The organism is Neobacillus piezotolerans, assembly GCF_003362805.1.
Taxonomy (GTDB): Bacteria; Bacillota; Bacilli; order Bacillales; family Cytobacillaceae; genus Bacillus_D; species Bacillus_D piezotolerans.
On the sequence record NZ_QNQT01000005.1, the window covers coordinates 1 to 227,155 of the forward strand.

Below are 227,155 nucleotides of genomic sequence, written 5' to 3' on the forward strand. Positions count from 1 at the left end.
AGATTTTTATTTTTTAATCTGTCTACCATAAGGGGAGCATATCAATTTGCTGCTTCTTTTCTCTTTCTTAAAATACTTTTTTCCGGTCCCGTTCCTCTTTCAGAATTTCCACAGCTTCGCGGAAGCGTTGCGAATGAATGACTTCCCTTTCACGAAGGAACCTGAGGCTATCGTTTATGTCAGGGTCATCACTCATATCAATTAGCCACTGGTACGTGGCTCGGGCTTTCTCCTCTGCTGCAATATCCTCATACAAATCCGCGATTGGATCTCCTTTAGCCTGAATATAGGACGCCGTCCACGGAATGCCAGCCGCATTGTGATAAAACAGCGCCTTGTCATGGTTCGCGTAATGGCCGGTCAAACCGGCCGCTTTCATTTCCTCCGGAGAGGCGTCTTTCGTTAATTTGTACACCATTGTCGCGATCATCTCAAGGTGGGCGAACTCCTCTGTGCCGATATCAGTAAGCAGGCCGATAATTTTATCCGGAATCGTATAGCGCTGATTTAAATAACGTAAAGCGGCCGCGAGTTCCCCGTCTGCTCCTCCATATTGCTCGATCAGGAACTTGGCTAGCATCGGATTGCATTTGCTGACTTTGACAGGATATTGAAGCTTTTTTTCATACACCCACATTGCGGTTCCTCCTTCCTGCTCCTATATTTGCCAAGGCCAGGGGGCGTCATCCCAATTCCAAGGATAGCCAGAGAAGCTGTTCCCATATTGCATAAGAGGGCCATATTGGCTTTCATATAGTTTTTTTAGCTTTTTCCTTTCTTTTGCATAATGGTTGAACTGCTGGATGGCTTCCTGGTCGGTTGGATGTGTGTCAAGGTATAAAGTTAACTCAACAAGGACAAAATCGACTGCCTGAAGCTGTTCCATGAGTTGATAAAATTCCGGCGGCATCTGTTTCACAGCGGAGTTTCCTCCCTTGCCGGTTCATTTGGGCCAAAATACGGATCGTAAAATGCCTGCCAAAGCGTCCCTTTCATCAAGGCTGTCCTTGGCGGGAATTGGGGCAGGTTGGCAGGCTGGAAACCCATATAAAGATTCGGGGGGGTTGAATAAACTTTCGCTTTCATTGGCGGGCAAGGGTCAAACGGGCTCACATAGGGATAATACGTTTTATAATGGGTGAACATTCTATCCCTCCTAAGTAAACGTCATTTAAGTTTATGAAGCTTTTTCCTCTTCATGCCACAATATTTCCGGCATGCTCCATTGCAGTCGGCAGTTTCCCGCGAATCAAATGCTAGGAAGAAAAGGGTTTAAGGTTCAGGTTGTTGAAGTATATAAAAGAAAGGATATTTAAAGGCGGGGTGATTGGAATGTTTGTCAAAAGTATCATGATTCCTAAGTTCAAATGCCATACGGTTCAAGGAGGGGAAAGTGTAAAAAACGCCCTTCAGCTGCTTGAGGAGCAGCAAATTGATGGGCTGCCGGTTTTGGAGGGGGACCTATATGCCGGGATTGTCACGAGGTACAGAATATATGAACAGTTTTTCCTTTCAGGTTTGCAAAAGGACGAGTTCTTGGAAAATACGAGAATTTCGGATATCGCCACCCATAAGGAAGATTTTCTCGAAGGCGGGGAAATTTTTGAAAATACGCTAATGAAATTACGAAACTTCCCGCTTTTGGCCATCGTGGACAAAGGGATGAAATTCCTTGGTGCTGTTACCAGGTACGATGTCATTGATCAATTCCAGAGCGCATTCGGGATGAACCAGCCGGGTGTCAGGATTGCCTTTACTTCAGTCGAGACGGAAGGGCGTATTGCCAGATTGGCTGAAATCGCGCATCAATTCCATGAACATATCATTTCCCTGGTTACCTTTGATGAGACCGATAAATTGGTTAGACGGATTGTAATGAAAGTTGAGAAGAAGGATAATCTTGATAAATTCATAAAAAAGCTGGAAGAGCACGGTTTCAGGATTCTGAATATCCATGAAGATGCTTAGGAATTGCAAGTTGAAGGATAGCCCCTCATACGTATGTATGGGGGGGTTTTTCTATGGCGGGTGTTATCATGCTGCTGGCTGTGTCGTTTACTGGCGGATACCTATTTATTGAATGGCTGGACATTGGAATGCCGTTTTATGCCCATGTGTTCATTATGGGATTAATCATGGCGCCTGTTGAATTTCTCGCTGCCGCAATGGCTTTTTTTTCCGGACTTTCGGCAAATTGGCTGCTGCTTAAGCTTTTCCTCGAAAGGAGGGGGTTTAAAAAGGGTGAAGCAATAAATGCGGTTCCCGCCATTAGTGGGATGTTCGGCCTCTTCATTGTTTTTGCTGTTTTGTTCGCTTTATCCCCTATTCATACAGTCATTTTCTTCGGCGCCAGCCTTGTTTATGGTATTATTTCTATATACGTTTAGATTTTTGGAGGGAGCTGAAGCGGATTGGCTTTATACGCATTGGCGGCGATTGCGGCTGCAGGGGTCTTCCTCCTTTTGTATATGGCTTGGCTGGCATTCGGGAACAATGTTTCAGTACATGAACTTGAATTCGACGATTTTCCCGATTCCTTCGGGGAATTGAGGATTTTTTTCATATCGGACATCCATCATAGGCTCATTTCCGATTCAATCCTTTTGGCTGCAAAAGGGAAGGCCGATATCGTTATTATCGGAGGGGACCTAATGGAAAAAGGAGTACCCCTTGAGCGGGTCAAAGCTAACATTGAGAAGCTCCGTACCATTGGGCCTGTTTATTTTGTATGGGGAAATAATGATTATGAGGGCAATTATCGGGATTTGGATGCGCTTTTGCTCGATTTGAAGGTGAAAATACTTGATAATACCGCCGTGATGTTTGAATCTGCTGAGGGTGGAAAGATAGCACTTCTAGGTGTCGATGATGCAGGCCTTAAAAAGGACAGGCTGGATTACGCTTTGCTGGATGCCGAGCAAGGATGTTTTAAGATCCTGGCGAGCCATAACCCAAAAATAATCGGAAAAATAAAACCCGATGATGGCATTTCGTTCCTGCTAAGCGGCCATACCCACGGAGGACAAATTCGGATATTCGGCCTTGGACCTTATCAAAAAGGCGGGATTGACAAAATCGGCGGAATTGTTAGGCTGATCAGCAATGGATATGGGACAACAGGCGTCCCTCTTAGGCTGGGAGCCCATTCGGAATGCCATCTCATTACGTTGAAGCCAGGCAAAAAGGAAAAGGGTGCGCAGCCATAAAGGTCTCCTTGCGCCAGGCTATATAGGGGAATTGGAAAAGGGGTGCTCGGATTGCCAATAAAGGAAGGGAAATATAATATTAAAGCCGTTTCAAAACTCCTTGGGATTCAGCCTGGTACCTTAAGGGCATGGGAAAGGCGTTATGGGGTGGTTTCCCCTGGCAGAAGCGAATCCGGACACCGCCTCTATTCGGAGAGCCAATTGGAGATTTTGCGGGAAATCATGACGATGATTGAGCAGGGCTTTACTGTAGGCCAAGCGGTGGCGCAGATTGGACAGCGGCCGACCTTACAAAGTATGGGCAAACGGCCTTTCAGCCAACTTGAAGAATTCCGGAATGCATTATTTGACGGTTTTCTTGAATTTGATGAAGTAAACGCACATAGGACAATCGATGCCTGTTTAAGCCAATTTACTTTCGAAACGGTTCTTTCCGATATTTTCCACCCTCTTTTAACCGAAATGGAAGGTTCCTTTGTGAAGGGAAGCATGAATCATGCTTGCTTCCTTTTTGGGTCAGGCCTAATTCGTTCAAGAATTGAGAACACCGCATTCGCGGCAAGTGGAAAACGCTTTTTGCCTAGAGTTGTCCTTTTGTGCGCCCCAGGTGAACAAAAGGACATATGGCTCCTACTGCTGGCAGGTTTACTAAGGCTGAAAGGTTTCGATGCAATTTATTTGGGGCCAGGCATTGCCGAAGGGGAGATTGATGGGGTGATAAAAAAAGTCAATCCCAGGTTCGCCTTTTTTTCGTGCATGACAGAAAGCGGCGCGGATATTATTAAGGGCTTGTCATACAGTTGGAAACGAGTGTTTCCCGAAATCAGGATCGGGGCCATCGGTGCAGGTTTGCGGATTGCCTCGGGCGAAAATACGGATAGCCCTTCTTTTCCACTTTATCTGGGGGATACTCCGGCGGAATGGGAGCAGTGGCTTAACAAATGGATGGACACGATATAGTGGAATTATGGGGGGCTTACCCCTTTCTTTTTGGGAAGTCTTTGGAAGGGTCTTTCTGTGCGTTGATGCCTGATACCATTCACCAACCACCCGTACTGACATAAACTGAAAATAAGAGTTCATGGCAGGGGGCGGGAGCATGCGTCTTGAACGTTTAACAGCGAATAAAATAAAAATTTTCATTACTTCGGATGACCTTTTTGAAAGAGGGTTGGCGAAGGAGGATATACTGAAGGATACATTAAAATGGCGGCAGCTATTCCAGGATTTGCTGGAGGAAGCAAGCATCGAATTAGATCTTGACATCCAGGGCGCCGTTGCTGTCGAAATATTTTCGCTCCAAGCCCAGGGTATGGTTATGATCATTACGGTTAATGGAATTGTCGAGGAAGAAGAATTTCTACATGACGGTTTCATTGAAATGCAAGTAACGGTTGAAGGCTATGAGAAGTTCCTTTTTGAATTTGAGGGAATTGAAGAAGTCATCCAGCTTGCGAAACGGCTCTCTTCGCTAGCCGCAAGTGGGGGAAGCCTATATTCATTGAAAGGCAAATACTATTTGCTTTTTGATGTTCTGCCCGATGATGCTGAACGAAACGCTTCAATAATGGCTGAATATGGGAATGCCTCTATTATTAGCCCCCATTTTCTCCAGGAATACGGTAACCAGATCATGAAAGAAAATGCGGTTGAAACAATTCTTAAGTATTTTCGATAGGCGGCAACCCTATTGTGGGCCGGCTATTTTTTTGTCCCAAGATATAAAAGCCTTGCCGCCATCACGATGAAAGTTTTAATTCTATGAAAATACCATAAAACATTCACAATTAGTAGAGAACTTACTGGACATTCACAGCCCGCTTAAATTATGCCTCGCAAATGCTGGGATTGCCTGATATAACTAGGTGTCAGCGCTTCCAATATTCTTTTTGAAATAGGGTTATACGCCACTTTTTATCCTTGCATTAATTGTCTAAAAGTGTATACTATGTCATGAAAGCCAAGAACTTTCGAGCAGTGATATCTTAGGAGGTTTATAAATGGCAGCGGGGAATGGTAGTGAAAGCAGTAATCTTGAGAAACATGATGTACTGAAATCGACACAAACGGTAATCCATAAAGCATTGGAAAAGCTTGGTTACCCTGAGGAAGTGTTCGAGCTTTTAAAAGAGCCAATCCGGATGATGACAGTTAAAATTCCAGTACGCATGGATGATGGCTCTACTAAAATATTTACTGGGTACAGGGCCCAGCACAATGACGCAGTCGGCCCTACAAAGGGAGGAATCCGATTTCATCCAAATGTAACAGAAAAGGAAGTTAAAGCCCTTTCAATTTGGATGAGCCTAAAGTGCGGAATTGTAGACCTTCCATATGGCGGGGGGAAGGGCGGAATCATCTGCGATCCCCGTGTAATGTCGTTCAGGGAACTTGAAAGGCTGAGCCGGGGTTATGTAAGAGCCATTAGCCAAATCGTTGGCCCTACAAAAGATATCCCTGCTCCGGATGTGTTCACGAATTCACAAATCATGGCGTGGATGATGGACGAATATAGCCGTATTGACGAATTTAACTCTCCTGGCTTCATTACAGGGAAGCCGATTGTGCTTGGAGGCTCCCACGGCCGTGAATCCGCGACGGCAAAAGGTGTAACGATCTGCATTCGTGAGGCCGCCAAAAAGAGAGGAATCGACCTCGTTGGCGCAAGGGTAGTAGTCCAGGGATTCGGAAATGCGGGAAGTTTCCTATCAAAGTTCATGCATGATGCTGGGGCGAAGGTTATCGGTATTTCCGATGCATATGGTGCCCTTTATGATCCGAATGGATTGGATATCGACTATTTATTGGACCGACGTGACAGCTTCGGTACCGTTACGAAGCTTTTCAATAATACAATTACAAACCAGGAATTGCTTGAACTTGATTGCGACATTTTGGTGCCTGCGGCGATTGAAAACCAAATCACCGATGAAAACGCCCATAATATCCGTGCCAGTATTGTGGTGGAAGCCGCAAACGGCCCAACCACCCTGGAGGCGACCGAAATACTTACAGAACGTGGAATCCTTCTTGTGCCTGATGTGCTGGCTTCCGCAGGAGGAGTTACCGTTTCTTATTTCGAGTGGGTCCAGAATAATCAGGGTTATTACTGGTCTGAAGAAGAAGTTGAAGAAAAATTGGAAAAGGTCATGGTTAAATCGTTTGAGAACATTTATGAGACCTCCCAAAATCGCAGGGTTGACATGCGTCTTGCCGCCTATATGGTCGGTGTAAGGAAAATGGCTGAAGCGAGCCGATTCAGGGGCTGGATTTAACCCTTTGAATTGCGAAAAGAAATCCCTTCAACATTGAAACTTCAAAGGAAATCTCCTATCATTAAATGATGGGAGATTTTTTATTCCATGATAATGGAGGAGTGACCACCATGCATAAAGAAGACGTTATCATCATCGGAGGAGGGCCATGCGGTCTGGCAGCCGCCATTTCATTAAAAGAAGCAGGGAAAAATCCCCTGATTATAGAAAAAGGCAATATAGTAAATTCAATTTATAACTATCCAACACACCAAACCTTTTTTAGCACAAGCGAAAAGCTTGAGATCGGGAATGTACCATTCATAACGGACAATTATAAACCGGTGCGGCTTCAGGCACTGGTATATTACCGGGAAGTTGTAAAAAGGAAACAGCTAAGGATAAATTCTTTTGAAAAAGCTGAAAAGATTGTTCCATCCGGTGAAGCGTACATTGTTGAGACAAACAAAGCTACCTATAACACCCCGTATGTCATAATCGCAACCGGATATTATGACAATCCGAACATGATGGAGGTCCCGGGAGAAAGGCTCCCAAAAGTATTCCACTATTTCAAGGAGGCGCATCCATATTTTGATATGGATGTATGTGTAATCGGCGGCAAAAATTCCAGTGTCGACGCTGCAATCGAACTCCATAAAGCCGGCGCCAGGGTGACTGTGCTCTATCGGGGGGATTCGTATTCGCCTAGCATCAAGCCGTGGATCCTGCCTGAGTTCGATTCGCTTGTCCGTAACCGAAACATCCGGCTGGAATTCGATGCCAAAGTTAAGGAAATAACCGAGAAATCGGTCGTGTTTGAAAAGGGGGATGAACTGCATACCATTAAAAATGATTTTGTATTTGCGATGACTGGTTATCGCCCCGATCACGGGTTCCTGAGGCGGATTGGCGTTGAAATTGATTCTGAAACCGGACGTCCAAGCTATAATCCCGATACGATGGAGACTAATATGAATGGAATTTTTATTGCCGGGGTGATTGCCGCCGGGAATAACGCGAACGAAATATTCATCGAAAATGGAAGGTTTCATGGCGGGCTGATTACAGAGGAAATCTTCCGGAGAAATCGGCCTTAATATGCCTCCTTGACTACTAGCAGTAAATAAATTTGGAACGCAGGGTGATGGGATGAGAAAAGTAGTTTTATTGACAACAGGCGGCACGATTGCAAGCAAGCCAAACAAAGAGTCCGGAAAGCTTGCATCCGGGGAATTGACGGGTGAAGAGCTCATAGGGATGTGCAATCTGCCGGAGGACATTGAAGTGGTGGTGGAGTCAGTCTTCCAGAAGGCGAGCATGCATATTACCTTCAAGGACCTTGTTTTTTTAAAGGATAAAATTGAGGGATACTTTAAAGATGAATCAATATCGGGTGTGGTTGTTACCCATGGTACCGATACACTTGAAGAAACTGCTTATTTTCTGGACCTGACTGTGGATGACAGAAGGCCCGTGGTCGTAACCGGATCCCAGCGTTCCCCCGAAGACCTTGGAAGCGATGTCTTTATCAATTTACGCCATGCCATTTATTCCGCCTGCTCCCCTGACCTGTCTGGCGTCGGGACAGTCGTCGTCTTCAATGAAAGGATTTTCGCGGCACGGTATGTAAAGAAAGAACATGCCTCCAACATCCAGGGGTTCAACTCATTCGGCTTCGGATACCTGGGGATCATTGATAACGACGAGGTATTTATTTACCAAAAACCGATAAAAAGAGAAGTTTATAAATTAAAAGAAGAAATTCCGCGGATTGACATTGTCAAATGCTATATCGGCGGTGACGGGACATTTGTCAGGGCGGCCAGGGAAAGCGGCGCGAAAGGCATTGTCCTTGAAGGGGTCGGAAGAGGGCAGGTGGCACCACTGATGATGGAGGAAATTGAAAAGGCCATTGCTTTAGGAATCATCGTAGTTATTACGACCAGCGCCGAAGAAGGGGCGGTTTATCCTACTTATGATTATAAAGGCAGTGCATTTGACCTTGTTACAAAAGGAGCGATCCTTGGGAGTGACAATGATTCGAAGAAAGCCCGGATTAAGCTGGCAGCCGTACTCGCAAGTGGTGAAGGCGAGATAGTATTTTAAGATTCCTAGACAGGAACTTGCTGATAATTCCATTTTCATTCAGGCCAAGCCATGATACCATGTAAGAAAAGGGGATTTTCTCCCATCTAAAGGAAAAGAGGGCAGTGCATGCTGGTGATCTTTTCTGCCGGGATCGCACCCGGCCTGGCATTGTTGAGCTATTTTTATTTAAAGGATGAAGTGGAATCAGAGCCTCTACCAGTGGTATTCAGGACTTTCCTGTTCGGCGCCCTGCTTGTTTTCCCAATCATGTTCCTGCAGCACGTCCTGCAAACCGAAAATGTCCTGTCTCCAGGCTGGCTTCAGGCCTTTGTGTCCGCGGGCTTGTTCGAGGAGTTTTTTAAGTGGTTTATTCTCTATTACGCGGTCTATCAGCATATTGCTTTTGATGAACCATTCGATGGGATTGTTTATGGAGCTGCTGTTTCACTTGGATTTGCTTCAGCTGAGAATATCTTTTATCTTGTAGGAAACGGAGTTGAGCACGCAATAGGCCGGGCGCTTCTTCCAGTTCCAAGCCATGCCCTTTTCGGCGTAATCATGGGGTATTATATGGGTAAGGGCAAATTCAGTGAAAAACGGACTTCCAAATGGATTTGGTTGTCCCTGCTTATCCCGGTATTCCTGCATGGCTCGTATGATTATATCCTGATTAGCCAGGAGTATTGGCTGTATTACATTATGCCTTTCATGATTTTCCTATGGTGGCTTGGCCTCCGTAAAGTAAAAAAGGCAAGGGCGCTAAGCGCCGCACACATAAAAAGCCAATATAATTCCCAAAAGCCTCTTCATACCCAGTGAAGGGGCTTTTTGATTTAGATAAGAATGTATAAAATTGTACTGCTCCATAAGATCTTTTCGACGTCATAGCTTCCCGGGAAGGAATAAGTGTCCTGTTTTTTATTAGAGAGCACGAAGCGTCGCGGGCGAACTTCAATCCCCTCGCTACAATAATTCAACTTCGATTCGCCTCTGCTCCAGTGCCAACCGCTCATCCGCTTTTATGCCTTTTCCAGCGCCGCCCTTTTTTTGAATAAAAATCCCTTTTACACAGAAAATAGCCTTAATGGAAAATGAAAAGCATTTGGAGGTATGAATCGTGAAAAAAAAGGATTTCCTTGCCCGCCTGCTTTTATGCACACTTATCATCCCTGTGTTTTTTTGGAACGCCGAAAAGACGGATGCCTTCAGTAACCAGGTAATCCAGCATGGAGCGGTTGGCGATGATGTAATAGAACTCCAATCAAGGCTGAAATTCATTGGATTCTATACGAAAAAGATAGATGGGGTTTTTGGCTGGAGCACCTATTGGGCGCTCAGGAATTTTCAATATGAATTTGGCCTCCCCATAGATGGGCTTGCGGGGAGCGACACAAAGGCGAAACTTGTTAAGGCAACGAAGAATATGCCGCGTGGAACAGCGAAAAAACAGGCACCGGCAAAGCCGAAAGCGGGGAATGTCCCGAGCGGCTTTTCAGAGAACGACATAAAGTTGATGTCAAATGCTGTTTATGGGGAGGCGAGGGGGGAGCCATATGAAGGACAGGTGGCAGTCGCCGCGGTTATTTTGAACAGGCTTGAAAGTTCTACATTCCCGAATACGATTTCGGGGGTCATTTTTGAGCCGCTTGCATTTACAGCGGTAGCGGATGGCCAAATTTGGTTAACCCCAAATGATACGGCGCGGAAGGCAGTACTTGATGCGATTAACGGCTGGGATCCTACAGGCAACGCGCTATATTATTTCAACCCTGTCACCGCGACAAGCAAGTGGATCTGGTCGAGGCCGCAAATCAAGCGGATCGGCAAGCATATATTCTGTAAATAAGAAGGTGAGCGGACATGATACGAAATATTTTAATAGTCCTCCTGGCAATTGGAGTCGCCGGCACGGCATACTGGGGCTATCAGGAACGGAAGGAGAAAAATGCCGTCCTTATAAATGCAGAGAACAATTACCAGCAAGCATTCCATGAATTGTCGTACCGGGTTGACCTTCTGAATGATAAGCTTGGGACCACGCTTGCGATGAATTCACGAAAATCGCTTTCGCCTTCACTTGCCGAGGTATGGCGAATCACCTCGGAGGCACGCCAAAATGTTGGGCAGCTTCCGCTATCACTCCTCCCTTTCAATAAAACCGAGGAGTTTCTCTCTGGAGTCGGTGAATTCAGCTACAAAACTGCGGTGCGGGACCTGGATAAGCATCCCTTGAACGATAAAGAATATAAGGCGCTGCAAACCCTATATAAGCAGTCGGCTGATATTCAGGGGGAACTAAGGCAGGTCCAGCATTTGGTACTTAAAAATAATCTCCGCTGGATGGATGTTGAGCTTGCCCTTGCTTCAGGTAAAGAGAATTCGGACAATACAATCATCGACGGATTCAAAGTAGTGGAAAAAACGGTTTCCGGTTACGAAGAAACTGATTTTGGCCCTGAGTTTGTCAGCATGAAAGAAAAGGACAGTAATTTCAAGAAGCTCCCCGGAAAGAAAATAACAAAATCCGAAGCAGTTACTACAGCTAGGAAATATATTGGCTTTGACGGGAAGGCGAAAACAAAAGTATCCGAAAATGGGAAGGGCTCTGATTTTGGTTTTTACACTGTGTCAGTCACTAACCGCCAATCCGGTATGGAAGCGAGCATGGATATCACCAAAAAAGGGGGCTATCCAATCTGGTTCCTGAATAACCGGCCGATTGGCAAACAAAAAATTTCCTTAAATGAAGCAGGCAACAAGGCCGCGACATTTTTGAAGGAAAATAAATACGAGTCCCTCGAACTGTCCGAGAGCGCCCAATACGATACGATCGGTGTATTTACCTTTGTAACAAAGCAAGGAAATATAAGGATTTATCCCGAATCGATAAAGGTGAAGGTCGCCCTCGACAAAGGAGAGCTAGTAGGCCTCTCGGCGGATGATTATTTGAAGACAAAAACCGTAAGGCAGCCCAAGAGCCCAACAGTGGGCATCAAGGACGCCAGAAATAAAATCAGCCCCAATGTGAAAATTATGGAAGAGAGGCAGGCAATTATCCTAAATGATTTAAACCGCGAAGTATTATGCTATGAATTTATGGGAACGCTTGGCGACGATACGTACAGGATATTTATCAATGCCGAAACTGGTGAAGAAGAAAAAGTGGATAAAATGAAAAATGCCGAGGAGATGTTTGATGACGCTCTCTAGGGGAGATGCTGATTGGGTAATAGCCGTGAAATGAGGTGGGAAATTATGAAAAAAGCCGAGCGGATCCTTTTGAAGGTTGCGGTCGCGCAGTTCCTCTTTCTATTGCTTGCCCAAATTTTCATCCACCGATTTGGTGTACTTCCCGAATTAATCGGAATATCCAAATATGAGGGCACGAGCAAGATGGACCATACCGACATTCTTGAAGTTTTCCGGGTAAGATAAGGGCAGGTGATTCCTGCCTTTTTCTTTTACGTTTTTTTAAGAGCCCGTACAACCTTTCCAAAAATGACCCGGTTAGGCGGAGGGGCTTGCTTCTGAAAAAATATTATTTTATAAAAGAGCATTTATTCATTATATGGTAGAATGAATAATTGAAGGCAAAAAGGAAAAACGGCCTAGAACAGCAAAAGAGCTTGAGCACGGGTGACAGGAAACAGGAGGAAACATGGACAAGAAAATTTCAATAGCGATTGATGGGCCTGCGGCTGCAGGAAAAAGTACAGTAGCAAAAATTGTCGCGGAACAACTTTCCTATATTTATATCGACACTGGCGCTATGTACAGGGCACTTACTTATAAAGCATTGAAAATGGGGGCCGATCTCGATCGGGAAGACACCTTGATCGGCATTCTGTTAAATAGTGAAATAAAGCTTCTCCCATCCGATTCGGGGCAACTCGTTTTATTGGATGGAGAAGATGTCACAAAAGAAATCCGATATTCGAAGGTAACCAACTCTGTTTCAATTGTAGCGATGCATCGGCAGGTACGGGCTGAAATGGTGAGAAGGCAGCAAGAGCTTGCTTCATTTGGTGGGGTGGTCATGGATGGGCGCGATATCGGCACCCATGTGCTCCCAAAAGCGGAAGTTAAAGTTTTTCTGCTAGCAAGTGTGGAAGAAAGGGCTATCCGCCGCCATACAGAAAATGTTCAGAAAGGGATTGATTCCGACCTTGAAACGTTGAAAAACGAAATCGCCAGGCGGGACAAGCTTGATTCCGAAAGGGAGGTAGCTCCTCTCGTTAAGGCGGAAGATGCGGTTGAAATCGATACGACATCCCTTTCGATCAATGACGTAGTAGAGAGAATAATGGCGTTAGTGGAAGAGAGAGTGAGATAAAAATGACTTTTTATTCATTTGCCAGGTTTGTCGCAAACACTGCATTAAAACCAGTCTACAAGTATGAAGTGCATGGGCTCGAACATTTCCCAAAAGAAGGCGGCGTACTGCTTTGCTCCAATCATATCAATAACTTTGACCCGCCGGTTGTTGGGATCACCGCTCCGCGGCCGGTGCATTTCATGGCAAAGGAAGAACTCTTTGCCGTACCCGTCCTTAAGGATATTATCAAGGCGTGCAACGCGTTTCCTGTGAAGCGGGGAATGAGTGATCGTGAGGCTCTCAGAAAAGGGCTTGGAGTTTTAAAAGCTGGAGAGGTTTTAGGATTGTTTCCTGAGGGAACAAGAAGCAAGACAGGGGAATTAGGCCAAGGTTTGGCAGGGGCGGGCTTTTTTGCGTTAAGATCCACCGCCCATGTCGTACCATGCGCGATTATCGGCCCGTATAAAGCATTCAAAAAGCTTAAAGTCGTATACGGAAAGCCGATCGACATGGAACGTTTGCGGGGAGAAAAAGCGTCCCCAGAAGCCGCGACCGAATTAATCATGGCGGAAATACGCAAACTTATTGAAGAACATAAAGGGGTTTCCGCTTGACAAAAAAGTCCTTTTGTAAGAAGTTATTACAAAGGAATATTTTTTTGAATATTCTAGGAATCGCAGCCGCTATGATGGGCGCCGCATGCATGAGCAGCATGCGCCGCATCTATATATTTAAAGGGCAGCCAATGGTTAAGGAGGAGTACATATGTCGGAAGATATGAATCACATTGAAGTCGGGAATTTTGAAGTTGGAGACAGGGTGAATGGACAAGTTACCAAAGTGGAAGAAAAACAGGTTCTTGTCGACATCCAAAACAGCAAACTCGATGGAATCATTCCAATCAGCGAATTGTCGAGCATTCATATTGAGAAAGCTTCAGATGCAGTGGCCGAAGGGGATACCCTTGAACTTGAAGTCCTGAAGGTCGAGGAAGAAGCCCTGATCCTATCCAAACGCAAGGTTGACGCTGAAAAGGCTTGGGATGTCCTTGATGAGAAATTCCAGAGTGGAGAAGTCTTTAATGCTGAAGTAAAGGATGTCGTCAAGGGCGGGCTGGTTGTCGACCTTGGAGTACGCGGCTTTGTTCCCGCTTCGCTTGTGGAAGCATACTTCGTCGAGGATTTTTCTGATTATAAAGGAAAAGAACTATCATTTAAAATTGTTGAGCTTGATAAAGAAAAGAACAGGCTAATCCTTTCGCACAGGGCTGTTGTTGAGGAAGAAAAGGGCAAAAAGAAGCAGGATCTTCTCGAATCAATCCAGCCAGGACAGGTGATTGAAGGAACAGTCCAAAGGATTACTGATTTTGGGGCATTCGTCGATATCGGGGGAATTGATGGCCTTGTCCACATTTCCCAGCTCTCCCATGAGCATGTCGAGAAGCCTGGAGACGTTGTCCAGGAAGGCCAGAAGGTCCAAGTCAAGGTTCTGAATGTTGACCGCGACAATGAAAGAATTTCCCTGTCCATCAAGGAAACACTCCCTGGGCCTTGGGCTGATATTGCTGAAAAGGCAGCAAAGGGAAGCGTTTTGACAGGAACTGTTCGCCGGCTTGTTTCCTATGGCGCCTTCGTGGAAGTTTTCCCTGGTGTGGAAGGCCTTGTCCACATTTCCCAAATCGCGCACAAACATATCGGCACACCTCATGAAGTCCTGAAAGAGGGCCAGGAAGTACAGGTCAAGGTACTCGATGTGAACGAAAAAGAACAGCGCCTGTCGCTCAGCATCAAAGACCTTTTGGAAAGGGACGAAGAAGAAAACATGGATTATGAGCTTCCCGAGGAATCAAAAGGGTTCCAGCTGGGAGAATTGCTTGGCGATAAATTGAAAGATTTAAAAAAATAAGCATGAAAAAAGCTTCCGGTCATGGCGGAAGCTTTTTTCATGCCTTTTTCCTTATTCATGTCAGGATTTCTTCCCGTCATTCATTTTCCTGGCTTCTTCCGGCGTCTGAAGCCCCGTTGACCCAGGGTAATGAAGCGATTGATCGCGGTCGGATTCAACCCTTCGGCTTTCCCGCAGCTTTTTTTCCTGCCTGTCTTTTCCCATCACCTATCACCTCCAATATTAAATTATTTATCAAACAAAGAAAATTAATCCTGGTATGAAAATACATGGGCTTTACCATAATGGTAAAGATAGGAGGTAGGCATGATGGATGGATATATGTTTTATTTGGCGGCATGGTGTTCGTTGATATATTTGGCGTTCCTGGCGAGCGGACGGCTTCGTTCCATGAGGGGGCTGAGGGCTTCGATCCTGCTGGCGATTATCGCATCACCGCTCCACTTTCAGGTAGGGGAATCATTGGTTTATATAGGCTGGATAAGTATATACTTCTATTCGATCATTCATATCATACAGGCAAACTGGAAACAAAAAGCATATTTTTCGGTTTGCGGCATCATCGTATCCATGTTATATAGTTCCATCCGTTTATTTGAATTGTTCGATCCGATCGTTTTTATTATTAAAAAAGAATGGTTCATTGCAATCGTTATTAGTTTGCTCGTACCTATCCTGTACCGGCCGTTTAAATGGAGGCTGCTCGTGATTATGGTCGGGATAATCCAGGGGGAATTGCTTTATGCCCTCGTCCTTGCCAAAAACTCCATGCCTTTTGATGCGGGGGGCTATGCTTTTATGGATACGCTTTCGCTGGTGGCCGCCGTTGCGTTTATTTGGAATGCCATTGAAAAATGCGCCGCATGGCTTGGGTCTTCCATAAACTCAATGGAAAGGGGCCGGAAATCATCCCAATGAATGAATACACTATGCCGATCGTTGCCGGATTGGTATCTGGGACATTAGCGAGAATATATATGCTCAGATCGGATTATAGACAGTATCCGACCTACCTTCATGGCCGCATTGTCCATATATCGGTCGGGTTTATTGCGGCCGGCCTGGGTGCTGTTGCGATACCTTCCATAATGGAAAAGGAATTCACCGCAGTCACCTTCCTAGCATTGGCTGCTACGCAATTCAGGGAAGTGAGGAACATGGAAAGAAATACCCTTACTGTAATGGATGGGTATGAGCTTGTGCCAAGGGGCAGCACGTATATTGAAGGTATTGCCATCGCTTTCGAAAGCCGGAATTACCTCGTTATTTTAACGGCGTTTTCCGTAACCCTCGCCTATTTGGCAGCGAATTTCATCATAGCCGTCATTGTGGCAATCGCCGGGCTACTCCTTTCCAAAGTTTTGATGTCCGGGGGGACAATCAAAAGGCTTGCGTATATTGAATATGTAAAACCGCATTTCGATGGAGCCGGCCTATATGTCGGATCCATTTATATTATGAATATAGGCCTTCCTGAAAGAAGAAAGGAAATTTTGGAGAACGGAATGGGTTTTATCCTTACGCCAAAGAATGCAAATTCAAAAATAACAATAGCCAATCTGGGGCAGCGGCAGGCTATTTTACACGATGTTTCAACCGCATTGGGCGTATACAGGGATTCAGGTACTCCTGCCCTCGTCCCCCTTGCAAAAAGGGATTTGAAGGACGGCAGGCTTGGCGTGTTTGTTTTGCCGCATGTGAATGATCCTGAAAAAGCAATTGATGTTATCGGCGCGGTCCCCGCCCTCGAGAATGCGATCCGGATGCCAGCGAAAAAGGGAAAGCCTTAAAGGAGGGGGAATAATGGGATGAACATTGAAAAATACATACTCGCTGTCGTCACGACAAAGATGGAAAGCGTTTCGGGAGGTGCCTGTGTATTCCATTGCGAATCGGCCCAAAAAATGGACCAGGTCGCCTCAACCCTTGAAGCGATACTTGATGGCATTGCCCATTCGCTTTCGGAGGATACATACATCATTGTCAAGCATTGACAGATGGATGTTTTCATTGCGCTATTGACATATCATTGATACTATAATTAAGTTAAGCCCTTCCACATGCCTGAAGGGTTTATTTTATAGAGTGGAAGCATCTGGCGGCAGGCAGGATATAAAGCCGCCGATTTAAAATGTGAAGTTAAGGGTGAGTTGAATGGTGAAACCAACTGTTGCGATTGTCGGACGCCCAAACGTAGGCAAATCAACGATATTTAATAGGATTGTCGGTGAAAGGATTTCGATTGTCGAAGACATTCCCGGCGTTACCCGGGACAGAATTTACAGCTCGGCCGAATGGCTGACGCATGATTTTAATATTATTGATACGGGAGGGATTGACATCGGCGATGAACCGTTCATTGAGCAAATCAGGCAGCAAGCTGAAATTGCCATTGAAGAAGCCGATGTGATCATCTTTTTGGTAAATGGCCGTGAGGGGGTTACCGCGGCGGATGAAGAAGTCGCGAAAATTCTCTATAAAACAAAAAAGCCTGTCGTACTGGCTGTAAACAAAATCGATAATCCGGAAATGCGGGCGGATATATTCGACTTTTACGCGCTAGGTTTCGGCGAGCCGTTCCCAATATCGGGTTCCCACGGGCTTGGTCTTGGCGACCTCCTTGATGAGGCGGCGAAGCATTTTCCGAAATTCGAAACGGATGAGTACCCGGAAGACGTCATTAAATTCAGCCTTATTGGGCGGCCGAATGTCGGCAAATCTTCCCTTGTAAATGCCCTTCTTGGTGAAGAACGTGTAATTGTGAGCGATATCGCTGGAACCACTCGTGACGCAATCGACTCCATGTATGTGTACGATGGCCAGGAGTACGTGATTATCGATACCGCTGGGATGAGGAAAAAAGGGAAAGTTTATGAAAGCACTGAAAAGTACAGTGTCCTCCGCGCATTAAGGGCCATTGAACGTTCGGATGTCGTCCTTGTCGTGTTGAACGCCGAGGAGGGAATCATTGAGCAAGATAAGAAAATCGCAGGCTACGCCCACGAAGCTGGCAGGGCAGTTATCATTGTCGTGAATAAGTGGGACGCAATCGAAAAAGACGAGAAGACGATGAAGGAATTCGAAGAGAAAATCCGTGATCATTTCCAATTCCTTGATTACGCCCCGATTGTTTTCCTATCGGCTAAAACCAAAAAACGTGTCCACACGCTTCTCCCAGTCATCAATATGGCGAGTGAAAACCATGCCATGCGTGTGCAGACAACAATCCTTAACGATATTATCATGGATGCCGTAGCAATGAATCCGACGCCTACAGATAACGGGAGAAGGCTGAAAATCTATTATGCGACCCAGGTGGCTGTCAAGCCGCCGGCGTTTGTGGTGTTTGTAAACGATCCGGAATTAATGCATTTTTCGTATGAAAGGTTCCTGGTAAACAGGATAAGGGATGCTTTTGGTTTTGAAGGCACTCCGATCAGGATATATGCCAGGGAAAGAAAATAAACAACAAAAGGTAGTGATCTGAATGGAAATTGCAGTTCTGGGAGCAGGCAGCTGGGGAACGGCCCTTGCCTTGGTCCTTGCCGATAATTCACACAAAGTGAGGCTTTGGAGCCATAATCCGAAGCAGGCAGTGGAAATCAATTCAGTTCATTCAAATGAAAAGTACTTACCCGGTATTAAAATGCCAGAAGCCATCGTTGCCACATCTTCAATAGAGGAAGCGCTGGAAGGCATGGATACAGTTATCCTTGCCGTTCCTACAAAAGCAATCAGGGAAGTGTGCGGAAAAATTCGGGATATAGGGAAGAAGCCGCTCACAATTGTCCATGTCAGCAAGGGGATCGAGCCGGATTCTTTACTTCGAATATCGGAAATGATTAAGGAGGAGTTGCCGGCGGAACTGATAAACGCCATAGTAGTCCTTTCGGGTCCAAGCCATGCGGAGGAAGTTAGCCTGCGACATCCTACCACTGTGACAGTATCTTCGGAGAACATGGATGAGGCGGAAAGGATTCAAGATCTCTTCATCAATCATAATTTTAGGGTATACACAAATCCCGATGTAATTGGGGTGGAGATTGGCGGGGCATTAAAGAACATTATCGCCCTTGCGGCTGGTATAACGGATGGCCTGGGGTTTGGCGATAATGCGAAGGCTGCCTTGATGACAAGGGGTTTGGCTGAGATCGCGCGGCTTGGAGTCAGGATGGGCGCCAATCCGTTAACTTTTTCCGGCCTCGCTGGTATTGGGGATTTAATCGTTACTTGTACTAGCGTCCATTCAAGGAACTGGAGGGCGGGAAACCTCCTTGGAAAGGGCAGGACGCTTGAAGAAGTCCTTGAAAACATGGGGATGGTTGTCGAGGGCGTCCGCACAACGAAAGCCGCCCATCAGCTTGCGTCCAAGTATGAGGTGGAAATGCCCATTACCGAAACCTTGCATAAAGTACTTTTTGAGGGGCTTCCAGCGAAGGAAGGCGCTGAATTATTGATGGCTAGGGTAAGGACTCATGAGATGGAAGATTTGACGAATATCCTTAATGATCAATAAAACGGGAAGGATTAATTCATAAACGTGGGCGATTGGCGATGCATTTATTTTTTTGCTGCATACAATGCAACGAAACAAACTGGTAACGTGAACGTAGTTTGGGTATCTTAGTCACTTTCTTTGAGCAGGGAAACGCCCCCTTGCTCTTTTCTTTTTGCCTTTGCTCCCGTTTGCTTTCACCCTTCCGCGGGCTATGATATAATTACTCTCGGTAAAAGGGGGGATGTGCTTTGTCACCGGCTTTAATGAAAATGTGGGTTTCTTTGGCCGCAATGGGCTTCATGTTTGTTTCAATTATTTCGATCTATCTGAGCAGATATAAATTAAAAGGCGTTTTTCGCGTCATTACAGCCTTATTTGCGTATGCATTAATGATAGTATCCGGTATTATCATATTCCTCGTTGTAATGAGCGGACCTACAGGAGAATAGCGAATATGATTAAAGAAGGTTTTTCAAAAATGAAAATTGCAAGGCTGGCTTTGCCGGTTTTAATGATCATGCTCCTAGGCGGCTGCATGTATCCGAGCGATGAGCTTGCCAAAAACCAGATTCCTTATAAAGATCAGCTTGAAATAGTCCAGGCTGCCGTTGATAGCTTCCAAAAGGATAACGATGGAATCCTGCCCATCAAAACAAAGGAAGCCGATACTCCAATCTATGAAAAGTATGTAATTGATTTTTCGAAGATTTCTCCTCGTTATTTGCAGGAGCCGCCAGGGAATGCGTTTGAAAACGGCGGAATCTTTCAATATGTCCTTATCGACGTGGAAACAAACCCTACAGTAAAGCTTTTGGATCTTCGGATTGCGGACCAAATCCGCGAAGTAAAAATGAGAATCAGCGCGAACGGCTATCCGCCATTTAAGGAGGTACTGGCTAAAAATGTGTACTCGCTTGATTTTTCCAAGCTGGGGTACAAAAACCCTCCTTACGTGGTAAGCCCATTCACGCAGCATAATCTCTCGTTCGTCATGGGGCCAAAGGGTGAAATTTATGTGGATTATAGCAGTGACCTATACCAGTTCCTGCAAAAATCATCCCGGCATTTCAAATCTGGCGAGGACATACGCTCGGTTCTGACCGATGAGTCAATGTTTGTGCCGGCATATTCACTTCCTTATACGATCGATCAAGAAACCGGTGAGCCGGTTTTTATGGAAAGTTGACGGAATGCTACTAAAATAGTAAAAACGTCTTTTTGCGTGATAAACTGTCATAACCCTTCTCCTGATTAATATATTTACAGGAGAAGGGTTTATTTCATTTCCCGGCAACCAGGGATAAAACCGGTTGAAGCACATTGAAAATCGGCAAACCGACAGGAGGTAAAAATAAATATACTCGCGATATGCATAATTCAATAGGACAACATCATAAACATGTACTGTCCAACAATACCTAAAATGGATACGATTATCCCACTTATTCTAGGATCGGGAGGGGATCTCTTGGAAAGGGTAGATATTTTTAAGGATATTGCCGAACGGACTGGCGGCGATATTTATCTCGGAGTAGTCGGGGCGGTAAGGACCGGCAAATCCACTTTTATCAAAAAGTTTATGGAGCTGGTTGTCCTGCCCAATATGAGCAATGAGGCGGATAAGGCAAGGACGATGGATGAATTGCCGCAAAGCGCGGCTGGAAAAACGATCATGACCACCGAGCCGAAATTTGTCCCTAATCAGGCTGCCGCCGTCTATGTGGATGAAGGGCTTGAAGTTAATATCCGGCTGGTTGACTGTGTCGGTTACACAGTTCCCGGAGCCAAGGGGTATGAGGATGAAAATGGGCCGAGGATGATTACAACCCCCTGGTATGAAGAGCCTATTCCCTTCCACGAAGCCGCAGAAATCGGTACCAGGAAGGTTATCCAAGAACACTCCACAATAGGCGTGGTTATTACCACAGACGGGACGATTGGTGAAATCCCGCGGACATCGTACCTTGATGCGGAGGAAAGGGTCATCAACGAGCTGAAGGAAGTAGGCAAGCCTTTCATCATGGTTGTGAACAGTGCCCAGCCGCATCATCCGAATACGGAAGCGCTCCGGTCCAGCCTCGCGGAGAAATACGATATACCCGTAATCGCGATGAGCGTGGAGGGAATGCGCGAATCGGATGTATTGAATGTCCTAAGAGAAGCGCTCTATGAATTCCCGGTACTTGAGGTGAATGTAAACCTTCCAAGCTGGGTTATGGTTTTAAGGGAGAATCACTGGCTGCGCGAAAGTTATCAGGAAGCGGTCAGGGATACCGTGAAAGACATAAAGCGGCTGAGGGATGTCGACAGGGTTGTACACCAATTCAGCGATTTTGATTTTATCGAAAGGGCGGGGCTCGCGGGAATTGAGATGGGCCAGGGGGTCGCCGAAATCGACCTTTATGCGCCGGACGAACTGTATGATGAAATCCTGAAGGAAATCGTCGGCGTTGAAATCCGAGGCAAGGACCATCTTCTTGAGCTTATGCAGGATTTCGCGCATGCCAAGGCGGAGTACGACCATATTTCGGATGCGCTAAGAATGGTAAAACAGACCGGGTACGGAATCGCTTCTCCAACCCTTTCGGATATGAGCCTTGAAGAACCCGAAATCATCCGCCAGGGCGCCCGCTTCGGCGTGAGGCTGAAAGCGGTTGCCCCTTCAATCCACATGATCAAGGTCGATGTGGAATCCGAATTCGCGCCGATTATCGGCACAGAAAAACAAAGCGAAGAGCTTGTTCGTTACCTAATGCAGGATTTCGAGGACGATCCGCTTTCCATCTGGAATTCGGATATATTCGGAAGAAGCCTCAGTTCGATTGTCAGGGAGGGAATCCAGGCGAAAATCTCCCTGATGCCGGAAAACGCGCGTTATAAGTTAAAAGAAACGCTCGAAAGAATTATAAACGAGGGGTCTGGAGGATTGATTGCCATCATCCTATAGGGCTGGCAAAAAGCGATTCCAGGGTTTTCCTCCCTCCTTCATAAATAAAATGCAATCGAAGAGGCTTACTGGCCTCTTTTTTTTTATTTACTCTCACATAATGTTTCAACTAACAATCTAGAGGGAAAAATCCAAGAGAAATAGACTGAGTTTCGACATTTTTCTCGCCGGATGGATAAAAAGTGAAAAGATTTCCACTATTTACGGTAATATTCTTGATTAGAACAATTGATTGTGATAATCTTTTAACAGAATTAGCCTTACGAAGCACGAAGCCTTTATTTCATTGGGTTTTCTTTTAGTTTTTTTATAAAAACAATTGAAATCCTTCAAGGCTTGCTATATGATTAGCCTTGTCAATTAAAATACGCTTCCGCGTATAGAATTGATGAAATTTGTTTAGAAATGTAGATAAGTAACGTATTCTACTCACTGGGCAAATTATTTGGGAGGAGGTGAATGGCATGAACAAGACAGAACTTATCAATGCGGTAGCAGAGGCTAGCGAACTTTCAAGGAAGGACGCTACCAAAGCGGTTGATGCTGTTTTTGATTCCATTTTGGAAGCTCTTAAAAATGGCGACAAAGTTTCTTTGATCGGATTCGGAAACTTCGAAGTTCGTGAACGCTCCGCTCGCAAGGGCCGCAACCCGCAAACCGGCGATGAGATTGAAATCGCTGCCAGCAAGGTACCTGCATTCAAACCGGGCAAACAACTCAAAGACGCTGTGAAATAATTACATAGAAATGTGCTTTGGGCGCAAAAAGCCATGGAGGAATCCATGGCTTTTTTCAATTCCTCCAGAAACGGCGGGTATAATCGGGTACATGATAATAAAAGCATTTCATTTTGCCTGCATTAAAATGGTTATGCTAATATGAAGAAGACTTGCATGATAACAGTAGGGGGTTAAGCTGATGGCAACCGTAAATAAGGCCCAGATAGAGGAGGCTGTTCGTTCCATCCTCGAAGCAATCGGGGAGGACCCAACCCGAGAAGGGCTTTTGGATACACCAAAACGAGTAGCAAAAATGTATGAAGAGGTTTTTAGCGGGCTGAACCAGGATCCCGGTGAATATTTTGAAACGATTTTCGGGGAAGACCATGAAGAACTTGTCCTTGTAAAGGATATTCCTTTCTATTCAATGTGTGAGCATCATTTGGTTCCTTTTTTTGGTAAAGCGCATGTCGCCTACCTTCCGAGAAACGGAAGGGTTACTGGCTTAAGCAAGCTGGCAAGGGCAGTCGAAGCGGTCGCGAAACGGCCCCAGCTCCAGGAGAGGATCACATCCGAAATTGCGAACAGCATAATGGAGAAACTCCTGCCGCACGGAGTAATGGTAGTCGTTGAAGCGGAACATATGTGCATGACGATGCGCGGTGTAAAGAAACCGGGATCAAAAACGGTAACATCCGCGGTCCGGGGGATTTTTGTGGAAAACGCAATCGCCAGATCGGAAGTATTATCTTTTATTAACAACTGATTCGGAGCCGGAGGTGACGGACATGGAAAAAAAGGAGCAACAAGCAGTGGACTTTATTGTTATAAAGGCGATTGAAGATGGCGTAAGCGTCATAGGCCTGACAAGAGGTACGGATACAAGGTTCCATCACTCGGAAAAATTGGACAAAGGTGAAGTCATGATTGCCCAATTTACGGAACATACCTCGGCAATGAAGATTAGGGGTAAAGCGACCATTCTAACGAGTGTGGGGGAAGTGGAAAGCGGGTCCGGGAAATAATATTCCATCCAGAACGGTTTCATGCGGCCGTTCTGTTGTTTTTTTACAAAAAAAACGGCTGGCCTTTATTATTTTGTGAAACTTCCCCATAAAAAAATGATTTATGATATAATGATGTCTGCTATGTTTAGGGCAAATAAAAGGATCAGCCGATTGGTTTTGCATCCTCCCGCCCAAGAGTGCTGGCGCATCTTAGGCATACCCCGGGGTGATTAAAAGTGCAGGATATGAACAGCAAAATCGCAGAAATAAAGGGTATTATCGAGAAAAAGGTCCTTCATCCCTATCTGCTAAAATACATTCAAGTCCCCATTATAGATGATGACAAGCTTATGTTGCTTGTTTCTGCTATGGAAGGACTTGACTTGACTGACCGGGAAAGGGAAAACTATGCCCTTACAGCTATGCTTGTGCAAATTGCCCTGGACATTCATGAACATGTTTCGAATACACAGTCCCTGGCCGGCACGAAGGTTCGGCAGTTGACCGTCCTTGCTGGCGATTATTACAGTGGCCTATATTATAAGCATTTGGCCGAATCTGACGATATTTTGATGATTCGCTCTCTTTCTAAAGCTATTAAGAGAGTAAATGAACATAAAACATTGTTTTATCAGAAAGAGTTCAATACTGTTGGAATGCTTTTTGAGAGTATAAAAAACATTGAGGCGTCGATTCTCGCAAAATTCTCCGGCTTTTTCGGCAAGGATGCGTGGATTCCTTTCATGGAAAGCCTCCTCCTTTTAAAAAGGCTCCTTAAGGAAAGAAATGATTATTTGCGTGATGGGATTTCCCCTTTTTTTGAAGCTTTGGGTGCAATCGTTGAAACCTCGCTGGCGCCTGGCGGCAAACAAAATTCCGATACCCTTGTCGATTTCCTTGACCATGAACTTGTTTCGCTGAGGCTTGAACTGAAGGCAAGGATGGATGCGTTAGAAAACATCAACACCTCAGTAAGAGGCAGGGTGGAAGAATTGCTAGGTGAAATTAAAATATTCGTGGAAGAAGGTTAAGCATCATGGAACGTTCTAAGGAAGAACGGGTTCATTCAGTCTTTGAAAGCATTTATGACAATTATGACAAAATGAATTCCGTAATCAGCTTCAAGCAGCATATCGCATGGCGAAAGGACACTATGAAAAGAATGAATGTCCGGCCCGGCGCGAAAGCCCTGGATCTTTGCTGCGGAACGGCTGACTGGACGATTGCCCTCGCCGATGCGGTTGGAAAGGGAGGCGAGGTTGTCGGACTGGATTTCAGCAAGAATATGCTCAAGATTGGGCAGCAAAAAATTGATGCCCTTAATCTATCCCAGGCCTCGCTTATCCACGGAAATGCAATGGAACTGCCGTTTCTGGATGATACTTTCGATTATGTCACGATTGGTTTTGGGCTCAGGAATGTTCCTGATTACATGCAGGTCCTGAAGGAAATGTATAGGGTGGTGAAACCAGGAGGGATCGCGGTTTGCCTGGAAACATCCCAGCCAACCTTGCCTGTATACAGGCAGTTGTATTTCTTTTATTTCAGGTTCATCATGCCGTTGTTCGGAAAAATGTTTGCAAAAAGCTATAATGAATATTCATGGCTCCAGGAATCCGCACGCGATTTCCCGGGAGCGAAGGAGCTTGCCGGGATGTTCGAGGAAGCCGGTTTTCAAAAAGTTTCCTATAAGCCATACAGCGGGGGCGCGGCCGCCGTCCATTTCGGGCATAAACAGTAAACAAGAAGTTTTATCAGAAAAGCAGGGTGAATGCCTCTATGAAATTAAAAATGATGACTTCATTTTTAAATTCCGATCTTATTTTAATCGAGAATACACTTGAAGAAACTATCCAGGCTGAATCCTTGCTGCTCAGGCAGGCCTCTTTGCATACCCTCCAGGCGGGCGGAAAACGCATCCGTCCTGTTTTTGTTTTGCTAGCCGCGAAATTCGGGAATTATGATATCCATGTCGTAAAAAACGCCGCGGTATCGCTAGAATTAATCCATATGGCTTCTCTCGTCCACGACGATGTTATCGATGACGCGGAATTGCGCAGGGGCAAGCCGACGATTAAGTCCAAATGGGACAATCGGATAGCGATGTATACCGGGGATTATATTTTGGCGCTGTCCCTCGAAGTAATGACTTCAATAGAAAAACCAAAAGCCCATAAAATTTTGGCGAATACGATTGTGGAGGTTTGCGTCGGCGAAATCCAGCAAATCAGGGATAAATACAGGTTCGACCAAACGATGCGGGACTATTTCAGGAGAATAAAACGGAAGACGGCCCTCCTTATCGCTGTTAGCTGCCAGCTCGGGGCGATATCCGCCGATGCCAGCGAAGAAATCAGTAGAAAGCTTTACTGGTTTGGATACTATGTCGGGATGTCCTATCAAATAATCGATGATATCCTAGACTTTACCTCAACGGAAAAAGAGCTTGGAAAGCCTGCGGGAAGCGACCTTTTCCAAGGGAATATCACGGCGCCAGTCCTATACGCAATGGCCGATTCCCATTTGAAGGAAAAGATAGTCCGAATCAATGAACATTCAAGCCGGAAAGACCTGGATGAAGTGATAGAAACGATTAAAAATTCCGGCGCCATTGAAAAGTCGCTTGATTTAAGCGATCGCTATTTGAAAAAGGCATTGGCCATCCTTGATGGGCTTCCCCAGAACCGGGCGAAAAAAACGCTGAAGGATATAGCTAAATTTATCGGAAAGAGAAAATTCTGATCCGTTCGTTAAAAGATCCATTCACGCGTTTGCTTCTTGCGATTTTTTCTAATCAATGGTACGATTTTCGTGAATTGCCTCTATGAGCAATCATGATACATATATGTTTAGGAGTGGAAATAATGGAAAAAACATTTTTAATGGTTAAGCCAGATGGTGTACAAAGGGCTGTAATCGGAGAAATCGTGGCCCGTTTTGAAAAGAAGGGTTTCCAGCTTGTTGGGGCGAAATTGATGAACATTCCCCGCGAAATGGCTGAAGAGCATTATGGGGAGCACAAAGAACGCCCATTTTTCGGCGAATTGGTTGACTTCATTACTTCCGGCCCTGTATTTGCCATGGTATGGCAAGGCGAGAATGTCATCACGACAGCCCGCCAAATGATGGGTGCCACCAATCCAAAGGATGCTGCTCCTGGAACAATCCGTGGCGAATTCGCACTGACTGTTGGCAAGAATATCATCCACGGATCCGATTCACCTGCAAGTGCGGAGCGCGAAATCGGCATCTTCTTCAAACCTGAAGAGCTAGTTGAATACACAAAACTAATAAACGGCTGGGTATACTAATCCCAAAGGGGCACTTGTCAAACGAGTGCCCTTTTTGTATACGTTTACTTTTGTTGAATATTCTGTTTTTTCCTGGTTTAATCATAGCCGATACATAGACCAAAGATAAATAGCCTAGTGACAAAACCACAAATGACCTGTAACATAGCCTTAATCATTTTTAAAAGGGGAATGAAAACATGAGATATCTAACCGCGGGGGAATCGCACGGCCCCCAGTTGACTGTAATTATCGAAGGAGTTCCGGCCGGCTTGCCAATCCAAGCTGAACAAATCAATCAGGAGCTTGCCCGCAGGCAGAAAGGTCACGGCAGGGGCAGACGGATGCAGATTGAAAAAGACACAGTGGAAATTGTTGGCGGAATCCGTCATGGAAAAACAATGGGTTCGCCAATTGCGCTTGTTATAAAAAATGATGACTGGAAGCACTGGACACATATTATGGGGCCGGAACCGATTGATGAAGAAGCCGAGTCTGAAGTGAAGCGCAGGATTTCGCGGCCTCGTCCCGGCCATGCAGATTTGAATGGCGCGATAAAATACGGGCACAGGGATATGAGGAATGTCCTTGAGCGTTCTTCTGCAAGGGAAACGGCCGCCCGTGTCGCCGCAGGCGCAGTCGCAAAGGTGCTGCTTGGGCAGGCTGGCATTGAAATAGTTTCCTATGTCACTGAAATTGGCGGGGTAAAAGCGACGGTCCCAGAGTTGTCCATGGCTGATATGAAAAAAATGAGCGAAAACTCGCCTGTACGCTGCCTTGACCCGGAAGCGGAACTAAAAATGATGGAAGCCATTGATACGGCGAAAGAAAATGGAGACTCAATTGGCGGTATTGTTGAAGTTACAGCCACGGGCATGCCAGTCGGAGTGGGGAGTTATGTCCAATACGACAGGAAGCTGGATTCACGAATCGCGGGTGCAATTGTGAGCATTAATGCCTTCAAGGGGGTAGAATTCGGGATTGGCTTTAGAGCGGCCGAAATACCTGGCTCACAGGTCCATGATGAAATCATTTGGGATAAAGAAACCGGCTATACGAGGAGAACGAACCGGCTTGGCGGTTTCGAAGGCGGTATGACAAACGGGATGCCGATTATCGTAAGAGGGGTTATGAAGCCAATCCCGACCTTGTATAAACCCCTTCAAAGTGTGGATATCGAGACGAAGGAGCCTTTTTCCGCCAGCATTGAACGGTCTGATAGCTGTGCTGTTCCCGCGGCGGCCGTTGTTGCGGAGAGTGCGGTTGCATGGGAGCTTGCTTCCGCGCTGGCTGAACAATTCAATACGGACAGGCTTGATGTCTTTCTTGAGGAAATCAGGAACCACAGGGAACGGGCGAGGTTATTCTAATGGAGTCGCTCGAAATCAACACGGGTTCAAAAAAGTACCCAGTCATGATCGGCGAGCATGCTGTGTCTCTGCTGGGGGATTATCTGGGCCAACTTTCTTTCACCAAGTTGCTGATCATTACCGACAAAAACGTCGAAAAAATCTGTCTGCCGATTCTTTTGGGGAACTTGCGGAGCTATCATCCGTGCGTTTTTACCGCGCCAGCAGGAGAACAGGCAAAATCAATCGATACTTACTACGAGGCCATGACATCCGCACTTGAAAACGGCCTGGATAGGAAGTCGATAATTATTGCCCTGGGCGGAGGAGCGATTGGCGATCTTGCGGGATTCGTCGCCGCTACTTATATGAGGGGAATCCGGTTCATTCAGGTTCCAACCACGATTCTCGCACATGATAGCTCGGTCGGCGGGAAAACAGGGATCAACCACAGGCTCGCCAAAAACATGATCGGTGCATTTCATCAGCCGGAAGCTGTATTTTATGACCTTTCTTTTTTAAAAAGCCTCCCTTCGGAGGAAGTCCGTTCTGGTTTCGCTGAGGTTGTAAAGCATGGCTTGATTGGCGATCCGTCCTTTTACCGATGGCTAAAATCAAATATTCAAGATCTCGGAAACATAAGCATCGGGCAATATGAAACGATGCTTGCGATGGGGATTGGCGTAAAGGCATCGATTGTTGCTAAAGATGTAATGGAAACAGGCATACGGGCCTTCCTTAACTTTGGACATACCCTGGGCCACGCGATAGAAGCTGAAATGGGATATGGGAAAGTCACTCACGGGGAAGCGGTGATGATTGGCATGCTATTCGCGTTGGAAGCGAGCAAGTCGGAGGCAGGGCTTGAATTTGACCTTGAAAGCTTTCGCGCCTGGGTGGAAAAGCTCGGCTTTTCCGCCTCCATTCCTTATGGCATTGAACCGGTGGGCTTGTTGAAAAGGATGAAACAGGATAAAAAGGCCGTAGGAGGGACAGTGAAGTTTGTTTTTCTTGAGGAAATCGGAAAGCCAAGCCTTAGAGACATAGATGATTCAAGGCTGGAATCGTTGTTGAATAATTTCTTACTTTCAAAAAAGTAAAAAAACGCTGACTTCTGGATTTGCCTGTGTTAGAATGAAAAGAAAAACTCACACGCACTTTAAAGCGTTAAAGCGATGTGGTGAAAACAACAACGAGGTGTTTATAATGCGCTGGAAGAAGCAATTGCTAACCCTTACCCCATATCAGCCAGGTAAATCGATTGATTCAGTAAAAAAACAATACGGCTTGGAAACGATCGTTAAACTCGCTTCAAATGAAAATCCGTTTGGCTGTTCGGACAAAGTATTGGAACGTATTAAAAACTACAGTGAAAGCCTGGCCCTTTACCCGGACGGGCGTGCCGGGGAATTGAGGGAAACCCTAGCAAATATGCTCGGGATTCCCAATGACAGGCTCATTTTCGGAAATGGTTCGGATGAACTTATCCGGATCATTTCAAGAGCCCTCCTGTACCCGGGTGCAAATACGGTAATGGCTTCGCCAACCTTTCCTCAATACCGCCATAATGCGGTACTTGAAGGCGCTGAAGTTCGTGAGGTTGAATTGGTCGATGGTAAGCACGATTTGCAAGGGATGCTTGACGCGGTCGATGAAAATACGAACGTAATCTGGATATGCAGCCCTAATAACCCAACCGGAACCTATATCCCGGATGAAGAACTTCAATCCTTCCTGGAACAGGTACCAGGGAACATATTAGTTGTTATCGATGAAGCGTACTATGAATATGTAACAGCTGCGGACTTTCATGATTCTCTCTCAATTACCGATAAATTTCCTAATGTAATAGCTTTGCGTACATTCTCAAAAATCTATGGGCTGGCAAGCCTGAGGGTTGGATATGGCATTGCGGATCCATCGATTATCAAGGTTCTCGAGCCTGCCAGGGAACCTTTCAATGCAAATTCCTTTGGACAGCAGGCAGCGAAGGCCGCTCTCTCCGACCAGGAATTTGTCGCGCGTTGCAGGGAGATAAACAGGAAGGGCCTTGAAATGTTCTACCAATTTTGCGAAACCCATGGTTTGCCATATTATCAATCCCAGGGTAATTTTATTTTGATTAATTTCAGAATGGATGCCAACAAAGTATTCCAAAGTATGCTCGAACGCGGCTTTATTGTGCGTTCAGGCGCCTTGCTTGGCTTCCCCCAATGCGTACGGGTGACGGTCGGCTCGGAAAGCCAGGTAGCCGCCTTGCTGAAGGAATTAGAAGCATTCCTAGAAAAAGAATCCAAGGCGTTTGCTTAAAGGGAGTGCGGAAATTGAACGGTAATGTTTTCATCATTGGAATGGGATTGATTGGCGGTTCTTTGGCACTTTGCATTAAAAAGGCTCATCCTGATGCAAAGGTATCAGGGTTTGATGTAAGGAAACGCCAGGCCGAATTAGCAAAAATGTTTGGGGCGATCGATGAAATTTCTGAAACAATTAGGGAAGGGGCCTCGGATGCGGATTTAATCATTATTTCCGCCCCTGTCAGGGAAACAGCGAGAATCCTGATGGAGCTGTCAACATGCGCAATTAAGGAAACGGTCATCATTACGGATACTGGAAGTACTAAAAAGGAAATATCCCGCCTCGCCGCCCCCTTAAAACAAAAAGGTTTTTCGTTTATTGGGGGCCATCCGATGGCTGGGTCCCATAAAAGCGGAATTACAGCCGCGAAGGAAATCCTTTTCGAAAATGCATTTTACATATTGACGCCCGAAGATTCCCGGGAAAAGGAAAGTGCAGCCGATCTTAAGGAATGGCTAAGGGGGACGAACGCCAGGTTCCTTGAACTTTCCCCGGAAGACCATGATTATCTGGCAGGGGCAATAAGCCATTTTCCACACATCATCGCGGCCTCGATTGTCCATCAGACTAAAAGCTTGTCAGGCAGTAATGACCTGCTCCCGAGGCTTGCAGCCGGCGGATTCAGGGACATTACCAGGATTGCGTCGAGCAGCCCGGAAATGTGGCGTGACATTCTTCTCCATAATAAAGACGTGCTGATCGAATTGCTCGATTTATGGGGTAAGGAAATGGAGCGTGTCCGCCGCCTTTTGGGGACATCAAATGAGGAGGAGCTTACCGCGTATTTTTCTGAGGCGAAACAATTCCGCGATGGGCTGCCTGTGAAAGAAAAAGGGGCTATACCAGCTTTTTATGATTTGTATGTCGATATACCGGACTATCCAGGGGTTATCTCTGAAATTACGGGTTATCTTGCGAAAGAAGAAATCAGCATTACGAATATCCGCATAATCGAAACGAGGGAAGAAATATACGGAGTGCTGGCAATCAGCTTCCAAACAGCAATGGATAGGGAAAAGGCCGAGAAATGCATCCAGGCGTGCACTTCCTATCCCACTTCCTATGAATAATAAGTTTGAATCCGGAGGTGCAGAATTGAAACAAATAAGCGTTATGCCCGCAGCAAAGGGCTTGTTGGGCGAAATCAGCGTTCCAGGTGATAAATCTATTTCCCACAGGGCGGTCATGTTCGGGGCGATTGCCAATGGAACAACTTCAGTAAGGAACTTTCTTCCGGGAAATGATTGCTTAAGCACTGTTTCCTGTTTCCGGAACCTTGGCGTGAACATTGAGACGTCAGGAACTGAAATAAAAATACATGGGAATGGTATCGAGGGCCTAAAGGAACACACTGGCATTCTTGATGTCGGCAATTCCGGCACCACGATACGGCTAATGATGGGTCTGTTGGCGGGTACGCCGTTTGTTTCCAGGCTTATCGGGGATGAGTCGATTGCCAAAAGGCCAATGAACAGGGTAGCGGCACCGTTAAGGGAAATGGGGGCGTTGATTGATGGCCGCGAAAATGGCAAATTCATCCCGATTACGATTACCGGTACTAGGCTGAAAGGGATTTCCTATTCGCTTCCGGTTGCGAGCGCCCAGGTAAAATCGGCCATCCTCCTTGCTGGCCTGCAGGCTGATGGCGAAACCACGATATCCGAAATCGCTCCCACTAGGGATCATACAGAAAGAATGATTCGCCTGTTTGGCGGGAAAATTGAAACTTCAGGCAAGTCCATCGCAATACAAGGCGGGCAAAAGCTATACTGGACCGACTTCGAAGTTCCTGGCGACATCTCGTCGGCCGCCTTTTTCCTTGCAGCAGGCTCGCTCGTTCCGGGAAGCGAAATTTTGCTTAAAAATGTTGGCTTGAATTGGACAAGGACAGGAATTCTAGATGTGTTAGAAAAGATGGGAGCCGATTTTTCGATTATTCGTACATCGGGCGATGTGTTTGAACCCTCGGGAGACATCCTCGTAAAGTATTCCCGCCTAAAAGGCACCACAATTGGCGGGGACCTTGTTCCACGGCTTATCGATGAATTGCCAATCATAGCCCTTCTTGCCACCCAGGCTGAAGGGGAAACCATCATTCGGGATGCGGCTGAGCTCCGTGTCAAAGAGACCGACCGGATTGAAACAGTCGCGGATGAACTGAGGAAGCTTGGTGCGAAAATCGAAACAACTCCCGACGGCATGGTAATTTCAGGTGAAACACAACTTGGAAGCGGGACTGTGACAAGCCATGGCGACCATCGAATTGGTATGATGCTCGCTGTTGCAGGGCTTATTTGCCAAAAAGAGATCGAACTCCATGATATCGAGGCCATTGATGTTTCCTATCCGGACTTTTTCACCCACCTTGGTAGCATTAAATAAAACCCTAAGTAATGGATGTGGCGCCAGTTCCTTGATTGGCGCCGCTTCCTGTTTCCGGGCTATAACATATTAATTTGTGCGTCATATTTTGTTTCATTCAGCATAGCTTGTCTTAAGACTTGCTAAAGGGTGATGAAATGCCGTACATTATTGAAAATGCTACTATTTTAAGGGAAGGCAAACGCTCATCCCAATCCATTTTGGTGGAGGGTGGAAAAATAACGGCTGTCCGAGATGAATTGCCTGCCTATTCGTACATGAAAATGAATGTTGACGCGTTTTTGATGACCCCTGCCTATACGATTCTTGATGGAAATCTCCCCGAAAATTCTCCTGAGGAAATAAAAGCAACCATCGAAGAAAAGTATTTAAAAAATGGGTGCACAACTCTCCTTACCTATGCGAAGGTTGACTATGAAAGGCTAATTGCCCAGAAGCTTTCCGAGGTAGAGGAAAGCCTGGCCGGAATCCCCGCCGATTATGCGATTGGAATAAAAATCCCAATCCGGATATTAAGCCCTGCTGTATTAAGAGAATGCAAAAAAAGGAAGCTTCCTGGTGTGTTTGTGGAATTTACGACTGCGGCCTCTCTTGAACAAATTCCATGGGGGTGGGTCCGGGAAGCGCTGTTTCCCTATAATTGCCCTCTTATTCCCTCGATACCCATACAGGATGAGGCGCAGAAAAGGTTACTTTTGGCTAAGTGGAAAAAGGTTATGGAGAATGAACGAATTCCATCACTGCACTATGAAGTGGAGGAGAGTGTGCCAGTTGCTTCCCAGGCGCTAAACCGGATGGGGATATTTCCCTGGAGGTCGAGCCTGATTCATAACGCGGAGCTAAGCTATAATCTATATTGGAATGAGGGAATGGGCGAAACTGATGAAAGGTCATTTTTCCTGCACCATGGCGACAAACTTGTGTTGACAGTCAGAAGAGGAAAAATTATCCGGATTGGAAGCAAGGCTGATTTTGCAGAAGGAAGTGGGGAACATATTAAAGTTAAAACCCACTCCTTTTTCGCCATATGAAAATAAAAGGGTTCGGAGCGAGGATAGATGGAAAAAACAGAGAAAATTATTGATTTGCTTGAAAATGGCCAACATAAGGAAGCTATCGAGGAATATAATGAAGTATTAAAAAGCGGGCCGCCAGAGGAAAAATTCCTCCTTGCCGAAAGGCTGCTTCAGTACGGTTTCCTGCAAGAGGCCATATCCCTGTTTGAAAATCTCCTATTGTATTATCCAGGGGAAGGGGAGATTATCGTCCTCCTCGCAGAGGCTTATGTCGATAATGGCGAGGAAGAAAAGGCGATCCTTCTTCTTGAGGAAATAGAGCCAGATGACCCCTCCTACGGGGAGGCACTAATTCTTCTGGCTGATTTATATCAGCTTCAGGGATTGTATGAGGTAAGCGAGAGAAAGCTCTTAAGCGCAAAAAAGGCGTTGCCTGATGAAACGGTAGTCGATTTCGCGCTTGCTGAACTATATAGTTCAATGGGGGAAATGAGGAAAGCAATCGACTATTACGAGGAAGTATTAAAGTCTGAGGATGAGATAGCGGGCATTAGCATCCACCAGAGGATTGCGGACTGTTTAAGCGCCTCCGGGTCGTTCGAAGATGCGATGCCATACTATGAAAAAGCGCTTGAAGGGAAGGTTGAAATCAATACTTTGTTTGGCTGTGCTTTTACTGCGCTCCAGGCGGGATATAACCGGACTGCGATTGAAAGGTTTCAGGAACTGAAGCAGCTTGATCCGGAGTACCACTCTCTATACCTGCACCTTGCACGTGCCTATGAAATTGAAGAATTGCCTGATCTTGCCCTTAAGACTGTCATTGAGGGAATTAGGCAAGATGAATTCAACAAGGATCTTCACTTTTTTGGCGGGAAACTCGCCCTGAAGTTAGGCAGGCAGGATGAGGCCGAACAGTTTTTAAGGGAGGCTATCGCCCTCGACCCGGGGTTTACAGAAGCCGCCCTTATACTTAATAAGCTGCTTTTGCATCAGGAAAGGTATGAAGATGTAATAGAACTGATCGAGGCTGTTGAAATCGTTGAACACGCCGAACCGCAATTCCATTGGGATGCCGCTTTGGCGTTTGAAAATCTTGAAGATTACGTGCGAGCGATGGAAAGTTATGCTGCCGCGTATCCATATTTTAAAAATAATGAAAATTTTTTGAATGATTATGGATATTTTTTAATTGAAGAAGGAAAAACCGCCGACGCCGCCGAAGTTTTTAAAGAGCTTCTAAAGCGCAATCCTTTAAATGAAGAATATGCAGACCTGGTTGAACGCCTTTCCCAGAAATATTAAAGTTTAAACTCGCAGAGGAGGGAAACGATTATGGCAACCCCTGTATCTGTCAACGAGAAAAAGGACTTTATCAGATGGTTTTTGAACCATTACCAGTTAAAGAGAAGAGAATGCGTGTGGATCCTGAATTATCTAATGAGCCATGACCAGTTGATGGAGAAGGTGCATTTCGTCGAACAGGCCCAATATTGCCCGAGGGGCCTGATTATGTCGGCCCATTGCACAGACAAAGTGCCGTTCCGTTTTTATAAGGAAAATATTATGACCACCGACGCGGAAAAATCTTTTCACGACATCCGGCTGAACAGGGACGAAGAAATCTATATCCAGTTGAATTTCAATGCATCGAACAAGGTTCATCAATATGCCGCGGTTCTTGAGGATAATCCTTATGTGCCAAGGCATTTGCAAGTCAATGAGAAGGATAGGGCCGATGCAGAAAAATTCCTCCAGCACAGCATCCAGCGTTTTAACCAGGAAAAACTTCTTCAGCTGATCGACGAGGCGCTCGACAAACAGGACAAGGAAGCATTCCTTGCTTTTTCCGAGCAGTTGAACAAGATGAAAAAAGATCAGCATAATGGAAGCCTGCTCTAAGCAGGTTTTTTCTTTTGGGTGTAAATTTTGCACTTTGAGGACTGTAAATTAACCCCTTTAATTTTGTTTAAAGTGATATGATAGAAGCAATGTTAAAAATGAATGCGAGGAGAAGAAAGAATGAAATGGTCCGCAGAGGATATTCGATCCTATTCCAGCGCGAAAGAATATGTGGATACAGCCATTATCCCTTTAATTGGCGTGGATTTCGGAGACGGGATAGCGCAATCCGCGTCATCGACGGAGTATATAGGCCTTCTGGCCGCGCAGCTTGAAAGGCAGTTCACAGGGAGGATTTTGTTGCTGCCTTCTTTTACATATCTAAAGGAAGAGGCACCGGCTTCTTCAGCCGGGCGGCTCAACCGGTGGGAAGAAAAGCTTGCAGATGAAGGGATTCGGCATGTCTTTTTCCTTACTTCCGACCAGTCATGGAGGGAAGAGGAGAGAAATTTCAATGGTTCGCTTATCTGGCTTCCCGCGCTTCCGCTGGCAAACATGGAAGAAAAGCAAAAAACTCTCCTGATTAACGACCAGGTTAAACAGCTCATGCAGCTTTTCACAGCGAAATGGAGGGCGGAATGACCCCTCTTGCAAAGAAGGGCAGGATAAAAAATTCACAAAATAGTATTATATTGACCTTGCCAAAAGATTGATATATCATGATAATGTCCTAGTTAATATATGTTAATTGTCCCATGGACTTAACTTGTAAACAGAGGGGGGAAGAGCATGAGTAAGCATCGAGTTTCAAGAAGGCAGTTCCTTAGCTATACATTGACTGGCGTAGGGGGCTTTATGGCCGCGGGTATGCTGATGCCAATGGTCCGTTTTGCGATTGACCCAGTGCTAAAAGTAGATGAAGCCGGTGATTTCATCGCGACATCTAAAAAAGTAGCTGATATAACCAGTGAACCGGAACGGGTGGATTTTTCTTTCAAACAAAAAGATGCTTGGTATGAATCAGAAGTTACGAACACAGCTTGGGTTTACAAGGATGACAACGGGAAAATTGTTGCCCTGTCGCCTGTATGCAAGCATCTTGGATGCGTTGTCAACTGGAACGCCAGTGAAGACCATCCAAATGAATTCTTTTGTCCGTGCCATGCGGGCCGCTACTACAAAGACGGCGTGAATGTGCCGAACACACCGCCTATGAAGCCGCTTGATGTCTATCCGTACAAGGAAAAAGACGGCTTTTTGTATCTAGGAAAAGCTCAGCCAAGAAAGGAGGCGTAATCATTGTTAAACAAAATTTACGATTGGGTAGATGAACGTTTGGATATTACGCCCCTATGGCGCGATATCGCTGACCACGAAGTACCTGAGCACGTCAATCCCGCTCACCATTTCTCTGCATTTGTCTACTGTTTTGGCGGCCTGACCTTCTTTGTTACAGTCATCCAGATTTTGTCGGGCATGTTCCTGACGATGTATTATGTGCCTGATATTAAGAATGCATGGCAGTCCGTTTATTATCTGCAAAATGAAGTCGCATTCGGGCAGATTGTCCGCGGGATGCACCATTGGGGCGCGAGTCTCGTTATTGTTATGATGTTTTTACATACGCTGCGCGTATTTTTCCAGGGCGCATATAAAAAACCACGCGAATTGAACTGGATTGTCGGCGTGCTGATTTTCTTTGTCATGCTTGGCCTCGGCCTGACCGGCTACCTGCTTCCATGGGATATGAAAGCGCTGTTTGCAACGAAAGTAACGCTGCAAATTGTTGAAGCTACGCCGTTGATCGGCCCGCAGTTGAAAGCGCTGATGGCTGGGCACCATGAAATTGTTGGTGCGCAGACAATCTCGCGATTCTTCGCAATCCATGTATTCTTCTTGCCTGGCGCATTGCTGGGACTCATGGGAGCCCACTTCCTGATGATCCGGAAGCAGGGTATCTCGGGACCGCTATAAGGCGAACGTTCCATCTGCGGTGGTTTTCCGCGGTTGGACAGCTCCGTTTTATTGTCGCCAGAATCTCCGCTATAGCGCAAATTAAGCTGCAATAAGAACCCGATTGGTTCAAACAAGCCGCTGACTCAGCGGCAAGCTTCACTGTAACTAACCTATCGGACCTTTGCGGGCAGCTGAACCCCGCCAATCATATTGATTCGTCTGTATTTTAAGGTAGGGGGCTCACGGCAAGATTTAATTGAAAGGGACAGGGCGTTTGTCCTGCTCTATGTTACGAAAGAGGAGGGGATTGTTCGATGCATCGCGGTAAAGGTATGAAGTTCGTTGGCGACTCACGTGTCTTGGCGCCATCCGAGCGCAAACCTATGATTCCTAAAGATTATTCGGAATATCCCGGGAAGACCGAAGCCTTTTGGCCAAACTTCCTCCTGAAGGAATGGCTAGTAGGCGCTGTATTCCTGGTTGGTTTTTTATGTTTGACTGTGGCGCATCCATCGCCGCTCGAAAGGATTGCGGATCCGACCGATACAGGTTATATTCCGCTTCCTGACTGGTACTTCCTGTTTTTATACCAGCTGCTTAAATATTCCTATGCATCCGGCCCTTACACTGTAGTCGGGGCAATGGTCATTCCAGGCCTTGCTTTTGGCGCGCTTCTGCTCGCGCCATTCATCGACCGGGGACCGGAACGCCGTCCGTCAAAGCGCCCGGCCGCAACCGCATTCATGCTTTTGGCGATTGCCAGCATTTTCTTTCTGACCTATCAATCCGTTGCCACCCATGACTGGGAAGCTGCGAAAAGGCAGGGGGAAATCGTACAGGGTATTGATAAGGATGTTGAAGGATATAAAATTTACGAGGCTCAAGGCTGTATCGGCTGCCACGGCGGTGAACTTCAGGGAACAGCCATGGGAGCGAAGCTGATTGACCAGGGGTTCCCGGCAGATCACGTTGCTGACGTTGCGAAGAATGGCTTTAAAAATATGCCTGCCGGAGTCTTCAAAGGCACGGATGAAGAACTTAAGAAACTTTCGGAATATATTTCTACACTGAAAAGCGAGTAGAGTGGAAAGCTGGCGATGGATTTCGCCAGCTTTTTTCTTTCCTTATTTTGTGATACGATTTTTTATACATAAACTCGTAAAGGCGGAACTATTGTGATAAAAATGTTTTATCCCTTTCTTGCATACAGGCCGTTTTTGTGGCTTCTTCTGGCAGTCAATATTGGCGGCACGGCTTATGGATATTACTGGTATGAAGGGCAATTAAAAGATACCCCGCCCATTTTCCTAGCTTTTGTACCGGACAGCCCGACAGCAAGCCTATTTTTCGTCTTCGTTCTTATTGCTTTTTTATTGAAGAAAAACTGGCCGCTCGTAGAGGCGTTAGCCATTGTAACGTTATTTAAATACGGGATCTGGGCAGTCGTGATGAACTTGCTTGTTTTGGTTGTAACAGGTGATTTGGGATGGACTGGCTGGATGCTCGTCGCGTCCCATTTTGCGATGGCGGTCCAGGGGCTCCTGTATGCTCCCTTTTACAGGATAAAATTGTGGCATTTAGTTGCCGCGGCTATTTGGACGCTCCATAATGATGTGATTGATTATGTGTTTTTCATGATGCCTAGGTATGAAGTGCTTTATTTGTACACGAAAGAAATTGGCTATTTTACCTTCTGGCTGTCCATTGCTGCCATTTTCATTGCCTGGTATTTTTGCGTAAGGCACGGAAGGAGAGAATATACTCTCCAGGCCGGGTAAACCAAATATGAATTTCTTCGCCGCCCTACCGGACAGGTTCTAGACTTGTCCTTTTTTTCATACATTCTACTAGTATGAGAGGGGTGGCTATGTATGAAGCTTAAATACTTCCTTTTTGTCCTGTTATTAGTGTCATTCCCGGTCCAGGTTTTGGCGAACGGAAGGCCGGCGGCAATAGAGCAGCTCGACACCTTATCCGATGATGCCTTCCAGATGGTCAAGAACCAGCGATATGAGGATGCCAAGAAACTGTTGAATTACTTTTCAGAACAACTTCAAACGATGAGCGCAGGACGTTTCCTGTTTTCGGTTGACGAAGCCAGGATTGTAGCAATGTCCAGGGACGAGGCAATGGAAGCAGTTGCTAGCCCCACAATGGAATACACAGAAAAAGTGAATAAAGTAACCCGTTTCAGGCTTGTTATGGACGCCCTCGCGACTTCGAGTGATCCGCTTTGGGCGGAGCTCGAAGACCAGGTAATGGGGTCTTTTTCAGGGGCGAAACAAGCGGCGGTTGAAGGAAATCCCGCCGCATTCCATGCCAGCGTTAATTCTTTTTTATCTTTGTATGACTTGATTTATCCCAGCATGAAAATCGATGTTCATGCAGATTCTATACAAAAGCTGAACGCCAAGGTGGAATTCCTGTCAGCCTTCAGCCCGTCCAAACCTGCCAGTGAGTTGGAAAGGGCCGAGCTGGATGCTTTGGGGACAAACCTGCAAAATATATTTGACGGCATAGAGGAGGATGAAGCCGATCCTTCGCTTTGGTGGGTAATCTTCTCGACTGGCGGAATCATAATCCTTACTTTGTCGTATGTTGGCTGGAAAAAATACAAAGCCGACAAAGAAACTGAACAAAAACGGTCGATTAAGCTAAAAGATTGACATTGCCCCCCAGCCCAAATAGAATTTTATACAACAAGATATTAGTAGGAGGCACATGAATGTTTATTCTTTATTTTGCATTGATCATCCTGATTCCCCTTTGGGCACAAATGAGGGTAAAGGGAGCTTTTAATAAGTACTCGAAGGTGGCGTCATCGTCAAGGAAAACAGGTGCTGAGGTCGCAAGGGAAATCCTTCAGGCCAATGGCATTTACGATGTGCGGATCGAACAGGGCACGGGATTTCTCAGCGACCATTATGATCCAAGGGCAAAAGTGATCCGCCTTTCCCCGGATATTTACCATGGCCATTCGCTTGCAGCTACTGCAGTCGCTGCCCATGAGGTCGGCCACGCCATACAGGACCAGCAGGATTATGCGTTCCTACGTTTCAGGCACGCCCTTGTTCCAGTCGCCAATCTGGGGAGCAATTTCTCTTGGGTATTGATTTTGATTGGAATTCTGGCGCACCTTCAGGGTATGCTTCTCCTCGGCATCGCCTTCATGGCGGCAGCTGTATTGTTTCAGGTAGTAACACTTCCGGTTGAATTTAATGCATCATCAAGGGCGATGGACCAGGTCATCTCACTCGGGATCATCCGCAACGAAGAGGAACGGAACACGAAGAAAGTCCTCGATGCAGCTGCATTGACTTATGTCGCTGCAGCCGCTGTAGCCGTCCTAGAGCTTGTAAGGCTGATCCTCATCTATACCGGGATGAACCGAAGCGAATAAGAAATGTTCGCTCAGGAGCCATAGCTGGACAAATTTAAAACATCCCCATTTATAGAAAAAGAGCGGGCCGCCATTAATGGCACCGCTCTTTTTCTATATTTCAAAAGGGTCTTTGTTTGCATCGAGTGTAAATCCCTCACCAAGGACGTCATGGACGGCTGTAACCGAAACAAAGGCGTGGGGGTCGACCGAGGTAATTACATTTTTAAGCCGTATAATTTCATTTTTGGGAACGACGCAATACAGCACTTCCCTGTCATTTTTAGTGAAATACCCATAGCCTTTGAGCACTGTTACGCCACGGTCAAGCTCGATAAGGATTTTCTCCGCGATCTCTGTGTTCTTCTCGGAAATAATCATCGCGCCCCTTGCGGAATATGCTCCTTCAGCCAACACATCTATAACCCTGGCACCAACGAAAACCGCTACAAGTGTATACATTGCTTCCCTGTAATTCAAATACGTCAGCAACGATGCCAGGATAACGAGCGCATCGAACAGGAACATGGTCCGGCCCATGCTGAAGCCCCAATATTTTTGCGCTACCCGCGCGATAATATCAACCCCGCCCGATGTACCGCCAAACCTGAAAATAATTCCAAGGCCGCCGCCAATGCAGACGCCTGCGAACAACGCGGCGAGAAGGAGGTCGTCTTTGAGTGGCATGTTAATGGGAACCTTTTGGAAAATCCATAAAAATACCGAAACCGCCACTGTGCCGATGACTGTATAATAAAAGGATTTTCGGCCGAGCAGCTTCCAGCCGATAAAAAACAAGGGGATGTTTATCAGAAGATTTGTATAGGCGGGATTGAATTTAAACAAAAAATAGAGCAGGATGGTAATGCCGGTAACCCCGCCTTCCGCGAGCTTGTTTTGGATATTGAAATTTACGATTCCAAACGACATGATTGCCGTGCCGAGCAGAATCAATAAAATATTTTTCACTTTAAGGCCAAATATCATATTTGGTTCCTCCTTTGCCATATTTTGCCCCATCAAAGCGGATTTAATTATAGCCGATAAAAAGGCTTAGGGCAATTGCGGCGAAAATCCCACATATGCAATAATATTGTAAACGGAAAATAATTTAGCTAACATGAAAGCTATAGCCTTCAGACAATATTCATAAACCTGAAGTTAACTACATATTGGGGTGGTTTTAATGGCTGAAAAGACGGTCGTGCAGCTGCAAAAAGAAGTGGACGAGCATATTGGGCAGTTTAAGGAAGGCTATTTCAGCCCGCTTGCCATGATGGCCAGGCTTACGGAAGAGCTTGGCGAACTGGCCCGGGAAATCAACCATTATTATGGTGAAAAACCTAAAAAGAAAACTGAAAAAGAAAAGACTGTTAATGAAGAAATTGGCGATGTGCTGTTTGTGCTGATTTGCCTGGCGAATTCCTTGAATATTGACCTTCAGCAGGCCCATGACATGGTAATGGAAAAATTCAGGACAAGGGATAAAGATCGCTGGACAAAAAAATAACGGATAGATGGAGTGGTGGGAATGGAAAAAATAAAGATTGTAATCGCTGGACCGCGCGGAAGGATGGGGTCGGAAGCCGTAAAGCTTGCCTATGAAACTCCAGGCTTTGAGCTCATGGCTGTGCTTGATCGGAAGAACAACGGCCTTACATTGGGGGAAATAGGACATTATCCTCTCACGGAAGTTCCGGTTTACTCGGATATAGAGGAGTGCCTTCAGGCGGTAAATGCGGATGTCCTGGTCGATCTCACAGTGCCAGAATCCGGTATGCATCATGCAAGGACGGCATTGGTGCACAATGTAAGGCCGGTAATCGGGACAACCGGTTTCACGCCCGAAGACCTTGAAGAGCTTAAGGAACTTTCATCGGAAAAGGGGATTGGCTGCATTATCGCTCCGAACTTTGCGATTGGGGCTGTGCTAATGATGAAATTCGCTAAGATGGCTGCTAAATATTTTGATGATGTTGAAATCATCGAAATGCATCACGACAGAAAACTTGATGCCCCTTCAGGCACGGCTATTAAAACAGCCCAGCTGATTACCGAAGAAAGGCAACCAAAGAAGCAGGGCCATCCGGAGGAAAAGGAAACCCTTCCAGGAGCCCGAGGAGCGGATTTGGAGGGGATGCGCATCCATTCTGTCCGGCTTCCCGGCCTGGTCGCCCATCAGGAGGTTTTGTTTGGCTCTGACGGTCAGACGCTTAAAATCAGGCACGATTCCTACAACAGAGCTTCCTTTATGTCAGGTGTAAAAGCGGCCGTGGAAACGGTCATGAAAATCGACTCATTCGTATATGGACTCGAAAATATTATGGAATAGGTGAAGAGACTGTGAACATTGCATTAATCGCCCATGATAAGAAGAAAGATGACCTCGTGCAGTTTACTGTCGCTTACCGGGATATTTTTGCCAAGCACTCCCTGTTCGCGACGGGAACAACCGGAAAAAGGATTGCCGAAGCAACCGGGCTCGAGGTGACACGATTTAAGTCCGGACCACTGGGAGGTGATCAGGAAATTGGCGCGCTGGTCGCAAAAAACCAAATGGATTCAATCTTCTTTTTCAGGGATCCGCTGACTGCGCAGCCGCATGAACCGGATATTAGCGCCCTGCTGCGCCTCTGTGATGTGTATTCCATTCCATTGGCTACGAATATGGGGACGGCAGAAGTCTTGATCAAGGGTATTGAGGACGGCCATTTGGAATGGAGAGCGATAGCAAGGGGGACCGAGAATGAAGGAACCATTTAGCGGGGTTGACATTCTCGCATTCGGCGCCCATGCCGACGATGTTGAAATCGGGATGGGCGGTGCGATAGCCAAATTCTCAGCGAGGGGAAAGAAAATCGTGATTTGCGATTTGACGCAGGCTGAGTTATCTTCAAACGGCGATGTGGAAACGAGGAAAAAAGAAGCTGGCGAAGCCGCGGCCATTCTTGGAGCCGAGCGGCTTGCACTGGATCTCCCGGACAGGGGGCTTTTTCTTGAGCAGGAGTACATAAGGAAAATTGTCGCAGCAATCAGGAAATACCGGCCAAAAGTGATTTTCGCCCCTTATTTGGAAGACAGGCATCCCGACCATGGAAATTGCGCGCTACTAGTCAGGGAGGCGGTTTTTTCAGCCGGAATCAGGAAGTATGAAGATGGGACGGGCTCCCCGCCTTTTAAGGCAGCTGCCCTGCATTATTACATGATCAATGGGTTCCATTCACCGGATTTCCTGATTGATATTTCGGATTACATAGATAAGAAAAGGGAAGCCCTAAATTCATATAAAAGCCAGTTTGTCAAAAGCGCGGAAAGTTTCGACACTCCGCTCGTCAATGGATATATCGAATCCATCGAAGCGAGGGAAAGCCTTTTTGGAAAACAGGCCGGCGTCATGTTTGCCGAAGGGTTTAAAACAGGCGCCCCCTTGCTGCTAGACCTGGATTTGATAGGAGAAAGAAAGAAATGAAGAAATTAAAAATAGGGATTACTTGCTACCCCTCAGTCGGGGGTTCCGGGATAATAGCTACTGAGCTTGGAAAATTGCTTGCCGAAAAAGGCCATGAAATCCATTTTATTACCTCCAGCATGCCATTCAGGCTTACCCGGATGTACCACAACATCCACTATCACCAGGTCGAGGTAAATCAATATTCGGTTTTTCAATACCCGCCATACGACATCGCCCTGGCCAGTAAAATGGCGGAGGTAGCTAACCAGGAAAGCCTGGATTTGCTGCATGTCCATTATGCGATTCCTCATGCTGTGTGCGCCATCCTTGCGAGGGAAATGAGCGGCAGGGATTTGAAAATTGTTACAACGCTCCACGGTACCGATATTACTGTATTGGGAAATGATGCATCTCTATCTGATGCGATTAAATTTGGAATCGAAAAGTCGGATATTGTAACCGCGGTATCAAACTCCCTAGTTTCCCAGACAATGGAGCTTTTAAAGCCTGATAAGGAAATCCAGACCGTTTATAATTTTATTGACGATAGAATCTATTTGCGGCTTGGTGAAACAGACCTTAAGGATAAACTTGGGATCAGCAAAGAAGAAAAAGTTGTCATACATGTTTCGAACTTCCGTCCTGTTAAAAGGGTGCCAGATGTCATCCAGGCGTTCGCCCGAGTAGCAAAGGCAATGCCAGCCAAATTGTTGCTTGTCGGGGATGGCCCTGAAATACGAAATGTGTTGAAGCTTGTCTCGGAGCTAGGCTTAAAGGAAAAAGTCCTTTTCCTAGGCAAGCAGGATAATGTTGAGGAATTATATTCGATAAGTGATTTAATGCTCCTGCTTTCCGAAAAAGAAAGTTTTGGCCTCGCAGCACTCGAAGCAATGGCATGCGGAGTGCCTTGCATCGGTACAGCGATTGGCGGAATTCCGGAGGTAATCATCGATGGGGAGAACGGTTATATTTGCCCATTGGGAGACATTGAGGCAATTGCCAATAAGGCGATTACCCTGCTATCGGATGAATCGCTCCATAGGGAATTATCATACCAGGCTTCAATCGGGGTAAAAGAACGTTTCAAAGCCGACAAGATTGTCAGCCAGTATGAAAATCTATATTATAAACTCCTGGAATAAGGGTGAGGGTAATGGAGAAGCCATTCAAAGAAGCGCTTCCGGTTCTTGATGCAATCCATAAAGCGGGGCATGAAGCCTACTTTGTCGGTGGATCGGTGAGGGATATGATCGTATCAAGGCCGATTGGCGATATCGATATCGCGACATCCGCACGTCCTGAACAAATCAAGGGAATTTTCGCGAAAACAGTTGACATCGGGATTGAGCATGGGACAGTCCTTGTTCTCTACAAAGGAAATTCGTATGAGGTGACCACTTACCGCACTGAATCCGGCTATGCGGATTTCAGGCGTCCCGATAAGGTTGAGTTTGTTACATCGCTGCATGAGGATCTCAAGCGGCGTGATTTTACGATAAATGCGATGGCCATGGACAGGAACGGTAATTTGATAGACCCTTTCGGAGGCAAGGAGGATATAGCCGGAAGGGAAATCAGGACAGTCGGCGACCCTGCCGACCGGTTTGGCGAAGACGCGCTCCGCATGATGAGGGCCGCCAGATTCGTAAGCCAGCTTGGGTTCAAAATTGAAAAAGCCACTTTCGCCTCCTTGAAAAAGTCGAATTCTTTGCTTCGCCACATCGCAGTGGAACGTAAAAGGGCTGAATTTGAAAAACTCCTCGGCGGCAAATGGAGAAAAGAAGCACTGCATATTATGATTCGGACTGGCATGATCGAATATCTGCCTGGGTTAAGCGGGAAGGAAGCGGATTTGGAGGCTTTCCTCATGCTCGATGACCGAAATCTTACTTCGGATGAAATGTGGGTCTTGCTCCTTTATTGCCTTGGATTCGAGAAGCAGGAAGCGGAAACGTTTTTACGTTCATGGAAAATGTCCAACAGGCAAATTGCCTGGCTCACCCGCCTCCTTTTTTACATGAAAGAAAGGATGTCGTCCGACTGGGATGTCACCTTGCTGTTTGAAGCGGGGAAGGAGGCAATCGCCGCCACTGAGAGACTTGTTGGTGCGGCGGGAGGCAACTCGGATGACCAAACGATGGAGAGGTGGCTTTCAACTTACGAAAAGCTTCCCATCAAGGATAAAAAGGAACTTTCAGTATCCGGCGGAGATATTATCCGCTGGGAGGGAAAAAACGGCGGCCCGTGGGTAAAGGAAAAATTGGCTGCGGTTGAACGTGCCGTTCTTCTGGGCGTACTTGAAAATAATGAAGCTAAGATAAAGGAGTGGCTGGCAAAGTGCAATCGGATATAAGGAAAAAGCTTTTGGATGCCTTCGCCGAGGCAGATGGCGGTTTTTTGTCCGGCCAGGCTCTCGCAAATCTGATTGGCTGCTCGCGCACGGCCGTCTGGAAGCATATAGAAGGCCTCCGCGAAGAAGGTTTCGTGGTCCAAGCTGTAAAAAGGAAGGGATATCGGATTGCCGAAACCCCTACCGCTTTGACAGGGGATGATATCAGGCTTGGCTTGAAAACGCGGTTTATTGGGCAATCGATCTTTTACCGTGAAACAGTCGATTCGACTCAAAAGGTTGCCCTTTTGCTTTCACAGGATAAGGCTCCTGAAGGTACGCTTGTAGTAGCCGACGAGCAGACAGCCGGTAGAGGGAGGATGGACAGGAAATGGCATTCGCCGAAAGGGACCGGCATCTGGATGAGCCTTCTCCTCCGACCCAATATCCCGCCACAAAAAGCCCCCCAGCTGACACTTTTGGCCGCTGTAGCTGTTGCAACGGCAATTGAAGAAGCCGCGGGAATAACCCCGGAAATCAAATGGCCGAATGACCTGCTAGTGGAAGGAAAAAAAATCACCGGAATCCTTACCGAACTCCAGGCGGAATCGGACAGGATCCACTCGGTCATCATTGGGATTGGCATGAATGTAAACCAGAAGATCGGCGATTTCCCGGAAGAATTAAAGGATATTGCCACTTCCGTAGCGATGGAAACCGGAAGTGAAGCCTCAAGATCAAAAATTATAAGAGAGTTTTGCGCACAATTCGAGAAGCTGTATCTTATGTATTTGGAAAAGGGCTTTTATCCAATCAAACTCCTTTGGGAAAGCTATGCCAAAGGAATCGGAGGAAGGATGAGGGCCAGGACCTATAACGGCGTGATTGAAGGACGGGCGCTTGGGATAACCGATGATGGAGTCCTGGAAATTGAGGGCGACGGCGGCAAGGTACATTTGATCTATTCAGCTGATATTGATTTCCCCCTTTCCTAGTTTTTTCTGTAGCAATGGAAAGGGGTTTTTTGCTATAATTCGTTTGGGCGGTATCCTGGTGAACTGCACCTTTTGCAAGGACAATTAAAAACGGTTTCTGCCTAGATCCGTAAAAGGACCGGGACAGAGGGATAAAACACATTTTTCGAACGGGATCCTCTGCCTTCAGCTGGATCTTTTTTCATGCTGGCGGCATGTCCGTTAACCCCTCTTCCGAAAAGAAGGAGGATATTGGATGAAGCAAACGACAGATTTTTTAAAAATGAAAGAAGCCGGGGAGAAAATCGCAATGGTGACAGCGTATGACTACCCTTCGGCGAAGACGGCGGAGCAGGCTGGAATCGATATGATTCTCGTCGGGGATTCCCTTGGCATGGTCGTCCTTGGATATGAAACAACAGTGCCTGTCACAATCAATGATATGGTGCACCACTCGAAAGCTGTCAGGAGGGGCGCCACCGATACCTTTATTGTTGTCGACATGCCTTTCATGAGCTACCATGTGTCAACCGGGGATACCCTTGTTAATGCAGCAAGGATCATTCAGGAGACGGGCGCCCATGCCGTAAAGCTTGAAGGCGCGGATGAAGTGCTTGGGAAAATAAAAGCACTGACGACCGCTGGTGTTCCGGTTATGGCCCATCTTGGGTTAACGCCTCAGTCCGTCGGAGTGCTGGGCGGCTACAAAGTCCAGGGAAAGGACGCGGAAGCAGCAATGAAATTGATTGAGGATGCGCGGCTTTGCGAAGAGGCCGGGGCATTCGCCCTTGTCCTGGAATGCGTCCCAAAACAGCTCGCAGCCGAGGTTTCCAGTAAGATCACCATTCCTGTCATTGGAATCGGGGCCGGCTCTGGCGTTGACGGCCAGGTTCTTGTTTACCATGACCTTGTTGGTTACGGATCCGGCAGGGTTCCAAAGTTCGTTAAGCAATACGGACAGGCAAGCGCAAACATTACAGAGATGCTCGGCCAGTACATCTCCGAAGTCAAAACGGGCCAGTTTCCTGAAACGATCCATACATTTACAATGAAGGAAGAAGAGCTGCAGGCCCTTTACGGTATGAAGGAATGAAAGTATTTGAAAGAATCACTGAATTTCGAAATGAGATAAATGAACATAAAAGGAATGGCCGTACAATTGGTTTCGTTCCTACCATGGGCTATCTTCATGAAGGTCATCTTTCCCTGATTGAAAAGGCGCGGGCAGAAAATGATATCGTTGTTGTAAGCATATTTGTAAATCCGCTCCAATTCGGCCCGGCAGAGGACTATGATTCCTATCCCAGGGATTTGGGCCATGACAAGGGGATTGCAGAGAAGGCGGGAGCGGATTACATATTCGCTCCTTCCGTTCCTGAAATGTACCCTACCCCTCCGTCAGTGACGGCCACCGTAAAGGAACGGACCGATGTGCTTTGCGGAAAATCTAGGCCAGGCCATTTTGATGGAGTCGCTACCGTCCTGACCAAACTATTCAATATAGTCCTTCCTGATAAAGCTTATTTTGGGCAAAAGGATGCACAGCAAGTCGCTGTTATCGAAGGGCTCATAAAGGACTTTAATTTTCCGGTGAAGCTGGTTCCCGTTGAAACGGTAAGGGAGGAAGACGGGCTCGCAAAAAGCTCCAGAAATGTTTTTTTGACATCAGCGGAAAGAAAAGAGGCCACTGCCCTCCATGAAAGCCTCATAGCGGCGCGTGCAGCCATCGAGAATGGGAACAGAGATCCCGAAACCATCATTGAATTGATGAAAAAAATTATTGAAACTCGGACCAGCGGGAAAATTGATTATATCGAAATTTACACCTATCCGGAATTGAAGCCGATCGATGTGCTTGAAGGCCGATTCATTATCGCGCTTGCTGTCCGTTTTTCGGCTGCAAGGCTAATTGATAATATGCTTTTTGATGTTTAATACCGGATTGCTTTTTTGCGAAGAAAGCCGGAATATGGAGGAGAGAAACGAATGTTCCGCACCATGATGAACGGAAAAATCCACAGGGCAAGGGTTACAGAAGCTAACCTCAACTATGTCGGGAGCATCACGATCGACGAGGATTTACTAGATGCTGTTGGAATGGCCGCAAATGAAAAGGTCCAAATCGTAAACAATAACAATGGGGCAAGGCTTGAAACGTATATCATTCCCGGGGAACGAGGCAGCGGAGTCGTTTGCCTTAACGGGGCAGCAGCGAGGCTTGTGCAGGAAGGTGACGTTGTCATCATTATTTCGTATGTTCTTGTGCCAGAAGAAAAAATCGCTTCGCACATGCCAAAGGTTGCGATAATGGATGAAAACAACCAAATTGTTGAGCTTATCCATGCCGAACCGGCCAATACGATCATGTAAATGAAAACTCCCTTCCGTGGGGAGTTTTCTTTTTCGGCATTTCGGCTACTCCTTATCGCTTAAGCGGATTTGGGCGACGCCCTTTCTGTTTCCCCCGCTTTTTATTTTTCTGTTTTTATGGTACCGTTTTGTTTGAATGAATAGTTGGGGTGTTTAAGAATGGCCAAGAAATTTGTAGTAGTCGACTTGGAAACAACAGGGAATTCGCCTAAAAAAGGCGACCGGATCATCCAATTTGCCGCGGTGGTTATCGAAAACGGAAAAATTACTGAAGAATTTTCCTCCCTCGTCAATCCGTTGCAGCCCATCCCTGCTTTCATTGAAGAATTGACCGGGCTTAGGGACTCGGATGTAAGAGATGCCCCGTTGTTCCAGGAAATAGCCGGGAAAGTATCCTCCCTTCTTAAAGGTGCATATTTTGTTGCCCATAACGTTCTTTTCGATTTGGGCTTTTTACAGGAAGAACTCCTAATGGCGGGAGAGGAAGCTTTTTCAGGGCCGGTTATTGATACAGTTGAATTGGCGCGGTTCATGGAACCGGAAGCCGATAGTTATAAACTGGCCGACCTTGCGGAAAAGGAAGGACTTTCACACGACAGGCCTCACCAGGCGGATAGCGATGCTTATGTAACCGCAGAATTGTTCCTATTATACCTGGATAGAATCGGGAAATTGCCGGAAAAAGTCCTTAATCAGCTTGCTTCACTTGCAAATGGTTTGAAAAGCGACCTGAATCTGCTCCTTCACGCAATTGCCCTAGGGAAAACTCCGGAGGCAAATTTGCCTGATACACTTGTGACCGTTAATGGCATCGTCCTGAAAAAGCAGTTTGAAACAATTATATTCGATAAGGATGGCGCGAATCATTTGATCTATCCATTCAGCGTTGAAGAAAAGCTTGGGTTAATCCGAAATTCTGCCGCTTCGCTGGAACCAAGGACTGGCCAATTCGAGATGATGGACGAAGTTTTCCATTCTTTTGAGAATGGGACCCATGCTTTAATCGAAGCGGGAACCGGGATCGGTAAGTCGCTTGGGTATCTTTTGCCTGCGGCGTATTTCGCAAAAGCAAACCAGACGAGGGTTGTCATCAGCACGCATACTATCCAGCTTCAGCAGCAGCTTCTGGAGAAGGAAATCCCGCTTTTGGAAAGAATCGTCCCTTTTCCAGTTAAATCGGCCCTTCTAAAAGGCCGGAATAATTACATATCATTAGGGAAGTTTGCCAAAAGTCTGGAAGAGGAAAATGACAACTATGATACAGCCCTTGCCAAAATGCAAATCCTCGTCTGGTTAACAAGAACGGTTCATGGCGACAAGGATGAATTGAACTTATCAAGTGGCGGACTCCTTTATTGGAATACAATCCGGAATGAAAAGGATGGCCTTCCGGTGAGCATTGCTTGGCAGGAATACGATTTTTATAATAGGGCACGGAAGAACGCCGCTAACGCGGATCTCCTGATTACAAACCATGCCCTCATTCTTTCCGACCTTGAAGCCGATGGCGCGGTTTTGCCTGAATATAACTATGCTGTTTTAGACGAAGGACATCATTTTGAAAAAGCCGCGGGAATGCATTTTGGGGTAAGGGTAGATTATTTGGGAGCTCGGCTTGCGATTGGGCATTTCGGGCTTTTTGAACAGAAACAGCTTTTCTATAAGGCAGAGAAAGCAATCAGGGCGCTGCCACTCCGCGAAAAGGTCATTCCCCAGCTAAAGCTGAACGAGCTTGTTGCTGGAACAATCGTGGAAATGGATGAATTTTTCAGGCTGGCTGTTTCCTATGCCGCGAGAAGAGGGAATAAGAGCCCATCAAAGCGTTTGAAAGTCAGAATTAGCGAATCCCGGAACCGTAATGAATGGGAGGCACTAAAAAATGCCGCAAGCCGGTTTTCATTCTGTCTTAAGGATTTGCATTCTGCGGCAAATGCGATGTTAAGCGCGGTGAAAGGATTAAATCCAAAAGAATCGTCTGGCCTCGCGGGAAGCCTCGTTGCCTTTCTTGCGGAAATTGAAGCTTTGAGAACCAGCATTGGCAGTTTTTTTACAAGCGGGCATGGCTTTGTGAAATGGATTGAAACTGATTTAAGGGCCTCCCAGAATACGACCGGGCTGATTTCGGCGCCTGTGTCGGTAGCTAATGAAATTTCAGACGAATTTTTCATGGTGAAGAAATCGGTCGTTTTAACTTCGGCTACATTGACGGTGAACAATTCCTTCCGTTTTTCCCTGGATGGTCTGGGAATCGATCCTAGCTATGTAAATTTGCTTTCAATCCCTTCGCCTTTCGATTATAGGGAGAATGTTAAATTATTCATTTCCACCGATCTGCCAGAAATCAATTCCGTTCCGCAGGGCGAGTATATTGCCGAAATTGCTGGAAGGATCATTTCGATTTGTGACGCCGCCAGAGGGAGGCTGCTTGTGCTTTTCACTTCTCACGATATGCTGAAAAAGACTTATGAATTAGTTAAGGAAAGCGGTCTTTTATCGGAATATGCCCTTATTGCCCAAGGAATTACAGGCGGAAGCCGATCAAGGCTCACCCGAAGCTTCCAGAAGTATGAAAAGGCGGTTCTTTTCGGGACAAACAGTTTTTGGGAAGGTATCGATATCCCGGGGGAAGGGCTGTCCTGCCTTATTGTCGTCCGCCTGCCCTTCAGCCCTCCGGACGAACCATTTACGAAAGCAAAATGCGAGCTGATTGAGCAAAGAGGAGGAAGGCCATTTTCCGAATATTCTCTTCCAGAAGCTGTCCTAAGGTTCAAACAAGGTTTTGGAAGGCTTATCCGGACGGGGACCGACAGGGGGGCAATCGTTGTTTTTGACAAACGGCTCGGTGAATCCTCCTATGGGAAGGCTTTTCTGGATTCAATCCCTCCAGTTTCAATCAAGAAAGCCGGGATAGTAGAAGTCATTGATGAAATTGAAAGGTGGCTGTAAGGATTTTGCCGATTTTTTCTTTTTGAAACGATTGGTTTGTTTTTTACCAATCAAACTGTAACCTGATATAATTAGTAAATACCAATCTCGCCCTGTAGACCTATGGTGAAGATTTGATGGAGGATGTTTCATGGAAAGCAAAATTGAAGTTCTTTCAACTGTAAAAATCCAAAATAGCCCAGACCTGTACAAGGTCGTGGATGCGTTAAACAGATGTTTGAAGGACAGGGACCTTATGTTTGGGCTGGCGCTTGACAGCAACGATCATTCAAAGGCGATTTTTACGATTTACCGGACGTAAAGGGGCGAAGAAGTGAAAAAAATTGTCCTATACACTATTCTAATCTTAGCATTGGCCACGGGAATTGCCGGGTGGATTTATACAAACGCGACGAGTCCTGTCAGGGCCGCGGAACAGAAGGCGGTCCAAATTGCCAGGGAAGAGGCGGGAATCACGGAAACAGGCCGTTTCTTTTTGTATCATGGCAGCGAAACAGTATACGTTGTAGAGGGTACAAATAAAAAAGGGCAGAAAGCCATCGCCTGGATACCGGAAAAAGGCGGGGAGCCCGTGGTCCGGAAGATTTCCGATGGCATCACGAAAAGCCAGGCAATCGACAAAGTGAAAAAAGAAGAAAACCCGGAAAGGATTATTGCTGTCAGGCCGGGAATGGAAAATGGCGTTCCATTCTGGGAGGTTTACTATACCTCTGGGGATGGGTTGTTGAATTACTATTATGTGTATTTCGATACTGGGGATATGTATAAATTAATTAGAGATCTTTAATCAAGCTGGAGGTAACAGAATGAAAACAACATTGGCCCGCAGGGTGCTCGCATTGTCCCCATCTCCGACATTGGCTATCACCGCTAAAGCAAAGGAATTGCAAAGCCAAGGGCACGGAATCATTGGACTTGGAGCGGGTGAGCCCGATTTTAACACTCCGGAACATATTCTGGAGGCAGCCAAGAAATCAATGGATGAAGGGCATACAAAATACACCCCTTCATCTGGCCTGCCTGAATTGAAGAAAGCAATTTCGGAAAAATTCTCCAAAGACCAGGGGATCAATTATGCGATGAATGAGATCATTGTCGGGAATGGCGCCAAGCATATCCTTTATACACTTTTTCAGGTTTTACTTGACGAGGGTGACGAGGTCATCATTCCATCCCCATACTGGGTGAGCTACCCTGAGCAGGTAAAGCTGGCCGACGGAGTGCCAGTTATCGTAGAATGCAAGGAAAACAGCAATTTTAAAATCAGCCCGCGCCAGCTTGAGGAGGCAATCACCAATCGGACCAAAGCGGTCATCATCAATTCGCCGGGAAACCCGACAGGAATGGTTTATTCAAAAGAAGAGCTCGAGGCGATCGGCGAAATTTGCCTAAAGCACAATGTGCTAATCGTATCCGATGAAATATACGAAAAGCTTGTCTACGGCGGTAACAAACATGTTTCCATCGCTCAGATTTCTCCTGATTTGAAGGAACAAACCGTTGTCGTGAATGGCGTTTCCAAATCCCATTCAATGACAGGCTGGAGGATTGGGTATGCCGCCGGCAATAAGGAAATCGTAGAGGCGATGACCAACCTCGCGAGCCATAGTACTTCCAACCCCACAACGACTGCCCAGTATGCGACAATTGAAGCTTACAGGGGAACGCAGAAGCCTGTGGAAGAAATGAAGAAATCCTTTGAAGGCAGGCTGGAAAAAGTATTTGCAGATCTCGTTTCCATTCCTGGCTTCAGTTGTTTGAAGCCGCAAGGGGCATTTTATCTTTTCCCAAATGTCACTGAAGCTGTAAAGGCGTGCGGCTATAAGGATGCAGATGAATTTTCGGAAGCGCTCCTCGAAAAAGCAAAAGTGGCCGTTATTCCAGGCTCGGGGTTTGGAGCGCCTGATAATATCAGGCTTTCGTATGCCACGTCCCTTGAAAATCTTGAAGAAGCCATCCGCCGGATCCAATCTTTTGTGGCGGAAAGGATGCAAAAATAAAACAGGAGCGAGGGAACGGGTTTCCAGTTCCCTTGCTTGAGAATTTTTACAATTGTATAATAGGGTGATACATAGAAATTGTCTTGCTAGTTTTGGAGGGAAAAAAAGTGATTAAAACGACGATTGCAGAGGTCCACAAATATGTTGGGGAAGAAGTGAAAATTGGTGTCTGGCTCGCCAACAAACGCTCCAGCGGGAAAATTGCCTTCCTACAGTTAAGGGATGGCACTGGATTCATACAGGGAGTGGTAGTCAAGAATGAGGTGTCTGAAGAGATATTCCAGGCGGCCAAAACAGTTACCCAGGAATCATCCTTGTATGTAACAGGTGTAGTACAAAAGGATGAACGTTCCCCGTTTGGCTATGAATTGAACGTTAATGGAATTGAACTCATCCAGCTTGCCACCGACTATCCGATTACGCCGAAGGAGCACGGTACCGAATTCCTGATGGATAACCGTCATCTTTGGCTGCGTTCAAAACGTCAGCATGCTGTCATGAAAATCCGGAATGAAATAATCCGTTCAACGTATGAGTTCTTTAACAATAACGGGTTTGTTAAGATTGATCCGCCAATTTTAACTGGCAGCGCGCCGGAAGGTACAACAGAACTTTTCCATACAAAGTATTTTGAAGAAGATGCGTTTCTTTCTCAAAGCGGCCAGCTTCACCTTGAAGCGGCAGCCATGGCGCTTGGCAAGGTGTTTTCGTTTGGGCCGACCTTCCGCGCAGAAAAATCAAAAACGAGAAGGCATTTGATTGAATTTTGGATGATGGAGCCAGAAATGGCATTTACGAACCATGAAGAAAGCTTAGTCGTCCAGGAAGAGTACGCGGCATATATCGTTCAATCCGTCCTGAAAAATTGCCAGCTTGAGCTTAATACTCTTGGCAGGGATCTATCGAAACTTGAACAAATCAAAACGCCTTTTCCGCGCATTACGTATGATGATGCGGTCAAATTGCTCCATGAAAAGGGCTTTGACGATATCCAGTGGGGGGATGACTTTGGGGCTCCTCATGAAACGGCCATTGCCGAAAGCTATGACAAGCCTGTTTTCATCGTCAATTACCCTACCGGCCTAAAACCTTTCTATATGCAGCCGCATCCAGACCGCGATGATGTTGTTTTATGCGCCGATATGATTGCTCCGGAGGGGTATGGCGAAATCATTGGCGGATCTGAGCGGATCCATGACTATGATTTGCTTAAAAAGAGGCTTGAAGAGCATAACCTTCCATTGGAGACATATAATTGGTATCTGGAGCTTAGGAAATACGGCTCTGTCCCTCATTCAGGCTTTGGCCTCGGACTTGAAAGAACAGTCGCTTGGATTAGCGGCGTCGAACACGTCAGGGAGACCATTCCATTCCCGCGCCTGCTGAACAGGCTGTATCCATAAAACAATATAAAACCCGCCAAATCACCTGTTTGGCGGGTTTCTTATCTCAATTTCATCGTACGGGCCGTTTTTAAAGAAAAAAAGTATTTCGGCGGGTTTATCAGGAATAGCACTCAAACAGGCACTGGTTTCCAAAAAAAGAGTCTGGCTGAACATCTTACCTGTCCGGCTCGTTCATGGTATACTGATAGGGAGGTGTCGAATTATGAAAACGGGTATCCTTGCATGGATGCATGAAGGGAATGTGACAATACCTTCCTTGCTTTTTTCTGAATATAGGAATTTAAAATTGTCTGAATATGACCTAGCCATTGTTTTGAACATACTTGCGTATGCACAAAAAGGGAATAATTTCCCCACACCGGAGGAGCTGTCCTCCCGGATGACAATTTCCATTAATGAATGCACCGATTTGCTTAGGAAAATGATTCAAAGAGGCTACATAGAAATCATCGATGAATATTCCCCGGAAGGAATCCGTTTCGAAAAATACTCTCTTGATCCGCTTTGGGAAAAGCTCGTAGACCAATTCATGCTTAACCAAAAAAACGAAAAAGAACTGGGCAGAAAATCTGAAGAATCGGACTTGTACACCGTATTTGAAAAGGAATTCGGCCGTCCGCTTTCACCTTTCGAATGTGAAACTTTGGCAATGTGGGTGGATGATGACAAACATGCCCCTCAAATTATTAAGGCGGCATTACGTGAAGCCGTCATGTCCGGAAAACTCAACTTTCGGTACATTGACCGGATTTTGTTTGAATGGAAAAGGAATGGAATAAAAACCATCGAGCAGGCTAGATCGCAAAGCCAAAAATTCCGCCAGCGCCAGCAGACAAGGCAATCTCTTTCCGACCGCCAAACCCAGCCCGCAGCAGCGGTGCCATTTTACAATTGGCTTGATCAGTAATGCCGTTTCCAGGCGAGAGAGGCTGCTTCTCTCGTTTTTGTTTTTTCTTTGGAAATTATAAGATTTAGATTATTTAAAGCAGGTGACCGATTTGCTGAACAAAGATCAGATTCGTTATTGCCTTGATGAAATGGGCAGGATGTTTCCCGAAGCCCATTGTGAACTGAACCATTCCAATCCCTTTGAATTGGTAATCGCGGTAGCCCTGTCCGCCCAATGTACCGATGTCCTTGTGAATAAGGTGACCGAGTCGCTTTTTAAAAAATACAAAACGCCGCAGGATTATTTGGATGTATCTCTTGAAGAGTTGCAGAATGACATCCGGTCAATCGGATTGTTCAGGAACAAGGCGAAAAATATCCAAAAACTCTGTTCGATGCTGTTGGAATCCTATGGAGGGGAAGTTCCTCGGGATAGGGATGAATTGACGAAGCTGCCGGGTGTCGGCCGCAAAACGGCTAATGTCGTTGTTTCCGTTGCTTTTGGGGTTCCGGCAATCGCCGTCGATACTCATGTGGAACGGGTGAGCAAACGGCTGGGGATATGCAGATGGAAAGACTCTGTACTTGAAGTGGAGAAGACCCTGATGAGAAAGGTGCCAAAGGATGAATGGTCGTTGACCCACCACCGGATGATTTTTTTCGGGAGGTACCATTGCAAGGCCCAAAATCCCCAATGCCCAACTTGCCCGTTACTGACGGTTTGCAGGGAAGGTAAAAAGCGGATGAAAGGGAAAATTTAAATGGAGCTACATGTCCCTTTCGCTTTGGATCATCCTTTTTTCCATGAATTAATAAAGAGTCCGCTGGTTATCACGGCAGATATTACATTGTTTTCAAACGAGATTTCACATTATTCCGGACGCGGCGGAAAACGGCCATGGAATGAACCCCGCCAATCCGTGCAGAGTCTGTATTCGGGATGGGTGGGTCTTGAGGAAGAAATCTCCGAAGCTTTCAAAAAGAGGGACAAGTCAGCCATACGGGCCTCGATGAGAAAGGGAACTGGGCTGTTTCTACATTTGCTTTTTTGGAGCAATGGACAAGCTGTTACACTTGCTCGATTTCCTGATATTTCGGGCTTGACGGTAAAACCGGCAAACTGCGGGGAAAGAATACAATTTTTGGTTGACCGGCCGGAATTGTTTCATTCCTTCATCCAATTGAGGGAACTTATGGATGAGCAATATAAGCATTTTCTTGTAAATCTCACTAAAAAGAAATAAATGACTAGACATATAAGAAGCGCCTGGCACAAAAGCCAGGCGCTTTTCCTTTACTATAAAAATAAATCAACCACCACCGGTACCACCGCCAGTGCCTCCACCGGTTCCACCACCGGTACCACCGCCAGTGCCTCCACCGGTTCCACCGCCGGTACCTCCGCCAGTGCCTCCACCGGTACCACCGCCGGTACCTCCGCCAGTGCCACCACCAGTGTCGCCGCCTGTGCCTCCGCCAGTATCTCCGCCGTCGTCACCGCCAGTGCCTCCGCCGTCATCACCGCCAGTGCCTCCACCGTCATCACCGCCAGTGTTTCCACCGTCGTCGCCGCCGTCGTCACCTCCGCCACCAGTTCCGGTGCCGTTGCCTTTTCCTTTGTCTTTGTCTTTTCCATCCTTATTCCCTTTATTGTTCCCATCGTCTTTCTGCTCGTCTCCAGAACTTTGCGTTCGAGGGACTTTGATGGAAATTGATGCAGGTTCGCTTGTTTTTCCATCCTTAAGGGCAGTTATCGAAATGGTATAGATGGCTTCCGGTTTAACATTCGTTATCTCAAATGATGTGCCGTTTGATTCATCCGACAATACAGGGTTGCCATTTTCAGCAACTTTGATTGCAAAGCTGGCGCCGGCTTCATCATAGCCCCAGTTTGCGGAAATGGAATTGGTTTCCTTGTTGTATTGAGCTGTTAAGCCTTTAGGAGATACAAGTTTGTCGAATTTCTGGGATACCTGCTTAGGTTTCTTTCCTTTGACAGCATATTCATAGAGTACAAGGCTGTCTGGAGTATAAGGGCTCGCCAGTTTGGCGGGAATTGAACCTTTTTCAATCCGGACTTTTTCCACACTTTTAGGCATTGTGAAGTCCGCGGTTTTCTTTCCTTTCGACACATGTTCCATCAGGTTTTTATATAAAAGCAGTGCGATTTTTTGATCTTTTCCAGGCTTTATCGGAGTGTTTCTGCTTTCATAGCCGGTCCAGACAGCGATTGTATAATCTGTCGTATATCCCGCAAACCATGCGTCAGGAACCGATTTTTCACTAATGTTCAATTTCTTCAATTCATCGTCTGTATAGTTGGTTGTCCCGGTTTTTCCTGCCGCCGGTAGTCCCGGGATTTTCGCCATGGTGCCGGTCCCGCCTGGTCCCAGGACACTTTTCAGCATATCCGTGACCATGAAGGCCGTATAATCTTTCATGACAACCTTTGTTTCAGGTGTTGTGTCGATTTCGGTCCCATCCCTGAATTGGATCTTCTTAACCGTGTAAGGTTTTGTATAAAATCCATTATTGCCAAAAGCGCTATAGGCACCTGCCATTTGGACGGGAGAGACGCCATATTTTAACCCTCCAATGGCATAGGATTCATATATTTCTTTTAACGGAATACCAAGATTGACAGCAAAATCCTTAGCCTTATCCGTGCCTACTGCCTGTAGGGTCTGTACGGCAATCGTATTCTTGGACTTTGCGAGAGCCTGTCTGATCGTCATCCAGCCATCGTATTTGTCGTTCCAGTTTCCGAATTCTTTTCCGTTCGAAAACTTGATTTCCTTGTCCTCAAGCATATGGTAAGTTCCCCACTGCTTGTATTCAATCGCGGGGCCGTAATCCAGGATGGGCTTGATCGTTGAGCCAGGCTGCCTTTTTATATCGGTCGCGTAGTTGAATCCCCGCTGTACATCCTTATTCCTTCCGCCGCCAATTGCCCGTATTTCACCAGTTTTTGTATCAAGCAGGACGATTCCCGCCTGAAACTTTTCATCCGGAAATTGGACAACATCGGTAGTGAACATCATTTTATCGACATAATCCTGGGCATCCCGGTCCAGTGTGGTATAGATGGTCAGGCCATCTGAAAAAATATCAAAATCGCCCGCTTTATTTACTTCTTCAATTACGGCGTCTACAAAAGAATCATAAGGCTTGCTATCTTTTTGCCGTTTGTCCTCGGGGATAAGGCTTGATTCTACAGGAATGCTTTGTGCTTCCTTCATTTGCTCTTTTGAAATAAACCCGTGCTGGTTCATAGGGGACAGTACAATATTCCTTCTTCTTTCAGCCCGGTCGGGATGTTCAAAAGGATTATAGTTGTTTGGGCTTTGCGGCATTCCCGCCAAAAGCGCGACCTCATGCAGCTCGAGATCCTTCAGGTCCTTGCCGAAATATTCCTTGGCCGCGGTTGCGACTCCGTGAACGCCTCGGGACATGTATATTTTGTTTACATACATTTCAAAGATTTCTTGTTTCGTGTACTTCTGTTCAAGCTGATAGGACAGCCAAGCTTCCTGTACCTTCCTTTTAATGGTTTTGTCGTTGGATAGTAAATAGTTTTTAACAACCTGCTGAGTTATTGTCGATGCGCCTTCAGCACCGAATCCATCGGTTACGTTAGCAATTACGGCCCCCCCCAGGCGAATCAGGTCGATGCCGTGGTGATGATAGAATCGGACATCTTCGGTCGCGAGGAAGGCATCTTCGACCAGTTTCGGAATATCCTTGTAATCTACGTAATCCCTCTTTATGGAGCCTACTTCCCGTATCGGATTATTATTGATGTCAAGAATTTTGGACGGGATTGGGTCCTTCAACATTTTTTTCTCTAGCTTTGGGGCACCTTGAACAAGATAGGCGAAGGTGGCCACCCCGGAAAGCATGCCGGCAATGCCAATAGCAATAAGAATCAGGAAAATTTTCTTGAAAAGGCCGTATTTTGAATTTGCCGGCTTTTTCTTTCCAGTCTTATTCAATTGTTGCCTGCGTTCCTCCCTGGATTTATAATTATTTGCCATGTGATTCCTTCCTTTCCTACATAAACAAATCTAAGATGATAGATTGTAGAGATCATCCAATATTTTTATATAGTCTATTCTCGGCTGATACCCGGCATGAATAAGCCTTCCGGTGCCAGCGATCTCTTCTTTCCTGATTGACTTCCTTCCGCCCTGTTCCATTCTGGTCCAATATTCCATCAATTGGTGCGCCTCAAGCAAGTATATCTCATCCGTACTTGCAAATCGGAGGATGACGAAGGAGATCCCTCCTTGGGCAAGGACGGCTTCCATATGGCGAATTTGATGTTCATGAAAGTTTTTTAATGGAAAGGAAGTCGGATTTTGGGTTTCCTTTGCTTCAAAATCGATATATTTCCCTTTATAAACGCCATTATAGTCTGTGGTGGACGCCTGTTTGAAATAAGCCTCCTTAATAACAGCGGCGCTCCTTTTCGGATAATCGACCTGTACAATTTGGATTGGAGTGGGTTTTTTATGGATTACCGCTATCCCCCTGCTTAAATAATATAAGTTCGTATCGTTCAGGTCATCTTCGAGGGTCATGCCCCTATTTCCGTAGGAACTGTTTGTTTTTCTTTTACCCGTGGATGCCGTAAACGCCTTTTCGGCGGTATATTTTCGGCCGTTTGGATAATTCACCATGATAAGCACCTCACAAACTAATACTTATCATATCAAAACCGGCCTGCTTTTGCTGAATAAATATGAGCCGGCAGGCAAATCAATAGTAATAAAGTCCAGGGACGTATAATGGTGCCCAGGAATCTCCCCAATAAAGGATGAAAACAATGATGCCGGATAATGCCCTGATTGAAAAAATCAAACAGGAAACCCAAAAATGGAATATTGATAATGTTACCAGAACGAATGCATATTTCCGAGTTTTTAAGCAGCACCCTGAATTGGAGTGGGCTTTTTTGGCCAGCATGGTGTCGCGCAATGGAGGGTGGAATATGTGCGACCTGGAAGGAGCCATTTTCCCCCACTTGCTGAAGCAGGGTGCGAGAAAGCAATTATTCCTCACATTCGAAAGGGCTAACTGGCTTATTTTTCATGATGCTTTCCCACAACTCCTTCTCTATCATTATTCGACGAAATTTAAACGCCCCTTGTTTCATCTATTGAAGTTTTTTCGTATATCTTCGTTTATGCAAAAGGAGTGGCCGCTCTATTGGGAGAAACAGGATGGCCGGAGGCTAACAATCGCCTTAATCATCAATGAACAGAATGTCATCCAACAGCCTATAATCGATCATCCCCTTTACAAACAAAAAGTGTTTTTTTCTCCCGAATTTTTTCTGCAGGACTGGATGCATTTCAGTTCAGTCCTTTTTCCAACCTGCGGTGGCGAACTTTATGGCGCGAGCGTGTCAGGGTTCAGGAAGGTTGCAAACCGTATTGAACTTGGAAAACGGCTTGTGGGAATCTTGTTTCACCCGCGGCTTTTTCCTTATTTTCTGGAATTCGCCGAAAGAACGGCGCATACGGGCTCGAGACACGACTTTGAACAATATTTTAAGCAAAAAGTCCCGCGGCACACTCCTTTTCTAAGGGCGACATTTCCCATTATTGAACACAATCGCCACACATACTCGGATTGGAGTAAGGGCCGCCTTTTCAATAACCCCCGATTATTTCTCCCAGCGAAAGAAAAGGGAACTATCCATCTTACAGATTGGTATATAACCAAGAGGAATCAGCTTTATTTAATGGTCGCACTGAAAAAAGCTTTTGATATTGATTGGAAGTTTTAATTTTTTTAACAAAAAAAGCAAGGGAATCCTTGCTTTTTTGTTAAAACAAAGTTGGATGCTTTGTTCGAAAGGGAGTTTTGCTGAGTGGCGGCCACTTTATTCAGCCGGCCTATTTTCACCAATCAGCTTTTTATCCCCGTAACCAACTTTTTTTGGTTCCTGTCCGTTTTGATTTTTCTTCCCATTACCCTTTTTTTTCATGGCTAAAACACCTCCAGTACTATCATGCCCTTCAGTGTGTGTTCCTTACCAGAATCCTTGTCGATTTTTTCTGATGAACACTAAAAAAAAAGAAGGAAATTCCACTACCTTTGGCGGATTTGTTCTAGTTTTGCCGTGTATGAAGGAGACTGGATTTGCACGAAGAATATCCTATATATCACATTGAAAAGGGGTGTTCCGCGTGGAAGGACTGGTTGAGCAAAAGGAATTGCTGCTTCAAAAGCTTTCTGAAATAAGCGATGGGCTAGAAAGGCTTGATGCGGCGATTGAAATGGCGTACTCTGGGTTAACCAATGAACTGGCCAGCCAGAAACAAAAGGAAATGAACGGGATTGAAGCGAAACTGTCCAACATTGAAGAAAGGGCACAAAAGCGCGGCGCCAGTGAATATCCACTCCTAAGGCTTGATTTAACGTATTCAGGAAGATAAACTAATATTAAAATTCACAGCCATCCAGCATGGCTGTTTTTTTAAAACATGAGAAAATATAAAATTTGTCTAGCTCCAGCGCTAAACGTGCGCTTACACTTTTCTTATCGGAGGATCCCATGACAGAAACACTGCAATCCCTTACCGCAAAGCTAATCGAGTATAACAGGAAGTTCGTTGAGATATATGAGAAAACACGGGAAAACAATACCGATGGGGATTTTTTTCATGAGGTAAAACCTTTTGCCGATGAGGTAAAGGCGATAAATGATCAATGGAAGGCGGAGGCAGCCCGGCAGTCGGACTTTCTTATGAGGGAAGGTATTGGGCAAAGGCAACTTGAAACAGCGGGCGAACATATTGAAAAGCTTTCCATTCAGGCATACTTTGTTAAGACAAGCCGCTATACGTTTATCAATTCGAGCAGGACAGTCGAATACACACTTCAATCTTTAATGAGTAAATTGGAAACAAGCCAAAATGGAGAACCCGCCGGTGAGGCGGGCGATTGGTTACGTTAAAGGTTTTTCTTCCGCACTGTCTGGGACTGTCGCGCCTTCCGCTTCAAGTTCGCGGATTAGTTGCCTGAATTCCATAACGGTAATTTCATTTTCAACATAGAGCTTCCTGGCATAGTCCCTTAGATCATTGGCACAAGTTTCAGCATTGCCGTGGCTCTGGATAAAAAAAGCCTTCAACTTTACAGTATCCACTCAACGCGCCCCTTTCAACGTTTTTTTTATCTTACCATGGCGGATGCCAAAAGTTCTTTTTTTCCAAAATTGAAACTTCCGACAAACAGCCCGACATTCCGACATTTGTTAATCGATGCACCACGGCTCCATCCCAACATATTGTATAGTAGATGAATACGTTTGGATGGGAGGGAAGAAGGAATGCATATGAACTGGGACCAGCCTCGCACCTATATGTTGCAGGGCATGCCACAGCAAATGGCTCCCCATCAGATGCCTAATGGATTTTACCCTTCGCAGCCTATGGGGGTAATGGGTCAGCCCTATTATCAGGGCGGATACCATCCTGCAAGCCCTTATCCAGCAGCGGGGGCATATGGCCAGCAGCAAGGTTACTATGGGGATCAGGGCAGCCACTTCCTTTTTCAAAACCCGCTTGAAGCGGGGGGGAGTGAAATGCAGCAGCCTCCCCAAACTGGCTTCAATCCGTATTTTCCGATGAATCCATATCCGAAAAATCATTTGCAGCCTAAGCAGCCTGGCGCAATGAATTCCGTCCTTAGTTCATTTAAATCACAGGATGGGTCTTTGGATATCACAAAAATGGTCAACACGGCCGGCCAGGCGATCAATGCGGTCAGCCAGGCATCCGCTCTTCTCAAAGGGCTTGGCGGGGTATTTAAAGTTTAAGGGAGGAAACAGCCGCGGCTGTTTCCTTTTTTTCTTTTATTTTTATTTCAATTATGTTACGTTGAAATATGCCAATTATTTAAATTGTGGGACATTTGTAACATTCTGATAACATAATCGTCCATTTAGGAGGGGGGAATTACATATGATACGGTTTTTCCAGCAGGGGACTATTATAGTCATCCTTATTTTATTTCTCGCGGCTTTCCCGTCATTTGTGCAAATAGATTACGGTTCTCAGTCCTTGAAATGGAATTTTGAACAGGCTCCCACGCTGTTGGTTTCCTTTTTCAGCCAAATCCTGGATGGCAGCCTGGGTACATATGAATTGGCGGGGCGGGAACGGCCAATTGCCGAAGATATCGGGGACAATTTTATGACAAGCCTCTATATCATTCTTGCCGGGGTTGGAATAGGGATAGTATTCAGCCTGATTTTCGGGATTTTCATCAGTCGCTTCAAGCTGACAAGGATTGTAAACGCCATCCTTAATATCCTTGCGGCGGTTCCAGATTTTATCCTGATTATAGTGTCACTTATATTGGCTATCAAATTTTACAAAGCTACCGGCGTCAGGATTGTATCCCTCACCCCGAACGCTAGCGCGCTAAATATATGGTTCCCGATGCTTCTGACCTCGATTGCTCCATCGCTCTATTTATTTAAGATTGTCGCTGTGAAGTATTACCAGACAAGTGGGGAAGACTTTGTCAGGACTGCTGTGGCGAAAGGGCTCAGGCCCAATTATATTAATTTCCAGCATGTATTCAAGAATATCGAACCTTTTATCAACGCTGAATTGACAAAGGTCATTTCATTGGCAGTGGGAAATTTGTTTGTCGTGGAATACTTGCTGAACGTCCCTGGCATTACGAAATTCATTTTTCAAAATGCGGAGATGCAGCCGGTTGCAATCGGGCTGTTTTCAATGCTTCTGATGTCCCTGATTACATACATTGCCGCCAGAATAATAATTTTCGTATTTAAACGGGGGTTTATTTATGAATAAGCTCTTCCGGATAAACTACTCCTATTATATTGGCGTAACATTTGTCGGTATCCTTCTCTTTCTTACTGCATTTGGAGAAATCCTGGCACCATATAGCCTGTCGGAGCAGCTGGAAGCGAAGTATGTGGACGGAACCATAATTGCGCCGCCAATTGAACCATTTACAATGAAGGAATATCCACTTGGGACGAACAGGTGGGGGTATGACCTTTTAACCCTCGTCCTTCATGGCATACGTTACACTGTGCTTGTTTCAATCGCAGTTACAGTATTGAAGATGGGGGCAGGTACGCTGATTGGGCTATACGCCGGGACGATGAAACGAGTGCCCGGTTGGTTGGAGGCATTTGAAAATGCCTGGAGCTACGTGCCGTTATTCATTATTTTGTATTTTTTCCTGATTCCCATCAGTATGAATTCGATGCTTAAACCAATAAAGTTAATAATCTATTTCATCATTGCCGCAGCGGTGATCAGCACACCGAGCATTGTTTCTTCCGTCCGCAAAAAAACGGAGGAAATCAACAAATCCGTGTTTATTGAGGCCGCGAAAAGCCTCGGGGCGGGGAGGAACAGGATTATCTGGCGCCATATTTTCCCTCAAATGAAGGAATCCCTCACAGTGATGTTCATCCTGGAAATCGTCTATGTAATTACGATTATGGGACAGTTGGCCCTCGTCAATATTTTTGTCGGCGGTACAACCATGACTATGGATCCGGTGATTTATATATCGATAACGAATGAACTAGCGGGACTGGTTGGCCAGGCGAGGGGAAATGTATACGGTACCTTTCATGTCCTTCTCGTTCCCTTGGCAGCCCTATTGATAACAACACTCTCATTCAGCCTGCTCGCAAATGGCCTGAAAAACCGGTTCCAGTCCAATTACCAGCGGATGCCGTGGATTAAAACCGGCTTTGAACCTGTTCTTCAGCCAAAGAGAAAGGAGTATGGGCAGGCGCTGAAATTGTGGCCGCCTAAAGGGGAAAAGCTTTTTTATGTGATCCTTGTTGTTATTTTCGTTTTTTCGGGCACTTTTGTTTATGCAACACGGAATAACGACATAGGCGTGAAAAATTATAGTCAGGCAAAATATGATCTAAAAATTAAAATGAGTGAATCGGGGAAGTTTACCATCTTTGCCAAAGTTACCGCGAAAAACCTTTCGGATAAGCAATGGGATAATCTTGTTTTCTATTTTATTCCGAATTCTTTCACCGAGGGCCACTCCTATGAAACCGTGAAAGGACATTCTGTGGTCAATTTCACTTCCGTTAAGATTGACGGGAAAAAGGCTGTCCATACTCTTGCGAATGATACGCTCAAGGTGAAGCTGCCAAAGAATTTAGAAAAAGGGGAGGAAACCGTAGCGTATTTCGCCTATACGCTTGAACTGCCAGAGGAAGGAAGCAGGTTGTCAAAGGTCGGGGATAATTTCTATCTGGCGCAATGGTATCCGATGCTCGCCACGTTTCAGGACGGAAAATGGAATAAAGGAGAGTTTTCCAACGGGCTTGAAACTTTCCATACGGGTTTTTCGGATTATACCGTAAAATATGAACTTCCAAAGGGGTACTCTTTCATTTCTTCTTCCGATGGCGATCCCTCTCCAAAAACAGGGAAAGGGGAAGCCAAGGCAGGAAAAGTCAGAGATTTCTTCATTGCCATCATAAAGGATATGGATGTATACAAAGCAGAATCAAAAGGGGTCTCAATCAAGCTCTATACAAAAGGGGACCACGGCAGGGATCCGAAAGAAGCGCTGAAACTCGCCAGGAACGCTCTTTCATTCTACCAGCAAAAGATTGGCGAATATCCTCATAAACAATTGGATATCGTCCTTGACCTTGGCCAAAACATGGAATATCCCGGAATCGTTACAGTGAACCCATACCATGAATTCGATAAATTTTTCAAAATAGCCCTCGTCCATGAAATCGCCCACCAGTATTTTTATGGTGTTGTCGCGAATGACCCGTTTAACGAGCCATGGATTGATGAAGGGTTTACCGAGTTTGCGACCAATATGTACTTCTACATCAAAGAGGACGAACCGCTGGGAATTGCCCAGGAACTGTCGAATAACAGGATGAGAAGTATCGACCAGGCAAATATCAGGCGCCAATATTCCAACACTCCTGTGGACAAAATCAGGCATACGGGCTTTGTATACGGACAACCCGCCATAAAGATTTTTAACCTTATCGAGGACAATCATTATGTCAGGAATGAGGGAGATGTGAAGAAAGTTGCCATGCAATATTTATCCGACTATTATAATCGATTCAAGTATAAGGAAGTCGATACAAAGGAGTTCCTTAGGTTCACCATGGACTATTTCAGAGTCCCCCGTGGTTATTTCAGTGATTGGCTTGATACTTCAACAGAATGATGAAAAGGGTGCGGCTATTGCCGCACCCCATTTTTATCCTTCAATCCGAAGCTGCTTGCCCTTGTCAATTGGAAGCCGGATTGTCAAAAGCCCATTTCGGTAGGTTGCTTTCGCTTTTTGTTCATTGACTGCTTTTGGAAAAGAAATGGACCTTGAATCAAGTTTTTTCGTTACCCTCCGCCTGAAGCTTCCTTCGGTTTCATCAGATTCGCTAAGTTCCTCCCGATTTTCCACAGCAATTACAACCCTGTCCCGGAAAATGCCAATTTGGATTTGTTCCCTGCCCACGCCGGGAAGTTCGGCGGTAAGGATATACTCATCGGTGGTTTCCTGGACATCGACATGAAAAGGGACAGCCGAGAACGGCATTTGGAAAAAATCATCGATTGACTGAAGGAAACCCTTTACAGGCGGATAGTGGAAAAAGTCATTGAATGTACGGATGACCGTGTCCAAAGGCTCGGACGGCGGCTTTGCCGGAGCTTTTCTTTGATCGTTTTTCTTGTTCAATCCCTCATCTGGCATAATGTTCCCCCATCTCTACAGTATTTTCTACAACATCTTATGTAATGGGAGCAAAGAAGTGAAAAGCAATGGAGGGAAGTATGAACGATTTTTGACATTCAAAAATATGTGATAGTTGTCACATATAGAAATGCCTTCATCGTATTATCCTAGGATAGTAGTTATCGATGAAAGTGGGGAAACACCATGTTCTGTTATCAATGTGAACAAACTCCAAGCGGAGGCTGTAAAGTCGTTGGGGTTTGCGGAAAAGACGAAACGATCGCCAGCCTCCAGGACACCATCATTTTCGCATTAAAGGGAATTGCAGCTTATCGTACGCATGCCAACCAGCTTGGCTATACAGATCCGTTCGTTGATACGGTTACGCATGAAGCTCTTTATATGACGCTGACTAATTCAAACTTCAATGTAGAGGAACATATCGAAATGGCCATGAAAGTTGGCCGTTCCGCTGTCCGAGTAATGGAAATGCTTGATGAGGCACATACAAAGCGCCTTGGCATTCCAGAACCAATCCGGGTTAGCCAAAATAAAGTTGAAGGGAAGGCCATCGTAGTAACAGGCCATAATCTTTTCGCCCTCGAGGAACTCCTCCGCCAGACGGAAGGAAAAGGAATCAACATTTACACGCATTCCGAAATGCTGCCTGCCCACGGATACCCGGCTTTGAAAAAATACAGCCATCTTAAGGGGAATATCGGAAAGGCATGGTATGACCAGCGCCGCCTGTTCGAAAAATTCCCTGGCGCCATCCTTGCCACCACAAACTGTGTCATGCCAATCAAAGGCGGCTACGCTGACAGGATGTTTTCTTATGAAGTGGCGGGTCTGGAAAATGTCCGGAAAATTGAAAATGACAACTTTAGTCCGCTGATTGAAAGGGCGCTTGAACTCCCGGAAGCAGCCATCGAATCGGATGAAACCCTCCTGACAGGCTTTCACCATGAAACTGTCCTGGGTCTAGCCCCGGAAGTGATTGCCGCTGTTAAAGAAGGAAAAATCAAACGGTTCTTCGTTATTGCCGGATGCGACGCTCCTGGAAAAGGCGGGGAATATTACCGTGAACTCGCTACATCCTTGCCTCCTGAAACAGTAATCCTGACAACTTCATGCGGCAAGTTCCGCTTCAATGATGTGGATTATGGAGTTGTGCCTGGCACCGATATTCCACGGTATATCGACCTTGGCCAGTGCAATAATTCCGGGTCGACCGTAAAGATCGCCCTCGCGCTAGCCAATGCTTTTGGCTGTGAAGTGAATGAACTGCCCGTCAGCATCGTGCTGTCATGGTTTGAGCAAAAGGCCGTCGCCATATTGCTAGGATTGTTCAGCCTGGGGATTAAGGATATCCGCATCGGCCCGAAACCGCCGGAATTTATTTCCCAGGGAGTCCTGGAAGTACTCCAAAGCGCATTTAACCTTAAGCTAATTGGCAATGCCCGTGATGACATGAATGAAATGCTCCAATTATCGGAAGTAAAATAAGGGGGGATTTTTCCCCACAAAAAAACCGCAGGCCGTTAATCCTGCGGTTTTTGCAGTTGCATAGGATTTGTGAAAAAACCTATGGGAAAAATTCTAAATATGTTAGTGTATCCAAATCCAAATGGGGGGGCTTACTTTTAATGATTTCAATGACTTCCATTTCGGAATATGGCCGTTCGCTCATCAGGATGTGAGTGACTTCCCTTCAGAATTTTGCCCGATCAATGTCACTTATCCTGGATATTCATGATCAATATATCTCCTCAAGGAGGCGTTCTGGGTCAAAGTGCATATTTCCCTGGCGGTCCACATTTATCAGGTTATCTTTCTTCAATTTTGTGAGAGTCCGGCTGACCGTTTCCCTGGTCGTGCCAATCATATTGGCAAGATCCCTGTTCGTGAACTCGGCTTTAAGGAAAATTTCGCCGTTCTCCTGAACTGTTCCATGATTTTTACCGATCCTTACAAGCAATTTAATGATTTGCTCGTTCGTGTTGTTCAGGATTTGTTCTTCCAGCCTGTTTTGAAGGTCGACAATCTTCTCGCCTAGCACTCGAAACAATTTGATGCAAAGCTCTGGATTGTCAATAAGTACCTTCTCAAATTCAGCGATTGGAACGATTACGAGGGTGGACTTTTCTAGCACTTCCGAATAAGCCGGATAGTCTCCCCTACGGAAAAAGCCGACGTGCGGGAACATATCCCCTTTTTTCTGAATGGAAACTATTTGCTCTTTCCCATTTATATCACTTTTATAAATTTTTATTTTCCCATTGGAAACGAAATAGACATTTTTAAGGGGATCGCCCTGCATGAATACATGAGTTCCCTTATCGAATTCCCTGGAAAGGGAAATTTCCGCGATTTTATCCAATTCATGTCCTTCAAGCTCCCTGAAAATTGTGAACCAGGATAAAACTTCTTTGATTGCTTCTGCTTTCAACTTATTCACCCCAAGAATTTTGCATCCTATATAATATTTTACCAGATTCAAAGGAAATGGCTATACCTTGGCAAATCGCCACCCTGCCTCCTGGTTGGAATTTCCTGTTGAATTCTTCCGGGAATAGAAAGATTTTGCTTTGTAAACGAACGTCTATTCGCTAGAATAAGAATATGGGGGGATGAACGTGAAACTTAGGAAAAACCTTCAGGAAATGCTTGAAAAACTTAAATTGGACGGTGAATATAAAGAAAATATCGTCCATTGGCATACAATTGAAGAAAAACCTGCTAAGACGGCTCGATTGCCGGAAAATATGAATCCTTTTTTGAAGGATGCACTAATGAAAAGGGGGATCGGGGAGCTTTACACCCACCAAAGGACGGCTTTTGAAAAAGCAAGGGCGGGAAAGAATATTGTAGCCGTAACCCCGACCGCATCGGGCAAGACACTTTGCTACAATTTGCCCGTCCTTGAAACCATTATCAACGATCCTAATGCCAGGGCACTCTATATGTTTCCGACAAAAGCGCTTGCGCAGGACCAGAAGAGCGAAATCAACGAACTGATCCAGGAAGCTGGATTGGATATTAACAGCTACACATATGATGGCGATACGCCGGCGAATATCAGACAGCGGGTCAGGAAGGCTGGACATGTGGTCATCACAAACCCGGACATGCTCCATAGCGCCATTTTGCCTCATCATACAAAGTGGGTATCCCTGTTCGAGAATTTGAAGTTTGTCGTAATTGATGAGCTTCATACATACCGAGGGGTATTCGGCAGCCATGTCGCGAATGTAATCCGCAGGCTAAAACGGATTTGCAATTATTATGGGAGCGACCCGGTTTTTATTTGCACATCGGCGACGATAGCCAATCCGGTTGAACTTGCCGAATCCTTAACCGAAACAAAGATGGAACTGATTGACAACAACGGCGCCCCGACAGGCAGGAAGCATTTTGTATTCTATAATCCCCCGATCGTCAATAAGCCTCTCAACATCAGGAGGAGCGCAACCCTTGAAGTAAGGAGGATCGCGGGAGAGCTTTTAAAAAATAAAATCCAGACGATTGTGTTTGCGAGGAGCAGGGTGAGGGTTGAAATCATCCTGACGTATCTCCAGGAGCTAGTGAAAAACCAGCTCGGCCCGAAATCGATCATGGGCTATAGGGGCGGCTACCTCCCCGCAGAAAGGCGCCGGATTGAAAAAGGCCTTCGTTCAGGGGACATTTACGGCGTAGTAAGCACAAACGCCCTTGAACTCGGCGTAGATATCGGCCAGCTGCAGGTGTGTATCATGACCGGCTATCCGGGAACCATTTCAAGCGCCTGGCAGCAGGCTGGAAGGGCTGGAAGGCGGCATGGTGAGGCGCTTGTCATCATGGTTGCAAGTTCAAGCCCGCTTGACCAGTATGTGATTCAGCATCCTGATTATTTTTTTAACAAAAGCCCTGAAACCGCGAGGATCAATCCGGATAACCTGATTATCCTCATCGACCATTTAAAATGCGCCGCCTACGAACTCCCTTTTAAAAAAGGGGAGGCTTTCGGAAGATATGAAACCGAAGAATTGCTTGAATACCTGACAGAGGAACGGGTCCTTTACAGGAACGGGGACAAATGGTATTGGATGAATGATTCATTTCCGGCGCATAACATCAGCCTCAGGTCGGCATCGCAGGAAAATGTGATTATTATCGACCAATCCGATGTAGCCAATGTAAAGGTTATCGGGGAAATGGATACTTTTTCAGCCATGACGCTCCTGCATGATGAAGCGATCTATTTGCACCAGGGAATCCAATATCAGGTGGAAAAGCTTGATTGGGACGAAAAAAAGGCATTCGTAAGGGAAGTGGACGTCGATTATTTTACCGATGCGAACCTGGCCGTCCAACTGAAGGTGTTGGAAGTGGATAGGATATCGGAACGGAAAGAGGCTGAGATTGGCTACGGAGATGTTAGTGTCAGGGCGATGGCCACCATCTTCAAGAAGATTAAGTTTGAAACGCATGATAACATAGGGTCGGGACCGATTTTTCTGCCAGAGGCGGAGCTGCATACAAATGCTGCCTGGATTTCCCTTGGCGAAACACATGATGGGATGGGGCAAGACCGACTGGAGCAGGGCCTGATCGGCGCAGCCCATGCGCTATCCCATATCGCACCTTTGTTTGTAATGGCGGACCCGCAGGATATTCATGTCGTTCCGCAAGTGAAAGCCGACCATAATGAAAAGCCGACTATTTTCTTTTATGACCGCTATCCGGGAGGAATCGGGCTAAGTGATAAAATTTACTCCGGGATCGGCACTGTTCTTGAAGAAGCCAGCTCAATGATCGGCAACTGCAAATGTGAAAGTGGCTGCCCATCCTGCATAGGCATGGACACGTCGGCAGAGACGGCAAAAAAGGACGCTTTAAATATCATTAGCCTCTTTCTTGAAGCTGCTAAGGAGGAACGGATTTAGGGAGATGTCATTAAAAAACAAATTGAACCGGCTGAAACCGCATCTTTCCACCGGCAAGGATGCACCGAGCCCAGAAAAAGAGAAGGAAGCAAAAGCACAGGAAATTCCCTTTGCTGACGAGTGGGCAAAGGCAGGAGTTAAACCCTATTATTTCGATGGACAATATTGTTTGATCCGGGAAGCCGCCTATCCACTGTCACATCGCCACGGCAAGTACAGATTTTGCGATTTTGTAGAAGCCGCTGTCCTGTGGGATGAAACGGGGATTCACCATCCACTCTCATCGGCTGGCCATTCACCGGGAGAGCTGTTCTTCTTTGACACGGAAACCACCGGCCTTGGCGGAGGGGCGGGCAATACAATCTTTTTGCTTGGCTATGCATTCATCAAGGGGGACAACCTCCTTGTTAGGCAGCATATCCTGCCAAATCCCGGCGCGGAAGTCCCTTTGTATCAGAGCTTTTTGGAAAATATTGATTATCGGACGCTCGTCACATACAACGGGAAATCGTTTGACTGGCCGCAGGTAAAGACGAGGCACACTCTTGTCAGGGACCATGTTCCGAAACTCCCGCAGTTCGGCCATTTCGATTTATACCATGCGGCTAGGAGGCTGTGGAAGCATAAACTCGAGAGGCTAAAGTTGTCTGTTGTGGAGAAGGAAGTGCTCGGCGTCGAAAGGGTGGATGATATACCTGGTTTCCTGGCGCCGATGATCTATTTTGATTTTGTCGAAAGCCGCAGGCCTGAAGGAATGCTTGGTATCTTGAGGCATAATGAGCTTGATATCCTTTCACTCGTCACACTGTATGCGCACCTGACCTTCCAGATTTGCGGAGTGGATAAGGGCCGTACAAACCGGGAAGCCTTTGAAGTTGGCAAATGGTTTTCTTCCGTAGGGAACCACGGCGAAGCTGCCAAGGCTTTTACCGCCTTGATTGAAGGAACAGATGAGGAAGCGGACCGTTCAAGGCTTGCACTGGGCCATGCGTTAAAAAAGGATTTCAATTGGGAGCGCGCGCTGGAGCTTTTTTGTTCAGTTGCATGTTCAAAAGATAGCAGCCTCGCGATTGAAGGATGCATTGAAGCGGCAAAAATCCTTGAACACAGGAAAAAAGATTATGCTGAGGCACTTGGTCTTTGCAAGAACGCGATTTCCCTTATCGGGGAAGAGGAAGTCAAGTTAACATCGGGTAAAGCAACGATTGAAGAACTGATCCACAGGGAGGCCAGGCTGGCGCGAAAATCGCTGGCCGCGAGCAGCAACCAGTAAAGGGGCCGGAGGAAGGCCTCTTTTTGATGAGAAAAAAGGCTGTTTTAAAAATTGTCACAAATTATTCGAAATTTCCCTTGGTAATTTCCGTTTTATTAGTTGTTTAAGATTCCAGAGGGCGGTAAAATGAGAATTTGGGAAGGTAATTTCGACATTAATCAACAAATATGGGGCTGGTTTGGATGTATAAAGCAATATTATGCCTGTTTTTTATCGTAGTCTGCCTGACGGCAATCATTTTTACAAATATGAAGGAAAGTTTTCTGGCCTTGCTCATGTAATTGGGTTAATTTCTTAGCGCGTTTAACAGGGATTCGCCATAGGCTATTAACACCTTGGAAAAAGGAGTGATTGCCATGTATGGCAAGCCGGGCAACCCAAATCCGTTCATTCCCGCTGCCCCAATGCATGTTAACCATGTTTATTCCACCATTGTCATCCCCCATATCCATCCGGTCCATGGAGTAACTCTGAACCATCAGCGAATCATCCATGAACACTATTTCCCGCACCAATTCAGCACTGTGCAAATGCCGCCGGTCCACAGTTTCAGGCAGGCGCGGCGGGAAGGCCCATGGAATTCTTTTTAGGGCGGGGGCTAAGGTTTCTTAAAAGGGCGGGCCAAACGCCCTTTTTAATTTGGTGTACACTGGAAAAAGTAAAAGGGAGGGGACTATTTGACAAAGGTAGTGGCTGTCTCGGGTTATAAGCCGTTTGAGATTGGCATATTTAAAAAGGACCATCCTTCCGCGGATTACATACGCGCCGCCTTCAAAAAGGAATTGCTTGTAATGGCTGAAGCCGGGCTTGAATGGGTTTTAATCAGCGGCCAGCTGGGGGCTGAACTTTGGGCGGCAGAAGCCGTATTTGAACTCCAGGAAAGTTACCCCGAAATCAAGCTTGCGGTTATCACCCCTTTCCTGAACCAGGAGGAAAAATGGAATGAAGGAAACAAGGAATGGTATGAGTCCATCCTGCTTGGCGCGGAATTCGTTGATTCGGTCACGAAGAAAAACTACGAAAGCCCTGTCCAATTCAGGCTGAAAAACCAGTTCTTCATCAATAAGAGCGATGCGCTGCTCCTTTTGTACGACCCTGAAAAGGAAGGAAGCCCAAAATTCATATATAAAATGGCACAGCGAAGGGAAGGGTTCCCGATAAAGCTGATCACCTTCCAGGACCTTCAGGAGATTGTCGAGGAAGAGCAGATGAGGAATTTCGAGTAGTAACCATTTGCCCTTAAATCACAAGATGAGAATAGCTTTGATAATGGAAAACCATGAAGAATTGACAAAAGGGGATATTTTTGAAAAAATAATATGTAATGATTGGCGAAGCCTGAGGTGAATGATATGTTATCGGATAAAATTAAACTTACGGCAAAAGATATTTTGGAACAGGAATTTAAGACGGCCATGCGCGGCTATAAGCAGGAAGATGTTGATAAATTCCTTGACCTGATTATCAAGGATTATGAAACTTTCCATCAGGAAATCGAAGAACTCCAGCAGGAAAACCTCCGTCTGAAAAAGCAGCTTGAGGAAACATCCAGAAGGGCTTCGCAGCAGCCTGTACAACCTGCCGGAACGACCAATTTCGATATTTTAAAACGCCTTTCCAACCTGGAAAAACACGTGTTTGGGAATAAACTGTATGAATAAGCGGCTGTGCCAGAGTTTCCTCTAATAACCATTGCTTTTCATCATGGTTATACATATAATAGACATTGTCCATTAATTGCGTTCGGGTAATCGCTGCAGCACCGTCTGCAGAGGAAAGTCCATGCTCGCACAGGCTGAGATGCCTGTAGTGTTCGCGCCTGGCGAAAAAATAAGCCAGGGCAGCCGGTTTCGGCTGACGGCCGGGAAAATGCCTAAGTCCATTGGATATGGCATGAATACCTGTAAAAGTGCCACAGTGACGTAGCCTTCAAAGAAATGCGAAGGGTGGAACGAGGTAAACCCCGCGAGCGAGAAACCCAAATTATGGTAGGGGCGCTTTCTCCAAGGAATTCAACGAGGGAGAAGGACAGGCGAACGCCTGTAGATAGATGATTACCGCCTGAGTACGAGACTCACGTCGCTTGCAGTACAAAGGTACAGAACATGGCTTACAGAACGCGCTAGTGGAAATTACCATAGAAATGAAGGCTCTCCTTATAGGGGGGCTTTTTTTGTGTATTAGAGACCCGGAGATCTTGTTTAAGTCTAGTATTTATTGTTTGGACACACAAGAATCCTTGTCTGATTCGGACACACTACCGTTGAAAACCCGTTTTACTGTCCGAATCCCAGCCTAAAATAGCAAAATTTAAACACAAACAAGAAATTCAATACGTTAGTATCCAATGGAGCCTCATGTTCATTCAAAGGGAATTGACGACGTCCTTCCTCGGTTGAGGTGGACTTTTGAAGTTTTTTATGCAATCCTGTTAACATACTAAGCATACATACCAAGGTAAGGTGAGAAAATGGGCAAGTATCAAATTATCGCGACCGCGGCAATGGGGCTTGAAGCGCTTGTTGCCAAGGAAGTTAAGGATTTAGGATATGAAGGAAGCACTGAAAACGGCAAGGTTACATTCACGGGGGACGAAGCCGCTATTGCGAGGGCCAACCTTTGGCTGAGAACAGCCGATAGAGTAAAAATAAAAGTTGGCGAATTTAAGGCTTTTACATTCGATGAGCTATTTGAAAAAACAAAAGCACTGCCATGGGAACACTTCATTTCCGAGGATGCGGAATTCCCGGTTGCCGGCAAATCGGTGAAATCCAAGCTTTTCAGCGTTTCCGACTGCCAGGCGATTGTAAAAAAGGCCATTGTTGAGAGGCTGAAAAAAGCATACAAAAGAACATCGCGGTTTGAAGAAACCGGGCCATTGGTTAAAATTGAAATATCTCTCCTTAAAGACGTAGCAACGCTTACGATTGATACGAGCGGAGCGGGGCTTCATAAAAGGGGCTACCGCGCGGGCCAGGGAGAGGCACCGCTTAAGGAGACTCTTGCCGCCTCACTTGTCTTGCTTACGAATTGGAGTCCGGAAAAACCGTTTATCGACCCGTTCTGCGGATCGGGAACGATTCCAATCGAGGCAGCACTGATAGGCCAAAACATCGCCCCGGGCTTCAATAGGGAATTCGTATCGGAACAATGGGGCTGGATTCCGGAGAAAATCTGGGATGATGCGAGGGCGGAAGCCGAAGACCTGGCAAATTATGACCAGCCAATTGACATTTCCGGATCGGATATCGACCATCGGATGATAAAGATTGCCGAGGGAAATGCATTTGAAGCAGGGCTGGGCGAATTGATTTCCTTTAAACAAATGCAGGTACGGGACCTTACCTCCGACAAGCAATACGGAGTCATTGTCGCAAACCCGCCTTATGGGGAGCGGCTTGGGGACAGGCCCGCTGTTGAAAAAATGTACCGCGAAATGGGTGAAGCCTTTGGGAAGCTTGATACATGGAGCAAGTACATACTGACGGCCCATGAGGATTTTGAAAAATTTTATGGAAAGCCTGCCACCAAAAAACGGAAGCTTTTCAACGGCTTTATCAAAACAGATTATTATCAGTACTGGGGTCCAAGGCCTCCTCGCGACAAATAGTGAAAATTTTATCAGCATGATTGAATATTCCTGTTTCCTACCGAATAGAATACAGACATCCTACACTATTCGGGAGGGAATGGGAACATGTTTCAACCGCTTGACTTTGCCAGAATTGCCAAGGCGATTGAGTCTACACAGCAAATACTAAACCAGGATACCAATCCAAAAGCGAAAACAGTCCTTCAACTGCAGGAGGCGGACAGGAACTGGAAACAGGCGCTATCGGCAAATGCCACGATAAGATAAGGCCGGGTACAGGGGAAACCCTGAATTCCCGGCCTTCGTTTTTTAGGTCATTCACATAACATATCCCTATCTTCCCAACTGTTTCAATGCCTCTTCCGACATATTTTCGGGCGACCATGCCGGCTCCCAAACAAGATGAATCATAGCGGTATCGATATCTTCCAAAGCCTCGATTCGCTGTTTTACGCCTGAAGTGATGCTGTCATGGAGCGGGCAGCCTGGGGTGGTCAGGGTCATGGTAATTTCTACGTCCCTTTCAGTGGACATCTGAATTCCATAGATAAGGCCCAGATCCACAACATTAATGTTCAGTTCCGGATCGAGTACGCATTTAAGTTCTTCACGAATTTTATCAACTGTTGCCATATGGAACCACTCCTTTATTTTTTTAACACTAGAATAATTGTCACGCTCATTGCCAAAAGTGAAATTGAAACTGCTGCCTGGCCGATGTAAAAAAGGGCTGTGGCTTTTGTAAGCATGGAAATAAATACGATTAGCGACCCGGACGCCAGCATCACAAACAAGGGCACTGCCGAGGGTGGCCATTAAAAAGAAATAGTTGGGATTTACTGCAAAAAGCGCTGCGGAAAACACATTCTGCAGCGTTTTTCAGCCGGTGAATTTTTGCAAAAGTATGATAAAATAGATTAATTAATAGTAAAGGGGTTTGGGTATGGAAAAAAATATTTCGGAAATAGAAAAAGAATTCCTCGAATACGTAAAAAAAATGGGGGCCTACAACGAAGCGCTGGGTCTTATTTATTGGGATTTACGAACCGGCGCCCCAAGGGAAGGGCATGTACAGAGGTCCGAGGTAATTGGAGTGCTTCAAAGCGAAGTTTTTAAAATGTCAGTATCCGATGAAATGGAAGCATACATAGAAAAGCTTTCAGGGAACGTGCCTGGCTCCGTGACAAATAAGGTGCTTGAAGAGTGCAAAAAGAATTTCGAACGCAACAGGAAAATTCCTGAAAGCTTGTTCAGGGAGTATGTCGTACTCCAGGCGAGGGCGGAATCGATTTGGGAAGAAGCGAAAAAGGCTTCCGATTTTGAAATGTTCAGGCCATATTTGGAAAAACTGGTCGCCATCCAAAAACAGTTCATCGAGTATTGGGGATACACCGGCAACCCTTATAATTCACTCCTCGACATGTATGAGCCCGGTATTACGGTAGAAGTACTCGACGATGTATTCGCCAAGCTGCGCGATAAAATCGTACCATTGGTAAGTGAAATAGCCAAATCGGGCAAGAAACCGGAAACAGGGTTCCTGTTCCACCATTTTCCTAAGGAATCGCAAAGGGAATTCAGCCTGGAGGCCCTTAAACAGATCGGCTATAATTTCAATGCCGGACGGCTTGATGAAACTGTCCATCCATTTGCGACCGGCCTTAATCCCGGCGACGTAAGGGTAACGACAAATTACGATGAAAATGATTTCCGCACGGCGGTTTTCGGGACTATCCATGAAGGCGGGCATGCCCTGTATGAACAAAATATATCCAAGGAACTGATCGGGACGCCTCTTTGTTCCGGTACTTCGATGGGAATTCATGAATCGCAATCCCTTTTTTATGAAAATTTCGTGGGCAGGAGCCTCGGATTTTGGAAGAACAACCTCGATTTGCTGAAAAAATACGCGGACGGCCAGTTCGATGGAATTTCGATTGAAGACTTTTACAGGGCCATCAATGAATCAAAGCCATCGTATATAAGGATAGAAGCCGACGAGTTGACCTACCCGCTCCACATCATTATCCGCTATGAGATAGAGAAGGGGCTATTCAATAATGAAATAGAGGTAAAGGAGTTGCCTGAAGTCTGGAACAGGAAATATGAGCAGTATTTGGGCATTCGCCCGCGGAATGACGCGGAAGGAGTCCTTCAGGATGTCCACTGGTCCGGAGGTTCATTCGGCTATTTCCCTTCCTATGCGCTGGGATACATGTATGCAGCCCAATTCATGAACACGCTCAAAAAAGAGATGCCCGAATACGCAAGGCTGTTGGAAACAGGCGAGTATCTTCCAATCAAGGAATGGTTTACAAAGCATGTCCATTTTTTTGGTAAAATGAAAAAGCCGCTTGAAATCCTTGTCGATGCTACCGGGGAAGGGCTGAATCCGGATTATTTGATTGAATACCTTTATGAAAAATACAGCGGGGTATATTGCCTGAATATCGATTAAAAGATAATATGATAGTTTTACTGATTGGTGGTGCCTTTGCATGAAAAAGCATCTCCCGCTGCTGCTGATCGCGGCAAGCGCCTCCCTTTGGGGATGCATCGCGGTTTTTGTAAGGGGGCTGGCCCAAATTGGTTTCAGCCCGATGGAAATAGTCGCAATCCGGGTCGCAATCGCGGCGATACTGCTGGCACTCATCGGAGGCTTAAAATACAGGGATGAATTGTCGATCCGCCTTCGTGACGGTTGGCTGTTCATAGGTACGGGCATTTTTAGCATTGTATTCTTTAATTGGTGCTATTTTACCGCCCTAAACCGAATGGACGTGTCGCTCGCGGTAATCCTATTGTATACGTCGCCGATTTTTGTATCGATCATTTCCTTTTTAGTTTTCAAGGAGAGATTTACGAAAACGAAACTGTTGGCTGTAGCGGGCACTTTTTTTGGATGTGTGCTTGTGGCAGGGTTTCGGGGTGATTCGGGAGCCGCCCCAACCGGAATTCTGATTGGCCTCGGGGCGGGTTTGGGGTATGCCCTTTACAGTATTTTCGGGAAGGCGGCGTTACGCAAGTACAAGCCCTTCACGATTACATTCTATACGTTTTTGACGGCCGCTTTGTTCCTCGTTCCTTTAACGGGGCTTTGGGAAAAGGCTGACGTTTTGCTTTCGGGGAATTCGCTTCTTTACGGAGCGGGCCTTGGGATTATTCCGACGGTTTTGGCCTATTTCATGTATACGAAGGGGCTCGAAAAAACAGACAGCAGCACAGCCGCGATTATCGCGACTGTTGAACCGATCGTCGCTACGATGCTCGGGGTTTTCCTTTACGGGGAAGGAATTGGCGTCCTGCAAATCATCGGATCCGCCCTAATTCTCATATCCGTATCGGCATCCAACTTGAACTTGGGGGAGATACGCCCGAATAAGAAAAGTCTCCAGTCGATGTGACTGGAGACTTTTTGTCCTAGTTTGAAAAATAAATTACATTACCATTTGCCCCATGTTTGCCAGCCTTTTGAGCCGATTGGCGCGTTTTGGATGATATCAATCAACGGAATTGTATAAGCGAAAAGGATTAGGGCGGCTGTAATGCCAAGCCACAGCTTCCAGTTTTCGAATACAGCCGGCGATTTTTCTTCCCCTGCTTCTGCCTCGCCGACTGGGAATTCTTCCTCTCCTTTAGGAGCAAAGAAAGCGAGGTTGATGAAAATCACCAATACGAGAATAATGCCAATGAAAAGAATCGAGCCGCCGATTGCCTGGGCAATCTGGTAGGGAATCCATTCCGCCGCCTGCGCTGAACCTCCATATTCGGAGAAGGCGGAACGGCGCGGAGCTCCCAAAAGGCCGGCCGCGTGCATCGCGCCTGACATGAACGTCATGCCGACTGTCCAAACCCATGCCTGGATGATGGCCAATTTGTTCATTGCCTTTGTCAGTTTCCGGCCTGTCAGATGCGGTACGAGCCAATACGAAATACCGAAGAACGTCAGGACAACCGTAGTGGCAAGTGTCAGGTGGAAGTGGCCTGTTACCCAGATAGTATTATGGACAACTTGGTTCAATTGGTGCGAAGCGTTGATAATACCGCCAGCGCCAGCAGGGATAAAAGCAGCCATTCCAATGAAAGGGACCGTGAATCTCGCGTCGCCCCATGGAAGTTTTTTCACCCAGCCGAACAATCCGGTTGAACCTTGGGAACGGCCTGTTTTCTCAAATGTCGCGAACATTGAGAAGGCGGTCATCAACGATGGGATGATGACCATGAAAGTCAGGACAACCTGCAGGAACTTCCATGCCGGGTCGATTCCCGGTTCGACCAGCTGATGATGGAAACCGACTGGGATGGAAAAGAGCAGGAACAGCAGGAACGAAAGCCTTGCCAAAGAATCGGAAAAGATTTTTCCGCCAATGATTTTTGGAACGATCGCGTACCAGCACATGTAGGCTGGCAGCAGCCAGAAATACACGAGAGGATGCCCGAAATACCAGAACAACGTACGGCTGACAAGTACATCCACGCGTTCAACCAAACCAAGGGACCATGGCAGGAGCTGCAGAAGGACCGTCGCCGCGACGCCAAGGGTCGCAACGATCCACATGACAGTATTCACAACAACCATGAAAGTCAGCAGTGGGCTGGTTTTACCAGGATTCTGCCTGCGCCACTTCCCGTAGGTTCCTATAAGTGCGCCTCCGGCAACCCAGCTGCCGACGATAACAAGAGTTAGGCCGATATAGAACACCGGGTGGGCTTTTAATGGCGCGTAAAACGTAAACAGGACGGATGCTTCTTTTAAAAGGATCATAACGGCCGCCATGGCGGTTCCGATTGTCATCAGCCAAAAGCCGATCCAGCCGGCAAGTCTTGCTCCGTTAGACATCGCTCCCGCAGTTCGGCTGACAGCCGCTGTCTGGAAACCCATTATGAAAAATGTGGTCAGGACAAGGCCAAGCAGAACGCCGTGGACCGTCAATACTTGATAATAATCGATTCCGAATGGAAGCTGGAACTTCCCGGACCGTACCATAACCTGCAGCAGGCCCATGAGGCCGCCTAGCCCAAGGGCGGTGAATGCAACATAAAGGTGGGCCATGGATAACTTTGCATCTCGCGGATCGACTTTCGTTGGGATTGTGGAAGCCTGCATTATTCAGTCACCTCGATTGTGGATTGCATTAAGTGATGGCCCGTGCCACAGTATTCGTTGCATACGACTAGGTATTCACCAGGTTTGTCGAAGGTTGTTGTAAACTCACTTACATAGCCTGGCTCCAGCATCATATTGATATTTGTACCGGCAACTTCAAACCCATGAATGACATCCTTTGTGGTTGCAATCACTTTTACTTTTGCCCCGACAGGGACTTGGACCTTGATGGGATTATAGGAAAATGCCGATGCCACGTAAACAAGCTGGTAGTCCCATTCCTTGCCTTCGACCTTTGTCAGGCCCGGTTTGTCAAACGGAGCGGTTGTGTCCACTTTTTCAGGGTCGATCGTCAGGTTGCAGCTTGGAGGCTGGTTGCCCATATAAAAAGCGCTTACGCCGACCACCGATAAAAACATGACGAGTGTGGCAATGCCAAATGTGAGCCAAATTTTTTCAAACTTATGGATGTGCATGTATGCTCCCCCTTCTATACTTTAAAAACGGTCGAGGAATAGGAAATAAACCCCGGCCCAAGTTAAAATTAAAAATCCACCAAGCAGGAAAACCGATAAGAGGGTCCCTTTCAGGACCGGTTCCGAATCCTGAACTTTGTGCTTCACTTTCTTTCCTGTCTTTGCCAATTCTGTCTTTGCCATCCCCAGCACTCCCTTCTAAATATTGAAAAAAATTCAATAAGTACAATTTCATAATACAAAACTATAAAAAAAGTAAAATATGGGTTCTTGAATGTTCACAAAGTGTCCATAACTGCTTTAACACTATGATAATAGGATAAACTTTACAAAACAGTGATTTAAATCACTTTTAAGAGGGGTTATATGTGTCTAAAAAGTGAACTTGAAGGAAAGCGAGTGAGAAAAGTAATTGAAAAAATTAGGGCGGCTTGCGAAATGGACGAATGAACAAAGCAGAAGCAAAAAAAATAAACTGTTAATAAAATGTGAAAGGATGCGGGGGAAAATGGAAAAATACTACTGTGAAAAATGCCGCCTGCTTTATAATAAAAAGACTGCCTGCAAGGTTTGTGGAATGCTTGCCTCCAATAAAATTTGGATCGAGGTCCAAAAACAAAATAAGGATTAAGACATGGCACCGCATATACGGTGCTTTTTTAATATTCTTTCATTATAATTAAGAGAGTTAAGACAAGCATGATAGCCAAGAAAGAATAATCAGGGCACTAAAAAGGGAGGAAGGGAATAATGTATTTACCTTCATTTCGGCTTGATGGAAAAAAAGCCATCGTTACAGGGGCGGGAAGGGGTATCGGCAGGGCGCTGGCATCGGCACTGGCGGAAGCGGGAGCTGATGTGGCAATCCTTTCACGGACAGTTTCCGACCTTGAAGAAACCGCGGAAATCATACATAACCATGGGAAGCAAAGCCTGATCATTCCAACGGATGTGACAAAACGGGAAGATGCGTCTCGGGCTGTAAAAATGGTCAAGGAAGAATGGGGATCAATTGATATTCTCATTAACAACGCGGGAATGAACATTCGCTCAAAGGCGCTCGATGTGACCGACGAGGAATGGGAAACGATTATGAATACAAATCTGAAATCCGCATTCATGATGGCCCAGGAAACCGGCAAGCTGATGAAGGATCAGGAAACAGGGGGAAGGATTATATCGGTTACATCCGTTGCGGGGCATGTAGCGTTGAGGACGGGAGTTGTCTACGCGGCAAGCAAGGCTGCACTTATCCAAATGACCAAGGTCCTCGCGCTTGAGTGGGGCAAGTACAATATCAATGTCAACGCGATCGGGCCATGGTATTTCAAGACGCCATTGACGGAAAAACTCCTCGCAGACCCTTCATATGTCAAGGATATTCTTGATGTAACGCCGTTGAAGCGGATTGGCGAGCTGCCTGAATTGGCGGGGCCAGCCGTTTTCCTCGCATCCGATGCAGGCAGCTATGTCCATGGCCAGACCTTATTTGTCGATGGCGGAATGACCATCCAGGGATTCTAGGCATGTACTGGAAATGATTGACCTATGATGCAAGATTATTTTTTGCTATAATGGAGCTGCACAACAACACCTTCAAAACAAGATGGCACCCTCCTTTTCGCAGGAGGGTGCTTTTTTTTTGTCCACTCCACTGCTGAAACCGTATACTCTCCACAAATTAGGGAATAGGCTAATAGCCGCTCCGGAATAATTTGCCGGACCGAGGTAAAAATACCTTTACTAGAGTTGAAGGAGAATGTACGATGCCAGCAGTCATTTCAATAGCGGAAGCGCTTCCCCCCTTCCAGGTCGGGCAAGAAAGGGCAGTCGAATTTGCAAGAGAGCTGTTTTCGGAATCTTTCCAGGATATAGAACGGCTTTTAACTGTTTTTCAGAATGGCCAGATCGAGAGCAGGCGTTTTGTAAGGGATATTGATTGGTTCAGGCAAGACCGTTCCTTCAAAGAACGGAATGACGCCTATATTGAAGCATCTGTGGAACTAGGGCAGGAAGCTATAACCAGATGCCTGTCGAATGGATCGTTTTTAAAAAGGCAGGTGGAATACCAGGAAATTGACGCGCTGTTCTTTGTGTCAACAACCGGGCTGGCAACGCCGAGCATCGATGCGAGAATTATGAACAAGCTGCCTTTTTCGCCGCATACCAAACGGATTCCGATATGGGGACTTGGATGCGCGGGCGGAGCCGCCGGCCTTTCGAGGGCGTACGAATACTGCCTTGCTTTCCCGGAAGCGAAAGTACTGGTGCTCAGTGTCGAGCTTTGCAGCCTGACATTCCAAAAAAATGACCGTTCCAAAAGCAATCTGGTCGGGATTTCCCTGTTCGCGGACGGAGTGAGTTGCGCGCTCGTGTGCGGGGATGAAGTAGTTGGACTTCATTCGGCCAGGGTGCCTGAAATAATTGCGACCCAGTCGACTCTTATGCCTGATTCACTGGACGTAATGGGATGGGATATTAAAAACGAAGGGTTGTATGTCGTTTTCTCAAGAGATATTCCTTCGATAATAGAAAATTGGCTGCAGCCGAATGTTAGCGCCTTCCTTGAGGGAGAGGGCGTCAAAATTGAGGAACTCCGTTATTTCATCGCCCATCCAGGGGGAAAGAAGGTTCTCGATGCGTATGCAGCCTCCCTTGGAATCGGCAGGGAGATGATAGATATCTCGAAGGATGTGCTAAGTGAATTCGGGAATATGTCATCAGCTACAATACTTTATGTGTTGAAACGCCATATGGAACTGAACCCGGAAGCAGGGGCGTACGGCCTGGCCGGAGCACTTGGGCCAGGATTCAGTTCAGAGCTTCTATTGATGAGGTGGAAGGAATGAGCCTGTTCATTGCTTTTATCGGGTTTGTTATAATTCAGCGCCTTGTCGAATTAATGGTTGCCAGGAACAATGAGAAAAGAATGAAACAGGAGGGGGCGCTTGAGTTTGGCCAAGCCCATTACCCGTGGATGGTCATGATGCATGCGGCTTTCTTTTTAGCTTTCGTTCTTGAAGTATGGATTTTTAAAAAAGGCCTTTCCCCCATATGGCCCTTATTCCTCTTGCTATTTATCCTTGCTCAAGCAGGGCGCATCTGGGCTCTGTCATCGCTCGGAAAGTACTGGAATACAAAAATCATCGTCCTTCCCGGGGCAGCTATTGTTAAAAGAGGCCCATACAAATTCATCCGCCATCCTAACTATGCCATTGTCACCCTGGAACTCCTTGTGATTCCGTTGCTGTTTCAGGCATATATAACTGCGGCCCTTTTTGCCGTCTTGAATGCGATCATGCTTTCTGTCCGCATTCCCGCCGAGGAAGAGGCGTTAAGAAACCTCTCGGAATACGGAAAAATAATAGATGGCAGCAACCGGTTCGTACCGCAAATGTTAAAGAAAATTGACAAATAGTCTTTTCGTATTGAAAATGATTATCAAACATGTTACACTTTCTTTGGAAATGAAAATCATTCTCATCAGGGAAGGTGTTACATATGGCGCTTGTTTTTGTCGGAGGAACCGTAATTGTTTATGCGGCGGTAATGAAGCATGTATTAAGCCATGTTGCCAGGCCAACTAGATAATGATGAATCTTATATACGATTTTAATTAAAACCAGGGATCCTCCTGGTTTTTTGCTTTATATATGGTGGAAATAGTAACTTCTTTATGGGAAATGAAAGAATTTTCGTATAAAATGAAAAGGATATTATTTTATTCGAAGGGGAATTTTTTTCATGGTTCAGGCAGAAATGGAGCGCATATCAGAAAGTAGACTTAAAGGCGTCATCTCCGGGCTTTATGATTATTTTGAAAAAAATGGGGATTTGGAATCAGCCCATAAAGTAAAGCAGCTAGGGTGGAAATACGGAGCGAAGGAGCAGGCAATCGCCTTCTGCGGGCACTTTTCAGCTGGAAAATCCTCATTGATAAACAGAATTGCGGGCGAAGATATCCTTCCTTCAAGCCCAATTCCGACAAGCGCGAATCTTGTCAAAGTGAAATCGGGGGAGGAATATGCCAAGGTTTTTTTCAAAAAGGACATTCCTTGGCTTTATTTGCCGCCGTATGACTATGAAGCGGTAAAGAGCCATTGCCTTGACGGCGACGAAATCGAGGAGATTGAAATTAGCCGGCAGGGTTCCTCTCTACCTGAAAATACGGTCATCCTTGATACTCCGGGAATCGATTCAGCCGACGATGCGCACAGGATTGCGACCGAATCCGCTATCCATCTCGCGGATCTCGTTTTTTATGTCATGGATTACAACCATGTCCAATCCGAAGTGAATTTCCTTTTTACAAAAGAGCTTCAGGACGCGGGCAAGGAGGTATACCTTGTAGTCAACCAAATTGACAAGCACAGGGAAGACGAACTAAGTTTTCTTGATTTTAAGGAAAGTGTTGAAGCATCCTTCCGTTCCTGGGGAGTAAGCCCTGCCGGAATTTTTTATACATCTCTGAAAAAACCGTCCCACAAGGAAAACCAGTACTCCGACCTGGAAAAGTTAATCCATACAAAGCTGGGAAGCGGTTGGAATCTGCTGGAAGACTCGACCCTGGCCTCATTGGGTAAAATCGCGCAGGATTATATCCTGAATCTGTCCTTGAGCCAGGAGGAGGAACGGGCGAGGCTTAACGAACTCCTTGCGGCGAACCCGTTTGGCGCTGAAGATTCGCTGGAGGAAAGGAGCCGCCAGATTAATGAAGAGCTTTCCCGGCTTGAGGATTCCGCCGAACAAGCATTGCGGGAACTGGATGAAAAAGCGGGGCAAATACTCAACAACGCTTATCTGATGCCGTTTGAAACAAGGGAGCTCGCGAATGCGTATCTAGAATCTGAGCAGCCGGGCTTTAAAGTCGGTTTCCTATTCACCGCGGGAAAAACAACCGCCGAAAAAAAGTCGCGCAGGGATACGTTTCTCGAAGCGGTGAGTGAAAAGACGAAACAACAGGCAGAATGGCACATCCGGGATCTATTGCTCGGCCTTTTAAAGGAAAAGGGAATAAGGGACGCCCAGCTTGAAGGGATGGCTAGAAACTTTTCGATTCCCGTCTCAATCGAGTTGCTCGAGAAACCGCTTAAGAAGGGAGCTCTTCTTTCAGGCGATTATTTGCTGACATATACGGATGAGCTGTCGGCTGAAATAAAGAAAGCGGCAAGGGACAGGATTTTCGAATTTAACAAAGAATATAGCAAGGCAATTCGCGGCATGGCGGAAAAGCTTGCGGACGGTGAAAAGCGTGAACTTGAACTCCTCGCAGAGGCCAAGAGTGCAAGAATAAGGCTGTCGGAGATGGATGCGGATTGTGAGGCCGCGAAAAACGAACTTGACACAATCATTGGACACACCCAGGAAATAGGACCGGAATTGCCGGAATGGCTTTTCCGCCGGGAGGATGAAAATGTCAAGATTATCCGCGGTGAAAGTTTTGCAAAAGCCGCCACAATCGAAAACGAGTTCCGGGAAATCCGGCAAGGGACACCGAAAAAGCTTGAAACCCAGGCTGAAACCGGGGAAGCAATCGCTTTAAGGCTTAGGGATGCCGCTCAAATTATCGAAACGCTTCCCGGTTTTGCCCATATGGCGGGCGAGCTGCGCGAAAAAGCCGGCAAGCTTGAGAAAAGTTCTTACACTGTCGCTCTTTTCGGGGCATTCAGCGCCGGGAAATCATCTTTTGCCAATGCGCTAATCGGCGGGAATATTTTGCCGGTTTCCCCGAATCCGACGACCGCTTCGATATGCAGGATCAAACCTGTGGACAATGAACATCCGCACGGCACGGTCGTTGTAAAAATGAAGGAGCCGGACAGCCTTCTCGCCGATGTCAACAAAGCACTGAAGTTTTTTTCTGGAAAGGCCGCTTCCCTGGAAGAAGCGCTCGATAAAACGAGGGAACTTGAGAAAAGGCCATTCCAGGGCGAAACAGCCGAGAAAGCGAACCTTTCTTTCCTGAACGCTTTTGAGAATGGATATTCGGCAGCCAGGGAGAACCTTGGAACAAAAATTTACGCTGGCATGGCCGATTTCGCCGATTTTGTCGCGAAAGAAGAGAAATCATGTTTCGCGGAGTGGATCGATTTGTATTACGATTGCCCGCTGACACGGATGGGAATCAGCCTCGTAGATACCCCGGGGGCGGACTCGATTAATGCGAGGCACACGGGGGTTGCTTTCAATTATATTAAAAACGCGGACGCCATCCTGTTCGTCACCTACTACAATCATGCGTTCTCAAGGGCCGACCGTGAATTTCTTATTCAGCTTGGAAGGGTTAAGGAAGTATTCGAACTTGATAAAATGTTCTTTATCGTTAATGCCATCGACCTTGCGAAGGATGAAGAAGAAAAGGAACTTGTCCTCAATTATGTGAAGGGGCAGCTCGCTAACTATGGGGTCAGAAATCCATCCTTGCATCCACTATCCTCGCTTTTAGCCTTAAAGGAAAAGATGGATGGCGATGTTAGCGCCGTTTCAGGTATTTCGGGCTTTGAAGAGCCGTTCTTCCGTTTTATCAACGAGGGGCTTGCGAGCATGGCGGCCGCCTCCGCGATAAAGGATCTTGAGCATGCCGCAAAAAGGGTGTCCTCTCTTGTTGCTTCAGCGAAGGATGCCGTTTCCAACGCGGAAGCACGGAGACGACAGCTTAAGGAATTGAAATCGGAAGCATCTTCGTTTATTTTCGCACAAACTTCCGGTCCGCTCGAACAACGGATTTCCCAGGAGGTGCAGGAGCTTGTACATTACTGCAAGCAAAGAGTCTTCCTCAGGTTCGGCGACTTTTTCCGCGAGTCCTTTAATCCCTCCGTGCTAAACAGTGGAAGCCGTAATATAAAAAAATCGCTTGATGGGGCCCTTGGCGACCTCCTTGACAGCCTTGGCCACGACCTGGGGCAGGAAATGAGGGCGACCGCGCTACGTATTGAAAAGTTCACTGCCAGGGCGGTTTCCGATTTCCGCGAGGGACTCGTGAAAGACCTTTCGGAAATGTGTGAAGGAATCAGCTTTTCAGGTTTCGATTTTCCAAAACCACGGGGAATCGAGTTTCCGGCTGGATTGTCCGATTTAGACAGGTCTAAATTTTCAAAGCAGCTGGCACTGTTTAAAAATCCAAAGGATTTCTTTGAAAAGAACGGTAAAAAAGTGATGCAGGAACAACTAGAGGCGGCTCTTAGCCCTGGGGCGGACAGTTATCTTAGCAGCCAGTCCGAAAGACTCGATGTTTACGGAAGATCTCTTGCGGGACAGCTTTTCGATTCAATAGCGGAAAACCTTCGCATGCAGGTTGAAAACCATTTCACCGCAATGTTTGAAGTTTTGGATGGCGGAATCGACGCGGACAGGCTCGAGGAGTCTTTAAAGCAGCTTCAGTCGCTCAGCAAATAAATCAACTATTTTCATAGGTTTTATGCTATAATATAGACAGGATTTTTTCAGGAAAATGCCTGTCTGCTAACAAAACCTAAAATTTCAAGGCGCATTTCTGCACCTTTTTTTATGGAGGATATTATTGATGGATAACAAAAAGGATTCGTTGATGCTCATTGACGGCATGGCGCTTTTGTTCAGGGCTTTTTACGCCACAGCCGTGTCTGGCCAGTTCATGATCAATGCCAAAGGGATGCCGACGAATGCGGTCCATGGGTTCCTTAAACATATGCTGGCCGCCGTTTCGGAATTTTCCCCATCCCATCTTGCCGTTTGCTGGGATATGGGGAGCAAGACATTCCGCACCGAACTTTTCGATAGCTACAAGGCGAACCGGGGGGAAGCGCCTGTCGAATTGATTCCCCAGTTCGATTTGGCGAAGGAGGTTGTGAGCGCCTTTGACATTCCGAACATCGGCCTCGCGGGCTATGAAGCGGATGACTGCATCGGAACCATCGCAAGGCAGCTTGGCGGTTCAATGCCCATTTCGATCTTGACAGGCGACCGCGACATCCTTCAATTGCTTGATGACGCAGTGACGGTTATTTTGCTTAAGAAAGGGTTCGGCAATTATCAGGTCCATACCCCGGGATCCTTTTTTGAAGAATGCGGATTGATACCTAGGCAAATGATTGACCTAAAGGCGCTCATGGGCGACCCGAGCGATAATTATCCGGGAGTCAAGGGCATTGGTGAAAAAACGGCGTTGAAGCTATTAAAGGAGCATGGCCATATCGAAGGCATTCTTGAAAACCTCGAGCTGCTTTCCAAATCCCATAGGTCGAAAATCGAACAGGACCTCGAAATGCTCCACCTGTCAAGGAAACTTGCGGAAATCCATTGCAGCGTACCGGTTGATTGTGACTTGGAAGCCGCCGTATTTTCTCCCGATAGGGAAAAAGTTGAATCGATGCTCTTGGATACCGGCCTAAGGGGAATCGCACGAATGGTTCCTTTTCGTTCCGAAGTTGTTTTTTAATTACGTAAAGCCAGAATACGAAAGACTGCCCGTTTCCGATAAGGAGCGGGCATTGTTTATGGGCGGGGAAGTAACTCATAGCAGTTGCTTCCCTCCAGTCCTGTCGAGCGCTAAACGGGCGCTTGCGCTTTTCTAGCTACCGGCGGGTATTGCTTTTTTTTGCCCTTTCTTCTAGTTCACTTTTTGGGTCGGGTGTGCGAGTCGCATCCTGTCCAAATCCTTGTGGATTCACGCCTGGGGCTTTTGTCCCCCTGTTGTTGCCGTCATTTTTGCTCATTTCGTCACCTCCTGTTTTCTTAGTATCCCCTCAGGGAATAATAAAAAACACGTGTTAACTTTCGAGAAGGGGTGAAGGAATTGAACAAGGGAGTCATTGTTTCATTATTAAGCATTGGGCTCGCCCAGGGCCTAAAAATACCGATCCACTATGTAAAAGAAAAGGAGTGGCGCCCGGAGCTGTTTTTCCAGACGGGAGGCATGCCGAGCTCCCACTCGGCCGGAGTTTCATCCCTGACAACTTTCATTGCGCTTAAAAGGGGAGTTCCGACTGCCGATTTCGCGCTATCCCTCGTATACGGGCTAATCGTCATGTACGATGCCCAGGGAATCAGGAGGCAGACCGGGGAACTGACTCTGAAAGTAAATTCGTTGGATGAACTAATCGATAAAATACACCATGACGAATCAACGGTAGAGTTTGAGGAAAAAACGCCAAAAAGGCTGAAGGAAATGCTGGGGCACAAACCCGAGGAAGTACTCGGAGGAGCGCTTTTGGGGCTTTTGGCAGGTTACATCGGACATCTTTTGACAAAAAATGATAGCAAAACGTCTGGTTTTACAGTAAACTAAAAACAGAATATATGTTTGTAAAATCAGGAAGGATGGGTCATAAAGGTGCAGACGGTCGACCTTTACCTGCAGGATTTGAAGGCGAAAGGCTTTCAATTGCAGGAAGATGCCATTGGTTTCATTTACTTCGGCAAGCATTATACAAACGCCCCAGATGAGGTGGCGATTGCCGCGATTGAGCTGACGCTGAAAGCCCAAATCGGGTTCGAAGGCAGCTTCTATGTTTCTCTATTGGAAACGCTTGTTTCCAATCAAATTCATACAAGGCAGGCTGCCCTTGACTATGTAAAAGAACAGGGACTGCTATTCCTTTAAGAGGAAAAAAAGCCGGGCTATGCACCCGGCTTTTCAACATTCAGTGGGATTTCCATAAGTTTTTTTTGGCGGGGGGGCAGTTCCGAGATAACCATTCCCAAGAAAATGAACAGGCATCCCGCGAGTGCCGAAATGGTAAGGATATCACCTGCCCAAAAGTATCCCGCTCCAGCGGCAAAAACCGGTTCCATCGCGAATATGAGTGCAACCCTTGTAGCCGATGTATGTTTCTGGAAGGCAGTTTGGGCTAAAAAAGCGATCGCTGTCGCGAAAAGTGATGTAACAAGGAGTGCAATCAAGACCTCGCTTGAAAAAATAATCTCGGGCTGGAACGCTTTTTGCCAGTTTTCAAAAAATAATGCCGAAACAGAAGACAGGATTCCAACAGTTGCAATTTGGACAATTGTAAGTAGAAGGGAAGGGTACAGGCTGCTGTATTTTCCAGTAAACAAAATATGCAAGGCGAAGCCGATAGCGCAAATAAAGACGAGGCCATCCCCCTTATTTAACGGAGAAACTCCTGTCATTGTCAGGAGGAACAATCCTACTGTCGCCACCAATACTCCTATTACAGCATTCCTTCCGGGCTGCTGTTTCATAAGCAGGAAAGAAAAGAGCGGGACAAGGACCACGCTCAGCCCGGTGATAAATCCGGCTTTTGAGGAAGTTGTATACAAAAGCCCGGCGGTTTGTGACGCATAGCCGACAAAAAGGAACAGGCCGAGAAACGCGCCTGATAGGATTAGACGCGGGGTCACCAGGGATAGTTGTTTCCGGTCAGCAAGCAGAAGCCATATGGCAAGCAAAAGCGCCGCTGTGAGGAAACGGACACCGTTGAATGAAAAAGGCTCCAGGGAGCTAATGGCGTTTTGGATCATCACGAATGTTATGCCCCAAATGAACGTTACGAAAAGCAAAACGGAGTCAGCGAGAATATGGCGGCTCCTATTCATTTTTCCTAATCCCTATTCTTGATAATTCGTCCGCTACTTTGTTTTCGCTCCCCGGGATCCATTTTATGAAAAAAAGATCGAACTGCCTTGTAAGTTCAAGCGCCCGGTCAAGGAGAGGCGCGTAGTTTTTATTTTTGGCGAATTCTTTTTCAACAGCATTGTTCACAAGCTCCGAATCAGTCCTGAATGAAACGGTCCTGTAGCCTTTTTGAAGGCAGATTTCCAATGCCTTGATAAACGCATGGTATTCTGCTTCATGATTAGTCATGATTCCGAGGGGCAAAGAGTACTTTTCCGCCGACCCATGGCCTTTGATGAAAATGCCTGCGCCGCTTGGACCAGGATTACCCGCGCTTGCCCCGTCGATGTATACTTCTATCAATACCCATTCCTCCATTATTGTGCTAAAGTGATTTTATCATAAAACGACAGTGGTAACAGATTATATTTTCGGAAGTAAACGTTTAAGAAGGATTGAAATGTGTATCATGAAAAGAATGGTTTTTTAATATTAATGGCAAAGATATAGGATACAAAGGAAATACGGAGGTTTTTTGATGAAATACAAACTGGAATGGCTTTTTACTATAAAGGGAGGCGGGAAGGTCCGGTTTCATTCCGACTGGCTTGAAGGGGACCTGGCGCTCGCGTCTGCAGAGGAGCTCGAAAAAATAGGGAAAGCCCATGAATTTTCCTTTGAGGATGAAATTGGGACCGAGTGGTCAATGAAGGAAATGAGGAAGCTCCTCGAGGAGACAGAAGAGGATCCCCATGATGTTGTTGTTTATTTTGACGGCGGCTTCATGAAAGATACGAATGAAGCAGGTCTTGGGGTGGTCCTGTTTTTCAGGCAGGGCAAAAAAAAGTTCCGGGTTCGTGCAAATGAGCGGATCGGTGAGATGGAAACGAATAACGAAGCGGAATATGCAGCCCTTTACTTTGCCGCCACTCTTCTTGAGGAATTCGAGATAAAAAATATGCCTTGTGAAATACGCGGTGATTCCCAGGGAGTTCTAAAACAGCTTGAAGGAGAATGGCCGTGTTATGAGGAAGTGCTGAACCGCTGGCTTGACCGGATTGAAAAGAAATTGGAAGCACTCGGCATCAAGCCTTCATTCAAGGTCATTTCCCGCTCGGAAAATAAAGAAGCCGACAAGCTTGCGAGCCAGGCGCTTGAAGGGAAGAGAATACATGCGAAAACACAGCTGCTATAGGAAGGAGGCTGCTCATGGAAAAGGAAGCGATTGGCAGAAAGCAGCTTCTGCAGGAGATAAATTGCCTGATTCAGGGTTACTGCGAAGGCTGCTTTTTGTACAGACAAAATGTTCTTGATTCAGGAAAGCGAAAATCCCATAAATTTTGTATTAGCGAGTGCACGGTGGGCGGCCAAATAAAGGAACTGGGGTGCAGGCTCGCAGGCAACAGGATGCAAAAATAAAAGGCTGGCGCAATGCCAGCCTGAAAAATCGCTTTTTATAATTAGAAATTAAAGTTTTACTACGTTGGCAGCTTGTGGCCCACGGTTGCCTTCAACGATTTCAAAAGAAACTTCCTGGCCCTCTTCAAGGGATTTGAAGCCTTCTCCCTGGATTGCGGAGAAATGGACGAATACGTCTTCGCCGCCTTCTACCTCGATGAAACCATAGCCCTTTTCGTTGTTGAACCATTTAACTTTGCCGTTTTGCATATAACCTTTTCCTCCTAAAACCTTGCAGGCATCCTTTGATGCCCGAGTTGAATATTATCATGAACCAGATGTCCAGGAACTTCCTGAAATAGTCTGAACCATGATGCATTAAATATACACGAAAAACCCCCGGCAGTCAAGGAATGAAAGCGCTATTACTTCCAGCGCTGCCAGTTTTCCGGGCAGTATTGTTCATAAAAAAATATTTACGCCATACCCTTTACTATCCAAAAAGAAAAGGGTGAGGGAATGTACAGGCTGGAAAAAGGCAAAAGGGAAATTATGCTGCGGTTTTCACGCGAATCTGCCTGCGGGGCGGCGGATCGCGAGGAGATTTGCCGGATGCTCCTTAGGAGAGAAGTCGATATTGAGAAAATAGCCGATTCCGGCAGCGGCATTTTATTCCACAATCGGCTCGGGGCTGTAGTCCTGGAAGCCGAGCAGTTTCCATCGTTTTTATTTACCGTCCGGTCGGTTGTCCCAAAAAGTGCCTGGTTTTACGAGTAAGGGAGTGCGGGGCTGCATGTCCATTAATAGAGCGGCCGATTGAGCATCACGCTGCAATAGGATAAAATGGATGTATCTCCGGTTTTTAGATTGGTGGTAGAAACAGTGAAGAAAGTCATAATATCTGAAAAGCCATCCGTGGCAAAAAACATCGCGGATGCTTTAAAAATAAAAGGCAAACAAGACGGCTTTTATGAAGGCGAAAGTTATATCATTACATGGGCATTCGGCCACCTTCTCCAGCTTTATGACGCAAAAGATTATGATGCCAAAATGGCAAAGTGGAACATGGATAATTTTCCATTCATTCCGGAACAGTTTAAATACAAGGTGAAGAGTGACCCAAAAGATAGGGATAAGGAAGATTTTGGCGCTAAAAAGCAACTGAAGACGATTTACAGCCTCATCCGAAGAAATGACGTTGACGGAATCGTTTCCGCGTGCGACTTTGACCGGGAAGGCCAGTTGATTGGCGATAGCATCATTTACAATAGCAGGACGGGAAAACAGGTTTACCGGCTGCTTTTGAATGAATGGACGCCAGCCGAGGTTTTAGACGGCCTTAAGTCCCTCAAGGAGAATTCGGAACTGAAACCGCTCCAGGATGCGGGCGTCAGCCGGCAATGGGCCGACTGGGCAATTGGTATCAACCTGACATCGGCGGCAACGCTCAAATATCAAAAAGGCTCGGGAAAAGCATTGAATATCGGCAGGGTTTTGCTGCCTACCTTGAAAATCATTTATGACAGGGATATGGAAATCGAAAGGTTTATCCCGGAAACATATTTTAAATTCACCGCGCTTTTTAAAACAGCGCGAAATGAACATTACGAAGGGACCTATCAGGCAGGCGGCGAGGAGAAGTTCAAGGACAAGGCTGAACTGGAAGCCGTCCAGGCGGCCCTAGAAGGCCACAGCGGAATGATTGCTGACAAGAAGGTAGAGAAAAAACGCGAACTCCCGCCGTTCCTTTTCAATCTATCAAACTTGCAAGGCTTTATTACGAGTAAGTATAAGGGCTGGACTTCCGATAAAGTTTTGAAGGTGGCCCAATCGCTATACGAAAAAAAATACATTACCTACCCGCGTACGGCAAGCTCGGTCCTTGAGGAAACACTTGCCGGCAAAGCAGCTAAAGTTTTGAATATTCTAAAGGAGAATCTCCCTTACAAGGACGAGGTTGTTTTTACAAAATCAAGGCGTGTTTTCGATTCGTCAAGGGTCGAAAGCCATAGCGCCATCATGCCGACATACATGATTCCAAAATCACTGACAGCGGATGAAGCGATCGTTTACAATGCGATTAAAAACCGCTTCATTATGCAGTTCATGCCCGCGGCGGAATACGAGGAAACAAAAATCATCACGTCCGTGCCTGAATCCGGGTTGAAAGGGGATTTTGTGTCCAAAGGCCGGGTCCAGCTCGTAGAAGGATGGAAAAAGGTTGAGAAAATAGATTCGAAGGAAACAACGCTGCCCAATGTCCAGCTGAACGAGCAAGTCGAAATCGCCAAAACCGATTTATCATCCCATGTAACGAAGCCGCCAAAGCATCATACCGAGAAAACGCTCCTCAGAGTTATGGAGACATGCGGAAAAGGCCATGAGGAGGAAGACAGCGAAGAGATGATGGAATCAATCCTCGCCGGCTACAGCATCGGCACCCCTGCCACAAGGGCGGAAACAATCAAGAAGCTGAAAGACATAGGATATATCGAGGCCCAAAATAAAAACCTTCTTTGTACAAGCCTTGGAAAGCGCCTTGTCGAAACGTTTCCGGTCCGGGAACTATTCGATCTCGAATTCACTGGCAGGCTCGAAAAAACACTGTCCGACATTGAAAAAAGGAAAGTGAAAAAGGATGATTTCCTTGAGATGATTTTTGGCTTTACCTCCGAATCGGTCGAAAGGATTAAATCAGGAAAGGCTGAAATCCTTCAGGAGGTATCAAGAGCCAGGAAGACGGCCGAAGTGCTTGGAAAATGCCCGGAATGCGGAACAGGTGGCATCATCGAAGGGCAGAAAGGCTTCGGGTGCAGCAATTGGAAAAGCGGCTGTAAGTTCGTTGTCTGGAAAAATGATAAGTTCTTGGCCGCTTTAAAAAAGAAGCCTACCGCCACAATGGTAAAAAGCCTTTTGAAAAAAGGCTCTGCAAATGTCAAGGGGCTGACAAGCAAAAAAGGTTCGAAATTCGACGCAATCCTGAGATATGAGAAAGACGTTGAAAAAGGCTATTACTCATGGAAAATGGAATTCGACAACAAGCCGAAAGCGGCTAGGAAAAGGAAATAAATCGAAGGGGCAGGGTAAATCCCGCTCCTTTTTTTCTTAAGGGGAAAGATATTATAAGATAGGGATAAAAATCACTCACTTCGGCCGCTGGATTTGTTACAATAGAATGGCAGTTGCCACAATTCAATCAGGGAATGCGGGGGATTTTTTTGGAAAAGACGAAGCACAAATCCGATATTGAAATTGCACAGGAATCAAAAATGCTGCCCATCGCGGAAATTGCCGCGAAGATTGGGCTTTCGGGCGACGACCTCGAAATGTATGGAAAGTACAAGGCTAAACTTTCAACTGAGGCGTTGAACAAACTCAAAACAAAGGAAGACGGCAAGATCATCCTTGTAACGGCTATAAACCCAACACCTGCCGGGGAAGGGAAATCGACGGTTACCGTTGGTCTAGGGGATGCCTTTAACCGGATTGGCAAAAAGGCGATGATCGCCATGCGCGAACCATCACTTGGCCCAACGATGGGTATAAAGGGCGGCGCCGCGGGCGGAGGATATGCCCAGGTTTTGCCGATGGAAGACATAAACCTCCATTTCACCGGTGACCTGCATGCGATTACAACCGCCAATAACGCTTTGGCGGCTCTGATAGACAACCATCTACAGCAGGGGAATGAGCTGCGGATCGACCAAAGGAGAATTGTCTGGAAACGCGCGGTTGACCTGAATGACCGCGCCCTCAGGAAAGTCATTATCGGGCTGGGCGGCCCTGTGCAGGGGGTACCGCGCGAAGACGGCTTCGATATTACCGTGGCCTCCGAAATCATGGCTGTCCTTTGCCTGGCGACAGATATGGCCGACCTGAAGAGACGGCTTTCACGCATGGTTGTCGCGTACAATGATAAAAAAGAGCCGGTGACAGCCGGAGACCTTGGCGTCGAAGGGGCACTCGCGCTGCTTTTGAAAGATGCGATCAGGCCGAACCTTGTCCAGACGATCGAGCATACACCGGCCATGGTACACGGCGGACCATTCGCGAATATTGCCCATGGCTGCAACTCTGTCATTGCGACGACAACGGCTATGAAGCTGGCGGATTACGTAATTACAGAGGCTGGATTTGGCGCAGACCTTGGGGCTGAGAAATTTTTGCATATTAAATCCCGCAGCGCTGGCATCCGCCCTGAAGCAGTTGTCATCGTGGCGACTATCCGGGCGCTTAAAATGCACGGCGGCGTACCGAAGGCCGAGCTTGGAAAAGAAAACGTCGCGGCGCTCACACTAGGATTCTCCAACCTGAAAAAACATATCGATACAATTAAGGAATTTGGCTTGCCGCCTGTTATCGCAATCAACCGCTTTGTAACCGATACGGAGGAAGAAGTGAAAGCATTGCTTGAATGGTGCGCCAAAGAAAACGTCCCAGCCGCGCTGACCGAAGTATGGGAAAAAGGCGGAGAGGGCGGAATCGACCTTGCCCAAAAGGTCCTCAAGGCTATTGAAGCAAGCGAAAACAACTTCCAGCCGCTTTATGATCTTTCGGATCCAATTGACGAGAAAGTTAGGACAATCGTCCAAAAGGTATATGGCGGTGATAATGTCGAGTTTTCATCAAAGGCGAAAAAGCAGCTTGAAGAGTTTGAAAAACTCGGCTGGTCAAACCTGCCTGTCTGTATGGCGAAAACGCAGTACTCCCTATCTGACAACCCAGCCCTGGTCGGAAGGCCTTCCGGATTCACAATCACGGTCAGGGAATTTAAGCCTTCCATTGGCGCGGGTTTCATCGTCGCCCTTACTGGTGAAGTCATGACTATGCCTGGCCTGCCGAAAAAGCCGGCGGCCCTGAACATGGATGTCGACGATAAAGGGAACGCGGTCGGATTGTTCTAATCGAGCAAATTGGATGTTTTTATGGGAGGCTCCTGATATAGGGCCTCCTTTTTAATTGGGTTTGTAAAGATGGAGTGTAAAAGGCCTGAATGGGTTAAGCTTTTCACAAGGGAGGTTTGGAAATTGTTTGATCCAACAGCATTTGATAATATGAAAGTAATTGTGGAAGGCGCCGTTTATGACCTGGATTTAGCGGGAGAAATCCTTGTTACGGACAGAAAGGACCTCGTTGACCTTGCCAGGCTTTCGAGGCTGTTCTCGGTTTCGTTCGAAGTGAAGGATACCCCTGGAATCGTGGCTGAACTTAGGCTTGTTGCCGGGCTGGAAAACCTGGCTTCGGAACTATTGCCTTCAGCGGGACGGGGGCTTGAGGGGTGCGAACTTTTTTTATTTTTCAGGGCAGAACATAGAGAAGCTCCATCCTTATACAGGACCATCGATTCATACGTGAATTCGGTATGGGGCCTCGAGCGAAAGATTATCCAATCAGCAAGCCGGGATCCGCTTTCGGAAAATGAGGAAATCAGAAATGAAATCATGGTTGATTTCAACAGGCTTGTAACCGAAGCGCAAATCGAGGAACTCAAGGAAATTCCTATTTACATGGTAGAAACGGCCAGAGGCCTGCATTCGATTTTGTATGTTTAAGAACAATTTTAACAGGGAGGGCGGAAACGGATGTCAATTTACGAGTTCAATGCGCGATTAATCGACGGCGAAGAGGTATCATTAAACCGTTTTGAAGGGAATGTCACGCTTATCGTCAATACAGCGAGCAAGTGCGGTTTTACCCCCCAGTTTGGAGAATTGCAGGAGCTGTTTGAAAAATACAATGAACGCGGCTTTACTATCCTTGGCTTTCCTTGCAATCAATTTATGAACCAGGAGCCGGGAAACGAAGAGGAGATCAAGGCGTTTTGTCAGCTGAATTACGGTGTGACGTTCCCGATGTTCGAGAAAATCGATGTAAACGGTGATGACGCGCATCCGCTCTTTTCCTACCTTGCGAAGGAGGCACCCGGCATCATGGGAAGCAAACGGATCAAATGGAATTTCACAAAATTCCTAATTGGCCGGGATGGCAAACCTGTTAAGCGCTTTGCACCAAATGACAAGCCGGGGGAACTGTCAAAAGATATTGAAAACCTCCTATAGAGGCAGTGATTTTAACGGAAATAAATACTATAATAATGGGTAATGGAAAAACCTATACATAGATTAAAAAAGTTGCTTTCCAGAAGAAAAGGGGGATTTATTTTGAAAAAGACTGCCTGGGTTACAGACAGTACGGCTTTTCTGGATGAAGAATTAAGAAACAATCCTGATTTGTACACGATTCCGTTGTCCGTCATTCTTGACGGTGATGAATTCGCGGACGGCATCGACCTTACAGCCGAGGAGCTTTACGCGAAACTGCGCGAACTCAAGACGCCTCCAAAAACATCACAGCCATCGGTCGGGGCGTTCAAGGAGCTTTACGACAAACTGGCGGAGAACTATGACCAAATTATTGCCGTGCTTCTTTCTTCAAAACTGAGCGGCACGGTTTCCTCAAGCGAACAGGCGGCCCAGCTTGTCGAGATACCAGTCACAACAATTGATTCAAAGATACTTGCATTTCCATTATCAGCCCTTCTTAAAAAGGGGATTGAGCTTGAACGTTCTGGTAAAACTGTTGAGGAAATCAGACTGGAGCTGGAGAAGCACCGTGACGAGAATGAAACGTATGTGCTAATTGGCAGTCTTGAACAGCTGCACAGAAGCGGCCGCATGGGGGGACTCCAATTTTTCCTCGGAAGCATGCTAAGCATCACACCTGTCATTTCCATTGAAAACGGAGGACTGGAAACAAAAGAGAAGGTCCGCAATACAAAAAAGGCGAAGGAAAAAATGGAAGGATATTTGAAAGCCGCCTATGAGAAACATCATTTTAAAGAGGTTTATCTCCTATATGGTCTTCACGAGGACAAGGCGCTCGAATGGCAAAAGGAACTCGAACCGAAATTCCCGGAACTCACATTCAGGCGCTGCCCATTGGGAGCCACCATTGGCGTCCACGCCGGCGAAAATACCCTCGGGATCAGCTGGTATCATAACATCGACTAAAGTGCCAATTAGGCGCTTTTTTCTTTTGCGAATGTGAAGAAATGCGAACAGTGCCTGGCACCGCCCGAATTTTGTCGAAACACGAACAGTGCCAGGCACCGCCCGAAATTTGTCGAAATGATGCGGGACTGATGTGTTTCTGTGGGCGGTTTTGAAGTCATATGATTCTGCTTAATTTGAGGAAAATCTTAATGATTAAATGATTTCCCAAAACCCTGGGTTGAGTTTGGCGGGAGGTTCACCAGGATGTTCTTTTCATGGTAAAATAGCAGGATGGAAGGGAGTGCGGATTTTGGAAAAAGTGATTGCTGAAATAGAACGGTATGTAAAGCAGGAGATGGGCGAAGACCCGACCGGCCACGATTGGCACCATGTGGATAGGGTCAGGAAGAATGCATTAATAATCGCCGCCGGGGAAGAAATTGGTGACCGGAACATCATTGAAATGGCCGCGCTTCTCCATGATATACCGGATGAAAAACTGAATGATTCAGCAGAAGCTGGCAGGAATAAACTGGACGGATTCCTAGAGACGCTGGGGCTGGATCAAACTACTAAACAAAAAATCAACGAAATCGTCTACTCGATTTCTTTTAAAGGCGGGAATGGCGAAGAGCTTCCCTCCATTGAAGCAAGAATTGTCCAGGACGCCGACCGCCTAGATGCGATTGGCGCTATTGGTATCGCGCGTGCTTTTGCCTATGGAGGCAAAAAGGGCCAGCAAATCTTCGCGCCGGAACTCGGCGTCCGTGAAAATATGACCGTCGAAGAGTACAGAAACGGAAAATCATCAAGCATCAACCATTTTTACGAAAAGCTTTTAAAATTAAAGGGCTTGATGAATACTGAAACGGCCATCAAGATGGCTGAGGATCGGCAGCTCTTTATGGAAGCCTACCTCACCCAATTTAGCAGAGAGTGGGATTGCTTAATATGAAAATGCTGACTGTTGAAAACCTCTCGAAAACATATGGGGAAAAGAAATTATTTAACGGCATTTCTTTTACCATTAGCGAAAAAGAGAAAATTGGACTGATCGGGATAAATGGAACAGGAAAGTCCTCCCTGTTGAAAATTATCGCGGGCGTCGATGATTCCGATTTCGGCGAAATTACCGCCCCGAAGGAGTACAGGATCGCGTACCTTGACCAGCAGCCTGATCTGGATCCCGAATTGACAGTCCTTGAACAGGTCTATCATGGAGATGCTCCGGTTGTCAGGACGATGAGGAAATACGAAGAATGCCTGGCGAGGCTTGAGGCCGCACCAGGGGATCCAAGGATTCAGGATAGGCTGTTCGAGCTTCAAAAGGAAATGGACTCTGTCAACGGCTGGGATGCGAGCACAGATGCCAAAACAATTTTAACAAAGCTCGGGGTTGAAGGGTTTTCGAAAAAAATCGGCGAACTGTCAGGCGGCCAAAAAAAGCGTGTCGCCCTTGCCGGCGTCCTGATTGAAGCCCCTGATTTGCTGATTCTTGATGAGCCGACGAACCATCTTGATTTCAACTCGGTAAAATGGCTTGAGGACTACCTGAAAAGCTACGGCGGGTCTGTCCTGCTAGTCACACACGACCGCTATTTCCTTGATCGGGTCACAAACCGGATTATGGAATTGGACGGCGGCAATTTGTACACATACAAAGGTAACTATGCAAGCTTTCTTGAAGCGAAAGCCATCCGTGAAGAAAACGAGGCGGCAACCCATGAAAAAAAGAAAAACCTTTTCAGGCGGGAACTCGAATGGATTCGCAGGGGGGCGCAGGCGAGGTCGACGAAGCAAAAGGCGAGGATTGACCGGTTTGAAACACTTCAGGATCAGATATCCAGCAAGCGGAGCGGTGAAAAAGTCGATATTTCTTTGAGTGGCAGCCGGCTTGGAAAGCAAGTGTTCGAGCTGAAGGATGCCAGCAAATCATTTGGAGGCACGGTTATTCTCGACCGCTTCAATTTGCTTGTGAAACCAGGTGACAGGCTCGGCATCATCGGCCGCAACGGGACCGGGAAATCCACGTTATTGAATATTCTGGCTAAACGGATCCCGTTGGACAGCGGGGAATATGAAATGGGCCAGACGGTGAAAATCGGCTACTACACACAGGAAAACGAAGACATGGATGACAGCTTAAGGATGATTGAATACATCAAGGAAACCGCCCAGGTTATTGAAACGACTGATGGCAAAACGATTTCAGCTTCCCAAATGCTTGAAAGGTTTTTGTTTCCTCCGGCTTCACACGGGACGCCGATCCGAAAGCTTTCCGGCGGGGAGAAGCGCCGCTTGTATTTGCTGAAAATATTGATGGATGCACCAAACGTCCTGCTTCTCGATGAGCCGACCAATGATTTGGACACGCAGACGCTGACCGTTCTCGAAGATTATCTGGAGGACTTTCCCGGCGTAGTTATTACTGTTTCGCACGACCGGTATTTCCTTGATAAAACAGCCGAGCAGCTGCTTATTTTGCAGGGCGGCGGGGTAGTTGGCACCTATTATGGCAATTATTCGGAATACCTCGAGCAGGAAACGGAAAAAGCCGAGCCTGCAGTAAAACCGGTAGCCGAACACCCGGCGAGGGTGAAGGAAAAGAAGAAAAAGATGACCTATCAGGAGCAGAAGGAATGGGAAACAATCGACGATAAAATCGCCTCCATTGAAGCGAGGCTGGAAGAGATTTCTACCGAAATGGCATCGACAGGCAGCAATTTCGAGCTTGCGCACAACCTTATGAAGGAAGAGACGGAACTGAACGAAGAACTCGAGAGGCTGATTGAGCGCTGGTCTTATCTTTCTGAAATCGCCGAGGGGTAATTGGTGGGTAAGTTTCCATGCGAATGAAGACAGTTTTGATTTGGAAGACCCATTGAAACTGTCTTCATCGGGTTTATGAAAACAGTTTTGGGCAGGAAAATCGGTTGAAAGTGTCTTCATCCAAAGGTAAAGTTTTTACTATACAAAAAGTAATTACTATAAATGAAATGGAAAAGCCATTATGTTACAGTAGAGGTGAGGTGAACAAAGTGAAAATCATGTCCATAGAACCGACGCCCAGCCCGAATACAATGAAAATCAACCTAGATCAGGAATTGCCGATGGGCAAGAGCCATAATTATAAGAAAGAAAACCAAGAGGGAGCCCCTCCCGTTATAAAAAAGGTGCTTGAAATTGAAGGAGTAAAAGGCGTTTACCATGTCGCCGATTTTATCGCCGTTGAACGGAATGCGAAGTACGACTGGAAAGAACTCCTTGCGAAAGTAAGGGAAGCCTTTGGCGAATCCGCGGAAAACGAGGGAAAGGCAAGCCCCGACTCCCCAAGTTTCGGAGAGATCCAAGTCCAGGTTCAAATGTTCAAGGATATACCCCTTCAGGTAAAATTGACGGATGGCAACGAAGAAAGGCGTTTTGGCATGCCTGCCCATTTCCTGGCCGCCAGGGAAAAGGCCCAGCTGGATGGCGATAATTACATACTGCTCCGTAAATGGCAGGATTTTGGCGTCCGTTACGGGGATTTTGATCATATTGGCAATGAAGTTATTGAGGAACTCACCGCCGCTTATCCTGAGTCACGGCTTGAGGAACTTGTTAATGCTGCGCAGGCCGGCGGTTCCTCCATCCAGGCAAGGCAGCCGCGAGAGCGCCATAAAATAACCGCGGATGCTCTTGAAAATCCTGACTGGAGGGTGCGTTACCAAAAGCTTGAACAAATGCCCGACCCCGAACTTGAGGATTTGCCGCTGCTCGAAAAAGCCCTCCAGGATGAGAAACCCTCAATTAGGAGGCTTGCGACTGTCTATCTTGGGATGATTGATGATAAAGCTGTACTTCCCCTTCTATATAGAGCGTTGAAAGATAAGACGGTAACCGTCAGAAGAACCGCCGGCGATTGTTTATCCGACCTTGGCTATGCCGAAGCGACACCCGCAATGGCGGAAGCTCTAAAAGACTCGAGCAAGCTTGTACGCTGGCGTGCGGCCATGTTCCTATATGAAGTCGGAGACGAATCTGCTCTCGATGCCCTTAAGGAAGCGGCAGATGATCCTGAATTCGAGGTCGCAATGCAAGCAAAAATGGCTCTTGCACGGATTGAAGGCGGCGAAGAAGCGAAGGGCTCTGTATGGAAGCAAATGACCGAAGCAAGGAAAGCGAATTCGTAGAGCAACATCGTGCTGTTACTCCACAAAATCATGTAAAAAATAAACTTGGACTTTCTGGTTTTTGAGAGCAAGGATTTTGGAATTGGCGTAAAATATAGTATCCTAACGAATAGGAATGGAGGGATTTTAATATGTCAATGGCATATGAAGAATATATGAGGCAAATGGTTAAACCGATGCGCGAGGAACTGACAAACGCGGGGTTTGGGGAACTTAACACTCCCGAAGAAGTCGATGCGTTCATGAAAGATGCGAAAGGCACTGCGCTTGTGGTAGTCAACTCCGTTTGTGGCTGCGCCGCGGGGCTTGCGCGCCCAGCCATCACTCAGGCAGTTCTGAACAGCGAAAAGAAGCCTGACCATCTTGTAACCGTCTTTGCCGGACAGGATAAGGAAGCAACCGCGAAAATGCGTGAATACTTCGGCGGTATCGAGCCTTCGTCACCATCCATCGCCCTTTTGAAGGACGGGGAAGTTGTCCACTTTATCCCTAGGCATGACATTGAAGGCAACACAATGGAAGGCGTCATGGAAAATCTATTGTCCGCTTTTGAAGCCAACTGCTAGAAGGATGCCCAAGGGCGTCCTTTTTTCACTGCTGCTAGATTTTTAAGAGTGTTTCGCACTATGGAGGATGTATCGGAAGAACTTTTCACCAAAGAAAGGAATCAGCATATGTTTGTAACAACTGCCGGCAGGGTCACTGACACAATGATTAATAAGGCAAGGTCGGTCGCGGAGGATCTGGACATCCCTTATATCCCACGCAGGAAGAAGTCGATTTCGCAATTGCAAAATGAAAGAGGCGGCGGCTGCATAGTTGCTGGTAACGAGAGCATAAGGCTGTTCGCATTTGGCGAGGAAGAGCCTTTCTTTTTCCATCCATCTTCCGCGATGTTCCGTGTGAAGCGACTCCTTGGTGGCGGCTATGACCCAATGATTGAAGCGGCTGACTTGCGAAAAGGGGATTCGTTCCTTGACTGCACACTCGGGCTCGCCTCGGATTCCATCGTTGCCAGCATGGTCGTTGGCAATATCGGAAACGTGACAGGCATCGAGGCGAATAAATTTCTCGGATATATTGTTAAAAATGGCCTGCACTCCTGGCATTCCGGTGTGGGCGAACTGGATGCCGCAATGGAAAGGATAGACGTTGTCCACAGTGTTGCCCTTGAGTATTTACAATCCCTTCCGGATGAATCGGTTGATTGCGTTTATTTCGACCCGATGTTTGATATTGGCATCGATGAATCGGAAGGAATTAAGGCGCTGCGCCATTTCGCGCTGCATGGGGGAATAGGCGGCGAGGAAATAAAAGAAGCGCTCAGGGTTGCGAGGAAAAGAGTTGTTTTAAAAGACCATTACCTAAGCAAAAGATTTGAAGACTTCGGTTTTACAGTAATGAGAAGAAAAACCGCCAAATTCCATTTTGGCTATATTGAGAAAAATTGAAAGCCGGCCCCAAAGCCGGCTTCAAATATTAATCCGCGATTGCCAAGTATACGAAATAGCCGAGCATGATCAGGCAGCCAGCTCCAACCACCCATTCCATCCCATCACATCCCTATTTTTAATTTTTATAACTATACTTTATTTTTCCCAATAAAAAACTTTAAAACCAGATTAGCCATTCATCTCCAAAAAAGAGTATAATAGATTCAATAAAGATGAAACGTTTTCGAAAGGGGGTTGGGAATATGAATAAATGGCTTAGGAAGTCGTTCGTCGTCATGGTGTCCTTGCTGACGTTCGGCCTTATTACGCCAGCCCAGCCTGGTGTTTTGGACCGTGTAAAGGCCGACAATGAGGCTTCAGAACGGGAGCCTGCCAAGACAGGACCGATTGTCACGGAGAGCGCGCAATCCGAAGAAGTCTCGGACAGGGACCAGTTCATAGAAAACATGGTCAAGCTTGCCGAAGAACGTTCCTATGAAAAATTCGGTTCGAAAATAAAGCCGGTCATCGAAAATGAATTCAGGGAAATCATCCTTCCCAAAATTGAAAATGCGATTGCCGAAACCGCGACCCAATTTCCGGATGAAGACCTGGCTAGCCTTGCCATATCCGAGCAGCCGGGAGCCGGACACTCAGAAAAAATTTTTAACCTTAAAAACAGCCAGACAGGGAAGGACGTAATCCGTTTCCATGTCAGACGGGATAACCCGCCTCATGCAGGATACTGGTTCAACTTCCATTACCATACCTTTAATGACAACTTCCAGGAGCACCATAACCTTGGAAGCATTTACTGGGATAAAAACACCCCTCCGAAATGGATGGCATAGTTTATGATGGGTTCGAGAACACTTGTGGCTTTAACCATGAGATGAATCGAACCTCTTTTTAGTATTCGAAACCGAACATATGTGCTATAATGAAGGTATAATCTTCCATAGGAGGTGACTCTTTTGAATCAGCATAAAGCCTTTCGTTTTCGTTTGTATCCAAACAAAAATCAAGAAATTCTTATTGCCAAAACCATCGGCTGCAGCCGATTGGTCTTTAACCACTTCTTGGGCAAACAGAAAGAATATGAGGCCTATTGGCACGTCGTTGAGGCAATGGTTCAAAACGGTCAACTGCCTCAAAATAATTGGAAAGGCACGTATTTTAATAAATATGACACCATCAAGGCTCTGCCTGCATTAAAAAAGCAGTACCCCTTTTTAAAAGAGGTGGATAGCATCGCCCTCCAAAAGTCAGTGGAGAACCTTGGGGATGCGTATGACCGCTGTTACAAAAAGCAAAATAAATCTCCTCAATTCAAAAGCAAGAAAAACCCTGTGCAAAGCTACACCACCAAATACACCAATGGCAATATTGCCATTGACGGCAACCAAGTCAAACTGCCCAAGTTAGGTTGGGTTCGCTTTGCCAAAAGCTGTGAGGTGGAAGGGCGTATTTTAAATGCCACGATTCGCAAAAACCCAAGCGGGAAATTTTTTATTTCCATCTTGGCAGAAACGGATATTCAAGAATTATCGAAAACGCACAAAGCTGTTGGCATCGACATGGGCATCAAAGAATTTGCGGTCCTCACCCAAGGAGACACGATTCCCAATCCTCATTTTCTAAAGAAAATGGAAGCCAAGTTAATCAAGGAACAACGCACTCTCTCACGCAGGGTAGAGGGTTCTTCAAATTGGTACAAACAAAAACGCAAAGTCGCCCTCATCCATGAAAAAATTACGAATGCCCGAACGAACTTTTTGCATAAACACTCGACGGCATTGGTCAAAAACCACGACCTCATTGCCATCGAGGATTTGCACGTTACCAATATGGTGAAGAATCGTAAGTTAGCCAAGAGCATCCAGGAGGTCTCCTGGTCGGAGTTCCGCCGAATGCTGGAATACAAAGCCAAGTGGTACGGCAAACAAGTAATTGCGATCAGTCCATGGTTTGCATCTTCGCAGATTTGTTCGGACTGTGGCTTTCAGCATAAGGCGGTCAAGAAACTGCAAATACGGGAATGGGACTGCCCCAATTGTGGAACTCACCATGACCGTGACCACAATGCCAGCTTAAATATACTAAACGAAGCCCAACGGCTTCTGTCGGTATAAATAAATCACAAGAACCGCAGGGACTGCGGAGATAGCCTACTCACCTGGTTCGCTACCAAAAGGAGCCACAGCGTAGGAATCACGTCACTTCAGTGATGTGAGGTCCAAACTAACGATATGATGAAAAGCTTGGCGGAATGCCGGGCTTTTTCTGTTTTTAACAAAAGCCCTTGTGGTTGATTTTTTAAAAGCCGTTAGGTTTAGTTAATTTCGGCCTGCCCGCCAATAGCCGCCATCTGAAAAAGGATTCTTTAGGAAAACCTGGCCCAATCGGTCAATAGACAATCTTCACCGGCTCCTTAAAAAAAGGGCCCCCGATAGTCTTTACCTTCGTAACCGACCAATAATTCCCAATAAAAGTCCGCCAACCATTCCACATACTTCCATGCTATAATTTTCATAGATTACCAGAATCTTATACGGAGAAGATGCTCTTTGAAAAAATTGCTCTATGCTGCTCTTTCGGCTTTCTTTTTCCTGTCATTCTTCAACACCTCCAAAGCAGCGCAAGAAGGCGTCGGATTTAAGGATTTACAAAATAATGAGCAGCTGATTCTTGCTTTGAATAACAAGGATGCGGACCGCCTTGTCGGGGAGATTTTTCTATTTCCAAGGGAGCCTTTTAACATAGAACAATCTGCTGGAATCATTAACACAATTACTGGCCTGCCCGAACCGCTCCTGACTAAAATCCATAAAGCTGGTATCGTGGTTAGGCTTTTTAACGGAAAACTGACTGACAATCCAAGTGCCAGGCACCTTAAGGGCGTAATACCCCGTGGATACACGAATGGGAAAACTTGGGATGAAATCCCGGGCATCGGTGGTTCTAAGGTGGTCCTTGTAAAAATCGGCGCGAGCGGCAGGGGGAGCGGCCATGGTTCAATTAACCTGGAGCTTCATGAGTTGGCCCATTCCGTAGACAAACTTGTTTTCCATAATCTCACAAAAAACCAGGCATTTACCTCGATATGGGTGAAGGAGAGAAACAGCCTGTTTCCGGAACAGGAATATTTCCTAAACTACCCGGAAGAATTTTTCGCCGAAGCGTTTGCTCTTTACTACTACAACCGGGAATCAAACCGGATTTTAAAAGAAAAAGCGCCCTCAACATATGAATTAATTAAAGGCCTGGAATAATTGAAGCTCCCGGGCCTTTTCTGTTACAATTTACGAAGATGGAGGGGTTACGATGAAACAATATTTGGAGCTGTGCCGCCATATACTTGAGAACGGTACGGAAAAAAGCGATAGAACAGGGACTGGGACAATCAGCACGTTTGGGTATCAAATGCGATTCGATTTAAGCGAAGGATTTCCGCTTATTACTACCAAAAAGCTGCACTTAAAATCGATTATCCACGAGCTGCTTTGGTTTTTGAACGGAGATACAAATGTTCGTTACCTGCAGGAAAATGGCGTCAGGATTTGGAATGAATGGGCAGATGAGAATGGCGAGCTAGGGCCTGTCTATGGGAAGCAGTGGCGGTCGTGGGAAGGCGCTGATGGAATCGCAGTCGACCAAATCAGCGAGCTCATCAAACAAATCAAGACGAACCCTGATTCAAGGAGGCTTATCGTAAACGCGTGGAATGTAGCCGAGATCGATAAGATGGCGCTGGCACCTTGCCACTGCATGTTCCAATTTTACGTAGCGGATGGGAAACTGTCCTGCCAGCTTTACCAGCGTTCCGCGGATTTATTCCTAGGCGTCCCATTCAATATTGCGTCTTATGCTCTTTTGACTTTGATGATTGCCCAGGTTTGTGACCTGGAACCAGGTGAATTCGTCCATACATTCGGGGATGTACATATTTACAAAAATCATATCGAGCAAGTAAAAGAGCAGCTGGGCCGCGAACCGAGAAAGCTTCCGCATATGGCGATCAACCCGGAAGTCAAGGATATCTTCTCATTTAAATATGATGATTTTGCCCTTGAGGGCTACAATCCACATCCACATATCAAGGGAGCAGTCAGCGTATGATCTCATTTATTTGGGCTATGGACAAAAACAGGGTGATCGGCAATGAAAATAAGCTGCCATGGCATTTGCCGGAGGATTTGAAGTTTTTTAAAAGGTCGACAATGGGCCACCCGATCACGATGGGCCGGAAAACGTTTGACTCGATAGGCCGGCCGCTCCCTGGCAGGGAAAACATTATCATCACCCGAAACCGTGAATATATCCAGGAAGGCTGTACCGTCCTTCATTCAATTGAGGAATTTGTTGAGTACAGCAGAAAGAACGAGGATGAATACTTCGTCATTGGCGGGGCGGAAATTTTCAAGGAGATGTTTCCTTACGCAGACAAGCTTTATGTCACACTCATCCATGAAGAATTTCATGGAGATACTTTTTTCCCCGAGTTCGACCTTGGCGAATGGGCTTTGCTAAATTCTGAAAAAGGGCCAAAGGATGAAAAAAATCCGTATGATTATGAGTTTCGAATATACGCAAGAAAAAGCCGATAGAGGTTTTAAAGAATAAACGAAAAACATCAGCCCAAAAAGCTGATGTTTTTCATTTCTTAACCGAGGTAGCCCATTTGCTCGTATTCCGCAAGTTTTCCCATCATGTTCCGGAAATCCTCAGGCTTTAGGAATTCCTCTTCTTGCAAGTGCGCCCTGATCCACCCGATCAGTTCCGAAGGGGTGTTGAAATAGACGCCGCTTGTGTCACTCTTCCGGACCATATACCGCCCATTGTCTTCATCAATGGTCACTTCCACAGGCAGCACGCATTCATAGCTCTCAAGCGAAAATTCCATGCAGTACACTCCCTTCCAATAGGATAAAATTGACGTTGGTTTTATTTAGTATATGTATAACGGTGCTTTGAAATTATAGAAGAAACAGGATTCCAAAATAATTTTTGACCAGCATTATCCGGGTTATTCCATTGACTATTTTTTCACTTATTGTTAAATTGGAACATGCAGAGAAGAGGCCGAATCAAGGATGCCTTTTTTCCAATATGTGAAATTCTGATGAATTTTATCACAAAACAGCCCACAAGCCCGATTAAAGTACTATAATCATAGTAGATTTATTTTACCGAAGGGGATGTTACCTACATGTTAAACAATATTGGAGTTCCTGGTCTAATCCTTATCCTAGTCCTTGCGTTAATCATCTTCGGCCCTAAAAAGCTTCCGGAAATCGGCCGCGCATTCGGCCAGACATTGCGTGAATTCAAAAAGTCCACTCGCGAACTGACAAGCGATGTAATGGAAGAATTTGAGGAAGATAAGAAAAAAGCAACAAAGTAAAGCGGCATTGCTTCTGAAACCGCCTTGCACGACAATTTATAGCCAGACAACCAAGGGTTCACGGCCTTGCTCCTGAAATGATGGGCAACGGGAGGAACCCTATTTTTAATAGTTGAAAATGGCCGCCTATGGCTCATGCAGGCCCATGTTGTTCACAATTTAGGACAGGGAGAATCATATGGAAGATAAAGAATTAAATGTAGTTGACCATCTTGATGAACTGCGGAAAAGGATTATTATTTCAGCTATCGCGTTTGTGGCCTTTTTCTTTGTGGGCTTTGCATATGTGGAGGATATCTATAAATGGTTTGTTCGTGACCTTGACGTAAAGCTGATTGTCTTGGGCCCGAGTGACATTGTTTGGATTTATTTTACCCTTGCATCGTTAATTGCGATTGCAGGCACGATTCCTGTGCTCGCCACGCAAATATGGCTGTTTGTAAAACCGGCATTAAAGCCAGTGGAAAGGAAAATTTCGCTTTCCTATATTCCGGCATTATTTCTTCTTTTCATCGCTGGTCTTGCATTCGGCTATTTCGTCATTTTCCCGAATGTTCTTTCCTTCTTGGTGGAACTGGGAGGGGATATGCTTGTCACAAACTTCACGGCTGAGAAATATTTCCGGTTTGTCATGAATATGACACTGCCTTTCGGTGTTTTGTTTGAACTTCCGGCGGTCGTTATGTTCCTGACATCTCTAGGCATTTTAAATCCTTACGTATTAACAAAGATTCGCAAGTATGCGTACTTCATCCTGATTATCATAGCGATTGTCATTACACCGCCAGATCCCGTTTCAGATTTTCTGGTAATTATTCCATTGCTTCTGCTATACGAAATTTCGGTCAACCTTTCAAAATTCGTTTACAAAAAAAGGCTTAAAAAATTGGAACTGGAAGAAGCGGAAATGGCTTCCGAATAATGTTTTGCCCCGGGTATTGTCCGGGGTTTTTTGTTGCGAAAAATTTACCTCCCGGATTCGCCGAGAAAGAGAGGCTTCACTCTTTTCGCTTAAAATTTATTACCATCCTCATTGATTGATAGCCGCTCCCTCGTCCAGATTTGGTATTTCATATACTTCCTGTACTCCACGAAGTCCTCTTTTCTCATTCCTTCTTTTATAGCAGCCAGCACCAAATCCCTCCATTCCTTGGATAATGAAAATCCGGAAGGTTCAGGGAATCTGCTGCCTTATACCGCTACTTCAAGTTACAATTTAATTATTGTTGGCGCTGGATTTATTTGCTTAGGCATATGTCTCCAATTTTATTTCCAAAAACGAAAAAAAGTTGCTAAAGATGTTTAATAGGACCTAGATTTGGATAAAGGAAGAATCAAGGTCTGTTTTTTTATGTAAATGAATATTCTTGGAAGTAAAAGATATTGAGATTTTATTGAAGGGTAAGGGAGAGTTGGGGGATGTACAAAAAAGTATGCAACGAGTGCAGTAAGCCATCATATAGCAGCTGTGAAACCGGGACTTGGCTATGTCCAGTGTGCGGGGCTGATATTACACGGGTAAATTTGCAGGCTCCGGAGACGAGGGGTATGCCGGGCCGGCTTCAATATTTGGCGACTGGATTTCCAAAAGAGGCAATCCTTTCCACGGAGCGGGAGCTGGTGTAACAATTTGCTTCCAAAAAGCAAAATATTTTAGGGAATCTGAGCATAATCAGACACATTTCGGGATTGAAGTACGGTATAATATAATCAAACGGGAAAAAAAGAGGATTGATATTTTGTTATTGAAAAGCCTGGAGTTCAAAAATGATGTTGGACAGAAGGTTAAAATTGTGGAGATTCCTGTATTGGAGGAAGGTAGCCCTTATAGTTTAATGATCCGATTCCGTTTGCAAACATTCATTGCTTCCATTTATAATGAGAAGCACCCAAGAAAGTGTTATTCCTTTAGGGATTATTTGAAGCGCGCCTTGAGATGGCCTGATTATGAGCAGCTTTTCAAGACTGAAGAATTAAAGAACAACGCATAGTGCCTTGAGGCCGGGAAACCGGCCTCATTTTATTTTCTTCCTCATTGGTGAATATGTATAATAGGAACTAAGTGCATAAGTAGGGAAGTGAAACGTTTGGCTAAAATAAAGATTGTAACCGATTCAACAATGGACATGCCCAGGGAATTAATATCCCGTTATGGAATCGAGGTGGTTCCTCTCGCAATCACAGTCGGCGGGGAGACGTATCTTGATGGGGTGGACATTGATCCGGAAACTTTTTTGGGAAAAATGAAGCATACTTCAGAGCTTCCAAAGAGCTCTCAGCCGTCGGCGGGGTCATTCCTCGAAGTTTATGACAGGCTTGGCAAGGAAGGGTATGAAGTCCTTTCAATACATATGACTGGGAAAATGAGCGGAACTGTCCATTCAGCGGAAAGTGCGGCATCGATGTCAGAAGCGAAGGTCACGGTTGTCGACTCTAAATTCATTTCCAAGGCGCTCGGCTTTCAGGTTAGGGAAGCCGCGGAAATGGCTACCCAAGGCAGAACAATGGATGAAATCGTCAAAAGGCTCGAATTTATCCAGGAAAATACAAGGCTGTATATCATGGTCGACACGCTTGAGAACCTCGTGAAGGGCGGACGCATTGGAAAAGGGAAGGCATTCCTTGGCTCCCTTCTGAATATAAAGCCGATCGCCTCGCTTGAAGGGGCCGAGTACACACCAGTCGCTAAAGTTAGAAGCCATGCCCAGGTAGTAAAGTACCTGGCCAGGCAATTCGCCGAGGATGTAAAAGGGAAAACGATCAAAGGTGTCGGAATCGCTCATGCAGGCGCGGCAGGACTAGCCGAGAAGATTAAGGAAAACATATATGAGCTTACCGGCTATGAAGGCGTTGAAACGGATTATACGAACTCAACCGTAAGCACACATACAGGGCCGGGCGCGATTGCGCTTATGTATTATTTTGATTGATGGTGGGCATATACCGATGGGAAAACCCTAGGGATTCAGGGAGCGGCCATTCTTTGCCGGTCCCTTTTTAGTGGTTATTATCAGATTGCTAAACGTGTCGGCCCTAAAAAGAATAAGCAAGCAAATCCTTTCCATGTTCACCGCTTGTTTGTTAAACTGTTCACGAATACATCGAAAAGAGATGGTGAAATCATTGAAGACAAAGAAAATACTGTTGGGCATTGCGATCGGAACATTGCTTTTGACCGCTTGCGGCAAAAAAGAGCTGGAAAACGCCCATGATTGGCCGCTAGAGGAATTTACGTATACGAATCAGGACGGAAAACAGCTCGGCCTTGAGGACCTGAAGGGGAAAGTCTGGATGGCCGACTTTATTTTTACCGAATGTGACACCGTATGCCCGCCGATGACGGCGAATATGGCTGAAATCCAACGGAAGGCGAAAGATGAGGGGATTAAAAATCTCCAATTCGTTTCGTTCAGCGTCGATCCCGACATCGATAAGCCCGAAGTTTTGAAGGAATATGGGGAACGGTTTGAAATTGATTATAAAAATTGGGACTTCCTGACTGGCTATGGACAGGAAGAGATTGAACAGTATGCAATGAAAAACTTCAAGACCATTGTTAAAAAGCCAAAGGCAGATGACCAGGTTATCCATGGAACATCCTTCTATCTCGTTGGCAAGGACGGCCTTATTAAAAAGTCTTATTCAGGAGTCAATGATGTGCCGTATGACCAAATTCTTGAGGATATTAAAATCTTGCAATAAGCCCTTTTTTGGGCTTTTTTCTTTCTGGGGGGGACCCTTCCTAGATAAAGAAGCTGTATTATAATTTAAATGAGTGGAAGGAGGGGAAATCATGTGGAAGCAATTTGCGGCGCTAGTTTTGGCAGGCATCCTTCTTGTTTCGTGCCAACAGGATATCGTGCCTGAAAGACATGCTTTTAAAAAAATGAACGTTCAAACGGAACGAACCATTCCAGATGACTTCATTCCCCGCACGCTTTCAATCGCTGCGGTCGGCGATTCCCTAACGGAGGGGATTGGCGACAGCACGCATACAGGCGGGTACCTTCCGTACTTAAAAACGCTGCTTGAAAAGGAAAAAGGCATCAGAGAAGCCGATTTCAAAAATTTTGGAGTAAAAGGGACGAGGAGCGAACAGCTTCTTGAACGGCTCCGACAGAAAAAAGTGGTAATGGGAATAAGGAATGCGGATATGGTCGTCATCACCATTGGCGGCAACGATATCATGAAGGTAGCCCGAAACAACATTTTGAATTTGCAAGTGGAAAGTTTTAAAAAAGAAGAGCAGGCCTACCTAAAGCGTCTTGACCAAATCGTCAAAAAAATTAGGACAGAAAACCCGAACGCCATGGTCGTGCTGATTGGGGTATACAATCCGTTCATGCAGTGGTTTCCTGATGTACAGGAGCTTGACCAAATTGTTTCAGACTGGAATGAAGCAGAAAAAGCGCTTTTGTCCCATTATACGGATACTTACTTCGTAGAAATCAGCGATTTGTTCGCAATTGGTGAAGAAAATCTGCTGTTCGATGACCAGTTTCATCCGAACGATAAGGGGTATCAATTAATTGCTGAGAGAGTATATGAAACGCTCGAGGACGAGGCGTTGCCTGCTTTTGCTAGAAAATCCGCCAACGCGGGCGATAAGGGAGAATATTGATGAAAAATAAATGGAAAACGGCATTTTTTGTATTATTAGGGCTTGTCTTGGCCGGGATTGTAACGATTTTCATCCTTGCCACTGTTCCTCCTGATGGCAAGGAACAGGAACAGACCAAAGTACAGGATGGCGAAATGGTCGGTTTCCTGATTCGGACGAACAGAGATGATGTGAACAAGCTAATCAACCATTATCTTCAAAAGGAAGTGGCCGATAGCCCTGTCAACTATCAGGTCCAGGTGAATGATGAGGTCGAGCTGTACGGCACAGTGCCGTTTTTCAGCCGGGAGTTGAATATGAAGCTGACCTTTGTGCCGGAAGCTTTGGAAAATGGTGACCTGCTTTTGAAGCAAAAATCCATCTCTGTCGGGCAGCTGCGCCTGCCGGTTCCATATGTGCTTGAGTTTATCCGGAAGAGCTACAAGCTTCCAAGAGGCGTAGAAATACGGTCCAACGAGCGGCAGATTTTGGTCCACATGCAGCAGCTGAAGCTAAAAAGCGACGCGAAAATCCAGGCCAATACATTTGACCTCGAAAAGGACGATATTTCATTCAAGCTGCTCGTCCCGGTAAAATAATGAGTGCCCCATGAACTTGGGGCGCTCATTTTTCTTTCAGGAAAACCACTTCCGCTCCCAGGATGCAGACGAGATAGGCTGTATCCCGTTCAAAGCAGGCATCGGGCATGGAAACAAGGATATTTTTCGTGCCTGCTTGCCTCGCTTCCAGGTTTACCGAAAACGGCGTGAGAGGCAGGGGAGCTGTGACGCTAAGATAAGTTAGGCCCGGGAAAACCACGTCTCCCTTATGGACTGATACATCCAAACTTCCGATTTCCGGTGCTAGATGGACGAATCGTGCCACAGCTTCACCTTGCGGAACGAGTGACCCGCTCGGGCAGATAAAAACATCCACTTCTTGCATTGTCCCGGTGATTGCCAGGAAAAAGTCGTTGTCTTTTTCAACTGTAACTTCGTTTGAAGCGACCCAGACGCCTTTTGAAAAAACGTCTATCTGGCACCCGCCCTCCGGAAGCGCAAAGATAAGGCTTCTTTCGTGAAAAGAAAGGCCTTTTACCAGCCTGAGGCCATTTATTAAAAGATCAATCGGCCCAATTGAAGGGTTTGCGTGAAACGCCTGGCCTACGCCTCTTCCAATAGGTTCCTGCTTCGTAAAATTCCATATTGCCTTGTTTGATTCTTGCACTTGAATCCACCCCATTATCAAATCGTTCGACTAAAACTATGGGAGGAGGAAGATAAATATGCAGAATTAGGAAACAATTTTGTTTACTTTTTGAAAAGGATTGAATATACTAAAATCATCTTATGAAAAGGCGGGTGAAGTGTAATGAGAAAAATGAGCATTGTATCCATTGTTGTCGACTCTTGCACAGCCCGTACGGTTATTTAGGCAAAGGGACCAGACTGTCCATTTTCCCCTAAAAGCAAACCGCGGCTGTGTATGCCTGCGGTTTATTTATTTTTAGGGGGAAATAATATTGAATTTATTGACGATTGGCTTAAAAGAAGATATGAAAATGGAATTGGCCGGTTTTCCGAGAACGGATTGCATACTTGGAAGAGTGGCACTCGAACATAAGCACATGTATAGGGTGTGGACGGAAGAAGGGGAACTCCTCTGTGAAGTATCCGGGAAGTTTTCATTCGAAGCAAGCTCACGGGAGGATTTTCCCGCTGTCGGGGATTGGGTTTTCCTTTCTGCCAGGAAAGAGGAGGGTGCAGGTACTATTCACGCCATTTTGCCGAGATTCAGTAAATTTTCAAGGAAGGCGGCCGGGAATACAGCCGAAGAGCAAATAATCGCGGCGAATGTGGATACAGTATTCCTTGTCAACAGCCTGAACGATGATCTGAATGTCCGGCGGATTGAACGGTATTTGCTGCTGGCATGGGAAAGCGGCGCGAATCCAGTCATTGTCCTAAGTAAAGCGGATCTTTGCGATGATGTTGCATCAAAAGTCGCGGAGGTGGAAGCTGTCGCGCTCGGGGTCCCTATCATCCCCGTCAGCGCAGAAGTAAATGAAGGGCTCGACAGCCTAAAGCCTTATCTGGGAGAAGGAAAAACAGTCGCCCTGCTCGGCTCCTCAGGGGTTGGGAAATCCACTTTGACGAATACACTGCTTGGTGAAAAAAAGCAGGCGGTCAAAGAAATCAGGGAAGATGATGACAAAGGCCGGCATACAACAACCCATCGGGAACTTGTTCTTTTACCAGGCGGCACGGTCCTGATTGACACTCCCGGAATGAGGGAGCTGCAACTATGGGAAAGCCATGACGGATTGGCGGAAGCTTTTTCCGATATTGATGAATTGGGCGATTCCTGCAGATTCAGGGATTGCCGGCATGCCGATGAACCAGGCTGCGCAGTTTGGGAAGCAATCCGGAGTGGAATTCTTGACGAAGACAGGCTGGCGAGCTACAACAAACTTCAAAAGGAACTTGCCTATATTGAGCGGAAGGCAGACAAACGCGCGCAATCCGAGGAAAAGAAGCACTGGAAAGCGATCCATAAGCAAGTAAAAGCGAAGAAAAGATAGGGAAAGGGGGCCTCGAACAAGGCCTCTTTTTCACTTTTAAAAGAATGGCCCGCAAAAATCTTTTTCGTAAAAAGTGGTTCGCCCCAAAATCTCAAGGATACACCTCTTTTTTTGTTAATCTCCGAAATAAAGGAGTTTTCTAACCAGTAGCTAGCCCTCATCTACATGGAAAATGTCCATCAACAGGCTACTTGTTTTGCTTCCTGTGAAGACTTGGGTATAATCTTCCTTAGTTAAGCCCTTAAAAATATGGGAATAGAAAAGAATAGGGCAAACTACTTTTGAAAGGATGATTGCGGATGTTTAAAAAATTATTTGGTAAAAAAGAAGAAACAAAAGAAGTAGTATTGGTTGCCCCGTTAACCGGGATGGCAACTTTATTGGACAATGTGGATGATCCTGTTTTTTCGCAAAAAATGATGGGGGACGGGCTTGCGGTTGAACCCGCCGAAGGTGTTGTTGTCGCACCGGCGGACGGAGAAATCATCCAGGTATTCCCGACGAAGCACGCTGTCGGCATCAAGGCCGAGAACGGAGCGGAAATCCTTTTGCATATCGGCCTTGAAACAGTTTCGATGAAAGGGGAAGGCTTTACAGCCCATGTCCGTGAAGGCGATAAGGTAAAGGCCGGGGACAAGCTAGTAACGTTCGATATGGGGATTGTGTCAGAGAAGGCAAAAAGCACGGTAACCCCTTTAGTCATAACCAACAGCGATTCAATGGACATCGAAATTCTCGCATCCGGCAGAGTGGAACGCGGAAATACTCCGTTTATTAAACTAACTGCAAAATAAGAAAAGCGGATGCGCCACGTTTAATTCTCCACAGGACTAGAGAGCATCTGAATTGAACTACTTTCTTTTCATATTGCTGCCGGTTCAAGACAATTTACAGGAATCTACCGTGTATCAGAAGAACCATGCCCCCTCATTAAGGAAACGCGATGAAGCGAAAACTTTTCCTTCGTCCAATATTATGCTGCCAAACCGTTCCTTGTGGAGCTGGACAAAATAAAAACCGCCTCGGGCGGTTTTTATTTTTGGGCGGAATTGGAGTGTGTTCCCTTGTTGGCCATGCCGCCGGACAGGATGAATTTCATCGCTTCCTCCGGTTTTACGTCGATGACTTCAACCTGTTCCTTTGGGATCAGGAACGTGAACCCGGCCACTTGGAAAGTTTGCGGGACATAAACGGCAACATGGTCCCCAAGCGGGCTATAGAAGCTTTCCAGGGCTTCGGAGGTGATAAAGCCGAGTGATTTCATGTCCGTCCCGGGAACCGTGACAACCGCAACCTTTGAAAATGATTTCTTTTCGCCAAGGAACGATTGAACCGTATCCTTGATGACAGAGTAAACCGTCTTGACGACAGGAATCCGTTCAAGGAGCCGGTCTATCAACCATATTAACTTTCCCGTTATATACCTTGTGGACAGGAATCCCAGAAATGTAATGAGTGCGATTGTCAGAAGCAGCCCGATTCCTGGGATATAGTCATCTTTCATATATGGCCTTAGGAAATTCCCAAGGAGGCTGTCCAAAAAAACAAACGTTTTGTAAATAACATAAACAACAATAATGATGGGGACGATGGTAATAATCCCGTTAATAAAATTCCTTAATAGTGTTTTCATGCGTCTCTCCGGCGTTTTTCCTTTATTATAGCCATTGATCCACCGGATTGAAACTATGGGGTTCCTTTTTCGGCGATGATGGCCTTGATCCGGAATGAAGGCTTTAGTACCTGGCTGCCTTGGATGGCAATTTCACCGGTATGGACGAAACGAATCCGGTGTGGTCCTTCCCCAAGCGATCCAGCGAGGAAAATATGCCTTTCCCTCTTGAACGGCCACCAGGTCGAGACTGTATCAACTTTTTTCCCGTCAATCACGACATCCACTTCTCCGCCTTCAGGGCCGCGTTCGACCGTGTAGCCAATCATTGTCCCTTTAAACTCATATTCAATGAAACTCCCCTTCTCCCGGCTGAAAAAATTCTTTCCCGATTTTACAAATCCTGATTGGTTTGATGGCTCGCCAATCTTCTTGTATTCCCGGGACAAGCCGCGGTTAATCGGAGCGGGCATCGGTGCCGCTTTTTTCCCGGATTGGACGGTTGCCTTAATGGATTTTGCGATTTCGCCTGCATAAAGTTCATAGCCGATTTTGTTAGGGTGGATAAGGTCGCGTGTAAGCTTGTCCGTATCGAGTCCGGAGTTTTTAAACGGAACCCGCATATCAATATTCATCGCCTCGTAATGACCGGAAACCTTACGGATTGTATCCGCAAAGCTTTCGTACGTCAGGCAACTCTCCGTAAATGTAATAATATCCGCATTCGGGTGGTCGGTTTTCACTTTCCTTAAAAGCTGTTCATATAAGAAGGAGAATTGCCGCGCATCCATATATTTTCGATCATTCTCCCCGAAAACGATGAACACAAGGTCAACAGGGAAGCGCGGTTTTTCATTATCATATTTAACGATTCCTTCAAATGAGGTGGCACCGCTTTGAACGATTGAATACCGTTTGCCATTGGAGCCGTAATCCCTCCTGATTTCCTCTTCGAAAAGGGCGAACCATGTTTCGTCCTTATGGCCGACGCCCGAGCCGCGTCCGATGCTGTCGCCTATGATCAGGTAATTGAAATCACGGCCCTTTGATATATTTTTATAAAAGCCGCGCGTGCTGGCGGTTGCTTCCTTCGCGGAAGTAGACGAGTTTATAAGCCAAACCAGTAGGAAAAGCATTCCTGCTGATAAAATGAGCATCCTGAAAGGTGTCTTTTTCATATATTCAGTCCTCTTATTTTGTAATCCTACTGTCATTTTAACTTAATCATTTTGAAATAAAATAAGTGGATATACCTAATTTCAAAGAAATTACAGTAAAAATTGATGAAAAATATAATTTGGGCACTGGCTGGCCGAACTGGGCGAATGCCCATACCAGGTGGGCGCATTAATCATACAGTGAGTTAGGAAAGAAAAAATTGGGGGAATGCAAATGTATGGATATGGGGGATATTGTGGATACGCCCAGCCTACCGTAGCCTGTTGCGCGCCTACGCAAGGAATTTTCGGAAATGGTTTTGTCCTGATTGTTGTCCTGTTTATTCTGCTAGTGATTATTGGAGCCTGCTGCTGGTTCGCATAGCAAAACAACCTCTTTCATTTGAAGGAGGTGTTTTAATGTGTGTTGGAACAAAACACGAATAATTAAAGTTAAATTTCCTTTAAAGTGAAGTTCCATACCAAACAATGAAAGGGGAGTTGCGGCCTGTACTTCCCTATAATTATTGAGTTGATTCGCTGCTAGTTTTTGTGGACAGGGATGAATCTTAGGAAGGATGGCTTGCCAACCTTGAAACCAAATAATAGGATTTGACATCTTTAAGTGTTCGAAGGACCGGCTGCCCACTGATGTAAGGAAACTATGTCATCGTTAGAGCCTTAAGGAGCAGGTAGTTTCTTCAGTACGGGCACTTAGTCGTCTTTTAGAGCCCGAAGGACCGCCCCTCCATCTTTGTACATATAGTTAGTCGTTCCAGCCAGCGTACTTGTTTTTTTTGTGCCCAAATAGATTCTAGATTAAAGAAACTATTTGACCATTGCCAATGTTTTGGTATGATAATGTTATTTTAAAGAGGGGGTAATGGGGATGCTTCCAAAACGGCTGGCGCCAGGGGATCAGATTAGAATAATAGCCCCTGCGAGAAGCATGGATCTAATAAAAGAAGAACAAGTGAAACTGGCGGTTGGCAGGCTTGAAGGGCTTGGCTTCCGGGTAACATTCGGAAAGCATGTCCATGGCCATGATGAATTTTTCAGTTCCCCGATCGAGCAGCGCATTGAAGACTTGCATGAAGCATTTGCGGATCCCTCAGTGGCTGGTATCCTGACGGTCATTGGGGGATATAATTCGAATCAACTCCTGAAATATATTGATTGGAATTTAATTAAAAATAACCCTAAATTCTTTTGCGGATACAGCGATATTACCGCACTGAGCCTGGCAATGTATAAGAAAACCGGCCTGATTACTTATTCCGGTCCGCATTTTTCGAGTTTTGGCGTAAAGCACGGCCTAGAGTATACGCTTTCTTCCTTCCTTGAAGCGGCGACCAATGATGCGCCGTTTGAGTTGGAACCATCCGACGTGTGGAGTGATGACCCTTGGTATCGGGATCAGGAAAACAGGACATTTATTAAGCAGAATGGGTTTCTTGCAATTCAGGAAGGAAGCGCGCAAGGGACGTTGATGGGGGGCAACCTCTGCACGATGAACCTTTTACAGGGTACGGAGTACATGCCGCCGCTTAAGGGCTCCATCCTGTTTCTTGAGGATGATATGGAATCGCACGCGCTCACTTTTGACCGTGATTTGCAATCGCTTTTACACCAGCCTGGTGCGGAAGGAATAAAAGGGATATTGATTGGGCGGTTCCAAAAGGATTCCAGTATTACCGAAGAAGCACTCATGCGAATCATACAGTCGAAGAAGGAATTACGAGGCATCCCTGTGATCGGAAACGTTAATTTTGGCCACACGCAGCCGATTGCAACGATCCCGGTCGGGGCATTTGCCCGTATTTCAGCTAGCAGCGGCGGGATAACAATCGAAATTGACCAATTCATGTAAAAGCAATTGGCTGGAGGTACACGATGCGGAAATCCTTTTACCATTTTTTAATGAAACACAGGCATCCAAAGCCAAAGGACGCTATCAGCAAATTCGCCAATTCTGCCTTTTTGGATCACGGTTTTCCGAAACATTCCGAGGACTATGGGGAGTTGAGCGCATATTTGGAACTGAATGGCGATTATCTTGAAACAATGGCCGTTTTTGATGATGCTTGGCAGGAATATGTGTCCACTGAACAATGATGAAAACACCAACGCTCTCCAAAATTTGGAGGGCGTTTTTATTTTACCCACCGTGTGCGCATAAACAGCATACGCATATACTAATGTTATCATTCGGTGACCGGGTTGGGAGGTGAAGGTAATGGAGAAGAGGAAAAATCCAAAGTATCAACTTGGCGATACTGTCGTTATCCTCATGTATGGGACCGTTGGAAAAGTGACCGATATTAAGTGGGTAGACAGCCATTATGTGTATGAAGTCAACAACAGTGAAGGCCTCTATAAGGAATCCTCGCTCCAGCTGCTATCGGAATATGATGGCATCCCGGTTGAGCAGGAGCATTTGGACATAGAATACAAGTTTTTCTTCGGCGACCTTGTCCAGGTAAAAGGTTATGGAAACGACCTTTTCAGAGTTGTGGGCGTCCGGACGGAAATTTGGCGGTATAAAGAGGATGCGTGGGAGGATGTAATTTACGAGCTTGCTAGGGTGAAGGATGGTGAATGGCTCGAAGCTGGCGAGGAAGAACTGACGTTGCTCGCGGATGCCGAACACGCCGAGACTTTCATAAACAAGTTAGGGTTTTTATCAATTGTCGGCAAACAGGATAAATCCCGAAAAAACAAATCCGTGGAGAGCCATGGCAAGAAATCCGAAGTGGAAGAGCTTGAACGGATAAAGGAACGCAGGCTGTATATCGACAGGATGCTCGACATCTACAATGATTACCGGATCCTGCATCAACTTTTCGGGGACCACGAATACTCACAGGTTATGGAGGTGATATTGAAAAAGCTGCAAGGCCTCCATAAAAATGACGGGAAGAAACACGTTTGAACGCGTTTAACCGCCTCCCCAACAAACACTCCGCGCGATCATGAGCAAATTCCAAAAATGGCCTTTATGCATGAAAAGCATTTGAGATTCATACATTTTGTAAAAAAGGAGGAGATGCGAATGAAAGAAATTGAAGTGATTATTGATACGGAAGAAATAGCGGAATTTTTCTTTCAGGAGCTAATTAGAAGAGGCTTCGTACCAACCGAGTCAGAATTGGAAGAGCTAGCGGATATAACATTTGAATACCTCCTTGAAAAGTCGATAATTGATGAGGAAAAATGAAGGAATGACCATACGGCCTGCCGGCAAAAAGGGCCGTATTTTTATGTGGAAAAGATAATTAGCCTCCGAAAATTGAAACATTTATTGTTTAAGTACGTAAATATTCCTATCAAAACTAGGGGAGGTAAAGCAATGTTAAAACAAATCCTGAAACTGTTGTTAGGTTATAAAAAACCGAAAATGTATAGGAGTTCCAGCCATGCATGGAAATACATGAAACACAAAAAACATTCTGGCTTAGGCCATTATCACTACAAGAAAAAATATAAGGGTAAAAGCTTCTCGAGTTTTTTCAGCAGCTGAAAAGCCATTATAAAGGAGATGCATTCCCTTGTTTAAAAGGTCCATACTTACCCTTTCCGGCGCCTTCGAAAGGACATTTCAAAAGGGCAAAGTAATCGGGGACAGATACAGGATTGAAATGCTCCTTGGTACCGGAGGATACGGCCACTCCTACTTAGCCTTTGACCTGGCTGATAGGGGGCTAGTGGTCTTAAAAACCCTCCGACTGCATAAAAGGCTGACGGTTTGGGGCAGGAAAAGTTTTGAAACAGAACAGTACATAATGCAGCAAACGAACCACCGAGGGCTGCCAGCTTTTTACGGGAATGGCATTTACAGGGGCATCCCTTATTTCACCATGGAGTATAAAGTTGGTAAAAATTTCGAACAGCTTATTTTTCACGAGGGTATGTCCTTCAAAGAACAGGATGCATTTGGGATTGCCTACAAACTTTTAGGGATAGTGGGTTATCTTCACGAGTTAAAAATCATCCACAGGGATATAAGGATCCCAAATGTCCTGATGGATAACGATGAAGTTTATTTGATTGACCTTGGTCTTGCACAGAAAGCGGATATGGGCCAAGTCAGTTTTCCAGGATCACACAGGAGCCTCCGGAAAGCGAAAAATCGCCCATCCGATTTCTATGGATTGGGCCATTTCCTTCTATTTTTGCTCTACTCATCCTATTCTCCAAAAGAAGGGCAGCCCGAAAAAAGCTGGGAAGAGGAGCTGCGAATTTCTCCGAAGGCGAGAAAGATTATAAGAAGGCTTTTGCTCATTGAAAGTGAATATACAGATTGTTTGGAAATCAGAAGAGATATTGAACAAATACTATGTAAGGAGGAAAATAAACATGTCGTTATTTAACAAAGTGCTGGCAAGTGTAGGTATTGGGGGCTCAAAGGTCGATACGAAGCTTGAGCGTGATTCACTCGTCCCTGGCGAATTGGTAAAGGGAGTAGTTGAAGTCACGGGTGGCAGTACTGTACAAAGTATCGATGCTATCTACCTCTCCCTAAATACAACATACCTGAAAGAATCTAATGATAAGAAATATAGTGTCTCCACGGCTATAGACCGTTTCAAAGTTTCAGACCCTTTCCAAATCAGGCCGACTGAGACTAAGCAAATTCCATTTTCGTTCAGGCTGCCGCTAGATGCACCAGTAACAATTGGACGGACGAAAGTTTGGCTATCCACCGGACTGGACATCAGGAATGCAGTTGACCCGACCGATACGGACTACGTGAGGGTGCTCCCAAACAAAGGAATGTCCGCTATTCTCACCGCTGTCGAAGATCTTGGTTTCCGTCTGAGGGAAGCGGATTGCGAACAGGCACCCTATAGGATGAGGCGCCGCCTGCCATTCGTACAGGAATTCGAATATGTACCGGTTTCCGGGAGGTTTCGGGGCAGACTCGATGAACTGGAAATAGTTATGTTCCCGGGAGAGGGTGGCGAAATTGAAGTGCTTATACAAGTTGACCGTAGGGCCAGGGGCCTCGGAGGGTTCCTTTCAGAAGCGCTATCCATGGATGAAACGAATGTAAGGTTATTGGTGATGCCATCTGATTTGCCGACGGTCCGGGAAAAAATGCAGGCGGTCATTGAACGTTACTCCTAATAGGATTGAAGGAAATGGAGCAGCACTGCTGCTCCATTTTTTATGTGTTTTTACGCTTTTTTGCGGAGTATTCTTTCGCATGCGCTTCATGCTCCGCAATGATTTGTTCCGGAGGAATATGATTGTTTTTCTTTGGCGAGTTAATTCGGTTTCTATGTTTCTTTCCCAAAAAAAGCCCCTCCTGACTGTTAATGCCCGTTTGTTTTTTGCAGCGGGCCTTTTATTACTATTCCTCATTTTTAAAGGCCCATCCCCATGGAATCGTTTTTATATTCGATAGGAATATGGTATGATAAGTGGCGGAGGTTAGACATCTAACAATTGAATTAGGAGGAAAAAATATGAGCATCCACATTGGCGCGAAAGAAAATGAAATAGCCGAAACGGTATTATTGCCTGGAGACCCGCTCCGTGCAAAATATATAGCAGAAACCTTCCTGGAGGACGCGAAATGCTATAACGAAGTAAGGAATATGTTTGGGTACACAGGAACCTATAAAGGGAAGAGGATTTCCGTACAGGGAACCGGGATGGGCATACCATCGATCTCGATTTATGTGAACGAGCTGATTGAAAGCTACGATGTTAAAACATTAATTAGGGTTGGTACTTGCGGCGCCATCCAAAAGGATGTAAAAGTCCGGGATGTAATACTCGCGATGACCTCTTCTACTGATTCCCAGATGAACAGGCTGAACTTTGGGGGCATCGATTACGCTCCTGCCGCAAACTTTGAGTTGCTGAAGAATGCATATGATGCCGGAATTAATAAAGGCTTGAACTTAAAGGTGGGAAATGTTTTCACAGCGGACCTTTTCTACAATGACAATGCCGACCATGAAAAGCTGGCCCAATACCAAATTCTTGCCCTTGAAATGGAAACAACCGCATTGTATACTCTAGCAGCAAAATATGGCAGAAGGGCCCTGTCCGTCCTGACTGTGAGCGACCATATCCTTACAGGTGAAGTTACAACATCCGAAGAACGCCAGCTAACCTTCAATGACATGATCGAAGTCGCCCTTGAAGCAGCGATCAAAGAATAATTCATCACAGGCACACTTGGCTCTTCCATCGGGGAAGGGCCTTAAAATTTTTCTATGAATGGTTTTTAAGTTTAAAGAGGGTATAATCCATTATGTTCCTTTGCCATTGAGGTGAAAAATCATCAGCCTTCCCTTGCCCTTGCCTAAAAGGACACGTATACTATACTAATCAGGAACAAAATATTCTAAAAGTCGACATTGGGTGGTATAAATGAAAAGGATTTTGCTGATTATCAGCAGCTGGCTGCTTCTGTCAGGATGCAGCGAAATGGATGCCCTCGTAAAAAAAATTCCAATTTTAAAAGATAGAATCAACACGGAAAGCAGCCATGAGCAGGAGGGAATTCAAACATCGGGTCGGAAGGAACAAGCGGAAACCGCTTCACAAACTCAGGATGGCCCTGTACTTGAAGCGGCCTATTTCAATCAGATTGCCATAGAAGGCGGCAGGAAAGAAATACAGAACCCCGACAATATCCTTGTGCTCGTTAATAAAGAGTTTTCCCTATCCGGCGAATATCGCCCGAATGATTTGGTCAAACCGGAAATCGCCTTTTCTTTTGGCGATCAGGATCTTGAAAAAAGCCTGATCAGGCAGGAAGCTGCCAAGGCAATTGAAGAGATGTTCAAAAAAGCGAAAGAAGAAAATATCGAGCTTTTTGCTGTTTCAGGCTACCGTTCCTATGACAGGCAAAAGGACTTGTTTGATGCTGAAGTGAAAGAGTCGGGGGAAGAACTTGCTACTCAAGCCGTTGCCTTGCCAGGACAAAGCGAGCACCAGACCGGGCTCACGATGGATATCGCATCCAAATCGACCAACCTTAATTTGACCCAGGAGTTCGGGGAAACGCCGGAGGGAAAATGGCTCGCCGCGAATGCCCATAAATTCGGATTCATCCTGCGTTATCCTAAAGGAAAGGAATCAATAACGCAGTATCAATACGAACCTTGGCATTTTCGGTATGTAGGTAACGAAGCTGCGAAAGTAATTTTCGAAAAAGATTGGACTCTGGAGGAATTCTTCCAGCAGGTGAAGAAAATATAGCGAGGAACCCTTTCGGGGGTTCTTTTTCATATTAATTGGCTTGGTCCAAGAATGACCAGTAAGGGAATTGGGTATGAAAATTGAGGCCCCATATTTAATAGGAAAAATCAGTGGCGGGAATTGTATGCGGGAGTCCAAATTCAAGAATATTTCTTTGTCCATTATGAATAAAAAGTGGTATTCTAGTTGATAAGGTTTATTTATTTTTACGGAAAATGGAAGTGGTGAAGGCTGTGGACGAACAGAATCAAGTACAGGAACAGGAGCAGAACTCCGGGCTGCGGGAAAAATCGCCGGTAATCCGGATGAAGAGGCCATATTTTATCATGCTTCTAGTCTTCCTTGTCATTTTTGCATCAGGGATTACAGCTTTTGCGCTATCGTTCGGGAAGGAAAGCCAGCCCATGGTAATTGGGGGCAGCTCCGAACGGGATGAATTTGCGAAGCTTTACAATGCCTATGATACCTTGAAAAAAGGGTATTATAAGGACATTGACGAGGATAAAGTCATTAATGGGGCAATCAACGGTATGATTCAATCCTTGGATGATCCTTATTCCACTTATATGGACGAAAAGGATGCGAAGGAATTCCAGCACAGCGTGTCTTCGTCTTTTGAGGGGATTGGCGCGGAAATCCAGGAGAAAGACGGCCATATCATGATTGTGTCCCCCCTAAAAGGGTCTCCTGCGGAAAAAGCAGGGCTAAAGCCAAAGGATATCGTCATAATGGTTGACGGTAAAAGCATCCAGGGAATGACATCAACCCAGGCTGTTATGCTTATCAGAGGTGAAAAGGGAACAAAGGTCGAGCTGACCATCCAAAGGCCAGGCGTAGAAGGAACGATTAAAGTCCCAATAATCAGGGATGAAATACCAATTGAAACCGTTCATGGGGAAATGGTTGGCGACGGTATTGCGAAAGTCCAGATTACAACTTTTTCAACCAATACATCCAAAGAACTTGTTGAAACGCTCAATAACCTGCAGGAAAAGGGAATGAAAGGCCTAATTCTTGATTTGCGCCAGAATCCCGGCGGTCTGCTTGAACAGGCTGTATCCATTTCCAGCATGTTCGTGCCAAAAGGAAAACTTCTTTTCAAGGTTGAAGAACGGAATGGAAATATCGAGGAATACAAATCAAAAAATGAAGGCAATCCTGAATTTCCATTGGTTGTTCTCATTGACAATGGAAGTGCGAGTGCGTCTGAAATACTCGCGGGAGCGGTTAAGGAGTCCGCAGGGGTGCCTCTTGTCGGTGAAAAATCGTTTGGAAAAGGAACCGTGCAGACTGTGCAGGATTTTCCGGACGGTTCAAACGTGAAATTTACCACTGCCAAATGGCTGACGCCAAACGGAAACTGGATCCATAAGAAAGGGATTGAGCCGGATTATAAAGTGGCGGTGCCTGACTATTACAATTTGCCATATCTCGATCCCAAATTGGAGCTTAAAAAGGGAAGTTCTTCAAATGACGTGAAGACCGCGCAGCAGATGCTTTCAGTCCTTGGATTCGATCCAGGCAGGAAAGATGGCTTTTTTGACGAAAAGACAGAAAATGCGGTAAAAGCGTTCCAGCAGGCCAACAAGCTTCAGACAAACGGAGCTATCACTGGCAGCACAACAGAGAAAATCATTGGACAGCTTCAGGAAAAGATCATCAAGGATGATCCGCAATTGAAGAAGGCCATTGAAGTCATAAAAAAAGAAATGAAATAACCCACCAAGCCCGGCTTTTGATGAGCCGGGTTTTTCCTATCAAAAAAAGCCCATAAGCCAAAGGTTTGTAAGTGTGGAAGAAATGCTATAAAATGTGTGTTTAGATAGTTCCTCATCTGGCAAGAGGGGAAACTGCCGGCGGAAAGCCGAACAGGTGAACCAAGAGTTGAAAAACGGGGTGAGAATTGTTGAAGCAAATCATCCATTTTGACGACCATCTAAAGAAAGAAATCCTGAAGCTTGAAGAAGTATGTGAAAATGTCTGCAGCACGGTCGAGAAGGCATATCAGCAGGATTTTGAGCGACATGGACAAAAATTGGTCCTGGAGCTGATTCGTTCAAAAAAAGGAAAAAAGCAGCCTGAAGGGGAATGCTTTGAAGATGATTATGAATCGTTCATAGAAATTGGCATAGAACAAGAAGATGATTATTTTCCAAACGGATATATCCCTTTATGGAAATGTAAAGAAGAGTGGTTCCAGAAAACGGGATATTTGACTGAAAAGGATGAAACAAAAATCATCGCGATGGTACGGGAAATGGTTAAAGAAATGCTTGACGAGCTGAATGAAAGCGGCAGTGAAGGGGACTAAAATGAAAAAACGGAAATATACATCCTTGCAGGCTTCCTGGGAAGCGGAAAGACAACGCTTTTAAAGAGGCTACTTGAGGATGAGCGGAAAAATGGCAGAAAAGTGGCTGTGATGATGAATGAACTCGGAAAGGTTTCGATTGATTCCGATGAAGTAGGGGATGATGTTGCCTTAAAGGAATTATTGGGTGGATGTATTTGCTGTACGATGAGCGGGCAGGTGGAGGCGCAGCTTCAAGGTTTGCTGCAGTTGGAGAAGCCTGATGCGATTTATGTTGAAACGACTGGCGCCGCCCATCCAGTGGAAGTTCTGGATGCGGTGCTGTCTCCGCTTTTCGCAAATATGCTCCATGTGAAGGGTATTATCTCTACTGTGGATGGGAAAAGATGGCTTGACAGAGGGATGATGGGCCCGCAATTGCAGCAGCTGCTGATTGAACAGGTTCGCCATGCCGACTACCTGATTGTGAATAAAGCCAGCGATTTGTCCGACAGTGAACAGGCTGAAGTTGCCATCAGCCTGCAAGGATTGAACCCGAAAGCGAAATGCGTGCTGACTAATTATTCAAAAGTCCCCGTAATGGATTTGCGCAGCCTGTCTCATTCAGGGCCGAAAGAGACCTCCCATCGGATGCATCTTCATACGAGCAGCCTTGGCCTATCTTCGTTCGTCCATACGTTCAAGAGCCCGGTCAAACGGGAAAATTTCGAAACTTTCCTTCGGGGGATGCCTGACACTATATACAGGATAAAAGGGTATGTGAAATTCGAAGGATCCTCCTACCCAGAATTGTTTCAGTTTTCATATGGCATGCCTTCCTATATGAAAGAGGATATGAATATGCCGCTTAACATGGTAATGATTGGCGAAAATATTGATTGGGCAAGAATTGCCGGGGAGCTTAGAGATCTGGAAGCGGGTTTTGCTTCTATTGAAAAGGGTATTGAACCTTAACAATTTTTAAAAGGAGTTGTTGGTTCATGCCTTGGACAAAAGAAGACTATCCGGCTTCGATGAAGAACCTTGACCCGGATGTGAGGGAAAAAGCCATCGAAATCGCGAATGCCATTCTTGAAGAAGAAAACGATGAAGGAAAAGCGATAGCGATTGGGATCGATAAGGCAAGGGAATATATTCAAAGCCATGGAAAAGATTAATCGGTACGCCTCCATTCGTGTGATGGAGGCTTTTTCTTTGAATGAATTGCATTCCCATGAGGGAAACTTTCCTTAGCAAAAAATAAAAGGAAAGGGTGGTGCTAATGGATAACAGGAAAATAGTGGCTTTAGTTTTTTTAGCATTGATTCTTTTCCAACAGTCCGAACTTCCCTCGTTTGCCATGAAACAACAAGCTAAGATGGCTCCCTGGGAAAAGGCTGATGCTATTTTTCCCAGATACTCCACCTTTACTGTCGTTGATGTGGAAACGGGCAAGAGATTCCGTGTGCAAAGGCGGGCTGGAAGCAGGCATGCCGATGTCCAGCCTTTAACGAAAAAAGATACCGCCATCATGAAGAAAATTTATAATGGAGAATGGAGCTGGAAAAGAAGGGCCATATATGCTGTCAATGGCAAGCAAAAAATTGCCGCTTCCATGAACGGGATGCCTCACGGTGCCGGAGCGCTCGAAAATAATTTTCCCGGACATTTCTGCATCCATTTTTATAAAAGTACAACACATAAAAGAAAACAAATGGATCTTTCGCATATGCTCATGGTCTATAAGGCGGCTGGGAAGCTTGAGGGGTTGCTGGCTGATGCGGACCCGTATGATACAGTCAGCTATTACGTCGCGGGAATTAAGGAGCAGGACAACCGGATTCTAGCCTTGCTGTCCACGGAAAAAATGAACCTGAGGGACATCCTTGAAAAGGTTGAAGGAGTGAAAATGACAGGTCATGAATTGCATCCTCCAAAGGAAGGGGGAGAAGGCTTGATAGCAGTTGTACCAGTGGAAATTGAATGGCATTTAAGAGGAAAAGGCAGGCAGATTGCAAAGGCAGAGATTATCTGTTTACGCGCCTCCCCTTTTTCCCCTTGGAAAATTGATCCAATGCAATTTGTTAAAGATAACGGCTTATTGGATGAGGAAGAGGCATTGCCATGAAAGGGCCTGGTAAGGTAAGTCCAGGCCCTGAACTAGTTCGGCTATATCGGCATCTGCCCGAATTTAATGAATGTTTTCTCATCCTCTATCAATCCGCAAACCCCGCACTGAATGCGGTATTCGGGTCCTGAATAAGCGATATGGTAAGGTTCCAGGCTCTCCTTTTCGTACTCGGCCCTTATTTCTCCAGTTAATGGGTCCAATTTTACTGAATGGGCCACCTGTTCAATGAGATTGAAACGGCTTCTGTTCGTTTTGCAATTTGGACATCTGTATGGGTGCGCCATAGGATCCTCCTTATAAAGTAGTTCTTCTATTTTTTGCAAACAATTCGGTAAATATGTACAATTCAAATGGATACGGACTCTTTGATGGGAGATGATTCAAATAGTGGATGAAATGGATTTTACCATGATTCTTGGCGAATACCGCAGGATCTGGAACAATCGGCTACTTGAAAAAGAAGGGGAAAGCGATGAAGCGATTTTGAAAGAGGCAATTTCAAGGGAGCTAAGGGATGAAAATTCACATCCAAGAGTAAGAAAGCCCGTGCTTTCCAAATACCACAGCGCGGTAAAAAGGATTCTAGCCACGAGTCTGCCGAAAGAATCGAAACTGGAACTTATAGCATTGCATACGGCTATGGCGGAGGAACTGGCTCAATAAAAGGCAAAAACCGTACAGCGGGAAATAGTGTACGGATGCCGGTTTTAAATGAGATTGATTTCTGACAATTGGACATCAATTGCCCGAATTAGCTTTATTTCTAAAATGCCATCCCGTACACTGGCTGTGGCCCCCTTCTTTTTGACAACAGCCGGGAGATCGTAGGACAGCTTTTCTCCCTGTCCTGGGAGATTTTCAATAATAAGTTGATTCGAAGTATGATATAGGCGGATATTTTCCTCATTCCCTTCCGATATGGGCAATCTTGCATACACATAATCATGCGTCACAAAAATGGATGCCTGGCTTTGCGTGGAAGCAGCTGGAACGGTAGTCTGCCCGTCGGGTTCTTCCCGTGAAAAATGAAAAGCATTTTCTGTCCCTTTTGGCAGATACGCTTCAATAGCATCCCGAATATATTTTTCGATCGCGTCAGGTTTCATGTCCTTCATCATTGTAGACATCTCTTTTTTAAATGGAAATGAGCCCCAGGGGAACATGCAAACCATCCTTTCTTTCTGAACGGGCTTAACAGATGCAATTATGCACTATCATACTATGAAGAAAGCGCCCAAAGGTTCGAGATGCTTACATACCAGGGGCGTTTACTAAAAGACAGAAAACACGAAATAAATGGAGGGGGTTTTGATGGTTAATAGGACGGCCCTCATTACCGGGGGGGCAGCGGGCTTAGGAAAAAAAACCGCCATCCATCTTGCGGAAAAAGGCTATAATTTGGCGATTAATTATCGGACAAGCAACAGGGAGGCTGAATCCCTGGCCGACTATATTTCCAGTGCCTTTGGAACAAAAATTATACTTGCGCAGGGGGATGTTTCGGTAAGGGAAGATTGTGAAGCCGTAGTATCTAGGGTGCTTGGTGAGTTACCCTCTATTGATATCTTGATTCATAACGCTGGCCCTTTCATTCATGACAGGAAAAGAATGACCGACTACTCATTTGATGAATGGAATGCCATTGTAGCTGGCAACCTCTCATCCGCTTTTTATTTATCAAAACTCCTGTTGCCTCAGATGAGGGAAAATGGATGGGGAAGAATCATCGCATTGGGGTTTGACAGGGTCGAAACTGCGCCTGGATGGATATACCGTTCGGCGTTCGCGGCCGCAAAAACGGGGCTTGCCTCCTTGACTAGGACAATAGCACTTGAAGAAGCTTCAAACGGGATTACGGCAAACATGGTGTGCCCGGGGGATATTACTGCCGAATGGAAGGAAAAAGGCATTGATGAAGCCGCCCGCAGCAAGGGAGCAAACGCTCCTGTCGGAAGGAATGGCACAGGGGAGGATATCGCGAGGGTAATCGGATTCCTCGCGGATGAAAAATCCGATTTTATCACCGGGAGCATCATTCCGATAACGGGCGGATTGGACGTGCTTGGTAAAATTCAAAGGATTGAATGACGTGAACAACTAGTATTCACGATAATAATATTATGTTAACAATTCACAAAAAACCAAACCGCCGAGTATGGCGGTTTGGTTTTTCATGCTTCCAGAAGCGTGTTTTCCTCCTGGGCAGATTGGTTGTTTCGGAGTAAATGAAATGTATACTGGTCCTTTGGCACTTCGTATAAATCGAAAATATTCCCTTCGGAGTTCAGCTGCTCGTACAGCGTAGGCCTTGTTTCGTTCGCCTTGACCGCGTAGGGGAGTTTTTCAGCCGCTTTAATGGAACGGACATTCGCTTTCCGGATTCGCATAAAAACAGTTTCAATCCCCAGCTCGTAAAAAGCTTCTTGGAAAAAAGCTTCTTTTGCGAGGGAATTATATCCCATGCCGTGATAAGGCTTGCCAAGCCAGGTTCCAAGAAAACCTGCGTTCGATTCAATATCGAATAGGGAAATGGTCCCGATTGGCGTTCCCCATTCGTCAAGAATTGTACGGGAAATGATTTCTCCCCGCTCCTCCGCTTCAATTGTTTGTTTGGTTAAAAAAAGGAACTCTTCATAAGAATCCGCTTTATGGCGGACAAACGGAAACACGTCGGGATGGGTGATAAGGCTGTATAGTGCATGGCAATCGTTCAGATCGCGTTTTTTCAACATAGGGATGCCCTCCAATCAGGGCAGACGGGTCCCATGGATCGGAACCTCCACCCTCGAAATTTTTTTAAGTTGCGAAAAAAATTTCGGGGTGGGAATCGAACCCACTAGGACCAGTTTAACTGGTGGCGCACCATTTGCCTTCCCAATGCTCAATATTTATAATGTTGGCTGCCATGATGACAGGAAAATTCAGTTTAACACAGGTAAAAGAGTTTTTACTAGAGTATAATACAAAAAAAAAATTAAAAAAGAAATAGGTTTTTTGGAGGAAAATTAATTTGTTTTCCGATAAATTTCAACATTATTTTTGAAAAACAAACGTCCCGTCGATCATTGTCCATTGGGGTTTGGCCAGAAAATGGAGGGGATGGAAGTTCCAAAGAACAAGATCGGCATCCTTCCCTTCCTCTATACTTCCAATACGATGGTCGACTCCGAGGTTTCTTGCCGGGAGGATGGTGATCCCTTCCAGGGCCTTCTGTTCGGTTAGGCCTTCCCTTACGGCAATGGCGGCGCAAACATTCAAATATTGAATGGGAGTGTATGGGTGGTCGGTCGTAATGGAAACCTCTATCCCATGCTTTGAAAGTTCATGATACGTAGTCCAGCTTTTGTTTTTTAATTCAATCTTCGAGCGTCTTGTCAAAGTTGGGCCAACCGAAACCTTAAGCCCAAGACCGGCGAGTTCGTTTGCAATCAGGTGTCCTTCCGTGCAATGCTCTATCCGGACATCGAGCCCAAATTCATCAGCGAAACGCAAAGCCGCCATAATATCGTCGGCGCGGTGGGCATGAACGCGGATCGGAATCTCTCTATTTAAAGCTTTTCTTAAAGGCAGGGTGCGCAAGTCGTCCGTATCTTTTCCGGCGGCGTGATAGAATGCCTCCCGCAGCATCCCCATAATCCCCATCCGGGTAAGTGAATGGTTTTTCCCGTTGCTGTGGACGCGTTTTGGATTTTCACCCAGGGCGATTTTTAGCCCGGCGTTCTGCTTTATAATCATTTCGATAATATTGGTGCCGGCCGTTTTAATAACCGAGGTCGTTCCCCCGATTACATTTGCGCTGCCTGGCATGATATGGACTGCGGTAATGCCGGCTTCCCTGGCATCTCTGAACGAAGGATCGAGCGGGTAAACCCCATCCATCGCCCGAATGTGGGGAGTAATCGGTTCAATTGTATCGTTCGCATCATTTCCGGCCCAGCCTATGCCTTCATCATAGAGGCCAAGGTGGGTATGAACATCGATGAAACCAGGCAAGAGAAACATATTGTCGCAGTCTATTTGTCTCGTTTCCGGGTCATTTGAAAGATTTTTGCCCAGCTTTTTTATTTTTCCGTTTTCTACAAGGACATCGCAGTGTGCCAATGGCTGTCTAGTTATCGGTATCAGCGTTGCATTTTTCAGTAAAATTTTCCCCATGTTTCTACCTCATAGTTGATATTTTTAAATGGACTTTATTCCTTTGACCAATATATGCAAAAGGCCCATTTTGATTTCTATCGGCAGGATATTCTTTTCCGTCCAAAGAACCTTGGGAACCACGATAGACACGGAATGAATTGGACAGGCTGGCAATAGAATAATAGAAAAAGGCTATGGGGAGCTAGAATGAAAATTGCGGACTATTACTTCCAATGTTCGAAAGCATCCTTAAATTCCAGTTTATTGTTTTTATTTCCGGGTATTATGCTAATCATTTTAAATATTCTTTTTTGGGACAACAAACAGGCAATGATGCTTTGCCTTCCATCCGTTTCGGTTAGCATCATTTATTTTCAACAACATTTAATGGACCAAAAAAAAGCCTTTAATGCCGCGCATGCTTATGGCGGTCATTTGGAGCATTTTTTGAATGAGAATAGTATCCTTTTATTTTACGAGGCGAAATTAAATCCCGGTCTGCTTCTTTTTTCAAAAAACGGAGCGAAGGTTGGCGAACTGCGGAATAACTCACGGGGATTACCTCTTTTTAGGCGGAAGTATGAATTAACGGATGGCCAGGGCTGCCTGCTTGCGCATTACATCAATACCCCTAAAGGAACACTTGTTTATGATTCAGCCGGGCGGCAATTGGGCGGCCTATTTAAAACCAAGGGAAGCTGGACAATCAGGGATCGAGGAAACCAAATTGCCTCAATTGATTCGGCTAGGCTTTTTATGGACCTGAAAATCATAGGAAAAGAGGGAGTTCAGAGAGGCAGGCTGAGGAGGGGGATGATGCCGATTGAGTGGAAGACGTTTTCCGCCGATCCAAACAGCCCCGTATTCACGCTTCACCCATGGCTTTCGGATGAGGAAAGGCTTCTGTACATGGCTGTCCTGGTGAAGGAATTTTTTGTTGACCGTTAATATTGTATTTTTACCGCTACTGTGCGATTCTGTAACTGACGAAAATATCCGGGAGGTAGCGTGGTTGGAATTTCAATTTATTAAAGTACATGGTTCAGGCAATGACTTTATACTTATCGATGAACTTTCCGGGAAGGAATTGTTTACGGAAGAGGAAAGGGCTGAAGCCGCTCGCCTTTTATGCGATAGGGAGAACGGACCAGGAGCGGACGGAATCCTGTTCATTCAAAAAAGCGACCATGCGGACGCTGTCATGAGGGTGTTCAATGCGGATGGATCGGAAGCGTCCATGTGCGGGAATGGGCTTCGCTGTGCGGCAAGGTATGTTTGTGAGGAGCTCGGCAAAGACAGTGCCGTAATCGAAACGATGAAGGCAGACCTTCCTGTTAAAAAATATGAGGAAATTAGCGAAGGGATTACGACCTACAACGTAGAGATTTCCCCTGTTTTATTCCGCCTGAAGGATTTACCACTTAACCTACCGCAGGAAACGCTCCAGAACGGAAAAATCGCCGAGTTGTCGGATGAGCTCCTTTTTACCGCGGTCGCTGTTCCGAACCCGCATCTCATAGCCATTGTAAGCGAAAAGGAACTGCGGGGAACACTGCAAAAAGAACTAAGCGAAAAAGTGAACAGACCGAACAGCCTTTTCCCGGATGGCGTGAATGTCAGCTTCGTAAAGCCCTTGGAGGCCGGACATATTTATGTTAGGACGTTTGAAAGGGGAGTTGGATTTACGAATGCCTGCGGGACGGCAATGTCGGCTTCGTCGCTTGTAACCTGCCTTAATGGAATGAATGAACTTGATCTGCCGATTACTGTTTATAATGATGGCGGAATGGTGCAATGCATCGCAAGAAAATTTGGCGAAAATTATAAAATCGAATTAATTGGCAATGCGACATTCATGTACAGTGCGACGGGTGAGGTGGATTTCTTGCTGGGTAGATGCGTGTTTTCCAATGTGCGCGATTTCGGTGAACAAGAGCTGTATAATAGCCTTCAGGAAAAGGCGCTTGAATTCATTGCCGCCCATAAATAAGGTATTCGAGTTTTTCCGATTTCAGGCAGATGGATTGGATGCCCCGTTGGGGAATAAAGCAAATGGCCGAAATCTAATAAGGGTGTTAAAAAGGCAGTTATTGTACCACTTAAGCAGGGGCCGAGTGACATCCTTTTCGAAATTTGCCCCAAAAGATGTCACTCAACTGGGGTTTGAGTGACATCTTTTTCGTTATTTGCCCGAAAAATGTCACTCAAGTTGGTTTGAGTTACAACAGGGAGCCTGTATCGGGTAAACTCCGTGAATACAACAAATAATGTAAAAACGTATTCGCTTTAGGATTTTCCGCATAAGCCACAGGATGTTATTTTAGGTTCCCGCCCGTTTTTAAAAATTCAAGGACTGGCCCGAAAGGCTGTGTTTCTCCCTCCCTGAAGTAGTCCTGAAACGGGTCGCCGAGGTTTCTGTAGCGTTTTAGGACGTTAGGCAAGTTGAAGTCTTTTGGGTCAAGCCCTTCTCCAACCTCATCCCAAAATAATGGTGCAGCCACTCCGGCATGTTTGTTTCCCCTTGTTGAGTATGGCGCGATAATTGTTTTCCCGGGCGCATGCTGGACATAATCGACATACAGCCTGCCGCCGCGGTTCTTTTTCAGGCGCTCAATTGTGAATAGTCCTGGCTCCTTTGATACAAGATAGTTGGCGATGAATTCCGTGAAAAGCCGTGTATCATCGAACGAGTATCTATCATAGGGCAAAGGGAGATACACCTGCAGTCCTTTGTTGCCGCTTGTTTTAACAAAACCGGTAAGCCCGAGGCCGTCGATGACTTCTTTTATATAAGCCGCGGCCTGTACTGCGAGGCCAAAGTCGGCTGCCGACGGAGGATCGAGGTCAAGGACAATCTCAGACGCCTTTCCCGACTCAATCGTATGAAAGGGAATGTGATATTCAATTGCTAGCTGGTTTCCAAGCCAGACAAGTGTTTTCAGGTCATTGCAAACAATATAGTTAATTCCTTCGTCCAAATAAGTTTCAATAAAGTCCGGAGCGTAATCCGGGCAATTTTTCTGGTAAAAGGCTTCGCCAAACATGCCGTGTGGATAACGGATCACGGTCAATGCCCGTTTTTTTAAAAAAGGCAGCATGGATGGCGCCACTTCCATTAAATAATGGACAAGATCAATTTTACGGATTGAAGGGTTTTCCCATACCGGTTTATCCGGGTGAGTCAACTCAATATCTCCAGTGACGTTTTTCTGGTTAAACAGAAAATTATCAAACGTACAGTCTTCTGGACGCAAATCCAGCCTGAAACGGCTGAAATGCGGTTCACGCAGCTCACTATCATAAAGTTCGAGGTATTTCACCTCAAAGCAGATGGCGGGCTCCACGTAGATAAACCTGCTGTCCTCGGCCTTGCTGTTTTGTTTAATAACCGCAAACAATGCCTGTTTTTCCTCGGGCTTAAGGCCAAAAAGGATATGGCCTATCTGAATGACTTCCCCATCCTTATAAACCCCGCAGTAGTAATAACCATTTGACTTTTCATACGCGGTAATAAAGCAATCGACAAGCTTCCAATTTTTGTATTTAACCCATTTGGTTGACCGTTTTCCTTCCTCCCATTGGCTTTCCGGGGCTTTGGCCACGATTCCTTCGCCGTCATGAAGGACTACTTCTTCCCACAGCGTAGATAAAATGGCTTGCTGGGGAACAAGCTGTAGAAGCATATCGCCGGTTGTTGTTGGCTCCATTGCCATGCCTGTTTTTAAGAATAAAGAGGCAAGCCGGCGCTTCCTTTCGAGATAGGGAAGTGAATGGATCTTCTCGCCGCTCTCAATGAGAAGATCAAAGGCCATGAGCCGGGCGGGATTTTTCTTGGCAGCTTCTGCAATCCTCTTTTCCGCTTTCAGTCGGCCCCTTGTCTGGATCGCCGAAAAATTCGCTTTATACTCATTTTCAAGGATGGCCAGCTCGCAATCGATCCTAATCGGCAGAAATGGCTGGAATGCATTCAGGTGTGCATCGAGAAAGGCCCTGATTTCCGGGAACAACGGCAAAAGAGGCTTCTCATTGCGACTCGAAAGTCTTGGACCGTCAGCATCCCAGTCAAGAATGGCACGGAATCCGTCATATTTCACTTCGTACGACCAACCTGGAAATTCGGGTGGTTCGAACTGCAAAACAGGCAGCATTGGCTTCATTTTGGGTTCATCCTTCTCTTTTTGGTTAGTGTATGACTTATCCGCTGCCACTATCATGTTTTCCAAATCTTTTATTGATAGCTGCGGAAAATTTTACACAAACTAACTTCAAAAAGAATGGAGAATCACTATGCATACAATCTGGAAAGGCAGCATTAGTTTTGGCCTTGTCAATATTCCTATTAAGCTCCATGCGGCAACGGAAGACCGGGATGTGAAACTAAGGACTTTGCATAAGGATTGCAATTCGCCGATTAAATACGAAAAAGTGTGCCCTGTGTGCGACAGGGAAGTAAAAAGTGAGGAAATTGTACGAGCCTACGAGTATACAAAAGGCAAGTTTGTGGTATTGGATAACGAGGACCTCGAAAAATTAAAAAAGGAAAATGAAGAAAAAGCGGTGGAAATCATTGATTTTGTCAAAATGGAAGAAATTGATCCCATCTATTTTGACAGGAGTTATTTCATGTCACCGCATGAAGGGGGGAGCAAAGCGTATTCCTTGTTAAGGAGGGCGCTGGATGACTCAGGAAAGGTTGGCATTGCAAAAATCGCAATTCGTTCCAAGGAGCAGCTGGCAGTTATTCGCGTTTACGAAAATACGCTTGTGATGGAAACAATCCACTACCCGGATGAAGTCCGAAAGGCAAACGACGTTCCAAACGTGCCTGAAGCCGATAAAGTTACAGATAAGGAATTGGCGACTGCCATTTTATTAATCGATCAGTTGACGACAGATTTCGTTCCAGAGAATTATACAGATGAATACCGCACCGCTCTGCTGGACTTGATTGAAGCGAAACGGGCGGGCAGGGAAGTTGTGGCCCCGACGGCAAAAGAAGCGCCGTCAAACGTTACGGATTTAATGGCTGCCTTACAGGCATCCATTGACAGGACGAAACCAAAAGAAAAACCGAAAGCAGCCCCCAGAAAGAAAGCCGCTGCCCGCCCGAAAAAACAAGCGTAATCCATGGGCCGATTCTTTACGGGTCGGCCCTGCGGATAATTGAAAAAAGGTGGCTTACATGGCAAACAGACTTATAAAATTGGCATTCTCGTATATTGGATTGGCTGCGATCGTCCTACTAGGCTTCCTGCTTGCTTTCATTGGGATTACCGAAGAAATGAGAGAACATGAACTAGAGCAGTTTGATAGTATCATTATTGGTTTTGTCCAAGGATCGGTTTCTCCTTACCTGACAAAATTGATGCTTCTGATTACTATGGCCGGCTCGGTGGCATGGATTACCGTCGCGGTAATAATCGTTATCGCAGTTTCTTTTTTAAAAAGGAAATGGAGGGTTGGTCTATTTATCGGGTTGTCATCGGGCGTTGGCTCCATATTTAATATTTTCCTAAAGGAGTTATTTAAAAGGCAGCGGCCTGATATCGAGCCTTTAATTGTTGAACAGGGCTTCAGCTTTCCCAGCGGCCATTCCATGGGGTCGATGATTTTCTATGGAGCGGCTGCTTTCCTGGTTTTTCATTATGCAAAAAAAGCAAGCACAAAGACATTCGGGTGCGGAATCTTATTATTGATAATATTCATGATCGGCATTAGCAGGATATACCTTGGCGTGCATTATCCAAGTGACATCATTGGCGGTTTTACAGCGGGAGGTGCCTGGCTGACCGTCTGCATCATCCTTTTCTTTTATTTTGAAAAGAGGAGAAAAGTCAAGGAAGGGGAGGGAAAGCAATGAAAATAGTTGTCCTGTCCGATACCCATATGCCTAAAAGAGCCAAGGCATTGCCAGAAGCCCTTATCCCGGATTTAAAATCGGCCGATCTTATTCTTCATGCCGGGGATTGGCAGGAAATTGAAGTTTATACCATGCTCGCGGCTTTTTCGAAAGTTGAAGGCGTTCATGGAAATGTTGATAGCCCCGAAGTTAAAAAACTGTTTCCGGAAAAGAAAATTATTCAGGCTGGTAAATTCAGAATAGGTCTTGTCCATGGCCACGGGAGCGGCAAAACAACCGAAAAGCGGGCCGTGGAAGCATTTAAAGGTGAAAATGTTGATTGTATTATCTTTGGGCATTCCCATATACCCGTTCATATAATTAGAGATGGTATCGTCCTTTTTAATCCTGGTTCGGCTACCGACAAACGAAGGCAGCAACAATTTTCGTACGGCATTCTCGAGGCGGGGGACGAGCTTACCGCGAAGCATGTCTATTTTGGGCGATAATCCCCCTTGGCGATTGATTAGACCAAACCCGGAAAATAAGGTATACTAATAGTCAGAAGGAAAACTTTAAATGATTCACTTCACCGTATGTAAAGAGTGGCTGCAAGTCCTTTTTGCATCGGTGATTTTTAGTTCAGGGACATCCGGTCTGGTCAGATTAAAGCCTTGAAACGGGTTGGAGCATGGCCGAATGAACAAAAATCATGGAGGTGCCTGGAATGGCGTTTGGGCGAAGGAATACGGAAGAAGTTGTAATGGAAGAGACAGAAGTATGGGAATGTACCGCTGATGGATGCAAAGCATGGATCAGGGACAATTTTAAAAGCACGGATGAGCCCGAATGCCCGATTTGCAGCAGTGCTATGAAAAAGACAACAAGGGAATTGCAGGTAGTCGCGAATACAAGCAAACGGTACATTTAGCGGCAAGGATGGTTTAATGTGGATATTATCCAGGTGGACAGCAGCAATGTCGGCGCATTTATCGATTATTGTAGAGCGAACAGGAAAAGCCTTGATGATACTTTTTTGATTGATGACGAATTGGAAAAAATGAATCCTGAAAATGAGGACCCCTCGTTTATAGCGATCGAAGGCGCAAAGGTTGTCGGTGCGGTTTCCTTAAAAATGGATCGGTATCTTCTTAGGGGAAATCGGGCAAGATTCAGGATTTTCCATAGCAATCCCGGATTGCCTGAAGTTTATTCAAACCTGTTCTCAGCGATTAGGCCATATGCGGATAAGGTTGAAAAGGTATTTTTGTTCCTTCCTGAAACAGCGTTGGAAGCAAGGGAGAGGGTTGCTGAACTTGGTTTCTCGATTGAAAGGTATGCATACCTTTTAACAAGGAAAGACCTACCCTCTGATGAAATTTCGATTCCAGGTGGATTTTCGTTCAAGGAGTTCGTACCGGGAAGCAGTGAGAAGGATTATTGCCATATTCGGAATATAGCATTTTCGGGTCTCGCCGGGTCGGAAACACCTCTTACAGAGAAGGAAGCGGGAAAAATCGCCGCCCGGGATGATTATCTTCCTGGGGGAATTCTGTTCCTGTATCATGATGGAAGCCCGGTTGGCTTGGTTCGGGTCGCCAGGGAATTCTATAACGGGAACCATTATGCATTAATAGGGCCGATCGCGTTGCTTCCGGCCTATCAGAAAAGAGGGCTAGGACGGCAGCTTCTCAGGGCAGGGCTCCAGGCGGGGAGGAAATTTGGCCTCGTCCAGGCAATCCTGAGCGTGAACGCGGAAAATGAGAACGCCATCCACCTATATAGGAGTGAAGGCTTTGAAACGGATGAATGCTTTATCTCCTATGAGTATATTATTTAAAAAAGGTATCCTTCGGCTATAAGCCGGGATACCTTTTTCTTTGTAGAAGAGACGATGAAATGTATGAGTGCCCTTGGGCTAGCACTTACTGATAATTTTCAATGCAATACTTTAGGACCATTTCTTCTTCATCATCCTCCAAAGCAAAGTCAAAAACCTTTCCGGAATCTTTTTCGAAAAAGTTGTACTGGGCAATTTTATAGGCATCGCCTTCAACTGAGAAGATTACTTTTAATCCAGTGCCCAATTCCGAGTACAGTTCATCTTCTTCATCATCAGCTATATCAAGCAGGAATTCGTAGCGCTCTCCTGCCAATAGTCCAAATGGATCTTCAAGGAATTCTACTGTGTGGCCTGTAATTTCCATTCTGATTCTTCCTCCTAATAACATCTGCCAGGTACTTGCTCCATTTAAAATACCACAAAGGAATAGTTTTTAAAAGGAGGGAGGCAGCCTGGACATGCCAAAACCATTTCCGAACAATATGTGAATAATTGAACAAAATGACTTCAAGCGAGGGGACTATTGCTAAAATGGAGGTGTGTAGAACAACTTACTAAGCAAGGTTTCATGCAAAATAGGGATCGCAAACTTTCGTGTAATTTTGTGAAAACATTCACAATGAAAGGGTTGAATTCATTGTTACGGCAGATGGACTTGGCACAGTTATTTGAAGCGAGGCGTAATTTGTATCAATTTTTGCTGAGGATGTTCCATGGTCCGCTCGATCAAAAGTGGCTGGATGCCATTTTGGAATTTGGCGATGTTGGAGGCTTGGGGGAACTAGGCAATGGCGGAGCGGATTTGCAGGATTTTTTCAAAGGGAATCCCTGCTTAAAAAAGGAAGCTAGGGAGTTTTCCAGGCTGTTCATTGGGCCGGGCACTTTGCCAGTTCCTCCGTGGGAATCATTTTATCGAAGCTGCGAACAGATGCTTTTTGATGATGTGATGTATGGAGTACGGGAGCACTACCATAGAGAGGGCTTGCAGTTTGTTAGAGAAAATAATGAACCTGATGACCATTTGGCAGTGGAATTGGAATTCATGCTCCATCTTATTGTTAAGGGAATACAAGCAAAGGAAAATGAAGAGCTTTTCAGGAATTTGGAAAAACAGCGTGGCTTCCTGGATGTGCATCTGGCGCAGTGGATAGGCGCATTTGGGAAGAGGCTGGCCCATAGCACCGACAGCAAGCTATATAAAGGTGCCGCATTATTGGCCGCGGATTTCATCGCCAGTGATTTGGATTTCTTAAATGAATTAGTGGAGGGATTGTCCCATGCCGGATAAGGAATTGGAAAAAGGGATTCTCGAAAAACAATTTAAGAGGCGGACATTTTTAAAATGGTCTGGCGGAATTGGAATCCCCCTCGTCCTCGGTGGTTTTGGGGCAAGCCAGCTGGCGGGGAGGAAAGAGCCGGACAATGTGACAAAAGCGGAAACGCCGGAAAAAATCATTTCAACCTGCAGCATCAACAATTGCGGGGGACGCTGCGTCATTAAAGCGCACGTCAAGGACGGACAGGTTGTCAGGATCAGTACCGACACAAATGAAGACGATATTCTTTCCCCGCAAATGCGGGCCTGCATCCGCGGGAGGGGCTATAAAAAAATCCTGTACCATCCGGACCGGCTCAAATACCCGATGAAACGGGTAGGCAAGCGGGGCGAAGGAAAATTCGAGCGGATTACCTGGGCGGAAGCGGTTGAAACAATCGCGAACGAAATGAAGAGAATCGGGGAGACCTATGGCCCGGAATCAAGGTACGTCAACTATGCGTCCGGCCAGTCATGGGGCCTGTTCGGAGGGGAGTTTATGGCCAGGAAGCTGCTTGCCATGACCGGCGGCTACCTTGGCTTTAGAAACGATTACAGTTCAGGTGCCGGGAATGTCGCGACGCCGTATACGTATGGGACAAATAATACCGGATCAAGCTTCGACTCACTACTCCATTCCAAGTATATTATTCTCTGGGGACAAAACCCATCGGAAAATATCTTTTCAACACCATATACATCCTATCTGCGCGAGGCGAAAAAGAACGGCGCGAAAATCATAGTCATCGACCCCCGCTATACCGATACCGCGGTTGCCTTTGCCGATGACTGGATTCCTATCCTGCCCACGACCGATAATGCGCTGATGGATGCGATGGCGTATGTGATGGTGACTGAAAACCTATATGATAAGGAGTTTGTCGATAAATATTGCATCGGTTTTGATGAAGCGCACATGCCGGATGGTGTGCCAAAGGAAGAAAACCTCCGAAACTATCTGCTTGGCAAAACGGACGGCATTCCTAAAACACCTGAATGGGCCGAAAAAATATGCGCAGTCCCTGCAAATAAAATCAGGGAAATTGCGAGGGAATACGCCACCATCAAACCAGCGGCCCTCCTGCAGGGATGGGGCCCTCAGCGCCATGCATATGGGGAGCAAATCATGCGGGGTGGCGCTCAGCTCGCCTGCCTGACAGGAAACGTAGGCAAGCTAGGTGGATGGGCCGCGGGTACAGGGTATTGGTCAAGATCTGGCATAGCCTATCCAATAACATTCGAAAACCCTGTAAAGGCGACAATCCCTTGCTTCCTTTGGGCCGACGCGGTTGAGAGAGGCACGGAACTTACAGGGGAAGACGGGCTTCAGGGCACAGAAAAACTTAGAAGCAATATAAAACTAATTTTTAATATTGGGGGCAATATGCTCGTTAATCAGCATTCGGACATCAACAAGACTATCAAGTTGCTTGAGGATGAGAGCAAAGTAGAATTCATTGTGGTGAGTGACCTTTTTATGACGCCTAGCGCCAAATATGCAGACATCCTTTTGCCGGGCACAACCTTTTTTGAAAGGTGGGATATTGGGGTCCCCTGGTGCTTCGGGGATTATGTTGTATTTGGCGAAAAGGCAATCGACCCTCTATATGAATGCCGGAATGAGTACGATGTGTTCGCCGATGTCGCTGAACATTTCGGTCTTAGGGAAACGTTCACAGAAGGAAAAACGATGCTCGACTGGGTGAAGGTATGCATTGAACGGACAAGGGCAGAGCTTGATCCGGCTTTCCCAACTTTTGAGGAGTTCAGGAAAAAAGGCGTCCACCATTTTTCATTTGACGAACCTCTTGTCGGGTTCAAAAAGCAGGTTGAGGACCCGGAAAACAATCCATTCGAGACACCGTCAGGTAAAATCGAGTTTTTTTCAAAGGCGCTTTGGGATATGGAAAAGCATGATGTAATCCCGCCGTTTGCGAAGTATGTACCCGCTTGGGAAGGGCCTGCTGATCCGTTAAAGGAGACATATCCTTTGCAGTTAATCAGCTGGCATTATAAAAGGCGCTGCCATTCCACCCACGATAACAATCCGTGGCTGGAAGAGGCAGCCCGCCAGGAAATGTGGCTAAACCCAGCCGACGCCGCTTCAAGGGGGTTAAAGGATGGAGACCGGGCGCGGGTTTTCAATGGGAGGGGCGAATTGACCATTCCTGTTAAAGTAACAAGCCGGATCGTCCCGGGAGTAGCCGCCATCCCGCAAGGCGCATGGTATACGCCGGACAAAGATGGAATCGACCAAAGGGGCTCAATAAACGTGCTGACCGCCCAAAGGCCGACTCCTCTCGCAAAAGCAAATCCGCAGCAAACAAATCTTGTCGAGGTAAAGAAAGCATAGAGGGGAGTGGCCAACGATGGCACAAATGGGTTTTTATATCAATCAAAGCCTATGCTCGGGGTGCAAGGCATGCACGGTAGCCTGCAAGGATAGGAAGAATCTTGAAGTGGGAATGAATTTTCGCAGGGTGTACGCCTATGAGGAAGGCGCCTATATCCAAAAGGGATCCTCGATTGTCCACAATATAAAAGCGTTTTACTTTTCGATTTCCTGCAACCATTGCACGAAGCCTGCATGCGTTCCAATTTGCCCGACCGGCGCGATTACGAAAAGGAAGGAGGACGGCATAACCATCATCGACCAGGATAAATGCGCCGGAACGAAATTCTGCGTATCGGCTTGCCCGTATGGTGCGCCCCAATACAATGAAAAACTTTTTAAAACGAATAAATGCGACTTCTGCTTGGATCTTCAAGAGAAAGGCGAGGATCCGGTTTGCGTGTCGACCTGTATAATGAGGGCGATTGAATTTGGGCCAATTGAGGATTTGCGACAGAAGTTTGGCACTGTTGATGAAATAAAAGGGATGCCTAGCGCGGCAATTACCAATCCGAATCTGGTGATCACTCCGCATAGAGATGCGGTGAAAATATAGCGTTAAATTTGTGGAAATCGGTGGGCAGATCCCCTGGGCACTAAAAGAAGGCTTAGCGCCTGAACGGCAGAGGATAGCCAGACCTTGGGGCACTAAAAGAAGATTTAGCGCCCGAACAGCAGAGGATAGCCCGTTATTCGGGCACTAAAAGACACGCCCGAACAGCAGTGGTCAGCATGTTATTCGTGCACCAAGGAAAAACTTAGAAAACTCCCTCGACATAACACCAAAAAAAGTGCGAAACCTTTTTCGGTTTCGCACTCTCTTATAGTTTATGCGGATGAGAGGACTTGAACCTCCACGGGGTTGCCCCCACTAGAACCTGAATCTAGCGCGTCTGCCGATTCCGCCACACCCGCAAAAGAAATTACTTTTATACTATAACATATTTTATAAAGTGCTGCACGAATTTTTTCCTTCCAAAATTAAAGGGCAGCCTTTAATCAGGCAGCCCTTATCCTCAAGCAGGTTCTTCGTTTTTGCCCGGGCGAATTTTCAGCAAGGCGACAATCGCCGATAAAATGCAGGCGCCGCTTAGAAGGACAAAAATCCAAACATCCGCTTTTTTCAGAAGGAGTGCAACAAGCGGAGGGCCGGCCGCTACCCCGATAAAACGCATTGAACTGTAAATCGATGTGATTGTGCCCCGCTCCTTTTTATCGATTCCCTCAGTAATGAGCGCATCGAGGGAAGGGAGGCAGACCCCGATTCCGACTCCGCAAATTGTAAACATCGTAAGGAGGAACCAAAGTTTAACCGAAACGTAAAGCGCCGCTATCGAGGCGCCTGCCATAAGGATCCCTCCCAGGATAAGCCATTTCATTAACACTTTATTTTTTTTGATTACTTTTCCAGTGATATAGGATGAAAGGCAAAGGGCCCCGAGTGGCAAAGCAAGGAAAAGCCCTTTTTTAAGGTCCTTGATCCCAAGCTCTTTTTCAAAAACCTCCGACAGATAAAACAGGATCCCGAAAAGGACAAACATTAAAATGCCGCCGATAAAAAAAATCGCATAGAGCCAGCGTCCTTTTTTCGTAAATGTATTTTTGATATTCGTGAAAAAAGTTTTAAAAGGAATCGGCTTTGCGGAACTTTTTGGGCATTTTACGAGAAAAACCATCAGTAAAATGGATATCGCGCAGAAGACAGGAATTAAAACAAAAGGCAAAAACCAGACAATTCCCGCCAAGAAAGCGCCTAGGACAGGGCTAAGTACTTTGCCGAACGTATTCGATGTTTCAATAACGCCGAGAGTGCTGCTCACCTCGTGGTCTTTCTTGAACATATCGCCGACAAGGGGAAGTACGATCGGGGCCGCGCCAGCAGCCCCGACCCCTTGCAAGGCCCTTCCTGCAAGGATGATCCAGTACGCATCATCTACTTTCCAGGAAGCCCAGGCTGAAATGGCACCGCCAAGGGCCGTGATAATAAGGCTTGGTATGATGACTTTTTTTCTGCCGATATGGTCGGAAAGATACCCGGCAACCGGAATCAAAAAAATTGCGACTATCGAATATACCGTAATAATCATGCTCGTTTGAAATGGCGTGATTGATAATTCCTTTTCCATCGCGGGAAGGACGGGAATAAGCATGGAATTTCCAAGCGTCATCACGAGTGGTATGGACGATATGGATAGAATAGCCCATTTCTGCTTTGCGACTTCTCCCGATTTCCCCTTTTCTTTGGTGCTTGATTGGGTTTGCTGGCATAGCTTTTCGCTGTAATCCATGATAAGCTGAACCGCCTTTGCGAAATAATTGCATAACAGGACACGGACAAAAACGCCCGCCGTATCTTTACTATTTACCAATCGCCAATATTGTAGTAAAAAGAATATATCCTTTTATTTGAAAAGTGGGCGAGGAAAATGAATCAACCAAAAATCATTCAACTGGCAATAGGGAAACCAAAGAGTTTTGAAAGAAATGGAGCGGAATACATATCGGCCATTGGTAAGGAACCAGTAAAGGAAGTATTTCTCACAGCGGAAGGATTGGCTGGGGACGGAATCGCCAACCCGGAATTCCATGGCGGCCCGGACCGGGCACTCTGCCTTTACCCATTTGAACATTATCCAAAGTGGGAGGAAGAGTTTGGGGTTCAGCTCTACCCGCCGGTTTTTGGAGAAAATATTACCGTGGCAGGTATGAGGGAATCCGATGTTTTTATTGGCGACATATTTAAAATCGGGGGAGCGGTTGTCCAGATTACACAAGGCAGGGTACCGTGTTCCACTATTTCAAAATTCAATTCAATCGACCCTTTTTTAAAAAGGGTATACAAAACTTGTTTAACAGGTTATTTTTTCAGGGTCCTGGAGGAAGGTTCGATAACACAGGATTCAAAAATCGTACTCCAGCAACGAAGCAATCAAGAAATCACTGTCTTTTCCGCGGCCAGGGCAATCCTCCATAAGAGCGGTGACACGGACTTTATTGAAAGATTGGCGGGGCTTCCTGAGCTTGCGGAAGAATGGCGGTACAAGGCGGAAAAAATTTTAGAAGAAAAGTTAGCAAAAAAGTAATGTGTTTTTAGTTGACATTCTGAAAATTCAGGATTATCATGAAAAGCAATACAAAAAGCATTGACGAAGAGTAGTAGCTTAGGCTGAAACTAAAGAGAGCTGATGGGTGGTGCGAATCAGCGTGGACGCCTTGGTGAATGGACTTCCGAGCTTCCTGACCGAACCTTTTAGAGGTGTAGGCTCAGGCGATCTGCCTGATCGTTACAACAGGCGCGCATTCGCCGATTTGGCTTGATGCGGACAAAGCGGGCTGTTCATTCAGCCAATGAAGGTGGCACCACGGGTCTCCCGTCCTTTTTTGGACAGGGGCCCTTTTTGTATTCCGGAAAGTTTTTGTCCGTAGGCAGAAAAAACAATTGTCTTTTTTTAAACAAAAGAGAATAACGATAAATCGCTGAGCAAGGGGAGTAGGCCTTCATTGCCTGATACAGAGAGCCGGGAAGGGTGGGAACCGGTACAGGGAGGTTGGCTGAATGGGCTTGCGAGAGGCTGCCTGAATGACAGTAGGGCCGCACGGGTTTCCGCCGTTAAAAGGATAGGGTATCGGATTATGTTCCCGTACCCGAAAGAGGGAGTGGATTATTCCATTCCAATTGAGGTGGCACCGCGGTCGCAGAATCGTCCTCTATACACATTATTTCTATGTGTATAGGGGACTTTTTTATTTTTATTGAATCTGAAAAGCAAGGAGTGATTGCGTTGTCCAAGGCAGCTGGAACGGCAGGAAAGGTTCAGTACATTGAAATGCAGGGAGACACCCTTACCCCGGTGGCGATTTTTCAAAAACTAAAAGGAAAGAAAAAATTCTTACTGGAAAGCTCGTTAAAGCATACGGATACTGGCCGTTTTTCCTTTATTGGCGCGGCTCCCGCTCTAGAATTGATTTCCAGCGGAGCAAAAAACAGGCTAATAACGTCCTCCGGGGAGGAAACAGAGATTGTAGGATGTCCACTTAAAGTTATGGAAGGTTTGATTCCACCTATACAAGCCGATGTTCCGTTCCCGTTCTTCGGAGGGGCGGCGGGTTATGCCGGCTACGACCTGATCAGGCTGTATGAAGATATAGGGCCTATACATGACAGCGGGCTTGGGATGCCGGATTGCCATTTCATGTTTTTGGAAGAAGTTATCGTTTATGACCATCTCGAGCAAAGGATTTACATAACGGGAGTCCCGCTTCTAGAAACGACAACAGCGGAAAGCCTGGCTGCGAGGCTGGAAAAAAGGGCAAGTGAACTTTCTTTGACAAGCGTTTGTACCGAGCCTGCACCATTTTCCCTTGGACAGTTCAGCGGGATGATGGCCAAAAAGGAGTTCATGGAAAAAGTTGACGTTGTTAAGCGCCATATCGAGGAAGGGGACATTTTTCAGGGCGTTTTATCCCAAAGGCTAAGAGCTGAGTTCAGCGGCGACCCTTTTTCCTTTTACAGAAAACTAAGGCTCGATAATCCGTCGCCGTACATGTTTTACTTTGATTTCGGCGCCTATACCGTAATGGGCGCATCCCCTGAGAGTCTTGTTAAGGTAAGCGGAAGGACGGTTTACTCCAATCCAATTGCCGGAACTAGGCCAAGAGGGATAAACAATCAATCGGACATCGTCCTATCGGATGAACTGCGGCATGACGAGAAGGAACTTGCCGAACACAAGATGCTGGTTGACCTAGGAAGAAACGATTTGGGCAAGATATGTGAATTTGGGACAATAAGGGTCAGCAAATACCTGGAGATTGAGAAATACCGGCATGTGATGCATCTGGTATCCGAGTTGGAGGGGACGCTCAGACCCGAATTTTCTTCACTAGATGCATTGGCGGCGTGCCTACCCGCGGGCACGGTTTCAGGGGCTCCAAAAATTAGGGCCATGCAGATCATCAATGAACTTGAAGGTACGAAGCGAGGCCTTTATTCGGGCGCAATCGGCTACCTGTCGGCTGGCGGGGATTTGGATTTCGCGTTAGCCATCCGGACAATGGCCATTAAGGACGGCGCTGCTTTCATTCAGGCGGGTGCCGGCATTGTCCACGATTCCATCGCGGAGCTTGAATACGAAGAAACAATCAACAAATTGAAAGCCTTTTTGGGAGGGTAATCATGATCCTGCTAATTGATAACTACGATTCATTTACCTTTAATTTATACCAGTATATTGGTGAACTAGGGGAAGGCGTCAAGGTCTGCAGGAATGACAAAATCTCCATAGGTGACATTCGGGAGTTGAGCCCTTCGGCAATTGTGCTCTCGCCCGGACCGGGTAAGCCTGAGGAAGCAGGGGTTTGCATTGACATTATCCGAGAGCTACACCGAGATGTCCCTATCCTTGGGATATGCCTGGGCCATCAAGCAATCGTTAAAGCATTTGGGGGAACCGTCAGAAAGTCGGTATCAATCCGGCACGGGAAGACCTCCACTGTCATCCATACCGAAAGCGGGCTTTTCAGGAATCTGCCCAAGAAAATCGAGGTTATGCGTTATCATTCACTCGCTGCCGAAAAAAGCGATTTACCCGGTGCATTGGTCATTGATGCCGTTGCGGAAGAAGACGGGGAAATCATGGCAGTCCATCATCGGGACTTTCCGGTATATGGAATCCAGTTTCATCCAGAGTCAATCGGAACACCGTCCGGCAAACAAATCATTGAAAATTTCCTGAATGGGATTGAAAGGAAGGATAGAGATGAAAGAATACTTGCTTCGACTATCTGAGAGGGTTTCGCTATCCGAAATCGAAATGAAGGACGCAATTGGAAACATGCTGAACGGGGAAGCGGAGGAAACCGAGATTGCCGCTTTCCTGATGGCTTTAAAAATGAAAGGTGAAACACCGGAAGAACTGGCTGGCATGGCGGAAGCGTTAAAGGCAAACTCCCTTGGTTTTGGCAAACAGGTGCGGGATGCCATGGATAATTGCGGCACCGGGGGCGATGGCGCATCGACTTTCAATGTAAGCACAACTTCCGCCTTTGTTATCGCGGGTGCGGGGGTTAAGGTGGCCAAGCACGGAAACCGGAGCATTTCGAGTAAAACCGGGAGTGCGGATGTGCTGGAGCACCTGGGCATTCACCTTGACATACCTCCCGCCGTTTCGCAGGAAATCCTTGAGGAACTGGGAATCTCATTTCTGTTTGCCCAGCATGTCCATCCCAAATTGAAAAAAATCATTGCTGTTAGAAAACAGATGAAAATTCCAACCGCGTTCAACATGATTGGCCCCCTTTCAAATCCAATCGATTTGGAATATCAGCTTGTAGGTGTATACAAACCGGAGTTCATTCCATTATTTGCAAAAACATTGAAAGTACTTGGCCGGAAACGTGCTATTGTCATCAACGGAAAAGGGTCTTTGGACGAAGCTTCCCTTGAAGGGGAAAACCAGCTCGCAATCCTTGAGGATGGAGTGATTTCTTATGTCAAGCTTTATCCCGAAGAGGCAGGGCTTCGGCGAATTAATAATTCCGAAATAAGAGGCGGCTCGGCGGGAGAGAACGCCAAAATCCTCATGGATGTTTTGTCCGGCAAGGAAAGCCCCTATAGGGAGACCGTGCTTTTGAACGCGGGGTTGGGAATTTTCGCGGCGAGGCGCGCTAAGAGCATTATCGAAGGAATTGACATGGCTAGGCGGAGCATTGATTCGGGAGCCGCCTACAAAAAACTTGAGGGACTTAGGAATATTTCTGACCGTATTAGAAAGGAGGCAATCTAATTGGAGACGATTCTCGATAGGATTCTTGCCGAAAAGCAAAAGGAAGTTGCCTATTTAAAGGAGTACGGTATGGAGGCAAGAGGGAGCCTTCCAAAAAGGAAGCCGTTCATTGAGGTACTAAAGCATTCAAATGATCTTGCCATCATCGCGGAGTTTAAAAGGGCATCCCCCTCGAGAGGGTTGATTAGCGAAAACATTCGGCCAGGCAATCAGGCGAAATTGTATGAACAGGCTGGTGCCTCTGCGATTTCGGTATTGACTGATTCTGCTTTCTTCAAAGGTTCCTTTGACGATCTGAGAGAAGTCCGGAGAGCTGTTGGATTGCCGATCTTATGCAAGGATTTCATCATTGATGAAATCCAAATCGACCATGCCTATCTGGCTGGGGCGGACATTATCCTTTTAATTGTCGCGGCACTGGAGGAATCAAGATTGATGAACCTGCACACCTATGCGAAATCCCTAGGGCTTGAGGTACTGGTTGAAATCCATAACGAAGAGGAATTTGTGAAAGCGACGAATGCCGGGGCGGAATTAATCGGTATTAATAACCGGGATTTGCGCACATTTACTATCTCATTGGAAACAACCACATCTCTCGGGCCAATGGTTCGGGCTTCTGGCGCCTGTCTGATCAGTGAAAGTGGTATGAAATCTGCTTCTGATGCGAAGCTTGCCGCCGCTGCCGGGGCACAGGGCCTCCTGATTGGGCAGACGTTCATGGAGAGCGGTAGCATGAAGGAAAGTTTTCGAAGTTTTATCGTGCCGAAGTTAGGGGTGGCTTTAGGATGAAGGTGAAAATATGTGGGATCACAGACGTGGAAACTGCTTTAAATGCTGCCGATTACGGGGCCGACGCGCTTGGATTCGTGTTTGCAGATAGCAGAAGAAAAGTTTCCCCACAACTTGCAAGGGAGATCATTGCTCAACTGCCATTGGAAATAAACAAGGTAGGCGTATTTGTAAATGAATCGAAACAAAAAATCGAAGACATTGCCGAATACTGTGGACTTACCCATATTCAGCTCCATGGAGAAGAAACCCCAGATTTTTGCAATGGATTTTCCCTTCCGGTAATTAAGGCATTCAATATAGGCTGCCATGCAGACCTTGAACTTGTTACTCATTATGAATGCGAAGGATATTTGCTCGACAGCCCAAAAGGCGTATATAGGGGCGGAACAGGAATTCCCTTTGATTGGTCGATCCTGCAAAATGGTATGCTCGATAGAAAAAAACTCATTCTCGCAGGGGGATTGAACAGTGATAATGTTGCCTCGGCCATTCGCACTGCCAATCCCAATATGGTGGATGTCAGCAGCGGGGTGGAAACAGAAGGGAAAAAGGACTTGTCAAAAATGAAAGAATTCATTCTGGCGGCAAAACGATATGGAGGAAAAGAATGATGAAAACATACATGATGCCTGACGAGAGGGGCCATTTTGGTACATTTGGTGGAAGATTCGTTCCAGAAACGCTGATGCAGGCCATCCTGCAAATGGAGGAAGCATACAAGGAAGCAAAAAACGATCCATTGTTTCAACTTGAGCTATCCAGGCTTTTAAAAGATTATGTAGGCAGGGAAACACCGCTTTATTTTGCCGAAAACCTGACAAAGCATGCTGGAGGGGCAAAGATTTATTTGAAGCGGGAGGATTTGAACCATACCGGCGCACATAAAATCAACAATACGATTGGACAGGCGCTGCTTGCGATTAGGATGGGGAAGCGGAAAATTGTAGCCGAAACCGGAGCCGGCCAGCACGGCGTCGCCACTGCCACGGTCTGCGCGCTTCTGAATCTGGAATGCGTTGTCTTCATGGGTGCCGAGGATGTCAAGCGTCAGGCGCTGAACGTGTTCAGGATGGAACTCTTGGGGGCGAAGGTGGTGAGTGTCAAGTCGGGAAGCTCCACATTGAAGGACGCGGTGAATGAAGCACTCCGATATTGGGTCGCCAATGTGGATGATACCCATTATTTGTTGGGTTCTGTCATGGGCCCACACCCCTTCCCGATGGTTGTCCGGGATTTCCAAAGTGTAATCGGCAAGGAAACAAAAAGGCAATTTGCTGAAAAGGAAGGCGGGCTCCCCGATGCAGTCGTCGCCTGTATTGGCGGCGGGAGCAATGCGATGGGAATGTTCTATGATTTTATCGAAGAAAGAGAAGTAAAGCTTTTCGGCGTCGAAGCAGCGGGAAGCGGGATCGACACGCCGTTCCATGCAGCCTCCCTAACAAAAGGCAAACCTGGCGTCCTTCATGGAGCTTTCATGTATCTTCTCCAGGACAGGGACGGCCAGATTCAGGAGGCTCATTCAATTTCGGCCGGACTTGACTATCCTGGCGTAGGCCCGGAGCATAGCTACCTGAAGGATAATGGAAGGGTCGCATATAATTCAATCACGGACGAAGAAGCGCTTTCGGCGTTTAAGCTTCTTGCAGTCAAAGAGGGAATCATTCCTGCACTTGAAAGCGCGCATGCGGTCGCTTTTGCGGTAAAGCTTGCCGCAAAAATGAATCCGGAAGAATCGGTGGTTGTCTGTTTGTCCGGGAGAGGAGACAAGGATGTCGAAACGGTCAGGGGAGTAATGGGAGGAGGAGAGACGCATGAATAGATTGGCTGAAAGTTTAAGGCAACTGCAGGCTGGAAATAAAAAGGCCTTTGTCCCGTATATTATGGCCGGCGATGGAGGGCTGGAATGCCTGGCTGATAGGCTGGTGATGCTTGAATGGTTCGGCGCTTCCTCAATTGAGGTCGGCATTCCCTTTTCAGATCCAGTAGCGGACGGGCCTGTTAACCAGGAAGCAGGCTTAAGGTCGCTTGCCCGAGGTACGACATTAAAAGGAACGCTTGAACAGTTAGCCAGGGCGAGGGCATCGATTTCCATCCCGATTATTGTGATGACGTATTTAAATCCAATCCTCGCTTATGGGATTGATGAATTTTGCCGGGACAGCAAGGAGGCCGGAATTGATGGAATAATCATTCCGGATCTCCCTATAGAGGAAGAAGGATTAATGGAACCGTCCCTTGTAAACGCGGGGATCGAATTGATCCGCCTTGTCACCTTGACCACTCCGCCTGAAAGGATAAGGGAAATTACTGATAAAGGTAACGGCTTTGTATATGCCGTCACCGTAAAAGGGATAACAGGGGGAAGGGACAGCTTTCAGGATGGCCTTGCCGCTTTTCTTGCTGAAGTAAAAAGCGTGAGCAGGCTCCCGGTGTTCGCGGGATTCGGGGTTTCAACACCGGCACAGGCGCGTGAACTAGCTTCCCTTTGTGATGGTGTCATTTCCGGAAGCCGGATTGTCGAACTTCTTCATGAGGGAAAGATGGATGAACTGGAGGAGTTAGTCTCTTGCTTTAAAAAAGAAAAAGAATCGGTTATTTAAGTGATTTCTCTCTTCCGGGAACAAAGGCAAAAACCACATCGTCAACGGTGTGGTTTTTCAGCTGTTGCGCAGACGGCAAGAACGGGATGGTCGTTTTTAAAAGAAATGCAGATGTTTTCCAGTCCTGCCTCTTTCAGGCCATGTTCCAGTTGCTCTCCTAGTTCCCTGGCAGTATGGTTCGTGTCTCCTTCCTCCCTTGGCTGGACGGTAATGGCCACCTTGCCGCCATTTTTGAGGGCATAAGGAAACCTGGCCAAAGTTTCCTGTGGGTTTTTCCATAGCGGAAAATTGTTGACTGAGAAAATCCGGTCATATTTTTCAGATGGAAAATTAAAATCCGCTATATCACCGCGCCACAGCTTGAGTTTTCCCGCATTTAGTAGATGTTCATGTTTATTAGCCGTTTCTTCCTTCATTTTCGTTGAAAGGTCAATCCCTTCAATAGTACAATCCGGACACCTTTCAGCGATAAGCCCTATCGCATAGCCGGGGCCAAAGCCGATTTCAAGAACTGTTTGCCCGTTTGTAAGCGAAAGATTATCGATTGTCCATTTATTGATTTTTTTATTTTCAAAATACATGATTTTTCCGGCGATTTTGCCTAAAAAGCCGCCTGGCACCCTGAATTGCTTAGCAAATCTCTTCACGTTCGTTTGCCTCCTTGAATACTGTTTACCCAAAAAACCGGGATTGAAAATTCCAAGCGGCATAGACGTGCGATTTGTTACAGAGAATTGTCCGTATTTTCATTATACTAAAAGAAAAACTGGCATTACTTTTTCAGGATGAGAGGGTTGAATCCATGTGGCTGTATGAGGGAATTCTAAAAATTCTTGACGAAAAAGGGCCGCTGCCGCTATCCGCACTCTGCTATGAAGCGGATTCGCTTTTTTTAGGTGATGAGTTTACCCACGGCCCGTCGGAGATTTATACTGTGTTAAATAAGGAAAAAGAATTGTTTTCCATCAAGGACGGCATGATATCCATCAACCCCGGTAAACAGCCGCTTAAGCTGTCCGTTTTTGCGGAACTGCCTGGCGTCGGTGCCCATCAATTAAGGGTGGATTTTACACGGGGCCAATTTATTTTAATAGAATGGCGGGACAAGGACAGTCCTCGTTTCAATGGTGTTTCGGAACCCAAGCAGCCTGGCGACATAGCGGCATTTAAAAGGAAGGTATACAAGTCGGCGATCTGGAACTGGGATAAAAGCTATCTTTCGGGTGAAGGTATTATACTTGATGGCTTTACTTGGTCGGTGAAGCTGAAAACCAAATCTGCAGTATATGAAAGAAGCGGCACTAATAAGTTTCCGGTTAAATGGAAAATTCTTCAAGGCGGTATTCGTGAATTGACAGGTTACCCTTTTGGGTAGGCTTTTTAGGATGCTTTGTCCATTGTTGGTGCTTAAGCTTAGTGGCGATTTATTGATCAAATCCGAAAAATTTTCGAAAAAGGGACATCTGGGGATTTTGATCTATGCTGCAATCATAACCGTATATCGGAACTGTAACATTCCGACTCAATCCCTCTCCAAAATTAAGAACTCGCACCACTAAACCAAGGTATGCACGTCCTTGCTGAGCAGTGGCATTTGCAAAAACGCCTAAATCCTATAAAATAAGAAAATAAAGTATAGCAAATAGAGGTGCCAATCCAATTTTGAGAGAAATTACGGTAGACGAATTATTTACAGCAAAAAATCCAGTCGTGATCGATGTCCGTTCACCAATAGAATTTAAAGAAGGCGCCATTCCCGGTGCTATGAATGTTCCGCTTTTCACGGATGAGGAGCGGGCAAGAATCGGGACCCTATACAAAAAAGAAGGTTCTGATGCAGCCAAGTGGCTCGCAATGGAAATTGTGTCACCTAAAATCCCTGAAATGCTTAAGACCATCCGTGAACATGCCGGCTCAACCGGAATGCCTGTCGTCCAATGCTGGCGGGGCGGGATGCGGAGCAAGGCGGTTGCGTCCTTCCTCGAATTTTCCGGACTAACGGCGAGAAGGCTTCAGGGTGGCTATAAGGCGTACAGGCAATATATTTTGAAAAGAATACCCGAACTGCTTCCGGAAAAATCGGTTGTCATCCACGGCATGACAGGCACCGGCAAGACGGTCGTGCTGCATATCCTTGAGCAAAAAGGCTATCCCGTTGTCGACCTTGAACGAATGGCCGGGCACAGGGGATCAATATTCGGCGCCATCGGCCTTGGGGAAGGCAATTCACAAAAAACGTTCGACGCGCTTCTTTTTGAAAGGCTTGCCGAATTGAACAAACCGCCTTATACAATCATGGAAGCAGAAAGCAAAAGAATCGGGCGAATTGTCCAGCCAGATGAATTAATGGATGTAAAAACAACCGGGGTCCATATCCAGATCCATTTGCCGATTGAAGTCCGGATCAGCCATATCGAAGAGGAATATATTACTCCCTACAGGGACGAGCCATGGTATCACGCCAAAGTGAAGGAAGCATTGGACCGCATCATGAAGCGAATCAAGTCGCATGAAACGAAAGCAATGCTTGAAGAGTTCCTTACCGCCAAAGACTACACCGGGATGATCAGGATTTTGCTCGAATTCTATTACGACCCTATGTATGAACATAAACAGCTTGAATACTCCGGTGAATTCAAAGACATTTTCGCGGAAACCTTTGAGGACGCAGCGTCCCAAATCGAAGACTATTTGAAGGAATTGTCACTGGGCCCGGTGTCGGTTAATTCAGGCAGAGGGTGACGTATAGGTAAAAAGCATCCTTTGGGATGCTTTTTTTTGCTTGCCAAATGAAGCAGGATGAATCTCCTAAGCTTCACAAAATTTAAACAGCCGCGGCATGAAGCCGGCGGCTGAGTCCAATTGGCGATGTTAGGTTTTAAGTTGCATTACTTTTTGAAAGGCCTGAGTCCCCTTCGCTGAATTTCATCTTTCAGGATCTTAATCCATTCTTTCTCCGTTCCAGACTTCATTGCATCACGATACGAAACGACAAGCTGCTCATTGCTCATAATTTTCATTGGTTTGTAATGCCCTCCTTGGAAACGTAGATTGAATATTCAGTTTCCAATATTGTAAAGCTTAATCTTAGTTTTGGGAAGTCTTTTTTGAAAAATAAATAAAAACAGTACAAAAGGATGGGCAATGCTACTTAATTACTAATCGGTTGCTAACTTTTCTTATTCAAAGAATTTTCTGAGAGGTTTCGGACAAATCTTTCCCGTGGTAAAGAATGAATGCCACCCTTTAGGAAAGAGGTAGAGAGAGATGATAAAAAACTACGGGTATTTTGAGTTCCGTTACGGCAGCGATCACTATAAAAATTTGCAATTTATTCGAAAAGACCATATTTGCGATACCTCCTATATGACGTTCAAGAATACACTGAACGGAGAAGTTTTTACTTTTGAAGCCGATAAGATTACGGAACTTCGATTCAAACAGATACTGGATTTTGCATTGGCCCGGTTTACTGAACCCCTTGCGGATACCGCCCCGCATTCATTATACTGATGACATATACTTTTAAGGGGGGCCATAAAATGCAGCATTTGAATTGGCAGGAAAAAGAAACGATTAAAAAAGTAAAATGCGTTCACGCCAATGCAAAAAAATACATTGTAAACAATGTTCTAACACCCGGCACGGTCTATGACGTCAAAAATGAAACAGATGAATTTTACTTCGTTGTTGACAACACCGGTAAAGTTGGCGGGTATTACAAGGAATATTTTCAGGAAAGTTAAAAAATTGCCGCCGCCAAACCGGCGGCTTTTTGCATTTAAAGTGGGGGAGTACTGAAAAATGGATTTTAGCTGTGCAGGATTGATTGTAGGGCAAAATGTTATTCTTGAGCCAATGGAAGACAGTCATTGCGATTCTCTGTGGGAGGCAGGGAAGCCCACGGAGATATGGGCGTACATGGCAACTAAAATATACACCAAATTGGAGATGGAGCAGGCAGTCGAAACAGCTTTGGCGGAGAAAAAGAAAGGCACCCAGTTCCCTTTCATCATCCGCAGAAAAACGGATGGGAAAATAATTGGCAGCACAAGATACCTTGATATTTCGCCGCAAAACAGGAGCCTTGAAATCGGCTGGACGTGGCTGAATCCTTCCGCATGGAGGACGTCTGTAAATACAGAGTGCAAATATTTGCTTTTAAAAACAGCATTCGAGGAACTGGGGTTCAACAGGGTGCAGCTTAAAACAGATGGCAGGAACCTCGTTTCACAAAAGGCAATTGAACGGATTGGAGCAACAAAGGAAGGCGTCCTAAGGCAGGAGAGGAAACTTCAGGATGGGTATTTGAGAGACACGGTTGTTTATAGCATCCTTGCTTCCGAGTGGCCATTGGTAAAAGCGGGTTTGATGAAAAAGCTTCATGAGAGCGGACAACGATAAGATTTTTATTGAATAGGAAGAATGTGGTTAATTATGGTATATGTATTTGTAGGAATCGGTGGGGCGATCGGCAGTATCTTCCGTTATCTCCTGTCATTCCTCCATACCCCGGAGACAGTAATTCCATATGGGACGCTAGCGGCTAACCTGTCCGGTTCTTTTTTGCTGGGATGGTTCACCGCAAAGTCCACCATTTTCAAAAAGCTCCATCCACAATTGGCCTTGGCTTTTTCTACAGGGCTTCTAGGTTCATACACAACATTTTCAACTTTTTGCCTGGAAATAGTTAAGTACATTGAAGCTGGCCAATACTTATACACACTTGCTTATTTAGTGATCAGCCTGGCTGGCGGAATTCTTCTCGCCTGGTTTGGATATAAGTCTGCTTTGGTGAAATTGGGGGGCGTCGAAGGATGAAACTTCTCCTGATTGCCGCCGGTGGATTTTTCGGGGCGGTCTGCCGGTTGTTTTTATCACGAAGACTGAATAAGGCTGAGGGAATTCCTATTGGGACACTGCTTGCGAATTTTATCGGCTGCCTGCTGCTTGGGTTTTTAGCGGGGAAGGCGGCCAGCGGCAACATGTTCGCACTTTTCGGTATAGGCTTTACCGGCGCGCTTACCACGTTCTCCACGTTCATGATTGAACTTGTAAAAGAGCCTATTATGCATTCCAGGCTAAAGTATCTTGCTGTTAGTATGGCTGGCGGAATTGTATTGATTTATATTGGCCTCCTTATTGGCGAACTGCTTTAAAAGAAGTATCGTATTCCGGTGCTTCTTTTTTATTTTACAAGGAAAATGAAACCAATTCGTGGCTCAGTCGTCTTAGGTGTAAGCGGAAACGGGGTGATGGCAGGTTGAACAGAATGGATGGCAATAAAAAGATAAATCGAAACGATAAAGATGTGTGGTTTGAGGAAATCATGGACCAATATGGCGACCGGTTGACCAAGCTTTGCTATAACTATACAAAAGATTGGAATCTGGCGGAGGATGTTGTCCAGGAAGTCTTTATTTCCTGCTATAAAGAATATGAAAACCTTGATCGTATTGTATCCTTCCAAGCCTGGATATTCAGGATAACCATTAACAGATGCAAGGATTTGCTGAAAAGTTCATTTTTCAAACGAGTTTTAATTAATTCAAGTTTACTTGCTATGGCAAAAACACCGGAACCAACACCGGAAATGGCGACCCTGCAGACTAGTGAAGAAGCGCTGTTGTCTGAATGTGTTATGGCGCTTCCCATCAAATATAGGGAAGTAATAACACTCTATTATTATGAGGAATTATCGGTTGAGGAAATAAGCGTGATTTTGAAGATGAATGGAAACACGATAAAAACCAGGCTGAATAGGGCAAGGCAGAAATTAAAAGTGCTGCTGGAAAGGAGGAGGTGAAATGGAGAAGGGACTAAGAAACTTGCGAAAAGCGATGAACTCTTCCACCCACAAAGGAATCCACTTTACAGAAATACAAAAGGAGAAAATCAGGAACTCACTTCACCAGGAAATGAAAAGTGCCAAAATTAAACAGTCGCTCCGGCCATACTTAATTACAGCTTTGGCGGCCTCCTTGTTTTTCCTGCTTTTTTATAAGGATATCTATAATTCTTTTTTAAGCGGTCCAAACCAAGGGGCAGAGGAAATCATTCGGGACAGCATTACGAAGCCTGAAATCCATATGGTAGAGGACGGGAGCAATACCTTCGTCATTGAGTATGGTTCCGACAATATGGATAGGGGAAACCATGATTTTCAATCAATTGATGGACTACGGAAAACAGTTATAGAACGAACAAAGGAATTTCAAAGGGGAACGATTGTTTACTATAGGTATCCAGGTGACAATATTTCCCTTAACCCACCAGACTTTTACATGGGAAGGGTAGTAGGGCTTCCTGGTGAGACAGTAGAAATCATTGACGGCCAGGTATATATAAACAGCAAGAAATTAGAGGCCTTTTACGCAAAGAAAAGAAGGGCAGGCCATGACATGGAAGCCTATCTTGCCAAGGATCTTCCAAACTCTACTATCACGGAAAAAGATTTTAAGGAAAATATGCCCCGAATCAAAATTCCGGATTCGGCCGTCTTTGTTCTGAGCGATGACTGGTTTAGAGGGACTGATAGCAGAAACTTCGGCCCATTGAATGTTTCGGCTATTGAAGGCAAGGTACTGGGCTATTTAAAAGAAGATTAAAACAAGGAAGAGCGAAATGTCCTTAAACTAATCGATGCTAAGAGGATTTTACAGGATGTATCCAACCATTTAATTGAAGTTCCATTTACCGGGCCAGGTGAAGGGGAAGAGGATTATGGAGATAAACACGACCAATACTTTAAAGCCTCAAAACATTGGAAGGAAGCCATAGCTTAATAATTGAATAAATATTAATAACCGCCCACTTTCTGATGAATGCATGAGCAAAAATGCATCCATCAAACGTGTTTTACTTGGGAAGGCTTCGTTTTAATTTTAAAACGAGGCTTTTTTAATTTCAGCATTAAAACTTTATTTAGATTAAAAAATAGTTATGAACATGAAATTTCCAAAGAAAAAATTCTTGCAAAATAACAATATCCTCGTTAAAATAAACAACATAACTTTATCTCGTTAAAGGATTAGAGAATTAGAGAATTAAAGAATCGGAGGAGAAATCATCATGAAAAAAGCATTGAGAATTTTGCTTATAATTGGAGTGGCTTTAATGGCGACAGCCTGCGGGGCAAAGCCAGATATTCCGGAAGCAGCAGATAAAGCCTCTCAAAAAGACGCTTCAAACGGAAACACGTTGGAGGAAATAAAGAAGAAGGGTGAGATAACAATTGCCGTGGATGATACGTTTCCCCCGATGAATTACCGAAACGACAAAAATGAGTTGGTCGGCTTTGATGTTGATCTGGCTAAGGCTGTTTCCGAGGAACTGGGAGTAAAGGTTAATTTCATCCCGACAGCTTGGGACGGAATCCTTCCCGGCCTTGACGCCAAGCGCTATGACATCATAATGTCCTCAATGGGTATCACTGATGAACGGAAGCAAAAAGTGGATTTCGTCGAATACTTGAGGCTGGGCCAGATTCTGGCAGTTCAGAGCGGCAACCCGCTGAAAATCCAGACTAAAGAGGATTTATCAGGCAAAATCGTCGGCGTCCAAATGGGCTCGACAAGTGAAAGCGCGGCAAAAGAGATTGCTGGGGTAAAAGAATTGAAATCATATAATGGCTACACGGATGTCTTTAATGACCTGGCGCTCGGACGTGTTGAAGGCGTCATTGTGGCTGAGGCAGTAGGGAGATATTACAAAACGCTGAAGCCAGAAGTTTTCGATGTTACTGGAGATCCCTTTTTGAAAATGCCAGTTGGAATCGCGGTCCGAAAAGAAGATGATTCTCTTGAAAAAGCATTGAATGATGCTGTCCAAAAATTACAAGAGAATGGCACCTTCTCGGAAATCAGCAACAAATGGTTTGGTGAGGATGTAACCAAACAGTAGATCCAAGGATGAAGGAGAGATAAAACAGAATGGATTATTTCACATTTACGATGACGTATCTCCCCTATTTGCTGAAAGGGGCCCTTGTGACAATTGAAATCGCGGTTATCGGGATTGCAGCGGGCAGTATAATCGGCTTGATCCTGGGGCTCGGAAGGGTATCGAAGGTTAAGTTTTTTTCAAAACTAAGCGGGTTATACGTTTGGGCCGTCCGCGGAACTCCCTTGCTGTTGCAATTATTTGTTATCCATTTCGCGATTCCTTCAATGTTCAGCGCGCTGACAATGCCGCCGTTTGTCTCGGCCTGCATCGCGCTGTCGCTGAACGCCGGCGCCTATATCGCGGAAATTGCCCGTGGCGCAATCCAATCCATTGACAAAGGGCAGATGGAAGCCGCGAGATCACTCGGGTTAAATTATCGCCAGGCAATGAAGCATGTCGTTATCCCCCAGGCTTTCCGGCGAATGTTGCCGCCGCTTGGGAATGAATTCATCGCCTTAATCAAGGAGTCATCTTTGGTTTCAACTATCGCGCTCTATGATCTTCTCCGGACCGGTCAGCAAATCATCAGCAGCACATACCGCTATATGGAGATTTTTATCATGGTAGGAGCGATCTATTTATTGCTTACAACTTTAATGACAGCTTTGGTTGGAAAAATTGAACGGCGTGTAAGTGTGTACGAATGACAGCCGCCCCACGAAATGGCATTTGCCAAAGTGGCGACAGATAGGGTAATTTTAAATGATAATGGGTTTTTGTTTTTGTATCATAAGCCCCCCGGGTCAACTCATTCGGCATGAGTACCCAAGTTATTATTTGGGAGGAAAAATAATGGCAGCTGTAAAAGCAGAACTGGCAACTATGATCAAGGAAAAAGTTGAACAATTGTACCCGAGGCTGGTTGAGATGAGAAGACAGCTACATATGTATCCAGAATTAAGCAACCAGGAATTCAAAACCACCAGGCAAATTAAAAAATGGCTTGAGGAAAGCGGGATAAAGATAATCCCAGTGAGCCTTCCAACCGGCACTGCAGCTGAGATTCAGGGAAGGGAAACAGGCCAGACGGTAGCAATCCGTGCGGATATCGATGCGTTGCCAATCCAGGAGGAGTCCGGTCTTCCGTTCCGTTCGAAAATAGACGGGATCAGCCATATGTGCGGACATGATGTCCACACCACGATTGCCCTTGGAGCTGCTATGGTCCTTCAGGAATTGGCGGACAAACTTCCCGGTACTGTCAGAATCCTTTTCCAGCCGGCTGAGGAAGCAGAAGGCGGCGCGGAAGGCATGATTAAGGAAGGATTGCTTGAAGGGGTAAAGTCAATTATCGGCTTGCATAACAGCCCGGAACTGCCAACAGGAACCGTTGGGGTTAAAGAAGGATTTTTAATGGCAAGTGTCGATGATTTTTGGATAACCATTAAGGGTAAAGGCGGGCATGCGGCCCTTCCGGAAAAAACAATCGACCCGATAGTCATCGGCAGCGCGATTGTTGGGCAGCTGCAAACAATCGCCAGCAGGACAATTTCCGCGAAGGAATCCGCGGTCGTGACGGTTGGTTCGTTCCAGGCGGGGGCGACCAATAATGTCATTCCTGATACAGCCATGCTGAAAGGAACAGTGCGTACTTCAAATGAGCAGGTAAGGCAAAAAATTGCAAACTCATTTAAACAGGTTGTGTCCAATACAGCCACTGCGCTTGGCGGTGAGGCTGTAATCGATTACCAGTTCCTTTTGCCTGCTGTCTTCAATGACGGGGAAGTGACCAGGATTGTCCGCAAGGTTTCGGAAACGGTAGTAGGCAGGGAACAGACGGTTGACGCGGAGCCATCAATGGGAGGAGAAGATTTTTCTTTTTATCAGCAGGAAGTCCCTGGCTGTTATGTCTGGCTCGGATCAGGCAATGAAGAAAAAGGGATTAGGGAAATGTGGCACCACCCGAAATTCATGGTTGATGAAGACGCAATGAAAATCGGCGTCCAATTGATGGTCCAATCCGCAATCGCACTTTTGGAAAACTAAAAAAACCTTCCCGGATGATACTCTCCGGGAAGGTTTTATTATTTTTGAAGAGAAACTTTCACTTCTGTTTTTGGCGATTGATAAAGCCGTCTACTAATCAGCGTTTGAATGATTAGGAACGTACCGCCGACTGTCCAATAAAGTGGAAGGGCTGCAGGGGCTTTCAAGGAAAACATTACGATCATAATGGGCGATAGGAGCCCCATGAACTTCATTTGTTCCTGCTGCTGGGCAGGCATGCTTGATTGGGATACCCTGAATTGCAGGTAATAGATAAGTCCGGCGATCAAGGTAATTCCAATATTAGGGCTTCCCAGGCTGAACCAAAGGAAGTTATGGGATGCTATTTCCGCTGAATTTCGGATCGCATAGTAAAAACCGGTAAGGATCGGCATTTGGATCAGGATGGGCAGGCATCCCATATTTAAAGGATTGACGCCATGCTTTTGATACAGCGCGAAGGTCTGGCTCTGCAGTTCCTTTTGCTTCGCAGGATCCTTTTCGGCCTTGATTTTCTTTTGCAAAGCGTCAAGTTCCGGCTTCAGGCTGTCCATCTTGCTTTTCATGGCCAGTTGTTTTTTATACTGCCCGAGCATAAGCGGCATAAGGGCCAGCCTGATAATTAAGGTAATAAGGATTATCGCGAGTCCGTAGTTCCCTCCGAACAGTTCTCCAAAATAATGGATGGCTGAACCGAATGGATGGACGAAAAAGCGTGTGAAAAAGCCTGTGTCGCCATTTGAAGAAGATGAGCAACCAGCCAAGGCCATAACTGCAATTAAAAGAATTGTTGACAATAAAAGACTATTTTTCCGTTTCATATTTCCTCCTGGAGTAGTTAATTTGGGTTAACTGGCAGGGAGGAAATGCGCGTCTTCCGAGTCATCATGTGAACCGTATTTAATTCGTATATATTTACCTATCCATACAAGGATGGAATTAACGTTCTGGCTTAAGTTCTTATCCTGGATCGTCGTAAGATTCAACGCGGATAAGCCGGTCTCCTGTTTTTCAATCTCAGCGAAGGATATCTCCGTTCCCATATCAATGAGAAGCTTTAGAGCAATCCCAAGATAGATACCGGTATAGAGCGCTGTCCAGGCATTCATGTCATACAGTTCCGCAAGCAAGTCTATCATGGAATCACCTCCTTCTTGCAGATGATAAAAGTATAAAGCAGAACCGGAAAACAAGCAATGTGAATGAATGGAAAAATTTGTACAGCAAGCAGGCTGCCAAGGAAAAAAGAAGCTGGAAATCAGCTTCTTTAGGCACTTTGTTTCATGTTGTTTTCCAGCGGCAATAGGAGGTTAGCTGATACCAGCCGCTTCCTGACACCGATTCCGATGGATGCAGCAAGCACTGCTTTTATGACGCCAACCGGTAAGAAGGGATAAAAACCACCTTTCAGCGCCGTGGTCCATTCAAAGCCCGCTGATAATTTCAGCCACACAGTTCCGAAGGCAAGTGTAACAATCATACCTATTATGTTGGCAACTATCGCATTTTTAACAGTAAAAGAAGTCTTTTCCATGTACCAGCCAATCAGGAAGGCCGTAGGGATAAAGCCGACAAGGTAGCCGCCGGTTGGTCCGAATAAAGGAGAAATACCGGATTTCATTTCAGCAAAAACAGGTAAGCCAACAGCACCCAGAGCGAGGTAAACGAGAATCGACAGCGTTCCATAGCGAGAGCCCAGGATTGTCGCGGCAAGCCCGATCGCCAAGGTTTGCCCCGTGATAGGCACAAGAGGCAATGGAATGATCATCTGTGCGAGTACTCCAGTTATTGCTGCAAATAAAGCAGCGAGTATCATTCTTCTTAATCGTAATTGTTCATTTGTCATCATATTATCCCCCCTTCGTTGTGTTAACCAGCTTTATGTATAGGTTGACACTGAATAATTTATAACGGGAAAAGGGGAGTTGTCAACATTTAATACTATACCCAATACGTGATGGTATCGAGAATTCCAATCATAATAAGGAAAATGCCCGCTGTTTTTTGTACGTAAAAGCCGATTTTTCTGCTTTTCCGAAGAAGGGCTCCATCAATTCCAAGGAACGAGATAATCAGTAAAAAGACGATCAGAGGAAGGGAGGTGCCGATTGCAAAAATTGGCGGCAGGAAGGCGCCATAAGATGTACTTAAGACAATTGGCATCAATGTTATAAAAAACAGAATGAACATCGTCGGACAGAATGAAATTGAAAAGGCCGCTCCCATCAGGAAAGAGCCCCATTTACCTCCTGACCGGACGACGGGGACAAAAGATAATAATTTATTAAGGAAACCCAGCTTAAACACGCCAGCCAAAAACAGGCCGAGGAGGATGATGAAAGGGCCGATTGCTTTCCTCGATGCGGCGAAGAAAGTTATCAGTGTATCCTGGAACTCCCGGCCTATCGACCAGACGGACAACCCAAGCAAGGAGAATACAATAATTTTCCCAAGTATAAAAAATACCGCATTTGCAACCTGTCCGGTCTCCTGGACGCTCTTATTTCCATAAAAAGTGATGGCGCTGATATTGCCTGTCAGTTGGCATGGCGCCAAGGCCCCGACGATTCCAAGCAGAAAGGCGGCAAGAATTGGCAACTGCCCGGATGAGTTCAGCATCGACAAAAAAGGGGTGCTCAGGAAGTTGCTGATGTCGGTAAGGACCTGGTACATAATACATTTCTCCTAACTAACGATATTCTTTTTTTAAAAATAGCACGAATTTATTGAGAAAGTGTGCAGAACATGACAGCTTACGAGATTAGTTGAACCTGTTGATGTTCAAAAAGAAAATGCTGTCGTGCTGACAGCATTTTTTAAGAGAAGGAAGGAGATTTCCATGACTTTGTAATAATCTCATAGGCTTGCTGTACTTTTTCTTCGCCAGGCGGTTCCACGTCCTTCAGCGGGTATTCATGACCAAGCGCCTCCCACTTGTAAACGCCAAGCTTATGATACGGCAGGATTTCAACCTTACGTACGTTCCCCAACATACCGATAAAGTCTCCCAATCTTCCAAGGTCTTCGACCGCATCCGTTACACTGGGGACAAGGACATGGCGAACCCAAACGGGAATATTTTTATCAGACAGGTATTTTGCAAACTCGAGAATATGGTCATTCGCCATCCCCGTAAGATTAATATGTTTTTTTCTATCAATATGCTTTAAATCAAGAAGAACAAGGTCGGTATATTCCATGAGTTCGTCAAGCTGGTCCAGGAAATGCCTCGAGCTTGAAAAACATCCGCCTGATGAGTCAATGGTTGTATGGATTCCCGCTTTCTTGCATTCCTTGAATAACTCGATCAGGAAAGGGACCTGTAGAAGAGGTTCCCCGCCGCTCACCGTTATTCCTCCGCCTGACGATTCTATGAAAGGGAGATAGGAACGGAGGTCATCCATTATTTCGGGAACGGACATCCGTCTGCCGGTTCCTATTTCCCAAGTATCGGCATTGTGGCAAAACTGGCAGCGAAGCAGGCATCCTTGTGTGAAAATGACATAGCGGATTCCTGGCCCGTCAACCGTTCCGAAGGTTTCGATTGAATGAATATTTCCGTCCATCATTATTTCTCCTTTCAATTAGAAGGGGCGGGCAGTGGCTGAGCCAGCCCCTTCATGACTTAAAGGGATTCATGGAACGTCCGGTTGATGACATCCATCTGTTGTTCCCTTGTAAGTTTAATAAAGTTCACCGCATAACCGGAAACCCGGATTGTCAGCTGCGGATAAAGTTCCGGATGTTCCATCGCATCCATCAGTGTTTCCCGGTTAAAGACGTTGACATTGAGATGGTGGCCTTCCTTGATTGCATATCCGTCGAGAATTGATACAAGATTGTTGATGCGGCTCTCGTCTTCCTTGCCCAAAGCCTTTGGCACGATCGAAAATGTATTTGAGATTCCGTCCAGAGAATATTCGTATGGAAGCTTTGCTACAGAAGAAAGGGAAGCTAGCGTTCCTTTTGTATCCCTGCCATGCATTGGGTTCGCGCCAGGGGCGAATGGTTCGCCCGCGCGGCGTCCATCAGGAGTATTGCCTGTTTTCTTTCCATAAACGACATTCGATGTGATTGTCAGCACTGACATCGTTGTCATGGAATTCCGGTATGTCTCATGTTTCCTGAGTTTGTTCATAAAAGTTTTAACAATTTCGACCGCAATGCTGTCAACACGGTCATCGTTATTCCCGTATTTCGGATAGTCGCCATTCACTTCAAAATCAACCGCCAGGCCATTTTCATCACGTATTGCTTTCACTTCTCCGTACTTAATCGCGCTTAGCGAGTCGGCGACTACACTCAAGCCCGCTATACCCGTTGCCATCGTCCTTAGAATTTCGGAATCGTGAAGCGCCATTTCAATCCGCTCGTAGCTGTATTTATCATGCATGTAATGGATGACATTCAGGGTGTTGATGTAAAGGCCAGCCAGCCATTCCATCATGTTATCAAACTTCTTCATTACTTCTTCATAGTCGAGGACATCGGAAGTGATAGGCGCGAATTCCGGTCCTGCCTGGATTTTCAGTTTTTCATCAACGCCGCCGTTGATCGCGTAAAGAAGAGCTTTAGCAAGGTTGGCGCGTGCTCCGAAGAATTGCATCTGCTTGCCGATTGCCATCGCGGATACGCAGCAGGCGATGCCGTAATCATCGCCCCATTCCGGGCGCATGATATCGTCATTTTCGTATTGGATCGAACTTGTTTGGATGGACATTTTCGCGCAATATTTTTTAAAATTGGCTGGCAGCTGAGTGGACCACAAAACAGTAAGGTTTGGCTCCGGTGCTGGCCCAAGATTATCTAAAGTATGGAGGAAGCGGTACGAACTCTTGGTAACAAGAGGGCGTCCATCAAGGGCCATGCCGCCGATCGACTCGGTTACCCAAGTCGGGTCGCCGCTGAACAATTCATTGTAGTCCGGCGTACGCGCGAATTTCACAAGTCGCAGCTTCATGACAAAATGGTCGACTAGTTCCTGTGCCTCCGTCTCTGACAGTGTGCCGTTTTGCAGGTCGCGCTCAATGTATATATCCAGGAACGTTGATACGCGGCCAAGGCTCATTGCCGCGCCATTTTGTTCCTTAATCGCAGCCAGATAGCCGAAATATAGCCATTGGAAAGCTTCTGCGGCATTGGAAGCAGGGGCGGAAATGTCATATCCATAGCTCTTTGCCAGTTCTTTCAATTCACCAAGCGCCCGGATTTGTTCGGAAAGCTCCTCGCGGTGGCGGATTGTTTGTTCGCTCATCACACTGCTGGTTGATTTTAAATCTTTCTTCTTCTCCTCGATGAGGAAGTCCACTCCATAAAGGGAAACCCTGCGATAGTCGCCAATGATGCGGCCGCGCCCATAGGCATCAGGTAGCCCGGTGATTACGCCGACTTTACGTGCGAGCATCATTTCATCAGTATAGGCATCGAATACACCTTGGTTATGCGTTTTACGGAAGTCAGTAAAGATCCGTTCAATTTCCTCATTCAATTTATACCCATATGCCTCACAGGCTGCTTTCGCCATTCGGATACCGCCGAACGGCTGCATGGAACGGTTAAACGGTTTGTCGGTCTGGAAGCCGACTACCTTTTCAAGGTCTTCGTTCAAATATCCCGGACCATGTGATGTGATTGTCGAGACGGTTTCGGTATCCATGTCCAGGACCCCGCCTTTTTCACGTTCCTGCGTTGTCAGCTCCATTACCTGAGCCCATAGTGTTTTTGTTGCATCAGTCGCTCCGGATAAAAAGGAATCGTTGCCTTCGTAAAGAGTGAAATTGTTCAGGATAAAGTCTCGGACGTTTACCTCGTTTGACCATTTTCCGGGTTTGAAGCCATTCCATTGTTCAGCTTGGGATTTTTCCTTATTGTTTTTAACCTGAGTGGCTTGTGCCATGGTTGTTCACCTCTTCAACTATTTTCAAAACTATATAACAGTTTTATTGATATCATCTTACCTCGAGTATAACAGATGTCATGTGAGGAAAATCACCCTAAAATGCCCGTAATTGTTACTATATTGTGAATCTTGGGTTTGTAGAGGATTAAGGAGGTTGTTTGATTTCTGAATTATCAAAAAGGATTAAACTGTATTAGTTCTGTTTCTCGAAATCGCAAAACTGTTATACAAGAGAAATCCTTTAAAATCAACATTATTACCATTCTGATAGTGAAAACACGCTGTTTAAAAATGGAAAACAAAAAGCTGCACGCCCCCATTGGGCATACAGCTTTTTAATTCCTAATCAACAACAATGTAGGCAATCATCGGGCCATTGTGTTCTTTATCTGGGTGGACCTCGCAGATTAGCCTGTACGTTCCTTCTTTATCAAAAGAAAGGTCCACCGCTGTTTCTTCACCTTTTTTAACCGTTCCTTTAATGGTGGTGTTTTCAATGTGAAACGGATGTTCTTTCCCATTCACACCATAAATGATTAAACGGACTTTTTCACCTTTTTCCATAAAAATCGTGCCCGGATCCCATCTGTATGCTTCGATTTTTTTCCCGCTAGGGAGCGTCGCCATGAACTCCCCAGTAACCATGTGGATTTCCCTTACAGGATTGCCGGCTGTTTCCTTAATTACAACTTTATCGCCAGCTTTTAAAAGCCACCAGCCGGCAGCAGTTACAACCGCGAAAAATGCAGCGAGAATGAGGAGCGCGGTTCCTTTTCTAATTGTTAAAAAATGCATGTTATCCCTCCCATACTTTGTCCTATTTTTAATTTATGCTGAATAGGCAGGTAAACTTGTCTATTTTTTCTGAAACTTCCTTTATAATAAAAATGGGAAGGGTTAACGGTAAACCCGGCATAACCCCCAGCATTTTTTAGCCATTCGGGAGGAGGAAGCAAAAAATGAAAGCGGAAACAAAAAACAAGGTGGTCAGGTACAGGGGTAGCGAGCTAAATACAAAAGGGTGGATACAGGAAGCCGCCCTCAGGATGTTAATGAACAATCTGGATGAGGAGGTCGCTGAAAATCCTGATGACTTGGTCGTGTACGGGGGCATTGGCAAGGCGGCGAGGAACTGGAACTGCTTTGAAGCAATAGTTTCAGCACTGAAAAAACTCGAAAGCGATGAAACACTCCTTATTCAATCAGGGAAGCCAGTCGCTGTCTTTAAGTCACACCCGGATGCTCCCAGGGTCCTAATTGCCAACTCGAATCTTGTACCGGCCTGGGCAAATTGGGACACATTCCATGAACTGGATAAAAAGGGACTAATGATGTACGGCCAAATGACCGCGGGCAGCTGGATATACATAGGAAGCCAGGGAATCGTCCAGGGAACATATGAAACATTCGCCGAGCTTGCCAGGCAGCATTTCACGGGAAGCCTGAAACATACAATTACGCTGACTGCGGGCCTCGGCGGGATGGGAGGAGCACAGCCGCTGGCGGTTACGCTGAACGGCGGGGTTTGCCTTGCGATTGATACGGATATTCACCATATCCAGCGCAGGATAGAAACGAAATATCTTGATGTTGTGGCGGAATCCCTTGAGGATGCCCTGGCGCAAGCACAGGAAGCGAAACTTCAGGGAATTGCCCTTTCTATCGGGCTTGAGGGGAACGCCGCGGAAATTTTGCCGAGAATGCTTGAGCTTGGCTTCGTTCCGGACGTGCTAACCGACCAGACATCCGCGCATGATCCGCTGAACGGCTACATTCCCGAAGGCTACTCGTTGGAAGAAGCGGCCGAGTTCCGGAAAAACGACCCGGATGGCTATGTGAAAAAGTCATGTGAAAGCATGGCTGTCCATGTTAAGGCAATGCTTGAAATGCAGAAAAAGGGAGCGACCACCTTCGATTACGGAAACAACATCAGGCAGGTCGCCAAAGACGCCGGTGTCGAAAATGCTTTCGATTTCCCAGGGTTTGTGCCGGCGTATATCAGGCCGTTGTTCTGTGAAGGGAAGGGGCCGTTCCGCTGGGTAGCGCTATCGGGCGATCCCGAAGACATATACAAGACAGACGAAGTTATCCTTCGCGAGTTTGCCGACAACGAACATCTTTGTAACTGGATCCGTATGGCAAGGGAGAAAATCCAGTTCCAGGGACTGCCTTCGAGGATTTGCTGGCTTGGTTACGGGGAAAGGGCGCGCTTCGGAAAAATTATTAATGATATGGTTGCAAGCGGAGAATTGAAAGCTCCAATCGTTATCGGCCGGGACCATCTTGATTCCGGATCGGTTGCATCGCCAAACAGAGAAACGGAAGGAATGGCGGACGGAAGCGACGCGGTTGCCGACTGGCCGATATTGAACGCGATGATCAACGCGGTTGGCGGGGCGAGCTGGGTTTCGGTCCATCACGGAGGCGGTGTCGGAATGGGATACTCGCTGCATGCCGGAATGGTCATCGTCGCCGATGGAACAAAAGAAGCTGAGCGGAGGCTAGAACGCGTCCTTACAACAGACCCGGGCATGGGCATTGTACGCCACGTAGATGCGGGATACGACTTGGCGGTGGACGCGGCGAAGAAAAATGGGCTTAACATCCCGATGCTTGATTAGCCCCTAGCGAATTGTACGGCAAGGCAACTAAGTCGAAAAGGGGAAATGATTGAATGTCCGAAACAATTTTAATAAAGAACGCCTCACAAGTGGTAACTGTAAAAGGTTATTCAGAGAAACCGGCAACTCGAGAGGAGATGGCCAATCTCTCAATCATTGAAAATGGGGCCGTCCTCCTTTACGGGGGGAAAATCGCCGCGGTTGGCACAGAAGAGGAAGTAGCCGCGGCGGCAGGAGGCCGGTTGGATGGGGCTGACATTATTGATGCGTCCGGGAAGATTGTCCTTCCCGGCCTCGTCGACCCGCATACCCATCTAGTCCATGCGGGCAGCAGGGAAGATGAATTCGGGATGCGCCTTAAGGGTGCGACCTACATGGAAATCATGGAAAGCGGCGGCGGCATCCACGCCACTACTTCCCGGACGAGAGCCGCTTCCGCGGAAGAACTATTTTTTGAAGGAATGAAACGACTTGATAGTTTCCTATTGCACGGTGTAACGACTGTGGAGGCAAAAAGCGGCTACGGCCTTGATTGGGAAACGGAATACAAGCAGCTTGTTGTTTCGAAAAAATTAAATGAAGCGCATGCGGCGGATGTTGTCAGCACGTTCATGGGAGCGCATGCAGTTCCGGCGGAGTTTAAGAGTGACCCGGATCGGTTTATTGATTTGATTATTGAAGAAATGCTCCCTAAAGTCGCGGAGGAAGGCCTGGCGGAGTTCAATGATGTGTTTTGCGAACGGGGCGTTTTTACCCCGGAACAATCAAGGCGGTTACTTGAAGCAGGAAAGAGGTTCGGTCTGACGCCGAAAATCCATGCTGATGAAATTGAGCCGTATGAAGGGGCTGAACTTGCGGCCGAAGTTGGCGCGATTTCCGCGGACCATTTGCTGAAGGCTTCCCAAACGGGAATTGAAAGGATGGCGGAAAAAAGCGTCATTGGCGTCCTTTTGCCAGGGACGGCGTTTTTCCTGATGGCTGAAAGTGCGAATGGAAGAAAAATGATCGATTCTGGAGTAGCGGTGGCCTTGTCGACGGACTGCAATCCTGGCTCATCTCCAACAGTATCTATGCCGCTCATCATGAACCTAGCCTGCCTAAAAATGGGCATGTCACCGGAGGAAGTCATAACTGCCGCCACCATCAATGCCGCTCATGCGATTGGCCGGGCAGGAAAAGTAGGCAGTATTGAAACGGGCAAACAGGCGGATATCCTTATTGCGAATGTCCCGAACTATAAAAAGCTCCAGTACAATTACGGGATGAACCATACGGATACTGTCATTAAAAAAGGGAAGATTGTCGTAAGGGATGGGGTATTATGCTAAGAAATTATCTGGAACCCACCCAGTTTGCCTGGCGGAGGGATACGGAAACGAAGGATCCAAAGGTAAAGGATTGGATTTTCCAGGCGGGAGGGGACTTTTCTTTTAATGAAGGCGGCTGGGATATTGCGGTTCTCGGGGTCCCGCTTTCCCGTTCGTCCATTTCTGTATCAGGCGCTTCCGAGTTTCCCGAAGCGTTCAGGCGTGCATGGGGCGGATTTTCTACCTACAATCTCGATTACGGCACTGACCTCAAAGAGTTGAAGGTACTTGATCTTGGCAATGTAAAAATGCATTTTACCGATATAGCGAGATCGCATGATAATATCACACAGGCAATGAAATACCTGAAGGAGGAACTGCCGGATGCCTTTCCGGTTTCCATAGGCGGGGATCATTCCGTAACGGCAAGGCTCATTTCCGGCCTGAAAGCCGCGCATCCTGGAAAAGAAATTGGTATATTGCAATTCGATACCCATCTTGACCTGCGGGATCTTGCCGACCACGGCCCGACGAACGGAACGCCTATCCGGTATTTGATTGAAAACGGGATTATCCAGGGGAAAAACGTCTTTAATATCGGTCTGCATGGCTTTTTTAACGGTCAGACTCTTTTGGCTTATGCAAAAGAACACAGTGTCAATTACATTACCCTGAGGGAAGCTAGGAAAAAAGGTATAGCAGAAACCGTAAGGGAGGCGGTTGCCGAACTTTCGGAGAGGGTTGACTTGATTTACGTGACGATTGACATGGATGTCCTCGACATTGCTTTCGCTCAGGGAGTCCCCGCGTCGACTCCGGGTGGGATGTCTTCCCATGAGTTATTAGAGGGCGTCTATGAAGCCGGCCTTTCAGGGAAGGTAGGGGCGATGGACATCGTCTGCCTTGATCCAACGAAGGATACACCTGCGCTGGCCACTGTAAAAACAGGGGTATATACATTTCTTACATTTTTAACGGGAGTCAAGAACCGGGAGGCTTAAGGATTCGGAGTTTATGGCAAAAAGGACGCTATCAGAGGAAATGACCGCGTACCCGACAGTTTTGGAATCCATGCCTTTGCCATAAAGATATCCCTCAAACCAGGAAATAAACTGCTCGGGATACATACGATAAAGGCATTCGCCATCCCGGATAAGCTCGGCGGGCAACTGAACGCCTTTAAGAAGATATTCCGGAATCACGCATGCAAAGCTCCCCTTCTCAAGGGGGGCTTTATTTTCAATCGAAAGAAGCCCATTCGGTTCGAGTATCGCCTTTTTAACTTCAGAGATAGAAAAGATACCATTCTCTCTTAATTGCTGATGCAAACCTTCTTTAGGAATTTTTACGGATGCCAGGTTTTTTTCGTTAATTTTTCCATTCTCAATCAAGATGGTGGATGGACCAGAAAGGATTTTATAAAAAAAGGGGGACCGATACGTCCCAATGGCAGCAAGATAATAGAACAGAACAAGTGTCATGAATGAGCAAAGCATCGGCAAAAATTTCAGGTTTACATTGAAGCCCATATTCGCAACGAGCGAGCCAGCGGTAATGGCCATCGCCATATTAAAATGGTTCTTATGCGCATTGATTTGCCTGCCGAACATTGCAAGGATGAACAGCAATATTAAAAACGAAACTGCTGTCCTCAAGATGGACGGAATGATTGCTTCCACGAGAGCACTTCCCAACTAGTTGATGTAGATGGCGGGTGTAGTTTTCCATGCCCGATGGGAAATATGCGGCTATCTACTTACTTTTTAATAAGGAAGAAAGATAGAGCATGATAAATGAAATCAGGATTATAACCGCCACCAGGAACCATGCTTCATCCGTCCTGCCGGATTCCATTGCCATATATATCGCAATCGGGGCGGTTTGCGTTTTACCGGGAATATTCCCCGCGAACATGAGGGTGGCCCCAAACTCTCCAAGCGCCCGGGCAAAACTTAGGATCGCCCCGGTCACAAGGGCCGTTGACGAAAGGGGAAGAGTAATATGTAAGAACGTCCTCCACGTTCCCGCCCCGTCCATTCGGGCCGCTTCTTCAATTTCCGGGTTGATTGATTCGAAGCCAGCTTTCGCGGATTGGTACATCAACGGGAATGCGACAACGGTCGAAGCGAGGGCTGCCGCCCAGGGGGTGAACATGATCGAATTGCCAAAAACCCATTCAATCATGGAACCAACCGGGCTATGTTTCCCAAACAGGATGATAAGCAAAAAACCGACAACGGTCGGTGGAAGGACAACAGGAAGCAGGAAAAGCGTTTCCAATGCTGTTTTGCCCCTGAATCGTTTGCCAGCCATTGTCTTGGCAAGTAAAACTCCGCATGGAAATGCAAGGGCAAGAGCGATAGCCGCTGTTTGAATTGAGAGAATAATAGGATTAACCAAATTCGTTCCATCCAGTCACAAATGTAGTCCCGCCTTGGGGCGACTTGTCTTTCCATTCCCGGACGGCATGGAAAGACAGTCTTAATTTAACAAAGAAAAGCGGTCCTGTCACTTGAAAAAGGAAATATGTTAACCGAGCCTGTTTTCAACAAGGCTGCATACTTCATCCGCCGATAGGCCGTTCGCCTCAATAACGGGAGCTTTTGTAACTGTATCCTGCATTCCCATAATGTTTGAGTCCAGTCCGGTAATTACACAGCACTCGCAGTCCGCGGCATCTGACTCTTGTTTCAGTTCGACCACATCATATCCCCGTTCCCTTAAGGCCTGTTGCACATTCCCAAGAGATTGTTCCACTCCTATTTTTGCCATAAACCACACCTCCTTCGACCCTATCTTGCCCTTTTTTGAATAATTGATGCGGCAAAGTGAACCCTAAAGCTGGGAGGTGTTTTAATTGGGCAAACGAAAACAGGACCCATCCACAATAGGGTTGAATTCATCCGAAGTGGAAGGGCAGGGAACCACGAACAAGGAAACTGGAAATACGAAAGCTCCCTCGTCCAGAAATAAGCAGAAACGGTCATAAACTTTTTGGTTAGGCGGAACTCTCCCGAGGGGGAGTTCTGTTTTTTATGGGGGAAAGGGCTTTTTACAAGGTGCTGGGAGTGGTAAATAGCCTTGTGAATTTTCAGTAAATTTAGATAAAGGAAAATTTATTGTTAAATGGGGTGATTAATTGAAAAACCAGGGAAATAAACTTAAATTTTGGGGTGAATTATTCTAACTAAAAATTTTTTAATAGCATAACCGAGAAAAAAGATGGGTTTATTTTACATTTTAAGCGATAATTGTGGCTATTTTTTGACATTTATTACTTTTAGCAGGAAAACACCACCATTAGTAAGAAGGAATAGTGGAGAAAAAGAAGAAAGGAGTAATTTTTTTGCTAATAAAAGCCCGCGGGATCCCAATTTGGATCCAATGCCTTGAAGCTCTCCTCCGATTGCTGCCTCAAAACCACCGAGTCATCCCAGATATCAACCGAAATCTTAAATACCGCAGAAAAGGATACAATGGTGAAAAAAGTTCCGATTACTATGCAAATCTTCTGGATAAAACCGAATTTCTTATCCTCCATGATTTATCCCTTTTCCACAATAAACTTCACTTTCAAATTGACACCCTTATTCTAACTACAAGATTTTTACTAATTATTGAAATAAAATGCCTTGAAGGAGAACTGTATTTCAATCATGAAACTGGCCAGCTCACTGTTTCCCACCACCAAACTGTAACCGGCGCGGATAATCCGCTTATCCAGGCATTGAACCATTGTACACAGCTGAAAGGATGGTTCAGGGACCGAAAAATGATTGAGGTGCCGATGGAACATCTCGCCATCATTAGCAATACGCAATCTGTAATAAGATGCAGCAACTACGAAACAGCCAGGCATGTCGGCACGGATAAGAGCCTGCCATTAAAGGTTATGGAGCTTTCCAAGCGTTATAAAAAAGAACTGCTAACAGAAAAAGAAGTTAAAAGGATTGCTAAGGCTCTTAAAAAGGTGCATTCTCCACAGCCAATAAATATTTTGGGTTTTTATAAACTAAAGCCCGAAGAACTCCTTAATTATATCGCTTGTCCTAATTGCGGGTACCGGCCGATGGTTAGATTTAGAGGGTATTGGCATTGTAAAATTTGTTATGTAAATTCAAAGGATGCCCATGTAGGTGTCATTTCGGATCATTTGCTTGTTAAAGGAAATCGTATAACAAACCTGGAATGCCGTTTGATTCTTGGTATAGATTCATTAAAATTAGCCAATAAGATGTTAACGTCAATGGATTTGAACAGGGAAGGGAAGACAAAAGGGAGGCGGTATACCTTGAAATTGACCTAATTTTCCCAAATGAAAAAACAGGAGCAAGATGCCCCTGTTTCAAAAGATTAGTACATTTTCGCGACTTGTTCCTGAAGTTCCTTGTTTTCCAGGTATTCGTCATATGTCATTTGCTTGTCGACCAGGCCGGATGGCGTTAATTCAAAGATACGGTTCGCAATCGTCTGGATGAATTGGTGGTCATGGGATGCAAAAAGCATCGAGCCCTTGAAGTTGACCAATCCATTGTTCAAGGCTGTAATCGACTCCAAATCAAGGTGGTTTGTCGGTTCATCGAGAATCAACACGTTCGCGCCGGAGAGCATCATCTTGGACAGCATGCAGCGGACCTTTTCGCCTCCGGAAAGTACGCTCGCTTTTTTCAAAACCTCTTCTCCCGAGAATAGCATCCTTCCGAGGAAACCGCGAAGGAAGCTTTCGCTTTCATCCTTAGGGGAGAATTGGCGTAGCCAATCGACAAGGTTCAGGTCGCTGTTTTCGAAATAAACTGAGTTATCCTTCGGGAAATAAGCCTGGGAAGTCGTGATTCCCCATTTAAAGCTGCCTGCATCCGGCTCCATTTCACCCATTAATATTTTGAACAGGGTTGTTTTAGCCAGTTCATTCGTTCCTACTAGTGCGATTTTGTCATCCTTGTTCATTGTAAAGCTGATATTATCAAGGACTTTCACGCCATCAATCGTTTTTGTCAGGCCTTCAACCATTAGAAGATCGTTCCCGATTTCCCTTTCAGGTGTAAAGCCGACATACGGATATTTACGGGAAGAAGGTCTGATGTCGTCAAGTGAAATTTTATCAAGCAGTTTTTTCCTTGAAGTCGCCTGTTTTGATTTTGACGCGTTCGCGCTAAAGCGCGCGATGAACGCTTGCAATTCTTTGATTTTTTCTTCTTTCTTCTTGTTTTGATCCTGGGCCATCCTTAATGCGAGCTGGCTGGATTCATACCAAAAATCATAGTTGCCGACATAGATTTGGATTTTACCGAAATCAAGATCGGCGATATGGGTACAAACCTTATTTAGGAAGTGCCTGTCGTGGGAAACGACGATGACAGTGTTTTCAAAGTTGATCAGGAATTCCTCGAGCCATTGGATCGCCTTGATGTCAAGGTGGTTCGTAGGCTCATCAAGAAGCAGGACGTCAGGCTTTCCGAACAATGCCTGTGCTAGAAGGACCTTAACTTTCTCGGAACCTGAAAGCTCGGCCATCTTTTTATCATGAAGCGATTCTTCAATGCCAAGGCCCTTCAGGAGAATCGCGGCTTCGGATTCAGCTTCCCAGCCGTTTAGCTCCGCGAATTCGCCTTCGAGCTCGGCCGCGCGCATGCCGTCTTCGTCACTGAAATCTTCTTTCATATAAATAGCGTCTTTTTCCTGCATGACTTCATAAAGGCGTGTATGGCCCATAATAACCGTCTTCAGCACTTCATGTTCCTCGTATTCAAAATGGTTCTGTTTTAAAACAGCCATCCTTTCCCCAGGGCCGAGGTGCACACTGCCCGTCTGGGATTCGATTTCACCAGATAGAATTTTCAAGAACGTCGATTTTCCCGCTCCATTTGCGCCAATCAACCCATAGCAGTTCCCTGGCGTGAATTTTATGTTAACATCTTCGAATAATTTTCTGTCTCCATACCGTAAGCTTACATTACTGACTGTTATCATAGCATCCTCCAATAGACATAATCTACAAAATTATACCATGAGCGCTGACAGTTTCAAATGTCTTTATTTTGGCAATGGTGTTTTTCTGGCTATTTCCGAGGGTAATAAGGAATCGAGCGTGCAGATTATTTGCGGAAAATTTTTCTTAAATTTTTTTAAGATTTTCACACTTTATTCATATTTTTGGTGTAAAATTGACTTGTGGAAATGCCGAGAAGAGAAGGTGAACCGTATGGCTAAGCAAAAAATTACAGAACTGGTCAAAAAGTTAAGGAAATCGGGGATCAAAGCAAGCATCACAAAACCGAAAGCTGATTATTTATCTAATCTACAGCATTTGAACAAAACTCCTTCTTCGGTTAATTAAAAGATTAGGAAAAAGCGGGTACCCTGGAATAAAGGGGTATCCGCTTTTCTTTTTTAACTATTCCAATTCATCCATAATCGCAGTTAAAACGTCTTCCCTATTAAATTCTTTTCCCATTGGGAATTTTTCAATGAATTTGTTGTTCTCATCCACTAAATAAGTGAATGTCGTATGGATGAAAAATCCGTTGCCTGGGTCCTTGTACTGGAATTGGAATGGTTCGGCCACTTTCCTGATTTGTTCGTGGCTCTTCTGTAAATTGTCCTTCTCACCAGTAAGGAATATCCAGTTCCCATCATTTTTAATTTCAAAGGTATCCATATAATTGCTCAAAACGTCAGGCGTGTCCCTGAATGGATCGATTGTAATTGTAATGAATTCAACTTTGTCGCCGAAAACACCCTTTTCTTCAAGGTCTTTTTTCAAGATGGCCATCTTCTGGGTTGTAGTTGGGCATACATCCGGACAGTGGGTGTATATGAATTCAATAAGCTTGATTTTTGTTTTATCATCACCGAAACGGTAAGCCTTGTTTTCTTGTGTAACCAGTTCGACATCATCCGGTATTTTTGCCATCGCATCCCTGACCTTAAAGAAGCTGATGCCTCCTATAATTCCTAATGCTATAGAAATCGCGCAAATAATAATAATTTTTTTCATGAGAAAATTCCCTCCCTTTACCAAAGATAAAGAAGTTTCCCCTAAATTCATATGGATAATTTGTGAACATGCCTTTTAACTCTAAATAAGACCTGAAAATTATTCAACATTGCAATATTCGATTGGGCAGTTGTCACAATTATTTTCCTTTTTTAAATATCCGATGTCATGTATGATAATCCTTTTTGAACAGACACTGATGATTTTCTTCTGTTTTAGGTCGGAAAGCATCCGGCTAACGATTTCCCTCGCTGTCCCACAAAAATTGGCTAAATCCTGGGTGGTTAAAGGAACTTCAATTGCAATGCCTTCTTTATTTTCCACCCCGTAGCTGTTGGAAAGCCTGATTAGCGTGGAATAAAGGGCTCCCTTTTTGCCATAAAGTACAAGGTCCTTGAATTTAGTCATCGTTTTCCGCATATGGTCATTCATCCAGTTTAAAAATTCAAGGGCGAGCTTGCTGTTTTTAAAAATTGCCTGTTCCAGGTTGCCAATATGCAGCGCTGCAATCCTTGCATCTTCAACAATCCGTGCGCTGAAAATATACTTTGGGTCAACGGTAAAGAGGGTAAGTTCACCAACGATGTCATTTTCCTTGCAAAGCCGTAAAAGCAATTCCTGACCTTGGGGATTCATTTTCAGGATTTGAACCTTTCCTGAAAGAATGATATATACCTCGCCAGCTTCTTGGCCTTCACGGAATAAATAGGATCCTTTTGGGCAGTCGAATGTCCTGTTCGCCGAACGCAGAAGTTCATTTAATTCGTAAGAGAGAGAGGGTTTTCCACACTCGTCCATGTTCTACACCCCTTTAATAAATGGATGTTGCTTTTTTCATTTTATCTTATTGGGTCTGCTTTTCACCCAAAGCTTTTTTACAATAATAAGAACGATTCCGGTACTGTATCTATAATAATGAAGGTTTGGCGCATACTAAGGGGCGGAATTGCATTGGAAAGACATACTATAGGAGGAGGAAATAACATGTTTTTTGGAAAAAGGAACCCGCTTGAAAAGGAAGAGGAACAACTGGTCAGCACGGAAATTTACTCCTGCAGCGATGATGGCTGCATCGGCTGGATGAGAAAGAATTTTGTTTCCGCCGACCTGTTGTGCCCTATGTGCGGCAGCTCAATGGACTCGGGTGTAAGGGACTTGCCTAAAATATAAAAAAGAGCTGAAAACAGCTCTTCTTTAAAGGTTTTCATTCTGTTGCCTGATTTCATCCCCGGTCAAAATTGTGTTCGCCTCTTCAAGCTGTTTGTGCTCCTCTACGGAGCCGCCAGGAATGCTTTCGGGATTAGGGTAGGTATCTCCTGTTTCAATGGTAAACGAGGGCCTCTTGATGGCTGGCGTGGTGTACCTTGTACTTTTCTCCATTCTCTCATCTCCTTGGAGATAAGCATTTACATCCTGAGAATTTTTTATTCCCTGTTTAATCCGGACACATTTTCACGCGGATGAAACACTTTCCTCCGCAGGTAGCCTTCATAGGTGCCCAGTTCAAGATTCAATAGCCTCTCCATCTCTTCTAAATCGGCCCTCTTCACAGGGGGATCGGCATGATGCCACTTAATGGTATAAATAAAATAATACTCCTTGATTTGCCTGAAAATGACGGTTGAGGAGGGGAATTCATCAAACAAAGCTTTAATGTTGTATTTTTTTGTATAAGCCCAGCTCACCAGCCTCATAAACAGTACTCCCTTTTAATACGGATTTATGTATTATTTAAACATGAAAAAGAAATTTCAAACAGTATTAAAAGGCCGGTCCGCCCATATCGCGGAAGCCGGCCTTTTGTTGTAACTATTCAGTCACTTTGTTTTGCAAGGCAGGAATCGCATTCACAAAGATATGATTCGGCCTGTTCCTGGATAATACTCCCGCATGAAGGGCATTCCTTCGGTGGTAGGTTGCGGAAAAATTCAATAGGATTAACCAGCATGATAAATTCGCTCCTTTTGTATGACAGAATGATAATTTATTCCCTTTTATAATACAGTTTAATCATGACTTTTAATTTTGTGACATCTTTTTTAAACATTCAGGTAGTATGTAATAAGGAAATTCAAGTAACGCTTAGGAAAATCCACTATGAATATGGGAAAAATTAAATGAATTTGGTAATATGCATAGGGAGGCTTACTAAAACCTTTTTTTTGCTTTCATAAATGTGAACTTTCTATTACAATTGTATTATAAACGCCAGAAACACGGGGGTTGGTACTTGACAATGGTTTTGACGTTCAGTCCTGTTTTGCTCATCTTCGCGATTGCTTTAACAATGATGGCTTCCTATACAGCTTTAGATATGTTTACTCTTATCCAAACATCCAAAAAAAATAAAGGCCTGCTCTTTATTGGCGGAACATTTTCGATGGGAATCGGGATTTGGGTTATGAATTTCCTTGGGCTTCTTTCGGAAGATATGGATAGATTTGCAACTTACCAGATTCCGCTTACCATGCTTTCGATGATCATTGGCGTTGCTCTGACTGGCATGGCGTTCGTTTCGCTAACCGTCAACAAGGTTAAATTCTCCAGCTTGGTATTCGGGGCCCTATTTTTGACAATGGCGGTTTTTTCGATTCACATTATCGGCATGTATTCTATGAAAATCAGCCTTGGTTTTGATCCGGTTATATTTATCGTTTCTGGGTTATTGATTTTTTGTTCTTTTTTATTTTCGCTCTGGATGCTTTTTTATTCGAAAAATTTCAATATGGGCAGTTCTGCCTGGCTCAAGCCGGTCAGCGCTGGAATCATTACCGCTGCTGTCGTACAGGGACATTTCCTCCTGAAGCGGGCGTCAAACATAAGAGATACCCCAGCGTCAAACAATGCACTCTTTCCGGATGATTCGTTTATCGTATACCTAGTAATGTTTGTTGCTTTCCTTATTTTTGGCGGATTGATTATTTCAAGCACGCTGATCAGCAAAAAGCTCGCCGCAGCGGATAGCCATCTAAAGGATATTCTGGCTGCGCTTGACGCCTCATCGATTGTCGGCATTACTGATAGGGACGGGAATCTAATTGAGGTGAATGACAAGTTTCTGGAAATAACGAAGTATACCAGAGAGGAAATTGTCGGGAAGAATCATCGCCTGATGAATTCGGGCTATCATTCCAAGGAATTTTTTAAGGAGCTTTGGGATACTGTCCAATCCGGTAAAATATGGCATGGGGAAGTTTGCAACAAATCAAAGGATGGCTCGCTTTACTGGGTTGATACGACAATTGTTCCTTTCCTTGACCAAAAAGGGAAACCTTATCAATATGTCTCGATCAGGTCGGATATTACGGCAAGGAAAAAGGCGGAAGAGGAGCTTCTCGATAGGCATAAGGAGATTAGTGATATTACATTTGCGCTGAATCAATCATCCATCGTTGCTATCACCGATTCAAGAGGCGCGATTACAAGTGTTAATGATAAATTCTGCGAAATTTCCAAATACAGCCGGGAAGAACTGATTGGCCAGGATCACCGGATATTGAACTCGGGGACGCATTCCAAGGAGTTTTTCATGGATTTGTGGAGGACAATTGGCAACGGGAATGTTTGGAAGGGTGAGATCTGCAACAGGGCGAAGGATGGGAAACTCTATTGGGTCGACACGACCATCGTCCCATTCCTAAACAAAAAGGGAAAGCCTTATCAATATATAGCAATTCGGTCGGACATCACGAACAGGAAGACCGCCGAGGAAAATCTTAAAGACTCCCTTAAGGAAATCAGCGATTATAAATTTGCCCTGGATCAGTCCTCCATTGTCGCAATAACCGATGCGCAAGGAAAAATCATTAGCGTAAATGATAATTTCTGTGAAATTTCAAAGTATTCGAGAGAGGAACTGATTGGCCAGGACCACAACATCCTAAACTCGGGGCTTCATCCAAAAGAATTTTTCAAAGAACTTTGGCGGACAATCGGCCAGGGAGATGTATGGAAAGGCGAAATCAGAAACCGGGCCAAAGACGGATCCTTCTATTGGGTGGACACGACGATTATCCCTTTCCTCAATGAGAAGGGGCGGCCTTATCAATATGTGGCGATCCGTAATGATATCACCGAACGGAAACAGACAGAGGAAATGCTGCACAGGCAGGATAAACTTGCTGCTGTCGGCCAGCTTGCTGCCGGGGTGGCGCATGAAATCAGAAATCCACTAACCTCTATGAGAGGGTACGCGGAATTCCTGCAGCTCGATGAGCGGGATCCTGAGAGGCTTGAATTCTTGAATATCATCCTCGACGAGATTGAACGGGTCAATGGAATCGTTGAAGATTTCATGGTCCTCGCGAAACCGAAGGCGGTGGAATTAGAGGAGAAAAACGTAGTCCCGGTTATCAGCAATGTCCTTTCGCTGCTGGAATTCGAAGCGCTCAAAAAGAACGTCAAACTCTTTTTTGACAATGCTCATGAAATCATCCAGATTGAATGTGACGAAAATAGGCTGAAACAGGTTTTTCTTAATTTTGTGAAGAATGGGATCGAGGCAATGCCGAATGGGGGGGAACTCCATGTAAAGACGAACATCCGGGATAACCAGGTGCAAATCGCCATTCAGGATACCGGTGTGGGAATCCCTGAGGAGAAGCTCAAAAAGCTTGGCGAACCATTCTATACAACAAAGAAAAACGGGAACGGCCTTGGCCTGATGGTCAGCTTCAAGATTATCGAAAGCCATAACGGAAAGGTTTTTGTAGAAAGCGAACCGAATAAAGGAACCACGTTCAATATAGTCCTTCCGGCAAAAATAGCCTGATTTTTACAAATAGAGGAGATTGGCCAGGCCATCTCCTTCCCTATAACATAATTTTGTAACCGCTTTCATTTTGTCGATGATTTTTCATAAATATGACAAATTATCTGCCCTATTTATGCCCAAGCGGTATGGGAAATGAATTAATATGTTTATATAAGGTTCTATGTTAAAAATGGAGGGGACGGAATGGGAGTTCAAAATCTGGTAAAAACCGTGTGCGGATATTGCGGAACCGGTTGCGGCCTGGTGGTAGAAGTTCAGGATAATAGAATCGTTAAGATACGCGGAGACAAGGATGCGCCAGTCAATAAAGGTCAAACATGCGTAAAAGGTTCTTTCGCCTATGAATACGTACATTCACCAAACCGCCTGAGTTCGCCGCTGGTAAGAAAAGGCGGTAAGCTGGTCAAGGCTACCTGGGATGAAGCGTTGGGCTTTATCGCGAATAAGCTTGGCGCCATCAAGGCGGAGTGGGGGCCAGAAGCCATTTCCATGTTCGCATGCGCCAGGACTACAAATGAATCGAATTATATTACTCAGAAATTCATGAGGGCGGTAATTGGCAGCAACCATATTGACGGCTGCAACCGAACCTGACACGCACCGAGCGTTGCCGGTCTGGCAACTGTGTTTGGAAGCGGTTTCCCTACAAATACACTTGAAGATTTTGATAAAGCCGAAGTCCTTTTGTTAATGGGTTCGAATACAAGCGAGGCACATCCGATTATTGCAAACCGAATTAAAAAGGCGATTAAATCAGGCTTGAAAATGATTGTTATTGATCCACGGAAAATCGATATGGTGAAATCCGCCCATCGCCATCTTCAAATCAATGTAGGATCCGACATAGCGCTTATCAATGCACTTATCCATGTCATCCTCAAGGAAGGGCTCTACAGCCAGGAGTTTATCGGGAAGCATACGGAGGATTTTGACGCATTGCAAAAGCGGGTTGAAATGTATACTCCTGAATATTCCTCATCCATTACCGGGGTTCCGGCCGAGGATATTATCGCTACCGCGAGGGAATATGCGTCCGCGAACGGGGCGATGATTGCCTATACACTCGGGATTACGGAGCACCATTGCGGCGTGAATAATGTATTTGACATCGCAAATCTTGCCCTTTTGACAGGTAATATCGGCAAGGAAGGAAGCGGCATCATGCCTTTGCGCGGACAGAACAATGTCCAGGGCGCGGGGGACATGGGCTGCCTGCCGAACCAGCTTCCAGGGGCGAAGAGCATTGCCGATGCAGGGTACAGGGAAAGGTATGAAAAAGAATGGGAGGTCGCGCTAAATCCGCAGGCGGGTGACACCCAGACAAGGACATTCGACCGAATTGAGGACGGCGGCATTAAAGCTTTATATATTATAGGAGAGAATCCGCTTCTCGCCGATGTCCATATGAACCATACGAGGACACTTTTGGCCAAATTGGATTTGCTGATCGTCCAGGATATTTTCATGACAGAAACAGCCGAATACGCGGATGTTGTCCTGCCCGCCCGTTCCTGGGGAGAGGTGGATGGAACGTTTACAAACACCGACAGAAGAATCCAGCGGACACGCAAGGCAATTGATGCCCATCCTGACACGAAAGAGGATTGGGAAATCCTTTGCGAACTATCCACAATGATGGGCTACCCAATGAGTTACGCTTCCAGTGAAGAAATTTGGAACGAGGTACGAAAGCTAGCCTGGGAAATGTATGGCGGCATCTCTTATGACCGGCTTGAGAAAGAATATTCAATCCATTATCCATGCCCGGATGAAAGCCACCCGGGAACATTCGTCATGCATGCCCGTTTCCATTCAGGCGCAGAGCCGGAAAGAAAATCGCCGTTCGTACCGGTCGAATACACTGAGCCGTTAGAACTTCCGGATGACGAATACCCATTTACCCTGACAACGGGAAGAAGGTATGAGTCCTACAATACCCATACACAAACACGTTACTATGCATCAGGAGTAAAGATAAAACAGACGGAAGAGACAATTGACATCCATCCTGAGGATGCGCAGAAGCTGGGTGTAACGGATGGGGATGTGGTCCGGGTGTCATCACGCCGCGGAGAGCTGACCGTTAAATGCAAGGTGACCGAACAAGTTGTTCCAGGCCTTGTATTCATGAGTTTCCATTGGCATGAAACACCAACGAATGTTTTGACATTGAACGAATTTGACCCAATTTCGGGAACAGCTGAATACAAAGCCTGCGCTGTCGCAATCCAGCCAGTATAGGTTAAAGGGGGAGCAGAGCCATCTGCTCCCCCTTTTGGTTTTGGCACATCCAAACCTCACTTTCGCCCTTTTAAAAATCAGAATATTGTTTCTATTAGTTACCTTACCGTAAACTTTTAGTCATTCTTGTTACCAAAATATCATCCGGTTGTTCTTGGGATTCTGATTTTTCATGTTAACATGTACATTGTGAGTTTGATATTAGAACTAGGAGGTACACGGAATTGAAGAAAACGTTAGGCAGCTTTATGATCGCGGCGGCAATTTCCGGTACGTTTGCAGCCAGCACACAGGCAGAAGAAATTGTTGTTAAAAAAGGAGATACCCTTTGGGGGCTTGCGGAAGTACATAATACAAGCGTTGAAAACATTAAGGTGTGGAACGGCATCGAGGAAGAAACAATCTATGCCGGTGAGACGCTGAATATTTTTCCAAAGCGTGTGTATGATGTCCAACAAGGCGATACATTATGGGCGATTGCTTCAGCCCAAAATGTTTCCCTTCAGGATCTTATTGATTGGAACGATTTGACGAGCGATTTGATCTATCCTGGAATGCAGTTGTCAATAGAGGAAAGCCGGACAGTATCGGCAGTTCCAGCCCAGCCACAAAAGCAATCCACTGGAAATAACACAACTGCGGCCCCGGTTTCGGCAAAGCCGGTTTCCACCACTCCGGTTGAGAAAAAGGAATCTGTTCCAGCCCAACAGGCTAGCGGAAAAGAGCTTGTCGTAACTGCGACCGCCTATACAGCCTCATGCAATGGATGTTCCGGGATAACCGCGACAGGCATCAATCTTAAGACTAACCCGGGGGCAAAAGTAATTTCGGTTGATCCTTCGGTTATTCCGCTCGGTTCTAAAGTCCATGTTGAAGGATACGGATATGCGGTGGCTGGGGATACTGGCGGCGCTATTAAAGGAAACAGAATCGACGTATTCATCCCTTCGCATGATGAGGCTTTGAAGTGGGGAAACAAGAGCGTTAAAGTTAAAATACTTGAATAATAAATGAAACCGCCGGAATGGCGGTTTTATTTTTGAAATCAAAAGCCGGGCAGTGCTCGCCCGGCTTTTTGGAATTCCGTATCAATTGGCTAGGATGCCTGTTTTAATGCAACGATAGCACTCTTTCTCTGATAGAAGAACCAGTTCAGTCCGAAAGAGATGACATAAAATGCGATAAAGAAGTAAAACGCTGTTACCGGAGTCCCTGTAGTATTAACAGACCATCCGAATAATTTTGGAATAAAGAACGAGCCGTAAGCGGCAAAAGCGGCAGTGAAACCGAGTACTGGAGCGGCTTCCTTTGGAACGAAAATGCCAGGTATCATTTGGAACGTCGAGCCGGATCCGATACCGGATGCGACGAACAGCACCAGGAAGCTAGCAAGGAATCCAGTGAATTGTTTTTGGCCGAGGAAGAAAATGACTCCTCCGGCGCCAATTGCCTGCACAATTAATACATAAGCTGTGACTTTCGCGCCGCCAAGTTTATCAGCAATCCAACCTCCGACCGGCCTTGCTGAAGCGGCAAGGAGCGCGCCAACAAAAGCGAGTGATACATGCTCAGGGAACTGTGACCTCAAGAGGAGCGGAAATGCCGCCGAATAGCCGATAAATGAACCGAATGTAGCTATATAGAGAACTGTCATAATCCACGTATGCTTTCTTTTTACAATTACAAACTGTTCGGAAACAGATTGTTTCGCAGCTGGAAGGTTATCCATTCCGAAATAGGCGGCGATTGTTAGGATCGCAATCGGAATGACCCAGATGAATGCGGCGTTTTGCAGGTATACCTGCGAGCCGTCCGGCAATGTTTGTGAGCCGCCGACCAGGGCGAAAGTGCCGGATGCAATTACAAGCGATGTAATAAACTGGACGACCGAAACCCCCATGTTGCCAAGACCGCCGTTAATGCCAAGAGCTGTTCCCTTTTCTTTTTTAGGGAAAAAGAAAGAGATGTTTGCTGTTGAAGATGAGAAGTTTCCGCCGCCAAGTCCGCAAAGCGCGGCCAATAAAAGCATGACACCAAATGGCGTATCGGGATTTTGCACGGCGAATCCGATTCCGATAGCCGGGATTGCAAGAACTGCGGTTGAAATGACCGTCCAATTCTTGCCGCCAAATTTTCCAACCGCGAAGGTATAAACAAAACGCAGCGTGGCGCCTACAAGACCTGGAATTGCCGCCAATGTGAACAATTGTTCTTCCGTGAAATGAAAGCCGATATCATTCAGCCGTACCGCGACCACCGACCAGATTTGCCAAACGATAAAAGCGAGCATGAGGGATGGGACAGAAATCCACAAATTCCTCCTCGCATGTTTCTTTCCTTCCTTTTTCCAAAAATCCTCGTTTTCAGGATTCCAATTCGTTATTCTTGCCATGAAAATTTCCCCCTTCGGTAAAATCCAATTAACACTATGTTGGTACTGACAATATTAATCATAAGGTGATGTTACCATCAGAAATGTGATGTTCGTCACTCTGTTTTTGAAGGAATTGTGAAAACGGGGCTAAGTTCATAAAGTTGTAAAATCTATGTTCGCGCACGTATAAATTGTTTTTATCTGTTCCTGGTTGGGTAAACTATTCCCAAACAGACAGAAAGGAAGATTGCTATGTTGTGGACAATCATCGGCCTATTGGTCCTTTTCTGGATCATCGGAATGGTATTTAATATTGCGGGAGGACTTATCCATATTCTTCTCGTAGCGGCTGTAATCGTCTTTTTATTCAACCTCTTTAAAAATAAAGCGGCGCGCTAGAAATAAAAATTGCCTCATCCCGCGGGATGCGGGCATTTTTTATTTCCGGCGTGTACCGAAGGACCGAAAAAGGGGATTAAACGTATTTGGGAACCGAATAATAAATGTGAAAGGAAAATTTGTGAGGGTACACAGAAATTTTTCCTTGGCAGTTTGCATTGGCGGATTTATGATTAAAAAGGATTGCAGCGTGGTACATTTTAATTTAAATGACAGGAAAACATTTTTATAAAAGAAGGCGAATAGCATGCGTTTCAGAAAGATTTCATTGGACCCACCGAAGGTCCTCGTCCTTGGGTTCACCCTGATTATCCTTATCGGGGCATCGGTGTTAACGCTTCCCGCCTCAACAACCGACCACCAGGGACTTCCATTTTTAAAAGCCCTGTTCACGGCCACTTCCGCGACATGTGTGACAGGACTTGTAGTGGTGGATACGGGAACGGCCTTTACCACTATTGGGCAGGTGGCCATTCTCTTAATGATTCAGGTAGGCGGGCTTGGGTTCATGACGTTCGCGACGCTATTTGCTTTCATTTTAGGAAAAAGGATTTCATTAAAGGAAAGGATTCTCCTGCAGCAATCGTTAAACAGCATCTCTATGGAAGGCATTGTTCGCCTTTCAAAGAGAATATTAATCTTCACCGCCTTTTTTGAATCGATAGGAGCTTTAATCCTTTCTATCAGGTTTTCGTTTGATATGCCAGTGGGAAAGGCCGTTTATTATGGGATATTCCATTCGGTTTCGAACTTTAATAATGCCGGATTTGATTTGATGGGCGAATTCCGGAGTTTGACTGGTTATGTTAATGACCCAATCGTTGTCTTCACGATTTGTACTTTGATCATTACGGGAGGCATCGGATTTATCGTCATAAACGAGTTATATGAGTACCCCCGGACCAAAAAGCTGTCACTGCATACAAAAATCGTCCTGGCCGCCACGGGATGGCTGCTCGCCGCAGGAACGCTGTTCATATTCCTGCTTGAGTTCTCGAACGGGAAGACGCTCGGGCCACTTTCATTAAGCGGAAAAGCTCTCGCCGCGTTATTCCAATCGGTTACCGCGAGGACAGCTGGGGCCAACACTGTAGGCATTGGCGATATGACTCATTCGGGCCTGTTTTTGATCATTATCCTAATGTTTATCGGGGCTTCACCGGGTTCGACTGGAGGCGGGATAAAGACGACAACGTTTACAACGCTTCTGGGGGCGGTGTGGTCTCAAATACGGGGGAAGGAAGATGTCGTTTTCTACCGTAGGAGGATCGGCTACGAAACGATTTACAAAGCATTGACGGTTACAATGAGCGGGCTGGCTCTCATTATCACCGTAACAATGCTGATGACAATAACCGAGAAAGGTACGGACTTTTTAATGATCCTTTTTGAGGCAACCTCGGCGTTTGCCACGGTAGGCCTGTCCATGGGGCTTACGCCGGAGTTGTCGCCAGCAGGCGAGGTTTTGATTACATTCATGATGCTCGCTGGAAGGGTGGGCCCGTTAACAGTTGCCTATGCGGTCACTTTAAGGAGGAAACAGAGTCCATTCCATTACCCTAAAGGGAAAATAATGATAGGCTAGCAAGATTGTAAGGAGTGCATAAGGATGGTTAAACAATATGCGGTAATCGGCTTGGGGAGGTTCGGGACCAGCCTTGCGGGCAATCTTTTACAGGCAGGCCAGGAAGTACTCGGCGTTGATGTGAACGAGGAGCGGGTAGAGGACGCTCAATCGGCTGTCACGCATGCGGTCATTGCCGATTCAACCGACCCGGAAGCATTGAAGTCGATCGGGATCAGGAATTTTGACACCGTCATTGTAGCGATTGGAAATGACATACAGGCAAGTATTCTTACTGTCCTTCTTTTAAAAGAAGAGGGAGTGAAGAAGGTTATCGCCAAAGCGCTAAATAAGCCTCATGGGCAGGTTCTCGATAAGGTTGGAGCAGACTGGGTCATTTTCCCGGAACGGGACATGGGCGAAAGGGTCGCCCATATGCTGCTGTCCCCGAATGTCCTCAATTTCATTGAATTGTCAAAGGAGTACAGCGTTGAAGAAATCAAGGTTCCGGCTTCAATGACAAACAGGACGTTAAGAGAGCTGGATGTGCGCGCAAAGTACAATCTCAGTGTAATCGCGATTAGGCATGGCAAAAATATCAATATATCCCCATCGCCGGATGAAACCATTGAAGAAGGTGATGTGCTTGTGGTGATTGGCGGAAACCGCGACCTGGAGCGTTTCGCCAACCTTCAATAAGCAGGAAGCGGAGCGGATGCCGGTGTACATCCGCTCTTTTTATTCCCATTTTCAGGATGCATAAGGTAAAATAAATTATAGACAGATAATTTATTCAAAGGGGATATCAAATTATATTGATTTAAGAAGCGACAGCGTCACTAAACTGACTGTGAGATGAGGAAGGCGGCATCATGGCGGAGTTGGCGATGTCGTGTATGGAGAAGAATTCACAGTAAAGGAACTTGGGAAGATACGGGGTCAGCGAGCAGGATGTCCGTACAGCAATTTCAATAATCGCAAAACTTACTTAAAAAAGAGAAAAAGTTAGGGGAGATTAGGGGTTTGATTATCAATACTAGATCAAGTGATGAACGTAAAGTCACTATGGTTGCCATTACTATCATCATGTACATTAGCAGCTTTTTTGTTCCTTTCGTAATAATCGCGTCTATACATAGCATGTACTTCTTCAAGAGGGAATATTGGTTCTTTGAAACCCCGCCAAGCTCGTATATCGCCTTCATGATAGGAATGCTTCTTTCCGCGGTATTGTTCACTTTATACCTCGCCGCCGCGTGGAAATGGGAAAGCCGGAAATTGGGAATTGCCCTGTTGGCGATGCAAATCATTACCATACCAGTCTACATTGGCTCGGTCGACAACTATTACTATGCGACTGGAGAGGGCATATTTTTCAATAAACTGGCGGGATATGGCTTGAAAAAATATGCTTGGGAGGATATGGAGCGGGTCAAAGTCGTTTACCGCCATTCGAACGGATCTGTCCGGCTCGATCAATACAAATTCACAACTAAGGATGGCGTCGTGGTGTCGATTCCTTATACTTCTAGGTTTGCGGAAAGCCAATGGAAAATCGACGGTGTAATCAAGGCGAATAAACTTACTGTCTCGGATAACTATGATAATCCTATAATGGATTGATAAATGAAAAGAGGAATCCCGGGCTATAAAATGGGGTTCCTCTTCCGTTTTTAAATTCCGCTGTCAATCGCCAATGGTGAGAGCGCTTTTGTTTGGCTTAAAAATATGAATGCATCATACCGCCTGGAAATGGAAGAAGGCACGTAGTTTCCGTACTGCTCCATATCAGGTTCATAGACGACGCCAATCGCCCTGTGGCCAATTTCCTTCGCAAATTCGTTCCTGTTTTCGTCAGAGAAAATAAGTAGTTTATCTTCATCACCAGCCTGGAACAATTCATCCTCCCAACTAAAAGCCTGGGCAGGGGGTGCATCAATTTCCCTTAGGGGCGCGCCCCATTGGCCTGCCGCGATCACAGTCCCGCGATGCGTACCAAAGCCGCAAATGAAAACATCTTCCATTCCATGCTCCTCCCTGACAATTTGGCCGACATTGACCATCCCTGCCTTTTTCATATCGGTCGCCCTTGCGTCTCCCACGTGGGTATTATGCTCCCATACAACTGCTTTTGCATTTTTGCCATGAAAGTCCATGACCGCATTAAGCGTTTCTGCCATGTGCATGTCCCGGGTGTTCCAGGAACCGGCGTCACTCATGACCATCAGCCTGTAGTATTGCTCCGCATTCCTCGCCACAAGGGCATTGATTTCAAGGTTCAGCGCATTCTCGCGATCGATTTTTTCCTTATGGGCGTTTTTCCTAATCGAAGACAGCAGTTCGATTACTTCTTTTCTGCACCCATCCGATAAATATCCCGCCGAAATTGCATATGTTTCATTGCTCCTGTTAAACGGCTCGAAACAGGAAAAGGCATCTAACGCGGCTTGCAGTTCAGAGGAGTTTATCTTTCTCAAGTAGTTGATGATTTCATCCATTGACTCCCAGAGGCTATAAACGTCCAGCCCATAAAACCCTGCTTTCTTATCTTCCGGAACCGTTTTGTTATAGTCTTTCATCCAGCCCACCAGCGAGGCGATTTCCTTATTCGCCCACATCCAGGTTGGCCAGCGGTGAAAAGCCTTAAGGACTTCCTCGGGGCTCCTTTTGTCTTCATTATCTTTGATATAGGCATTTACGGCCTGGCATGCTGGCCAGTCCCCTTCAACAGCAATGAAGGTAAAACCGTGTTCGCTAATTAACTTTTTTGAAAGCTCCGCGCGGACGGTATAGAACTCGGAGGTCCCATGTGAAGCCTCTCCTAAAAGGACATACTTTGCCTCGCTGGCTCGCATGGCCAATCCATCCAGGTCCGATATATCTTTAATGGGAATTGACCATTTTTGAATCGACTCCTTTAGTCCATTCTCCAAATCCATTCCTCCTTTCCGGCGCAAATGTTGTTGTAGACGACTGCATTTTGTCAATTCTTGTGGAAAATCAGAATGCGGACTTAGCGCCTTTTGTCAGTCTTTGCGCTTGCCTGGGAAATAAAGATTTCCCGCATGGGGCTAAAATAATTGTTCATATACATTGTTAAGCTGTTCCGCGCGTTCTTCATCTTTTTCGTCTAAGGCATACTTTATTTCTTCAGGCAGGATGGAGTTTAGGAATGTGATATCGCCCGCATCCAAATGTTCGGCGAAATCTTCCGCGGTACGATAGTGGTTTTTCAATTTATCGAAAAGTTTTTTTCCTTCATTATGGTTTTCTGTATAGTTTGAAAGGATTTCCCTTAAATAAGCAAGTGATTGGTCCATGTGTGCCATGCTCATTCCTCCATTTAAAAAGTAATAATTACTAGGTTGTTCTTATGAACCGAGCAGTGATATGATTGGCTTTACAGCTTCAGCGAGGGAAGGTGCCTTTGCATCCGCTTTTGTTTCGCCGTCCCCGATAAAGACGGTTTTGCAGCCGGCGGCTTTCCCGGCTTCAACATCCCTCTCGTGGTCGCCAACCATAACAGAATCCGAAAGGTTGATTCCATGTTTTTCTGCCAAATCGATAAGCATACCCGGCTCTGGTTTCCGGCAGGTGCACCCCTGTGTAGGCTTATGCGGGCAATAGGCGATATCGATTACTTTGCCTCCTTTTTGCTCAAGCATGGAAGTTAGCCGTTTATGGACTTTGCGCAGTTTTTCCTCTGTCATAAACCCAAGGCCAATCCCACCCTGATTCGTTACAATAAATACCGGGTAGCCCGCATTTGTAATTTCAGCAACCGCTTCCGCCGCCCCTTCCAACAAAAATAGCTGTCCAGGGTGGTTTACAAATTTTACCCTGCTCGTTAAAACCTCATTCAGTACTCCATCCCTGTCAAGAAATACAGCTTTTTTCATTCGTAAAAAGCTCCTCTTATTTTAAAATGGCATATAGCTTATTTTCACTTTTTATTGTTCCTTTTCCTTTTCGCTGTTAAACCGGCAATTATAAGCCAAATTAGAATGATTCTGCGGAAACGGGACAAAATGGGGAATATTTGACTGTTAATTAGGGAAATTAGAGGGATAGGTACGCACATCAAAGTAGGAAGGGGTGTGGCAATGCCATCTCCAGTTGTCCGGTCCTTGCCAAACTGGTTTACGATTGCGAATTTGCTCTGCGGGATTTTCTCGATTATTCTGAACATGAATGGCCTTGTCTGGCTATCCGCTATCCTTATTTTTGCCGCCGCGCTTATGGATTTGTTTGACGGCAGAATAGCGCGAAGGCTGAATGTGAGCAGTGAAGTAGGAGTGGAACTTGATTCCTTGGCGGATATTGTGAGTTTTGGTGTTGCACCTGCACTGATTGTGTATACACTCACTTCACCTTCCATGCTGGCTTCCTTCGCGTTCACATTTTATGCCGCGATGGGGGCGCTCCGGCTGGCAAGGTTCAGTGCTAGCCCAACGGTTGGCTATTTTATGGGAATTCCAATTCCAATGGCCGGCATGGTGATTGCTGGTATGGCTCTGTTCGATTACAGCAATGCCTATATTACGATCCTCCTGGCCATCCTGATGGTCAGCCCTATCCGTGTTAAAAAATTTTAGGAAAAGCGGCAATCCAATCGGGTTGCTTTTTTTCTGTCTTTGCTGCTTGTACTACTTTTGTGGAGAAACGAATAAAATGGGAGCATAAAGTGAATTTCCATAGTGGGGGCATACCCTGCTGATGGTAAGCCGCGTTCACAGCAGGGATGGGGTATATGGGTAGATTTTTAAGAAAAAGTGCTATAGTGACGGCTGGCGGCCTTATCCAGGGGCTCGGTATGGGCCTTTTTTTATTTCCGCATAGCATACCCTCCGGCGGTGCTGGCGGCCTTGCCGTCCTGCTGCACCATTTTTTCAGGATTGATATGGGATTCGCCCTTTGGATTGTTAATTTTTCCATGTTAGTCCTTGCAATCAAATTTCTTGGGAACAGATGTACAGTCTGGACGATGTTCGCCATTACAGTAACCTCGTTGTCCATTTATTTATCTCAAAGAGGCTTTACGATTCCCTATCACAATGTCTGGGTGGATTTACTGACAGGTTCATTGTTCCTTGGAGCCGGGGTTGGGCTGCTGCTTAGGCAAGGCGTATCGAACGGAGGCGTCGGAGTATTGGCCTTAATTATCTCTTCCATGAGGGGGACGCTGCCCGGACGCCCACTTTTCTGGATTAATGGCTGTATTTTCATCCTGACGGCATCCATCATAAAGTGGGAAATCATCATACAGGCGCTGCTAAGCCAATGGATTTCAACGAAGATTGTTGATGCGGTTTTTAAAATCCGCCTGTATGATGCTTACACTTACGCATTCCGAAAAAAATAACGCATCTGCCTAAACGTAATTGTAACGGAAAGAATATTTTGTTTTATCTTTTTCATCACCCTTGTTTGGAACATGGATCAAGGTTAGGGCAAGGATTCCAGCAATCAGGGTTAAGGCTGCGATGGTCAGGAACATCCCTGGTCTTGTCCATTCCATAAGCCTTGTGAATATCGGCGGGCCGATGGCAACGCCAATAAATCGGACAGAACCGTACAGGGATGTAACAAATCCACGCCTCTCCTTTCCGACAGAGCCTGTAATAAGGCTGTTCAGGCACGGGAGGACAAGGCCGGTCCCAATGCTGCTCAGGATAAGGACCAATAAAAATGGCACGAGTTTTTCGAAGAAAACAAGAAGGGCATAGGAAACTGTCATCAACCCAAGGCCAATAACAATCAGCCGCTTCATTGCCGCAGTATTTTTTCCAATCTTGCTTCCGGTAAGATAGGATGTCCCGCCCATTACCAGCAAGGGAATCGCCAAAATCAACCCTTTAATAACCCCATCAATGCCGTATTGCTTTTCAAGGACATCTGATAGATAAAAGAGGATTCCAAAAAGGGTGAATAAACAAACAGCCCCCGCCAAATAAGCAGTAAGAAGCCATCGCCCTTCAAATTTGAAAACAGAGGCCAAGCCCCTCATATATTTCCCGAAAGGGGGCGGTGCCTGGCGGTGGGATTTTTCCTTAATAAAGAACAAAGTAAGCAAAATGGATATTGCACATATTGCAGGGAATGCGAAGAATACAGCAAACCAGGCAAGAAGGCCAAAAGCCGCCCCGAGGATGGGGGAAAGGACTTTTCCCAGCCCATTTGATGCTTCTACAATCCCGAGCACCCTGCTTTGTTCCCCGCCTTTAAACAAATCCCCGGTAAGCGCCATCGCAATCGGTGCGGTGCCGGCTGCCCCAATACCCTGCATAGTTCGGCCAGCAAGGATCCACCAATAAGCCCCGGAAAAGGTTGTGGCGGCAAACCCGGCCAAAAGGCCTCCCAGCCCGTAGAGGATCAATGCGGGAAGGATAACGACTTTTCGTGAAAACCTATCCGACAAATAGCCGAGGACGGGAATAAAAATCGCTGCCGCAATCGAAAAAACCGTAATGGTCATGCTTGCCTGGAGCGGCGTCAGATTAAGTTCTGCCTTCATCTGGGGGAGAATTGGGATGAGCATTGAATTTCCCAGTGTCATTATTAATGGGATTGATCCAATGGCCGCGACCGTCATGCCGTTATTTTTACTTCCCACCGGGATTCACATCCTTTTATTTAAATGAGTCTACTTCAAATTTAAAGGTGGAACTACAAGCCAGCCTTTTTCCTTGTTTATAGCCGCGAGTTTATCCGCGTATTCTGTTTTTTGCGTCAGGAAATCGCCAAACATTTCACGAATATCAGCCCTTAAGGACAGGCCCATGATATAACTGTCCAATACATTGGAGGAAATTATATCCCTCGTAATGAGCGCCGCGACTTCCGGATCGTTAAAGCGTGCACCTGCCGGAATGTCTTCGGTTGCCACATTCGGCCTGTCCGGTGGGGCGGGCGGAAGGCGGATGCCATTTTCCTTTAATACACCCTCAACCTGCTGTTCTTCCTGTTTTATACAATTCTCCATGAAATCCTCGATAAACACTTTAAGGTCATGGTCGCCTGAATGATTTGAAAAAACCTGCAAGGCGACAAGGTATGCTTTTGTGCCCAATAAATGCGACCATAGATGAAAAACCTCCCCCGCGTGCAACGGTTCATCCTGCGGGTTCCCACTCATGATGCCCATGTCTATCACTCCATTCTCTGCATGCTTGCGGTTAGTATTTGAAGAAGCCCTTGATTTTATCATGAAAGTATTTTCCACTGATGCATTCATATTGCATTTGGCATTACTATGCGGATGCAAAAAAAGAAGCGGGCCATTGTAAATGCCCGCCTTTTCAAATTCATCTTTATTGTTTTACCCCATAAAGGATACAGGCAACGCCCGCGAAAACCCAAACCATTTTGAGTAAAGAAACCTTTTCTACTATTCCAATCAAGCCAATAGTAGTTGTTGATAGCAGGATTAGCGGTCCGATTAGAGCGAGGGAGCTATTGATCAGCAATGCTTTTTCTACTGCATTGAACTTAATCATAAGGAGGGCGGCGAATATTTCTATTCCCCCCGAGACAATCCGCAAAAACGACATGGCCAGGACGGTTTTTTCAATAACTGTAAACATAAAGCCCTCCAAATTCGACGAAGTTCTCTTTCAATATATGCTATTGCCGTAAAGGAATAGTACAATCTTCCGCCGTGAGAACAAAATTAAATGGACAGGAACGCATCTCCTTATATTTCATAGTTTAAAACAGGTAGACATATGCCCAAAATTTTGGAAAGGGTTGGATACTCTATGAATTTTTATCGCTCAAAAAGGTTTACTTATTGGTTCCTGGCGTTAATCGCGATGTTTACTTTGCTCTCTGGCTGTGCCGAAACAAAGAAATCAGAGGAGATGGCTGGCAGCAAGGAAAAGGAAATCAAGACAATCAGGATTGGATACCAAAAGAACGGCCCGCTCATTATTTTAAAATCACTTGGGACGCTTGAAAAGACACTGGGCGAAAAGGGCATTTCCGTGGAGTGGAAGGAATTCCAGGCAGGGCCGGCGCTTGTTGAAGCACTTAATGCAGGTACGATAGATTTTGGAAGGACTGGAGATTCGCCACCAATATTCGCCCAGGCAGCGGGGGCGCCATTTGTTTATGTCGCGGCTGGGAAACCAAAGTTCAATGGAAGCGCGATACTGGTCAAGAAAGATTCGCCCATTAAATCGGTAAAGGATTTAAAAGGAAAAACGGTTGGTTTCGCAAAAGGTTCGAGCTCGCATTACTTGATAATCAAAGGCTTGGAAAAAGCCGGGCTGGCCTATGGGGATATTGTGCCGGCATTTTTGGCTCCCGGAGACGGAAGGGTGGCCTTTGAACAAGGACAAATTGACGCGTGGGTTGTATGGGATCCCTTTACGTCCGCCGCTGAAATTGGTTCGGGTGCCAGAATGCTTGTAAACGGAGAAGGGCTGACGACTGACAGGGACTTTTTTCTGGCAAGCACAACATTTTCAATGGAACATCCTCAGATTATCAAACTGATCCTTGATGAAGTACAGCATTCATTGGAATGGGCGAATTCACACCATGAAGAATTAGTGGGAATGCTGGCGCCGATTTTAAAGATAGATGAACAATCGCTGGAAGTAGCTGTGAAGAGGAGGGTTTATGGGGTGGATGAGATTGATGGCCAAATAATCCAGGAGCAGCAGGAAATCGCGGACACATTCTATACCCTTGGGATAATCCCCAAGAAAATAGACGTTAGGGATGCGATGAAAAAATAGCTTGGGGAGGTGATTTGTTTGAAGGTTTTAGCGCGGATGCTGCCGCAGGTCATCCCCTGGGTTTTCCCGGTGCTTTTAGTGGTTTTTTGGCAAATCCTTTCATCGGCTGGATTGATTCCTGGCAAAATCCTTCCTGCGCCAGTAGATGTAGTGAAAGCGGCATTTGAATTGCTTGAATCGGGAGAACTGGCCAAAAACATATGGGTAAGCCTTGGGAGGGCACTGGCTGGCTTCTTCATCGGCGGGACAATCGGCTTTTTGCTCGGTTTATTCAATGGCGTATTTAGATTTTCGGAATTGCTTTTTGATACCTCGGTCCAAATGCTGAGGACAATCCCCCATCTGGCGCTCATTCCGCTTGTCATCCTTTGGTTCGGCATCGACGAGACATCAAAAGTATTTCTTGTCGCGCTCGGGGTGCTTTTCCCTGTTTACATCAATACGTTCCATGGAATAAAGTCCGTTGATAAAGGGCTTGTTGAAATGGGCAGGGCTTACGGGTTAAAGGGCGCAAGGCTGTTTTTTACAATTATTTTTCCAGGAGCCCTTTCGTCGATTCTAGTTGGCGTCCGCTTTTCCCTCGGAGTAATGTGGCTTACCCTCATTGTTGCGGAGACGATTTCAGCACAATCCGGAATCGGGTACATGGCGATGAATGCGCGGGAATTTTTCCAAATGGATGTTATTGTATTAAGCATCCTTCTCTACGCTCTATTTGGCAAACTTTCGGATGTTATTGCAAGGGCTATGGAAGGAAAATGGCTTAAATGGAATTCTTAACAGGGAGGGAATCACGTGAAGCAGGGCAAAGCTCCTTATTTGTTGCTGAAAGGTGTAAAAAAACATTACGGGGACCGGATTGTCCTCGATGGGATCGATTTTTTGGCTTCTCCCGGCGAATTTATTTCCATTGTGGGCAAGAGTGGATGTGGGAAGAGCACATTATTGCGGCTCATTGCCGGGCTTGAGGAAAAAAACGATGGTAAAATTTTCGTTAAGGGTGAGGAACTTAAAGGCATAAATACCCACGCGAGGATCATGTTCCAGGATGGAAGGCTTCTTCCGTGGAAAAGCATCCTAAAAAATATCGGGATTGGGCTAAATGGCCATTGGGGGGAAAAAGCAATCCAGGCTCTTCGAAATGTCGGGCTTGAGGACAGGGGCGGAGATTGGCCTTCAAAACTTTCAGGGGGGCAGAAACAACGGGTGGCGCTTGCCCGTGCTCTTGTGCATGAACCGGAAATCCTCCTCCTGGATGAGCCGCTTGGAGCGCTTGATGCCTTGACGAGGGTGGAAATGCAGGACTTGATTGAACGGTTATGGACCGAAAAAGGCTTTACCGCAATCCTTGTGACCCATGATGTGGAGGAAGCGGTTGCAATCGCGGATAGAGTCATCCTTATTGAAGAAGGAAAAATTGTAATGAATCGGCCAATTGACCTTCCTCGGCCAAGACAGCGGAGCCAACGCGCTTTTCATAATTATGTTGAAGATATCCTTGAACGAATATTAGGGCCAAATGGTGAAAATGGATTGAAATTAGTGGGGAAATAAGGTGGCGTGTTTAAAAGCCGCTTTATTTTTTTTTGCTTGTGCAAAAAAGCTGCGGATATTTACTTTCCGTCGTTGAACGTTATAATTAAAGGTATATAGCACACAGCATCAGTTTAATAGCTGATTGCTAGCAGATGATAGCTTAAAGTCGGGAGGCGGTTTTTTTATGGAGGAACAACGCATTCAGCTAAACGTACGGATTACAAAAGAAGTTTACGAAAAATTGGATGAGATTGTCGAATACTACCAGGAAAATACAAAAGTCGGAAGAATCTATAAAGGCGATGTGTTAATGGACATCATTGAAAAATCTTATGAAGTTATGGAAAAACAGAAGAGCCGGCAGCGTTAAAAAACATTATTGGACTGGTTTGGCAGCTTCTCTCCTCCCTATTGGGTCTGCATTGGTGTATAGGTTAAGTCCCACGCGAAACTTTCTGCAATGCTCTGGAAACCCGTCAACAACTGTTTATTCCAGAATAGGATATGAAAAGGGATTCGGAGGTGGGAAAGTGGCGGTGATCAAGGCTACCGATGCGGATATCGATCTTCTGGCGCGCCTTCTCAGGGCGGAGGCGGAAAGCGAAGGGATACAGGGAATGCTCATGGTTGGAAATGTCGGGGTGAACCGGGTAAGAGGGGATTGTTCAGATTTTAAAAACCTACGGACTATTCGCCAAATGGTTTTTCAGGAACATGCATTCGAAGCGACTCAGCACGGCTATTTTTATCAGCGGGCAAGGGATACGGAAAGAAGGCTTGCCAGGAGAGCGGTGAATGGGGAAAGGGTTTGGCCCGCAAAGTTCAGCCTTTGGTATTTCAGGCCATCGGGAGATTGTCCTTCCTCTTGGTACAACCAGCCGTTTGTAGGAAGATTCAAATCTCATTGCTTTTATGAGCCAACCGGAGAGGAGTGCCCGAATATTTATAATACATTTTAAGTATTTAGTTGGGCCGAATTAGGCTCTTTTTTTCTTTTCACAAGCCGTGCCATGCCAAATATTCCAATACTGGATGAATTGAATCAGTATTCGCCATCTCCAATACCGGATACTAAGAACGGTATCCTTTTTGGATCCAATTTTACGGAAGGAGTCCTGCACATGAATATCCAAATGGTTGCTTCCTTTTTGCGAGGGCTGACAAACGGAAAGCAGAGCAAGAGAATGTTTTGGGCTTCCCTTATTGGGCTGGGAGTCAGCGCAACTGCGATGGGGCTTAGAAAGTCCCGATACCGCAACGTCCTTCCCAAAATCCAGCAAGCAGCGGAACGGTTTATGGGGCCGCTGGAAGGCAACACAGCCATGGCAGAATTTTCTAATGAACTTTTTCCGACCACGATGGGGAAGCAAGGCAACAAATCGAATCAGTAATTGGAAAAGCCGCAAAAGCGGCTTTTTGCCGTTGTAGGCTGATACATTTTAAATAGGGCCTTCCTCAACAACCCTCGGGAATAGGATTTTATGGCCGATTGAATTAAAATATAAAAGAAATAAAATCAGGCTGTTTTGTCCCTATGTATAAAGGCAGGTGTTTGCTTCATGGTGCTTGACCATCTCAAGGAAAATCTCGATATCCTGTTTATCGGTTTCAATCCCAGCTTGCTTTCGGGGGAAACAGGCCATCATTTCGCGAATCCAAACAACAGGTTTTGGAAAATCCTTTACAAGGCATCAATCACTCCAAAGCTATATAAACCCGAGGAGGACTGGCTGCTTCCCGAAATTGGCCTTGGACTGACAAATATTGTCGAACGGCCTACTCGGGCGGCGGATGAAATCACAAAGGAAGAATACCGGCTGGGAAGAGTAGTGTTAAGAGAAAAAATCAAGGCATATAAGCCGCTTGTCGCCTGTTATGTTGGTAAAGGAGTGTATCAGCAGTTCAGCCAGAAAAAGGACATTCCATGGGGAATCCAGTCCGAATCAATGGTTCCTGGGACAGCTGATTTTGTAGCTCCGTCTTCGAGCGGGCTTGTCAGGATGAAACTCGAGGAAATTGTGAAAATTTATCATGAACTGCCCGATATTGTTTCCGGCCTAAAAGAAAAATGAAAAGGCGCCTCCAAAGGAAGCGCCTGCCTCTACCGTCCGAACTGGTTAAGTGTCCCGCAACAAGCGTTTTTCGGAAGAGGCAACGCCATTGTAACATGGGACGCGCCAAAATTTCAATCTGCTTGCCGGCACCGCTAAATATTTCATTCCCGCAATAAGAAATGGTATGATAGTTGTTATCTAATGTTAAGGAGATGTAACCATGGGAAAAAAAGGTGTTATCACAATGCAAAACGGCGAAAAAATTGAATTCGAATTATATCCGGAGGAAGCTCCTGGGACAGTCGAAAACTTTGAAACCCTGGCCAATAAAGGATTTTACAACGGATTGACTTTTCATAGGGTGATTCCTGGTTTTGTAAGCCAGGGTGGATGCCCTCACGGAACTGGAACCGGAGGACCAGGGTACACGATTAATTGTGAAACGGAAGGTAATCCGCATAAGCATGTGGCCGGCGCGCTTTCAATGGCGCACGCGGGGAAAAATACAGGCGGAAGCCAATTCTTTATTGTCCATGAGCCCCAGCCGCACCTCGACGGAGTCCATACCGTATTTGGGAAGGTAACTTCAGGACTTGAAACCGCCAGGTCGATGAAAAATGGCGATGTAATGGAAAAGGTTGAAGTATTCGAAGGCTAAAAGGGTTGCAAAGGGGTCTTCCGGTTTTATTTCCGGACAGGCCCTTCTTTTTCGTTTATAAAGTTATAAACTAGAACCTGGCGTATTAATCGAGATAAGTTACAGGCGGGACCGCATTTTTGCTTGTCGGTGCTGCCCAAAGTGCTTGCGCTTCTTGGTCTTGTTTGAAGGGGGAGAAAGAAAAATGAAACTAGTTTCATGGAATGTAAATGGAATTAGGGCTTGTGTGAATAAAGGGTTCCTGGATTATTTCCATCAAGTTGACGCCGATATATTTTGTCTGCAGGAAACGAAGTGCCAAGAAGGGCAAATATCTCTCGAACTGGAAGGCTACTATCAATATTGGAACTACGCGGAGAAAAAAGGCTATTCAGGAACAGCGGTTTTTACAAAAAGGCTGCCTCTTTCGGTCCGTTATGGCCTCGGTTCATTTGACAGTGAGCGCGAAGGAAGGGTAATCACGCTTGAATATGAAGACTTTTACCTTGTAAACGTGTACACCCCGAATTCCCAGCGCGACCTTGCCCGACTTGGTTACAGGCTTGAATGGGAAGATTCAATCAAAAGCCACTTGCTTGAATTGGAGGCGAAGAAGCCTGTCATTCTTTGCGGTGATTTGAATGTGGCCCATTCGTGGATCGACCTGAAAAATCCGAAGCCTAATGTTGGAAATTCAGGTTTCACTGATGAAGAAAGGGCTAAAATGACAGAATTGCTTGAGTCTGGTTTTATCGACAGCTATCGGTATTTTTATCCCGACCGGGAAGGCGCTTATACGTGGTGGTCATATATGAGTAAGGTCCGAGAGCGGAATATCGGGTGGCGCATCGATTATTTCATTGTTTCGAACAAGCTCGAGGAGCGTCTGAAGGGCGCGCATATTGATTGCAATATCATGGGCAGCGACCATTGCCCTGTCATTTTGGAAATAAAGTAGGGCGGTAACCGGGTATACCTGGTTTCCGCCTTTTTTATTGGCTGAATATCGATAATTTATTTCCTGAATCTACCTATTACCTCGAGGGCTTTTGTGATATGGACGAAAGCGCCTGGATCCGTCTTTTTGATGGTATCTTTTGTTTCCGATAATTCGTATTTCGTAATGACCGTTGTCAGCACTTTTTTCGGGGCATGCGTATAGCCTCCCTCGGCATCTGTCATGGTAATGCCGCGCTGATGCAGGCGAAGCAGGGCTTCATTCAGTTCATCCCATTTTTCCGTCACAATCGTAACCGCAAGCTTTGTGTGGCTCGTGTGGATTGTATCAACCGCGCGACCCGAAGCAAAAATGGTAAACAGGGTATATAAGGTTTTATCCGCTCCGAATACAATTCCTGATGTAAGGACGACAAGGAGATTAATCCAGGTAATTAGGACTCCCACGGGCATGTCCTTTTTCCGGGCAAGGATGAGGCTGATGATATCAATCCCGCCAGCCGAACCCCCAAAACGAATCAACCCCCCGATACTAGTTCCGAAAAGGACTCCCCCAAAAATGCTCGACAGCAATAGGTCATTGCTAAAGGCATCGACAGGAAATGCCTTCATCAATACCGAAAGAAGAAGGACGGAATAAACAGTATAAACGAGAAATCTCCTTCCCAAATGAAAATACCCGAGCACGAACAATGGGAGGTTGATTCCAAGGATAATCCATCCAGTGCTTATCGGCAAAAAGTTGCTGATGATAATAGAGATCCCAGCGACCCCGCCCGTCAGGACCTGGTGGGGGATTAAAAAGGAATTCAGCGCATAAGCCATTCCCGCAGTGAATATAGTGATTGCCGCAATCTGAAAAGCCGTTTTCCTCATAATTGACACCTCAATTGATAATTCAATCATACCTGTACTAGTCTATAGCCCAAAAAGGGCCAGGGCCAGTGAAACTTTTGTGGATATTTGCCCAGTGCGGTTTTTTATTGAGATTTCTTTTCGATTGGCGGGTATTGTATAACAAACCTCGATATGAAAGGAGGAGAGCGAGATGAATATCGTGTGGTACAGGCGCGACCTGAGGGTGAACGACCATCTGCCCCTTTCAATGGCGGCCAAATACGGGGAAGTGCTTCCTTTGTATATTATTGAGCCGAGGCTTTGGCAAGGGGGAATTCTCTCCGCCCGGCATTTAGCCTTCGTGCTTGAAAGCCTCGAGGAATTGTCCAATCGGCTAGCCGGGCTTGGCGGCCGCCTTTATGTCACCTTGGGTAATCCGGAAGAGGTGTTCAAGAAGTTGAGGCAGGAGTATGGCGCCACCCGTGTCTTTTTTTATAAAACGAGGGAGATGGCGGATTTCCCCTTTTTCGACAATCCGGAAAAAAGCGACATCCAATTCGAACCCACCCTGCCTTACACGTTTGAATCCAGGAACATTCCTTCGAAAGCCAAATGGTTAAAAATGATGGAGGGTGAGGACGAAATAGCCCCGCCAAAACTGGCTTCCCCAGGGAGGCTGCCCCCTTGGCTTTCGGACACCCTAGGAAAATTCCGGAGTTATCACGATGGCGGGGAGTTAATTCCTGCTGGCCAGCCAGGAGGGGAACGGAACGCGGAGGAAACGCTGCAATCTTTTTTAAAAGGAAGGTACGAAAAGTATGGAAGAAGCGAGGATGGCATTTTGAAAGCTTCGAATTATTCTAGCCGCCTTTCTCCATATCTTTCGTGGGGGAATCTATCATTAAAAACTGTTGTGAAAAAATCTTTGGGTGAATTGAGGGAAGCTAGAACTGCGGAACAGCAAAAAGCGATGACTTTGTTCCTGGACAGGCTCTACTCCAGGTTCATCGCCTGTGAAACCTGCTGCTATGAAATGGATGGATTGCCATCATCAAAAGGAATTGCCTGGAATAGTGTAGAGGAGGAGCGGATACGGATGGGTAGGACGGGTATCCCGATTATTGATGCCGCGATCCTTTCATTAAGGAAGACCGGATGGCTTCCATCTAGCCTTAGGGCTGTTTTGACAATTTTTTTATGCATTGGCCTGCGTCTTGACAAACAAATGGTAAAGGAGTTTCTTGGCAGCCTGCTGCTTGATTATGACCCATGTATTCTCACAAGGGAGGTGGAAAAATGCGCTTCTTTGAGCGGAAGGAATTTATCGGGGTACTTTCACCCAGTTCGGTCAGGGAAGAAACTTGATCGCGAAGGGGTATTTATTAAGAGACATATTCCTGAATTAAACAGCCTTTCCGCCAAGTATGTGCATGAGCCATGGAGTTATCCGGGCTTTTACACGCTGGGTTATCCGGTCCCGTTAAAAGACCCGGAGAGCATATACAAGGCTATTAAACTGACAGCAGCGGATTCGGGCAACAAATCAAACAAGAATGTGACGAATCCGGTTGGGAACTGGGAGCAGATTGTTATGGATTTATCCGAAGAATAGTATAACCTAATAGGGGATTCATATCATTTTAACAATGTGTACACAATTTAATTGGTTTTAAAGTTTCCATTTCTATTTAAATGTAATATACTAATTAAGAATAAATATAACACATTGAAAAGTAATCTTAAAAACTCTCACATTGATGAGGGCCGGGGAGGTGGGTTAAATTAAACTGTCCAAACGGCAGGAAGAAATAGTTGAAATCGTAAAGGCTTCCGGGCCGATTACCGGAAAACAAATCGCCGAAAAGCTTTCGGTTACAAGGGCTGCGCTTAGGCCCGATCTTGCAATCTTAACGATGGCCGGAACGATTGACGCCCGCCCGAGGGTCGGATATTTCCTAAGCAAGAATGCCGCTTCCCCAGCTTTCGTCAATGGAATAGAGCGAAAGCTGGTATCCGAGTATAAAGCCCATCCGATTGTAGTCCAAAAATCGGCTTCGGTATATGAAGCGATTGTCCAGCTTTTTTTGGAGGATGTAGGAACCCTTTACGTGGTGGATGAAAACGGCCATTTGGCCGGCGTTATTTCGAGGAAAGATTTACTCCGCGCTTCAATAGGGACAAAGAATACGGAAGACCTGCCAGTAAGCATTATCATGACGAGGATGCCCAATATCGTCATCATTGGCCAGAATGAGACGCTTCATGATGCCGCCAGAAAAATGATCGATTATCAGATTGACTCCTTGCCGGTTGTAAAGGAAGTGGATAAAGTGACCAATACATATTCTATTATCGGAAGGATTACAAAAACAACCATCGTAAAAGCCTATCTTGAGATTGCCGGGCTGTGAGCCTGTTTAAGGAGAGGAACGAAATTGGCGGAAAAGGAAATTGTTTACGTAATATCTGATTCGGTCGGGGAGACAGCAGAAATCGTCGTGAAAGCCGTAGCATCACAATTCAATGGAGGCCATGTTGATATCCGGAGAAATTCGTATGTGGAAGACACGGAAGACCTAGAGGAAGCGATTTTGCTGGCAAGGAAGGACCATTCGCTTATTGCCTATACACTTGTCGTACCGGCGCTTAAGGAATACCTCGACAAAAGGGCGGCGGAGGAAGGGATTACTGCGATTGATTTGCTGAACCCTTTGATGGATGCATTTGTTAAAAGGTTCAACAAGGAGCCGAGGCACCGGCCTGGGCTGATGAGAAGGCTCGATGAGGAATACTTCAGGAAGGTCGAAGCCATCGAATTTGCTGTTAAATATGACGATGGGCGTGATCCCCGGGGAATTGCCAGGGCTGATATTGTTTTGATCGGCGTATCCCGTACATCCAAAACCCCTCTGTCCATGTATCTCGCGCATCAGCGATATAAGGTAGCCAACGTCCCCCTTGTTCCGGAAGTGGCTCCTCCGGATGAGATATTTACTCTTCGGAGAGGCAAATGTGTCGGGCTTATTATAACGCCTGACAAGCTCAATGCCATCAGGAAGGAACGATTAAAAGCGCTTGGCCTTACTTCACAGGCAAATTACGCGAGTTACGAAAGGATATTGGAAGAACTCGATTACGCCGAAAAAATAATGAAGCGGGTCGGCTGCCCGGTCATCAACGTATCAAATAAGGCGGTTGAAGAAACGGCAAGCCTCATACTGGATGTTCTTAAAATGGAAAGGAGCTCAAACCGATGAATAAATTTGTTTATCTATTCAATGAGGGAAACAGTGAAATGAAGGATTTGCTTGGCGGCAAGGGTGCGAACCTGGCAGAAATGTCGAGAATCGGGCTCCCTGTCCCGTTCGGATTTACGATTTCAACCGAAGCGTGCAATGCCTATTACGATTCGGGGGAAACAATTCCAACTGAAGTAATGAGCCAGGTTTTGGAGGCGCTGGGAAATCTCGAAAAGAGGATGGGCAAAAGACTGGGGGATCCAGCCAATCCATTGCTTGTTTCCGTCCGGTCGGGTTCCAAATTCTCGATGCCCGGCATGATGGATACAATCCTGAATCTCGGGCTGAACGATGAAACGGCTGAGGGACTGGCGGCACTGACGGGCAATCCCCGCTTTGTTTATGATTCTTATAGAAGGTTCATCCAGATGTTCAGTGATGTCGTCCTTGATGTCGACACGTTTTTTTTCGAACAATTCCTGGAGGAAATACGCACTGCCAAGGGGTATTCCTCAGATCCGGAAATGAATGCCGCGGACTGGTCGGAAGTGATTGAAGGATACAAGAATATAGTTGAAAAGCATACGAGAAAACCGTTCCCGCAGGATCCGAAAGAGCAGCTATTCCTATCCATCAATGCTGTCTTTAATTCCTGGAACAACCAGAGGGCTATCGTTTACAGGCGTTTGAACAAAATCCCGGACCATCTTGGCACCGCGGTTAATATCCAGAGCATGGTGTTTGGGAATATGGGCAATGATTCGGGGACTGGGGTCGCATTCACCCGTAATCCTTCCACAGGCGAAGCCGCTCTTTATGGGGAATATTTATTTAACGCCCAGGGCGAGGATGTGGTCGCTGGAATTCGCACGCCACGGCCGATATCCACGCTTGAAGCTGAAATGCCGGAAGTCTACAGGCAGTTTGCTGAAACGTGCGAGAAGCTTGAAAAACACTATCTTGACATGCAGGATATAGAATTTACGGTTGAAAAAGGGAAATTGTATATCCTCCAAACCCGAACAGGGAAAAGGACCGCGCAGGCGGCAATCCGGATTGCCGTGGAGATGGTTGAAGAAGGCTTGATTTCCAAGGACGAAGCGCTGCTGCGTGTGGACCCTGACCAGCTCAACCAACTCCTTCACAGAAGGATTGATGATAAGTCCGACCGTGTCCGCATTGCAAAGGGGCTGCCGGCATCACCTGGGGCTGCGACAGGCATGGTTGTATTTGATGCGGATGATGCGGAAAGCCTTGCCAAAGAAGGCAAAAAGGTCATTCTTGTCCGTCCGGAAACAACGCCGGATGATATCCACGGGATAATTGCGGCGCAGGCGGTCGTAACAAGCAGAGGCGGGATGACAAGCCACGCGGCTGTAGTCGCGCGAGGTATGGGCAAAGCGTGTGTTTGCGGCTGTGAAGCATTGAAAATTGATTTGAAGAAAAGAGTTTTTTCGGCAGGGGAAACCTCAGTGAACTACGGGGATGTCATTACAATCGATGGAAGCACTGGTGAAATCATGGTTGGGGAAATACCGATGATCGAGCCTGAACTTTCGGATGAATTCAAACTTCTGCTTTCATGGGCGGACGAAACAAGGGCCATTTCCGTTAGGGCAAATGCCGATAATCCAGGAGATGCCCGGAAGGCATTGGAGTTTGGCGCGGAGGGAGTTGGCCTTGTCAGGACGGAGCATATGTTCATGGATGCGGCGAGGGTGCCGATTGTACAGGAAATGATCCTGGCCGAAAGTTTCGAGGAGCGGAGTGCCGCGCTAGAAAAATTATTGCCTATGCAGCAGGGAGATTTTGAAGGAATCTTCGAGGTCATGAAGGGCTTGCCAGTGACAATCCGGCTTCTTGACCCGCCGCTTCATGAATTCATGCCAGACAAAGAGGAACTGCTCGTCGAAATTACGAAACTGCAAATCCTGGAGCCTGATTCAGCTGAATTAAAAGAAAAGGAACATCTCCTGAGGAAAGTCCGTCAGCTGGAAGAGTTTAATCCGATGCTCGGCCATAGGGGGTGCCGCCTTGGCATGGTGAATCCGGAAATTTATATGATGCAAGTGAAAGCAATTTTCTACGCTGCCGCGTCTGTCGCAGAGAAAGGAATTACCGTAAAACCTGAAATTATGATCCCGCTCGTCGGCCATGTACATGAGCTCAGGGAAATGCGGCAGCTGGTAATTGACGCGGCAACACAAATAAAAGAGGAATCCGGCAGGGATTTTGAATATACTGTTGGTACGATGATAGAAATTCCAAGGGCTGCCCTGACGGCGGATGAAATTGCTTCGGAAGCGGACTTTTTCTCATTCGGGACAAACGACCTGACCCAGACAACTTTCGGATATAGCCGTGATGACGCGGAGGGGAAATTCCTGCAAACATATATCGAAAGAAAGGTATTGCCGGAGAATCCTTTTGCCGTCCTCGACCAAAACGGGGTTGGGAAGCTCGTCGAAATGGCAGTAAAGCTTGGCCGGACAACCAAGCCGTCGCTAAAAACGGGCATTTGCGGAGAGCATGGGGGAGAGAAGAGCTCGATTGATTTCTGTTTCAGGATGGGACTTAATTATGTCAGTTGTTCCCCATTCCGGGTGCCTTTGGCGCGGCTTGCCGCGGCGCAGGCGACTATCCGCCACCGAAAGCCAGCGGAAACAGTGGCCTTGAATGCGTAAAAATCCCTTCAGTCCCGTAAATGCTTGATATTTCGTGAAAAATAGTTTATGATTTTCCTATCTTATAGGATAAGCATAAAGGGGAGTAGCTTTTACAGCAAAGTCGTCAATTCGGGGCACTGCCTCCGGCTTTGTTGGCAGCAGCCATGTTGTTAGCAAGACCTTTACCTGTCAAGGGTAAGGGTCTTTTCTGTCCAAAAAGGGCCCTTGCCAATCGGCAGGGGCTCTTTCTTTTTCCTAAGGATAATATAAAATTGAACATTTGTGGATTACCCGAAACAAGTTGTTGTAATCCAGCTCTAGCGCCTAGCCAGTTTTCATCTTGGGAGTGCTACCTTGAGTATCTTGTAACAAATCATGGCTTGATAAAGCGATGATTTGTTACAGCTCGAGGTCGCTTCGGTCCTTCAGGTGAAGTCAAAGAGCGACTTCTCCTTCAGGCCCCCCACAAGAGTAATCGTCGGAAGCATAATCATCGCACGAAGGAAAAGCGTAAGCTTTTTCGAGGAGCGCTTGTCGGGGCTGACCAAGGCGCTTCCGCATCTTGTTCTATAGGCGCCCTCATTGCCGTTTAGGTTGCATTTTTCAATGGCATCTAAATTTAACCGTGCAATAAAGGGTAAACTAAAACAAATTCGCTGCAGGAGTCAACGAAGGAGGAATTATTCAATGGAATTTTTTTCAATGGAGTTTTTAACGGCGCTCATGGCGATTGTCATGATTGATCTGGTCCTGGCAGGGGACAATGCAATTGTTATCGGCCTTGCCGCAAGGAACCTGCCTAAAAATCAGCAAAAAAAGGTCATCCTCTGGGGAACCGCGGGGGCCATAATCATCCGCTCGCTGGCGACAATCATTGTCGTTTGGCTTTTAAAAATCCCCGGCCTATTGCTCGTCGGAGGAGCATTGCTCATTTGGATCGCCATCAAGCTTTTGGCTGAGGAGAAAGGCCATGACGTTAAAGCGGGCGATAACTTTTGGGCGGCGATCAGGACGATTATTATTGCCGACGCCCTGATGGGGCTGGACAATGTCCTGGCGGTGGCGGGTGCGGCGCATGGCAGTTTTGTGCTTGTCGTCCTTGGCCTGCTTATCTCGGTGCCGATTGTCGTATGGGGAAGTACCCTGATTTTGAAATGGGTCGATAGATTCCCCATCATCATTACGGTTGGCGCTGCCATCCTCGGGTGGACCGCCTCAAAAATGATTGTGAGCGAGCCTTTCCTGAAGGAATATTTCGCAAATCCTGTTATAAAATATGGGTTTGAGCTGCTAATCGTCGCGGCAGTCGTTTTCATTGGAAGGGCAATCAAGAATAAACAGCAAAAGGCGAATGGCACTGCTTAAAATTGTTTATGTTGGGGAACCAATCTTTATGATTGGTTCCTTTTTCTATAGTACTATCTAAAAGAGGCATTATAAGAGTAAGGGATTTACGATGAAAAGGAGTAAGATGATGGATGAAATAAAAGCGGCCCACTCAGGGGCAGTCACGAATACGAAACGCAAAATCTTGGAAGACATTTCAAAATATATGGAGACGCTGGACGACATTCCTTCCTTCGAAGCCTATTTAGCGGACAGGATTCAGTATATTGAACAACTTTGGCTGAATGTCTGGCTGAACAAGGCGACAAACGGCGTTTCGAAAATCGGGAAAAAGGAGTTCCTTGAACGAAATGGATTTGAAACGGAAGGGGTCGATCGAAAATTAATCAACAGCTTGTTCAGGAATGAAATGAGGGAATTTTGCCCTTTTAGCACGGCTGAATGGCTCCGTGGGGAAGTTGAAGTGAATCCCGGTTTATGGGAGGAATTATATAAAGAAGCAAGGGAGCGTCTTAAAAAGCGGAAGGAAGCAGAAAAGAGAATCGAAAATAGGGCCGCTCTCCTCCGTACGATGAGCGATGATGCCGAACGGATTCTTGTTGAGGGAGAATGGCTGCTTTACCTTGTTGCAAGGCATAGAGCCGCCCTCAAACTGGAATCGGACATAAACACGCGAATCCGTTATAAGAAAGTTGACCCGCTAGCCCTGGAGGAAAAGCTTATTGCCCAAGGTAGTTTCAACCCAAACGATTTCCTGAGAGCTGGAGATTTTTTCGAAGAATTAACCGGCGAAATCCACAAAACCTTTTACCGGGGCAGGATGTTTTATGAATATGAAACATATTACTTTGAATATGAACGGGCTCTCGGCGGCATAGTCCTTGAATATGCCACTCGGCTAGTCTCGGAAAAACTCCCGGAAGGTGCTTATAAAGAGTATCTATCGCTTGAAATGGATGAAGGCGATGAAAATAATCTCGCTCTTCTCGTTTCAGGGATGGCGGAGGAACTCTCCGATGATTTCCTGGAACGGATTTCCGAAGAATATCTAGAGGATTTGCTGAGGCTCGCGCCTATTCCCTTTAATGAGGAAACACATAAAGAGATGTATGAATCCGATATGGCCAAGGCCGAAGAACGGCTTATACGGGAAAAGGCGGAAGCTGAACGAAAGGCAGAGGAAGAGCGGCGGATGCTTGAGGAAGTATTCGGTAGTGAATACAGGCCTACAGCTGAAAGGAATGTAAAATACGTCCTTCATATCGGAGAAACGAATACCGGTAAAACACATCAAGCCCTAGAAGCCATGAAAAGCGCTGAAAGCGGGATTTATCTTGCCCCGCTAAGGCTTTTGGCGCTTGAGGTATATGACAGGCTCAATTCCGACGGGGTCCCGTGCTCACTTAAAACTGGTGAGGAAGAAAAAGTCGAGCCAAGTGCTGCCCATATTTCCTGCACGGTCGAAATGTTCCATGAAAAGGATTATTATGAAGTCGCTGTCATTGACGAAGCCCAAATGGTCGCGGACAGGGACCGTGGTTTTTCATGGTATAAAGCGATTACAAAGGCGAATGCGAAAGAGGTCCATATTATTGGCAGCATCAATATTAAAAATATGGTTGTTAAACTTCTTGGCAACGCGGAATACGAGCTAAGGGAATATAGGAGGGATTTGCCTCTGCAAGTGGAAGACCAGGAATTTTCCCTGAAAAAAGCGAGGAAAGGCGACGCGCTAGTGTGCTTCTCCAGGAAACAGGTCCTGGCTACAGCTGCAATACTCCAGGCTAACGGCCACAAAGTCAGCATGATTTACGGCAGCATGCCGCCGGAAACAAGAAAAAAGCAAATGCAGCTTTTTATTTCGGGCCAGACCGAGATTGTCGTCTCAACAGATGCGATTGGGATGGGGCTGAACCTTCCTATCAGAAGAATTGTGTTTCTCGAAAATGAAAAATTCGATGGTACCGCGAGGCGGAGGCTGACTTCCCAGGAAATTAAGCAAATCGCTGGTAGGGCAGGGAGAAAAGGAATTTACAATATTGGCAGGGTCGCGTTCGTATCGGATATCCAGAGGATGAAACGCGTCCTTGAAGGAGAAGATCTGCCGGTAAAGGTTTTCGCAATCGCACCTACTAGCGCGGTTTTTGAACGCTTCCAAAAATACAGCCGGAGCCTCGGGGAATTTTTCGAGCTATGGGAAAAATTCGAAAGCCCGCCAGGAACAAAAAAGGCCGAACTCACGGAAGAGCGGAACAGGTATGAACTGATCGAAGGGACAATGATTGAACGGCGATTCCCGATGATGGAACTGTATGGTTTCTTGCATCTGCCCTTCTCGGCAAAAGAGCCGCAACTGACAGAGCAATGGCTGGGAACGATGGCCGCCATCGCCGAGGGAAGGGAGCTCCCGGAGCCGGAAATCAAAAAACGCAGCCTTGAAGAAATGGAATTGACGTACAAGGCGATCGGCCTCCATCTTCTGTTCCTGTATAAACTAGGAAAGAGGACGGAAGCGATATATTGGGAGCGGGTCCGTGAACAGGTAAGCGATAGTGTCCATGAGGAATTAAAGGATGTCACAAAAAGCCAGGGTAAAAAATGCCGCAATTGCGGTAAAAGTTTGCCCCTTGATTTTGCCTACCCTATTTGCGATCAATGCCATTCTGGCCAAAATAAGAGAAAAAACCATTCAAGGAGAGGCTGGAGGCAAAAGAGAAAATTTTGACAAACTTGGGCGAAAAGACGAACTTATGTTCGTAATTTATGGGCGGATGTGATATAATTTAACTAATCGGCGGTTCTTTGAGGGTGGGCCTGAACACTCCCCGCGAAAGGGGGTGACGCCTAATGACAGTTTTCCAGGGCCTGATGCTCGCGATTTCCTTTGCAAGCCTTATCGTAGCCGTACTGTCGGTGAACCAAAAAAAATAACCCACCCTTGAGCCGGCAAGCATAATGGGCGGGTTTTCGCTTTATTCCCGATTCCACTTCCGGGAACCATCGATTAAGGGCCAGTGCATGCTGCAACATGCATTGGCCTTTTTTTAATACAAAGAATAATAAAATTTGTCCAGCTCCGGCGCTAAACGTGCGCTTGCGCTTTTCTAATCATTTAATTCATTATACCCGAAAAAAGGGAAAAAGAAAATAGCAGAGCACTTTTTGGGCGAAATCCCTCTATATCATCCTATTTTATGGGAAGTGGAACCCGTTCCTTCAGCGGTCCGCAATCCAAATGTTCCCCGCCAATCTTTTTCAAATCGTTTTCCTTTCTTTACGTATCGTTTTCCGTTAAAAATGGTATATGGGAATAAATACAATCTTTGGCAGTGTGTGTTCTAAGGTTTATATAACTGTGGTCATCACGAGAGTGCGCACCGCGCTTGTCCACCACTTTGCAATGATTCATCTTTTTTAAAAAGGTTTTTGCCAAACAGGCGTCGAAACCAAATTATAGCATGTTTATGAAGGTGTTTTTTTGGAAACTAGAATATTACTGAAGACAGGCAGGTGAATAGGATGGTCAATCATCCAACTGAGTTTCAGCTACATTTGTTTCATGAGGGGGCGCTCTTTAAAAGCCATGATTTGTTCGGCGCCCATGTCATAAACGATGGCGGGACGCTCTATACCCGTTTCTGCGTCTGGGCTCCACATGCCTCCGAGGTAAGGCTCGCAGGCGATTTCAATGGCTGGAATGGCGAAGGCTTTCCATTCGAGAAAGTAAACAAGGAAGGGGTATGGATATTTTACGCGGATGGGGATATGACCGGTTCGCTTTACAAATATGAAATTATCACCTCTTCCGGCGAAAAAAAGCTAAAGGCCGACCCTTATGCTTTTTTTTCGGAGCTGAGGCCCAATACGGCTTCCGTCGTACAGCCGCTCAGCGGGTATAAATGGAATGATAAAGCCTGGATGAGGAAACGCGCAAAAAAAGTTCCTGTTGAAGAACCCGCAGCGATTTACGAGGTCCATCTTGGTTCTTGGAAAAAGGCTGAAGATGGTTCCTTTCTTACCTACCGGCAAGCGGCGGATGAATTGGTTCCGTATGTGCTCGAAAACGGCTATACACATATTGAACTCCTGCCAATGACCGAACATCCGCTTGACGCTTCATGGGGCTACCAGTCAACCGGGTACTTTTCCGTAACGAGCAGATATGGAACGCCGCATGATTTTATGTACCTCGTCGATCAATGCCACCAAAACGGGATAGGCGTTATCCTTGATTGGGTACCCGGCCACTTTTGCAAGGACGCGCATGGGCTTTACTGTTTCGACGGCGGGTATGCCTATGAATACAAGACGGAAAAGGACCGGGAAAACCTTGTTTGGGGTACAGCAAATTTCGACCTCACGCAAACGGAAGTACTCAGTTTCCTGGTTTCGAGCGCGATTTTCTGGCTTGAGACGTACCACATTGACGGATTCAGGGTTGACGCCGTCGCGAATATCATCTACTGGCCAAATTCCGAAAAAGAAGTCAACCCACACGGACTTGCCTTCTTGAAAAAGCTTAATTCGGCAGTCGCGGCTTTTTGCCCGAATATCCTTATGATTGCCGAAGATTCGACGGATTGGCCGAATGTCACGAAGGCGCCCGCCGACGGGGGATTGGGATTTACATACAAATGGAATATGGGCTGGATGAACGATATCCTGAAATACATGGAGACCGACCCAAACCAGAGGCGGCACCACCATAACAAAGTGACCTTTTCACTGATGTACGCTTTTTCCGAAAATTTTGTGCTTCCGTTCTCTCATGATGAGGTTGTTCACGGGAAAAAATCCCT

Annotated in this window: 252 protein-coding genes, 1 tRNA gene, 1 other RNA gene, 1 pseudogene and 2 other annotated features (1 of these 257 cut by a window edge); of the genes and pseudogenes, 196 read left to right on the top strand and 59 right to left on the bottom strand. The window is 46.0% G+C overall.

Annotated features, from left to right (window positions below; genetic code table 11):
- Positions 1–67 precede the first annotated feature (67 nt).
- From DRW41_RS12295 to DRW41_RS12305, 3 genes are read right to left on the bottom strand one after another with little or no spacing between them, the layout of a single operon-like run.
- Entirely contained in the window at positions 68–637 is a 570-nt protein-coding gene (locus DRW41_RS12295) for a manganese catalase family protein (protein ID WP_115452312.1), read from the bottom strand.
- Positions 638–658: 21 nt separating this feature from the next.
- Positions 659–919, bottom strand: coding sequence for a spore coat protein CotJB (locus DRW41_RS12300; RefSeq protein ID WP_115452313.1), 261 nt, complete (start codon positions 917–919; stop codon positions 659–661).
- A complete protein-coding gene (locus DRW41_RS12305) occupies positions 916–1,146 on the bottom strand; it encodes a spore coat associated protein CotJA (RefSeq protein ID WP_115452314.1) in 231 nt (76 codons plus the stop codon). Before DRW41_RS12305 ends, DRW41_RS12300 begins: the two co-directional genes overlap by 4 nt.
- A 186-nt stretch (positions 1,147–1,332) precedes the next feature.
- On the opposite strand from DRW41_RS12305, the gene DRW41_RS12310 reads away from it, so the two are divergent.
- The 15 genes from DRW41_RS12310 to rpsA all read left to right on the top strand — a co-directional run bounded on the left by DRW41_RS12310 (position 1,333) and on the right by rpsA (position 14,771).
- Positions 1,333–1,968, top strand: coding sequence for a CBS domain-containing protein (locus DRW41_RS12310; RefSeq protein WP_115452572.1), 636 nt, complete (start codon positions 1,333–1,335; stop codon positions 1,966–1,968).
- Between the two features lie 53 nt (positions 1,969–2,021).
- Positions 2,022–2,387: a hypothetical protein gene (locus tag DRW41_RS12315; protein WP_115452315.1), complete on the top strand. Its 366-nt coding sequence runs from the start codon at positions 2,022–2,024 to the stop codon at positions 2,385–2,387.
- An 81-nt stretch (positions 2,388–2,468) separates the two neighbouring features.
- On the top strand, positions 2,469–3,206 hold the full coding sequence (locus DRW41_RS12320) for a metallophosphoesterase (RefSeq protein ID WP_115452573.1): 738 nt from the start codon (positions 2,469–2,471) through the stop codon (positions 3,204–3,206).
- 51 nt (positions 3,207–3,257) lie between these two features.
- Positions 3,258–4,166 (top strand): MerR family transcriptional regulator, encoded by a 909-nt coding sequence (locus tag DRW41_RS12325; RefSeq protein WP_142752232.1) that lies wholly within the window; start codon positions 3,258–3,260, stop codon positions 4,164–4,166.
- 139 nt (positions 4,167–4,305) lie between these two features.
- A complete protein-coding gene (locus tag DRW41_RS12330; RefSeq protein ID WP_115452317.1) occupies positions 4,306–4,884 on the top strand; it encodes an adaptor protein MecA in 579 nt (192 codons plus the stop codon).
- Between the two features lie 322 nt (positions 4,885–5,206).
- Entirely contained in the window at positions 5,207–6,481 is a 1,275-nt protein-coding gene (locus DRW41_RS12335; protein ID WP_115452318.1) for a Glu/Leu/Phe/Val family dehydrogenase, read from the top strand.
- A gap of 110 nt (positions 6,482–6,591) precedes the next feature.
- Positions 6,592–7,560 carry a YpdA family putative bacillithiol disulfide reductase gene (locus DRW41_RS12340; RefSeq protein ID WP_115452319.1) on the top strand — a complete coding sequence of 323 codons (969 nt, stop codon included), beginning with the start codon at positions 6,592–6,594 and terminating at the stop codon, positions 7,558–7,560.
- 52 nt (positions 7,561–7,612) lie between these two features.
- On the top strand, positions 7,613–8,569 hold the full coding sequence (locus DRW41_RS12345; RefSeq protein ID WP_115452320.1) for an asparaginase: 957 nt from the start codon (positions 7,613–7,615) through the stop codon (positions 8,567–8,569).
- A gap of 108 nt (positions 8,570–8,677) precedes the next feature.
- Positions 8,678–9,370 (top strand): glutamic-type intramembrane protease PrsW, encoded by a 693-nt coding sequence (gene prsW / locus DRW41_RS12350; protein WP_115452321.1) that lies wholly within the window; start codon positions 8,678–8,680, stop codon positions 9,368–9,370.
- 325 nt (positions 9,371–9,695) lie between these two features.
- Positions 9,696–10,397 carry a spore cortex-lytic enzyme gene (sleB, locus tag DRW41_RS12355; RefSeq protein WP_245959434.1) on the top strand — a complete coding sequence of 234 codons (702 nt, stop codon included), beginning with the start codon at positions 9,696–9,698 and terminating at the stop codon, positions 10,395–10,397.
- 14 nt (positions 10,398–10,411) lie between these two features.
- Positions 10,412–11,761 (top strand): germination protein YpeB, encoded by a 1,350-nt coding sequence (gene ypeB / locus DRW41_RS12360; RefSeq protein WP_115452323.1) that lies wholly within the window; start codon positions 10,412–10,414, stop codon positions 11,759–11,761.
- A gap of 30 nt (positions 11,762–11,791) precedes the next feature.
- Positions 11,792–11,986 carry a YpfB family protein gene (locus tag DRW41_RS12365; RefSeq protein ID WP_245959424.1) on the top strand — a complete coding sequence of 65 codons (195 nt, stop codon included), beginning with the start codon at positions 11,792–11,794 and terminating at the stop codon, positions 11,984–11,986.
- Between the two features lie 223 nt (positions 11,987–12,209).
- The gene (cmk, locus tag DRW41_RS12370; RefSeq protein ID WP_115452325.1) at positions 12,210–12,884 is read left to right on the top strand and encodes a (d)CMP kinase; all 675 of its coding nucleotides are present in this window, start codon (positions 12,210–12,212) and stop codon (positions 12,882–12,884) included.
- Between the two features lie 2 nt (positions 12,885–12,886).
- Positions 12,887–13,480 carry a lysophospholipid acyltransferase family protein gene (locus tag DRW41_RS12375; RefSeq protein ID WP_115452326.1) on the top strand — a complete coding sequence of 198 codons (594 nt, stop codon included), beginning with the start codon at positions 12,887–12,889 and terminating at the stop codon, positions 13,478–13,480.
- Positions 13,481–13,631: 151 nt separating this feature from the next.
- Complete coding sequence (rpsA, locus tag DRW41_RS12380; RefSeq protein WP_115452327.1) at positions 13,632–14,771, top strand: 30S ribosomal protein S1; 1,140 nt, start codon at positions 13,632–13,634, stop codon at positions 14,769–14,771.
- A gap of 60 nt (positions 14,772–14,831) precedes the next feature.
- Here the strand turns inward: rpsA and DRW41_RS12385 are convergent, their stop codons facing one another.
- Positions 14,832–14,975, bottom strand: a complete 144-nt coding sequence (locus DRW41_RS12385; RefSeq protein WP_115452328.1) for a YpzI family protein — start codon at positions 14,973–14,975, stop codon at positions 14,832–14,834.
- Positions 14,976–15,080: 105 nt separating this feature from the next.
- Between DRW41_RS12385 and DRW41_RS12390 the strand changes: the two genes are divergently transcribed.
- From DRW41_RS12390 to DRW41_RS12535, 30 genes are all read left to right on the top strand, one after another.
- Positions 15,081–15,689 carry a YphA family membrane protein gene (locus DRW41_RS12390; RefSeq protein ID WP_115452329.1) on the top strand — a complete coding sequence of 203 codons (609 nt, stop codon included), beginning with the start codon at positions 15,081–15,083 and terminating at the stop codon, positions 15,687–15,689.
- Positions 15,686–16,561, top strand: a complete 876-nt coding sequence (locus DRW41_RS12395; RefSeq protein WP_115452330.1) for a YIEGIA family protein — start codon at positions 15,686–15,688, stop codon at positions 16,559–16,561. Before DRW41_RS12390 ends, DRW41_RS12395 begins: the two co-directional genes overlap by 4 nt.
- 18 nt (positions 16,562–16,579) lie before the next feature.
- Complete coding sequence (locus tag DRW41_RS12400; protein WP_115452331.1) at positions 16,580–16,765, top strand: capping complex subunit for YIEGIA; 186 nt, start codon at positions 16,580–16,582, stop codon at positions 16,763–16,765.
- A 160-nt stretch (positions 16,766–16,925) separates the two neighbouring features.
- Positions 16,926–18,236, top strand: a complete 1,311-nt coding sequence (gene der, locus DRW41_RS12405) for a ribosome biogenesis GTPase Der (protein WP_115452332.1) — start codon at positions 16,926–16,928, stop codon at positions 18,234–18,236.
- Between the two features lie 22 nt (positions 18,237–18,258).
- Positions 18,259–19,287 (top strand): NAD(P)H-dependent glycerol-3-phosphate dehydrogenase, encoded by a 1,029-nt coding sequence (locus DRW41_RS12410; RefSeq protein ID WP_115452333.1) that lies wholly within the window; start codon positions 18,259–18,261, stop codon positions 19,285–19,287.
- A gap of 230 nt (positions 19,288–19,517) precedes the next feature.
- Positions 19,518–19,718, top strand: coding sequence for a DUF2768 domain-containing protein (locus tag DRW41_RS12415; protein ID WP_115452334.1), 201 nt, complete (start codon positions 19,518–19,520; stop codon positions 19,716–19,718).
- A gap of 5 nt (positions 19,719–19,723) precedes the next feature.
- Positions 19,724–20,455, top strand: coding sequence for a YphF family lipoprotein (locus DRW41_RS12420; RefSeq protein WP_245959425.1), 732 nt, complete (start codon positions 19,724–19,726; stop codon positions 20,453–20,455).
- Positions 20,456–20,737: 282 nt separating this feature from the next.
- A complete protein-coding gene (spoIVA, locus tag DRW41_RS12425) occupies positions 20,738–22,216 on the top strand; it encodes a stage IV sporulation protein A (RefSeq protein WP_115452335.1) in 1,479 nt (492 codons plus the stop codon).
- A gap of 464 nt (positions 22,217–22,680) precedes the next feature.
- Entirely contained in the window at positions 22,681–22,953 is a 273-nt protein-coding gene (hbs, locus tag DRW41_RS12430) for a non-specific DNA-binding protein Hbs (protein WP_115452336.1), read from the top strand.
- 181 nt (positions 22,954–23,134) lie between these two features.
- Complete coding sequence (gene folE, locus DRW41_RS12435) at positions 23,135–23,701, top strand: GTP cyclohydrolase I FolE (RefSeq protein WP_115452337.1); 567 nt, start codon at positions 23,135–23,137, stop codon at positions 23,699–23,701.
- A 22-nt stretch (positions 23,702–23,723) separates the two neighbouring features.
- Entirely contained in the window at positions 23,724–23,960 is a 237-nt protein-coding gene (gene mtrB / locus DRW41_RS12440; RefSeq protein WP_115452338.1) for a trp RNA-binding attenuation protein MtrB, read from the top strand.
- A gap of 227 nt (positions 23,961–24,187) precedes the next feature.
- Positions 24,188–24,973 (top strand): heptaprenyl diphosphate synthase component 1, encoded by a 786-nt coding sequence (locus DRW41_RS12445; protein WP_245959435.1) that lies wholly within the window; start codon positions 24,188–24,190, stop codon positions 24,971–24,973.
- A 5-nt stretch (positions 24,974–24,978) separates the two neighbouring features.
- Entirely contained in the window at positions 24,979–25,683 is a 705-nt protein-coding gene (locus DRW41_RS12450) for a demethylmenaquinone methyltransferase (protein ID WP_115452340.1), read from the top strand.
- Positions 25,684–25,721: 38 nt separating this feature from the next.
- Positions 25,722–26,684 carry a heptaprenyl diphosphate synthase component II gene (gene hepT, locus DRW41_RS12455; protein ID WP_115452341.1) on the top strand — a complete coding sequence of 321 codons (963 nt, stop codon included), beginning with the start codon at positions 25,722–25,724 and terminating at the stop codon, positions 26,682–26,684.
- Positions 26,685–26,806: 122 nt separating this feature from the next.
- Positions 26,807–27,253: a nucleoside-diphosphate kinase gene (ndk, locus tag DRW41_RS12460; RefSeq protein ID WP_115452342.1), complete on the top strand. Its 447-nt coding sequence runs from the start codon at positions 26,807–26,809 to the stop codon at positions 27,251–27,253.
- A 179-nt stretch (positions 27,254–27,432) separates the two neighbouring features.
- Positions 27,433–28,602 (top strand): chorismate synthase, encoded by a 1,170-nt coding sequence (aroC, locus tag DRW41_RS12465; RefSeq protein ID WP_115452343.1) that lies wholly within the window; start codon positions 27,433–27,435, stop codon positions 28,600–28,602.
- The gene (aroB, locus tag DRW41_RS12470) at positions 28,602–29,681 is read left to right on the top strand and encodes a 3-dehydroquinate synthase (protein WP_115452344.1); all 1,080 of its coding nucleotides are present in this window, start codon (positions 28,602–28,604) and stop codon (positions 29,679–29,681) included. Before aroC ends, aroB begins: the two co-directional genes overlap by 1 nt.
- A 106-nt stretch (positions 29,682–29,787) precedes the next feature.
- A complete protein-coding gene (gene hisC, locus DRW41_RS12475) occupies positions 29,788–30,891 on the top strand; it encodes a histidinol-phosphate transaminase (RefSeq protein ID WP_115452345.1) in 1,104 nt (367 codons plus the stop codon).
- 14 nt (positions 30,892–30,905) lie between these two features.
- Complete coding sequence (locus DRW41_RS12480) at positions 30,906–32,009, top strand: prephenate dehydrogenase (protein ID WP_115452346.1); 1,104 nt, start codon at positions 30,906–30,908, stop codon at positions 32,007–32,009.
- Positions 32,010–32,052: 43 nt separating this feature from the next.
- A complete protein-coding gene (gene aroA / locus DRW41_RS12485; RefSeq protein ID WP_115452575.1) occupies positions 32,053–33,321 on the top strand; it encodes a 3-phosphoshikimate 1-carboxyvinyltransferase in 1,269 nt (422 codons plus the stop codon).
- Positions 33,322–33,458: 137 nt separating this feature from the next.
- A complete protein-coding gene (locus DRW41_RS12490; RefSeq protein ID WP_115452347.1) occupies positions 33,459–34,352 on the top strand; it encodes an amidohydrolase family protein in 894 nt (297 codons plus the stop codon).
- 27 nt (positions 34,353–34,379) lie between these two features.
- Positions 34,380–35,642, top strand: a complete 1,263-nt coding sequence (locus tag DRW41_RS12495) for a tetratricopeptide repeat protein (protein WP_115452348.1) — start codon at positions 34,380–34,382, stop codon at positions 35,640–35,642.
- Positions 35,643–35,672: 30 nt separating this feature from the next.
- Positions 35,673–36,239 carry a ReoY family proteolytic degradation factor gene (locus DRW41_RS12500; protein ID WP_115452349.1) on the top strand — a complete coding sequence of 189 codons (567 nt, stop codon included), beginning with the start codon at positions 35,673–35,675 and terminating at the stop codon, positions 36,237–36,239.
- A 120-nt stretch (positions 36,240–36,359) separates the two neighbouring features.
- Complete coding sequence (locus DRW41_RS12505; RefSeq protein ID WP_115452350.1) at positions 36,360–36,821, top strand: YpiF family protein; 462 nt, start codon at positions 36,360–36,362, stop codon at positions 36,819–36,821.
- A 147-nt stretch (positions 36,822–36,968) separates the two neighbouring features.
- Positions 36,969–37,475 (top strand): QcrA and Rieske domain-containing protein, encoded by a 507-nt coding sequence (locus tag DRW41_RS12510; RefSeq protein WP_115452351.1) that lies wholly within the window; start codon positions 36,969–36,971, stop codon positions 37,473–37,475.
- A gap of 3 nt (positions 37,476–37,478) precedes the next feature.
- Positions 37,479–38,153: a menaquinol-cytochrome c reductase cytochrome b subunit gene (qcrB, locus tag DRW41_RS12515; protein WP_048825254.1), complete on the top strand. Its 675-nt coding sequence runs from the start codon at positions 37,479–37,481 to the stop codon at positions 38,151–38,153.
- A 296-nt stretch (positions 38,154–38,449) separates the two neighbouring features.
- Positions 38,450–39,217 carry a menaquinol-cytochrome c reductase cytochrome b/c subunit gene (locus DRW41_RS12520; RefSeq protein WP_115452352.1) on the top strand — a complete coding sequence of 256 codons (768 nt, stop codon included), beginning with the start codon at positions 38,450–38,452 and terminating at the stop codon, positions 39,215–39,217.
- A 96-nt stretch (positions 39,218–39,313) separates the two neighbouring features.
- Entirely contained in the window at positions 39,314–39,913 is a 600-nt protein-coding gene (gene lhaT, locus DRW41_RS12525) for a lipoprotein heptaprenylglyceryl N-acetyltransferase LhaT (RefSeq protein ID WP_439330873.1), read from the top strand.
- 93 nt (positions 39,914–40,006) lie between these two features.
- Positions 40,007–40,801, top strand: a complete 795-nt coding sequence (gene ypjB, locus DRW41_RS12530) for a sporulation protein YpjB (RefSeq protein WP_115452353.1) — start codon at positions 40,007–40,009, stop codon at positions 40,799–40,801.
- A gap of 59 nt (positions 40,802–40,860) precedes the next feature.
- Complete coding sequence (locus DRW41_RS12535; RefSeq protein ID WP_115452354.1) at positions 40,861–41,535, top strand: zinc metallopeptidase; 675 nt, start codon at positions 40,861–40,863, stop codon at positions 41,533–41,535.
- Positions 41,536–41,628: 93 nt separating this feature from the next.
- Here the strand turns inward: DRW41_RS12535 and DRW41_RS12540 are convergent, their stop codons facing one another.
- The gene (locus DRW41_RS12540) at positions 41,629–42,501 is read right to left on the bottom strand and encodes a YitT family protein (protein ID WP_115452355.1); all 873 of its coding nucleotides are present in this window, start codon (positions 42,499–42,501) and stop codon (positions 41,629–41,631) included.
- Between the two features lie 199 nt (positions 42,502–42,700).
- On the opposite strand from DRW41_RS12540, the gene DRW41_RS12545 reads away from it, so the two are divergent.
- The 18 genes from DRW41_RS12545 (at position 42,701) to DRW41_RS12630 (ending at position 59,122) form a co-directional block, all read left to right on the top strand.
- Positions 42,701–43,024 carry a nucleotide pyrophosphohydrolase gene (locus DRW41_RS12545; RefSeq protein ID WP_115452356.1) on the top strand — a complete coding sequence of 108 codons (324 nt, stop codon included), beginning with the start codon at positions 42,701–42,703 and terminating at the stop codon, positions 43,022–43,024.
- Between the two features lie 21 nt (positions 43,025–43,045).
- Positions 43,046–43,846 carry a 4-hydroxy-tetrahydrodipicolinate reductase gene (gene dapB / locus DRW41_RS12550; protein ID WP_115452357.1) on the top strand — a complete coding sequence of 267 codons (801 nt, stop codon included), beginning with the start codon at positions 43,046–43,048 and terminating at the stop codon, positions 43,844–43,846.
- A gap of 11 nt (positions 43,847–43,857) precedes the next feature.
- Positions 43,858–44,277 carry a methylglyoxal synthase gene (mgsA, locus tag DRW41_RS12555; protein ID WP_115452358.1) on the top strand — a complete coding sequence of 140 codons (420 nt, stop codon included), beginning with the start codon at positions 43,858–43,860 and terminating at the stop codon, positions 44,275–44,277.
- On the top strand, positions 44,261–44,983 hold the full coding sequence (gene bshB1, locus DRW41_RS12560; RefSeq protein ID WP_115452359.1) for a bacillithiol biosynthesis deacetylase BshB1: 723 nt from the start codon (positions 44,261–44,263) through the stop codon (positions 44,981–44,983). Before mgsA ends, bshB1 begins: the two co-directional genes overlap by 17 nt.
- The gene (gene bshA / locus DRW41_RS12565) at positions 44,980–46,107 is read left to right on the top strand and encodes an N-acetyl-alpha-D-glucosaminyl L-malate synthase BshA (RefSeq protein ID WP_115452360.1); all 1,128 of its coding nucleotides are present in this window, start codon (positions 44,980–44,982) and stop codon (positions 46,105–46,107) included. The genes bshB1 and bshA overlap by 4 nt, the downstream gene beginning before the upstream one ends.
- Before the next feature lie 11 nt (positions 46,108–46,118).
- Positions 46,119–47,318 carry a CCA tRNA nucleotidyltransferase gene (locus DRW41_RS12570; protein ID WP_115452361.1) on the top strand — a complete coding sequence of 400 codons (1,200 nt, stop codon included), beginning with the start codon at positions 46,119–46,121 and terminating at the stop codon, positions 47,316–47,318.
- Complete coding sequence (locus tag DRW41_RS12575) at positions 47,291–48,289, top strand: biotin--[acetyl-CoA-carboxylase] ligase (RefSeq protein WP_115452362.1); 999 nt, start codon at positions 47,291–47,293, stop codon at positions 48,287–48,289. Before DRW41_RS12570 ends, DRW41_RS12575 begins: the two co-directional genes overlap by 28 nt.
- Positions 48,290–48,524: 235 nt before the next feature.
- Positions 48,525–49,361: a 3-methyl-2-oxobutanoate hydroxymethyltransferase gene (gene panB / locus DRW41_RS12580; protein WP_115452363.1), complete on the top strand. Its 837-nt coding sequence runs from the start codon at positions 48,525–48,527 to the stop codon at positions 49,359–49,361.
- Positions 49,358–50,203 (top strand): pantoate--beta-alanine ligase, encoded by an 846-nt coding sequence (panC, locus tag DRW41_RS12585; protein WP_115452364.1) that lies wholly within the window; start codon positions 49,358–49,360, stop codon positions 50,201–50,203. The genes panB and panC overlap by 4 nt, the downstream gene beginning before the upstream one ends.
- A 51-nt stretch (positions 50,204–50,254) precedes the next feature.
- Positions 50,255–50,638 (top strand): aspartate 1-decarboxylase, encoded by a 384-nt coding sequence (gene panD, locus DRW41_RS12590; protein ID WP_115452365.1) that lies wholly within the window; start codon positions 50,255–50,257, stop codon positions 50,636–50,638.
- A 159-nt stretch (positions 50,639–50,797) separates the two neighbouring features.
- On the top strand, positions 50,798–53,584 hold the full coding sequence (dinG, locus tag DRW41_RS12595; RefSeq protein WP_115452366.1) for an ATP-dependent DNA helicase DinG: 2,787 nt from the start codon (positions 50,798–50,800) through the stop codon (positions 53,582–53,584).
- Positions 53,585–53,714: 130 nt separating this feature from the next.
- Positions 53,715–53,885, top strand: a complete 171-nt coding sequence (locus DRW41_RS12600; protein ID WP_115452367.1) for a YpmA family protein — start codon at positions 53,715–53,717, stop codon at positions 53,883–53,885.
- A 12-nt stretch (positions 53,886–53,897) separates the two neighbouring features.
- Entirely contained in the window at positions 53,898–54,371 is a 474-nt protein-coding gene (locus DRW41_RS12605; protein WP_115452368.1) for a cell wall elongation regulator TseB-like domain-containing protein, read from the top strand.
- Positions 54,372–54,390: 19 nt separating this feature from the next.
- Entirely contained in the window at positions 54,391–55,584 is a 1,194-nt protein-coding gene (locus DRW41_RS12610; protein ID WP_115452369.1) for a pyridoxal phosphate-dependent aminotransferase, read from the top strand.
- 107 nt (positions 55,585–55,691) lie between these two features.
- On the top strand, positions 55,692–56,987 hold the full coding sequence (asnS, locus tag DRW41_RS12615) for an asparagine--tRNA ligase (protein WP_115452370.1): 1,296 nt from the start codon (positions 55,692–55,694) through the stop codon (positions 56,985–56,987).
- 205 nt (positions 56,988–57,192) lie between these two features.
- Positions 57,193–57,897 (top strand): DnaD domain-containing protein, encoded by a 705-nt coding sequence (locus tag DRW41_RS12620; protein WP_115452371.1) that lies wholly within the window; start codon positions 57,193–57,195, stop codon positions 57,895–57,897.
- A 91-nt stretch (positions 57,898–57,988) separates the two neighbouring features.
- Positions 57,989–58,639, top strand: coding sequence for an endonuclease III (gene nth, locus DRW41_RS12625; RefSeq protein ID WP_115452372.1), 651 nt, complete (start codon positions 57,989–57,991; stop codon positions 58,637–58,639).
- Positions 58,640–59,122: a YpoC family protein gene (locus DRW41_RS12630; RefSeq protein ID WP_115452373.1), complete on the top strand. Its 483-nt coding sequence runs from the start codon at positions 58,640–58,642 to the stop codon at positions 59,120–59,122.
- A gap of 66 nt (positions 59,123–59,188) precedes the next feature.
- Here DRW41_RS12630 and DRW41_RS12635 read toward each other — a convergent pair whose 3' ends face one another.
- Positions 59,189–61,912 carry a transglycosylase domain-containing protein gene (locus DRW41_RS12635; protein ID WP_115452374.1) on the bottom strand — a complete coding sequence of 908 codons (2,724 nt, stop codon included), beginning with the start codon at positions 61,910–61,912 and terminating at the stop codon, positions 59,189–59,191.
- Between the two features lie 30 nt (positions 61,913–61,942).
- On the bottom strand, positions 61,943–62,557 hold the full coding sequence (gene recU, locus DRW41_RS12640) for a Holliday junction resolvase RecU (protein WP_115452375.1): 615 nt from the start codon (positions 62,555–62,557) through the stop codon (positions 61,943–61,945).
- Positions 62,558–62,706: 149 nt separating this feature from the next.
- Here recU and DRW41_RS12645 point away from each other — a divergent pair, with 149 nt between their 5' ends.
- The 3 genes from DRW41_RS12645 (at position 62,707) to DRW41_RS12655 (ending at position 64,842) form a co-directional block, all read left to right on the top strand.
- Entirely contained in the window at positions 62,707–63,669 is a 963-nt protein-coding gene (locus tag DRW41_RS12645; RefSeq protein ID WP_245959426.1) for a DUF2515 family protein, read from the top strand.
- A gap of 403 nt (positions 63,670–64,072) precedes the next feature.
- Positions 64,073–64,321, top strand: a complete 249-nt coding sequence (locus DRW41_RS12650) for a hypothetical protein (protein ID WP_115452377.1) — start codon at positions 64,073–64,075, stop codon at positions 64,319–64,321.
- A 119-nt stretch (positions 64,322–64,440) separates the two neighbouring features.
- Entirely contained in the window at positions 64,441–64,842 is a 402-nt protein-coding gene (locus DRW41_RS12655) for a DUF1798 family protein (protein ID WP_115452378.1), read from the top strand.
- Here DRW41_RS12655 and yppF read toward each other — a convergent pair.
- A complete protein-coding gene (gene yppF / locus DRW41_RS12660) occupies positions 64,834–65,034 on the bottom strand; it encodes a YppF family protein (protein WP_115452379.1) in 201 nt (66 codons plus the stop codon). The two genes, DRW41_RS12655 and yppF, sit on opposite strands and share 9 nt — an antisense overlap.
- Before the next feature lie 183 nt (positions 65,035–65,217).
- On the opposite strand from yppF, the gene DRW41_RS12665 reads away from it, so the two are divergent.
- The 3 genes from DRW41_RS12665 (at position 65,218) to DRW41_RS12675 (ending at position 69,110) form a co-directional block, all read left to right on the top strand.
- Positions 65,218–65,706, top strand: coding sequence for a YppG family protein (locus tag DRW41_RS12665; RefSeq protein ID WP_245959427.1), 489 nt, complete (start codon positions 65,218–65,220; stop codon positions 65,704–65,706).
- A gap of 145 nt (positions 65,707–65,851) precedes the next feature.
- Positions 65,852–66,715: an ABC transporter permease subunit gene (locus tag DRW41_RS12670; RefSeq protein ID WP_115452380.1), complete on the top strand. Its 864-nt coding sequence runs from the start codon at positions 65,852–65,854 to the stop codon at positions 66,713–66,715.
- The gene (locus tag DRW41_RS12675; RefSeq protein ID WP_115452381.1) at positions 66,708–69,110 is read left to right on the top strand and encodes an ABC transporter permease subunit; all 2,403 of its coding nucleotides are present in this window, start codon (positions 66,708–66,710) and stop codon (positions 69,108–69,110) included. Before DRW41_RS12670 ends, DRW41_RS12675 begins: the two co-directional genes overlap by 8 nt.
- 33 nt (positions 69,111–69,143) lie before the next feature.
- On the opposite strand, the gene DRW41_RS12680 is transcribed toward DRW41_RS12675, so the two are convergent.
- Positions 69,144–69,635 carry an Hsp20/alpha crystallin family protein gene (locus DRW41_RS12680; RefSeq protein WP_115452382.1) on the bottom strand — a complete coding sequence of 164 codons (492 nt, stop codon included), beginning with the start codon at positions 69,633–69,635 and terminating at the stop codon, positions 69,144–69,146.
- Between the two features lie 186 nt (positions 69,636–69,821).
- Here DRW41_RS12680 and hcp point away from each other — a divergent pair, with 186 nt between their 5' ends.
- Positions 69,822–71,123: a hydroxylamine reductase gene (hcp, locus tag DRW41_RS12685; protein WP_115452383.1), complete on the top strand. Its 1,302-nt coding sequence runs from the start codon at positions 69,822–69,824 to the stop codon at positions 71,121–71,123.
- A gap of 250 nt (positions 71,124–71,373) precedes the next feature.
- Here the strand turns inward: hcp and DRW41_RS12690 are convergent, their stop codons facing one another.
- Entirely contained in the window at positions 71,374–72,066 is a 693-nt protein-coding gene (locus DRW41_RS12690) for a Crp/Fnr family transcriptional regulator (protein ID WP_115452384.1), read from the bottom strand.
- Between the two features lie 187 nt (positions 72,067–72,253).
- Here DRW41_RS12690 and DRW41_RS12695 point away from each other — a divergent pair, with 187 nt between their 5' ends.
- From DRW41_RS12695 to DRW41_RS23000, 8 genes are all read left to right on the top strand, one after another.
- Positions 72,254–74,542, top strand: coding sequence for a DEAD/DEAH box helicase (locus DRW41_RS12695; protein WP_115452385.1), 2,289 nt, complete (start codon positions 72,254–72,256; stop codon positions 74,540–74,542).
- A gap of 4 nt (positions 74,543–74,546) precedes the next feature.
- Positions 74,547–75,815, top strand: coding sequence for a ribonuclease H-like domain-containing protein (locus tag DRW41_RS12700; protein WP_115452386.1), 1,269 nt, complete (start codon positions 74,547–74,549; stop codon positions 75,813–75,815).
- 356 nt (positions 75,816–76,171) lie between these two features.
- Positions 76,172–76,405: a CotD family spore coat protein gene (locus DRW41_RS12705; RefSeq protein WP_115452387.1), complete on the top strand. Its 234-nt coding sequence runs from the start codon at positions 76,172–76,174 to the stop codon at positions 76,403–76,405.
- Positions 76,406–76,492: 87 nt separating this feature from the next.
- Entirely contained in the window at positions 76,493–77,041 is a 549-nt protein-coding gene (locus DRW41_RS12710) for an SLOG family protein (protein WP_115452388.1), read from the top strand.
- Between the two features lie 126 nt (positions 77,042–77,167).
- Positions 77,168–77,476, top strand: coding sequence for a cell division regulator GpsB (gpsB, locus tag DRW41_RS12715; RefSeq protein ID WP_115452578.1), 309 nt, complete (start codon positions 77,168–77,170; stop codon positions 77,474–77,476).
- Positions 77,477–77,554: 78 nt separating this feature from the next.
- An RNA gene (gene rnpB, locus DRW41_RS12720) (RNase P RNA component class B) lies at positions 77,555–77,933 on the top strand.
- Between the two features lie 352 nt (positions 77,934–78,285).
- Positions 78,286–79,425, top strand: coding sequence for a THUMP domain-containing class I SAM-dependent RNA methyltransferase (locus DRW41_RS12725; protein WP_115452389.1), 1,140 nt, complete (start codon positions 78,286–78,288; stop codon positions 79,423–79,425).
- Between the two features lie 87 nt (positions 79,426–79,512).
- Entirely contained in the window at positions 79,513–79,674 is a 162-nt protein-coding gene (locus DRW41_RS23000) for a hypothetical protein (RefSeq protein ID WP_181884534.1), read from the top strand.
- A 66-nt stretch (positions 79,675–79,740) separates the two neighbouring features.
- Here DRW41_RS23000 and DRW41_RS12730 read toward each other — a convergent pair whose 3' ends face one another.
- The gene (locus DRW41_RS12730) at positions 79,741–80,040 is read right to left on the bottom strand and encodes a metal-sulfur cluster assembly factor (protein ID WP_115452390.1); all 300 of its coding nucleotides are present in this window, start codon (positions 80,038–80,040) and stop codon (positions 79,741–79,743) included.
- Between the two features lie 310 nt (positions 80,041–80,350).
- Between DRW41_RS12730 and DRW41_RS12735 the strand changes: the two genes are divergently transcribed.
- Positions 80,351–81,865: a carboxypeptidase M32 gene (locus tag DRW41_RS12735; protein ID WP_115452391.1), complete on the top strand. Its 1,515-nt coding sequence runs from the start codon at positions 80,351–80,353 to the stop codon at positions 81,863–81,865.
- Between the two features lie 40 nt (positions 81,866–81,905).
- Positions 81,906–82,811, top strand: a complete 906-nt coding sequence (locus tag DRW41_RS12740) for a DMT family transporter (RefSeq protein WP_115452392.1) — start codon at positions 81,906–81,908, stop codon at positions 82,809–82,811.
- 38 nt (positions 82,812–82,849) lie between these two features.
- Here the strand turns inward: DRW41_RS12740 and DRW41_RS12745 are convergent, their stop codons facing one another.
- From DRW41_RS12745 to DRW41_RS12755, 3 genes are read right to left on the bottom strand one after another with little or no spacing between them, the layout of a single operon-like run.
- A complete protein-coding gene (locus DRW41_RS12745; RefSeq protein WP_115452393.1) occupies positions 82,850–84,514 on the bottom strand; it encodes a b(o/a)3-type cytochrome-c oxidase subunit 1 in 1,665 nt (554 codons plus the stop codon).
- Positions 84,514–84,990 carry a cytochrome c oxidase subunit II gene (locus tag DRW41_RS12750; RefSeq protein WP_115452394.1) on the bottom strand — a complete coding sequence of 159 codons (477 nt, stop codon included), beginning with the start codon at positions 84,988–84,990 and terminating at the stop codon, positions 84,514–84,516. Before DRW41_RS12750 ends, DRW41_RS12745 begins: the two co-directional genes overlap by 1 nt.
- A 21-nt stretch (positions 84,991–85,011) precedes the next feature.
- On the bottom strand, positions 85,012–85,173 hold the full coding sequence (locus tag DRW41_RS12755) for a cytochrome c oxidase subunit 2A (protein ID WP_115452395.1): 162 nt from the start codon (positions 85,171–85,173) through the stop codon (positions 85,012–85,014).
- A gap of 567 nt (positions 85,174–85,740) precedes the next feature.
- Between DRW41_RS12755 and DRW41_RS12765 the strand changes: the two genes are divergently transcribed.
- The 5 genes from DRW41_RS12765 (at position 85,741) to DRW41_RS12785 (ending at position 93,406) form a co-directional block, all read left to right on the top strand.
- Positions 85,741–86,514, top strand: coding sequence for an SDR family NAD(P)-dependent oxidoreductase (locus tag DRW41_RS12765; protein ID WP_115452397.1), 774 nt, complete (start codon positions 85,741–85,743; stop codon positions 86,512–86,514).
- A 242-nt stretch (positions 86,515–86,756) separates the two neighbouring features.
- Complete coding sequence (locus DRW41_RS12770) at positions 86,757–87,839, top strand: type III polyketide synthase (protein ID WP_115452398.1); 1,083 nt, start codon at positions 86,757–86,759, stop codon at positions 87,837–87,839.
- The gene (locus tag DRW41_RS12775) at positions 87,836–88,408 is read left to right on the top strand and encodes an isoprenylcysteine carboxyl methyltransferase family protein (RefSeq protein WP_115452399.1); all 573 of its coding nucleotides are present in this window, start codon (positions 87,836–87,838) and stop codon (positions 88,406–88,408) included. The genes DRW41_RS12770 and DRW41_RS12775 overlap by 4 nt, the downstream gene beginning before the upstream one ends.
- A 326-nt stretch (positions 88,409–88,734) precedes the next feature.
- Complete coding sequence (locus DRW41_RS12780) at positions 88,735–92,385, top strand: dynamin family protein (protein WP_115452400.1); 3,651 nt, start codon at positions 88,735–88,737, stop codon at positions 92,383–92,385.
- Positions 92,386–92,512: 127 nt separating this feature from the next.
- Entirely contained in the window at positions 92,513–93,406 is an 894-nt protein-coding gene (locus tag DRW41_RS12785) for a 5'-3' exonuclease (RefSeq protein WP_115452401.1), read from the top strand.
- A gap of 136 nt (positions 93,407–93,542) precedes the next feature.
- Here the strand turns inward: DRW41_RS12785 and sspL are convergent, their stop codons facing one another.
- Positions 93,543–93,683: a small, acid-soluble spore protein L gene (gene sspL, locus DRW41_RS12790; protein WP_115452402.1), complete on the bottom strand. Its 141-nt coding sequence runs from the start codon at positions 93,681–93,683 to the stop codon at positions 93,543–93,545.
- An 80-nt stretch (positions 93,684–93,763) separates the two neighbouring features.
- Here sspL and DRW41_RS12795 point away from each other — a divergent pair, with 80 nt between their 5' ends.
- Complete coding sequence (locus DRW41_RS12795) at positions 93,764–94,255, top strand: divergent PAP2 family protein (protein ID WP_115452403.1); 492 nt, start codon at positions 93,764–93,766, stop codon at positions 94,253–94,255.
- 45 nt (positions 94,256–94,300) lie between these two features.
- A complete protein-coding gene (locus DRW41_RS12800) occupies positions 94,301–94,570 on the top strand; it encodes a DUF6123 family protein (RefSeq protein ID WP_115452404.1) in 270 nt (89 codons plus the stop codon).
- A gap of 17 nt (positions 94,571–94,587) precedes the next feature.
- Here the strand turns inward: DRW41_RS12800 and DRW41_RS12805 are convergent, their stop codons facing one another.
- Together DRW41_RS12805 and DRW41_RS12810 are read right to left on the bottom strand one after the other, a co-directional pair.
- On the bottom strand, positions 94,588–95,523 hold the full coding sequence (locus DRW41_RS12805; protein WP_115452405.1) for a DMT family transporter: 936 nt from the start codon (positions 95,521–95,523) through the stop codon (positions 94,588–94,590).
- Positions 95,516–95,905, bottom strand: coding sequence for a reverse transcriptase-like protein (locus DRW41_RS12810; protein ID WP_115452406.1), 390 nt, complete (start codon positions 95,903–95,905; stop codon positions 95,516–95,518). Before DRW41_RS12810 ends, DRW41_RS12805 begins: the two co-directional genes overlap by 8 nt.
- 175 nt (positions 95,906–96,080) lie before the next feature.
- Between DRW41_RS12810 and DRW41_RS12815 the strand changes: the two genes are divergently transcribed.
- Both DRW41_RS12815 and DRW41_RS12820 read left to right on the top strand, forming a co-directional pair.
- Positions 96,081–96,737 carry a reverse transcriptase-like protein gene (locus DRW41_RS12815; RefSeq protein ID WP_115452407.1) on the top strand — a complete coding sequence of 219 codons (657 nt, stop codon included), beginning with the start codon at positions 96,081–96,083 and terminating at the stop codon, positions 96,735–96,737.
- Positions 96,738–96,751: 14 nt separating this feature from the next.
- On the top strand, positions 96,752–96,961 hold the full coding sequence (locus DRW41_RS12820) for a zinc-finger domain-containing protein (RefSeq protein ID WP_115452408.1): 210 nt from the start codon (positions 96,752–96,754) through the stop codon (positions 96,959–96,961).
- A gap of 48 nt (positions 96,962–97,009) precedes the next feature.
- Here the strand turns inward: DRW41_RS12820 and cspD are convergent, their stop codons facing one another.
- Positions 97,010–97,210 (bottom strand): cold-shock protein CspD, encoded by a 201-nt coding sequence (gene cspD / locus DRW41_RS12825; protein WP_115452409.1) that lies wholly within the window; start codon positions 97,208–97,210, stop codon positions 97,010–97,012.
- 249 nt (positions 97,211–97,459) lie between these two features.
- Here cspD and DRW41_RS12830 point away from each other — a divergent pair, with 249 nt between their 5' ends.
- The 16 genes from DRW41_RS12830 (at position 97,460) to DRW41_RS12905 (ending at position 114,144) form a co-directional block, all read left to right on the top strand.
- A complete protein-coding gene (locus DRW41_RS12830) occupies positions 97,460–97,717 on the top strand; it encodes a hypothetical protein (RefSeq protein ID WP_115452410.1) in 258 nt (85 codons plus the stop codon).
- A gap of 105 nt (positions 97,718–97,822) precedes the next feature.
- Complete coding sequence (locus DRW41_RS12835; RefSeq protein ID WP_115452411.1) at positions 97,823–100,009, top strand: type IA DNA topoisomerase; 2,187 nt, start codon at positions 97,823–97,825, stop codon at positions 100,007–100,009.
- Between the two features lie 149 nt (positions 100,010–100,158).
- A complete protein-coding gene (locus DRW41_RS12840) occupies positions 100,159–101,844 on the top strand; it encodes a formate--tetrahydrofolate ligase (RefSeq protein WP_439330871.1) in 1,686 nt (561 codons plus the stop codon).
- 123 nt (positions 101,845–101,967) lie between these two features.
- Positions 101,968–102,492 carry a hypothetical protein gene (locus DRW41_RS23005; RefSeq protein WP_181884535.1) on the top strand — a complete coding sequence of 175 codons (525 nt, stop codon included), beginning with the start codon at positions 101,968–101,970 and terminating at the stop codon, positions 102,490–102,492.
- Positions 102,493–102,522: 30 nt separating this feature from the next.
- Positions 102,523–102,999, top strand: a complete 477-nt coding sequence (locus DRW41_RS12850; protein WP_115452413.1) for a glutathione peroxidase — start codon at positions 102,523–102,525, stop codon at positions 102,997–102,999.
- Between the two features lie 102 nt (positions 103,000–103,101).
- Positions 103,102–103,950: a DegV family protein gene (locus DRW41_RS12855; protein ID WP_115452414.1), complete on the top strand. Its 849-nt coding sequence runs from the start codon at positions 103,102–103,104 to the stop codon at positions 103,948–103,950.
- A 289-nt stretch (positions 103,951–104,239) separates the two neighbouring features.
- Positions 104,240–104,887 (top strand): HD domain-containing protein, encoded by a 648-nt coding sequence (locus DRW41_RS12860; protein ID WP_115452579.1) that lies wholly within the window; start codon positions 104,240–104,242, stop codon positions 104,885–104,887.
- A complete protein-coding gene (locus tag DRW41_RS12865; RefSeq protein ID WP_115452415.1) occupies positions 104,884–106,761 on the top strand; it encodes an ABC-F family ATP-binding cassette domain-containing protein in 1,878 nt (625 codons plus the stop codon). The genes DRW41_RS12860 and DRW41_RS12865 overlap by 4 nt, the downstream gene beginning before the upstream one ends.
- 209 nt (positions 106,762–106,970) lie before the next feature.
- Positions 106,971–108,104, top strand: coding sequence for a conserved virulence factor C family protein (locus DRW41_RS12870; RefSeq protein WP_115452416.1), 1,134 nt, complete (start codon positions 106,971–106,973; stop codon positions 108,102–108,104).
- 131 nt (positions 108,105–108,235) lie between these two features.
- Entirely contained in the window at positions 108,236–108,670 is a 435-nt protein-coding gene (locus tag DRW41_RS12875) for a BrxA/BrxB family bacilliredoxin (protein ID WP_115452417.1), read from the top strand.
- 108 nt (positions 108,671–108,778) lie between these two features.
- Positions 108,779–109,555: a class I SAM-dependent methyltransferase gene (locus DRW41_RS12880; protein WP_115452580.1), complete on the top strand. Its 777-nt coding sequence runs from the start codon at positions 108,779–108,781 to the stop codon at positions 109,553–109,555.
- A gap of 245 nt (positions 109,556–109,800) precedes the next feature.
- Complete coding sequence (locus DRW41_RS12885) at positions 109,801–110,388, top strand: YpjP family protein (RefSeq protein ID WP_115452418.1); 588 nt, start codon at positions 109,801–109,803, stop codon at positions 110,386–110,388.
- 123 nt (positions 110,389–110,511) lie between these two features.
- Positions 110,512–111,669, top strand: coding sequence for an IS200/IS605 family element RNA-guided endonuclease TnpB (gene tnpB, locus DRW41_RS12890; protein ID WP_115452419.1), 1,158 nt, complete (start codon positions 110,512–110,514; stop codon positions 111,667–111,669).
- A 435-nt stretch (positions 111,670–112,104) separates the two neighbouring features.
- On the top strand, positions 112,105–112,809 hold the full coding sequence (locus DRW41_RS12895; RefSeq protein ID WP_115452420.1) for an anthrax toxin lethal factor-related metalloendopeptidase: 705 nt from the start codon (positions 112,105–112,107) through the stop codon (positions 112,807–112,809).
- Positions 112,810–112,861: 52 nt separating this feature from the next.
- On the top strand, positions 112,862–113,656 hold the full coding sequence (locus tag DRW41_RS12900; protein ID WP_115452421.1) for a thymidylate synthase: 795 nt from the start codon (positions 112,862–112,864) through the stop codon (positions 113,654–113,656).
- Positions 113,653–114,144: a dihydrofolate reductase gene (locus tag DRW41_RS12905; RefSeq protein WP_115452422.1), complete on the top strand. Its 492-nt coding sequence runs from the start codon at positions 113,653–113,655 to the stop codon at positions 114,142–114,144. The genes DRW41_RS12900 and DRW41_RS12905 overlap by 4 nt, the downstream gene beginning before the upstream one ends.
- A gap of 56 nt (positions 114,145–114,200) precedes the next feature.
- Here the strand turns inward: DRW41_RS12905 and DRW41_RS12910 are convergent, their stop codons facing one another.
- Positions 114,201–114,440 carry a hypothetical protein gene (locus DRW41_RS12910; protein ID WP_115452423.1) on the bottom strand — a complete coding sequence of 80 codons (240 nt, stop codon included), beginning with the start codon at positions 114,438–114,440 and terminating at the stop codon, positions 114,201–114,203.
- Between the two features lie 306 nt (positions 114,441–114,746).
- On the opposite strand from DRW41_RS12910, the gene tatA reads away from it, so the two are divergent.
- Both tatA and tatC read left to right on the top strand, forming a co-directional pair.
- Positions 114,747–114,941, top strand: coding sequence for a twin-arginine translocase TatA/TatE family subunit (gene tatA / locus DRW41_RS12915; RefSeq protein ID WP_115452424.1), 195 nt, complete (start codon positions 114,747–114,749; stop codon positions 114,939–114,941).
- A 178-nt stretch (positions 114,942–115,119) separates the two neighbouring features.
- Complete coding sequence (gene tatC, locus DRW41_RS12920; RefSeq protein ID WP_115452425.1) at positions 115,120–115,863, top strand: twin-arginine translocase subunit TatC; 744 nt, start codon at positions 115,120–115,122, stop codon at positions 115,861–115,863.
- A gap of 89 nt (positions 115,864–115,952) precedes the next feature.
- On the opposite strand, the gene DRW41_RS23630 is transcribed toward tatC, so the two are convergent.
- Positions 115,953–116,075, bottom strand: coding sequence for a hypothetical protein (locus DRW41_RS23630; protein WP_281272306.1), 123 nt, complete (start codon positions 116,073–116,075; stop codon positions 115,953–115,955).
- 16 nt (positions 116,076–116,091) lie between these two features.
- Here DRW41_RS23630 and DRW41_RS23930 point away from each other — a divergent pair, with 16 nt between their 5' ends.
- The 7 genes from DRW41_RS23930 (at position 116,092) to DRW41_RS12950 (ending at position 120,140) form a co-directional block, all read left to right on the top strand.
- Complete coding sequence (locus DRW41_RS23930) at positions 116,092–116,247, top strand: LPxTATN C-terminal sorting signal domain (protein ID WP_500684487.1); 156 nt, start codon at positions 116,092–116,094, stop codon at positions 116,245–116,247.
- A gap of 113 nt (positions 116,248–116,360) precedes the next feature.
- The gene (locus DRW41_RS12925) at positions 116,361–116,567 is read left to right on the top strand and encodes a hypothetical protein (protein WP_115452426.1); all 207 of its coding nucleotides are present in this window, start codon (positions 116,361–116,363) and stop codon (positions 116,565–116,567) included.
- Positions 116,568–116,680: 113 nt separating this feature from the next.
- Positions 116,681–116,932, top strand: a complete 252-nt coding sequence (locus DRW41_RS12930; protein ID WP_115452427.1) for a YpmP family protein — start codon at positions 116,681–116,683, stop codon at positions 116,930–116,932.
- 96 nt (positions 116,933–117,028) lie between these two features.
- Positions 117,029–117,871, top strand: coding sequence for a DegV family protein (locus DRW41_RS12935; protein WP_115452428.1), 843 nt, complete (start codon positions 117,029–117,031; stop codon positions 117,869–117,871).
- A gap of 181 nt (positions 117,872–118,052) precedes the next feature.
- Positions 118,053–118,643: an SCO family protein gene (locus tag DRW41_RS12940; protein ID WP_115452429.1), complete on the top strand. Its 591-nt coding sequence runs from the start codon at positions 118,053–118,055 to the stop codon at positions 118,641–118,643.
- A 91-nt stretch (positions 118,644–118,734) separates the two neighbouring features.
- Positions 118,735–119,562 (top strand): SGNH/GDSL hydrolase family protein, encoded by an 828-nt coding sequence (locus DRW41_RS12945; protein WP_115452430.1) that lies wholly within the window; start codon positions 118,735–118,737, stop codon positions 119,560–119,562.
- Positions 119,562–120,140 (top strand): YpmS family protein, encoded by a 579-nt coding sequence (locus DRW41_RS12950; RefSeq protein WP_115452431.1) that lies wholly within the window; start codon positions 119,562–119,564, stop codon positions 120,138–120,140. The genes DRW41_RS12945 and DRW41_RS12950 overlap by 1 nt, the downstream gene beginning before the upstream one ends.
- Positions 120,141–120,165: 25 nt before the next feature.
- On the opposite strand, the gene DRW41_RS12955 is transcribed toward DRW41_RS12950, so the two are convergent.
- Positions 120,166–120,768 carry a DUF4397 domain-containing protein gene (locus DRW41_RS12955; RefSeq protein ID WP_181884537.1) on the bottom strand — a complete coding sequence of 201 codons (603 nt, stop codon included), beginning with the start codon at positions 120,766–120,768 and terminating at the stop codon, positions 120,166–120,168.
- Positions 120,769–121,063: 295 nt separating this feature from the next.
- Between DRW41_RS12955 and rsgA the strand changes: the two genes are divergently transcribed.
- A complete protein-coding gene (gene rsgA, locus DRW41_RS12960) occupies positions 121,064–122,122 on the top strand; it encodes a ribosome small subunit-dependent GTPase A (RefSeq protein WP_439330872.1) in 1,059 nt (352 codons plus the stop codon).
- 299 nt (positions 122,123–122,421) lie between these two features.
- Positions 122,422–122,916, top strand: a complete 495-nt coding sequence (locus DRW41_RS12965) for a PTS sugar transporter subunit IIA (protein WP_115452433.1) — start codon at positions 122,422–122,424, stop codon at positions 122,914–122,916.
- A 239-nt stretch (positions 122,917–123,155) separates the two neighbouring features.
- Here DRW41_RS12965 and DRW41_RS12970 read toward each other — a convergent pair whose 3' ends face one another.
- Both DRW41_RS12970 and DRW41_RS12975 read right to left on the bottom strand, forming a co-directional pair.
- Entirely contained in the window at positions 123,156–123,755 is a 600-nt protein-coding gene (locus DRW41_RS12970; RefSeq protein ID WP_115452434.1) for a DUF502 domain-containing protein, read from the bottom strand.
- A gap of 53 nt (positions 123,756–123,808) precedes the next feature.
- Positions 123,809–124,912: an SGNH/GDSL hydrolase family protein gene (locus DRW41_RS12975; protein WP_181884538.1), complete on the bottom strand. Its 1,104-nt coding sequence runs from the start codon at positions 124,910–124,912 to the stop codon at positions 123,809–123,811.
- 214 nt (positions 124,913–125,126) lie between these two features.
- Between DRW41_RS12975 and DRW41_RS12980 the strand changes: the two genes are divergently transcribed.
- Positions 125,127–125,276, top strand: a complete 150-nt coding sequence (locus DRW41_RS12980; RefSeq protein WP_115452436.1) for a YjcZ family sporulation protein — start codon at positions 125,127–125,129, stop codon at positions 125,274–125,276.
- Here DRW41_RS12980 and DRW41_RS23010 read toward each other — a convergent pair.
- Positions 125,241–125,510: a hypothetical protein gene (locus DRW41_RS23010; RefSeq protein ID WP_181884554.1), complete on the bottom strand. Its 270-nt coding sequence runs from the start codon at positions 125,508–125,510 to the stop codon at positions 125,241–125,243. The genes DRW41_RS12980 and DRW41_RS23010 overlap by 36 nt on opposite strands.
- Positions 125,511–125,780: 270 nt before the next feature.
- On the opposite strand from DRW41_RS23010, the gene DRW41_RS12985 reads away from it, so the two are divergent.
- The 6 genes from DRW41_RS12985 to DRW41_RS13010 all read left to right on the top strand — a co-directional run bounded on the left by DRW41_RS12985 (position 125,781) and on the right by DRW41_RS13010 (position 130,018).
- Positions 125,781–126,761, top strand: a complete 981-nt coding sequence (locus DRW41_RS12985) for a S66 family peptidase (protein WP_115452437.1) — start codon at positions 125,781–125,783, stop codon at positions 126,759–126,761.
- A 23-nt stretch (positions 126,762–126,784) separates the two neighbouring features.
- Positions 126,785–127,006 (top strand): YozE family protein, encoded by a 222-nt coding sequence (locus tag DRW41_RS12990; protein ID WP_115452438.1) that lies wholly within the window; start codon positions 126,785–126,787, stop codon positions 127,004–127,006.
- A 121-nt stretch (positions 127,007–127,127) separates the two neighbouring features.
- Positions 127,128–127,823 (top strand): germination protein YodN, encoded by a 696-nt coding sequence (yodN, locus tag DRW41_RS12995; protein WP_115452439.1) that lies wholly within the window; start codon positions 127,128–127,130, stop codon positions 127,821–127,823.
- 120 nt (positions 127,824–127,943) lie between these two features.
- On the top strand, positions 127,944–128,108 hold the full coding sequence (locus DRW41_RS13000; RefSeq protein WP_115452440.1) for a YozD family protein: 165 nt from the start codon (positions 127,944–127,946) through the stop codon (positions 128,106–128,108).
- 331 nt (positions 128,109–128,439) lie between these two features.
- A complete protein-coding gene (locus DRW41_RS13005) occupies positions 128,440–129,261 on the top strand; it encodes a serine/threonine-protein kinase (RefSeq protein ID WP_115452441.1) in 822 nt (273 codons plus the stop codon).
- Entirely contained in the window at positions 129,248–130,018 is a 771-nt protein-coding gene (locus DRW41_RS13010) for a sporulation protein (RefSeq protein ID WP_115452442.1), read from the top strand. The genes DRW41_RS13005 and DRW41_RS13010 overlap by 14 nt, the downstream gene beginning before the upstream one ends.
- Before the next feature lie 40 nt (positions 130,019–130,058).
- On the opposite strand, the gene yoyE is transcribed toward DRW41_RS13010, so the two are convergent.
- Positions 130,059–130,187: a protein YoyE gene (gene yoyE / locus DRW41_RS23635; protein WP_281272307.1), complete on the bottom strand. Its 129-nt coding sequence runs from the start codon at positions 130,185–130,187 to the stop codon at positions 130,059–130,061.
- Between the two features lie 172 nt (positions 130,188–130,359).
- On the opposite strand from yoyE, the gene deoD reads away from it, so the two are divergent.
- The 7 genes from deoD to DRW41_RS13045 all read left to right on the top strand — a co-directional run bounded on the left by deoD (position 130,360) and on the right by DRW41_RS13045 (position 136,527).
- The gene (gene deoD / locus DRW41_RS13015) at positions 130,360–131,064 is read left to right on the top strand and encodes a purine-nucleoside phosphorylase (RefSeq protein WP_115452443.1); all 705 of its coding nucleotides are present in this window, start codon (positions 130,360–130,362) and stop codon (positions 131,062–131,064) included.
- A gap of 211 nt (positions 131,065–131,275) precedes the next feature.
- Positions 131,276–132,109 (top strand): M15 family metallopeptidase, encoded by an 834-nt coding sequence (locus DRW41_RS13020; protein ID WP_115452444.1) that lies wholly within the window; start codon positions 131,276–131,278, stop codon positions 132,107–132,109.
- Positions 132,110–132,324: 215 nt separating this feature from the next.
- The gene (locus DRW41_RS13025) at positions 132,325–133,827 is read left to right on the top strand and encodes a lmo1851 family serine protease (RefSeq protein ID WP_115452445.1); all 1,503 of its coding nucleotides are present in this window, start codon (positions 132,325–132,327) and stop codon (positions 133,825–133,827) included.
- A gap of 188 nt (positions 133,828–134,015) precedes the next feature.
- Positions 134,016–134,420, top strand: a complete 405-nt coding sequence (locus tag DRW41_RS13030) for a hypothetical protein (RefSeq protein WP_115452446.1) — start codon at positions 134,016–134,018, stop codon at positions 134,418–134,420.
- 15 nt (positions 134,421–134,435) lie between these two features.
- Positions 134,436–135,374, top strand: a complete 939-nt coding sequence (locus DRW41_RS13035) for a CobW family GTP-binding protein (RefSeq protein WP_115452447.1) — start codon at positions 134,436–134,438, stop codon at positions 135,372–135,374.
- 26 nt (positions 135,375–135,400) lie between these two features.
- Positions 135,401–135,577 carry a DUF2188 domain-containing protein gene (locus DRW41_RS13040; protein ID WP_115452448.1) on the top strand — a complete coding sequence of 59 codons (177 nt, stop codon included), beginning with the start codon at positions 135,401–135,403 and terminating at the stop codon, positions 135,575–135,577.
- A gap of 122 nt (positions 135,578–135,699) precedes the next feature.
- Positions 135,700–136,527, top strand: a complete 828-nt coding sequence (locus DRW41_RS13045; protein ID WP_245959429.1) for a hypothetical protein — start codon at positions 135,700–135,702, stop codon at positions 136,525–136,527.
- A 41-nt stretch (positions 136,528–136,568) separates the two neighbouring features.
- Here DRW41_RS13045 and DRW41_RS13050 read toward each other — a convergent pair whose 3' ends face one another.
- Positions 136,569–136,814: a DNA alkylation repair protein gene (locus tag DRW41_RS13050; RefSeq protein WP_115452450.1), complete on the bottom strand. Its 246-nt coding sequence runs from the start codon at positions 136,812–136,814 to the stop codon at positions 136,569–136,571.
- 112 nt (positions 136,815–136,926) lie between these two features.
- Here DRW41_RS13050 and yoyC point away from each other — a divergent pair, with 112 nt between their 5' ends.
- A complete protein-coding gene (gene yoyC, locus DRW41_RS13055) occupies positions 136,927–137,193 on the top strand; it encodes a protein YoyC (protein ID WP_115452582.1) in 267 nt (88 codons plus the stop codon).
- Between the two features lie 44 nt (positions 137,194–137,237).
- On the opposite strand, the gene DRW41_RS13060 is transcribed toward yoyC, so the two are convergent.
- On the bottom strand, positions 137,238–137,648 hold the full coding sequence (locus DRW41_RS13060; protein ID WP_142752233.1) for an Hsp20/alpha crystallin family protein: 411 nt from the start codon (positions 137,646–137,648) through the stop codon (positions 137,238–137,240).
- A 193-nt stretch (positions 137,649–137,841) separates the two neighbouring features.
- On the opposite strand from DRW41_RS13060, the gene DRW41_RS13065 reads away from it, so the two are divergent.
- The gene (locus tag DRW41_RS13065; RefSeq protein WP_115452452.1) at positions 137,842–138,618 is read left to right on the top strand and encodes an SDR family oxidoreductase; all 777 of its coding nucleotides are present in this window, start codon (positions 137,842–137,844) and stop codon (positions 138,616–138,618) included.
- Between the two features lie 83 nt (positions 138,619–138,701).
- On the opposite strand, the gene DRW41_RS13070 is transcribed toward DRW41_RS13065, so the two are convergent.
- Together DRW41_RS13070 and DRW41_RS13075 are read right to left on the bottom strand one after the other, a co-directional pair.
- Positions 138,702–139,262, bottom strand: a complete 561-nt coding sequence (locus tag DRW41_RS13070) for a GNAT family N-acetyltransferase (protein ID WP_115452453.1) — start codon at positions 139,260–139,262, stop codon at positions 138,702–138,704.
- A gap of 301 nt (positions 139,263–139,563) precedes the next feature.
- The gene (locus DRW41_RS13075) at positions 139,564–140,685 is read right to left on the bottom strand and encodes an amidohydrolase (protein ID WP_115452454.1); all 1,122 of its coding nucleotides are present in this window, start codon (positions 140,683–140,685) and stop codon (positions 139,564–139,566) included.
- A 189-nt stretch (positions 140,686–140,874) separates the two neighbouring features.
- Here DRW41_RS13075 and DRW41_RS13080 point away from each other — a divergent pair, with 189 nt between their 5' ends.
- Together DRW41_RS13080 and dapF are read left to right on the top strand one after the other, a co-directional pair.
- Positions 140,875–141,615 (top strand): hypothetical protein, encoded by a 741-nt coding sequence (locus DRW41_RS13080; RefSeq protein WP_115452455.1) that lies wholly within the window; start codon positions 140,875–140,877, stop codon positions 141,613–141,615.
- A 64-nt stretch (positions 141,616–141,679) separates the two neighbouring features.
- Positions 141,680–142,657, top strand: coding sequence for a diaminopimelate epimerase (dapF, locus tag DRW41_RS13085; protein WP_115452456.1), 978 nt, complete (start codon positions 141,680–141,682; stop codon positions 142,655–142,657).
- 325 nt (positions 142,658–142,982) lie between these two features.
- Here the strand turns inward: dapF and DRW41_RS13090 are convergent, their stop codons facing one another.
- Positions 142,983–144,824 carry a DNA ligase D gene (locus DRW41_RS13090; RefSeq protein ID WP_115452457.1) on the bottom strand — a complete coding sequence of 614 codons (1,842 nt, stop codon included), beginning with the start codon at positions 144,822–144,824 and terminating at the stop codon, positions 142,983–142,985.
- A 130-nt stretch (positions 144,825–144,954) separates the two neighbouring features.
- On the opposite strand from DRW41_RS13090, the gene ku reads away from it, so the two are divergent.
- From ku to DRW41_RS13115, 5 genes are all read left to right on the top strand, one after another.
- The gene (gene ku / locus DRW41_RS13095; protein ID WP_115452458.1) at positions 144,955–145,791 is read left to right on the top strand and encodes a non-homologous end joining protein Ku; all 837 of its coding nucleotides are present in this window, start codon (positions 144,955–144,957) and stop codon (positions 145,789–145,791) included.
- A 58-nt stretch (positions 145,792–145,849) separates the two neighbouring features.
- Positions 145,850–146,527 (top strand): phosphatase PAP2 family protein, encoded by a 678-nt coding sequence (locus DRW41_RS13100; protein ID WP_115452459.1) that lies wholly within the window; start codon positions 145,850–145,852, stop codon positions 146,525–146,527.
- Complete coding sequence (locus tag DRW41_RS13105) at positions 146,524–147,015, top strand: metallophosphoesterase family protein (protein WP_115452460.1); 492 nt, start codon at positions 146,524–146,526, stop codon at positions 147,013–147,015. Before DRW41_RS13100 ends, DRW41_RS13105 begins: the two co-directional genes overlap by 4 nt.
- Before the next feature lie 218 nt (positions 147,016–147,233).
- Complete coding sequence (locus DRW41_RS13110) at positions 147,234–147,437, top strand: cold-inducible protein YdjO-related protein (protein ID WP_115452461.1); 204 nt, start codon at positions 147,234–147,236, stop codon at positions 147,435–147,437.
- 18 nt (positions 147,438–147,455) lie between these two features.
- On the top strand, positions 147,456–148,346 hold the full coding sequence (locus tag DRW41_RS13115) for a GNAT family N-acetyltransferase (RefSeq protein ID WP_115452462.1): 891 nt from the start codon (positions 147,456–147,458) through the stop codon (positions 148,344–148,346).
- A gap of 85 nt (positions 148,347–148,431) precedes the next feature.
- Here DRW41_RS13115 and DRW41_RS13120 read toward each other — a convergent pair whose 3' ends face one another.
- Positions 148,432–148,713: a DUF6509 family protein gene (locus DRW41_RS13120; RefSeq protein ID WP_115452463.1), complete on the bottom strand. Its 282-nt coding sequence runs from the start codon at positions 148,711–148,713 to the stop codon at positions 148,432–148,434.
- A 291-nt stretch (positions 148,714–149,004) separates the two neighbouring features.
- Between DRW41_RS13120 and DRW41_RS13125 the strand changes: the two genes are divergently transcribed.
- From DRW41_RS13125 to DRW41_RS13135, 3 genes are read left to right on the top strand one after another with little or no spacing between them, the layout of a single operon-like run.
- Positions 149,005–149,637 carry a TorD/DmsD family molecular chaperone gene (locus DRW41_RS13125; protein ID WP_181884540.1) on the top strand — a complete coding sequence of 211 codons (633 nt, stop codon included), beginning with the start codon at positions 149,005–149,007 and terminating at the stop codon, positions 149,635–149,637.
- Positions 149,627–152,017 (top strand): DMSO/selenate family reductase complex A subunit, encoded by a 2,391-nt coding sequence (locus DRW41_RS13130; RefSeq protein ID WP_115452465.1) that lies wholly within the window; start codon positions 149,627–149,629, stop codon positions 152,015–152,017. The genes DRW41_RS13125 and DRW41_RS13130 overlap by 11 nt, the downstream gene beginning before the upstream one ends.
- Before the next feature lie 16 nt (positions 152,018–152,033).
- Positions 152,034–152,612 (top strand): DMSO/selenate family reductase complex B subunit, encoded by a 579-nt coding sequence (locus DRW41_RS13135; protein WP_115452466.1) that lies wholly within the window; start codon positions 152,034–152,036, stop codon positions 152,610–152,612.
- Between the two features lie 275 nt (positions 152,613–152,887).
- Here the strand turns inward: DRW41_RS13135 and DRW41_RS13140 are convergent.
- Both DRW41_RS13140 and bcbE read right to left on the bottom strand, forming a co-directional pair.
- Positions 152,888–152,971 (bottom strand) — tRNA-Leu (locus DRW41_RS13140).
- A gap of 101 nt (positions 152,972–153,072) precedes the next feature.
- On the bottom strand, positions 153,073–154,383 hold the full coding sequence (bcbE, locus tag DRW41_RS13145; protein WP_281272314.1) for a bacillibactin exporter BcbE: 1,311 nt from the start codon (positions 154,381–154,383) through the stop codon (positions 153,073–153,075).
- A gap of 99 nt (positions 154,384–154,482) precedes the next feature.
- Between bcbE and DRW41_RS13150 the strand changes: the two genes are divergently transcribed.
- The 8 genes from DRW41_RS13150 (at position 154,483) to trpA (ending at position 162,236) form a co-directional block, all read left to right on the top strand.
- Positions 154,483–155,139, top strand: coding sequence for an MOSC domain-containing protein (locus DRW41_RS13150; RefSeq protein WP_115452467.1), 657 nt, complete (start codon positions 154,483–154,485; stop codon positions 155,137–155,139).
- A gap of 51 nt (positions 155,140–155,190) precedes the next feature.
- Positions 155,191–155,438 (top strand) — a binding site (T-box leader).
- Positions 155,439–155,524: 86 nt separating this feature from the next.
- Positions 155,525–155,768, top strand: a binding site (T-box leader).
- A gap of 115 nt (positions 155,769–155,883) precedes the next feature.
- On the top strand, positions 155,884–157,230 hold the full coding sequence (gene trpE, locus DRW41_RS13160) for an anthranilate synthase component I (RefSeq protein WP_245959437.1): 1,347 nt from the start codon (positions 155,884–155,886) through the stop codon (positions 157,228–157,230).
- 2 nt (positions 157,231–157,232) lie between these two features.
- Positions 157,233–157,844 carry an anthranilate synthase component II gene (locus tag DRW41_RS13165; protein WP_115452470.1) on the top strand — a complete coding sequence of 204 codons (612 nt, stop codon included), beginning with the start codon at positions 157,233–157,235 and terminating at the stop codon, positions 157,842–157,844.
- Positions 157,816–158,841, top strand: coding sequence for an anthranilate phosphoribosyltransferase (gene trpD / locus DRW41_RS13170; RefSeq protein ID WP_115452471.1), 1,026 nt, complete (start codon positions 157,816–157,818; stop codon positions 158,839–158,841). The genes DRW41_RS13165 and trpD overlap by 29 nt, the downstream gene beginning before the upstream one ends.
- A complete protein-coding gene (gene trpC / locus DRW41_RS13175) occupies positions 158,842–159,633 on the top strand; it encodes an indole-3-glycerol phosphate synthase TrpC (RefSeq protein WP_115452472.1) in 792 nt (263 codons plus the stop codon).
- The gene (locus DRW41_RS13180; protein WP_115452473.1) at positions 159,630–160,247 is read left to right on the top strand and encodes a phosphoribosylanthranilate isomerase; all 618 of its coding nucleotides are present in this window, start codon (positions 159,630–159,632) and stop codon (positions 160,245–160,247) included. Before trpC ends, DRW41_RS13180 begins: the two co-directional genes overlap by 4 nt.
- Positions 160,247–161,455: a tryptophan synthase subunit beta gene (gene trpB, locus DRW41_RS13185; protein WP_181884541.1), complete on the top strand. Its 1,209-nt coding sequence runs from the start codon at positions 160,247–160,249 to the stop codon at positions 161,453–161,455. The genes DRW41_RS13180 and trpB overlap by 1 nt, the downstream gene beginning before the upstream one ends.
- Positions 161,448–162,236, top strand: coding sequence for a tryptophan synthase subunit alpha (trpA, locus tag DRW41_RS13190; RefSeq protein WP_115452475.1), 789 nt, complete (start codon positions 161,448–161,450; stop codon positions 162,234–162,236). The genes trpB and trpA overlap by 8 nt, the downstream gene beginning before the upstream one ends.
- A 41-nt stretch (positions 162,237–162,277) precedes the next feature.
- On the opposite strand, the gene DRW41_RS13195 is transcribed toward trpA, so the two are convergent.
- Positions 162,278–162,883: a class I SAM-dependent DNA methyltransferase gene (locus tag DRW41_RS13195; RefSeq protein ID WP_181884542.1), complete on the bottom strand. Its 606-nt coding sequence runs from the start codon at positions 162,881–162,883 to the stop codon at positions 162,278–162,280.
- 74 nt (positions 162,884–162,957) lie between these two features.
- Here DRW41_RS13195 and DRW41_RS13200 point away from each other — a divergent pair, with 74 nt between their 5' ends.
- Together DRW41_RS13200 and mnmH are read left to right on the top strand one after the other, a co-directional pair.
- Positions 162,958–163,611 carry a hypothetical protein gene (locus tag DRW41_RS13200; RefSeq protein ID WP_181884543.1) on the top strand — a complete coding sequence of 218 codons (654 nt, stop codon included), beginning with the start codon at positions 162,958–162,960 and terminating at the stop codon, positions 163,609–163,611.
- Between the two features lie 287 nt (positions 163,612–163,898).
- Positions 163,899–164,978: a tRNA 2-selenouridine(34) synthase MnmH gene (gene mnmH / locus DRW41_RS13205; protein ID WP_115452478.1), complete on the top strand. Its 1,080-nt coding sequence runs from the start codon at positions 163,899–163,901 to the stop codon at positions 164,976–164,978.
- Between the two features lie 146 nt (positions 164,979–165,124).
- On the opposite strand, the gene sda is transcribed toward mnmH, so the two are convergent.
- Complete coding sequence (gene sda, locus DRW41_RS13210) at positions 165,125–165,256, bottom strand: sporulation histidine kinase inhibitor Sda (RefSeq protein WP_048825127.1); 132 nt, start codon at positions 165,254–165,256, stop codon at positions 165,125–165,127.
- Positions 165,257–165,503: 247 nt separating this feature from the next.
- Here sda and DRW41_RS13215 point away from each other — a divergent pair, with 247 nt between their 5' ends.
- The 10 genes from DRW41_RS13215 (at position 165,504) to DRW41_RS13260 (ending at position 172,166) form a co-directional block, all read left to right on the top strand.
- Positions 165,504–165,749: a hypothetical protein gene (locus tag DRW41_RS13215; RefSeq protein WP_115452479.1), complete on the top strand. Its 246-nt coding sequence runs from the start codon at positions 165,504–165,506 to the stop codon at positions 165,747–165,749.
- 29 nt (positions 165,750–165,778) lie between these two features.
- Positions 165,779–165,982: a DUF6501 family protein gene (locus tag DRW41_RS13220; RefSeq protein WP_115452480.1), complete on the top strand. Its 204-nt coding sequence runs from the start codon at positions 165,779–165,781 to the stop codon at positions 165,980–165,982.
- A 58-nt stretch (positions 165,983–166,040) separates the two neighbouring features.
- Positions 166,041–166,640: a GNAT family N-acetyltransferase gene (locus DRW41_RS13225; RefSeq protein ID WP_115452481.1), complete on the top strand. Its 600-nt coding sequence runs from the start codon at positions 166,041–166,043 to the stop codon at positions 166,638–166,640.
- Positions 166,641–166,661: 21 nt separating this feature from the next.
- On the top strand, positions 166,662–167,057 hold the full coding sequence (crcB, locus tag DRW41_RS13230) for a fluoride efflux transporter CrcB (protein ID WP_115452482.1): 396 nt from the start codon (positions 166,662–166,664) through the stop codon (positions 167,055–167,057).
- Complete coding sequence (locus DRW41_RS13235) at positions 167,054–167,395, top strand: fluoride efflux transporter FluC (RefSeq protein ID WP_115452483.1); 342 nt, start codon at positions 167,054–167,056, stop codon at positions 167,393–167,395. The genes crcB and DRW41_RS13235 overlap by 4 nt, the downstream gene beginning before the upstream one ends.
- A gap of 113 nt (positions 167,396–167,508) precedes the next feature.
- Entirely contained in the window at positions 167,509–168,042 is a 534-nt protein-coding gene (locus DRW41_RS13240; protein WP_115452484.1) for a sigma-70 family RNA polymerase sigma factor, read from the top strand.
- A 1-nt stretch (position 168,043) separates the two neighbouring features.
- Complete coding sequence (gene lepB / locus DRW41_RS13245; protein WP_115452485.1) at positions 168,044–168,844, top strand: signal peptidase I; 801 nt, start codon at positions 168,044–168,046, stop codon at positions 168,842–168,844.
- 463 nt (positions 168,845–169,307) lie between these two features.
- A complete protein-coding gene (locus tag DRW41_RS13250) occupies positions 169,308–170,138 on the top strand; it encodes an ABC transporter substrate-binding protein (protein WP_115452486.1) in 831 nt (276 codons plus the stop codon).
- 29 nt (positions 170,139–170,167) lie between these two features.
- Positions 170,168–170,827, top strand: coding sequence for an amino acid ABC transporter permease (locus tag DRW41_RS13255; protein ID WP_115452487.1), 660 nt, complete (start codon positions 170,168–170,170; stop codon positions 170,825–170,827).
- Positions 170,828–170,972: 145 nt separating this feature from the next.
- The gene (locus tag DRW41_RS13260) at positions 170,973–172,166 is read left to right on the top strand and encodes a M20 metallopeptidase family protein (RefSeq protein ID WP_115452488.1); all 1,194 of its coding nucleotides are present in this window, start codon (positions 170,973–170,975) and stop codon (positions 172,164–172,166) included.
- A gap of 38 nt (positions 172,167–172,204) precedes the next feature.
- Here DRW41_RS13260 and yidC read toward each other — a convergent pair whose 3' ends face one another.
- From yidC to DRW41_RS13295, 7 genes are all read right to left on the bottom strand, one after another.
- On the bottom strand, positions 172,205–172,987 hold the full coding sequence (gene yidC / locus DRW41_RS13265) for a membrane protein insertase YidC (RefSeq protein WP_115452489.1): 783 nt from the start codon (positions 172,985–172,987) through the stop codon (positions 172,205–172,207).
- 27 nt (positions 172,988–173,014) lie between these two features.
- Complete coding sequence (locus tag DRW41_RS13270) at positions 173,015–173,305, bottom strand: hypothetical protein (RefSeq protein WP_115452490.1); 291 nt, start codon at positions 173,303–173,305, stop codon at positions 173,015–173,017.
- 128 nt (positions 173,306–173,433) lie between these two features.
- Positions 173,434–174,012 (bottom strand): biotin transporter BioY, encoded by a 579-nt coding sequence (locus DRW41_RS13275; RefSeq protein WP_115452584.1) that lies wholly within the window; start codon positions 174,010–174,012, stop codon positions 173,434–173,436.
- Positions 174,013–174,107: 95 nt separating this feature from the next.
- Positions 174,108–174,839, bottom strand: coding sequence for an urease accessory protein UreH domain-containing protein (locus DRW41_RS13280; RefSeq protein ID WP_115452491.1), 732 nt, complete (start codon positions 174,837–174,839; stop codon positions 174,108–174,110).
- 143 nt (positions 174,840–174,982) lie between these two features.
- Positions 174,983–175,732, bottom strand: coding sequence for a pyruvate formate-lyase-activating protein (pflA, locus tag DRW41_RS13285; protein WP_115452492.1), 750 nt, complete (start codon positions 175,730–175,732; stop codon positions 174,983–174,985).
- A gap of 59 nt (positions 175,733–175,791) precedes the next feature.
- The gene (pflB, locus tag DRW41_RS13290) at positions 175,792–178,062 is read right to left on the bottom strand and encodes a formate C-acetyltransferase (RefSeq protein WP_115452493.1); all 2,271 of its coding nucleotides are present in this window, start codon (positions 178,060–178,062) and stop codon (positions 175,792–175,794) included.
- A 345-nt stretch (positions 178,063–178,407) separates the two neighbouring features.
- The gene (locus tag DRW41_RS13295; protein ID WP_115452494.1) at positions 178,408–178,860 is read right to left on the bottom strand and encodes a cupredoxin domain-containing protein; all 453 of its coding nucleotides are present in this window, start codon (positions 178,858–178,860) and stop codon (positions 178,408–178,410) included.
- Between the two features lie 164 nt (positions 178,861–179,024).
- Here DRW41_RS13295 and hutU point away from each other — a divergent pair, with 164 nt between their 5' ends.
- Genes hutU through DRW41_RS13310 form a run of 3 tightly spaced genes read left to right on the top strand, consistent with a single transcriptional unit; the run spans position 179,025 to position 182,994 of the window.
- Positions 179,025–180,686: a urocanate hydratase gene (gene hutU / locus DRW41_RS13300; RefSeq protein ID WP_115452495.1), complete on the top strand. Its 1,662-nt coding sequence runs from the start codon at positions 179,025–179,027 to the stop codon at positions 180,684–180,686.
- Between the two features lie 53 nt (positions 180,687–180,739).
- Complete coding sequence (hutI, locus tag DRW41_RS13305; RefSeq protein WP_115452496.1) at positions 180,740–182,014, top strand: imidazolonepropionase; 1,275 nt, start codon at positions 180,740–180,742, stop codon at positions 182,012–182,014.
- Complete coding sequence (locus DRW41_RS13310) at positions 182,008–182,994, top strand: agmatinase family protein (protein ID WP_115452497.1); 987 nt, start codon at positions 182,008–182,010, stop codon at positions 182,992–182,994. Before hutI ends, DRW41_RS13310 begins: the two co-directional genes overlap by 7 nt.
- Here the strand turns inward: DRW41_RS13310 and DRW41_RS13315 are convergent.
- The 3 genes from DRW41_RS13315 to DRW41_RS13325 form a co-directional block, all read right to left on the bottom strand.
- On the bottom strand, positions 182,965–183,672 hold the full coding sequence (locus DRW41_RS13315; RefSeq protein ID WP_115452498.1) for a DUF421 domain-containing protein: 708 nt from the start codon (positions 183,670–183,672) through the stop codon (positions 182,965–182,967). The genes DRW41_RS13310 and DRW41_RS13315 overlap by 30 nt on opposite strands.
- 73 nt (positions 183,673–183,745) lie before the next feature.
- Positions 183,746–184,393, bottom strand: coding sequence for a molybdate ABC transporter permease subunit (gene modB, locus DRW41_RS13320; RefSeq protein ID WP_245959430.1), 648 nt, complete (start codon positions 184,391–184,393; stop codon positions 183,746–183,748).
- 129 nt (positions 184,394–184,522) lie between these two features.
- Positions 184,523–184,765 (bottom strand): YkuS family protein, encoded by a 243-nt coding sequence (locus DRW41_RS13325; protein ID WP_115452500.1) that lies wholly within the window; start codon positions 184,763–184,765, stop codon positions 184,523–184,525.
- Between the two features lie 85 nt (positions 184,766–184,850).
- Here DRW41_RS13325 and DRW41_RS13330 point away from each other — a divergent pair, with 85 nt between their 5' ends.
- Entirely contained in the window at positions 184,851–184,982 is a 132-nt protein-coding gene (locus DRW41_RS13330; RefSeq protein ID WP_115452501.1) for a YuzL family protein, read from the top strand.
- Positions 184,983–185,339: 357 nt separating this feature from the next.
- Positions 185,340–186,299 carry a nuclease-related domain-containing protein gene (locus tag DRW41_RS13335; RefSeq protein WP_181884544.1) on the top strand — a complete coding sequence of 320 codons (960 nt, stop codon included), beginning with the start codon at positions 185,340–185,342 and terminating at the stop codon, positions 186,297–186,299.
- Between the two features lie 47 nt (positions 186,300–186,346).
- Here the strand turns inward: DRW41_RS13335 and DRW41_RS13340 are convergent, their stop codons facing one another.
- Positions 186,347–187,963, bottom strand: a complete 1,617-nt coding sequence (locus DRW41_RS13340; RefSeq protein WP_115452503.1) for an ABC-F family ATP-binding cassette domain-containing protein — start codon at positions 187,961–187,963, stop codon at positions 186,347–186,349.
- 232 nt (positions 187,964–188,195) lie between these two features.
- Here DRW41_RS13340 and DRW41_RS23640 point away from each other — a divergent pair, with 232 nt between their 5' ends.
- Positions 188,196–188,330: a hypothetical protein gene (locus DRW41_RS23640; protein WP_281272308.1), complete on the top strand. Its 135-nt coding sequence runs from the start codon at positions 188,196–188,198 to the stop codon at positions 188,328–188,330.
- 57 nt (positions 188,331–188,387) lie between these two features.
- On the opposite strand, the gene DRW41_RS13345 is transcribed toward DRW41_RS23640, so the two are convergent.
- Both DRW41_RS13345 and DRW41_RS13350 read right to left on the bottom strand, forming a co-directional pair.
- Complete coding sequence (locus tag DRW41_RS13345) at positions 188,388–188,990, bottom strand: SCO family protein (RefSeq protein ID WP_115452504.1); 603 nt, start codon at positions 188,988–188,990, stop codon at positions 188,388–188,390.
- Between the two features lie 99 nt (positions 188,991–189,089).
- Positions 189,090–189,788: a Crp/Fnr family transcriptional regulator gene (locus DRW41_RS13350; RefSeq protein ID WP_115452505.1), complete on the bottom strand. Its 699-nt coding sequence runs from the start codon at positions 189,786–189,788 to the stop codon at positions 189,090–189,092.
- 186 nt (positions 189,789–189,974) lie between these two features.
- On the opposite strand from DRW41_RS13350, the gene DRW41_RS13355 reads away from it, so the two are divergent.
- Entirely contained in the window at positions 189,975–190,160 is a 186-nt protein-coding gene (locus tag DRW41_RS13355; RefSeq protein ID WP_115452506.1) for a cold-inducible protein YdjO-related protein, read from the top strand.
- A 24-nt stretch (positions 190,161–190,184) separates the two neighbouring features.
- On the opposite strand, the gene DRW41_RS13360 is transcribed toward DRW41_RS13355, so the two are convergent.
- The 3 genes from DRW41_RS13360 to yhfH all read right to left on the bottom strand — a co-directional run bounded on the left by DRW41_RS13360 (position 190,185) and on the right by yhfH (position 190,938).
- Complete coding sequence (locus DRW41_RS13360) at positions 190,185–190,370, bottom strand: hypothetical protein (protein WP_115452507.1); 186 nt, start codon at positions 190,368–190,370, stop codon at positions 190,185–190,187.
- Positions 190,371–190,414: 44 nt separating this feature from the next.
- Positions 190,415–190,684, bottom strand: coding sequence for a protein YuzH (locus DRW41_RS13365; protein WP_115452508.1), 270 nt, complete (start codon positions 190,682–190,684; stop codon positions 190,415–190,417).
- Between the two features lie 119 nt (positions 190,685–190,803).
- Positions 190,804–190,938, bottom strand: a complete 135-nt coding sequence (yhfH, locus tag DRW41_RS13370; protein WP_115452509.1) for a protein YhfH — start codon at positions 190,936–190,938, stop codon at positions 190,804–190,806.
- Positions 190,939–191,226: 288 nt separating this feature from the next.
- On the opposite strand from yhfH, the gene DRW41_RS13375 reads away from it, so the two are divergent.
- From DRW41_RS13375 to DRW41_RS13390, 4 genes and pseudogenes are all read left to right on the top strand, one after another.
- The gene (locus DRW41_RS13375; RefSeq protein ID WP_115452585.1) at positions 191,227–193,761 is read left to right on the top strand and encodes a PAS domain S-box protein; all 2,535 of its coding nucleotides are present in this window, start codon (positions 191,227–191,229) and stop codon (positions 193,759–193,761) included.
- Between the two features lie 186 nt (positions 193,762–193,947).
- Positions 193,948–194,109 (top strand): annotated as a pseudogene (locus DRW41_RS23705) (hypothetical protein); the annotation flags it as partial.
- Positions 194,110–194,130: 21 nt separating this feature from the next.
- Positions 194,131–196,005, top strand: a complete 1,875-nt coding sequence (gene fdhF / locus DRW41_RS23710; protein ID WP_342771994.1) for a formate dehydrogenase subunit alpha — start codon at positions 194,131–194,133, stop codon at positions 196,003–196,005.
- A 224-nt stretch (positions 196,006–196,229) separates the two neighbouring features.
- Positions 196,230–197,012, top strand: coding sequence for a LysM peptidoglycan-binding and 3D domain-containing protein (locus DRW41_RS13390; protein WP_115452512.1), 783 nt, complete (start codon positions 196,230–196,232; stop codon positions 197,010–197,012).
- An 89-nt stretch (positions 197,013–197,101) separates the two neighbouring features.
- Here DRW41_RS13390 and DRW41_RS13395 read toward each other — a convergent pair whose 3' ends face one another.
- Positions 197,102–198,397: an MFS transporter gene (locus DRW41_RS13395; RefSeq protein WP_115452513.1), complete on the bottom strand. Its 1,296-nt coding sequence runs from the start codon at positions 198,395–198,397 to the stop codon at positions 197,102–197,104.
- A gap of 234 nt (positions 198,398–198,631) precedes the next feature.
- Between DRW41_RS13395 and DRW41_RS13400 the strand changes: the two genes are divergently transcribed.
- From DRW41_RS13400 to DRW41_RS13415, 4 genes are all read left to right on the top strand, one after another.
- Positions 198,632–198,778, top strand: coding sequence for a lmo0937 family membrane protein (locus tag DRW41_RS13400; RefSeq protein WP_115452514.1), 147 nt, complete (start codon positions 198,632–198,634; stop codon positions 198,776–198,778).
- Positions 198,779–199,025: 247 nt separating this feature from the next.
- Positions 199,026–200,363, top strand: a complete 1,338-nt coding sequence (locus DRW41_RS13405) for a TrkH family potassium uptake protein (RefSeq protein WP_115452515.1) — start codon at positions 199,026–199,028, stop codon at positions 200,361–200,363.
- A 24-nt stretch (positions 200,364–200,387) separates the two neighbouring features.
- The gene (locus DRW41_RS13410; RefSeq protein ID WP_115452516.1) at positions 200,388–201,041 is read left to right on the top strand and encodes a potassium channel family protein; all 654 of its coding nucleotides are present in this window, start codon (positions 200,388–200,390) and stop codon (positions 201,039–201,041) included.
- Positions 201,042–201,365: 324 nt separating this feature from the next.
- Positions 201,366–201,965 carry a hypothetical protein gene (locus DRW41_RS13415; RefSeq protein ID WP_115452517.1) on the top strand — a complete coding sequence of 200 codons (600 nt, stop codon included), beginning with the start codon at positions 201,366–201,368 and terminating at the stop codon, positions 201,963–201,965.
- A gap of 50 nt (positions 201,966–202,015) precedes the next feature.
- On the opposite strand, the gene DRW41_RS13420 is transcribed toward DRW41_RS13415, so the two are convergent.
- From DRW41_RS13420 to DRW41_RS13430, 3 genes are all read right to left on the bottom strand, one after another.
- Complete coding sequence (locus tag DRW41_RS13420; protein ID WP_115452518.1) at positions 202,016–203,281, bottom strand: erythromycin esterase family protein; 1,266 nt, start codon at positions 203,279–203,281, stop codon at positions 202,016–202,018.
- 132 nt (positions 203,282–203,413) lie between these two features.
- Positions 203,414–203,671, bottom strand: coding sequence for a sigma-G-dependent sporulation-specific acid-soluble spore protein CsgA (locus DRW41_RS13425; protein WP_245959432.1), 258 nt, complete (start codon positions 203,669–203,671; stop codon positions 203,414–203,416).
- Between the two features lie 42 nt (positions 203,672–203,713).
- Positions 203,714–204,241, bottom strand: coding sequence for a D-glycero-alpha-D-manno-heptose-1,7-bisphosphate 7-phosphatase (locus DRW41_RS13430; protein WP_115452519.1), 528 nt, complete (start codon positions 204,239–204,241; stop codon positions 203,714–203,716).
- 204 nt (positions 204,242–204,445) lie between these two features.
- Here DRW41_RS13430 and pssA point away from each other — a divergent pair, with 204 nt between their 5' ends.
- Complete coding sequence (gene pssA / locus DRW41_RS13435) at positions 204,446–204,937, top strand: CDP-diacylglycerol--serine O-phosphatidyltransferase (RefSeq protein ID WP_115452520.1); 492 nt, start codon at positions 204,446–204,448, stop codon at positions 204,935–204,937.
- 155 nt (positions 204,938–205,092) lie between these two features.
- The gene (locus DRW41_RS13440; protein WP_115452521.1) at positions 205,093–205,704 is read left to right on the top strand and encodes a YitT family protein; all 612 of its coding nucleotides are present in this window, start codon (positions 205,093–205,095) and stop codon (positions 205,702–205,704) included.
- Positions 205,705–205,713: 9 nt separating this feature from the next.
- Here DRW41_RS13440 and DRW41_RS13445 read toward each other — a convergent pair whose 3' ends face one another.
- The 3 genes from DRW41_RS13445 to DRW41_RS13455 form a co-directional block, all read right to left on the bottom strand.
- Positions 205,714–206,934, bottom strand: a complete 1,221-nt coding sequence (locus DRW41_RS13445; protein ID WP_115452587.1) for an MFS transporter — start codon at positions 206,932–206,934, stop codon at positions 205,714–205,716.
- Positions 206,935–206,985: 51 nt separating this feature from the next.
- Positions 206,986–207,486, bottom strand: a complete 501-nt coding sequence (locus DRW41_RS13450; protein WP_115452522.1) for a DUF3231 family protein — start codon at positions 207,484–207,486, stop codon at positions 206,986–206,988.
- Positions 207,487–207,652: 166 nt separating this feature from the next.
- Complete coding sequence (locus DRW41_RS13455) at positions 207,653–207,925, bottom strand: YqhV family protein (RefSeq protein WP_115452523.1); 273 nt, start codon at positions 207,923–207,925, stop codon at positions 207,653–207,655.
- A gap of 174 nt (positions 207,926–208,099) precedes the next feature.
- Between DRW41_RS13455 and DRW41_RS13460 the strand changes: the two genes are divergently transcribed.
- From DRW41_RS13460 to DRW41_RS13500, 9 genes are all read left to right on the top strand, one after another.
- On the top strand, positions 208,100–209,083 hold the full coding sequence (locus tag DRW41_RS13460) for a sulfonate ABC transporter substrate-binding protein (protein ID WP_115452588.1): 984 nt from the start codon (positions 208,100–208,102) through the stop codon (positions 209,081–209,083).
- A 36-nt stretch (positions 209,084–209,119) separates the two neighbouring features.
- A complete protein-coding gene (ssuC, locus tag DRW41_RS13465; protein ID WP_115452589.1) occupies positions 209,120–209,863 on the top strand; it encodes an aliphatic sulfonate ABC transporter permease SsuC in 744 nt (247 codons plus the stop codon).
- Positions 209,864–209,878: 15 nt separating this feature from the next.
- Complete coding sequence (locus DRW41_RS13470; RefSeq protein ID WP_115452524.1) at positions 209,879–210,637, top strand: ATP-binding cassette domain-containing protein; 759 nt, start codon at positions 209,879–209,881, stop codon at positions 210,635–210,637.
- Positions 210,638–210,803: 166 nt separating this feature from the next.
- Complete coding sequence (locus tag DRW41_RS13475; RefSeq protein ID WP_115452525.1) at positions 210,804–210,989, top strand: hypothetical protein; 186 nt, start codon at positions 210,804–210,806, stop codon at positions 210,987–210,989.
- A 160-nt stretch (positions 210,990–211,149) separates the two neighbouring features.
- Positions 211,150–211,578: a cell wall hydrolase gene (locus DRW41_RS13480; RefSeq protein WP_115452526.1), complete on the top strand. Its 429-nt coding sequence runs from the start codon at positions 211,150–211,152 to the stop codon at positions 211,576–211,578.
- Between the two features lie 162 nt (positions 211,579–211,740).
- Positions 211,741–212,010: a hypothetical protein gene (locus tag DRW41_RS13485; protein ID WP_115452527.1), complete on the top strand. Its 270-nt coding sequence runs from the start codon at positions 211,741–211,743 to the stop codon at positions 212,008–212,010.
- A gap of 168 nt (positions 212,011–212,178) precedes the next feature.
- Positions 212,179–212,691, top strand: a complete 513-nt coding sequence (locus DRW41_RS13490) for a mismatch-specific DNA-glycosylase (protein WP_115452528.1) — start codon at positions 212,179–212,181, stop codon at positions 212,689–212,691.
- Positions 212,692–212,893: 202 nt separating this feature from the next.
- A complete protein-coding gene (locus DRW41_RS13495) occupies positions 212,894–213,331 on the top strand; it encodes a peptidylprolyl isomerase (RefSeq protein ID WP_115452529.1) in 438 nt (145 codons plus the stop codon).
- A gap of 184 nt (positions 213,332–213,515) precedes the next feature.
- On the top strand, positions 213,516–214,268 hold the full coding sequence (locus DRW41_RS13500; protein ID WP_115452530.1) for an exodeoxyribonuclease III: 753 nt from the start codon (positions 213,516–213,518) through the stop codon (positions 214,266–214,268).
- Positions 214,269–214,324: 56 nt separating this feature from the next.
- Here DRW41_RS13500 and DRW41_RS13505 read toward each other — a convergent pair whose 3' ends face one another.
- Positions 214,325–215,143 carry a YitT family protein gene (locus tag DRW41_RS13505; RefSeq protein WP_181884545.1) on the bottom strand — a complete coding sequence of 273 codons (819 nt, stop codon included), beginning with the start codon at positions 215,141–215,143 and terminating at the stop codon, positions 214,325–214,327.
- Between the two features lie 172 nt (positions 215,144–215,315).
- Between DRW41_RS13505 and DRW41_RS13510 the strand changes: the two genes are divergently transcribed.
- From DRW41_RS13510 to glgB, 8 genes are all read left to right on the top strand, one after another.
- Complete coding sequence (locus tag DRW41_RS13510) at positions 215,316–216,716, top strand: FAD-binding domain-containing protein (RefSeq protein ID WP_115452532.1); 1,401 nt, start codon at positions 215,316–215,318, stop codon at positions 216,714–216,716.
- A 169-nt stretch (positions 216,717–216,885) separates the two neighbouring features.
- On the top strand, positions 216,886–217,515 hold the full coding sequence (gene ccpN, locus DRW41_RS13515) for a transcriptional regulator CcpN (protein WP_245959440.1): 630 nt from the start codon (positions 216,886–216,888) through the stop codon (positions 217,513–217,515).
- Between the two features lie 24 nt (positions 217,516–217,539).
- Positions 217,540–218,361: a pyruvate, water dikinase regulatory protein gene (locus tag DRW41_RS13520; protein WP_115452534.1), complete on the top strand. Its 822-nt coding sequence runs from the start codon at positions 217,540–217,542 to the stop codon at positions 218,359–218,361.
- Complete coding sequence (ppdK, locus tag DRW41_RS13525; protein WP_115452535.1) at positions 218,358–221,027, top strand: pyruvate, phosphate dikinase; 2,670 nt, start codon at positions 218,358–218,360, stop codon at positions 221,025–221,027. Before DRW41_RS13520 ends, ppdK begins: the two co-directional genes overlap by 4 nt.
- A gap of 669 nt (positions 221,028–221,696) precedes the next feature.
- The gene (locus DRW41_RS13530; protein ID WP_115452536.1) at positions 221,697–222,374 is read left to right on the top strand and encodes a TerC family protein; all 678 of its coding nucleotides are present in this window, start codon (positions 221,697–221,699) and stop codon (positions 222,372–222,374) included.
- 109 nt (positions 222,375–222,483) lie between these two features.
- Positions 222,484–225,081: a helicase-related protein gene (locus DRW41_RS13535; protein WP_115452537.1), complete on the top strand. Its 2,598-nt coding sequence runs from the start codon at positions 222,484–222,486 to the stop codon at positions 225,079–225,081.
- Between the two features lie 122 nt (positions 225,082–225,203).
- Positions 225,204–225,287, top strand: a complete 84-nt coding sequence (locus DRW41_RS23755) for a putative holin-like toxin (RefSeq protein ID WP_222928849.1) — start codon at positions 225,204–225,206, stop codon at positions 225,285–225,287.
- Positions 225,288–225,875: 588 nt separating this feature from the next.
- Positions 225,876–227,155, top strand: the 5' portion of a protein-coding gene (gene glgB / locus DRW41_RS13540) for a 1,4-alpha-glucan branching protein GlgB (protein ID WP_115452538.1). The gene runs 679 nt beyond the window's last position; 1,280 of the gene's 1,959 nt are visible here — the first part of the coding sequence; it begins with the start codon at positions 225,876–225,878; its stop codon lies beyond the right edge, outside the window.

Excerpts from the sequence above, each read along its gene's own strand:
- DRW41_RS12295 (WP_115452312.1), bottom strand. The coding sequence starts at position 637 with ATGTGGGTGTATGAAAAAAAGCTTCAATATCCTGTCAAAGTCAGCAAA.
- DRW41_RS12305 (WP_115452314.1), bottom strand. The coding sequence starts at position 1,146 with ATGTTCACCCATTATAAAACGTATTATCCCTATGTGAGCCCGTTTGAC.
- DRW41_RS12310 (WP_115452572.1), top strand. The coding sequence starts at position 1,333 with ATGTTTGTCAAAAGTATCATGATTCCTAAGTTCAAATGCCATACGGTT.
- DRW41_RS12315 (WP_115452315.1), top strand. The coding sequence starts at position 2,022 with ATGGCGGGTGTTATCATGCTGCTGGCTGTGTCGTTTACTGGCGGATAC.
- DRW41_RS12320 (WP_115452573.1), top strand. The coding sequence starts at position 2,469 with ATGGCTTGGCTGGCATTCGGGAACAATGTTTCAGTACATGAACTTGAA.
- DRW41_RS12330 (WP_115452317.1), top strand. The coding sequence starts at position 4,306 with ATGCGTCTTGAACGTTTAACAGCGAATAAAATAAAAATTTTCATTACT.
- DRW41_RS12335 (WP_115452318.1), top strand. The coding sequence starts at position 5,207 with ATGGCAGCGGGGAATGGTAGTGAAAGCAGTAATCTTGAGAAACATGAT.
- DRW41_RS12340 (WP_115452319.1), top strand. The coding sequence starts at position 6,592 with ATGCATAAAGAAGACGTTATCATCATCGGAGGAGGGCCATGCGGTCTG.
- DRW41_RS12345 (WP_115452320.1), top strand. The coding sequence starts at position 7,613 with ATGAGAAAAGTAGTTTTATTGACAACAGGCGGCACGATTGCAAGCAAG.
- prsW (WP_115452321.1), top strand. The coding sequence starts at position 8,678 with ATGCTGGTGATCTTTTCTGCCGGGATCGCACCCGGCCTGGCATTGTTG.
- ypeB (WP_115452323.1), top strand. The coding sequence starts at position 10,412 with ATGATACGAAATATTTTAATAGTCCTCCTGGCAATTGGAGTCGCCGGC.
- DRW41_RS12365 (WP_245959424.1), top strand. The coding sequence starts at position 11,792 with ATGAGGTGGGAAATTATGAAAAAAGCCGAGCGGATCCTTTTGAAGGTT.
- cmk (WP_115452325.1), top strand. The coding sequence starts at position 12,210 with ATGGACAAGAAAATTTCAATAGCGATTGATGGGCCTGCGGCTGCAGGA.
- DRW41_RS12375 (WP_115452326.1), top strand. The coding sequence starts at position 12,887 with ATGACTTTTTATTCATTTGCCAGGTTTGTCGCAAACACTGCATTAAAA.
- rpsA (WP_115452327.1), top strand. The coding sequence starts at position 13,632 with ATGTCGGAAGATATGAATCACATTGAAGTCGGGAATTTTGAAGTTGGA.
- DRW41_RS12385 (WP_115452328.1), bottom strand. The coding sequence starts at position 14,975 with ATGGGAAAAGACAGGCAGGAAAAAAAGCTGCGGGAAAGCCGAAGGGTT.
- DRW41_RS12390 (WP_115452329.1), top strand. The coding sequence starts at position 15,081 with ATGGATGGATATATGTTTTATTTGGCGGCATGGTGTTCGTTGATATAT.
- DRW41_RS12395 (WP_115452330.1), top strand. The coding sequence starts at position 15,686 with ATGAATGAATACACTATGCCGATCGTTGCCGGATTGGTATCTGGGACA.
- DRW41_RS12400 (WP_115452331.1), top strand. The coding sequence starts at position 16,580 with ATGAACATTGAAAAATACATACTCGCTGTCGTCACGACAAAGATGGAA.
- der (WP_115452332.1), top strand. The coding sequence starts at position 16,926 with ATGGTGAAACCAACTGTTGCGATTGTCGGACGCCCAAACGTAGGCAAA.
- DRW41_RS12410 (WP_115452333.1), top strand. The coding sequence starts at position 18,259 with ATGGAAATTGCAGTTCTGGGAGCAGGCAGCTGGGGAACGGCCCTTGCC.
- DRW41_RS12420 (WP_245959425.1), top strand. The coding sequence starts at position 19,724 with ATGATTAAAGAAGGTTTTTCAAAAATGAAAATTGCAAGGCTGGCTTTG.
- hbs (WP_115452336.1), top strand. The coding sequence starts at position 22,681 with ATGAACAAGACAGAACTTATCAATGCGGTAGCAGAGGCTAGCGAACTT.
- folE (WP_115452337.1), top strand. The coding sequence starts at position 23,135 with ATGGCAACCGTAAATAAGGCCCAGATAGAGGAGGCTGTTCGTTCCATC.
- mtrB (WP_115452338.1), top strand. The coding sequence starts at position 23,724 with ATGGAAAAAAAGGAGCAACAAGCAGTGGACTTTATTGTTATAAAGGCG.
- DRW41_RS12445 (WP_245959435.1), top strand. The coding sequence starts at position 24,188 with ATGAACAGCAAAATCGCAGAAATAAAGGGTATTATCGAGAAAAAGGTC.
- DRW41_RS12450 (WP_115452340.1), top strand. The coding sequence starts at position 24,979 with ATGGAACGTTCTAAGGAAGAACGGGTTCATTCAGTCTTTGAAAGCATT.
- hepT (WP_115452341.1), top strand. The coding sequence starts at position 25,722 with ATGAAATTAAAAATGATGACTTCATTTTTAAATTCCGATCTTATTTTA.
- ndk (WP_115452342.1), top strand. The coding sequence starts at position 26,807 with ATGGAAAAAACATTTTTAATGGTTAAGCCAGATGGTGTACAAAGGGCT.
- aroC (WP_115452343.1), top strand. The coding sequence starts at position 27,433 with ATGAGATATCTAACCGCGGGGGAATCGCACGGCCCCCAGTTGACTGTA.
- aroB (WP_115452344.1), top strand. The coding sequence starts at position 28,602 with ATGGAGTCGCTCGAAATCAACACGGGTTCAAAAAAGTACCCAGTCATG.
- hisC (WP_115452345.1), top strand. The coding sequence starts at position 29,788 with ATGCGCTGGAAGAAGCAATTGCTAACCCTTACCCCATATCAGCCAGGT.
- aroA (WP_115452575.1), top strand. The coding sequence starts at position 32,053 with ATGCCCGCAGCAAAGGGCTTGTTGGGCGAAATCAGCGTTCCAGGTGAT.
- DRW41_RS12490 (WP_115452347.1), top strand. The coding sequence starts at position 33,459 with ATGCCGTACATTATTGAAAATGCTACTATTTTAAGGGAAGGCAAACGC.
- DRW41_RS12495 (WP_115452348.1), top strand. The coding sequence starts at position 34,380 with ATGGAAAAAACAGAGAAAATTATTGATTTGCTTGAAAATGGCCAACAT.
- DRW41_RS12500 (WP_115452349.1), top strand. The coding sequence starts at position 35,673 with ATGGCAACCCCTGTATCTGTCAACGAGAAAAAGGACTTTATCAGATGG.
- DRW41_RS12505 (WP_115452350.1), top strand. The coding sequence starts at position 36,360 with ATGAAATGGTCCGCAGAGGATATTCGATCCTATTCCAGCGCGAAAGAA.
- DRW41_RS12510 (WP_115452351.1), top strand. The coding sequence starts at position 36,969 with ATGAGTAAGCATCGAGTTTCAAGAAGGCAGTTCCTTAGCTATACATTG.
- DRW41_RS12520 (WP_115452352.1), top strand. The coding sequence starts at position 38,450 with ATGCATCGCGGTAAAGGTATGAAGTTCGTTGGCGACTCACGTGTCTTG.
- ypjB (WP_115452353.1), top strand. The coding sequence starts at position 40,007 with ATGAAGCTTAAATACTTCCTTTTTGTCCTGTTATTAGTGTCATTCCCG.
- DRW41_RS12535 (WP_115452354.1), top strand. The coding sequence starts at position 40,861 with ATGTTTATTCTTTATTTTGCATTGATCATCCTGATTCCCCTTTGGGCA.
- DRW41_RS12540 (WP_115452355.1), bottom strand. The coding sequence starts at position 42,501 with ATGATATTTGGCCTTAAAGTGAAAAATATTTTATTGATTCTGCTCGGC.
- DRW41_RS12545 (WP_115452356.1), top strand. The coding sequence starts at position 42,701 with ATGGCTGAAAAGACGGTCGTGCAGCTGCAAAAAGAAGTGGACGAGCAT.
- dapB (WP_115452357.1), top strand. The coding sequence starts at position 43,046 with ATGGAAAAAATAAAGATTGTAATCGCTGGACCGCGCGGAAGGATGGGG.
- bshB1 (WP_115452359.1), top strand. The coding sequence starts at position 44,261 with ATGAAGGAACCATTTAGCGGGGTTGACATTCTCGCATTCGGCGCCCAT.
- bshA (WP_115452360.1), top strand. The coding sequence starts at position 44,980 with ATGAAGAAATTAAAAATAGGGATTACTTGCTACCCCTCAGTCGGGGGT.
- DRW41_RS12570 (WP_115452361.1), top strand. The coding sequence starts at position 46,119 with ATGGAGAAGCCATTCAAAGAAGCGCTTCCGGTTCTTGATGCAATCCAT.
- panB (WP_115452363.1), top strand. The coding sequence starts at position 48,525 with ATGAAGCAAACGACAGATTTTTTAAAAATGAAAGAAGCCGGGGAGAAA.
- panC (WP_115452364.1), top strand. The coding sequence starts at position 49,358 with ATGAAAGTATTTGAAAGAATCACTGAATTTCGAAATGAGATAAATGAA.
- panD (WP_115452365.1), top strand. The coding sequence starts at position 50,255 with ATGTTCCGCACCATGATGAACGGAAAAATCCACAGGGCAAGGGTTACA.
- dinG (WP_115452366.1), top strand. The coding sequence starts at position 50,798 with ATGGCCAAGAAATTTGTAGTAGTCGACTTGGAAACAACAGGGAATTCG.
- DRW41_RS12600 (WP_115452367.1), top strand. The coding sequence starts at position 53,715 with ATGGAAAGCAAAATTGAAGTTCTTTCAACTGTAAAAATCCAAAATAGC.
- DRW41_RS12610 (WP_115452369.1), top strand. The coding sequence starts at position 54,391 with ATGAAAACAACATTGGCCCGCAGGGTGCTCGCATTGTCCCCATCTCCG.
- DRW41_RS12620 (WP_115452371.1), top strand. The coding sequence starts at position 57,193 with ATGAAAACGGGTATCCTTGCATGGATGCATGAAGGGAATGTGACAATA.
- DRW41_RS12630 (WP_115452373.1), top strand. The coding sequence starts at position 58,640 with ATGGAGCTACATGTCCCTTTCGCTTTGGATCATCCTTTTTTCCATGAA.
- DRW41_RS12635 (WP_115452374.1), bottom strand. The coding sequence starts at position 61,912 with ATGGCAAATAATTATAAATCCAGGGAGGAACGCAGGCAACAATTGAAT.
- recU (WP_115452375.1), bottom strand. The coding sequence starts at position 62,557 with ATGGTGAATTATCCAAACGGCCGAAAATATACCGCCGAAAAGGCGTTT.
- DRW41_RS12645 (WP_245959426.1), top strand. The coding sequence starts at position 62,707 with ATGCCGGATAATGCCCTGATTGAAAAAATCAAACAGGAAACCCAAAAA.
- DRW41_RS12655 (WP_115452378.1), top strand. The coding sequence starts at position 64,441 with ATGACAGAAACACTGCAATCCCTTACCGCAAAGCTAATCGAGTATAAC.
- DRW41_RS12665 (WP_245959427.1), top strand. The coding sequence starts at position 65,218 with ATGCATATGAACTGGGACCAGCCTCGCACCTATATGTTGCAGGGCATG.
- DRW41_RS12670 (WP_115452380.1), top strand. The coding sequence starts at position 65,852 with ATGATACGGTTTTTCCAGCAGGGGACTATTATAGTCATCCTTATTTTA.
- DRW41_RS12675 (WP_115452381.1), top strand. The coding sequence starts at position 66,708 with ATGAATAAGCTCTTCCGGATAAACTACTCCTATTATATTGGCGTAACA.
- DRW41_RS12680 (WP_115452382.1), bottom strand. The coding sequence starts at position 69,635 with ATGCCAGATGAGGGATTGAACAAGAAAAACGATCAAAGAAAAGCTCCG.
- hcp (WP_115452383.1), top strand. The coding sequence starts at position 69,822 with ATGTTCTGTTATCAATGTGAACAAACTCCAAGCGGAGGCTGTAAAGTC.
- DRW41_RS12700 (WP_115452386.1), top strand. The coding sequence starts at position 74,547 with ATGTCATTAAAAAACAAATTGAACCGGCTGAAACCGCATCTTTCCACC.
- DRW41_RS12705 (WP_115452387.1), top strand. The coding sequence starts at position 76,172 with ATGTATGGCAAGCCGGGCAACCCAAATCCGTTCATTCCCGCTGCCCCA.
- gpsB (WP_115452578.1), top strand. The coding sequence starts at position 77,168 with ATGTTATCGGATAAAATTAAACTTACGGCAAAAGATATTTTGGAACAG.
- DRW41_RS12725 (WP_115452389.1), top strand. The coding sequence starts at position 78,286 with ATGGGCAAGTATCAAATTATCGCGACCGCGGCAATGGGGCTTGAAGCG.
- DRW41_RS23000 (WP_181884534.1), top strand. The coding sequence starts at position 79,513 with ATGTTTCAACCGCTTGACTTTGCCAGAATTGCCAAGGCGATTGAGTCT.
- DRW41_RS12730 (WP_115452390.1), bottom strand. The coding sequence starts at position 80,040 with ATGGCAACAGTTGATAAAATTCGTGAAGAACTTAAATGCGTACTCGAT.
- DRW41_RS12735 (WP_115452391.1), top strand. The coding sequence starts at position 80,351 with ATGGAAAAAAATATTTCGGAAATAGAAAAAGAATTCCTCGAATACGTA.
- DRW41_RS12740 (WP_115452392.1), top strand. The coding sequence starts at position 81,906 with ATGAAAAAGCATCTCCCGCTGCTGCTGATCGCGGCAAGCGCCTCCCTT.
- DRW41_RS12745 (WP_115452393.1), bottom strand. The coding sequence starts at position 84,514 with ATGCAGGCTTCCACAATCCCAACGAAAGTCGATCCGCGAGATGCAAAG.
- DRW41_RS12750 (WP_115452394.1), bottom strand. The coding sequence starts at position 84,990 with ATGCACATCCATAAGTTTGAAAAAATTTGGCTCACATTTGGCATTGCC.
- DRW41_RS12755 (WP_115452395.1), bottom strand. The coding sequence starts at position 85,173 with ATGGCAAAGACAGAATTGGCAAAGACAGGAAAGAAAGTGAAGCACAAA.
- DRW41_RS12765 (WP_115452397.1), top strand. The coding sequence starts at position 85,741 with ATGTATTTACCTTCATTTCGGCTTGATGGAAAAAAAGCCATCGTTACA.
- DRW41_RS12770 (WP_115452398.1), top strand. The coding sequence starts at position 86,757 with ATGCCAGCAGTCATTTCAATAGCGGAAGCGCTTCCCCCCTTCCAGGTC.
- DRW41_RS12775 (WP_115452399.1), top strand. The coding sequence starts at position 87,836 with ATGAGCCTGTTCATTGCTTTTATCGGGTTTGTTATAATTCAGCGCCTT.
- DRW41_RS12780 (WP_115452400.1), top strand. The coding sequence starts at position 88,735 with ATGGTTCAGGCAGAAATGGAGCGCATATCAGAAAGTAGACTTAAAGGC.
- DRW41_RS12785 (WP_115452401.1), top strand. The coding sequence starts at position 92,513 with ATGGATAACAAAAAGGATTCGTTGATGCTCATTGACGGCATGGCGCTT.
- sspL (WP_115452402.1), bottom strand. The coding sequence starts at position 93,683 with ATGAGCAAAAATGACGGCAACAACAGGGGGACAAAAGCCCCAGGCGTG.
- DRW41_RS12805 (WP_115452405.1), bottom strand. The coding sequence starts at position 95,523 with ATGAATAGGAGCCGCCATATTCTCGCTGACTCCGTTTTGCTTTTCGTA.
- DRW41_RS12815 (WP_115452407.1), top strand. The coding sequence starts at position 96,081 with ATGAAATACAAACTGGAATGGCTTTTTACTATAAAGGGAGGCGGGAAG.
- DRW41_RS12820 (WP_115452408.1), top strand. The coding sequence starts at position 96,752 with ATGGAAAAGGAAGCGATTGGCAGAAAGCAGCTTCTGCAGGAGATAAAT.
- cspD (WP_115452409.1), bottom strand. The coding sequence starts at position 97,210 with ATGCAAAACGGCAAAGTTAAATGGTTCAACAACGAAAAGGGCTATGGT.
- DRW41_RS12830 (WP_115452410.1), top strand. The coding sequence starts at position 97,460 with ATGTACAGGCTGGAAAAAGGCAAAAGGGAAATTATGCTGCGGTTTTCA.
- DRW41_RS12850 (WP_115452413.1), top strand. The coding sequence starts at position 102,523 with ATGTCAATTTACGAGTTCAATGCGCGATTAATCGACGGCGAAGAGGTA.
- DRW41_RS12865 (WP_115452415.1), top strand. The coding sequence starts at position 104,884 with ATGAAAATGCTGACTGTTGAAAACCTCTCGAAAACATATGGGGAAAAG.
- DRW41_RS12875 (WP_115452417.1), top strand. The coding sequence starts at position 108,236 with ATGTCAATGGCATATGAAGAATATATGAGGCAAATGGTTAAACCGATG.
- DRW41_RS12880 (WP_115452580.1), top strand. The coding sequence starts at position 108,779 with ATGTTTGTAACAACTGCCGGCAGGGTCACTGACACAATGATTAATAAG.
- DRW41_RS12885 (WP_115452418.1), top strand. The coding sequence starts at position 109,801 with ATGAATAAATGGCTTAGGAAGTCGTTCGTCGTCATGGTGTCCTTGCTG.
- DRW41_RS12900 (WP_115452421.1), top strand. The coding sequence starts at position 112,862 with ATGAAACAATATTTGGAGCTGTGCCGCCATATACTTGAGAACGGTACG.
- DRW41_RS12905 (WP_115452422.1), top strand. The coding sequence starts at position 113,653 with ATGATCTCATTTATTTGGGCTATGGACAAAAACAGGGTGATCGGCAAT.
- DRW41_RS12910 (WP_115452423.1), bottom strand. The coding sequence starts at position 114,440 with ATGGAATTTTCGCTTGAGAGCTATGAATGCGTGCTGCCTGTGGAAGTG.
- tatA (WP_115452424.1), top strand. The coding sequence starts at position 114,747 with ATGTTAAACAATATTGGAGTTCCTGGTCTAATCCTTATCCTAGTCCTT.
- tatC (WP_115452425.1), top strand. The coding sequence starts at position 115,120 with ATGGAAGATAAAGAATTAAATGTAGTTGACCATCTTGATGAACTGCGG.
- DRW41_RS12925 (WP_115452426.1), top strand. The coding sequence starts at position 116,361 with ATGTACAAAAAAGTATGCAACGAGTGCAGTAAGCCATCATATAGCAGC.
- DRW41_RS12940 (WP_115452429.1), top strand. The coding sequence starts at position 118,053 with ATGGTGAAATCATTGAAGACAAAGAAAATACTGTTGGGCATTGCGATC.
- DRW41_RS12945 (WP_115452430.1), top strand. The coding sequence starts at position 118,735 with ATGTGGAAGCAATTTGCGGCGCTAGTTTTGGCAGGCATCCTTCTTGTT.
- DRW41_RS12950 (WP_115452431.1), top strand. The coding sequence starts at position 119,562 with ATGAAAAATAAATGGAAAACGGCATTTTTTGTATTATTAGGGCTTGTC.
- DRW41_RS12965 (WP_115452433.1), top strand. The coding sequence starts at position 122,422 with ATGTTTAAAAAATTATTTGGTAAAAAAGAAGAAACAAAAGAAGTAGTA.
- DRW41_RS12970 (WP_115452434.1), bottom strand. The coding sequence starts at position 123,755 with ATGAAAACACTATTAAGGAATTTTATTAACGGGATTATTACCATCGTC.
- DRW41_RS12975 (WP_181884538.1), bottom strand. The coding sequence starts at position 124,912 with ATGAAAAAGACACCTTTCAGGATGCTCATTTTATCAGCAGGAATGCTT.
- DRW41_RS12980 (WP_115452436.1), top strand. The coding sequence starts at position 125,127 with ATGTATGGATATGGGGGATATTGTGGATACGCCCAGCCTACCGTAGCC.
- DRW41_RS23010 (WP_181884554.1), bottom strand. The coding sequence starts at position 125,510 with ATGTCAAATCCTATTATTTGGTTTCAAGGTTGGCAAGCCATCCTTCCT.
- DRW41_RS12985 (WP_115452437.1), top strand. The coding sequence starts at position 125,781 with ATGCTTCCAAAACGGCTGGCGCCAGGGGATCAGATTAGAATAATAGCC.
- DRW41_RS12990 (WP_115452438.1), top strand. The coding sequence starts at position 126,785 with ATGCGGAAATCCTTTTACCATTTTTTAATGAAACACAGGCATCCAAAG.
- yodN (WP_115452439.1), top strand. The coding sequence starts at position 127,128 with ATGGAGAAGAGGAAAAATCCAAAGTATCAACTTGGCGATACTGTCGTT.
- DRW41_RS13000 (WP_115452440.1), top strand. The coding sequence starts at position 127,944 with ATGAAAGAAATTGAAGTGATTATTGATACGGAAGAAATAGCGGAATTT.
- DRW41_RS13010 (WP_115452442.1), top strand. The coding sequence starts at position 129,248 with ATGTCGTTATTTAACAAAGTGCTGGCAAGTGTAGGTATTGGGGGCTCA.
- deoD (WP_115452443.1), top strand. The coding sequence starts at position 130,360 with ATGAGCATCCACATTGGCGCGAAAGAAAATGAAATAGCCGAAACGGTA.
- DRW41_RS13020 (WP_115452444.1), top strand. The coding sequence starts at position 131,276 with ATGAAAAGGATTTTGCTGATTATCAGCAGCTGGCTGCTTCTGTCAGGA.
- DRW41_RS13025 (WP_115452445.1), top strand. The coding sequence starts at position 132,325 with ATGGAAGTGGTGAAGGCTGTGGACGAACAGAATCAAGTACAGGAACAG.
- DRW41_RS13040 (WP_115452448.1), top strand. The coding sequence starts at position 135,401 with ATGCCTTGGACAAAAGAAGACTATCCGGCTTCGATGAAGAACCTTGAC.
- DRW41_RS13050 (WP_115452450.1), bottom strand. The coding sequence starts at position 136,814 with ATGGCGCACCCATACAGATGTCCAAATTGCAAAACGAACAGAAGCCGT.
- yoyC (WP_115452582.1), top strand. The coding sequence starts at position 136,927 with ATGGATTTTACCATGATTCTTGGCGAATACCGCAGGATCTGGAACAAT.
- DRW41_RS13060 (WP_142752233.1), bottom strand. The coding sequence starts at position 137,648 with ATGATGAAGGACATGAAACCTGACGCGATCGAAAAATATATTCGGGAT.
- DRW41_RS13065 (WP_115452452.1), top strand. The coding sequence starts at position 137,842 with ATGGTTAATAGGACGGCCCTCATTACCGGGGGGGCAGCGGGCTTAGGA.
- DRW41_RS13070 (WP_115452453.1), bottom strand. The coding sequence starts at position 139,262 with ATGTTGAAAAAACGCGATCTGAACGATTGCCATGCACTATACAGCCTT.
- DRW41_RS13075 (WP_115452454.1), bottom strand. The coding sequence starts at position 140,685 with ATGGGGAAAATTTTACTGAAAAATGCAACGCTGATACCGATAACTAGA.
- DRW41_RS13080 (WP_115452455.1), top strand. The coding sequence starts at position 140,875 with ATGAAAATTGCGGACTATTACTTCCAATGTTCGAAAGCATCCTTAAAT.
- DRW41_RS13090 (WP_115452457.1), bottom strand. The coding sequence starts at position 144,824 with ATGAAGCCAATGCTGCCTGTTTTGCAGTTCGAACCACCCGAATTTCCA.
- ku (WP_115452458.1), top strand. The coding sequence starts at position 144,955 with ATGCATACAATCTGGAAAGGCAGCATTAGTTTTGGCCTTGTCAATATT.
- DRW41_RS13100 (WP_115452459.1), top strand. The coding sequence starts at position 145,850 with ATGGCAAACAGACTTATAAAATTGGCATTCTCGTATATTGGATTGGCT.
- DRW41_RS13105 (WP_115452460.1), top strand. The coding sequence starts at position 146,524 with ATGAAAATAGTTGTCCTGTCCGATACCCATATGCCTAAAAGAGCCAAG.
- DRW41_RS13110 (WP_115452461.1), top strand. The coding sequence starts at position 147,234 with ATGGCGTTTGGGCGAAGGAATACGGAAGAAGTTGTAATGGAAGAGACA.
- DRW41_RS13120 (WP_115452463.1), bottom strand. The coding sequence starts at position 148,713 with ATGGAAATTACAGGCCACACAGTAGAATTCCTTGAAGATCCATTTGGA.
- DRW41_RS13130 (WP_115452465.1), top strand. The coding sequence starts at position 149,627 with ATGCCGGATAAGGAATTGGAAAAAGGGATTCTCGAAAAACAATTTAAG.
- DRW41_RS13135 (WP_115452466.1), top strand. The coding sequence starts at position 152,034 with ATGGCACAAATGGGTTTTTATATCAATCAAAGCCTATGCTCGGGGTGC.
- DRW41_RS13150 (WP_115452467.1), top strand. The coding sequence starts at position 154,483 with ATGAATCAACCAAAAATCATTCAACTGGCAATAGGGAAACCAAAGAGT.
- trpE (WP_245959437.1), top strand. The coding sequence starts at position 155,884 with ATGCAGGGAGACACCCTTACCCCGGTGGCGATTTTTCAAAAACTAAAA.
- DRW41_RS13165 (WP_115452470.1), top strand. The coding sequence starts at position 157,233 with ATGATCCTGCTAATTGATAACTACGATTCATTTACCTTTAATTTATAC.
- trpD (WP_115452471.1), top strand. The coding sequence starts at position 157,816 with ATGAAAGAATACTTGCTTCGACTATCTGAGAGGGTTTCGCTATCCGAA.
- DRW41_RS13180 (WP_115452473.1), top strand. The coding sequence starts at position 159,630 with ATGAAGGTGAAAATATGTGGGATCACAGACGTGGAAACTGCTTTAAAT.
- trpB (WP_181884541.1), top strand. The coding sequence starts at position 160,247 with ATGAAAACATACATGATGCCTGACGAGAGGGGCCATTTTGGTACATTT.
- trpA (WP_115452475.1), top strand. The coding sequence starts at position 161,448 with ATGAATAGATTGGCTGAAAGTTTAAGGCAACTGCAGGCTGGAAATAAA.
- sda (WP_048825127.1), bottom strand. The coding sequence starts at position 165,256 with ATGAAAATTATGAGCAATGAGCAGCTTGTCGTTTCGTATCGTGATGCA.
- DRW41_RS13215 (WP_115452479.1), top strand. The coding sequence starts at position 165,504 with ATGATAAAAAACTACGGGTATTTTGAGTTCCGTTACGGCAGCGATCAC.
- DRW41_RS13220 (WP_115452480.1), top strand. The coding sequence starts at position 165,779 with ATGCAGCATTTGAATTGGCAGGAAAAAGAAACGATTAAAAAAGTAAAA.
- DRW41_RS13225 (WP_115452481.1), top strand. The coding sequence starts at position 166,041 with ATGGATTTTAGCTGTGCAGGATTGATTGTAGGGCAAAATGTTATTCTT.
- crcB (WP_115452482.1), top strand. The coding sequence starts at position 166,662 with ATGTGGTTAATTATGGTATATGTATTTGTAGGAATCGGTGGGGCGATC.
- DRW41_RS13235 (WP_115452483.1), top strand. The coding sequence starts at position 167,054 with ATGAAACTTCTCCTGATTGCCGCCGGTGGATTTTTCGGGGCGGTCTGC.
- DRW41_RS13240 (WP_115452484.1), top strand. The coding sequence starts at position 167,509 with ATGGATGGCAATAAAAAGATAAATCGAAACGATAAAGATGTGTGGTTT.
- lepB (WP_115452485.1), top strand. The coding sequence starts at position 168,044 with ATGGAGAAGGGACTAAGAAACTTGCGAAAAGCGATGAACTCTTCCACC.
- DRW41_RS13250 (WP_115452486.1), top strand. The coding sequence starts at position 169,308 with ATGAAAAAAGCATTGAGAATTTTGCTTATAATTGGAGTGGCTTTAATG.
- DRW41_RS13255 (WP_115452487.1), top strand. The coding sequence starts at position 170,168 with ATGGATTATTTCACATTTACGATGACGTATCTCCCCTATTTGCTGAAA.
- DRW41_RS13260 (WP_115452488.1), top strand. The coding sequence starts at position 170,973 with ATGGCAGCTGTAAAAGCAGAACTGGCAACTATGATCAAGGAAAAAGTT.
- yidC (WP_115452489.1), bottom strand. The coding sequence starts at position 172,987 with ATGAAACGGAAAAATAGTCTTTTATTGTCAACAATTCTTTTAATTGCA.
- DRW41_RS13270 (WP_115452490.1), bottom strand. The coding sequence starts at position 173,305 with ATGATAGACTTGCTTGCGGAACTGTATGACATGAATGCCTGGACAGCG.
- DRW41_RS13275 (WP_115452584.1), bottom strand. The coding sequence starts at position 174,012 with ATGACAAATGAACAATTACGATTAAGAAGAATGATACTCGCTGCTTTA.
- DRW41_RS13280 (WP_115452491.1), bottom strand. The coding sequence starts at position 174,839 with ATGTACCAGGTCCTTACCGACATCAGCAACTTCCTGAGCACCCCTTTT.
- pflA (WP_115452492.1), bottom strand. The coding sequence starts at position 175,732 with ATGGACGGAAATATTCATTCAATCGAAACCTTCGGAACGGTTGACGGG.
- pflB (WP_115452493.1), bottom strand. The coding sequence starts at position 178,062 with ATGGCACAAGCCACTCAGGTTAAAAACAATAAGGAAAAATCCCAAGCT.
- DRW41_RS13295 (WP_115452494.1), bottom strand. The coding sequence starts at position 178,860 with ATGCATTTTTTAACAATTAGAAAAGGAACCGCGCTCCTCATTCTCGCT.
- hutU (WP_115452495.1), top strand. The coding sequence starts at position 179,025 with ATGAAAGCGGAAACAAAAAACAAGGTGGTCAGGTACAGGGGTAGCGAG.
- hutI (WP_115452496.1), top strand. The coding sequence starts at position 180,740 with ATGTCCGAAACAATTTTAATAAAGAACGCCTCACAAGTGGTAACTGTA.
- DRW41_RS13310 (WP_115452497.1), top strand. The coding sequence starts at position 182,008 with ATGCTAAGAAATTATCTGGAACCCACCCAGTTTGCCTGGCGGAGGGAT.
- DRW41_RS13325 (WP_115452500.1), bottom strand. The coding sequence starts at position 184,765 with ATGGCAAAAATAGGAGTGGAACAATCTCTTGGGAATGTGCAACAGGCC.
- DRW41_RS13340 (WP_115452503.1), bottom strand. The coding sequence starts at position 187,963 with ATGATAACAGTCAGTAATGTAAGCTTACGGTATGGAGACAGAAAATTA.
- DRW41_RS23640 (WP_281272308.1), top strand. The coding sequence starts at position 188,196 with ATGGCTAAGCAAAAAATTACAGAACTGGTCAAAAAGTTAAGGAAATCG.
- DRW41_RS13345 (WP_115452504.1), bottom strand. The coding sequence starts at position 188,990 with ATGAAAAAAATTATTATTATTTGCGCGATTTCTATAGCATTAGGAATT.
- DRW41_RS13350 (WP_115452505.1), bottom strand. The coding sequence starts at position 189,788 with ATGGACGAGTGTGGAAAACCCTCTCTCTCTTACGAATTAAATGAACTT.
- DRW41_RS13355 (WP_115452506.1), top strand. The coding sequence starts at position 189,975 with ATGTTTTTTGGAAAAAGGAACCCGCTTGAAAAGGAAGAGGAACAACTG.
- DRW41_RS13360 (WP_115452507.1), bottom strand. The coding sequence starts at position 190,370 with ATGGAGAAAAGTACAAGGTACACCACGCCAGCCATCAAGAGGCCCTCG.
- DRW41_RS13365 (WP_115452508.1), bottom strand. The coding sequence starts at position 190,684 with ATGAGGCTGGTGAGCTGGGCTTATACAAAAAAATACAACATTAAAGCT.
- yhfH (WP_115452509.1), bottom strand. The coding sequence starts at position 190,938 with ATGCTGGTTAATCCTATTGAATTTTTCCGCAACCTACCACCGAAGGAA.
- DRW41_RS13375 (WP_115452585.1), top strand. The coding sequence starts at position 191,227 with ATGGTTTTGACGTTCAGTCCTGTTTTGCTCATCTTCGCGATTGCTTTA.
- DRW41_RS13395 (WP_115452513.1), bottom strand. The coding sequence starts at position 198,397 with ATGGCAAGAATAACGAATTGGAATCCTGAAAACGAGGATTTTTGGAAA.
- DRW41_RS13400 (WP_115452514.1), top strand. The coding sequence starts at position 198,632 with ATGTTGTGGACAATCATCGGCCTATTGGTCCTTTTCTGGATCATCGGA.
- DRW41_RS13405 (WP_115452515.1), top strand. The coding sequence starts at position 199,026 with ATGCGTTTCAGAAAGATTTCATTGGACCCACCGAAGGTCCTCGTCCTT.
- DRW41_RS13410 (WP_115452516.1), top strand. The coding sequence starts at position 200,388 with ATGGTTAAACAATATGCGGTAATCGGCTTGGGGAGGTTCGGGACCAGC.
- DRW41_RS13420 (WP_115452518.1), bottom strand. The coding sequence starts at position 203,281 with ATGGATTTGGAGAATGGACTAAAGGAGTCGATTCAAAAATGGTCAATT.
- DRW41_RS13425 (WP_245959432.1), bottom strand. The coding sequence starts at position 203,671 with ATGGCACACATGGACCAATCACTTGCTTATTTAAGGGAAATCCTTTCA.
- DRW41_RS13430 (WP_115452519.1), bottom strand. The coding sequence starts at position 204,241 with ATGAAAAAAGCTGTATTTCTTGACAGGGATGGAGTACTGAATGAGGTT.
- pssA (WP_115452520.1), top strand. The coding sequence starts at position 204,446 with ATGCCATCTCCAGTTGTCCGGTCCTTGCCAAACTGGTTTACGATTGCG.
- DRW41_RS13440 (WP_115452521.1), top strand. The coding sequence starts at position 205,093 with ATGGGTAGATTTTTAAGAAAAAGTGCTATAGTGACGGCTGGCGGCCTT.
- DRW41_RS13445 (WP_115452587.1), bottom strand. The coding sequence starts at position 206,934 with ATGACGGTCGCGGCCATTGGATCAATCCCATTAATAATGACACTGGGA.
- DRW41_RS13450 (WP_115452522.1), bottom strand. The coding sequence starts at position 207,486 with ATGGGCATCATGAGTGGGAACCCGCAGGATGAACCGTTGCACGCGGGG.
- DRW41_RS13455 (WP_115452523.1), bottom strand. The coding sequence starts at position 207,925 with ATGTTTACAGTTATTGAAAAAACCGTCCTGGCCATGTCGTTTTTGCGG.
- DRW41_RS13460 (WP_115452588.1), top strand. The coding sequence starts at position 208,100 with ATGAATTTTTATCGCTCAAAAAGGTTTACTTATTGGTTCCTGGCGTTA.
- ssuC (WP_115452589.1), top strand. The coding sequence starts at position 209,120 with ATGCTGCCGCAGGTCATCCCCTGGGTTTTCCCGGTGCTTTTAGTGGTT.
- DRW41_RS13475 (WP_115452525.1), top strand. The coding sequence starts at position 210,804 with ATGGAGGAACAACGCATTCAGCTAAACGTACGGATTACAAAAGAAGTT.
- DRW41_RS13485 (WP_115452527.1), top strand. The coding sequence starts at position 211,741 with ATGAATATCCAAATGGTTGCTTCCTTTTTGCGAGGGCTGACAAACGGA.
- DRW41_RS13490 (WP_115452528.1), top strand. The coding sequence starts at position 212,179 with ATGGTGCTTGACCATCTCAAGGAAAATCTCGATATCCTGTTTATCGGT.
- DRW41_RS13495 (WP_115452529.1), top strand. The coding sequence starts at position 212,894 with ATGGGAAAAAAAGGTGTTATCACAATGCAAAACGGCGAAAAAATTGAA.
- DRW41_RS13500 (WP_115452530.1), top strand. The coding sequence starts at position 213,516 with ATGAAACTAGTTTCATGGAATGTAAATGGAATTAGGGCTTGTGTGAAT.
- DRW41_RS13505 (WP_181884545.1), bottom strand. The coding sequence starts at position 215,143 with ATGAGGAAAACGGCTTTTCAGATTGCGGCAATCACTATATTCACTGCG.
- DRW41_RS13510 (WP_115452532.1), top strand. The coding sequence starts at position 215,316 with ATGAATATCGTGTGGTACAGGCGCGACCTGAGGGTGAACGACCATCTG.
- ppdK (WP_115452535.1), top strand. The coding sequence starts at position 218,358 with ATGAATAAATTTGTTTATCTATTCAATGAGGGAAACAGTGAAATGAAG.
- DRW41_RS13530 (WP_115452536.1), top strand. The coding sequence starts at position 221,697 with ATGGAATTTTTTTCAATGGAGTTTTTAACGGCGCTCATGGCGATTGTC.
- DRW41_RS13535 (WP_115452537.1), top strand. The coding sequence starts at position 222,484 with ATGGATGAAATAAAAGCGGCCCACTCAGGGGCAGTCACGAATACGAAA.
- DRW41_RS23755 (WP_222928849.1), top strand. The coding sequence starts at position 225,204 with ATGACAGTTTTCCAGGGCCTGATGCTCGCGATTTCCTTTGCAAGCCTT.